Genomic DNA, 168,340 nt, shown 5'->3' on the forward strand with positions numbered 1-168,340 from the left:
CTCACCCGCCTCACCGGCCACGGCGACCCCGCCGAACTGGCCGCCGTGCAGAACGAGCTGTGGGTCCTCCAGCAGTACGACCAGACCCTGCGCGAACACGGCGCCGCGGCCCTCTAGAGCCGGCGCCGCATCACCACCGGGTCACGGACCGGACGCAAAAAGTCACCGCACGCCCCTCGTGGCGGCGATGTGTCGTACCCCACACTGGGTGCGGTGCCTGAGTCCCCGGAGCGCGGCCGGCCCGTTGCGACGGGTTCCCGATCCCCGCTGTTCCGTTCAACGCGTACGGGGCGGACCGCGGCGAGTGAGCCGGCTCCGCGCCCGAAGTACCGCTGCCGGCCCCCGTCGGCCGCGTCCATCCTGGAGGTCGCCCCCGTGCAGACCCGGACCCTCACCCAGACCGACACCGGTACCGACGGCGCGGAGCCGGACGCGGAGCGCGGCGTGCTCGTCGCGACGCCCCCGCGGCACCGCGCCGGGCACCACCCCGACAACCGGGCGGACGAGCCGGCCGGGACCGAGCCCTTCGAGGCCGCCGGCCACCCCGAAGACCCCGTCGACCCCGCCGAGCCCGCCGAGCCCGCCGACGTGAGCGAGCCCGCCGACGCCCCGGAGCCCGCCGAAACCGTCGACGCCCACGAGCCTGCCGACGCCCCGGAGCCCGCCGAGCCGCCGCCGCCCACCCGCACGGAGAGCGGCGGGCCCTCCTCCGACCTGTTCCGCCAGTACCTGCGGGAGATCGGCCGCATCCCGCTGCTCACCGCCGCCGAGGAGGTCGACCTCGCCCGGCGCGTCGAGGCGGGGCTGTTCGCCGAGGAGAAGCTGCGGCTCGCCGCCGACCTGGACAGCAGGCTCGCGCTGGACCTCGACCGGCTCGTCGTCCTCGGCCGGCTGGCCAAGCGCCGCCTGATCGAGGCGAACCTGCGGCTCGTGGTGTCGGTCGCGAAGCGGTACGTGGGGCGCGGGCTGACCATGCTCGACCTGGTCCAGGAGGGGAACCTGGGGCTGATCCGGGCCGTCGAGAAGTTCGACTACGCCCGCGGCTACAAGTTCTCCACGTACGCCACCTGGTGGATCCGCCAGGCCATGTCCCGCGCCCTCGCCGACCAGGCGCGCACCATCCGCGTCCCCGTCCACGTCGTGGAGCTGATCAACCGGGTCGTCCGCGTCCAGCGCCGCATGCTCCAGGAACGCGGCTACGAGCCGACCCCGCAGGAGGTCGCCGCGCACCTCGACCTCGCCCCCGAGCGGGTCGGCGAGGTGCTGCGCCTCGCCCAGGAGCCGGTCTCGCTGCACGCCCCGGTCGGCGAGGAGGACGAGGTCGCCCTCGGTGACCTGATCGAGGACGGCGACGCGGCCAGCCCCGTCGAGTCGGCCGCGTTCCTGCTGCTGCGCCAGCACCTGGACGCCGTCCTGTCCACCCTCGGCGAACGCGAGCGCAAGGTCGTCCAGCTCCGCTACGGCCTCGTGGACGGCCGCCCCCGCACGCTGGAGGAGATAGGCCGCATCTTCGGCGTCACCCGGGAGCGGATCCGCCAGATCGAGTCCAAGACCCTCAACAAGCTCCGCGACCACGCCTACGCGGACCAGCTGCGCGGCTACCTGGACTGACCCGCCCCCCTCGGGACCGCGAAGGCGCGGTCAGTCGACCTCGGCGACCGCCTGCGCGAACTGGGCCGCGTACAGGCGCGCGTACCCGCCCCCGGCCGCCAGCAGCCCGCTGTGCGTGCCCTGCTCGACGATGGACCCGTTCTCCATCACCAGGATCACGTCGGCGTCCCGGATCGTCGACAGCCGGTGCGCGATGACGAAGGACGTCCGCCCGTGCGCCAGCTTGGCCATCGCCTTCTGGATCAGCACCTCGGTGCGGGTGTCCACGGACGACGTGGCCTCGTCGAGGACCAGGATGACCGGGTCGGACAGGAACGCCCGCGCGATCGTGATGAGCTGCTTCTCGCCCGCGCTCACCCCCGTGCCCTCGTCGTCGAGCACCGTGTCGTAGCCGTCGGGCAGCGTGCGGACGAACCGGTCGGCGTGCGCGGCCCGCGCCGCCTCCTCGATCTCCCCACGGGTCACCTCCCGGGACGCCCCGTAGGCGATGTTCTCCGCGATGGTGCCGCCGAACAGCCAGGTGTCCTGGAGCACCATGCCGATGCCGGCCCGCAGCTCGTCCCGGGACATCGCCGCGATGTCCACGCCGTCGAGGGTGATCCGCCCGCCGGAGACCTCGTAGAACCGCATCAGCAGGTTGACCAGCGTCGTCTTGCCGGCCCCGGTCGGGCCCACGATCGCGACCGTGTGACCGGGCTCCACCTTCAGCGACAGGTCCTCGATCAGCGGTCTGCCGGGGTCGTACCGGAACGACACGTGCTCCAGCTCCACCCGCCCCCGCGACTCCTCGGGCCGGGCCCCCGGGACCGGGTCCGCCGACTGCTCCTCGGCGTCCAGCAGCTCGAAGACCCGCTCCGCCGACGCCACGCCCGACTGCACCAGGTTCGCCATCGACGCGACCTGCGTCAGCGGCATCGAGAACTGCCGGGAGTACTGGATGAAGGCCTGCACGTCACCGATGGACAGCGCGCCCGAGGCGACCCGCAGCCCGCCGACGACGGCGACGAGCACGTAGTTCAGGTTGGACACGAACATCATCAGCGGCTGCATGATCCCGCTGTTGAACTGCGCCTTGAACCCGGCCTCGTAGAGCGCCTCGTTCTGCTCGGCGAACTGCTTCGCCGACTCCTCCTGGCGCCCGAAGACCTTCACCAGCGCGTGCCCGGTGTACATCTCCTCGATGTGCGCGTTCAGCTTCCCCGTGGAACGCCACTGCCGCACGAACTGCGGCTGCGACCGCTTGCCGACCCGCGTGGCCACCACGTACGACAGCGGCACGGTCACCAGCGCGACCAGCGCGAGGATCCAGGAGACGTAGAACATCATCGCCAGCACGCCGATGATGGTCAGCAGGGAGTTGATGAGCTGCCCCATCGACTGCTGGAGCGTCTGCCCGATGTTGTCGATGTCGTTCGTGGCCCGCGAGAGCACCTCGCCGCGCTGCCGCTGGTCGAAGTACGACAGCGGCAGCCGCGACAGCTTCGTCTGCACGTCCTCCCGCATCCGGAACATCGTCCGGTTGACCGCCCGGTTCACCAGCCGCGTGGCCACCGCCATCAGCAGCCCGGCCACGCCGAACACCGCCAGCGCCAGCAGCAGCACCTCGCCGACGGCACCGAAGTCGATGCCCTGCCCCGGCGTGAAGTCCGTGCTGCGGAGCATGTCGGCGACCTTGCCGTCACCGCGTTCCCGCATCGACTCCAGGACCTGTTCCTTCGTGGCCCCGGACGGCATGTCCCGCCCGACGATCCCCGCGAAGACCAGGTCGGTGGCCTCGCCGAGGATCTTCGGGCCGACCACGTTGAGGCCGACGCTGACGATCAGGCACGCCAGCAGGGCCCAGAGGGTCACCCGCTCCGGCCGGAACCGGGCGACGAGCCGCTTGCCCGACCCCGTGAAGTCCATCGAACGCTGGTCGGGGCCGCCTCCGGCCATCATGCGACCCGCAGGCCCGGCCATCAGGCAGCCTCCGCTTCCGTGAGCTGGGAGAGCACGATCTCCCGGTAGGTGTCGTTGTCCGCCATCAGCTCGTGGTGCCGGCCCTCGCCGACCACCCGCCCCTCGTCCAGCACGATGATCCGGTCCGCGTCCCGGATGGTCGCCACCCGCTGGGCCACGATCACCACGGTCGCCTCGGCCGTCTCCCGGCCCAGCTCGGCGCGGAGCGCCGCGTCGGTCGCGTAGTCGAGGGCGGAGAAGGAGTCGTCGAACAGGTAGATCTCCGGGCGCTGCACCAGGGTGCGGGCGATGGCGAGCCGCTGGCGCTGACCGCCCGACACGTTCGTGCCGCCCTGCGCGATCGGCGCGTCCAGCCCGCCCTCCAGCCCTTCCACGAACCCCTTGGCCTGCGCCACCTCCAGCGCGCGCCACAGCTCCTCGTCCGTGGCGTCCGGATGGCCGTAGCGCAGATTGGTCGCGACCGTGCCCGCGAACAGGTACGGCTTCTGCGGCACCAGCCCCACGATCCGCGCCAGCACCTTCGGGTCGACGGTCCGCACGTCCACCCCGTCGACCAGCACCTCGCCCTCGGTCGCGTCGAACAGCCGGGGGACCAGCCCCAGCAGCGTGGACTTGCCGCTGCCGGTCGAGCCGATGACGGCGGTCGTCTCGCCCGGCCGGGCCACCAGCCCGATGTCCCTGAGCACCGGTTCCTCGGCGCCGGGGTAGCGGAAACCGGCGCCCCGGATCTCCAGGTGCCCGTGCCGGCGCAGCTCGGTGACCGGCGCCACCGGCGGCACCACACTGCTCTCGGTGTCCAGGACCTCCTGGATGCGCTCGGCGCACACCTCCGCGCGCGGCACCATCATGAACATGAAGGTGGCCATCATCACGGACATGACGATCTGCATGAGATAGGCCAGGAACGCGGTCAGGTCGCCGATCTGCATCTCACCGCCGTCGATCCGGTGCGCCCCGAACCACACCACCGCGATCGACGACAGGTTCACCACCGTCATGACCACCGGGAACATCAGCGCCAGCAGGTTGCCGGTGCCCAGCGCGACCTCCGTGAGATCGGTGTTGGCCTTCCGGAAGCGCTGCTGCTCGTAGGCGTCCCGCACGAACGCGCGGATGACGCGGTTGCCGGTGATCTGCTCGCGCAGCACGCGGTTGACCGTGTCCAGGCGCTCCTGCATGGCCCGGAACAGCGGGCGCAGCCGCCGCACGATCAGCGTCACGCAGACGCCCAGCACCGGCACCACCGCGATCAGCACCCCGGACAGCGGCACGTCCAGACCGAGCGCCATCACCACGCCGCCGACGGCCATGATGGGCGCCGACACCATCAGCGTGAACGTCATCAGGGCCAGCATCTGGACCTGCTGCACGTCGTTCGTGGTCCGCGTGATCAGCGACGGCGCGCCGAAGTGGCCGACCTCGCGGGCCGAGAAGGACTGCACCCGGTCGAAGACGGCCGCGCGCAGGTCACGGCCGAGCGCCGAGGCGGTGCGGGCCCCGTAGTACACGGCGCCGATGTTGGCCACGACCTGCACGAGCGAGATGCCGATCATCAGGGCGCCGTAACCCAGGATGTAGCCGGTGTCGCCCTCGACGACACCGTTGTCGATGATGTCCGCGTTCAGCGTCGGCAGGTAGAGGCTGGCGCAGGTCTGCACCAACTGCAGCGCCACCAGCAGGGCGATGGGTTTCTTGTAGGGCCTGAGACAGGTCCGCAGGAGTCGTATGAGCACGCTGGGTCTCTCGGGTCGGCGACGGGGGCTGATGGTTGCCCCTGGCCCCTATCGTCGGACACTCCACCCGCGTTACCTCAACCGATTAACCCGACAGCGCGGCACTTCCGGCCGTACGGGCGGTCCTTCCGCCGCCACGGGCGGCACGCGACCCGCGCCCGGGCACACGCGTCCCGCGCCCGGGCGCACCCGACCGCTCAGACGCGCATCGCCCCCGGGTGCGTCTGCTCCCGCACCGACACGAACTGCTGCCGCACCGCCTGTCCCACCGCCAGTTCCTCACCGGGCTCCAGCACCTGCGCCACCGCGCCCTGCCAGGCGGGCGGGGTGCGCGGGTCCAGCGTGCCCTGCGACACGCCCAGCGCCCAGGCCGCCTGCCGGGCCGCGCCGATCGCCGCGTAGTCCGCCGGCTGCGGTACGACCACCTGGGTCCCGAACAGCGCGGGCGCCGCCGCCTGCACGGCCGGCAGCTCGGCCGCCGCGCCCAGCAGGAAGACCCGCCGCACGTCCACGCCCCGCGCGCGCAGCACGTCCAGCGCGTCGGCGAGACCGCACAGCATCCCCTCGAACGCGGCCCGCGCCAGGTGCTCCGGCCGCATCGACTCGCGCCGCAGACCGGCCAGCGTGCCGGCGGTGTGCGGCAGGTTCGGCGTGCGCTCGCCCTCCAGGTAGGGCAGCAGCACCAGCCCGTGCGCGCCGGGCGTCGACTTCATCGCCAGCTCGGACAGGCTCTCCAGGTCCGCCGCGCCGAGCAGTTCGGCGGTGCCGCGCAGGGTCCGTACGGCGTTCAGGGTGGTCACGACGGGCAGGTGCATGCCGGTCGCGTCGGCCAGGGCGGTGATCATCCCGGACTGGTCGACGAGCGGCTCGGTGTGCACGGCCATGACGGACCCGGACGCGCCCAGCGACACCACCGCGTCGCCCAGCCCGATCCCGAGCCCGAAGGCGGCGGCCTGGGTCTCGCCGGTCCCGGCGGAAATCAGCAGCCCCTCCGGCGTCGTACCGGCCGCGTCGGCCGGGCCGATCACCTCCGGCAGCATCGCCTGGTGCCCGAGGGCCAGCTCGACCAGATCGGACCGGTACGCGCCACTCGCCGCCGACCAGTAGCCGGTCCCGGAGGCCCCGCCCCGGTCGGTGGTCCTGCGCACCGGCCGCCCGAGCAGCTGCCACACCAGCCAGTCGTGGGCCTGCATCAGCACGGCGGTCCGCGCGGCGGCCTCCGGCTCGGTCCGCGCCAGCCAGCGCAGCTTGGTCACCGGCTGCGCGGCCTGCGGCACCGCGCCCACCGCCTGCGCCCACGCCTCGCGCCCGCCGAGCGCGTCGATCAGGTCGGCCGCCGCCACCTGGGAGCGCTTGTCGCCGCCCACCATCGCCGGGCGCACGGTGTTGCCCTGCGAGTCCAGCGGCACCACCGCGTTCGCCTGCGCGGACACGCCGATGGCCTGCACGCCCTCCAGCAGGCCGCCGCCGGCGGCCTCACCGAGGGACAGCAGCCAGGCCTGCGGGTCGACGTCCGCGGGCCGGCCCCCGCCCTCGGGGCTCTCCACCGGATGCGGCGCGTAGCCCTGCCGCAGTACGGCACCGGTGTCCGAATCGCAGACGACGATACGAGTGAAATCGGGCGCACTGTCCAACCCGGCGACTATCCCCATGCCGGAAATTCTGCCGCACCGCGAGAGCGGCCCGTACCCGGTGGGGGCACGGGCCACGGCGGACGCGGTCGTCTCAGGTGTTGCTGGTGCCCCAGTCGTCCGCGCCGCTGCCGTTGCGCTCGCGCAGGGAGCGGACCCGCTGGGCCACCGAGTCGGGCATCCGGTCCCCGACCTTGTCGCTCACCACGTGGTACGCCTTGTCGGCGAAGTGCCTGCCCTGCTGGGCCGCGGACTCGGCGGTGTTGCGCACGGCCGGGTTCTGCGCGACCTGACGGGCGGACTTCCGCAACTGCTCGTAGCGCTCCCGTCCGGCCTTCGTGCCCAGCACGTAACCCACCGCGAGTCCGACGACGAACGTGAGCCGGTAACGCATGGCGGCCACCCTTCTCTTGCCCTAGCTCTCCGGTGCCGGGGAGTACCGATTGGCGGAGCACCCCCCTGCTTGCGCTAATGTATGTGTCGCAGCGAACGCGCGCCCCCTGGCGAATACCCAGGCAGACGCGTTCGATGCGATACGAGACCTTCCTCGGTAGCTCAATTGGCAGAGCAGCCGGCTGTTAACCGGCAGGTTACTGGTTCGAGTCCAGTCCGGGGAGCTCGGTCCTCCGTAGCTCAATTGGCAGAGCAGCCGGCTGTTAACCGGCAGGTTACTGGTTCGAGTCCAGTCGGGGGAGCGTGGTGAACGAGGACCCTTCGGGGTCCTTTTTCATGTCCGGGAACCGCGCGGCACGCCGCGGAGTCCTCAAGGTCATGAAGGCGTCGCGGCAGCCGACCACCCGAGGCAGGAGATCGTATGAGCGGCTATGCTGCGGCAGACGGCGCGCACACGTGTACGCGACACGCCGCTATGGGGCGGTAGCTCAGCCGGTTAGAGCAGCGGACTCATAATCCGTCGGCCGTGGGTTCGAGTCCCACCCGCCCCACTCCGCGCCACCCCTGCAGAAACCTTCTGGCCGGTGGCGCCGCCGGTTCACCGGCCTTTCGTCCGCTCCCCGACGTCCTCGGTGACGTCGTCGCGCTCGCCCTCCGCCTGGGAGGGAGTGGTGTGCGGCACGTCCGGGGTGTCCGGTTCGTCGTCGCGTTCGCCCTCGGCCTGGGACGGGGTCGGCTCGCTCATCGTGGTACCTCCTCCTGCCGTGCGGGTCGCCGGCCGAGTACCCCGTCCGCGAGGGCGCCACCACGCGTGCGCCGGTTTCAGCGTCCGAGGCGGGCCAGCGCCGTCCGCAGGGCCGAGCGCACCTCGGCCGGCGGGGGAGGGCCGTCGCTCCCGGCGCTCGCGGTGACCGCCGCGGCCACCGCGCGCAGCTTCGTGTTGGACCGTTGGGAGGCCTCCCGCAGGATGTGCCACGCCTCCTCCGACGTGCACCCGTGCAGCGCCATGAGCACGCCGGTCGCCTGGTCGATGACCGGGCGGGAGACGAGGGCGTGACGGAGCTGCTCCACCTCCTCCTGGAGGACGTGCAGCCGCTCCGAGGGCGCGGGGGAGGGCGCGTCGGGCGGCTCCGCGTCCGGCCGGTGGGCCGTCGCGCGCAGCGGGTCGGTGGTGTCGAGGCCGGCCAGCACCAGGACCCGCAGCGGCTGGCCGTGCCAGTTCGTCGCCGTCACCGGCACCGCCTGCCGGTGGCTGTAGCCGCCCAGCAGGTCCAGGAACCGCAGCCCGGTCGTGTCCATGAAGACCACGCCGCCCATGTCCAGGTCCACCCGGTCGACGTCCTCCGGCAGGGCGGCCAGCGCCTCGGCCAGGATGTCCGCGCAGCCGTGGACGAGTTCTCCCCGGGGAGCGAGCAGCGCCCGGCCCGCCTCCACGCGGGCCTCGACGACGAGAGTGGCCGGGTCACCCGCCGGGCGTGGTGGTGCCGCTGGGGTCATGTCACCGCCTTGTCCGTCCATGTCGGTCCCTGACAGACGTTCGCAACGTCGCACAGCCCCCGTCGGCCGTCGGACGTGCCGGGGTACCGGGTCCCGGACCGCGGCCGTCCGGCGGCGCTGTCGGTGCGCCTGCCCGCCGGACGGCGTACTACACCCGGGGCAGCCCGGCGCGGTCACCCGCCGATCCCGTGCCCTGCTCCCCGCGGCGCGGGCTCACAGCGGCGACCGCCACGTGACCGTCGTCCCCCGGCCGCCGCCCGCCCCGCCCTCCTCCGCGTCGCCCTCGTCGCCGTCGTCACGGACCGTCAGCCGAACCTCCGCCCGGCCGTCGGGGGCCGTGGCGCTCGCGTCGACGGTGACCTCGGCCCGGGACACGCCCGGACGGCCGGCCGCTTCGGTCAGGGCGTGGCGCAGCGCGGTGAGCAGGCGGTCCGCGACGTCGTCCGGTACGCGGGCGTCGACGGCGCCCGTGAAGTGCGCCGACGGCGGGAAGCCGAGCAGGGCGGCGGCGGACGCGGTCTCCCGCAGCACCCGGCCGCGCAGGCCGGCCGGCGGGTCGGCGGGAGGCTGCTGCAACGCGAAGATCGTCGTACGGACCTCCTGGACCGTGGACCGCAGCTCGTCCACCGCCCGGCCGAGGATGTCCCGGACGTCCTGGGCGCCGGGCCTGCGCCGCGTGGACTCCAGCATCATGCCGGTGGCGAACAGCCGCTGCACCACCAGGTCGTGCAGGTCCCGGGCGATGCGGTCCCGGTCCTCGTAGACCGCGAGGCGCTCCCGGCCGCGCCGGGCGTCGGCGAGGACGAGGGCGAGCGCGGCCTGCGAGGCGAACTGGGTCGCGAGCAGCCGCTCGACGGCCGTGTACGGGCTCGCGCCCCGGCGGCGGGGCAGGGCGAGGGTGCCGATCAGCCGGCCGCTCGCCTGAAGGGGCAGCATCATGCTCGGCCCGAACCGGTGCCGCACGTGCGTCGTCATGCGCGGATCGGTCGCCGAGTCGGCCACGAACACCGGTTGGCCGCCCAGCAACTGCTCCAGGACGGGGCTGCCCGGCGCGATGGTCGCGCCGAGGATGCCGTCCGGGTCCTCGGGCGTCGAGGCGGTCACGATCGCCATGCCGCCCTCGGCGGTCGGCTGGAGGATGACGCCCGCACTGGCGCCGGCCAGCATCCTGGCCCGTTCGGCGACCGTCGTCAGCGCGTCGTCGGCGCCCTCCTCGGTGAGCAGCGCGGTGGTGACGGCCGCCGCGCCCTCGATCCAGCGCTCGCGCTGCCGGGCCGTCTCGTGCAGCAGGGCGTTGCCGATCGCGATGCCGGCCTGCGTGGCCAGGACCCGCAGCACCTGCTCGTCCTCGGCCGTGAACGGGCCGCCGTCGGGCCGCCCGGTCAGCCGCAGCTCGCCGAACTCCTCGTCGCGCACGTGGACCGGCACCCGCAGCAGGGGCGCCGGCTCCGGTACGCCGTCCCGGCCGGCGGCGCGGGAGCCGAGGGCGGGGTCGGCGGTGACCAGGGACGCGGAGGCCGCGCCGGTCAGTTCGGCGGCGCCGTCCACGACGTGCCGCAGGATGCCCCGCAGGTCGAGTTCGGTGCCGATCGCCACGACCGCGTCGAGGAGGCGGGGCAGTCGGGGCGCGGGGCGGGCGCTCATGCCGTCCGGCTTCCTGGCTCTCGTCGGTTCCCTCTGCGTACCCGTTCCCGGCGGCGGGTCAGTCGGACGAGGCCGGGTTCAGCACCAGCGGCTCGATGCGGCCCTCCAGCATGGTGCCGAGGCCCTGGACCGCGCACACGTCCGGCCGCTCCGCGATGGCCACCGGCATGCCCGTGGCCTGACGCAGCATCTGGTCGAAGCCGGGCAGCAGCGCGCTCCCGCCGACCATCATGATGCCGCGGTCGGCGAGGTCCGCGACCAGGTCGGGCGGGCAGTCCCGGAGCACCTTGCCGATGCCGTCGAGCACGGCCGTCAGCGGCGTCTGGATGGCGTTGCGCACGGTGGCGGTGTCGACCCGCACACTGCGCGCCAGTCCCGTCGCCACGTCCCGCCCGTGGATCTCGGTGGACGCCGGTCCCTGCGGGGTCAGCCCGTTGCCGGACAGGGCGAGTTGCAGCGGACGCACGGACTGGCTGGGCAGCACCAGCTCGTGCTGGTGGCGCAGGAGCTGCACGATCGCGTGGTCCACGGCCTCGCCGCCGACCGGGATGCGCTCGGCGGTCACGATCGAGCCGAGCGAGAGCACCGCGACCTGCGTGGCGTGCGCCCCGCACACCATGATCATCGTCGCCTCGGGCTGCTCCACCGGCAGCCCGCAGCCGACCGCCGCCGCGATCAGCGTGTCCACCAGCTCCACGCGGCGCGCGCCGAGTCCGACCAGCGTCTCGATCGCCGCCCGCTGGGACAGCGGATCCGCGTCGTGCGGGGTGCACACGGCGGCCCGCAGCCGGGGCTTGCGGCGCAGGTTCCGGCGGATCCGGTCGCCGAGCAGGTGCCGCAGCATGCGCTGGGCCATCTCGATGTCGACGACCGTGCCGCCGGACACGGGCCGCACGACGCGGATGTAGGCAGGGGTGCGGCCCGTCATCTTCTCCGCGAACTCGCCGACCGCGATGAGGGCACCGGTGCGGGTGTTGACCGCGGCGGCGGACGGCTGGTCGACGACGAGCCCGGCACCCTTGACGTACACGCGGGTCCGCGACGCGCCCAGGTCGACGGCGAAGTGACAGCGGCGCAGCTGCTCCAGACTGGCGGTACTGGCGGTCATGGCAGATCCTCCCGAGAGCGCGGACCGTGCGGGTCGGCGGGTGGCCGGCCTCCTAGGCATCGTGCGCGGCCCGGGAGCCGGGCGCGCCCTGGAGGGGGCCGGGCGGGGGGCCGCCGAACGGGGGGTGACGAGGGGTCAGCGGTTCTCGGCGGCGGAGATCAACAGGCGCAGGCCCGAGACGAGGGGGACGTCGGCCGACGCGCGCAGGCGCCTTCGGGCCTCCTCGTCCCGCGCGTATCCGATGAACGGGAGGCCGAGGGCGCGCGCGGCCCCCAGCTCGGCGAGCGTGGAACCGATCAACACGCATCCGGCGGCCGGGAAGCCCAGGGCGTCGAGAACCGGGTGGAGCGCGCGCGGGTCGGGCAGCAGCCGGGTGAGATCGGTGTGCCGGCCGTGCAGACCGCCCCGCAGACAGTCCGTCAGGCGACGCCGCCCGAGGTGGCCGGCCACCGGGGCGGGCGCCCGATCGGTCACCACGGCCACCGGTGCCTGCCGCGCGTGCAGCGTGCGGACCAGCTGCTCGGCGAGCCGGCTGGGCTGGGCGGTCAGCGCGGCCCGCTCGTCGTGACCGTCGACCAGGCGGCGGAGGTCGTCCGCGAGCGGATGCCGGGCGAAGGCCCGGAGGAGGTCGAGCGTGCCGGGGCGCCCTTCCAGCGCCGTCACGGGGCCGTCCTCGGCAAGCAGTGGCTGTCCCGTCAGCGCGTCCCGCGGGTCCCGTCGTTCCGCGATCAGCCGGGCCGCGTCCAGCAGCGCCGCCCGTTCGCCGCCCGGCCGGTAGAGCCTGGCCAGCACGCCGTCGAAGCCCAGGATCACGCCGCGCGCGTTGGTGACGAGGTCGGCGGGCGAGTCGGTGGCGTGGGGGAGCGGGCTGAGGATGCCGCGGTGTGAGGCGGGGCGGATCCAGCGGATCCGGTAGCCGGGCACCTTCGGCGGGCTCGACAGCCAGGGCCGGTTTCCGGCGAGGTCGGTCCGCAGCGTGGCTCCCAGGTGTTCGAGCAGGTTCGTGTCGCGGCTTTCGACGGCCTTGACGGGGTCGTCCACGCGCCACGCCAGCTCGAGGCCGGGAATCTCGGACGGGAGACGGTGCTCGCTCAGGTCCACCTCGAAGTAGTGCGTGGTGAGGCCGCGCAGTCGCCGTTCCCGGTCAGGTGTCGCCGGCAGGAGAGAGCCGTCGGCGAGTCGCACGACGACGGCCTGGGTCGCGTCCTGCGGGAGGGGGAGCCGTGCCCCGGACGGCAGGGGGAAGGGCCCCCGTACCGCGCCGGTCTCCGTAGCGGCCTCCGGGGCGGCACCGGGGTGGGCGGGACGGGCGGGACCGCTCCGGGCTGGTCCCACCAGGTGGAACCAGCCCGTACGGTCGTCCAGCGGCCGGAACACGCCCGGAGGGAAGCCGGGGCCGTCCTGGCTCTCCGCGTCCACCTCGTCGAAGTAGAAGGAGTCCGACACGGCGATGACCGCCTGTGCGCCGGAGGCGTCCAGGGCCGCGCCGACCGACTCCGCGTCGGCGCGCGAGGACTGCTCCTCGGTGCCGTCCGGGCGGAGCTCCACCTGCCAGAACTCCGCCCGCAGGCGCGGGCCGCCCACGCGCGCCAGCCGTTCGGGCAGACCGTCCACCGTCGCCCGCAGCAGGCGGGCGGCCTCCACACGCGGGGCCAGCAGTACGAGGAGGCCCTCCCCTTCGTCCAGGATGTCGTACGCGTCACCGGTGAGGCCGCTGTCCGCCAGCAGGTCCGTCACCAGGCCGTGCAGGGCCGCATGGGCCGCGTGGGACGCACCGCCCCGGGGGCCGTCGGCGAACGCGAAGGCGGCGCAGTCGCGGAGGTCGGTGTCGAAGGCGTCGCCGTCCTCCGCCGCGATCTCCGACGCTTCCGCCTCCGCGGCCGCCGCGATCTCCGCCAGGGTCTCCGCCCGCTCCAGGGCCTGGGCCTCCGCGGAGTCGAGGTCCGGGCCGTCGTCCGGGCCGCCTCCCCACGCGGCGCTCCCGACCGGTGTGCCGGGCCGGTACCCCTCCTCGTCGTGCACCTCCGGCTCCCCCAGCAGGGGCGTCCACAGGTCGTCCTCCGTGGGGAAGGGGCCCTCCGGCAGCTCGTCCGGGGCGGACACGAGGCCGTCCCGGACGTCCGGACGCTCCGCTCCCGCGTACCCCTCCCAGGGGGCCTCCTCCGCGGGTCCGGCGTGCTCCTCGCGCAGTTCCCGGCCCAGTGCCGCCAGCGCCGGGCTCCGGCCGCCCGACAGCTCGTACTCCTCGTAGACCTCCAGCGCCTCCTCGCCCCGGCCCTGGCGGCGCAGCGCGATCATGTACAGGCGGCGGAAGTCCTCCCGGTGCGGGTGGGCGCGCAGCAGGCCGGCCAGGTCGGTGGCGGCCCGGTCGTGGTCGCCGAGGGCCAGGTCGAGTTCGGCGCGCTTGGTGTGCAGGGCGAGGCGCAGCCGGAGCAGGCGGGTGCGGGCGGTGCGGGCGGCGGGGCCGGGCACGTCCGCCAGGGGCTCGGGGCCGCGCCACAGGGCCAGCGCCTCGGTGACCAGGACGCGGGCCTCGGTGAGCGCGCCCTCCAGCCGGGCCGCGTCGGCCCGGCGCACCAGCTCGTCGCAGTGCACCACGTCCACGTGGTCGGCGCTGGTGTGCAGGGCGTAGCCGTGGGCGGAGGTCGCCAGGACGCCCGGGCCCAGGGCGGCCGTGAGCCGCCGGGCGGTCCCGGCCACGTCGGTCCGCGGGTCGCGCGGCTCGTCACCCGGGTCCCACAGCCCCCACCGCAGCTCCTCGTGGGTCACCGTGCGGCCGTGTTTGAGCAGCAGCATGGCGAGCAGCGCGCGGGCCTTCGGGGTCAGTTCGGGGGTGCCGTCCGGGAGGTGGACCCGCAGCGGGCCGAGGGCGTGGTAGCGGCGTCGCGTGTAGGCCTCGCCCGCCCGCACCGGCAGCTGCGGGTCCGCGAGCAGCCGCAGCCCCTGTGCCTGCGCCGCCGGCGAGGCGGACAGCAACTGGTCGAAGGCGTGCGCGTAGTGGATGCGCAGGGCGTCGGGCAGCCGGTCCAGGCGGTGGGAGTCGATCGGGACGGCCGGCTGCGAGGCCGACGACGTCAGCCGCAGCAGGACCTCGCACAGGGCGCGCAGGTCCGCGGACCGGCCGGGCGGGCCCGAGGCGCGCCCCGGTTCGAAGAGGCTCAGCCGGGCCGTGCCGTCCGGCAGGAGGACCACCCGGGAGGTCTCCGGAGCGCCGTGCGTGACGCCCGCCTCGTGCAGGGCGGTGAGCGCTCGCGCCAGCTGCGCGCCCACCGACACCGTCAGCGGTGTGGGCAGCAGCCCTCCGCCCGAGCGGGCGAGGGCGTTGAGCGCGATGCCGTCGAGGTGCTCCATGACGACGTAGGGGACGTCGTCCTCGATGCCGCCGTCGAGGACGGGCACCACGTTCGGGTGGGTGATCTCCGTGAGCCGGCGCGCGTCCCGCAGGAACGCCTCGCGTGACGCGGGCCCGGTGCACGCCTCGTGCAGCCGCACCGCCACGGTCCGGTTCGCCCGGGTGTCCTCGGCCAGCCACATCCTCCCGGCCGGCGCGAGCCGCCGCACCGGCCGGTAGCGCGCCGCCAACGCGGGCGGGAAGGGCGCCGGGGCCGCGGGCCGCTGCCGTGCCGCCAGCTGCCGGGCGCTCTCCTGACTGATCGTCGCGAACGCCTCGTTCCCGCCGGCCCGTTCGGTGCCGTGCCGGGAGGGGATCAGCGCGCGGAACTCGCCGGGCGACCGGCCGGCCCGCTCGTCGATCAGGCCGCCGGTCCGCAGCAGCAGTTCGTGGGTGCGATTGCGGGCGGTACGCGGCAGACCGCGGAGCAGGAGCTCGCGCACCCCGGGACGGAACGCGTAGGAGCCGGGCGGCCCGGGGACGGTGGTGAGCAGACCGCTGAGGATGACCTCGGCCAGGTGCCGGGGGTGCGGGTGCGGCTCGACCGCGGCCTGCACCAGCCGCATCACCGGCAGGTCGGGGCGCGCGAGTGCGAGGTGCCCGGCCAGCCGGAAGGCCTGGGGGGACGCGGTGGAGCGGAAGCGCAGGACCAGTTCGCCGGCGGACAGCCGGGTGAGGTCGGCGCGGTCGTCGGCGTCGGCCGGGAGCGGGTGGTCCAGCACGGCCGCCGAGCCCGGGTACCCGGTGCCTCCCGGGCTCGCCACCAACGAGGCCCAGTTCGCCAGCCACTCGGGCCCCGGTTCGAGCACGGGGACGTGCGTCGCCCCCTCGCGCGTCCGGGACGCGGTGGAGTCGTACGGCGTGAAGGAGAGGGAGGCGCTGGGCGCCGCCCGGTGCGGGGCGGACAGCAGGCCGGGGACGGGGGGCAGCGCGGTGTCCCGCCACAACTGCTCGGGCAGGGGCTGGAGGACGGCGAGGGGCGTCCGGTGCGCCCAGCGGCGCAGCGTGCCGAACCACCGGGTGCCGGCCGGGCCCTCGCGCCACTGCGGGCCCATGCAGTCGCTGATCAGCAGGGTGACGGTGCGCCCGTCGGCGGGGGCGTGGGCCCCGTCGCCGCGGACCGTGCCGTCGGGGTCCGCGCGGTGCAGGGCGACCGTGCGGAAGACCCCCGACTGGGCGAGGACGGCGTGCAGTTCGCGTACCAGGGGCTGCCAGACGGGCATGGTGGGGCCCGCGTCGTGCACCAGGTTCAGCCGCAGCCAGCGCTCCCGCACCGGGCGCAGCACCGGCAGCCACCACTCGGGGCCGGCGCCGAGGCGGGCGATGCGGTCGGCGGTCGCGGCCTCGTCCACCTCCCGGCCGACCGGCGCGTCGGTGCGGCGCTTCAGCGGGCGCAGGGAGCGCTGGAGCGCCAGGGGGTGGCGCAGCATCGGCGGGGCGGGCGCGAGCAGGGCGCTGTGCGGTTTTGCGGCCGCGGTCCCGGGGGCGGGGGCCGGGGACGGCAGACGCAGGGGGGTCCGCGGGGCCTCGGGTGCGGAAGGCGGTACGGCCGGCCGGCGATCGTCCTGGTCCGGCCCGTCCCGCCGCGGCTCCCGCCGGTCCCGCTCCGGCGTCACCGCGGGGGCGGGCTCCGCCGGTTCGGCGGGGTCCGGGGGCCCGCCCTCGGCCGGCCGTCCCGGAGGTCCCTGCGCCGGAGGTTCCATCTGCTCCGCCAGCCACAGGACCTCGGCCAGCTCCAGCGGGGTCGGGCGCACGTCCGGGGACGCCCGGCCCAGGAGGTCGGCCAGGCGGGGGAGCGGGTCCGGCGAGCCGGGGCGGTCAGAAGGCATCGGGCTGCGGGGACCGGCCCAGGTACGGCATCAGCCGCTCCGCCAGCTCGTCGAGGGAGTCGGTGCCAAGTCCGGAGGAACGGGCCAGGTAGATGGCGTTGAGGAGCTGGTCGGTGGCCAGGTCGCCGCTGCCCACCCGGGACAGGAACCGGTCGATGAGCTGCCGCGCGTACCCGTCGGGCTCGCCCAGGTGGGCGCGGACGATCTCGGCGAGGTGCTCGTCGTCCGGCTGCCGCAGACGCAGGGTGACGCAGCGGCGCAGGAAGGCGGGCGGGAACTCGCGCTCGCCGTTGCTGGTGAGGACGACGAAGGGGAAGGCCCGGCAGCGGACCCGGCCCCGTTCGACCGGCACCCGCCGGTCGGTGCCGTCGACCAGCACCTCGGCCCGCCCCTCGGGGATGTCCCGGGAGGCCCGCACGAGTTCGGGAATCTCGTACTGGCCCTCCTCCAGGACGTGCAGCAGGTCGTTGGGCAGGTCGAGGTCGCTCTTGTCGATCTCGTCGACGAGCAGGGCGCGGGGGTGGCGGTAGGGGAGGAGGGCGGTGCCGAGCGGGCCGAGGCGCAGGTGGTTCTCGATGCCCGTCCCGGCCGCGCGGCCGTCGGGGTGCTCCGCGGCCTGGCGGGCCGCGTACAGGCGGGAGAGCGGATCGTAGGTGTAGAGGCCGTCGTGGAGCGTGCTGCGGCTGGTGATGTTCCACCTCAGGACCGGGCCGAGACGCAGTTCGCGGGCGACCGCGTAGGCGAGGGACGACTTCCCGGTGCCGGGCGGGCCGGTGACCAGCAGCGGGCGGCGCAGGTACAGGGCCGCGTTGACCATCTGCACCGTGTCCTCGGTGGCCTGGTAGGTCGCGGCCCGGTGGGCCCGGTCGGGCGAGGCGGCCGGGTCGTCGCCGTCCTCGACCGGCGGATCGAGTACGGGACGGCCGTCGAAGGCCCGCCAGGGCGGGGGCGGGGGCAGCTTCGCGATGCCGTCGTGGGGGGCCGGCGCGCCGGTGTAGACGGGCCACAGGGGCATGGGTTCTCTCTCCGGGGCGGTTCGGTGCGGGTGGTGCGGTGGCTTCCTCGCGCGGCGTCCGTTCAGCCGACGGGTGAGTGCAGCAGGGCGGGGGTTTCGGCGAAGCAGCGGGGGTCGTCCCACAGCAGCTGGACGTCCCGCGCCCAGTGCCCGTCCGGGTCGTCGGACGCGTCGGCCGCCAGGCGCAGCTCCATGACCAGGCGGGGGAGTTCGGACGGTGGCACCCCGGCCACGGACACGGCCAGTTCGTCCAGGAACGCCGAGCCGGGACACGGGCCGTCGTGCCCGTCGCCGGGGCACCCGGTGCGCGGCCACAGCAGCACCGGGACGGGGACGGTGAGGCCGACCTCGAAGTGCTCCCGCGCCGTGTCGGGCGGGGCCGCGAAACCGGCCAGCTCCGCGTCGTCCCGCAGCCGCACCCGCAGGCCGGCCGGGCGCTCCCGGGTGCCGCAGTCCACGCGGTGCAGCGTGCCGCCCGTGCTGACCTGGAGCTTGCGCCACTTCTTGCGCAACTGGTGGCGGAGCCGCCCGCTGCGGTGGCGGTGGCGGTCGGTGACCACGAGCGGGTGGGCGCAGCCGAGCGGGGTGGAGTCGTCCTCACCGCACTCCCAGCGTGCCACCGGCTTGTTCAGCCACTCGCGCGGCAGCACGAAGGTGAGCAGTTCCTCGGCGCCGGGATCGAGCTGGGTGAACGCCTCGTCGATCTGTTCCTGCACGAAGGACCGCACCGCGCTCTGGGCCAGCCGGCGCGAGCCCACCGGGCGGCGCTGCCCGTCCCGGTAGGCGGACACCTCGACGGTGACCTGGTCGGTTCCGGCGCCGCTGCGGTCGATCTCCACGACGATGGGCGACCACGTCGCGGGGCGGGCCGGCGGGGCGTCCAGCCGCTCGGCCAGCCGGTCCGCGAACCGGGCCACGGCGTCCGTCTGGGAGACCTCCCACTGCACGAAGGCGGCGGCTTCCCGCAGGGAGGCGAAGCCGCCCTCCGGGGGCGGCGGGGCGAACGCGTCCACGGCGGAGACGTACAGCCGGTCCGGGTCGATGGTCAGGCCGGCGGCCTCGGCACGGCGCACCAGCGCGTACAGCCGTCTGCGGGCGTCCGCCCGGTGACCGGGTGTGGGCACCAGTTCCCCCAGCTCGGGCCAGTAGCGCGCCATGACCTCGAGGGGCAGCATCCGCCCGGCCCGAACGTCCCGGGCGCCCGCGACCGCCGAGACCATGCCGACGACCGTGCCGTCGGACAGCGCCACGGCCGCCCCGCTGAACCCGGCCGCCAGCGGCTGCCCGTGCCCGGTGAGGGCCTCCAGCTGGACCCACTCGTCCGAGATGAGCGGACCGGGCACGGCGCGGTAGAGGGCGAGCATCCCCTCGTCGTATCCCTTGGGGAAGCCGTAGGCGATCAACTCGGGTGCGGGCGCGGACCGCTCGGCGCCGGGCGGGGCGAAGACGGCCGGGGCGAGCGACACCTCACGCTCCAGTTCCAGTACGGCCAGGTCGCCCGGATCGGTGGCGCCGCCCCGCCAGCCGCCGTGCACCAGGACCGTGGCGGACAGCCCGCCCAGCTCCCGGCCGCCGGGGAAGGTCACGGTGACCGGCGCGTCCTCGCTCCACCTCACGACATGGGCGCAGGTGAGCACCCGGCGGGCGGAGACGAGGAAACCGGCGCCCACCTCCTTGCCGCACTCGACCCGGGCGTGCCACGCGGCGCTCCTCATGACCGGCCGGCGGCTTCCGGGGTCCCGGGGCGGGCCGGGGCCGGGTCCGGGGACCAGGTCAGTCTGACGACCAGGTGCCCCTCCGCCGCGCCCTTCGCGATGACCGCGCCGGTCTCCGCGCTCAGCTTGACGCCGAACTCCAGCTCCACCGCGTCGGGTCGCAGCGTGCCGTCGCGGAAGACCCGCAGCGCGGACGCGGCCGCCGCCCGCACGCCCTCCAGGGAGTCCTCGAAGGTGCGGGCCGCCCGGGCCGGTCCGTCGCCGCGCGAGACGAGCCGCGCGCCGTCCGCGTCCTCGACTGACTCGACGACCACCCGCGCGCCGTCCTCGGTCCTGAACTCGACCAGCCCGTCCATGCGCCGTTCGCTCCCCGTGTGCCGTACGTACCTGTGCGGAACCTCATTGTGACGGACGGTACTTGGGTGTGTCGCCGGTTCCGGTGCCCCTCGCGCGGGCCGCTGGCGGAAACCCGCCAGGGCGCCAATCCGCCACCCTCGGTCAACTCCCCTGTCGCACAAGGCCCCTGAGACTGCTCACAGCACTCGTCGCAGCACTCTACGACGATACGAAGAGAGGCGTGGATGAGCAGAGGACCAGTCAGACGCGGGGCGACCCTCCTGTCGGCGGGGCTCGTGATCGCCCTGCTGCCGGCCGGTACGCCGGCGGCGCGGGAGGAGCCGGCGGGCGCGGCGCGCACCCCGGCGGCGGCCACCGGTGCCGCCGCCGCGCGCACCGTCACCCTCGTCACCGGCGACCGGGTGACCGTCACCGGCCTCGGCGGCGGCCGGAAGACCGTCACGGTGGAGCGTCCGCAGGGCGCCACCGGTGCCGTGCACACCCGCAGCGCGAACGGCCGGACCACCGTCGTACCGGACGAGGCGCTGCCGTATCTGCGTGACGGCAGCCTCGACGCGCGGCTCTTCGACGTCGGTGAGCTGATCGAGCAGGGGCTCGCCGACTCCGAGAGCGGTGAACTGCCGCTGATCGTGACCTATGAGGAGGGCGCGCGGGTCGCCACCCCGCGAGGGGCCGAGCGGACGCGGGCGCTGCCCAGCGTGCGCGGGGCCGCCGTCGAGGCCGACAAGGGGCGCGGTTTCTGGCGTGAATTCACCCGTCGCGGCGCCGGCATCGACGGCGTGTGGCTGGACGGGCGGGTCACCGCCGCGATGGCCGAGTCCAACGCGCAGATCGGCACCCCCGAGGCGTGGCGGGCCGGCCTGACCGGCAAGGGCGTCACCGTGGCCGTGCTGGACAGCGGTGTGGACGCCGGCCACCCCGACCTCGCGGGACGGGTCGCCGAGAGCCGCAGCTTCATCGCCGGCGAGGAGGTCGCCGACCGCAACGGCCACGGCACGCACGTCGCCTCCACCGTGGGCGGCAGCGGCGCGGCCTCCGGCGGCAAGGAGAAGGGCGTCGCGCCCGGTGCGACCCTCGCGGTCGGCAAGGTCCTCTCCGACGAGGGCTCGGGCAGCGAGTCCGAGATCATCGCCGGCATGGAGTGGGCCGCCCGGGACGTGCAGGCGGACATCGTCTCCATGAGCCTCGGTTCGACGGAGGCCAGTGACGGCACCGACCCCATGGCCCGGGCCGTGGACACGCTGTCCCGTGAGACCGGCGCCCTGTTCGTCGTCGCGGCCGGGAACACCGGCAGCCCGTCCTCCATAGGCTCGCCCGGCGCCGCCGACTCCGCCCTGACCGTGGGCGCCGTCGACTCCGCGGACCAGGCGGCCTGGTTCACCAGCGCCGGCCCCCGGTACGGGGACAACGCCCTCAAGCCCGACCTGTCCGCCCCGGGCGTCGGCATCCTCGCCGCCCGCTCCCGGCTCACCGAGGGCAGCGGCGACTACACCGCCATGGACGGTACGTCGATGGCGACGCCGCACATCGCCGGCGTGGCCGCCCTGCTCGCCGAGCGGCACCCCGACTGGACCGGCGCGCGGCTCAAGGACGCGCTGATGTCCACCTCGCGGCAACTGGACGCCTCCGCCTACCAACTGGGCGCCGGCCGGGTCAGCGTGCCGGACGCGATCGGCGCCGGCGTCACCGCCACGGGCAGCGCCGACCTCGGCTTCCTCGCCTGGCCGTACGAGGCGAACGAGCCGGTCACCCGCACCGTCACCTACGCCAACTCATCCGACACGGCGGTCGAGTTGAAGCTGGCCGTGCAGGGCGCCCCCGACGGCGTCGCCACCCTCGCCGACACCGCCCTCACCGTCCCGGCCCACGGCACCGCCTCCACCACCGTCACCGGTGACGGCGCCAAGGCCCCGGTCGGCACGACGAGCGGCCGGATCGTGGCGTCCGGCGCGGACGGCACCCCCCTCGCGCACACCGCGTTCGGAATGGTCAAGGAGGAGGAGCGGTACACGCTCACCGTCCACGTCAAGGACCGGGCGGGCGCCGCCACCCCGGCCGACCTCGTCGTCCAGCGCCTCGCCGAGGGCGTCGACCCCGTCCCCGCCCACGTCGGGGCCTCGGGCACCCTGGAGCTGCGGCTCGCGCCGGGGACGTACAGCCTGACGTCCTTCCTCGACGTGCGCGGCAGCCACGGCGCCGACTCGCTCGGGCTCGGCTTCCTCGCCGCCCCCGAGGTCGTCGTCGACCGGGACCGGGAGATCACCCTCGACGGCCGCGCACTGCGCGAGGTGAGCGCCGACGTCGGCAGGCGCACCGAGACGCGGCAGCTCGTCATGGAGTACGACCGCAGCGCCAACGGCTCCGACCTGTTCGGCGCCGTCCAGGTCCCCCTCGCGTACGACAGCGTCTTCGCCGCGCCCACCGGCCGGAAGGTCACCGAGGGCGACTTTGAGTACCGGACGGTGTGGCGGCTCGGGAAGCCGGTGCTGGAGGTGAAGGGGATCGGTGAGGCCGTCGTCCAGCCGGGCGGCACACTGACCGAGGGCCGCAGCCGGCTGCCGCTGGTGGACGTCGGGGACGGACCCTTCCCGGCGGGCGTGCGGGGCAAGGCGGTCCTCGCCCGGCTCACCGGGGACACGGAACCGGCCGCGCTCGCCCGGGCCGCCCAGGACGCGGGCGTGAAGGCGCTGTTCGTCACCGACGACGCGCCCGGGCGGCTGACCGCCTGGTGGGGCACGGACGACAACGCCGACCGGCCGCTGCAGATCGCCACGGTGAGCGCCGCCGACGCCGAGCGGCTGCGGGAGGCGGGGCGCGTCGACATGACCGGGACGCGCGACACGCCCTACACGTACGACCTCTCGCAGGGGCACCGGGGCGCCGTGCCCGACCGGGACCTCACCTTCGAGCCCGGCCGCCGCGACCTCGCCGAGCTGCGCACCCGGTACCACGCGGCCGACCCGGTGCCCGGCGGCGAGTTCCGGTACTCGATCACCGACGCCTTCCCGATCGGCCTCGGCTTCAAGGAGCGGATCGACTTCCCGGCCGAGCGCACCGAGTACGTTTCGACCGGACCCGGCCAGCTGTGGCACGAGTCCGTGACGACCGCCGACGGCGCGCTGGAGCAGCGGTCCGGGACGGTCCGCTACGAGGGCGGCGCGCGCTCGGAGCTGAACTGGTTCAAGCCGGTGTGGCACCCCTACCTCGGCACCGGTCTGGGCTGGGGGCAGCAGCGGGCGGGCGGCCGGATGCAGTTCAACGCCCCCGGCTGGGGTGACTCCGGCCCGGACCACACCGGCTTCGGCGACGTGTGGAGCGAGGGCAGCGGGATGACGCAGACCACGTCCGTGTACCTGGACGGGGAACTGGTCGACCAGGGGCCGGGTTCGGCCGCCTACGTGTGGGACGCGCCGGCCGACGAGCACACCTACCGGCTCGTCACCGACACCGCGCTCGACGCCGGCCGCTGGTCCCCGGCGACGAAGGGCCGCGCCGAGTGGACGTTCCGCTCGGCCGCCACCCCGGAGGACCGCTGGACGTACCTCCCGCTCATCAACCTCTCCTTCGACGTCGGCACCGACCTGGCGGGCGAGGTGCGCGGCGGGAAGAAGCTGCGCGTCGGGCTCGGCGCCCGGTACGTGGCGGGTGCCCCGGACACCGGGACGATCGGCGGCGGCACGCTGGAGGTGTCGTACGACGACGGGAGGACCTGGCAGCGGGTGGCGCTGCGCGGCGGGGGCGAGGAGGCGTCCTGGCACGGGACGCTGAGCGTGCCCCGCGACGCCGGGCACGTCTCGCTGCGGGCCTCGGCGCGCGACGACCGGGGCGGCTCGGTCACCCAGGAGATCGTGCGTGCCGTGACCGTGCGCTGACACGCGGGCGGCGCCGCCTCCCTGGGACGGGGAGGCGGCGCCGCCGGTCGTCTCGGACCGTCAGACCAGCCAGCCGACGAAGTGGACGAGGCCGGCGAGGATGTCGGTGAGAAGGTTCATGATCGTGCAGCTCCTTGCGATGTGCTGGGTGGGACCTACTGCTTGGGACATGTGCGTCGACTACGGTCTGCAGCCCGTCGCTCGCACAACGTAAGTATCTGTGGTCTCTGCAGTCACATACGCTCTTCTGAGCGACGATCACCTGTTCCAGGGAACAACTGATCGCCTGTTCGGATCACCCCCAGCTCCGCCAAGTCCTGTGGCCTGAGCCGCAGTTGGTCCGCCGTCGCCTCCACCTCCTCGGGCGGCCGCTTCAGGATCGCCGCCGCCGACTCCGGCGCGATGACCGAGAAGTAGCTGTCCGGCGTGGCCCAGGTGCGGCCGGGCGCGGCCAGCGCCAGCGCCCCGCCCGAACCGCCCTCGCCGATCACCAGCGTGGTCACGGGCGTACGCGCCGACGCCACCGCCTCGAACAGCCCGGCGATCGCCGCGCCCGCTCCCTGCCGTTCCGCCTCCGCGTCGCCCGCCGCGCCCGGCGTGTCCACCAGGGTCAGCACCGGGACGCCGAGCCGGTCCGCGAGCCGGACCAGCCGGGTGGCGGTGCGGAACCCGGCGGGCCTGGTCGCCGTCCCCGTCTGCGCCGCGTAGGCGACCGTCCGCCCCGCGTGCTCGCCGAAGCCGCACAGCATGCCGTCCGGGTCGGTGCCTCCCGAGCGGTCGCCGGACAGGGCCACACGGTGGGTGAAGTAGGCGTCCAGGTACGCCCGGGCGCGCGGGCGCCGCGGGGAGCGGGCCCGCCGGACCGCGTCCCAGCCGTCGGCCGGCAGGTCCCGCGCGCCCAGCGGCTCGGGCACGGGTGCCGGTTCGCCCGACGGGGCCGTCAGCAGCCGCAGCCACCGGCCCAGCGTCGCCCGCAGCTCCCCGGCCGGCACGACGGCGTCCGCGCTGCCCGCCGCCACCTGCGCCTCGGCCGTGTACGCCGCCGGGTCGGCGTCCGGCGGCCGGACCCGGGACCCGGCGAAGCCGACCTGGGCGCCGGGCAGCGCGAGGACCACGTCGGCGCCCGCGCCCAGGGTGGCCCAGCCGCCGCCGGTCGCCGGGTCCCGCAGGACGGCGATCTGCGCCAGCCCCGCCTCGCGGGTGAGCGCGGACTGCCGGGCCACCCGCTGGAGCTGGGTCAGCGCGAGCATCCCCTCCTGCATCCGGCTGCCGCCGGTGGCGACCAACGGCACGACCGGCAGCCGGTGTTCGCGCGCGTGGGCGTACGCCGCCACCAGCCGGTCGCCCGCCGCGCGGCCGAGCGAGCCGCCGAGGAAGCCGAACTCGAAGGCGAGCAGCACCGCCCGGACGCCGTCCACGTGCCCGGTCCCGCAGACCACGGACTCGCTCTCACCGGTGCGTTCGGCGGCGCGGGCGCGGGCGGCGTCGTAGCCCTGCCAGCCGAGCGGCCCGTCGGGCGGCGACGACCCCTCGGGGTGCGGGAGTTCGGTGAAGTCGTCGGTGAGCAGGGCGAGGAACCCGCGCGCGGACAGCCGTTCACCCATCGGTCAGCGCCCGCTTCATGATCTTCCCCATGTCGTTGCGGGGGAGCGCGTCGAGGTGCCTGAGGACCCGGGGCCGCTTGTGCGGGGCGAGCCGGCCCGCGACATGGTCGGCCAGCACGTCGAGGGCGGGCGGCGAGGCGGGGTCGGCCGGCACGATCCACGCCACGATCCGCTCGCCGAGATCCGGGTCGGGCTCCCCGGTGACGGCGGCCTCGCGCACCCCGGGGTGTTCGAGGAGCGCGTTCTCGATCTCGCCGGCACCGATCTTGTAACCGCCGCTCTTGATCAGGTCGGTGGCCTTGCGGCCGACGATGCGGACGTACCCGTCGGGGTCGCGCACCGCCATGTCGCCGGTGCGGAAGAAGCCGTCCTCGGTGAAGGCGGCGGCGGTGGCGTCCGGGCGGTTCAGGTACTCGGTGAACAGGTTCGGGCCGCGCACCTGGATCTCGCCGACGCTCTCCCCGTCCAGCGCCGCGATCGGTGTGCCGTCCTCCTCCACCAGCCGCAGCTCCACGCCCGGCAGCGGCACGCCCACCGTCCCGGCGCGCGGCTCGCCGTCCGCCCGCACGCTGGTGTTCATCAGCGTCTCGGTCATGCCGTACCGCTCGATCACCCGGCGCCCGGTCGCGGCGGCGATCCGCTCGTGGTCGTGCACGGGCAGCGCGGCCGACCCCGACACCAGCAGCCGGGCCCCGGCGAGCGCCTTCACCAGCTCCGGGTCGTCCGGCAGGGCCTCCGCGATCCGGTGGTACATCGTCGGCACCCCGAACAGCATGGTCGCGCCGTCGTTCAGCTCCCGCGCCGCGCCCTCGGCGGAGAACCTGCCCAGGTGCCGCACCGATCCGCCGCGCCGCAGCGGGCCGAGGACGCCGAGCACCAGGCCGTGCACGTGGAACAGCGGCAGCCCGTGCACCAGCACGTCGTCGCCGGTCCACCGCCAGGCGTCGGCGAGCGCGTCCAGGGTCGTCGCCAGTGCGCGCCGGGGGAGGACGGCGCCCTTGGGCGGGCCGGTGGTGCCGGAGGTGTAGACGACGAGGGCGGCGTCCTCGTCACCGGCGTGGTCCTCGGGGACGGGACCGGCGGCGCGCACGTCGACGTCGATCCGCTCCAGCGCGTCCAGCGCGGGCGGGAGTCCGGCGCCCGGGGGTGCCAGGACGAGCGACGGCTCGCTGTCGGACAGGATGTGCGCGAGTTCCCTGTCGCCGGACTTGGGGTTGAGCGGCACGGCGGGAACGCCGGCCAGCAGGGCCGCGACCACGGCGACGGCCGTCTCCATCGCCGGTGCCGCCCAGACGGCGACCCGTCCGGCGCCCCGGATCCGTCCGGCCGTGGCACCCGCCGCGGCGGCCAGTTCGGCGTACGTCAGTGAGCGCTCGCCGAACCGCAGGGCGGGCCGGCCGGACGGGGCGCCGGTGAGGGCGGGGAAGAGAGGTGACACGCGTCGTACTCCTTGGCTGATACGAGTTGAGGCGGGCTGGTGCGAACTGATCCTGGCTGGTGCGGGGCGGTCGCGGCCGCCGCTCACGTCCACCGGACGTCTCACGTGGTCCTACCCGAGACCCGGCACGACCAGCACCAGCCAGGCCAGCGCCGGCACCACCGCCACCACGATCCCCCCGTAGACCATCAGCTGCCGGAAGAACCGCTCGCGGTCCACCTCCGGCGCCGCGGCCAGGACCAGCGCGCCGTTGGTCGAGAACGGGCTGACGTCCACGACCGTCGCCGACACCGCGAGCGCCGCCACCATGCCGACCGCGCCGATCTCGCCCTGGGCGAGGAACGGCACCGCCAGCGGGATCAGCGCGCCCATGATCCCGACGGAGGAGGCGAAGGCCGACACGAGGGCGCCGATGTAGCAGAGCAGTACGGCGGCCAGCAGCGGGACGCCGATGCCGCCGACGCCCTCACCGGCCCACGTGATGGTGCCCATCTCCTCCAGGACGCCGACGTACGTGAGGACACCGCAGATCAGCAGGACCGTGGACCAGGCGATCTCGCCGACCGCGCGGCGGCTGTCGTCCGGCCAGACGGTGCTCAGCACGACGGCGAGCGAGACGGCGGTCAGTCCCGCGTCCAGGTCGAAGCCGAGGACGGCCACGACGAGGGCGACCAGGGCGGTGAGGGTGGCGACGCGGGCGGGGGTGAGGCGCGGGCCGGCGTCGGCGGCCTGGTCGGGGCGGACGGCGACCGCGGCGGGGGCGGTGCCGGCGGACCCGGCCCCGGACCCGACCCCGGACCCGGCCCCGGGGTCGTCGTCGGTGGCCGTGCCGGCACCGGTGGGCTCCGGCCCCTCGCGCACGGTGCCGTCGTCCTCCGGTGCCACCGACCCCCGCGCCCACAGCTTCCGCCCGCCGAACAGCGCGAACAGCACGCCCGCGATGAGGAGGTTGGCGATCAGCGAGGCGAGGAAGAGGGTGACCTCGCTGCCCGGCAGCCCCTCGCGCTCGACGATGCCGTTCACGATCGAGCCGTAGATGCTGATCGGGGAGAAGCCGCCGGCCTGCGCGCCGTGCACCACCATCGTGCCCATGAGCAGCGGGCTGATCGCGTACCGGGTGGCGAAGCTCAGCGCGATCGGCGCGACGATCGCGACGGCGGCCGGGCTGACCGCGCCGATCGCCGTGAGCGCGCCGGTCAGCGCGAACATCACCCACGGGATCAGCGCCACCCGCCCCCGCACCAGCCGGACCGACGCGTGCACCAGCCAGTCGGTGGTGCCGTTGGCCCGGGCGATGGCGAACAGGTAGGTGACGCCGACGAGGACGACGAACAGGTCGCCGGGGAAGCCGGCGAAGATGCCGTCCGCGTCGAGGTCCGCGACGAGCGTGCCCACCCCGAAGGCGGCGGCGAAGGCGAGCGCGCCCATGTTGACGGAACGGGTGGTGGCGATGACGAACACCACGACGAGGACGAGGATCGAGACGAGTTCGGGGGACATGCGGGGGCTCCCGACGGGCTGGCCTGAGTGGACGAGTGGCTGAGCCACTTGGACGGTGGGGTTGGTCGGTCAGCGTGGGCCCGCCCCGGTCCGGCGTCAAGGGGTCGCGCAGGAATTGGCTGAGCCACTCGGCCACTGGCTGCCCGGTGTTACGCTCCCGGCGAGAGGGGGACTCCGTGACCGACGCCCTGCGCCCCATGACCAAGCGGCGCCTGTACGAACAGGTGCTGGAGCGGCTGCGCCAGTACGTCACCGACGGCGGCCTGCGGGCCGGCGACCGGCTGCCGCCCGAACGCGACCTCGCCCAGCGCCTCGGCGTCAGCCGCGCCTCGGTGAAGCAGGCGATCGTCGTCCTGGAGGTCCAGGGCCTGGTGGAGGCACGGCACGGCGGCGGGACGTACCTGGTCCGCGACAGCCTCGACGTCGAGCCCGTGGAGGACATGGTCGAGCGCCGGCGACGGCTCCCGGACGTCCTGGAGGCCCGCGAGGCGCTGGAGACCAAGCTCGCCGAACTCGCCGCCGAGCGCCGCACGGAGGACGACCTGACCGCGATGCGGTCCGCGCTGGACGTGATGGCCGAGGAGATCGAGGGCGGCGGCCACGGCGTCGAGGGCGACCGGCTGTTCCACGCGGCGGTGACGGCGGCGGCGCACAGCAGCCTGCTCGCCGAGTTCATGCGCTCCATCGCCCACCAGATCGCCGAGAGCCGCACCGAGTCCCTGCGCCAGCCGGGCCGCCCCGGCCGCTCCCTGGCCCAGCACCGGGACATCCTCGACGCCGTCGCCGCCCGGCAGCCCCGGCAGGCCGCCACCGCGATGCGCCGCCACGTCCGCACGGTCGCCAAGGTCCGGCTGCTGGACTGGGATCCGGAGGGGGAGCGGTGACCGGGCCCCGCATAGCCCTCGTCACCTGCCGACCCGGGCCGCGGGTCAGCGTCGACCGCGACCTGCCGGTGCTGGTGGCGGCGCTGGAGGCGGCCGGCGCGGAGGCGTCCGCCGAGGTGTGGGACGACGACGGCGTCGACTGGGCCTCCTTCGACCTCGCCGTGATCCGTTCCACCTGGGACTACAGCTGGCGGGCGGACGCGTTCACGGCGTGGGCCGAGGAGTGCGGCAAGCTCACGCGGCTCGCCAACCCGGCCCCCGTCGTGCGGTGGAACACCGACAAGCGCTACCTCGGCGACCTCGTGGCGGCCGGGGTGCCCACCGTCCCCACCCGCTACACGGCCCCCGGCGAGCCGGTCGGCCTCCCCGACGACCACGAGTACGTCGTCAAGCCCGCCTCCGGCGCCGGCGCCCGCTTCGCCGCCCGCTACACGCCCGACGAGCACGCCACCGCCGTACGGCAGGTGGAGCGGATGCACGCCGAGGGCTTCACGGCGATGGTCCAGCCGTACGTGCGCGGCATCGACACCGCCGGCGAGCGGGCGCTGCAGTTCGTCGGCGGGCGCCCGCTGCACGCGAGCCGCAAGGGCGCTGTCCTGACGCCCGGGACGCCGTACGACGCGCGCAAGGTCGCGCATCCGGGGCTGGAGCCCTGGACCCCGACCGCGGCCGAACTCGCCGTCGCCGAGAGCGCCCTGGCCGCCGTGCCGGACGGCCCGGAACTGCTGTACGCCCGCGTCGACCTGGTGGCCGGGGAGGGCGGGGAGCCGCTGGTGATGGAGCTGGAACTGGTCGAGCCGAACCTGTTCCTGTGGCTGCACGAGCGGTCGGTGCCGCGGGTGGTGGAGGCGGTGCTCGACGCGGCGGGTCGGTAGGGCCGGCGGGTCATTGGGGCCGTCGGTTCAGCGGGCGTCGACCGCCGTGCGCTGGAGCAGGCCCCACGTGAACTCCGCGACCACCTCGTGCCGTTCGCCCCGCGCGTCGGGCGCGGTGAAGGCCAGCCCCCAGCGGGTGGGGGCCGAGCCCTGGAGCGGGCGGGCGGGAGCGAAGGCGCGGGCCGCCTCGTCGACCGTGCAGGACCAGGGCGTCAGGTCCTCCAGCGTGCGCAGCCGTGGCCCCTCGGCGCCGGGGGCACGGACCAGCCACTCGTTCCAGACCACGCCCTTGTCGGCGACGAGCACCTCGAAGCGCAGGTCCGGCCAGAGGGGCAGCCGCCACTGCCGGGCCTCGCACTCCAGGTCGCCGACCCTGCGGGGCGCCGCCGACTCGGGCTCGCCCAGGACCGAGCGGTACCGGGAGGCCGCCGAGCGGGAGCGCGGGGAGCGGAGCATCGCCTGCCAGCGCCTGTTGGCCTCGCGCATGTCCGTGAGGGAGGCGCCCAGTTCCCTGCGGGCGTCCTCCACCGGGCCGGGGTTGTGGTCGGCCATGCGGCGCAGCAGCACCAGCTGGAAGTCGCGCGGGGTGAAGGGGGCGGCGGGCCGCTGTCCGGTGGGCATGGGGACCATCGTGGCCCATGGTGAGGGCGAGCATCGCGGGGGCGCTCGCCCATTGCCCCGGCAAACGCGATGTGAGTAGCCTGTGTTCGCTATTCCGACCGCTTGTTGAAATCTCGAACACAGACAGGGAGGGGGCCGGACATGGGGCGTCTCGTACCAGCCGTGACCCGGGCTCTCGACATACTGGAGCTCTTCCTGGACGGGGACGGCACGCTCTCCGCCCCCGACATCGTGCGCCGGCTCCAGTTGCCGCGCACCACCGTGCACGAGCTGGTCACCACGCTCGCCGCCCGCAAGTACATCGTCCCCGTGACCGGGCAGCCCGGACGGTACCGGCTCGGCGTGCGCCCGTACCAGCTCGGTGCCCGCTACGCCGAGCACCTCGACCTCGCCGCCGAGGGCCAGCAGGTCGCCCGGACCGTCGCCGAGACCTGCGACGAGACGGTGCACGTGGCGATCCTGGAGGACACCGACGTCATCTACATCGCCAAGGTCGACTCCACGCACGCCGTGCGCATGGTGTCGGCGGCCGGCCGCAAACTGCCCGCCCACTGCACGTCCGTCGGCAAGATGCTGCTGGCCTCCCTCCCGGAGCCGGAGCTGGCCGCCCGCTTCCCGGACGGCACCGCGCTGGCCGCGATGACCCCGAACAGCATCACCGACCCGGCCGCCCTGCGCGAGACCCTCGCCGGAATCCGGGAGCGCGGCGTCGCCGTGGAGAACCGCGAGTCCAACCCGGACGTCTCCTGCGTGGCCGCCCCGGTCCGCGACCGCACCGGCCGGGTCGTGGCCGCGCTGTCCATCTCCGTGCCCATGATCCGCTGGAGCGAGGAGCGCCTCGCCGAACTGGAGCAGCTCGCCGTCAAGGGCGCCGCCGACCTCTCCGAGCGCCTCGGCCACCGGAGCGCGGCATGACGGCCACCGGTACGGCGTACGAGGTGGCCGTCCGGGCCGAAGCGGCCCTCGGCGAGGGCCCCACCTGGGACCCGGCGACGGGCCGCCTGCTGTGGATCGACGTCCTGAACTCCCGCGTCCACACCTACGACCCGGCGACCGGCCGGCGCACGGTCCGCCGCACCGAGCAGCACGTGGGCGCCGTGAAGCCCCGCGCGGGCGGCGGCCTCGTCCTCAACCTGCGGGACGGGATCGGCCTGCTCGACCCCGACGACACCTTCCGCTGGCTGCACCGGGAGCCCGTCCCCGGCCGCCGCGCCAACGACGCCGCCGTCGCCCCCGACGGCGCGCTGTGGGCCGGCACCATGCGCTACGACGAGGCGCCCGGCGGCGGCACGCTGTCCCGGGTCGCCGGGGACGGCACGGTGACCCCGGTGCTGGACGACGTGACGGTGAGCAACGGCACCGGCTGGAGTCCCGACGGCCGGCTGATGTACTACGTCGACACACCGACCCGCCGCATCGACGTCTTCGACGTCGCGCCCGGTGACGGCCGCGTCTCGGGCCGCCGGGCCCTGGCCACGGTCGAGGAGGGCGCCGGTTTCCCGGACGGCCTGTGCGTGGACGCCGAGGGCTGCGTGTGGGTCGCCCTGTGGGACGGCGGCGCGGTCCGTCGCTACACCCCGTCCGGGAACCTGGACCGGGTGATCCCCCTGCCGGTCCCGCGCGTCACCGCCTGCACGTTCGGCGGGCCGGGCCTGAGGGACCTGTACGTCACCACGGCCCGGGTGGGCCTGCCGGCCCCGCACCCGCTGGCGGGCTCGGTCCTGGTCCTCCCGGACGCGGGCCGGGGGGTGCCCCAGCCGGCGTTCGCGGGCTGACCACCCAGGACGCCCCGGCTCCCCTCCGGCTCACGCCCCCCTCCGGCTCATGCCCCCGTGCGGTCGAGCCCGCGCAGTACCTTCCGCTCGCCCTCGGTCAGCGGGGCGTCGGCCGGCGGGGGGAGCGGGGGGCCGGTGAGGGCGGCCAGGAGCGCGTCGGGGCGGAACATGCGGGTCGCGGGAGTACGCATGCTGGTGACGTCCCAGAGTGCCGAGGCCGCCGCGTAGGACCCCGTGGCCGCCCTCGTCATGCGCCGCGTGTACGCCGTGGCGACGCGGTCGGCGACGCCCGGCCGCCCGCCGCGCACTCCCGGGTACAGGACGTCCTGGCCGACGGCCATGGACCACGCCGCGTCCACCGAGCGCGCCGCGCCCCGCACCACCCGCCGGGCGAGGCCGGGCGCGGCGGGGTCCTGGGCCCGCTCCAGCTCCCGGCGGAGCACCCGCGCGCCGAACGCCGCCACCGACATGCCCTGCCCGTACGCCGGGTTGAACGTGGCCAGCGCGTCCCCGAGGACCACGAGGCCCTCCGGCCAGCGCGGAGCCTTCTCCAGGTACCGCCGCACGTTGCTGGTGGACCGGCTCACGTGCACGTCGGTGAGCGGCTCCGCGCCGGAGATCAGCCGCCCCACGATCGGGTCCGGCAGGCCGAGCGCGTACCGCAGGAAGCCGTCCGGGTCGGCCGGCGGCTCACCGCCGCGCGAGCCGCCGCAGCTCACCAGCCAGCGGCCCCCCTCGACCGGCATGACCATCGCGCTCCGGCCCGGCCGGGACACGTAGGGGTTGGCCTGCACGACCGTCAGCGGAAAGCGCTCCGCGCCTTCCGGCACCCGGTAGAAGCGGGAGGCGTTGACGAGGCCCGAGTCCACGGTCCGCTCCCGGACGCCGGACAGCCCGAGCCCGTCCAGCCAGGAGACGATCCGCGTCCCGCGTCCGCTCGCGTCGACGACCAGGTCGGCGTCCAGGTCCGTGTCCCCGCCGGGCTCCGTGATCCGCACCCCCCGCACCCGGCCCGCGGACCCGGTCAGCCCGACCGCCGTCGCCCTGCGCACCTCGACCGGGCAGTGCGCCACGACCGCGTCCCGGACCGTCCAGTCCAGCAGCGCCCGGGTGCAGGTGACCATGACGGGGCCCTCCCGCCGCCAGCGCCGCAGCCAGCCCTCGGGCGTGCGGGCCAGCATGCCCGAGCTGAGGGACATCTCGTGGGCCCCGGCGTCGAGCAGCCGCGCCCGCAGGCTCCCGCCCGGCACCAGCTCCTCCATGACGTCCAGCCCGCCGGCCATGAGCAGATGCGCGTGCCGTCCCTGCGGCAGCCCACGGCGGTGCTCCGGCCCCCCGGGCAGCTCGTCCCGGTCCAGCACGATCACCTCGTCCACCCCCGCGGCGGACAGGACGGCCGCGGACAGTGTCCCGGCCAGGCCGGCACCGACGACGACAGCTCTACGCGACATGGGGCTCCTCGGGATCGGCCAGGGTCTCGGTCAGGGAACGCGGCGCCGCGCTGTCGGACGCGGCGGTGCGGGGGGCCGGGCGCTGAAGCGCCTGCGCCAGTTCCACCAGCCCGCTCGGGCCCAGTACCTCGGTGGCGTGCAGCCGGTACGTACCGGTGGCTCCGGGCGGTTCCTCGCGGGCGGCGGCCCGGCGCGCGGCGTCGGCGAGCATGGCCGCCTCCGCCGCCAGCCGGGCCTCGTGGGGGGAGCGGCCCGCGTGCAGCGCGCGGTCCCGCACCCGCTCACGGACCCGGTGGTCGAAGTACGGTGCCAGCGTGAGCAGGGCGTCGTGGATGGACACCTCGCGCCACTGGAGCCGGGCCTGCGGGAGCTGCCACCAGCCGGTCGGGGGAGCGGGTGCGGTGGACACCGGCTCCACCAGCGACCACAGCGGCTCCAGCCGCCGGTAGTCGCCCAGCCCCCGCCAGTGGGCGAGCACGGGCGGCAGCAGCCGCGGCAGCGCGAACCCGGCCGAACACAGCAGCGCGGCCAGCGAGGCCATCGGCGGGGCGACGGTGGTGGAGAGGAAGTCGAGGTCGTGGCCCGTCCAACGGGCCCCGATCGCCGCGTACTTGGTCAGCTGGAAACCCACCACGTCCAGCAGCGCCCCCAGCAGGATCAGCCGCAGCCCGGTCCGCAGCAGGCCGCCCACCTCGCGGCCCCACTTGACGCAGACCGCGCACATCACCAGCATCGCCGCGGTGTGCCCGAGCAGGTAGAGCAGGATCATCTCCCGCATGAACGGGGTGCCGGCGTAGTACGTGTCGAGGTCGGTCAGCCGCTCCGTGTCCGCGTCGGCGAGCGCGAACAGCACCACGATGGCGACCACCAGCAGCCCGTAGGCGGCCATGGCGCGCAGCACCAGGCGCCGCACCCGCGCGCGGGAGCCGCCCCGCCAGTTGATCAGCAGCACGAGCACGGCGCAGCTGTACGCGGAGAGCATCCCGTAGGTCAGCGGGGCCCCGAAGTTGGGGACGCCGGTGAGGTCGTTGACGGTGGCGAGGGTGGCCGGGGCGGCGCAGACGAAGACCAGGGCGCCCAGGACGATCGCCGCGCAGGTGGACACGGTCAGCGGGTTGCGCAGGGCCGTGCGCGGGCGGCGGAACAGCAGGACGGAGGTCATCCCGAACACGAGGGCCGCGAGGTACACGACGAGGCTCATACCGGCCGGCTCCCCTCGCCGGCGGTCCGCCTCACGCGGCGCCCGCCGGGGTCCGGCCGCTCGGTACGGCATGGGCGGCCGGCACCGGCGCGGGGCCGGCCAGTACGTCGGCGATCCGGCCGAGGGCGGCCGGGCCCGGTACCCGGTCGAGGCGCGGCCCGGTGCCGGTGCCGGGCTGCAGGGGCCCGCGCGGGTCCGCCTCGTGCCGGGCCGCGGCGGTGATCACCGCGGCCCAGGCGGCGGCCTCGGCCCGCTCCGGATCGCCCGTCGCCGTCAGCACGCCGGTGCGGGTGCGGTCGTACAGGTCCCGGTCGAAGTAGGCGTCCAGGTGGCCCAGCGCGTTGTGGATGCTCGTCTGGCGCCACACCAGGCGGGTCGTGGGCGAGGCGAACCGGGGCCGGGGCAGCCGCTGCCGCCGGCGGGTGAGCAGGTCGTCCAGGGCCCGTTCCAGGGGCGCGAGCCGCGTGTACGTCCGCCGCGCCCGCCGCCACTCGGCGGCCCGGGGCACCACGAGCGGGACCAGCACCCCGACGACCGTGAGCAGGGCACCGAGCCCGGCGGCGGCCGGGGCGACGGCGGTGCCGAGCGCCGACCAGTCGCGTCCGGACCAGTGGCCGCCCACCGCGACGAGCTTGGCGACGCTGTACCCGGCGCCGCACAGCGCCCCGGTGCCGAGCAGGGTCAGGCCCACCCGCAGCCCGCCCCGCACCCGGCCCGCCCAGCGCAGCGACGACACCGCGGTGACGGTCACCGCGGTGAGGTGCGCGACCAGGTACAGCACGATCATCTGGGCGAGGAACGGGGTCGCCGCGTAGTACGTGTCCAGGTCGGTACGACGTTCCACGGGCGCGTCACCGAGGACGAAGAGCACCGCGACGCCCAGGACGACACCGGCGTAGGCGGTCATCCAGCGGCGTGCCGTGCGCCGCACCCGGGGGCCGCCGCGCCAGTGCACGACGAGCACCTGGGAGGCGGCGCAGTACCCGGTGATCGCCGCGTAGGTGAGCGGGGCCGCGAGGTTGGGGACGCCGCTGAGCCGGTTGACGGCGCCGACCGTCGGCGGGGCGCCGAGCAGGAAGCAGAGGCCGGCCAGCCCCAGTACCGCGCACAGGGACCGCAGATACGGGTCGTGCCGGTGGCGCAGCAGGTCGGGGGCCTTCGCGAGCAGGCCGAGCCACAGCACCGCGCAGCTGACGTAGTTGATCAGGCCGTTCATCTCGTGGTCCCGCGGTAGTTGAGCGCGGCGCCGATGCGGCCGGCGAGGTCCTGGGGGTCGTCGGGGTCGCCGCCCTCCGCGGCGAACACCGAGTCGGTGGACGCCTCCAGCCAGGTGCGCAGCCGGCGGCCCATCAGCATGCCGAAGCGGTCCGCCTCCTGCTCCTCGGCCAGGGAGAAGTCGGTGCGCGCGGCGACCGGCCGCCCGCCGGCCGGGTCGGCGTCCGCCTGCCGGCGGCTCATGTGCCAGACCTCGTGGCAGAGGATCACGATCTGGTGCCACACGGCGGCGCGCTCGTCCACGACCACGTCGTCGTGGTGTTCGCGCTCCAGCCACAGTCCGCTCGCGGTGTGCGGCGGGAAGGCGGCCCGGTGGACGAGCACCTCGCGTCCCCGCCAGGCGCTGACGGAGGCGACGAGCGCCTCGAACAGCACCTCGGGCTCCGCCGGGACCGGCACTCGGATGGGGTCGATGAGGGCGTCAGCGAGACGACGCATCTCCTTCCTGGTACGCACCGCTGTCTCCCTGTTCCCCTGGGCGTCGCTCGGTCACCAGTGCAGCATGCCAAGACCGGGGCCGTCCGGGCCAGTTCATGTGCCGGGCCGGCCGTCCGCGAAAAGTCCCCGCCCCGAGTTCTTGTCCGAACCATTGACGCGCACGCGCGGCCCACCTACGGTCCCGTTCGAAGTTACGAGCGAGAGTCGAAATCTCGAACACATTCTGAGCAATTCTGAGCACAGATGGGGCAGGGCATGGGACGACCTGGCCTGAATCGCAGGCAACTGCTCGCCGCGACGGGCGGACTGACGGTCGCCGGGAGCTTCGGCTTCGCGGCGCTCGGGACCGGAGCCGACGCGCTCGCCTCCGGTTCGGACACCCGCGTGAGCTACTGGAACCTCTTCAGCGGCGGCGACGGATACAACATGATCGCGATGCTGGACGCCTTCCGGAAGGAGCATCCCGGCATCGACGTGAAGGACTCCACCCTCCAGTGGGGCAGCCCCTTCTACACCAAGCTCGCCATGGCGGCCGCCGGCAACCGGGCGCCCGACCTCGGCGTCATGCACCTGGGCCGGGTCACCGGCTTCTCGCCCGGCCGCCTCCTGGACCCCTGGGACACCGGCCTGCTCGCCGAGTACGGCGTGAAGGAGGCGGACTTCAACCCCGAGCTGTGGAAGCGCGCCGTCGTCGACGGCAAGCTGTACGCCCTGCCGCTCGACATCCACGTCCAGCTCTGCTTCTACCGCAAGGACGTGCTGAAGAAGGCGGGCCTGCTCGGCGCCGACGGCCGGATGGTCCCGGTCACCTCCCCCGACGAGTGGTTCGACGTGCTCAAGGAGGCCCGCAAGGCCACGAAGAAGGGCCTGCAGACCATCGGCTTCTGGCACAACGACCAGAACTTCCAGTGGTGGTTCTTCGTCGCCTTCTACACCCAGCTCGGCGGCACCTGGTTCGACGCCGGGAACACCGAGGTCACCTTCGACACCGACAAGGCCGCCCAGGTCCTGGAGTTCCTGCGCCGGCACATCACCGACGGCTACGCCGACCCCGGCTTCGGCGGCGGCGCGGGCGCCGAGCAGTTCGTCAACGGCTCCCCCTTCGCCTGGGAGGGCAACTGGTCGGTGCCGGTCTTCTCCGGCGCGAAGCTCGACTACGGCGCGGCCCCGCTGCCGCCCGTCTTCGGCCGGCAGGCCACCCACGCCGAGTCGCACGCCTTCGTCCTGCCGCACCAGGCGGGCCGCGGCGGCGCCGCCGACGAGGCCGCGCACCGGCTGGCCGCCTACGTCGTCAGGCACGCCCGGCAGTGGGCGGCCGGCGGACACATCCCCGCCTACACGCCGACCCTGTCCACGGCCGCGTACAAGGCGCTGAAGCCGCAGAGCGAGTACGCCGGGGCGATGGACCACCAGGCCACCGAGCCCAAGGTGTGGTTCGCCGGCTCCACCGGCATCCTCGCCCAGCGCGTCGGCCCGACCGTCGTCGCCTCGACGACGGGCTCGGCGAAGCCGGAGGCCGCCGCCCGCCGCATGAAGGGCGCGCTCACCGACCTGCTCGGCACGAAGAACCCCATGGACGGCATGACCGCCGCGCAGGGAGGTGCGGCCGCGTGACGACGACCAGCGCCGAGACGATCGTCCGCCCCGCCCGCGCGAGGACCGCCGCGGCCGGCGCCACCGTCCGCCGCAGGCAGGGCTTCCAGCACGGCGGCTGGTTCGTCGCCCCCTTCCTCGCCCTGTTCGCGCTCTTCGTGATCTGGCCCCTGCTGCGCGGCCTCTACCTCTCCTTCACCGACGCCAACATCTCCGGCGACAGCGCGAGCTTCGTCGGCCTGGACAACTACCGCGAGGCCCTCCAGGACCCCGTGATGTGGGACGCGCTCGGCCACAGCGCGTACTTCACGCTGCTCGTGGTGCCCTGCATCACGGTCCTCGCCCTCCTCCTCGCGCTGCTCGCCCACCACATCGAGCGCGGCAAGTGGCTGTGGCGGCTCTGCTTCTTCCTGCCGTTCCTGCTGCCGTCCACCGTCGCCGCCAACCTGTGGCAGTGGCTTTTCAACCCCGGCACCGGCATGGTCAACCACGTCTTCGGCCTCGAAACCCCGTGGCTGACCGACAAGTCGTACGCCCTGCTCGCGGTCGTCATCACCACCCTGTGGTGGACGGTCGGCTTCAGCTTCCTGCTCTACCTCGCCGCCCTCCAGGGCATCCCCGCCCACCTGTACGAGGCCGCCAAGCTGGACGGCGCGAACGCCTGGCACCGCATGCTCCACATCACGCTGCCGATGCTGCGCAACATCACCGGCCTCGTCGTCGCCCTGCAGATCCTCGCCTCGCTCCAGGTCTTCGACCAGGCCGTGGTGATGCAGGACTTCACGCCGGGCCCCGAGGAATCCACCCGCACCTTCGTGCAGTACACCCTCGAACAGGGCTTCACCAGCTACCGCGTGGGCTACGCCTCCGCGATCTCCATCATCTTCTTCGTGCTCATCGCGGCCGTCGCCCTCGCCCGGATGTGGCTGCTGCGCAACCGTGAGGAGGGCGGCCGATGACCACCGCCGCAGCGCCGACGCCCACCCGGACCCGCCGGGCCTGGTCACCCGGTCAGATCGTGCTCACCCTCCTGGGCACGGCCGTCTCCGCGGTCTTCCTCGCCCCGCTCGCCTGGGCCCTGTTCACCTCGCTCAAGTCGGAGACCGAGGCCGTCGAGGTGCCGACGCACTGGCTGCCCGAGGACTGGACGGGCCAGGCGTGGACGGCCCTGTTCGAGACCGGCAACATCACCAACTGGTTCGTCAACTCCCTGGTCGTCTCGGTGTGCGTGACGACGGTCGTGCTGGTGGTGAGCGCCCTGGCCGGCTACGGCTTCGCCCGCACCGAGTTCCGGGGCAAGTCCGTCCTGATGGGCGTGGTGATGGCCGGCCTGATGATCTCCCCGGCCGTGCTGGGCGTCCCCCTGTTCACGACCGTCCAGCAGATGGGGATGGTCGACACGTACTGGGGCATGATCCTGCCGCAGTGCGCGCCCGCCGCGATGGTCTACATCCTCTACAAGTTCTTCCAGGGCGTCCCGCGCGAACTGGAGGAGGCCGCCTTCATCGACGGCGCCGGCCGCTGGCGCGTCTTCTTCACGATCATCGTGCCGCTCTCCCGCCCCTCGCTCGCGGCCGTCGGCATCTTCACCTTCATCAGCTCGTGGAACAACTTCCTGTGGCCCTACATGGTCACCAACAACCCCGACCTGATGACCATGCCGAACGGCATCGCGACCGTCATGAACTCCTACGGCATCCAGTGGGCCCAGCTCATGGCCGGCGGCCTCATGGCGGGCCTGCCGCTGATCGTCGTCTTCGTCTTCTTCCAGCGCCAGATCGTGGCGGGCGTGGCGCACACGGGCCTCGCCGGCCAGTGAACCCGCGGACACCGTACGACCCCCCTCGAAAGGAAAAGATGCGCACCGCCCGCTTCACCCTCGACCCCGCCTTCACCGTCGGCGACGTCAACCCCCGGCTGTTCGGCTCCTTCGTGGAGCACCTCGGCCGCTGCGTGTACACCGGCATCTTCGAACCCGGCCACCCCAGCGCCGACGCCGACGGCATACGGACCGACGTGCTGGACCTGGTCCGCGAACTCGGCGTGACCGCCGTCCGCTACCCCGGCGGCAACTTCGTCTCCGGCTACAAGTGGGAGGACTCGGTCGGTCCGGTGGAGGACCGCCCGCGCCGCCTCGACCTCGCCTGGCGCTCCACGGAGACCAACCGCTTCGGCCTGTCCGAGTACATCGCCTTCCTCAAGAAGGTCGGCCCCCAGGCCGAGCCCATGATGGCGGTCAACCTCGGCACCCGGGGCGTGGCCGAGGCCCTGGAACTCCAGGAGTACGCCAACCACCCCTCCGGCACCGCCCTGTCCGACCTGCGCGCCGAGCACGGCGACAAGGACCCCTTCGGCATCCGCCTGTGGTGCCTGGGCAACGAGATGGACGGCCCCTGGCAGACCGGCCACAAGACCGCCGAGGAGTACGGCCGCCTCGCCGCCGAGACCGCCCGCGCCATGCGCCAGATCGACCCGGACCTGGAACTCGTCGCCTGCGGCTCCTCCGGCCAGTCGATGGAGACCTTCGCCGAGTGGGAGGCGACGGTCCTCCAGGAGACGTACGACCTGGTCGACCACATCTCCCTGCACGCCTACTACGAACCGCACGACGGTGACGTCGACTCCTTCCTCGCCTCCGCCGTGGACATGGAGTCGTTCATCGAGAACGTCGTCGCCACCTGCGACCACATCGGCGCCCGCCTGAAATCCGAGAAGAGGATCAACCTCTCCTTCGACGAGTGGAACGTCTGGTACATGGCTAAGACCCAGGCCGAGGTCAGCGCCCTGGACTGGCCCGAGGCGCCCCGCCTGCTGGAGGACAACTACAGCGTCATGGACGCGGTCGTCTTCGGCTCGCTCCTGATCGCCCTGCTCCGCCACGCCGACCGCGTCACCGTGGCCTGCCTCGCCCAGCTCGTCAACGTCATCGCCCCGATCATGACCGAGCCCGGCGGCCCCGCCTGGCGCCAGACGACCTTCTTCCCCTTCGCCCAGGCGTCCAGGTACGGGCGCGGCGAGGTCCTCGACGTCCGGGTGGACTCCCCGACGTACGAGACGAAGAAGTACGGCGAGACCGACCTGCTGCACGCCACCGCCGTGCGCGCCGAGGACGGCTCGGTCACCGTCTTCGCCGTCAACCGCTCCCGCACCGAGCCCCTGCCGCTCGACGTCGCCCTCAGCGGCCTGGAACTGACCGAGGTCGTCGAGCACAGCGCCCTCGCGGACGCCGACCCGGACGCCCGCAACACGCTCGCCGAGCCCGAGCGGGTCCTCCCGCATCAGGTCGAGGGCACGACGCTGCGGGACGGCGGACTGAGCGCCGTACTGGAGCCGCTGTCCTGGAACGTGATCCGGCTGCGCTGACCCCCGGCCGGCTCAGCGGCGGCGCGGGCCGGGAGAGGCGACCGGTGCCACCGGCACCCCTCCGGCCGCGCTGCCCAGCAGCTCCAGCCGTACCGTCCCCGGTGCCGGGGGCGTCCCGGGGCCGGACAGGACCGCGAGGGCCAGGGTGTTGGCGGCGGCGCGGGTGCGCAGGATGCCGCCCGGCAGGACGAAGGTGCTCGGCCCGCCGGTGCGGCCGGCCACGTGCTCGCCCATGTTCCAGCCGTTGAGGAAGACCTGGACGCGGTGGTCGTCGCCCGGGGCGTCGTCCAGCACCAGCCCGACCGAGGCGTCGACGTCCGGCGGCACGTCCAGCCGGAAGGTGGTCCGGTACCAGGTGACGCCCTGGCGCCCGGCCTCGGGGGAGGCCGTGTCCTTCGGGGGGAGGGACACGGCCTCCCAGCGGCCGTCGTCGTACCCGGGCAGGTGCCAGCCCCACCGCTCCCCGTACAGCCCGCCGTGGTTGAGCGGCCCGCGCACCGGGTCGGGGGCCGCCGCGCCCTGGATCCGCCAGCGCACCTCGGGCGCGGCGGCGCCCTCGAAGGCGGCCGACGTCAGCCCGCGGGCCGCCCGGTACCCGTCCTGGCCGTGCTGCGTGCGCCGGACCAGGACGGACAGGACGGCCGCGGCACCCCGGTCGGGCCGCGCGCGCCGCGCCCCGCGCAGATCCTCCGGCAGCCGAAGGCGGGCCGTGTCGGTCCACGTGCCCGTGCCGTCGTCCTCGCCGCCCATGTGGTGCGTGCCCAGCGGCTCTCCGTCCAGCCAGGCCATCAGCATCCCCCGCGCGCCCGTGGCACAGCCGAGGGACACCGACTCCAGGCCCGCGGCGCCGGTGAGCCGGCCCCGGTACCAGACGTCGCCGTAGTGGAAGCCGTAGTCGTCGGCGAAGAGCACGGGCTGCCCGTCGGGCACGGGTGTCGTGCCGCGCGGGGTCCGCCGGTCGGCGACCGTCCACCCCGAGTCGTCGTAGTCGGGCGCGGACTCCGGGTTCTCCGCGCGCCGCCGCCAGCCGTCGAGCGCGGGCAGCACCAGCTCGGGCACGCCGGGCAGCCGCCAGGTGGCCAGCAGGCTGTGGGCGCGGCTGACCGACGTGCTCACCGCGTCGCCGTTCCAGGTCACGTCGGTGATGCCGCGCGGCGCCCAGACCTCCAGCTCGCATTCCTCGACGGTGTCACCGGTCAGCCGGATCGTGGCGCCGTCCAGGGCGACGTCGCGCAGCAGGGCCGGGCCGTGCACGAGGACCCGGCCCGAGGGGGTCTCGTACGGCCACAGCCGCAGCGAGGCGGCGTCGTCGGCGAAGAGCAGCAGGGTGGTGCGGTCGGACTCGCCGCTGCGGATCCGGACCCGGGTCAGCCGGTTCTCCGCGAGCGGCACGGTGACGTGCAGCTTCCCGTGGTCGTACGCCCAGGCCGCCTCCTCGTCCAGCCGGGTCGGCCACGGCTCGTGCGGGCAGTCCAGCACCAGGTGCGCCTGCTCCCCGGCCCGGCCCACGAAGGCGGCGATGTCCAGCCGTCCGGCGCTCATGGTCAGCATCGGCTGCACGGTGGCGTACGCCAGCTTCCGGCCCGAGCCCACGTGCAGCCCGGTCGCGTACAGCCGGGCGTCCCGGGCGGGGACGGTGACCTCGACGTCGGTGCCGCCCATCGGCAGCGTCGAGGTGACGTCGGCGGCGGAGTCGTTGCGCACGACGTACGCGTGGGTGCCGGTGTCCGGGTTGACCAGGTGCCGTACCCGCAGGCGGGCGTCGGCGGCCCTGACCCCGGGGGCCTCGTCGAGCCGGGTGAAGTCGGGGACGTGGCGCAGCAGGTGCCCGAGCTGGTGGAGCGGGGCGAGCCGGGGCGTGGGCCGGCGGGCCTCGTCGATCGGTGCGGTGGGGTCGTACGCGGGCGTCGGCGCCGAGGGGGCGGACAGCCAGCCCCAGGAGGTGCCGCCGAACGCGGTGCCGGTGTCGTGCGGCGTGACCCCGTCCGCGAGCCGGGCGAGGCGGACCCGCCGCACCTCGGCGGCGTCCCGGGGCCGCTCCCGGCCGTCCCGGGCGGCGGGGCGGCCGGCGGGCAGGAGGGGGACGTCGATGCCGTCGGCGCGGAGCCGGTCGCGCAGGTGGGCGTGGACCGGGGCGTCGGCGCGGTAGAGCAGGACGGTGCCGGTGCCCCGGGTGAACAGGTGCCGGGCGGCCACGGCGTTCACGCGCCGCAGCCACTCGTCGGCGTGGCGGCGGTAGGCGGGATCGCCGCTCCCGGCACCGGCCCCGGTGGCCGTCAGCCAGCCGGGCAGGCCGCCGGCGTCCACGTCCGCGCCGATGACCGGCCCGGGGTCCAGGACGACGTACATCCGCGTCTCGGCGGCCGTGCGCAGGAAGAGGTCCAGGTCGCGGACGCCGGTGAAGTCGTACCGGCCGGGGACGGGGGAGTGCTGGTTCCAGGCGAGGCGGACGCCGACCGCGTTGTAGCCGTACGCCCGCATCTTCTGGAGCACGTCCCGCCACAGGGAGGGGCTCGGCAGCCGGAAGGGGTGCAGCTCGCCCGACCACAGCGCCAGGCGTCTGCCGTCGACCAGCAGGGAGTACCGGTCCAGGGCGACGTGGTGGCGTTCCCCGTCGGCGCCGGGCGGGCCGGGCGGCGGTCCGGTGGGCACGGGGCCGCGGGCGCCCGAGCCGGGCAGCGCCTGGCTGCTGACGCTGCCGCCGAGCGCGAGACCGAGGACGGTGGTGCCCGCCAGGGCGCTGAACGCTCGTCTGCTGAGCCTGCTGAGCTCCAAGGGAGCCTCTCCTGTTGCCGTACTTCGGGTGCCGCGTCGTCTCCGGTGCCGCGCCGGGGCCGACGCCGTGTCGCCGGGCCATTCTCCACAACCGGAGCGGTGATGCGGTAAATGGCCGAAGTGCGACCTGGTGCGCGTCCGGTCGCCGTGCATACGATGCGACCGCGTATGTCCTGAACATGACATGCATGTCGCGCGTTCGCCCGATCCACCGCCTTGCTCGCCCCCGCTCCCGCCCCCGCCCCGGCTCAGCGGGCCCCGGCGCCCCGCGGGGGACCGGTCACGAGCCGCTCGGCCGGCACCGCAGGGGCTTGTCGAGTTCGGCGCAGGGGCGGTGGCCCTGGGAGCGGATGACGTCCTTGCCGACCTCGTCGGCGAGGTAGCGCAGGAAGCCCGCGGCGATCGAGTCCGCCGGGGGTTCGCCGTAGGTGTAGGCGATCTCCGTCTGCCAGTAGGGGTAGGCGCCCTCGTCGGCGCCCTCCAGCGTCGCCGGGTAGCCGTCGATGCGAACGGTCCGGACGTCGTCGCGGGCGGTGGCGGCGCCGACCTCGCTGTGGCCGAGGGCGCCGGGGACCGAGGCCACGGTGTCGAGCAGGCCGGGGGTGTCGCCGACCTCGCAGCGGCCCGGCCTCCTGGCGTCCAGGCTCGTGCAGTCGTTGGCCGTGGTTGCGAGCAGCGGCTTGCCGTTCAGGACCTGCTCCTGGAGCGTGGTGCGGGTGCCGGAGCCCGGATTGCGGCTGACGAGCTGGATGGGCAGGTCGTTGCCCCTGACCTCGCTCCAGTTGGTGATCTCTCCGGCGTAGATCCGCCTGACCTGCTCCAGCGACAGGTCCCGGACCCCGGCGTCCTTGTCGACCACCAGGGTGAACAGGGACAGGGCGACCGGTCTGGGCAGCAGTTGCGGGCGGCCGTCGGACTTGGGGCCGTCGCTGAACGCGAGCCGGTCGCCCAGGCCCTGCCCGTCCTTCGGCGCGGCCTCGGCGCCCGCCGAGGCGAGGGCGTCCAGGCCCGGGACGCTCCCCTTGAAGGAGGTGTCGGTGAGCGGGATGCGGGCGCCGGTGCAGGTCTTCACGTACTGCCGGGCGGCACGCTCCAGCACCGGCCGGAACGCGGTGGAACCGGACAGGTGCAGCGTCCCCTCGGCGCAGTCCAGCGGCGCGGCCCGGGCGTCGTCGTCCCGGGCGAAGGTGGACACGGACTGGGCCGTGCTCACCAGTACCAGCAGGGCGAGCAGCCAGCGGACCGGACGGGAGGCGAAGGGGTAGTACTCGGTCTTCTTGACGGTCCCGCCGCGCACCCCTCCGACGACGCCCGCGGCGATCTCCGGCTCGGGCAGGTCGTCGTCCCCGGGGGTGCCGGGGAGCCGGTCCAGGACCGCCAGCACCTTGTAGTGCGCACGGCGGTTGAGCTTCACCTTGGGCAGCGTGATGACACCGTCGTCCGCCCCGAGGCCCGGCGTGCCCGCCCGGAAGAAGTCGCGCAGCGCGGGGTGGCTGCACTCCGTCACGACCATGCCGACCACGCGGCGGCCCGGGAACGCCGCGCGTACGCCCACCGGGTCGTCCACGGGGGCGACGTAGTCCTCCTCGACGATCGGGCTCCAGCCGATGTTCTCGATGCGCAGCAGGACGACCGACGGGTCCCTCAGGTTGACGCCGTCCCATTGCATGCGCCGCAGCGCCCCGGCCACCGGTCCGGTGGAGGTGCGTGAGTCCCGGACGCTGGTGTCCATCTGGACGCGGTAGCCGAGCCGCTTGCGGCCCGCCAGGAAGAACTCCCACAGGGCGGCGATTACGGGCACGGCGAGGCCGAGTACGGCGATCACCGACTCCCACGAGACACCGTTCATGACCCGACTCCGACTCCCGCGACAGGACGCACATGGATGGGGAGGCCATGTTGTCGGGGCCGGAGTGCCCCTCGGAACACCAGTGCTGACCAGGCGTCAGGAATTCACCGATGTGTCATCTGGGGCCCGGGGTGTTTTCCGGACGTTGGTTGCCGTTGCCGCGCGGACCATTGACGCGCAAGGGGTTCGATTCTACGTTCCCGTCCGAAAAGGCGATCGCTGTTCGAGATACGGAACAAGGAACAGGGAGCGATCGACCGACCCCACGGAATCAGGAGCGCCCCCATGAGTCGCAGAGCCGCACTCCTCGCTCTCCCCGCCGCCGCCCTGCTCGCCCTCGTCCCCACCACGGCGTCGGCCTACCCGGGCCCGGGCCGGGTCACCGGCTCCGTCGTCACGCACGACCCGACGATGATCCGCACCGCGTCCGGGCAGTACCAGCTCTACGCCACCGGCGGCGGCGTCAGCAGCAAGACCTCCGCCGACCGCACCGCCTTCGCCGCCGGCGCGGACGCCTTCGGGTCCCGGCCCGCCTGGTGGTCGCGCTACTCCTCCGTCCCGGAGGCGTGGGCGCCCGACATCTCCTACCACGGCGGCAAGTACCTGATGTACTACTCCGTCTCGTCGTTCGGCTCCAACACGTCCGCCATCGGGCTCGCCGGGTCCACCACCGGGCAGCCCGGCAGCTGGAGCGACTACGGCATCGTCCACGCGTCGAACGCGTCCAGCGACCACAACGCCATCGACCCGAACCTCTTCGTCGACGACGACGGCAAGTGGTGGCTGTCCTTCGGCAGTTGGTGGACCGGCATCAAGATGATCCGGCTCGACCCGTCCACCGGGAAGCAGCACGCCTCCGACACCGCCCGCCGCTCCCTCGCCTCCCGGCCGACCGGCACCAAGGCCGTCGAGGCCCCGTACATCGTCAAGCGGAACGGGTACTACTACCTCTTCGCCTCCTACGACACCTGCTGCGCGGGCACCAGCTCCACGTACAAGGTCAAGGTGGGCCGGGCGACGAGCGTCACCGGGCCCTACCGGGACCGCGACGGCGTCTCGATGATGAACAACGGCGGGACGCCCGTCCTGGAGTCGCACGGCAGCGTCATCGGCCCCGGCGGCCAGTCGATCATGAAGGACGTCGACGGCGACCTGATCGTCTACCACTACTACGACGGCAACGACAACGGGACGTCCAAGCTCGGCATCAACCTCCTGAACTGGAGCAGCGGCTGGCCCGTCGCCTACTGAGCGGGCCTGCCGCCCCGGGCTCATCCGGTACGGGGCATGCCCGCCGGGTCCGGCCAGTCCCGCGGTCCCGGCCAGCCCGTCGCCGGGACCGACTCCAGCCCGTTGGTGCCCCTGACCTGGGCGGCCGTCAGGCCACCGCGGGCGGGCACGCCGGGCGGGGTGGGACCGCCGGGCGCCGGGTACGCCGGGTACGCCGGGTACGCCGGGTACGCGGCCACGGCGGCGGCAGGGGCCACCGGAGCCGGGGCCATGGGAGCCGGAGCAGCCGGGGCGGGTGTGGGTGCGGGTGCGGGCTGCGGGTAGGGCGCCGGCATCGGGCCGAGGGCGGCTGCCGCCGCCGGGGCGACGGGCACCGCGGCGGGGAGCGGCATGCCGGTGCCGACGGCCGCGGCGGCGGCCGGAGCGGCGGCCGGAACGGCTGCGGGACCTGGAGGGCCGGCGGCGGCCCGGTCGGCGAGCGCGCCGAGGCCCGCGCCGTTGGTCCGGCTCATCAGGCGGTCCACCGCCGCCGTGCCCGAGCTGTAGCCGGTCCCCGAAGCGGGCCCGGGCACGGCGGCTCCCCTCCCGGCCCCGTAGAGCACCTGTTCCAGGCCGGACACCAGGCGACGCACGTCGGCCTGGGGGCGCACCACGAGACGCAGGAAGCGGCTGGACGAACCGATCTTGTTGCCGCACTCACGGACCAGGACCCGGTGCTCGGTGAGCATGCGGTCCCGCACGACGGTGCCCTCGGCGCCCACGGGGAGACGTACGAAGAGGAAGTTGCCCTGCGAGGGGTAGACGGTCAGGCCGGGCAGCGCGGCCAGCCGGCCGGACATCTCCAGGCGGTCGCGGCGGACCTGGTGCAGGCTCCGCGCGTACTCGGGTCCGTGGTCGCGCAGCATGAACACCACGTGCTCCGCGAAGGAGTTGAGGTTCCACTTGGGCAGCATGGCCCGCACCCGGCCCGCGAGCGCCGGATTGGCGACCAGGTAGCCGAAGCGGACGCCGTGCAGGCCGAAGTTCTTGCCGAGGCTGCGCAGGACGACGACGTTGGGCCGCAGCATCGCCTCCTGGACCACGCTGGGCTCCGCCTCGGCGTCGGCGAACTCCAGGAAGGACTCGTCGACGACGACCAGGTCCCGGTCGGCCATCGCGTCCATGAACCGCACCAGCGCCTGCTTGTGCAGGTAGCCGCCGTCGGGGTTGTTGGGGTTGCAGACCACCACCGCCCGCGTCCCCCGGGCCCGGACGAACTCCGCGTACCGCGCGAGGTCGAGGGCGAACCCGCCCGCCTCCTGGAGCGGGAACATGTCGACCCGCTTGCCGGTCTCCATCGGCTGGTCGGTCCAGCGGCCGAAGGTGGGCACGGGGACGGCGAGGGACTCGCGGACCAGCAGGTGGTCGAGCCAGGTGATCAGCTCCGTGGAGCCGTTGCCCATCGCCACGCACTGCGGGGGGAGCTGGAGCAGGCCGCACAGCTCGGCGGTGATGGTGTCGGCGCCGCTCGGGTAGTACGTGATGATGTCGCGCAGCCGCCCGGCCATCTCGTCGAACATCGCCGGGGTGGGGAAATACGGGTTGCAGGGGATGCAGAAGTCCACCGGGCCGGCGCCCGCGCCGCCGCCGCTCTCCCGCGTCAGCGCCGCCATCGACGGGCTGTGCGCCGCGGTGCCGCGGAACAGCGAGGTGACGTTGCCGGACAAGGGGACCTCCGTATGTAAGAGCGGCCCGCGCGGGCCGTCCTTACATACGGAGGCGGATGTGACGCCGTTCAACGCGTGTGAAGAAAGTGTGCCCACGGCATGCCGTCAGGCGGCTCTCCCGCGTCGTCGGACGGCTCTCACGCGTCGAACGAGTGCACCGTCGTCGTCCGGTACGTCTGCCCCGGCCGCAGCACGGTCGACGGGAACGACGGCTGGTTCGGCGAGTCCGGGAAGTGCTGCGTCTCCAGGCACAGGGCGTCGCCCTGGCGGTAGAGGGAGCCGCCGGTGCCGGTCAGGGTGCCGTCGAGGAAGTTGCCCGAGTAGAACTGCAGGCCGGGCTGGTCGGTGGCGATGCGCAGGGTGCGGCCCGATGCGCGGTCGCGCAGGGTGGCGATGTGCTCGGGGCGGTCGGTGACGCCCTTGTCGAGCACCCAGTTGTGGTCGAAGCCCTTGGCGGTGACCAGCTGCGGGTGGGCGTCGCGGAGGTCCCGGCCGATCGGCTTGGCCCGCCGGAAGTCGAAGGGCGTGCCGGACACCTTCGCCAGCTCGCCCGTCGGGATCAGGCCCGCGTCGGTCGGGGTGTACCGGGAGGCGGCGATCGACAGCTCGTGGTCCTCGATGGTGCCGCTGCCCTCGCCGGCCAGGTTCCAGTAGACGTGGCTGGTGAGGTTGACGACGGTGGCCTTGTCGGTGGTCGCCTCGTAGTCGATCCGCCAGTCGCCGCCCCGGGTGAGGGTGTACGTCACCTTCGCCCTGAGGGTGCCCGGGTACCCCATCTCGCCGTCGACGCTGGTGTAGTGCAGGACCAGGCCGACGTCCGAGCCCGTGGCGAACGGCTCGACGTCCCACACCCGCTTGTCGAAGCCCTGGGCGCCGCCGTGCAGGCTCTGCTCGCCGTCGTTGACGGAGAGCTGGTACGCCGTGCCGTCCAGGGTGAAGCGGCCCCGGCCGATGCGGTTGCCGTAGCGGCCGATCAGGGCGCCGAAGTAGGGGCTGGACGCCACGTAGTCGTCGAGGTCGTCGAAGCCCAGGGAGACGTTCTCGTAGCGGCCCCGGTGGTCGGGTATCTCCAGGGACTGCACCACTCCGCCGTACGACAGCACCTTCATCCGCGTGCCGCCGTTCTCCAGCGACCAGCGGTACACCTTCGTGCCGTCGGCGAGCTTGCCGAAGAGTTCCTTCACCGGCTTCCTGCCTCCCGTGGCGTGTGCCGTGCCGCCGAGCGCGGAGGCGGTGACCCCCGCCGCCGCGGCGCCCGCGATGACCGTACGTCTGCTCAGCTCCATGTGCGGCTCCTCTACTTCCGTGAAAAGAAGCGGGCCCCGCCTGTCGGTCAGGCGGGGCCCGGAGTGACCTACGAACCGACCCTGCGCTTGTTCCACACGTCGAACCCGACCGCCGCCAGCAGCACCGCGCCCTTGATGACCTGCTGCCAGTCGGTGCCGATGCCGACGAGGTTCATGCCGTTGTTCAGCACGCCCAGGACCAGACCGCCGATGATCGCGCCGAGGACCGTGCCGACGCCGCCGCTCATCGACGCGCCGCCGATGAACGAGGCGGCGATGGCCTCCAGCTCGAAGTTGAGGCCCGCCTTGGGCGAGGCCGCGTTGAAGCGGGCGGCGAAGACCAGACCCGCCAGGGCCGCGAGCATGCCCATGTTCAGGAAGACCAGGAAGGTGACCTTCTTGTCCTTCACGCCCGACAGCTTGGCCGCGGGCAGGTTGCCGCCGATGGCGTAGATGTGGCGGCCGATGATCGCGTTGCGCATCAGGTAGCCGAACCCGACGACCAGCACGCCGAGGATGAGCAGCACGATCGGGGCGCCCTTGTAGCTGGCGAGCAGCAGCGTGACGACGAGGACGGCGGAGACCAGGGCGACCAGCTTGAGCGCGAACAGCTTGGCCGGCAGCACCTCGAGCGCGAACTCCTGCTGCCGCTTGCGGTCGCGGACCTCCTGGTAGACCACGAACGCGATCAGCGCGAAGCCCAGCAGCAGGGTGAGGTTGTGGTAGTTGGTGTTCGGGCCGACCTCGGGCAGGAAGCCGTTGGCTATCTTCTGCAGGTCCTTCGGGAACGGGCCGAGGGTCTGGCCCTCCAGGAAGATCTCGGTGAGACCGCGGAAGAGCAGCATCCCCGCGAGGGTCACGATGAACGACGGTATGCCGAGATAGGCGATGAAGAACCCCTGCACCGCGCCCGCGACCGCGCCGATGGCCAGGCAGAGCACCACCGCCAGCGGCCACGCCATGTCCTGCTCGACCATCAGCACGGCGGCCATCGCCCCGATGAACGCCGTCAGCGAGCCGACCGACAGGTCGATGTGGCCCGCGATGATCACCAGCATCATGCCGATCGCGAGGATCAGGATGTAGCTGTTCTGGAGGACCAGGTTGGAGACGTTGCGCGGCAGCAGCAGGTCGCCTTCGGACCACACGGCGAACAGCGCCACGATCAGGCCGAGCGCGATCAGCATGCCGTACTGCCGCATGTTGCGGCGCATGCCGTCCAGCATCAGCCGCAGCAGGCCGTCGCCGCCGGCCGACCCGCCCTTCCCGGCCGGCGCGGGGGCCGGCGACTTGGCGGTCACATCCGTGCTCATCGGGTTACCTCTTTGTCCTTCGTCATCTGACGCATCAGCGCTTCCTGCGAGGCCTCGGCCCGTGAGAACTCACCCGTGAGCCGTCCGGCGGCCATCGTGTAGATGCGGTCGCACATGCCGAGCAGCTCCGGCAGTTCGGAGGAGATGAAGACGACCGCCTTGCCCTGGGCGGCCAGCTGGTCGATGACCGTGTAGATCTCGTACTTGGCGCCCACGTCGATGCCGCGCGTGGGCTCGTCCAGGATCAGCACCTCGGGACCCGCGAAGATCCACTTGCTGAGGACGACCTTCTGCTGGTTGCCGCCCGACAGCTTGCCGACCGGCTCGAAGACGGTCGGCGCCTTGATGTTCATCGACTTGCGGTAGCCCTCGGCGACCTGCCGCTCCCCGTGCTCGTCGACCACGCCCCGCTTGGCCACCTTGCCCAGCGCGGTCAGCGAGATGTTGCGGTTGATGGTGTCGATGAGGTTGAGGCCGTAGTGCTTGCGGTCCTCGGTGACGTACGCGATGCCGTGCTTCACCGCCTCCGGGACGGTCTTCGTACGGATCTCGGTGCCGTCCCTGAGGACCGTGCCGCCCGCGTACCGGCCGTACGTGCGGCCGAAGACGCTCATCGCCAGCTCGGTGCGGCCGGCGCCCATGAGGCCCGCGATGCCGACGATCTCGCCGCGCCGCACCTCGACGGAGACGTCGTCGACGACCTTGCGCTGCTGGTCGATGGGGTGGTGCACGGTCCAGTTGCGGATCTCCAGGGCCGGCGAGGCCCCCTTCTCCGGCTGGTGCGGGGTGCGGTCGGGGAAGCGGTTCTCCAGGTCGCGGCCGACCATCCCGGAGATGATGCGGTCCTCGGTCGTCTCCGCCGCCTTGACGTCGAGCGTCTCGATGGACTGCCCGTCGCGGATGATCGTGACCGAGTCGGCGACCCGGCGGATCTCGTTCAGCTTGTGCGAGATGATGATCGAGGTCATGCCCTGTTCCTTCAGCGAGAGGATCAGGTCGAGGAGTTTGCCGCTGTCCTCGTCGTTGAGCGCCGCCGTCGGCTCGTCGAGGATGAGCAGCTTCACCTTCTTGGACAGCGCCTTGGCGATCTCCACCAGCTGCTGCTTGCCCACCCCGATGTCGGCGACCCGGGTCTCCGGGTGCTCGTCGAGGCCGACCCGGCGCAGCAGTTCGGTGGCGTGCCGGAGGGTGTCGTTCCAGTTGATCAGTCCGCGCTTGGCGTGCTCGTTGCCGAGGAAGATGTTCTCCGCGATGGACAGATACGGCACCAGCGCCAGCTCCTGGTGGATGATCACGATGCCGCGCTGCTCGCTCGCCCGGATGTCCTTGAACCGGCAGGTCTCGCCCTCGAAGAGGATGTCCCCCTCGTAACTGCCGTGCGGGTGGACGCCGGAGAGGACCTTCATCAGGGTCGACTTGCCGGCGCCGTTCTCCCCGCAGATGGCGTGGACCTCGCCCTGGCGGACGGTCAGTGTGACGTCCGACAGCGCTTTGACACCGGGAAAGGTCTTGACGATCGAGCGCATTTCCAGGACGGGTCCCGCCATGGTCGTGCCTTCCAATCCTTGGTCTCGCCCGGTTACTTGAGGTCGTCCGCGGTGTAGTAGCCGCCCTCGACGAGGACCTTCTCGTAGTTGGCCTTGTCGACGCTGACCGGCTGGAGCAGGTAGGCGGGGACGACCTTGGCACCGTTGTCGTAGGACTTGGTGTCGTTGGTCTCGGGCTTCTTGTCGTTCAGGACGGCGTCGACCATGTTCGAGGCGACCTTGGCGAGCTGGCGCAGGTCCTTGTAGACGGTCTGCGTCTGCTCGCCCGCGATGATCGACTTCACCGAGGCGACCTCGGCGTCCTGGCCCGTGACGACCGGCATGGGCTTGGCCTTGGAGCCGTAGCCGTCCGACTTCAGGGCGGACAGGATGCCGATGGAGATGCCGTCGTACGGCGAGAGCACCGCGTCGATCCGGGCGCTGCGGTAGCTGGAGGTGAGCAGGTCGTCCATGCGCTTCTGCGCGGTGCCGCCGTCCCAGCGCAGGGTGGTGACCTGGTTGAGGGCGGTCTGCTTGGACCGGACAACCAGGTCGCCCTTGTCCATGTAGGGCTTGAGGACGTTCATCGCGCCCTGGAAGAAGTACTTGGTGTTGTTGTCGTCGTTGGAGCCGGCGAACAGCTCGACGTTGAAGGGGCCCTTCTTGCCGTCCTTCAGGCCGAGCTTGTCGACGATGTAACCGCCCTGCAGCTCGCCGACCTTCTCGTTGTCGAACGAGGCGTAGTAGTCGACGTTCTCGGTGCCGAGGATCAGCCGGTCGTAGGAGATGACCGGGATCTCGGCGTCCTTGGCCTGCTGGAGCACGTTGCCCAGCGACTTGTTGTCGATCGCGGCCACGATCAGGGCGTCCACGCCCTGCGTGATCATGTTCTCGATCTGGGAGACCTGCTGGTCGGGGTCGTCCTCGCCGTAGACCAGCTGGGTCTTGTAGCCCTTGGCCTTCAGTTCCTTCTCGACGTTGGCGCCGTCGGCGATCCAGCGCTCGGAGGACTTGGTCGGCATCGCGATGCCGATCGTGCCGCCCTGGGAACCTCCCTTGTCCTCCTCGCTGCCGCCCTCGCTGTTCTGGCCGCAGGCGGTCAGCGTGAGGGCGAGGGAGGCGGCGGAGGCCATTGCGGCGAGTGCGGCTCTGCGGTTGCGCATGGTCATCATCCTTGATGTGGGTGCAGGGCTCGGTCTGGTGGTGCCAGGACGCGAAGGAAGCTGAGGGTGGGGCGACCGAGAGGCAGGTGTGTGGGATTGTGCGCGGTCGTGTCTTCTTTTGTGAAGGGAGTTTCCGGAACGTTATGACGAGATCTCGAACCGGTTGAGCGCTCCCGGGGCCCGGGTGCCGAGCGGCGCCATGTCCCCGTCCGCCCCGTGCCGCGCGAGCAGGTCCAGGGCGAGCCGGCCGCGCCGCACCCGCTCCTTCGCGGTGGCCAGTGTCAGTTCCCGCAGATGGTGGCCGTACGGGTAGAGGCCGGGCGCCTTGGAGAGGCCGAACTTCAGGTACAGCGGGGCGCCGCGCCGGATCAGCTCGGCGACCTCGTACATCCGCACGTAGCCGCCGAGGTCGTCGGGAGCCTCGATGTACATGTCCATGGGCGCGGCCGAAACCCGCCGTATCTCGGTCAGGTGATCCAGCGTCAGGTCGCTGGGCACGTTGACGGAGTCGGCGCCAAGACGCTCGTACACCGCGTACGAGGCCGGGTTGACCGGCCCGACGAGCGCCGACAGCTTGAGGGTGGTGTCCGCCGGGACGATCCCGGCCGCCCGCGCCCGGTGCAGCGTCCACAGCACGCCCTCGTCGGCGACGAGCAGGCACTTGACGCCCAGCTCGGTGGCGCGTACGGCGTCCTCGACGCACCCGGCGACCGCGTCGTGGCCGCGCGCCCTCAGGCCCGCGCCGCCCGAGTCGGTGCGGGTGGAGCCGCCGATGTCCCAGGTGCCGCGCGGGCCGGTGAACAGGCACAGCTCGATGTCGCGTTCGGCGGTGGCCTCGACCATCTCGGTGATCTCGGCGTCGGTCAGCATCCACACGCCGCTGCCCTGGCTGATCCGGTGGATCGGCACGTCCAGCCGCGAGGACTCCTTCAGGACCACCCCCAGGGCCTCCGGACCCTCGCAGGAGGGGATCTCGGTGCGCCAGCGGCCGCCGCCGGGGAAGGAGTGCGGGGAGGAGTCGGCGGGGTCGGGGGCGGGCGCGGCCAGGCCGAGGGCGGTGAGCGCCTGCTCACCGGGCCTGCGTGCGGCGGCCTTGGCGGAAGCGTCGGTCACAAGCTGTCCTTAGTGTTCGATATGTCGGACGAAGTTCGCGGCTTGAGGCGGGAGGAGCCCGCGCCGGTGGGTGTACGCCGGTACGGAGGCCGTCAGGTCGCCCCCGTACCGGCGTACGGCTCAGGGGCGGGCGCCGGGGAGCAGCAGTACCTTGCCGACCTTCGGGTCACCGGACCCCACCAGCTCGATGGCCTCGGAGAAGGCGTCGAGCGGCAGTTCGTGCGTCACCAGCGGCCGGGGGTCGAGCAGCCCGGCCGCGAAGACCCGCACGGTGTGCGCCCAGGCGTCCGGCGGCGCCCCGAAGACGGTGTGCACCTCCAACTGCCGTACCACCAGGTCCGTCGGGTCCAGCCCGTCGGCGCCCGGCGCCGGGATGCCGGTCAGCACCAGGCGCCCGCCCCGGCGCAGCAGCGCGGCGGCCGTGCGGGCGGCGTCGGCTGACCCGGCGGTCTCGATGACCACGTCGAAGTCGTCCGGCAAGGGCTGGTCCTTGGTCCGGAAGCCGGTCGCGCCGTACTGCCGCGCCAGCGCCTCCCGGTCGCCGCGCGTGCCGACGACCAGCAGCTCGCCGGGGGAGGCGGCCCGCAGGAACTGCACGGCGAACATGCCGAGCGTCCCCGTGCCGACCACGGCGACCCGTTCGCCGGGGCGGGCGTTCGCCTTGAGCGCGGCGGCGGCGATGCAGGCGGCGGGCTCCAGCAGCGCGGCGGCGGTGAGGTCGGCGTCGTCGGGCAGCGCGTGCAGCAGGCGGGCGGGCAGGGTCAGCGTGGGCGCCATGGCCCCCGGCCGGGTGAAGCCCGTCTCCTCGTAGCCGGCCGTGCACAGCGTCGTCTCGCCCGCGTGGCAGCGGTCGCACACCTGGCAGTTGCGGAACCCCTCACCGACCACCTTGCGCCCGGTCAGGGACGCCGGCACCCCGGCGCCGACCCGCTCCACGGTCCCCGACCACTCGTGCCCGGGGACCAGCGGGTAACGCACGTACCCCTCGGGCCGGTTGCCCTGGTAGACCTCGCGGTCGCTGCCGCAGATACCGGCCGCGTGCACCCGCACCAGCGCCTCGCCGGGGCCGGGTTCGCGCGGCTCGTGCGGCACGATCCGGTGCTCGCCCGGCGCCTCGACGACGACCGCGCCGCTCATCCCTCGGTCCCCTTGGGCTTGCGCTGCTCCCAGCCCTCGGCCCACAGGTCGAAGCGCGCCTGCTGCTGCGGGAACTCGGCCGCCGCGTCGGTGTCCAGCTCGACGCCGAGACCGGGCGCGTCGGACAGGTGGAAGCACCCGTCCTCCGGGTCCACCTGCGGGGCGCCCTTGACCACCTTCTTGATCTCCGCGTCCGCGAAGTCGTTGAAGTGCTCCAGGATCTTGAAGTTGGGGGAGGTGAAGCCGACCTGGAGGGAGGCGGCGGTCAGCACGGAACCGCCCACGTTGTGCGGCGCGACGAGCGTGTAGTGCGTCTCGGCGGTGGCGGCGAGCTTCCGGGTCTCCCAGATGCCGCCGATGTGGCCGACGTCCGGCTGGATGATGTCCACGCTCTGGTCCTCGAACAGCTCGCGGAACTCGATCCGGTCGTGGATGCGCTCACCGGTGGCGAGGGGCATGTCGACCTTCTCGGCGACCTTCCGCAGCGCCTTGAGGTTCTCCGGCGGCACCGGCTCCTCCAGCCAGGCCGGCTTGAACGGCGCGAGTTCGCGCGCGAGCCGCACGGCGGTGGCGGGGGAGAACCGGCCGTGCATCTCCAGCATCAGCTCGGCCTCGGGTCCGATGGCGTCCCGCACGGCCTCGATCAGCGAGACGGCGTACAGGGTCTGCTCGTGGTCGAGTTCGAAGTGCCCGGTGCCGAACGGGTCGATCTTCAGCGCCCGGTAGCCGCGCTCCATGACGCCCTGCGCGGCCTTGTGGTACGCCTCCGGGGTCCGTTCGGTCGTGTACCACCCGTTGGCGTACGCCTTCACCTTGTCGGTGACCTTGCCGCCCAGCAGCTGCCAGACCGGGACGCCGAGGGTCTTGCCCTTGATGTCCCAGCACGCCATCTCGACGACGGCGATACCGGACATCACGATCTCGCCGGCGCGGCCGTAGTCGCCGTACTTCATGCGGCGGACCAGGTCCTCGACAGCGAACGGATCGGAACCGAGAATGTGGTTGGCCTCGGCCTCCTTGAGATAGCCGAGGAGAGCGTCGGTGTGCCCCAGCATCCGGGTCTCGCCGACTCCGGTGATGCCCTCGTCGGTGTGCACCTGGACGTACGTCAGGTTGCGCCACGGCGTCCCGACCACGTGTGTGCTGATTCCGGTGATGCGCACGGCGGTTGCCCTTCGCTATGTTCGATATTTCGTCACTCGTTCGAAATGCTGGCGTGACAGTAAGGAGGGGGCGGTCGGAGTGTCAATGGGTCGGGCCCATAACGGTTTCGGCAGTTTCGAAAGGGGAGGCGGAGCGGATCCGGCCGCTTTCCCACACAACCTTCACAGCCACGTCTAGGAACGCGCCCGTCGCGGAACTTAACCTTCCCGCGTCATGGACTACTGCGACCCGTGCCGACGGCACCTCAACGGCGCCCTCGCCTGCCCGGGGTGCGGCACACCGGCCGAACAACTCCGCGCGTCCGGCGCGTACTCGGCGGAGAACGAGACGCCCCCGCCGCGATCCCCCGACGAGACGGCCCCACCGGACGGCCCCGGGGGCGACGCCTCGCACGGCCCCGCCCCCCGGGACGACGCCTCCGGCGGCGGCCGGGCCGGCCGCCGCGACCGCAAGGCCGCCGCGCACCGCAGGCGCCGCCGCCGGACCCTGCTCGTCACCGCGGGCTTCGTCCTGGCGGCCGGCGGACTGAGCCTCGCGGAACTCGGCATGGACGCCCCCGGCTCCTCGGCGGCACCGGCGGCCGCCGGAGGCGAGACGACGGACGGCGAGGCGACGCGCGAGGCGGGGCAGGCCCCGGCGGCAGCGGCCGGCGCGGCCCCGGACGGGACGACGCCCTCGCACTCACCGTCCCCGGACGCCTCTTCCTCGGCGTCGCCGTCGCCGTCGGCGTCGCGGTCCCCGCGGGCCGAGGACTCGAAGACGGCGGAACAGGTGGAGGCCGCCTCCTCGGCGCCGCCGGCGTCGGCCCCGGAGACGGCCCCCGGGACGGCCCCGGAAGAGAACCGGCCGTCCACGCCCACCGCCGCGCCACCCCCGCCCACGACCACCGCCCCGACGGCAACACCGGACCCGTCCCCGACGGAGACCTGCGACCGCTTCCTGTGGTGGTGCACGTAGGGGGTGTCGTTCGGACATCGCCCGGGGGCACGGCGCTCATGGAGCGGCGTCGGATCAAGGGCGGTGCACCCGCGCTGCTGGCGGAACTGGGGCACCCCGCGCGCCGCAGCGTGGACCGGGTCTCCGCGCGCATTCCGACCCAGGAGCAGTACCAGGCCCTCCACCTCACCAGCAGCACGCCGGTCCTGCGCACCCTCCGGGTGGTCCACGGGGACGGCGGCGGGCCGGTCGAGGTGACGGTCATGGTGAAGGCCGGGCACCTCCACGAGGTGCGGTACGAGTTCGAAGCGGGATGAGGGTCAGCTCTCCGCCGCATCCTCCCCGAGCATCCTCCGCAGCGCGTCCCGCAGCGCCACCCGTTCCCCCTCCGACAGCCCCGCCAGTGGCTCCCGGGCGAAGCGGAGCGACTCTCGCAGTCCCCGCGCCACCCGCCGGCCCTCCTCCGTCGCCGCCGCCACCTTCACCCGCCGGTCGCCGGGATCTGGACGCCGCTCGACCAGGCCCCGCGCCTCCAGCCGGTCGACGATCCCGGTGACGTTCGACGGCTCGCACTTCAGCTTCTGCGCCAGCTTCCGCATCGGCAGCGGCTCCAGCGACAGCAGGCTCAGCAGCTTGGCCTGCGCCCCGGTCAGGGCGCGTTCCGCCGCCGCCTCCTCGTAGTCGGCGTGGAAGCGGGCCACGACCTCGCCGATCAGCTCGACGACTTCCAGGGTGAGCGCGTCGGGTCGGCGGGTCGTGTCGCGTGGTGTGGCCATGGAATCCAGGGTACCCATTTGTTTGACAAGCTGAAATGTTCAGTCGCATGGTTGTTTCAGAGGCTGAAGCATTTCGGCGTTCCCAGGAAAGGTGCCCCCCATGACCGACTCTCCCGCCCTGCCCGACGTCAACCGCGAATGGCACCTGGACAGCCGCCCGGTCGGCTGGCCCAAGCCCGAGGACTTCTCGCTCGTCGAGGCGGCGCTCCCCACCCCCGGTGAGGACCAGGTGCTCGTACGCAACCTGTACGTCTCCGTCGACCCCTACATGCGCGGCCGCATGAGCGCCGCCAAGTCCTACGTCGCCCCCTACGAGCTGGGCAAGCCCATGCAGGGCGGCGCGGTCGGCGAGGTCGTCGCCTCGAACGCCGAGGGCATTGCCGTGGGCGACCACGTCCTGCACTTCTTCGGCTGGCGCGAGTACGCGGCCGTGGACGCGAAGAACGCCGTCAAGGTGGACCCGGACGCCGCGCCGCTGTCGACGTACCTGGGCGTGCTCGGCATGACCGGGCTCACCGCCTACGCGGGTCTGCTGCGCACCGCCGCCTTCAAGGAGGGCGACTCCGTCTTCGTCTCGGGCGCCGCGGGTGCCGTCGGCAGCCAGGTCGGCCAGATCGCGAAGCTCAAGGGCGCCTCCCGGGTCATCGGCTCGGCCGGCTCGGACGAGAAGGTCAAGCTCCTCGTCGACGAGTACGGCTTCGACGCCGCCTTCAACTACAAGGACGGCCCGGTGAGCGAGCAGCTGCGCGCCGCCGCCCCCGACGGCGTCGACGTCTACTTCGACAACGTCGGCGGCGACCACCTGGAGGCCGCCATCGGCTCCCTCAACCGGGACGGCCGCATCGCCGTCTGCGGCGCGATCTCCGTCTACAACAACACCGAGCCCGCCCCCGGCCCGAAGAACCTCTCCCGCCTGATCCAGACCCGCGGCCGCATCGAGGGGTTCCTGGTCGGCGACCACTACGACCTCCAGCCGCAGTTCGTCCAGGAGGTCGGCCCCTGGGTCGCCTCGGGTGCGCTGAAGTACCGCGAGACGGTCGTCGAGGGCATCGAGAACAACCTGGAGGCCTTCCTCGGCGTCCTGCGCGGCGACAACACCGGCAAGATGATCGTCAAGCTCTGACCCCCGGCACCGGGAGACCTTCACTCGGTTTCCGGCATGCGGTAGCGTCTTTCCGAAATCCGTCGTGGTCGTGGGCGCGAGTCACGGCGGACCGAGGAGGAAGACAACCGCATGCCCATTCAGCAGTCCGAGGTCCTCTACACCGCCGTCGCCACCGCCGAGAACGGCCGTGACGGCCGGGTCGCCACCGACGACGGCAAGCTCGACGTGGTCGTGAACCCGCCCAAGGAGATGGGCGGCAGCGGCGCCGGCACCAACCCGGAGCAGCTGTTCGCCGCCGGGTACAGCGCCTGCTTCCAGGGCGCGCTCGGCGTCGTGGCCCGCCAGGAGGGCGCCGACATCACCGGTTCGACCGTCACCGCCAAGGTCGGGATCGGCAAGAACGACGACGGGTTCGGCATCATCGTCGAGATCTCCGCCGAGATCCCGGCGGTGGACGCCGCCACCGCGCGGTCGCTGGTGGAGAAGGCCCACCAGGTCTGCCCGTACTCGAAGGCGACCCGCGGCAACATCACCGTGACGCTCGCCTGACCGGCGCGCGGGGTCCGCGCGGGGCGGTGCTCCGGGGCGGCGTCCACACCGTGGGCGCCGCCCCGCGCACCGCCTGCGCCGACCGGTAGAGTGCCGCCCATGCGCGATCTTGGGGCGGGATTCGGTCATCTTCTGAGGGGCCAGCGCTGGGTGGCCCGGCACGGCAGGAGCTACGGCTTCGGGCTGCTCCCGGGCCTGATCACGCTGGTGCTGTACGCGGTCGCGCTGGTGTCCCTGGCCCTGTGGGGCACGGACTTCGTCGCCTGGGCGACCCCGTTCGCCGACGACTGGTCGAGCCCCTGGTCCGGACTGTTCCGCGGCTTCCTCACCGCCGCCCTGTTCGCCCTCTCCCTGCTCCTGGCCGTCCTGACCTTCACCGCGGTGACGCTGCTGATCGGACAGCCCTTCTACGAGAGCCTCTCCGAGCGGGTGGACCGCGACGTCTCCCCGGACGGCACCGCCCCCGAGTCGAACCTGCCGCTGCTGCGCGAGCTGTGGATCTCCGGCCGCGACAGCCTCCGGATGCTCCTGCGCGCCGCCGTGTGGGGTGTGCTGCTCTTCGCCCTCGGCTTCATCCCGGTCGTCGGCCAGACGGTGGTCCCGGTGGTCGGCTTCCTCGTCACCGGCTTCTTCCTGACCGAGGAGCTGACCTCGGTCGCCCTCCAGCGCCGCGGGGTGGAGGTGCGCGACCGCCTCGCCCTGCTGCGCTCCCGCAAGAGGCTGGTCTGGGGCTTCGGCACCCCGCTCGCCGTGTCCTTCCTGGTGCCGTTCGTCGCCGTGTTCCTGATGCCGGGCGCGGTCGCCGGCGCCACGCTCCTCGCCCGCGAGCTGCTGGGCGAGGAGACCCGCGACGGCGACGACGACCGCCCGGACGGCGGCCGCTTCGACGGCGGCCCCGGCGACCCGGCCGTCAGCCCCGGTCCGGCCCCGGGGCCCGGTCCGGCTTCGGCGCACTGACCGCCACGGCCACGATCGCCCGCACCTGCGCCACGATCTCCAGCCGCTCGCGCACGAACGCCGGATCGGTGACCGCCCCGGTCGCGGGATCGGTGTTCCCGGGCCCGAACCGCAGTACCGGCGTGTGGACGTGCCCGCCGGGCAGCCCGGAGCGGAGCCCGAGCCGGTCCCGCAGCAGGGTCGCCCGGTAGGCGATCTCGTTGGAGAGGTAGTCCCCGCCGCCGCCCGCGCGGGCCGTGGAGCCCGGCGTGGGCCCCTGGGGACGGACGACGGGCTCGGTGCCGCCGGCCGGGATCTCGGTCACGCCGGTGTTGTCGTACACGGGGAACGGTCCGGTGTCCGCGGCCGTGATCGCCGCGTACGGCAGGGTGGTCGTCGTCCACTGCGGCTGCGAGGCGGGGTCCGCGACGGGCACCGTCTCCGTGCGGGACACGTTCTCGTTGTCGGGGAAGCCGCCCCGCCAGGCCCCGTTGGTCCGCTCCACGTCGAACCGCCCGACCCGGCCCTGGCTCACGGTGGTGAACAGGTCCACCCTCGGCAGGTACGGCCGCAGGGCCCGTTCCACCTCCCCGGCGGCGAAGTCCCGCCACCGCACCGGGAACACGGCCGTCTCCACCCGCGCGGGCCCGTCCGGCGTGTCGATCACCGCGCCGTCCAGGGCGAGGGCCGCGGCGCCGGACGGGTTGGAGATCCGGATGTCGCGGTCCAGGGTGAAGGGGTCGAAGCCGGTGAGCAGGACCCGCTTGAGGCCCTCGCCGAGCTCGCCGCGGGGGATCCGGAGGTCGTCCTGCCCGCGCGAGGTCCGCTCCAGCTCCGTCAGCAGCGCGGACCGCTGCCGCTCGGGCAGCGCGAACTCCGGGGCGTAGGCGCGCAGTTCCCGCGTCATCGCGAGCCGCGCCCAGTACAGCGGCCGGTCGTCGTCCCGGCTGAGGTCCCCGGCCGCGGGCCCGTGCCCCCGTACCCGGTCGACGGCCCGCCGCCACAGCGCCGAGCCCTCCCGGGCGACGACCCGGCGGGCCTCGCGGTAGGAGTCCGCGCGAGCGAGGCCGCGGGCGAACGCCGGTGCGATGCCGGCGAATCCGGAGCGCCGCAGGATCTCCCGGGGCACCTCACCGTCGAGCCGCCGCTCCTCGACGGTCGGGGCGGGAGGGGGAGCGGGGGCGGCCGCGGGCGCGGTGGCCGGGGGTGCCGCGGTGGCTGTCACCGGGACCACCAGCCCCGCCGCCAGGGCCAGTCCGAGTACGCCGGTCCGAACACATGGGTGTCTCAAGGGGGTTCAGGTCCTTCCGTCGCCGTGGGGTTCGCTGCCGGACGGCGGAAGTATCGCGTGACGGAAGGGGTGTGCGCTACGGCGTACCCGCGGAGCCGGGCTCGCCGAGCACCGTGAGGAAGTCCCGGAAGGCGCCCGCCATGTCCACGGACCCGGGGTCCAGCAGCCACTGATACTGGAGGCCGTCGAGGACCGCCACGACCAGCGGCGCCGCCCGCTCGGGGGTGAGCCCGCCGGGCAGCCGGTCGCCGTACTCGGCGCGCAGCAGCTCCGCCATGGAGGCGCGGACCCGGCCGTAGCGCTCGGTGAAGTACGCGCGCGCCGGATGCCCCTCGGTGACGCTCTCGCCGAGCAGCGCGGAGAAGGTCTGGATGACGCCCGGACGCATCGCGTTGTACTCGACCAGCGAGGCCAGCAGGTCCAGCCGCAACTGCCGGGCGGGCAGCGCGTCCCAGTGGTCGCGCTCCTCCAGCACCGCCACGAGCAGCGCCTCCTTCGTCGGGAAGTGGTGCAGCAGCCCCTGCTGGGTGAGCCCCACCCGCTCCGCGACGGCGGCCAGGCTCGCCCCCCGGTAACCGCGCTCGGCGATCACGTCCAGCGCGGCCCGCACGATCTCCGCACGCCGCTCCCGGCTCCTGGCCGCCCTGGTCGTCATGGCGCCACGGTACGACATGCGAGCACACCATATATAACGACAAGATAACGAAACCTACCACTCACCAGGGATCGGGGCAGGATGGAGACGTCCCACGGTTCTCGACGAGGAGGTTCCGCGATGGCGGACTCACAGGCACAGGAAACGGTTCGGCCACCGGCGGACGCCCAGGCGGCCCGTGAGGCGGCCGTCGAGGCGGCCCTCGCCGCGCTCGACCTGGACGCGAAGGCCCGGCTGCTGTCCGGGCAGGACATGTGGACCCTGCCCGCCCTGCCCGAGATCGGCCTGCGGTCCCTGGTGATGTCCGACGGCCCGATCGGCGTGCGCGGCGTCCGCTGGACCGCCGACGACCCGTCCGTCGCCCTGCCCTCGCCGACCGCGCTCGCCGCCACCTGGGACCCCGGGCTCGCGCACCGGGCGGGCGTGCTGCTCGCCCAGGAGGCCCGCCGCAAGGGCGTCCACGTGCTGCTCGCCCCCACGGTCAACCTGCACCGCTCCCCGCTGGGCGGCCGGCACTTCGAGTGCTACAGCGAGGACCCGTACCTGACCGGACGGATCGGCACCGGCTACGTCGCCGGCGTCCAGTCCGGCGGCGTCGGCACCACCGTGAAGCACTTCGTCGCCAACGACGCCGAGACCGACCGCTTCACCGTGAACAACCTGGTCTCCGAACGCGCCCTGCGCGAGCTGTACCTGGCGCCCTTCGAGGCGATCGTGGAGAACGCCCACCCGTGGGGCATCATGACCGCCTACAACGCGGTCAACGGCCCGACGATGACCGAGCACCACCACCTGGTCAACGAAGTTCTGCGCGGTGAGTGGGGCTTCGACGGCTTCAACGTCTCCGACTGGATGGCCGCCCGCTCCACCACCGGCGCCCTCAGGGGCGGCCTCGACGTGGCGATGCCCGGCCCGCACACCGTGTACGGCGAGGCCCTCGCGCGGGCCGTGCGGGACGGCGAGGCCGAGGAGGCCGAGGTCGACGCGGCCGTACGCAACGTGCTGCGGCTCGCCGCCCGCGTCGGCGCCCTCGACGGCGCCGAACCGGCCGTCACCGACCTGCCCGGCACCGTCGACGGCCCCGCCCTGGCCCGGGAGATCGCCCGCCGCTCCTTCGTCCTCGTCCGCAACGAGCCCGCCGGCGACGGGAACCGCGCGCTGCCGCTGCGACCCGGCACCGTCGCGCTGATCGGCGCCGCCGCCCGCGACGCCCGCGTCCTCGGCGGCGGCTCCGCCACCGTCTTCCCCGCGCACGTCGTCTCCCCGCTCGACGGCCTGACCGCCGCCCTCCCCGAGGGCAGCCTCACCTACGCCGTCGGCGCCGACCCCAACACCGAACTCGCCGTCGCCGACCGCGGCTTCACCCTGCGCGCCGTCTGCCGCGACGCCGACGGGGAGGTCGTCGGCACCGGGTCGGCCCCCAGCGGCCAGCTCCAGTGGATGGGCTCCGACCTCCCCGAGGGCGTCACCCACGACCGGCTGCACACCGTCGAGCTGACCGGCACCTTCACCCCGCGCGAGAGCGGCCCGCACACCTTCGGCGTCAAGGGCGTGGGCGCCTTCACGCTCACCGTCGACGGCACGACGTACTACGACGACGTGCAGCGCCCCGCCAAGGAGGACCCCTTCCTGTCCTTCTTCGGCGCCCCCGAACCCCGCGCCGAGGTGGAACTCACCGCCGGCCAGACGGTCGACGTCTCCCTGACCCACGTCGTCGAGCTGCCCGAGGGCGCGGGCATGAAGGTCATCACCTTCGCCCTCGCCCACGCCGAGCCGCGGCGCGACCCGGACGAGCTGATCGCCGAGGCGGCCCGGGCCGCACGGGAGGCGGACACCGCCGTGGTCGTCGTCGCCACCACCGACCGGGTCGAGTCCGAGGGCTTCGACCGCACCGGCCTCGGCCTCCCCGGCCGCCAGGACGACCTGGTCCGCGCGGTCGCCGCCGCCAACCCGAACACCGTGGTCGTCGTCAACGCCGGCTCCCCGGTGGAACTGCCCTGGCGCGAGGACGTCGCCGCCGTACTGCTGAGCTGGTTCCCCGGCCAGGAGGGCGGCGCCGCCCTCGCCGACGTCCTCACCGGCGACCACGAGCCCGGCGGCCGGCTGCCCACCACCTGGGGCGCCCTGGCCGACGCCCCCGTCACCCGGGTCACCCCGGCCGACGGGCGACTCGCCTACGACGAGGACCTGTTCATCGGCTACCGCGCCTGGGACAGGGCGGGCCGCGCCCCCGCCTATCCCTTCGGCCACGGACTCGGCTACACCGACTGGACCTACGAGGCGGTCGACGTGGAGGGCACCACCGCCAAGGTCCGCCTGCGCAACACCGGCGACCGCCCCGGCCGCGAGGTCGTCCAGTTCTACCTGGCCGCCACCGAGCGCGACGCCACCCGGCCCGTCCGCCGGCTGGCCGCCTTCGCCGCCGCCGAGGCCGCGCCCGGCGAGCAGACCGAGGTCACGGTGGAGCTGCCGCGCCGCGCCTTCGAGGTCTGGGACGAGTCGACCGGCTCGTGGGCGTTTGTGAAGGGTTCGTACGAACTCCAGATCGGACGCTCGATCGCGGACCGCCGGATCACCACGACGGTTAACGTCTGACCCGGGACGCCTTCGCCGGCGTCCCCCGCGAACAGCCCCGGCCCGGGACCTGACATCCGGGCCGGGGCTCAGTACCGCCGCACCGCGCGGCCACCGCGCCGCCTCCGCGCCGCCCCCGTGGGGTCACCGCACCGAGAAGCCGTACACCGTCTCCGAGCGGAACACCTCGCCCGGCCGCAGCACCGTGCTCGGGAACTCGGGCCGGTTCGGGGAGTCCGGGAAGTGCTGCGTCTCCAGCGCGACGCCGTCCCCGGGTGCGAAGGGCTCGCCCAGGTGGTCGGCGGTGTACAGCTGGAGGCCCGGCTCGGTCGTCGCCACCGTCAGCACCCGCCCCGACGCCGGGTCGTACAGCTCGGCGACCTCCTCGGCGGTGTCCGTGACGCCCTTGTCGAGCACGAAGTTGTGGTCGTAGCCCGAGCCCACCTTGCGCGCCCGGCGGAAGTCGAAGCGGGTGTCCGCCACGTCCTCCAGGACGCCCGTCGGGATCAGCCCGGCGCCGACCGGCGTGATCCGGGACGCGGCGATCCGCAGCTCGTGCCCGCCCGCGTGCCCGGAAGCGGTCCCGCCCAGGTTGAAGTAGCTGTGGTTCGTCGGGTTCAGCACGGTCGGCGCGTCCGTGACCGCCTCGTACGCGATCCGCAGCGCGCCCGACCCGTCCAGCGTGTACGTCGCCGAGATCTCCACCCGGCCCGGGAAACCCATCTCGCCGTGCGGACTGACCCGGCTCAGCCGGACCCCGTGCGCACCGTCCCCGACGGGCGCCACGTCCCACACGTGCTTGTCGAAGCCGCGCTCCCCGCCGTGCAGGGAGTTCGGCCCCTCGTTGCGCGACGTGGCGTACGTCCGCCCGTCCAGCGGGAAGCGGCCGCCCGCGATCCGGTTGGCGTACCGCCCGACGAGCGCGCCGAGATAGGGCTCCGGGTGCCGCACGTAGCCGTCCAGGTCCGCGAACCCCAGCACCACGTCGGCGGTGTTCCCGTCCCGGTCCGGGACCTCGGCCGACTGCACGATCCCGCCGTACGACAGGACCCGGACCCGTGTGCCGGCCCGCTCCAGGGTCCAGCGGTGGACGGGAGTGCCGTCGGAAAGTGTGCCGAAGAGTTCGTTCATGTGCGGAACTCTAGGACACGCCGCCCAGGTCAGAAGGGGTCAGGGCCGCTCAGCGGTCACCGCGCGGTAGGCGATCTCCGCCAGCCGGGCCTGCCCGTTCACACTCGGGTGGAACCAGTCCCAGCGGCTCAACTGGCCGGTGCCGAACCGGAAGGCGTGCACCGCGCCGTCGTCGGTGCGGCACCGCTCGTCCTTGGCGCAGACCTCCCGCAGGACCGCGTTGTAGTCCGCCACCCGGTCCCGCACGGTGTTGCGGCGCGACGTGGCCGCCGGAGCCAGGTCGTCCGCGTCGCCCAGCATCGTCGGACACAGACCCAGCTTCCACACCTGCTTGCCCAGCGGGTTGGTGCGCCCCTCGGACCACAGCCGCTTCAGGTCCGGGATGCTCGCCACGTACACCTGGGCCTTGGGCAGCTTCCGGCGCAGGGTGCTCAGGGCCTCCTGGAACTGGGCGCGGAAGTCGGCCACCGGCGTCATCGCCGAGGTCGTCGTCCGGCAGGCGTCGTTGGCCCCGACCATCACCGCGACCAGCTCGGGCCGGTGCGCCGCCGCCCGGGTCATCTGCCCGGTGAGGTCGGCCATCCGGGCGCCGGTGACCGCGTGGTTCCAGCTCCGCTCGGCCGCCTCCGACTTCCCCAGCAGCCGTACGGCGAGACTGTCGACCTCGGCCCTGCTGCCGGTCGCCCACGACACCTCGGGGCAGTCCGACAGGACCGCACAGGCGTCGAAGCCCCGCGTGATGGAGTCACCGACGGCGGCGACGGACGCCGGGCTGGTGTCCCACACCGGGGCGGGCCGCGGCCGCTTCGACGCGTCGGAGGAGGGGCCGTCCGAGTCGCCGCCCACGGCGTCGCAGCCGGTCACGGCCAGGGCGGCGGCGGCCACAACGGCGAGTGCGGCGCGCGAACGGCGGCGGACACGCCGTGCCCCCGCCATCGTGCCCTGTCCCATACCGGCCCCACCCCTCGCCTCGTGCCTCCAGTGTGCTCAACCCATGAGACCGCGCGGGGGTTCCCGAAGGCGGCGATGCGACGGCTCACACCCGCACAGGCGTCCTGCCGGGTGAATGGCGGAAGTTTGTCGCCGCCGGGACCGACGGTACGTCACACTCCGCGTCCCGTCGCACGGTAGCCTCGCCCTCAACGTGGCCTTCCCCGGCCGCGGCCGTTCCACCCGTTCCGAGAAGTCCCGCTCAGCCCGGAGGTTCCGGTGACGACACGTGGAGTCCTGTACGTGCACTCCGCGCCGCGCGCGCTGTGCCCGCACGTCGAGTGGGCCGTCGCCGGGGTGCTCGGCACCCGCGTCAGCCTGGACTGGATCCGGCAGCCCGCCGCGCCCGGCACCTGGCGCTCGGAGTTCTCCTGGCAGGGCCAGGCCGGCACCGCCTCCAAGCTCGCCTCCGCGCTGCGCGGCTGGCGGCTGCTGCGCTTCGAGGTCACCGCGGAGCCGTCCGCCCACGCCGAGGGCGAGCGCTACAGCTGCACCCCCGACCTCGGCATCTTCCACGCCGTCACCGGCATCCACGGCGACATCCTCGTCCCCGAGGACCGGCTGCGCGCCGCCCTGGTCCGCTCCCAGCGCGGCGAGACCGACCTGGAGAAGGACCTCGCCAAGCTCCTCGGCAAGCCCTGGGACGACGAACTCGAACCGTTCCGCCACGCGGGCGAGGGCGCCCCGGTGCGCTGGCTGCACCAGGTGGTCTGATCAGGCGGTCTGATCAGGTGGTCTGAGCGCCGTCGTTCCCGCTCGTGCGCGCCGTACGTACGTGAAGGGCCCCCACCGGCCGGTGGGGGCCCTTCACGTACGTACGGACGCGGCTCAGACCGTGCGGAAGGCCAGCACCACGTTGTGGCCGCCGAAGCCGAACGAGTCGTTCAGCGCGGCGATCCGGCCCTCGACGGGCAGCTTGCGGGCCTCCCCGCGGACGATGTCCGCGTTGGCCTCGGCCTCCGGGTCGATGTTCTCGACGTTGATGGTCGGCGGCGCCACCCGGTGGTACAGGGCGAGCACGGTCGCGACCGACTCCACGCCGCCCGCGCCACCGAGGAGGTGACCGGTCATCGACTTGGTGCCGGAGACCGCCATGTGGTCGACGTCGTCGCCGAGGACCTTGCGCAGCGCCTTCAGCTCGGCGATGTCACCGGCCGGCGTCGAGGTGGCGTGCGCGTTGACGTGCACGATCTCGGCGGGGTCCAGGTCGGTGCGGTCCAGCAGGTTCTGCAGGGCGTGCGAGATGCCGCGGCCCTCCGGCTCCGGCTGCACGATGTCGTGGCTGTCGGCGGAGACGCCCTGACCGACCGCCTCCGCGTAGACCCGGGCACCGCGCGCGGCGGCGTGCTCGGCGGACTCCAGGACCAGGACACCGGCGCCCTCACCGAGGACGAAGCCGTCCCGGCCCGTGTCCCAGGGACGCGAGGCGCCCTGCGGGTCGTCGTTGTTCTTGGACATCGCCATCATGTTGCCGAACGCGGCGATGGGCAGCGGGTGGATCGCCGCCTCCGTGCCACCCGCGACGACGACGTCGGCGCGGCCGGAGCGGATCATCTCGATGGCGTAGCCGATGGCCTCGGCGCCCGACGCGCAGGCGGAGACCGGCGTGTGCACGCCCGCACGGGCGCCCACGGCCAGCCCCACGTTGGCGGAGGGGCCGTTCGGCATCAGCATGGGGACGGTGTGCGGGGAGACGCGGCGGACGCCCTTCTCCTTGAGCACGTCGTACTGGTCGAGCAGGGTCGTCACGCCGCCGATGCCGGAGGCGATGACCGCGCCGAGCCGGTCGGGGTCGACGCCCTCGCCGGACTCCCCGGGCTCACCGGCCTTGCCGGTGAAACCGGCGTCCTTCCATGCCTCCTGGGCCGCGATCAGCGCGAACTGCGCCGAGCGGTCCAGTCGGCGGGCCTGCGGCCGCGGGATGACCTCGGAGGGGTCCACGGCGACCGGCGCGGCGATACGGACCGCCTGGTCGGCGGCCCACTCCTGCTCCAGGGGCTTGACGCCGGACTTGCCGGCGACCAGACCCTCCCAGGTCGAGGCTGCGTCGCCACCCAGCGGTGTGGTTGCGCCGATACCGGTGACGACCACGGTGCGATTGGTCGAGCTCACGGGAATTCTTTCTCCAACGGGATACGGGATTCGTACGGCGCCACCGCCGGGTGGCGGGGCAGTCAGCCCAGGGGCGGTGATCGGGTGATCAGCCCTGGTGCTTGAGGATGTACTCGGTCGCGTCGCCGACCGTCTTGAGGTTCTTGACGTCCTCGTCCGGGATCTTCACGTCGAAACGCTCTTCGGCGGCGACGACGACCTCGACCATGGACAGCGAGTCGACGTCCAGGTCGTCGGTGAAGGACTTGTCCAGCTGGACGTCCTCAACCGGGATGCCGGCGATCTCGTTCACGATCTCGGCGAGACCGGCGACGATCTCTTCCTGAGTGGCGGCCATGATGGCGCTCCTTCGTTGTTTTCCAGAGGGTGTGGCGGCCCGCCGCGTCAGCGGCAGGTGGTGCTGGTCCCCGTCCCGGACCGCATGATCCGGCACGGAGTGCCTAGGGGAGGGTAACGACCGTCGCGGCGTAGACGAGACCCGCCCCGAAGCCGATGACGAGCGCGGTGTCGCCGCTCTTCGCGTCGCCGGTCGCCAGGAGCCGCTCCATCGCGAGCGGGATCGAGGCGGCCGAGGTGTTGCCGGTGGTGCGGATGTCACGGGCGACCGTGACGTGCTCCGGCAGCTTGAGCGTCTTCACCATCGAGTCGATGATCCGCACGTTGGCCTGGTGCGGGATGAAGACGTCCAGGTCGTCCGGGCTGATCCCGGCCGCGTCCAGCGCCTGCTGGGCGACCTTCGCCATCTCGAACACGGCCCAGCGGAACACCGCCTGGCCCTCCTGCGTGATCGCAGGAAACTTGACGTTGCCCTCGGCGTCGAGGGGCAGTTCGGAGACGTCGCCGATCCGGTACCGGTCCCACGGCACCGTCTGCTTGATCGTCTCGGACTTGTCGCCCTCCGAGCCCCAGACGGTCGGGCCGATCGCCGGCTCCTGGGAGGGGCCGACCACGACCGCGCCGGCGCCGTCGCCGAACAGGAAGGCCGTGGCCCGGTCCTCCAGGTCGGTCAGGTCGGAGAGCCGCTCCACGCCGATGACCAGGACGTACTCCGCCGAACCTTCGACGATCATGCCCTTGGCGAGGGTCAGGCCGTAGCCGAAGCCCGCGCAGCCCGCCGAGATGTCGAAGGCCGCGGCCTTGTCCGTGCCGAGCCGGTCGGCGATCTCGGTGGCGATGGCCGGGGTCTGGCTGAAGTGCGACACGGTCGAGACGACCACGGCGCCGATCCGCGAGGCGTCGATCCCGGCGTCCGCGAGCGCCTTGCCGGACGCCTCGACGGACATCGCGGCGACGGTCTCCTCGGGCGACGCCCAGTGCCGCGTCTCGATGCCGGAGCGGGAGCGGATCCACTCGTCGGACGAGTCGATCTTCTCGAGGATCACCTCGTTCGGCACGACCCGGGTCGGACGGTAGCCGCCGACCCCGAGGATGCGCGCGTACGGGGCGCCCTTGCTGGGCTTGATCTTCGACATGCTCTCGGGCTCCTTGTCAGGCCTGCTGGGCGTGCTCGGCGACGAGCTCGCGGGCCGCGTCGAGGTCGGCGGGTGTCTTCAGGGCCAGCGTCCGCACCCCGGGGAGCGCGCGCTTGGCCAGCCCGGTCAGCGTGCCGCCCGGGCACACCTCGATCAGCGCGGTGACACCCAGTTCCTTGAACGTCTCCATGCACCGGTCCCAGCGGACCGGGTTGGCGACCTGGCCGACCAGCCGCTCGAGCACCTCGGTGCCGGAGGCGACGGCCGCCCCGTCCTTGTTGGAGACGTACGTCACCTTCGGGTCGGCCGGCGTCAGCGCCTTCGCGGCCTCGGCGAGCGTGTCCACGGCGGGCGCCATGTGGTGCGTGTGGAACGCGCCGGCCACCTTCAGCGGGACGACCTTGCGCACACCCTCGGGCTTGTCCTCGTTCAGCGCGGCCAGCTGCTCCAGGGTGCCGGCCGCCACGATCTGACCGGCGCCGTTCACGTTCGCCGGGGTCAGGCCGAGCTTCTCCAGGTGCGCCACGCTCACCTCGGGGTCGCCGCCGAGCAGCGCCGACATGCCGGACCCGGTGACCGCGGCGGCCTCGGCCATGGCCAGGCCCCGACGGCGTACGAGGGTCAGCGCGGCGGTGTCGTCGAGGACGCCCGCGAAGGTGGCGGCGGTGATCTCGCCGACGCTGTGTCCGGCGACCGCGCCCGGCGCGATCTCGGACATGTCACCGAGTGCCGCGGCCGAGAGGATCCCGGCCGCGACCAGCAGCGGCTGGGCCACGGCCGTGTCACGGATCTCGTCCGCGTCGGCCTTGGTGCCGTAGTGGGCGAGATCGAGTCCGATGGCGTCCGACCACGCGGCGACGCGGTCGGCGGCGCCGGGCAGGGCGAGCCAGTCAGTCAGGAAGCCGGGGGTCTGGGCACCCTGGCCGGGAGCGACGAGTACGAGCACTCTCACACTCTCTCTTGAGGACGGGCACGGCCGCCCGTGAGGACAGGGACGAAGAACACGAGGGGGTTTTGTGGACCCTCGACAAAAGCCTAGAGTTGCGGATCTCCATCGGCGAGACGCCCCAGGATGAGCGCGATCCGCAGTGTGAACGCAGACCGTACATCAGAGGGTGACCATCCGGTGACGTCAGTCACACGTCGGAGCCGGTAGCGCACGGTGTTCGGGTGAACGAAGAGCATCCGGGCGGCGCCCTCGAGACTGCTCGCCTGTTCGAGATAGACGCTGAGCGTCTCCAGCAGCGCGGCCCCGGCCTCCTCCAGTGGTCTGTAGATCTCCTCCACCAACTGCTCGCGGGCCGAGGGATCGGAGGCGATCGCGCGCTCCGGCAGCAGATCGTCCGCCAGCACCGGGCGCGGGGCGTCCTGCCAGGCGGTGCAGGACTTGAGGCCGGCGGCGGCGGCCTGCGCGGACCGGGTCGCGGCCAGCAGGTCGGGCACCACCGGCCCGGCCACGACCGGCCCCTGCGCGAAGGGCCCGATCAGTGACTTGGCGACGGCCAGCGGATTGTCGCTGCCGCCCGCGATCACCACCAGCCGGTCCCCGAGCACCCCGGTCAGCACCTGGAGCTTGGCGTGCCGGGCCGCGCGCCGGATGGCCTCCACGGTCAGCTCGGAGTCCCCGTCGGGCGCGGTGCCCAGCACCACGCACACGTGCTCCGGCGAGTTCCAGCCGAGCGCGGCGGCCCGCGAGAGGGCGCCCTCGTCGGCCTCCCCGCTGAGCACGGCGTTCACGACCAGCGACTCCAGGCGCGCGTCCCAGGCACCGCGTGCCTCGGCGGCCTGCGCGTACACCTGGGCGGTCGCGAAGGCGATCTCGCGGGCGTACACGAGCAGCGCCTCACGCAGCACCGACTCGTCGCCGGGGGCGGCGACCTCGTCGATCGCGGACTCCATCACCTCGATGGTCGTCCGCACCATCTCCACGGTCTGCCGCAGGGTGATCGCCCGGGTCAGCTCGCGCGGGGCGGTGCCGAAGACGTCGGTGGAGATGGCCTGCGGGGCGTCCGGGCGCCGGAACCACTCGGTGAAGGCGGCGATGCCCGCCTGGGCCACCAGCCCGATCCAGGAGCGGTTCTCCGGTGGCATGGCCCGGTACCACGGCAGGGTCTCGTCCATGCGCGCGATGGCCTGCGCGGCGAGCGACCCGGAGGACTGCTCCAACCGCTTCAGGGTCGCGGTGTGCGGGTGGACGGCGTGCGCCGCGGGCTCGGGCTTGCTGGTTTCGGGTTCGGGCACGGGGACAAGACTGCCTTATCGGGACGGGCACCCGTGTGGCCGGGGCGGTGCTTGACCGGCGGGCCGCCGCCCCGTGTCCCCCGCGGCCCGCGCGGCGGGTCTACGGTGGGCGGCGTGATGGACGTACGGCGCGCCGGCGCGCGCTACCCCGGAGGCGACCCGGCGGCCGGCATCGAGTCGCGGCACGCTTTCTCCTTCGGCCCCCACTACGACCCCGGCAATCTCCGCTTCGGCGCCCTGATCGCCTGCAACGAGGAGCGCCTCGCCCCCGGCGCCGGCTTCGACGAGCATCCGCACAGCCACACCGAGATCGTCACGTGGGTGGTGGAGGGCGAGCTGACCCACCGCGACACCGCGGGCCACGAGACGGTCGTGCGGGCCGGGGACGTCCAGCGCCTCAGCTCGGCGGCCGGCGTCCGCCACGTCGAGCGCAACGACGGCCCGGTCCCCCTGACCTTCGTCCAGATGTGGCTGGCCCCCCTCACCCCCGGCGGCGACCCCGCCTACGAGATCGTCCGCGGCATCGCCGACTCCACCCCGTACGCCGTCCCCGAGGCCGCCGCGATGCTCCACGTCCGCCGCCTGACGGCGGGGGAGCGGACGGCGGTGCCGGACGGGGCGTGGGTGTACGTCCACGTGGTGCGGGGCGAAGTGACGCTGGACGGCGAGGAGCTGGACGCGGGCGACGCGGCCCGGATCACGGACGCCGAGGGCATGGACGCGGTGGCGGTGACGCCGGCCGAGGTGCTGGTCTGGGAGATGGCGCCGCGCCCCTAGGGGCCGGTCAGGACCGTCCCCGGACCTCCGCCAGCACCGCGTCCGTGAAGGCCGGCCATGCCTCCGTGGCCCACGGGCCGAAGACGCGGTCGGCGAGGGCCACGCAGGCGAGCTGTGCGTCCGGGTCGATCCACAGGAACGTGCCCGACTGGCCGAAGTGGCCGAAGGTGCGGGGCGAGGAAGAGGTGCCCGTCCAGTGCGGGGACTTGCCGTCGCGGATCTCGAAGCCGAGGCCCCAGTCGTTGGGGTTCTGGTGGCCGTAGCCCGGCAGCACGCCCTTGGTGCCCCGGTACTGGACCGTCATCGCCTCGGCGACCGTGCGCGGGTCCAGCAGGCGCGGCGCCTGCACCTCGGCGGCGAACCGCAGCAGGTCCTCGACCGTGGAGACGCCGTCCTTCGCCGGGGAGCCGTCCAGCGTCGTGGCCGTCATGCCCAGCGGCTCCAGCACCGCCTGCCGCGCGTACTCGGCGAACGGGATGTCGGCCGCCTTCGCGATGTGGTCGCCGAGCTGCTCGAAACCGGCGTTGGAGTACAGCCGGCGCTCCCCGGGCGGGGCGGTCACCCGGTGTTCGTCGAAGGCCAGGCCCGAGGTGTGGGCGAGCAGGTGACGGACCGTCGAACCGGGCGGCCCGGCCGGCTCGTCCAGCTCGATGGCGCCCTCCTCGTACGCGACGAGCGCCGCGTACGCCGCGAGCGGCTTGGTGACCGAGGCGAGGGGGAAGCGGTGCGTGAGCGGGCCGTGGGTCCCCAGCACCGTGCCGTCGGCGCGTACGACGCCCGCCGCGGCGGTGGGGACCGGCCAGTTCTCGATCGACGCGAGGCTCTTCAAGGACATGCCACCGAGCCTAAGCGGCTCAGAGGTACAGCCTCATCGAGGGGGTCGTGTCCCGCGTGAAGCCCATCGAGGCGTACAGCGGCTCGGCGTCGGGGGACGCGGTGAGCATGACGTGGCTCGCGCCCCGCTCGCGGAACCACACCAGCAGTTCGTCCATGCACGCCCGCGCGTAGCCCCGGCGCCGCGCGTCCGGGTCGGTGGCGACGCTGAAGACGTAACCGATCAGCCCGTCCGGCGGTTTGCCCGGCCCGCCGATCCGGTACTCCAGGGTCCCCACCACCAGCGCCGCCAGCGCCCCGGGCCGGTCGGGGTGGTCGACGACGAACGCCGCGAACTCCCCGTCCGGGTCGGCCAGTCGCGTCCGCAGGGCGGGCAGGGCGGCGGCCTGCCACGCGGTGGGGGATGCGGGACGCACCGAATCGATCATCACCTGGCGCAGGCGGAGCACTTCCTCCGCGTCCTCGGCCACGGCACGGCGTACGAGACTCATGCGTGCACGCTAGTCACCGGGTCCGTCGGCTGTCCCGCCCCTTTCCCACCCTCCGTGCTTGCCTGGAGTGCACTCCAAGGTCATAGCGTGGAGCGCATGACGGTGATGCAGACCACGGCCGGGACGCTCGGGCCGAACGCCACCAGAACGGACATCTGCTCCGCCCCGCCCCGGCGCCACCCGCGCCCGGACGGGCAGGACCGCTACACCATCAGCGAGGTCGTCGCCTTCACCGGCCTGACGGCCCACACGCTGCGCTGGTACGAGCGGATCGGTCTGATGTCCCACATCGACCGCTCCCACACCGGCCAGCGCCGCTACAGCAACCGCGACCTGGACTGGCTCGACTTCGTCGGCAAGCTGCGCCTGACCGGCATGCCGGTGGCCGACATGGTCCGGTACGCGGAGCTGGTGCGCGAGGGCGAGAGCACCTACCTCGACCGGCGGGAACTACTGGAGTCCACGCGCCGCGACGTGCTGGCGCGGATCGCCGAACTCCAGGACACCCTCGCCGTACTCGACCGCAAGATCAGCTTCTACGGGGACGCCGGACGCACCCGTGAGACGGAGGGCACCCGATGACCGACGACAGGATCCCGACGGCGCGGCTCGGCGACGGCGGCCCCGAGGTGGGCGTCCAGGGCCTGGGCTGCATGGGCATGAGCTTCGCCTACGGCCCCGTGGACGCCGAGGCGTCGCGGGCCACCCTGGAGCGGGCCCTGGAACTCGGCGTCACGCTCTACGACACGGCGGACGCCTACGGGGCGGGGGAGAACGAGCGGTTCCTGTCGCCGTTCTTCAAGGCCCACCGCGACGAGGTCGTCATCGCGACCAAGTTCGCCCTGTCGATCCCGCCGGACGACCCGACGAAGCGGATCATCCGCAACGACCCGCCGTACGTCCGCCAGGCCGTCGAGGCGAGCCTGCGCCGCCTGGACGTCGACGTCATCGACCTCTACTACCTGCACCGACGCGACGTGAACGTGCCGATCGAGGAGACCGTCGCCGTCATGGCCGACCTGGTGCGCGAGGGCAAGGTCAAGCACCTCGGCCTGAGCGAGGTGACGGGCGGCGAGCTGCGGGCCGCGCACGCGGTGCACCCCATCGCCGCCGTGCAGTCGGAGTGGTCGCTGTTCAGCCGGGACATCGAGGCGGGCGTGGTGCCGGCGGCCCGCGAACTCGGCGTCGCCCTCGTCCCGTACTCGCCGCTCGGCCGGGGCTTCCTCACCGGTGCCTTCGCCGACGCCGACCGGGATCTCACCGCCGACGACTTCCGCCGTCAGCAGCCCCGCTTCACCGGCGACAACGCGGCGGCCAACGCGGCCCTCCTCGACCCGGTCCGCGCGGTCGCCGACGCCCACGGCGCCACCCTCGGCCAGATCGCCCTGGCCTGGGCCCAGCAGCGGGCACGGGTGCACGGCCTGCCGGTGATCCCCATCCCCGGCACCCGCAAGCCGGCGCGGGTGGAGGAGAACACGGCGGCGACGCGGATCGTCCTCACCGACGAGGAGCTGTCCCTGCTGGAGCCGATCGCGGGCAAGGTCGCGGGGGACCGGTACGCGGACATGACCTTCACGTCCGCCGGACGGGAGTAGCGGAGCGCCCCGAAGAGGCGGAGCCGGACCCGCGGACGCTACAGCTCCGCCAGCAGCTCCGCCTTCTTCGAGGAGAACTCCTCGTCCGTCACCAGCCCCTGCTGGTGCAGCTCCCCCAGGTGCCGGATCCGCTCGGCGATGTCCGCCGGATCGCGCCGGGGCGCCGGCACCGGAACCGGCACCGGGGCGCCCGCGCCCCGCTCCCGCACCGCCGCCAGGACCGCCGCGGCGAACGGCAGTGACTCGTGCACGGGCCCGTACCCGAGCCCGAACACCACCGAGGCGGGGTCCTGGTCGGCCTGCGGGGCGAGTGCCGTGCCGTCCCGGGGCAGCAGCCGCAGGTACCCCTCGAACATCTCGGGGGACCGCCACTCCACTCCGCCCAGGCCGGCGACCGGGAAGTTCTGGTCGCCGGCCTTCCACTTCGCCGACGACGCGCCCGTCCAGAACCACCGGAACGCCACCGACGTCCCGTCGAAGGACGCCTTCCCGTCGTACGCCTTGAAGTGCAGCGGCGCCTCGGGCGCCGCCACCAGGTACCGCTCGGTCCTGCCGGACTCGCTCAGCAGCCCGCGCAGCTCGTCGGCGTAGTACTCCGCGAGCGTCTCCCGCTCGGCGGGCAGCACCAGCCGGTACGGGTCGCACCCTTCCCTCAGCTGCCCGGCGGCCGCCTCCATCAGCGGATCGGCGCCCGGGCGCGGCTCGGCGCGCAGCACGACGGTGCCCCGTCTGCCGGGCGTGAGCGTCACCCCGGCGATCGCCTCCAGGGGCACACGGCGTTCCCCCAGGGCCTGGAACAGCTTGGGTGTTCGAATCCCCCGTTCGTAGCGGATGAGCACGGAGTCGGACTCGAACTCCCAGGCGGCATGAAATCCGGCCAGTACGTCACCCATGCGGCTCATCGTATGCGGCACGAGCCCTTCCGTCCCCTCCCCGCGCAAACCGGAGTATCTGCGCCTCTACGCGCGTCAGGCGGCCGCCGCTCCGGACAAACCCACCCGGCATGTGTCGTTCCCTCCGGCGCAGGCCACCGTGCGGTATGCGCCAACGCCGATCTCGGCGAAGTTCCGCAGGCTCTCCGTGCCCGGCACGAAGTAGCCGCCGTGTCCCTGGGCGCCCCGCGCCGACAGCACCCGCGCGCCGAACGCGGCGGACACCGGGTCGGCGCCGTGCCCGAGGCCGCCGACCTCCAGGTAGGGCACGTCCTGGATCCAGTCGTCGGCGTCCCGCATCGCCCACACCCGGGCGGAGGTGCCCAGGTGGCCGGCCTTCTCGACGCGCATGCCGGGGCTGCCGGCCACCGCGATGTCGGTCACCCGGCCGGGCAGCGTCCCGGCGGCGACGCCGCACACCACCGAGCCGTAGCTGTGGCAGAACAGCGAGACGGGGGAGCGGCCGGGCAGCGCCCGCAGCAGCGCGTTCAGCCGGGCGGCCCCGTGCTCGGCGCGGACCGCGGTGGCCGCCTCCATGCCGAGGCCGCTGGGGGAGACGTAGTCGGCCCAGGCGATCACGGCCGTAGAGGTGCCCGGGCTCGCCCCGCGCTCCGCCCGGTACAGCGACTGGGCCATGCCGGCCGGCGCGGTGTACTTGCGGTGGCTGCGCTGGAAGGTGAGCAGCTCGGTGTCCACACCGGGCACCACGACGGACACGCGCTCGGCGCGGGTCAGGTCGCCGAACACCTCGGCGATCTTGCCGGAGCCCGCCGGGTCGAAGGCGAGGATGCGGCGGTCCGGGTCCAGCAGCGAGTCGTAGCGGTGCGCGCGCCGGCCCGCCTCGCGCTGCCCGGAGCTGGACAGGCGGGTGTCGTGCATGCGCAGGCGCTCCGCCGCGCGGGCCTTGTGCAGCGCCGTGCGGTTGGCGAGGTAGCGCAGTTCGACGGGGGCGCCGTTCATGTTGCCGACGGCCAGGGGGTAGCGGCGGGCCAGGCTCGTGCGCTGCCAGTCGGAGAGCGAGGCGAAGAAGCGGGCCAGCCGGGAGGGGGCCGCCTGCGCGTCGGGCAGCCGGCGTCCGTCGATCCGGCCGTGCTCCCAGGCCGTGACCGACGCTTCGAGGGCCGTGGGTCCCCGCTGGTTGCGCAGGGCGGTCCAGCCGGTGGTCGCCAGCATCACGAACACCACGGCCAGGGCGAGCAGGGCGCGCCAGACGTTCAGCTGCGGGGAGGTGTCGAAGGAAGTCACTGGGAGGACACACTAGGAGAACGGGACGGTCTCGCGTGAATCCAGTGACACGGATCACGTTTCGCTTCCGCGTCAGGGGGTTGGGCCCGGCCCGGGCGCGGTCGGGGGCCCGGCGGGCCGCCAGTTTCCGGCCAGCGCGGGTTCCACCTGGTCGAGGTAGACGGCCGTCAGGTCGCGCAGCGCGGGGAGACCGGCGTCGTCCCGTGCCGACCAGATCCGCTCGGTCACCCGCATCACCGCCCCGAAGACGGCCACGACCACGCGGGGCCGCGGATCCGTGTCCACGTCGAGCCCTTCGCGGTCGGCTACGACGCGCGCGACCTCCTCCTCCAGCTCGGTCGCCCGCCGCAGGTGCGCGGCGAGCAGCGCCGGCGTCGACTCGATCACCCGGTAGAAGCGCATGTGCAGGTCGAGCGGGACCAGCCGCTCGACGGTCTCGCCGATCGTGCCCCAGCTCTCCCCGAGGGCCTGGCGCAGCGCGTCCAGCGGCGCCTCACCGGGCGGACGGCGGCGCACGGCGTCGACGAAGTGCGCCTCGGCGAGGCGCGACACGAAGAAGGCCGCCTCCTCCTTGCTGGCGAAGTAGCGGAAGAAGGTGCGCTGCGAGACGTCGGCCGTCGCGGCGATGTCGTCGACGGTCGTCTCCTCGTAGCCCCGCTCCGTGAACAGCTCCAGGGCGGACCGCAGCAGGGTGTCCCGGGTGCGCTGCTTCTTGCGTTCGCGCAGGCCCGGAGAGGAAGCCGTGTCCGCCATCTTCAAAAGGTCGCTCCTCGGGTCGGCTCCGGCGGGTTGCCGCGCTGGTGTTTCCGCAGTTCAGGCTAGCGGCGGATGACGTGTCAGTTACCGACCGGTGAAATGGTTTGTCAACTGTCAGTGGCTGTCACTAGCCTCGAACGTATGACTAGTCAGACCACCATCGACAAGGCGGGACCGGGGGACGGACCCTCCACACCGTCGGGCCCGGCACCGGCCTCGGGGCTGCGCGGCCACCCGTGGGTCACCCTCGTCACCGTCGCGGTCGGCGTCATGATGGTGGCCCTCGACGGCACCATCGTGGCGATCGCCAACCCGGCCATCGGCAAGGACCTGGGCGCCAGCTGGTCCGAGCTGCAGTGGATCACCAACGCCTACTTCCTCGCCCTCGCGGTCTCCCTGATCACCGCGGGCAAGCTCGGTGACCGCTTCGGCCACCGGCAGACCTTCCTCATCGGCGTGGCCGGCTTCGCGCTCGCCTCGGGTGCCATCGGACTCTCGGACAGCATCGCCGCGGTCATCGTCTTCCGCGTCTTCCAGGGGCTGTTCGGCGCCCTGCTGATGCCGGCCGCGCTCGGCCTGCTGCGGGCCACCTTCCCGGCCGAGAAGCTCAACATGGCCATCGGCATCTGGGGCATGGTCATCGGCGCCTCCACCGCGGGCGGCCCCATCCTGGGCGGCGTGCTGGTCGAGCACGTCAACTGGCAGTCGGTGTTCTTCATCAACGTGCCGGTCGGCATCCTCGCCGTGGTGCTCGGCGTGCTGATCCTGCTGGACCACCGCGCCGAGAACGCCCCGCGCTCGTTCGACATCGTCGGCATCGTCCTGCTGTCGGCCTCGATGTTCTGCCTCGTGTGGGCGCTCATCAAGGCGCCGGAGTGGGGCTGGGGCGACGGCAAGACCTGGCTGTTCATCGCCGTGTCGGTGGCGGGCTTCGCCGCGTTCGCCTTCTGGGAGACCCGGGTGAGGGAGCCGCTGATCCCGCTGGCGATGTTCCGGTCGGTGCCGCTGTCGGCGGGTGTCGTCCTGATGGTCCTGATGGCCATCGCCTTCATGGGCGGCCTGTTCTTCGTGACCTTCTACCTCCAGAACGTCCATGGCATGAGCCCGGTCGACGCCGGCCTGCACCTGCTGCCGCTGACCGCCATGATGATCGTCGCCTCGCCGCTCGCAGGCGCGATGATCACCAAGGTCGGCCCGCGCGTCCCGCTCGCGGGCGGCATGGCGTGCACCGCGGTCGCCATGTACGGCATGTCCACGCTGGAGACGGACACCGGCAGCGTCGCCATGTCCGTCTGGTTCGCGCTGCTCGGCCTCGGCCTGGCGCCGGTGATGGTGGGCGCGACCGAGGTCATCGTGGGCAACGCGCCGATGGAGCTGTCGGGTGTCGCCGGCGGTCTCCAGCAGGCGGCGATGCAGATCGGCGGCAGCCTCGGTACGGCGGTGCTGGGCGCCGTGATGGCCTCCAAGGTCGACAGCGACCTCGCGGGCAACTGGACGGACGCCGGTCTGCCCCCGCTCACCCCCGCCCAGGAGGAGCTGACCGCCCAGGCCGTGCAGCAGGGCCTCGCGCCGGTGCCCGAGGGGACGCCGGAACAGCTCGCGACGAAGATCACCGACGTCGCGCACGACACCTTCATCTCCGGGATGAGCACGGCGTCGCTGGTCGCCGCCGGTGTCGCGGTGGTGGCCGTGCTGGTCGCGTTCCTCGCCAAGCGCGGGGAGAACGCGGAGGCCGGCGCGGGCGTCGGACACATCTGACCCGGCGGCGGGCCGGCCGGCCCGTCCTCCGCCTCCGTCGGCCCTGTTCGCCCATCCGGGTGACAGGGCCGACGAACCCTCCCGTCCGAGGGAGCTCGCAGGTCACAGTGGGTCACGTCCTGCGCAGGGCACGGAGGACGCGAGGCTGCGGCGCGCTGCCGGAGGGGGGCAGCGCGCGGGCAGCATGGGCGCGGCAGGCATGAGACGCCGTGCGGGGGTACCCGAACTCCACAAGGAGATCCGGGAGTTGATGATGGCGAGCTTCGGACAGGGATCGCGCAGGCACCCCCGCTCACGTGGCCGGACGTGGTCACGGACCGGGCCGGACCGCGCGACGCTCGGCATCGTCGGACTCGTCTGCGCGATCGCGGGTTTCTTCACGCTGGGGATCGTGCTCGGCCCCGCCGCGGTCGTCTGCGGATGGCTCGCCATGGGCCGCGGCCGGTCGGGCCCTCACCCGGTACCGGCAGTGGTCGCCCTCGTCCTGGGTGCCATCGACACGCTCCTCGCGGTCGTCCGGCTCGCCGGGGCGGGCGCGGGCCACGGCTTGCTCTGAACCGACGCCGCCCGCCCCGCCCGGGGGCGAACGCCCGACGCGCCGGAACCTACTCGGCGCCGGTCTTCGTCGCGGGTGCGGGTGCGGGTGCGGGGCCCGGGACCTGAGCCTGAGCCAGGGCCCGGCCCTGATCCGGTACCGGGGTCTCCTTCAGCTCCGCGACCTGCCGGCGCAGCGCCCGTACCTCCTCCGTCAGCAGCCGGATCGCCTCGGTCTGCCGCCGTTCCGCCACGTCGTCCTTCTCGAACCGCGCGATGAACCACGCCGCGATGTTCGCCGTCACCACACCCAGCAGCGCGATGCCGGAGAGCATCAGCCCCACGGCCAGCACCCGCCCCCACCCGGTGGTCGGCGAGTGGTCCCCGTACCCCACGGTCGTCATCGTCGTGAACGACCACCACAGCGCGTCACCCAGCGTCCGGATGTTCCCGTCCGGCGCGTCCCGTTCCACGGAGAGCACGGCCAGCGAGCCGAACATCAGCAGCCCCACCACCGCCCCGACGACATAGGTGGTCAGCCGGATCTGCGAGGCCATCCGCGCCCGCCGGCCCACCAGCATCAGCGTCGAGACCAGCCGCAGCAGCCGCAGCGGCTGGAGCAGCGGCAGCGCCACCGCGCACAGGTCCAGCCAGTGCGTGCGCAGGAACCGCTTGCGGTCGCCGGTGAGCCACAGGCGCACCAGGTAGTCCACCGCGAACGCCCCCCAGACGACCCACTCGGCCACCGCGCACGCCCGGGTCAGGGACCGGCTCGCGGAGCTGTTCACGATCGGCACCGCGTACGCGACGGCGAACACCACGGCCAGCGCCAGTAGTGGCCGCTGGGAGCGCCGCTCCCACCGTGCCTGTGCCGTCTCTTCCCCGATGCCCGCGTCCATGCCCCGCATCGTAGAGAACCCGGCGCGCGCGAAGGGGCGGCGGAGCCCGAGAGCCCGCCGCCCCTTCCCGTGCGAGGTCCGCCCTCCGCGCGCTACGCGTCACCGCCCGCGACGCCCGGATCGGCCGCCGTCACGTCCAGGAGGCGGTACCGGTCGATCGCCTGCTTCAGCACCGACCGGTCGACCTTCCCCTCCCGCGCCAGCTCGCTCAGCACCGCCACCACGATCGACTCCGCGTCGATGTGGAAGAACCGCCGGGCCGCGCCGCGCGTGTCCGCGAAGCCCCAGCCGTCCGCGCCCAGCGACTGGTACGTCCCCGGCACCCAGCGCGCGATCTGGTCCGGCACCGACCGCATCCAGTCCGACACGGCCACGAACGGCCCCTGCGCGCCCGCCAGCTTCCGCGTCACGTACGGCACCCGCTGCTCCTCCTCGGGGTGCAGCAGGTTGTGCTCCTCGCACGCCACGGCCTCGCGCCGCAGCTCGTTCCAGGAGGTCGCCGACCAGACGTCGGCGCGCACGTTCCACTCCTCGGCGAGGATCCGCTGCGCCTCCACCGCCCACGGCACCGCCACCCCGGACGCCATGATCTGCGCCGGGAGGGAGCCGGAGGTCCCCTCGCTGAAGCGGTAGACGCCCTTGAGGATGCCCTCGACGTCCACGTTCTCGGGCTCGGCCGGGTGCTGGATCGGCTCGTTGTAGACGGTGAGGTAGTAGAAGACGTCCTCGCCGTGCGGGTGTCGCTCGTCCCCGCCGTACATCCGCCGGAGCCCGTCCTCGACGATGTGCGCGATCTCGAAGCCGAACGCCGGGTCGTACGCCACGCACGCCGGGTTGGTCGAGGCCAGCAGCTGCGAGTGGCCGTCCGCGTGCTGGAGGCCCTCACCCGTCAGCGTCGTACGTCCCGCGGTCGCGCCCAGGACGAAGCCGCGCGCCAGCTGGTCGCCCATCTGCCAGAACTGGTCGCCGGTGCGCTGGAAACCGAACATCGAGTAGAAGACGTAGACCGGGATCAGCGGCTCGCCGTGCGTGGCGTACGCCGAACCGGCCGCGATCAGCGAGGCCGTGCAGCCGGCCTCCGAGATGCCGTCGTGCAGCATCTGCCCGGTCGGCGCCTCCTTGTAGGCGAGCAGCAGGTCCCGGTCCACCGACTCGTACTGCTGCCCGAGCGGGTTGTAGATCTTCGCGCTCGGGAAGAACGAGTCCATGCCGAACGTCCGGTACTCGTCCGGCGCGATCAGCACGAACCGCTTACCCAGCTCCTTGTCCCGCATGAGGTCCTTGAGCAGCCGTACGAAGGCCATCGTCGTCGCGATGGACTGCTGACCGGACCCCTTCTTCACGGTCGCGTACGTCTTGCCGTCGGGCATCGGCAGCGGTTTCGACCGTACGACCCGGGTCGGCACGTACCCGCCGAGCCCCAGCCGGCGGTCGTGCATGTACTGGATCTCCTCCGTGTCCCGGCCGGGGTGGTAGTACGGCGGCGGGCCGGACTCCAGCTCCTTGTCGGAGATCGGCAGGTGCAGCCGGTCGCGGAAGCGCTTGAGGTCGTCGACCGTCAGCTTCTTCATCTGGTGCGTGGCGTTGCGGCCCTCGAAGTTCGGCCCCAGCGTCCAGCCCTTGATCGTCTTGGCGAGGATGACGGTGGGCTGGCCCTTGTGCTCCAGGGCCGCCTTGTACGCCGCGTAGATCTTCCGGTGGTCGTGACCGCCGCGCCCCAGGTGCAGGATCTGGTCGTCGGTCATGTTCTCGACCATCGCGCGCAGCCGGTGGTCGTCGCCGAAGAAGTGGTCGCGGATGTAGGCGCCGGACTCGGTGGCGTACGTCTGGAACTGGCCGTCCGGCGTGGTGTTCATCCGGTTGACCAGCACGCCGTCCCGGTCCTGGGCGAGCAGCGGGTCCCAGGTGCGGTCCCACACCAGCTTGATCACGTTCCAGCCGGCGCCGCGGAAGACCGACTCCAGCTCCTGGATGATCTTGCCGTTGCCCCGCACCGGGCCGTCCAGGCGCTGCAGGTTGCAGTTGACCACGAAGGTCAGGTTGTCCAGGCCCTCACGGGCGGCGATGGAGAGCTGGCCCAGCGACTCCGGCTCGTCCATCTCACCGTCGCCGAGGTAGGCCCACACGTGCGACCGCGACGTGTCCGCGATCCCGCGCGCGTGCATGTAGCGGTTCATCCGCGCCTGGTAGATGGCGCCGATCGGGCCGAGGCCCATCGAGACCGTGGGGAACTCCCAGAAGTCCGGCATCGACCGCGGGTGCGGGTACGACGACAGCATCTTCGGCGCCTTCGACTTCTCCTGCCGGAAGCCGTCCAGGTGCTCCTCGCCGAGCCGGTCCAGCAGGTAGGCGCGGGCGTAGATGCCCGGCGAGGCGTGGCCCTGGAAGAAGACCTGGTCGCCGCCGTCGCCCTCGTCCTTGCCCCGGAAGAAGTGGTTGAAGCCCACGTCGTACAGGGACGCCGAGGAGGCGAAGGTCGCGATGTGGCCGCCGACGCCGATACCGGGCCGCTGCGCGCGCGAGACCATCACCGCCGCGTTCCAGCGGGTGGCGTTGAGGATCTTGCGCTCGATCTCCTCGTTGCCGGGGAAGAACGGCTCGCTCTTGGTCGGGATGGTGTTGACGTAGTCCGTGCTGCGCATCTCGGGCACGGCCACGCGCTTCTCGCGGGCCCGCTCGATCAGCCGCAGCATCAGGTAGCGGGCCCGCTCCCGGCCGCGCTCGTCGACGGCGGCGTCGAGGGAGTCGAGCCACTCCTGCGTCTCCTCGGGGTCGAAGTCGGGGACCTGACTCGGGAGGCCGCCAATGATGATCGGGCTGCGATCGCTGCGATCGGATGCGGAAGCCACGCTGTTCCTTCGCTGTCAGAGGGCCACTTTGCCGGGTGTCTGCGCCGATTCCCCGCCGATTCCCCATCGTGTACCTCGCGGGGGCAAACGTCATCTGTACCGTGGGGTAACCGATTCCCCCATGGGAGCCGGTGGCACGTTCATTCGAGTCTCGTACCCACACGTGGTTCCCAAATACGCAAACGGGGCAGATAGGTGTGGTGTACGTCACCTTCGGTCGGGACGGCATGGCTGGAGTTGCGGCGACACGGCCGGGATCGTCACCGTTTCGGCGGTCCCAGTCGCCGGGTACTTGCGCGATCCGTCCCGCCCGTGTGGACTACGGCCAATGCTTCGCGCACGCGCGTGGCTGAGATATTCCCCAAGACATGATCAGGAGGCAACCCGTGAGCGCGACCGCGGACCACGCGGAGGAGCGGACGAACCCTGCCGCCAGGCTGGGTTTCCAGCCCGGGCAGGTGGTCCAGGAGATCGGCTACGACGACGACGTCGACCAGGAGCTCCGCGAGGCCATTGAGGGCGCCGTCGAGGGCGAACTGGTGGACGAGGACTACGAGGACGTGGCCGACGCCGTCGTGCTGTGGTTCCGTGACGACGACGGCGACCTGACGGATGCGCTGGTGGATGCCACCACGTACATCGAGGAGGGCGGGTCCATCCTGCTCCTCACGCCGAAGACCGGCCGTTCGGGATACGTCGAGGCCAGCGACATTTCGGAGGCCGCGACGACCGCCGGACTGACGGCGTCCAAGAGCGTCAGCGTCGGAAAGGACTGGAGCGGCAGCCGGCTGGCGACGCCGAAGGCCGCCAAGTCCAAGCGGTAGCCGAGCGGGCTCCGCAGCAGCCGGAGCCCGGACGGGCCGACCGCCGTCGGCCCGTCCGCGGTTCCGCGACGTCCCGTACGTAGGGTGGTCCCAGCGAACCACCCCCTGAAGGGACGGACAGGACATGGCGATCCAGGTCGGCGACAAGGCCCCCGACTTCGAACTGAAGGACAACCACGGCGCGACCGTCCGGCTGTCCGACTTCCGCGGCCGCGAGAACGTGGTGCTGCTCTTCTACCCCTTCGCCTTCACCGGTGTGTGCACCGGCGAGCTGTGCGAGGTGCGCGACAACCTGCCGCAGTTCTCCGACCGCGACACCCAGGTGCTCGCCGTCTCCAACGACTCCATCCACACCCTGCGCGTCTTCGCCGAGCAGGAGGGCCTGGAGTACCCCCTCCTCTCCGACTTCTGGCCGCACGGCAACGTCTCGCGCGCCTACGGCGTCTTCGACGAGGACAAGGGCTGCGCCGTCCGCGGCACCTTCATCATCGACCAGGAGGGCGTGGTCCGCTGGACCGTCGTCAACGGCCTGCCGGACGCCCGCGACCTGACCGAGTACGTGAAGGCGCTCGACACCCTGTGACCGGCAGCCTGTGACCGACGCGGTGTGATCGACACCGAGTGATTTGTCGGTCCCAGGGCCTGCGGGGGGCGGGAACCCGTCACTAGGATCGGATCGTTGATCCGATATCCACGCACTACGGGGCTCCCCGCCCCTGGACACCAATGGAGGACTCGTGGGAGTCAGCCTCAGCAAGGGCGGCAACGTATCGCTGACCAAGGAGGCCCCCGGCCTGACCGCGGTCATCGTCGGTCTGGGGTGGGACATCCGCACCACGACCGGCACCGACTTCGACCTCGACGCCAGCGCGCTGCTGCTGAACAGCGGCGGCAAGGTCGCCAGTGACGCGCACTTCATCTTCTTCAACAACCTGAAGAGCCCGGACGGATCGGTCGAGCACACCGGCGACAACCTCACCGGTGAGGGCGAGGGCGACGACGAGCAGATCAAGATCGACCTCGCCAACGTCCCCGCCGACGTCGAGAAGATCACCTTCCCGGTCTCGATCTACGACGCCGAGAACCGCCAGCAGTCCTTCGGCCAGGTGCGCAACGCGTTCATCCGCGTCGTCAACCAGGCCGGCGGCGCCGAGATCGCCCGCTACGACCTCAGCGAGGACGCCTCCACGGAGACCGCCATGGTCTTCGGCGAGCTGTACCGGCACGGCGCGGAGTGGAAGTTCCGCGCCATCGGCCAGGGGTACGCCTCGGGCCTGCGCGGCATCGCGCAGGACTTCGGCGTCAACGTCTGAGCGACCTGAACGGTCGGGGCGACAGCCTCGAGAAGTCCGGCGCCGCACGGTTTACGTGCGGCGCCGGACGCGCAGGAAACCCAGGAACCACCACCCGGGGAGGGACATCACGATGGGCGTCACGCTTGCCAAGGGAGGCAACGTCTCCCTGTCCAAGGCCGCACCGAACCTCACGCAGGTCCTGGTCGGTCTCGGCTGGGACGCGCGCTCCACCACCGGAGCACCCTTCGACCTCGACGCCAGTGCCCTGGTGTGCGGCGGCGGCCGGGTGCTCGGCGACGAGTGGTTCGTCTTCTACAACCAGCTCAAGAGTCCGGACGGGTCGGTCGAGCACACAGGTGACAACCTCACCGGTGAGGGCGACGGCGACGACGAGTCGGTGCTGGTCGACCTCTCCGCGGTGCCCGACCGGTGTGACAAGATCGTCTTCCCGGTCTCGATCCACATGGCCGACGAGCGCGGCCAGACCTTCGGGCAGGTCAGCAACGCCTTCATCCGGGTCGTCAACCAGGCCGACGGCCAGGAACTCGCCCGCTACGACCTCAGCGAGGACGCCTCCACGGAGACTGCGATGATCTTCGGTGAGCTGTACCGCTACCAGGGCGAATGGAAGTTCCGGGCGGTCGGGCAGGGGTACGCGTCGGGGCTGCGCGGCATCGCCCTAGACTTCGGAGTCAACGTTTCGTAAAGCCGCGTACGGCGCGGGGGAGCCCCGTACAAACACGATTGGGTAGCCAGTGGTTCTGAAAACCTTCGGGTGGTCGTTCGCGGTCACCGCGCTCGGCCTGGTGGCCGCGGTCTTCTACGGGGGGTGGGCCGCCTTCGGTGTCGTGGCGATCCTGTCCGTCCTGGAGATCTCGCTGTCCTTCGACAACGCGGTGGTCAACGCCGGGATCCTGAAGAAGATGAATGCCTTCTGGCAGAAGATCTTCCTCACCATCGGCATCCTGATCGCCGTCTTCGGCATGCGCCTGGTCTTCCCGGTCGTCATCGTCGCCGTCAGCGCCTCGCTCGGCCCGATCGAGGCCGTCGACCTCGCCCTCACCGACAAGGACCGCTACCAGGAGCTGGTGACCGACGCCCACCCGTCGATCGCCGCCTTCGGTGGCATGTTCCTCCTGATGATCTTCCTCGACTTCATCTTCGAGGACCGGGAGATCAAGTGGCTCGCTCCGCTGGAGCGGGTGCTGGCCAAGCTCGGCAAGGTCGACATGCTGTCGGTCTGCATCGCCCTGATCGTGCTGCTGGTCTCCTCGATCACCTTCGGCGCCCACGCCCACCAGCACGGCGGCACCCACGCCGACAAGGCGGAGACGGTCCTGCTCTCCGGTATCGCCGGTCTGATCACCTACCTGGTCGTCGGCGGTCTCTCCGGCTTCTTCGAGAACAAGCTCGAGGAAGAGGAGGAGCGGGAGCACGAGGCCGAGGAGCAGGCCGAGCGGGCCGGCAAGCCCAAGTCGGCGGTCAAGCTGGCCGGCAAGGCCGCGTTCTTCATGTTCCTCTACCTGGAGGTCCTGGACGCGTCGTTCTCCTTCGACGGCGTCATCGGCGCCTTCGCCATCACCAACGACATCGTCCTGATGGCCCTCGGCCTCGGCATCGGCGCCATGTACGTCCGTTCGCTCACGGTCTACCTGGTCCGCGAGGGCACCCTCGACGACTACGTCTACCTGGAGCACGGCGCCCACTACGCCATCGGCGCCCTCGCCGCCGTCCTCCTGGTGACCATCCAGTACGAGATCAACGAGTTCATCACCGGCATGATCGGCGTCGTCCTCATCGGCGCGTCCTTCTGGTCCTCCGTGCGCCGCAACAAGCGGCTCGCGGCGGCCGGGGAAGGCGGCGGCAAGGAGAAGGCGGAGGTCTCCTCCGGGGTGTGAAACGCTTCTGTTCCCGGGCCGGGTTCGACCCCGGTGCGCCTGTTCCGCTGGTGTGAACACGGCCCGGGCGAGGAACGCTCTGTGCGGGGCGGCCGACGAGGACGACTCCTCGGGGCCGCCCCGTTCGGCGGTCCGCGGTCGATGGTGACGGCCGGTGGTGACGGCCGGTGGACGAGTGGACGTGGGGGCGGGAATGGGCTTTTTCGACGGTCTGTGGCGCAGTCGTGAATCCGAGTTCGACTCGGGCAGCGCGGCGACCAATTCCATCCAGCTGACCAAGCGGCACAGCCAGGTCTCCCTGACCAAGCAGGGCGCGGCGACCGGCAACCTGCGCGTCAACCTCTCCTGGCGGATGCGGACCTCGGACATCATGGGCATGCAGCGCGAGAGCCTGCTCAGACACCCCTTCAAGGCGCTCAAGCCCCCCGAGGTGGTCGGCCACAGCCAGAGCATGGTCAACGTCGACCTCGACCTCGGCTGCCTCTACGAACTCCAGGACGGCACCCGCGGCGTCGTCCAGCCCCTCGGGGGCTTCCTGGGCGACGTCAACGCGCCGCCGTACGTCAAGCTCAGCGGTGACGACCGGTTCGGTTCGGCCTCCGGCGAGACGATCTACATCAACCTCGACCACAAGGACGCCATCAAGCGCCTCCTGCTCTTCGCCTACATCTACGACCAGACCCCGGCCTTCGACCGGACCCACGCCATCGTCACGCTCTACCCGAGCAACGGGCCGCGCATCGAGATAGGCCTCGACGAGCGTCATCCGCAGGCCCGCTCCTGTGCCGTGGTGATGCTCGAGAACGTCAAGGGCGAGATCTTCGTCCGCCGCGAGGTGAAGTTCGTGTACGGCTTCCAGGGCGAGCTGGACCGGCTGTACGGGTGGGGGCTGCAGTGGGGGCGCGGGCACAAGAGCAAGGCGGAGCGCTGAGGCCCCGCCGTGCCGTCGCGGTGGTGCCTACCGGCCGACGAACTGCGGTCCCATCGGCGGCATCCGGAAGTCCGGGTCGGGCGCGCCGGTGACCGGCGGCGGGTAGCCGTAGCCGGACTGCGCGCCGCTCACGCCGGCGGCCGCGGGCGCCTGCGGATAGCCGTACCCGGGCGGCCGCCCGGCCGGCTGCGGATAGCCGTACGAGGGCTGCGCGGCGGGTGGCTGCTGCGGATAGCCGTACGAGGGCTGGGCCGGCACTGCCGTGGGCTGCTCCGGCGGCAGCGGCCGGGAGACCTCCGGCAGGGGCTGGACGGTCGTCGGCTCGTCCGGGCCGGCCGCCGGCGGGGCGGGCGTGGACGGGACGGGCGTGACCGATGCGTCCGGGCGGGGGGCCGGCACCCGGTCGTCCGCGCCCTCGGACTCGTCCACGGAGATGCCGAAGTCGGTCGCCAGGCCCTTGAGCCCGTTCGAGTAGCCCTCGCCCAGCGCCCGGAACTTCCAGCCCTCCCCGCGCCGGTACAGCTCGCCGCAGATCAGCGCCGTCTCCTGGCCCGTCTCCGGCTTGACGTCGAAGGAAGCAAGCGGTTCCGCGTCGGGGGCCGCGGCGTCGTGCAGCAGGATGCGCAGCGACCGGACCCGGTCGAACGGGACGCCGTCCGCCGAGGCGATCAGCAGGATGCGGCCCACCGATGCCTCGACCCCGGACAGGTCTGTCTGGATCGTGTCGGTCAGCGCCTCGGCGACCCGCTTCTTGCCGAGCCGCCAGACCTGGCCCGACGGATGCCGCGGCTGGTTGTAGAAGACGAAGTCCTCGTCGGAACGCACGCGGTCGTCGGGCCCCAGCAGCAGTGCGGAGGCGTCGACGTCCGGGACCCCCTGCCCGGGTGTCCAGCGCAGCACGGCGCGTACCGTGGTGGCTCGCAGCGGGACGTTCGACCCCTTCAGCATCGCGTGCGTCATGCCGTCATCCTGCCCTCTCGGTCCTGGTCACGACAACGCGGGGGGCGGGGTCCCCGGGTCGGATTCCCTCACCTCGGGTCGCCGCCGCCGACACGGCCGGGTTACCTGGAATTCATGCCCGGTGGGAACCTCCGACATGAATGCGTACGTACTATTACCGGCCACCTCGGACAGTTCGCAGGTCGCCCAGACACCACGGGGGAGTTTTGATGCGTCATTTCGGACAGATTGCCCCTGACGTGCGGAAGCGTCTTTTCCACCAGGAGCCGTGCACGTTCACGGCGGACTCCTCGGCGCGGCTGCTGTCCGCCGCCCTGGGCGCCACCCTCTACAGCCCGGCCACCCGGCCCAGGCTCGACGAGGACATCCTCAAGCAGGGCGCCCGGGGCGTGGTCTCCATGGTGCTGTGCCTGGAGGACTCGATCGACGACGCCGACGTACCGCTCGGCGAGGAGAACCTCGTCCGCCGGCTCACGGACCTGGAGAAACGTTCCGACGTGGACGTTCCCCTGCTGTTCGTCCGCGTCCGCACCCCCGGCCAGATACCCGACCTGGTGCGCCGTCTCGGCCCCGCCGTGCGGCTGCTGTCCGGATTCGTGCTGCCCAAGTTCACCGAGACGCGCGGCGTGCCCTTCCTGGAGGCGCTCGCCGCCGCCGAGGCCGCGAGCGGCCGCAGACTCTTCGCCATGCCCGTCCTGGAGTCGCCCGACCTGCTCTACCGGGAGTCCCGCGTGCAGACGCTGGAGGGCATCTTCCGCGCCGTCGACAAGTACCGCGACCGCGTGCTCGCGCTGCGGCTCGGCGTGACCGACTTCTGCTCCTCCTACGGGCTGCGCAGGGGCCCCGACATGACGGCGTACGACGTCCAGATCGTCGCGTCCGTCATCGCCGACGTGGTGAACATGCTCGCCCGCGCCGACGGCACCGGATTCACGGTGACCGGGCCGGTGTGGGAGTACTTCCGCGTCCAGGAGAGGATGTTCAAACCGCAACTGCGGCAGAGCCCCTTCCTGGAGGTGCAGGCCGTGGAGCTGCGCCAGAAGCTGATCGAGCACTCGATGGACGGCCTGCTGCGGGAGATCTCCCTGGACCGGGCCAACGGCCTGCTGGGCAAGACCTGCATCCACCCGTCCCACGTCCTCCCCGTGCACGCGCTGTCCGTGGTCAGTCACGAGGAGTTCAGCGACGCCCAGGACATCCTGCGGCCGGAACGCGGCGGCGGGGGTGTACTGCGGTCCGCCTATACGAACAAGATGAACGAGGTGAAACCCCACCGCGCCTGGGCCGAGCGCACCCTGCTGCGCGCGGAGGTCTTCGGGGTGGCGAACGAGGACATCGGCTTCGTGGAACTGCTCGCGGCCGGCCTGTCCGACTGAACGCCCTGTCCGACTGAACGCCCTGTCCGGCCGGACGCCGTGTCCGGCCCGACGCCCTGTCCGACGGAACGCAAGGAACCAATGACCGACGCAAGGCCCCACGAAGCGGTGGACCACGGGAGGCACGAGTACATGACCGAGAGGGCGCGCGCCGACGGGAGCGCCGGAGTCTGGTCCGGCAGCTGGGTCGCCGAGCGGCTCGGCGTCGAACTGGCGGGCGACGACAGCCTGCCCGGCCTGCTGGGACTCGCCCTGCGCCGCAACCCCAAGCGGGCGCACCTGCTGGTCTCCAACGTGCTCGGCAAGCACGTCCCCCAGTCGCCCGCCGTCGTGTACGGCCACGGTGTGGCCCTCGGCCGCCGCGTCCGCGACCTGCTGGGGGCTCAGGACGCCGAGCGCGCGGTCGTCCTCGGCTACGCGGAGACCGCCACCGGCCTTGGCCACTCGGTCGCCGACGGCCTGGGCCCCGCCCCGTACCTGCACTCCACCCGCCGCCCGGTCACCGGCGTCGCCCGGGCGGGCGGCTTCGAGGAGTCCCACTCCCACGCGACCTCCCACCTGCTGCTGCCCGAGGACCCGGCGCTGCTGGCCGGCGACGGGCCGCTGGTCCTCGTCGACGACGAGTTCTCCACGGGCAACACGGTCCTCAACACGATCCGGGCCCTGCACGAGCGCTACCCCCGCACGCGGTACGTGGTGGTGGCCCTCGTCGACATGCGCTCGCCCGCCGACGCGGGCCGGCTGGAGGACTTCGCCCGGGAGATCGGCGCCCGCGTCGACCTGGTGACGGCCGCCTCGGGCACGGTCCGGCTGCCGGACGGCGTCCTGGAGAAGGGGCAGGAACTGGTCGCCCGCCACGAGACGCCCGCCGCCGAGCCCGACCGGGCCCGCCCGGCCACCTCCGCCGGCTCCGTCGCGCGCGTGGACCTGCGCTGGCCCGTGGGCGTGCCGGACGGCGGACGGCACGGGTTCACGGCCGCCCAGCGGGAGCGCCTGGAGGCCGCGCTGCCCGGCATGGCCCGGCGCGTCGCCGACGCGCTGCCCGCCGGCGCCCGCCGCGTCCTCGTCCTCGGCTTCGAGGAGCTGATGTACGCCCCGCTGCGCCTGGCCCACGCCCTGGAGACGACCACCGGCGCCGACGTGCGCTACTCCACGACCACCCGCTCTCCCGTCCTCGCGGTCGACGACCCCGGCTACGCGATACGCACCCGCCTGGTCTTCCCGGCGCACGACGACCCGGCCGACGGCCCCGGCGAGCGCTACGCCTACAACGTCGCGGGCGCCGGCTTCGACGCCGTCGTCGCCGTCGTCGACTCGGCCGCCGACACTCCCGCGCTGCACGCGCCCGGCGGACTGCTGGCCCGGCTCGCCGCCCACGTCCCGCACGTCCTGCTCGCGGTCGTCCCGTCGTACGTCCCGGGGGACCCCCGGGCCACGCGGGGACCGTACGCCCCGCAAGCCCCGCATGCCCCGTACGCCTCCGAAAGGCCCTCCATGCTGCCCGACCCCCTGCGCGGCCCCGACTTCTCCTCGTACGCGCCCGACGAGGTCGGCTGGCTGCTCCAGGACCTGTCGGACGTGACGCTGGAGGCGCCGACCGAGGAGCGCGAGGAGGCCATCCAGAGCGGCGGCGCCCACTACGCGGAGTCGCTGCCCGTGGAGTACCAGCCCAGCGAGCAGTACCAGGAGCTGTTCCACGCGGCGCTGGAGACCTCCGCGGCCCGGCTCGCCCGCGCCGTCGGCGCCGTCACGGAGATCGTGCTCACGGAGCGCTCACCCCGCCCCGTGCTGGTGTCCCTCGCCCGCGCGGGCACCCCCGTCGGCATCCTGATGCGCCGCTGGGCGCGGTTCCGTCACGGCCTCGACCTGCCCCACTACGCCGTGTCGATCGTCCGGGGCCGCGGCATCGACGCCAACGCGCTGCGCTGGCTCGCCGAGCACCACGACCCCGCCGACGTCGTCTTCGTCGACGGCTGGACCGGCAAGGGCGCCATCACCCGCGAACTCGCCGCCGCCCTCGCCGACTTCGAGGCCACCGACGGCGTCACCGGCTTCGACCCGGAGATCGCCGTGCTGGCCGACCCCGGCTCCTGCGTCCGCACCTACGGCACCCGCGACGACTTCCTCATCCCCTCCGCCTGCCTCAACTCCACCGTCTCCGGCCTGATCTCCCGCACCGTGCTCCGCGCCGACCTGGTCGGCCCGCACGACTTCCACGGCGCGAAGTTCTACCGCGAACTCGCCGGCGCCGACCTGTCGCTCGCCTTCCTCGACGCCGTCTCGGCGCGCTTTCCGGAGGTCGCTGAGGCGGCCGACGCCCACGCCAAGGACCTCCTGGCCGCCGACCGCGCCCCCACCTGGGAGGGCTGGGCCGCCGTCGAGCGCATCAGCGAGGAGTACGGCATCCACGACGTGAACCTCGTCAAGCCCGGCGTCGGCGAGACCACCCGCGTGATGCTGCGCCGCGTCCCGTGGAAGGTGCTGGCCCGGGCCGGCGCCGGCGCCGACCTGGACCACGTGCGCCTGCTGGCCGAGCAGCGGGGCGTACCCGTGGAGGAGGTCGACGGCCTGCCCTACACCTGCGTCGGGCTCATCCACCCCCAGTACACGCGGGGCGCGACCGGCGCCGACGGCAGGGCGGTGGCGCTCTGATGCCGGTACTCGTCGCGAGCGACCTCGACCGCACGCTCATCTACTCCGCCGCCGCGCTCGGCCTGACCATGCCCGACCTCCGGGCACCCCGGCTGCTGTGCGTGGAGGTCTACGAGAGCAAGCCCCTGTCCTACATGACCGAGACGGCGGCCCGGCTGCTGACCGACCTCGGTGACGCGGCGGTCTTCGTGCCGACCACGACCCGGACCCGCAAGCAGTACCAGCGCATCAACCTCCCCGGCCCGCCCGCGAAGTACGCGATCTGCGCCAACGGCGGGCATCTGCTGGTGGACGGCGTCTCGGACCCCGGCTGGCACGCCCGGGTGACCGCGCGGCTGGCCGACGAGTGCGCCTCGCTGGCCGAGGTCCGCGAGCACCTGATGAACACCTCCGACCCCGTGTGGGTGCGCAAGCACCGGGTCGCCGAGGACCTCTTCGCCTACCTCGTCGTCGAGCGCGCGCTGCTGCCCGAGGAATGGGTGAAGGAACTCGCCGTGTGGGCCGAGAACCGGGGCTGGACCGTGTCCCTCCAGGGCCGCAAGATCTACGCCGTGCCCAAGCCGCTCACCAAGAGCGCGGCCGTACGGGAGGTCGCCCGCCGCACCGGCGCCGAACTCATCCTCGCCGCCGGCGACTCCCTCCTCGACGCCGACCTGCTGCTCGCCGCCGACCGGGGATGGCGCCCCGGCCACGGCGAGCTGGCCGACTCCGACTGGACGGCTCCGGCGATCAGCGCCTTGCCCGAGCGCGGCGTGCTGGCCGGGGAGCGGATCCTGAGGGAGTTCCTGAACGCGTCGGCCCCGGCTCGCTGACCTCGCCGTCAGGGCCCTGGGAGCCGCTCCCGGGGTCCTGACGGCCGTCGTCGTCACCGGCCGACGGCCGCCCGGCGCCCTGGCCGCGCCCCCGGCCGCCCCGCCTGCGGTTCCCGCCGCCCGGCCGCAGCAGCCGCATGACGATGAACACCAGCAGCGCCAGGGCGGCGATCGCGAGGATCACCTTCGAGTACGTGGAGGCGATGCCCGACACCGTGGACCAGTTGTCCCCGAGGGCGTAGCCCGCGAGGACGAACACGGTGTTCCAGATGGCGCTGCCGAGCGTGGTCAGGGCGAGGAAGACGGGCAGCGGCATCCGCTCGACGCCCGCCGGCACGGAGATCAGGCTGCGGAAGATCGGGATCATGCGGCCGAAGAACACCGCCTTCGTCCCGTGCTTCAGGAACCAGGCCTCCGTCTTCTCGATGTCGGACACCTTCACCAGCGGCAGCTTGCCGGCGATCGCCACCGTGCGGTCCCGGCCGAGCAGGGCGCCGACCCCGTACAGGGCGAGCGCGCCGATCACCGAACCGGCCGTCGTCCACAGCAGGACGGCGATCAGGTTCATCCGGCCGGAACTCGCCGCGAACCCGGCGAGCGGCAGGATGACCTCGCTCGGCAGGGGCGGGAAGAGGTTCTCCAGCGCGATGGCGAGGCCCGCGCCGGGCGCGCCGAGCGAGTCCATGAGGTCGTTGATCCACTGCGGTGCCGCACCGCTGTCCGCGGCCGCCTGCGCTGCGATGGCTGTCATGACGACCACGCTAGGGAACCGTGGCTGAAGGGAGCCTGAGGAAACCCGTGGCGCGACCGCCGGCCGCGACCGGCCCCGGGCGCGGAACCCCGGAAAGCGTACGGCTGGCTCCTGCTGGACGGCATACACGACCCCGGTTCGTTGTCCTCGGTGGCTCCCGCTTCGGGTACGTCGGGTTCCCTCACCGCGCGGACACTATGCGGGGTCAGCCGCAGCAGCCTCCGCCGCAGCAGCCGCCCCCGCCACCCGGCGACGGCGCCGGGGCGGCCGGGGACGCGGAGGCGGAGCCGCCGACCGCGACCGTGGACAGCAGCTTCACCGTGTCGTCGTGGCCCGCCGGGCAGGCGGCGGGAGCGGAGGACTCGGCCATGGGACGGCTCAGTTCGAAGGTGTCGCCGCAGGTCCGGCAGCGGTACTCGTAGCGAGGCATGGGCACAGGTTAACCGGACCGGCCGACAGCCGTACGGCGCTGTGCGGTACTCGTCGCACGGTCCTCGCCGCGCGGTCCTCACCGTGCTCAGTGCCCGGCGCCGCGCTCCTCGCGGATCCGGCCGACGACGCCGGCCACCGTCTGCCGGACCGCTTCCGTCTCGGTCAGGAAGTGCCAGTAGTCGGGGTGCCGGCCCTCCAGCGTGGTGATCGCCCGCTCCAGCCGGGCCACGGCGTCGTCCAGCGGACGCGCGTGCGCGGGGTCGGGGGTGTTGCGGCCCGCCATGGCCAGGCGCTGGGCGTCACGGATGGCGAAGCGGGTGCGCTCGATCTCCTGCTCGGGGTCCTTCTGCACGGCGTTCAGCTGCCGCAGCCGGTCGCCCGCGGCCGAGACGGCCTCGTCGGTCGCGTTCAGCAGCGCCCGTACCGTCGACAGCAGGGCGGTGGCGTCCGGCCAGCGCTGGGCGTCGCGGGCGGCCCGGGCCTCGGCCAGCTTCCCCTCGGCCTGCCGGACGGACTCGGCGGCCTGGTCCGGGACGTGCTGGAGGTCCTGCCAGCAGGCGGCGGTGAACCTGCGCCGCAGCTCGCTCAGCACCGGCTCGACCTGCGCGGTGCGGGTGGTCAGGGCCTGGGCGCGGGTGCGCAGGGAGACCAGCCGCCGGTCGATCTCGGCGGCGCGCTCGGGCAGCCGCTCGGCCTCGGCGCGGACGGCACCGGCCTCCCTGGTGACCCGCTCGGCCCGCTCCAGGGTCTGGGGCACGCCGTGCTGCCCGGCGCCCTGGTTCAGCCGGGTCAGTTCCGGGCCGAGGGCGGCGAGCCGGGCCGCGAGGTCGTCCGCGACCAGGCCGGACTCCCGGGCGGCGTCCAGGGCGTTGGAGGCGGCGAGCAGGGTCTGCCGGGCGCGTTCCACGGCGGGGGCCAGCCGGGCCAGCTGGGTCTCGGCCTTGCCGAGCAGGGGGCCGAGCCCTTCGGCGAACCGGTCCAGCTCCTGCTTGACCCGGCCCAGCTCGGTCTTGGCGGCGGTCAGTTCGGTACGGGCGCGGGCGGCGGCCGACGCCTCCAGGTCGTCCCGGTCCAGGTCGTGGGCGTCGACGGCGTCGATGTACTGGTGGCTCACCTCGTCGATGCGCCGGCCCAGCGCCTCGAAGTCGGTCACCGCGCGCCGCGCGGCGGGGGAGGCGTCGACGGCCGCGATCGTCTCTATCGAGATCCGCAGGTCCCGCTGCGCGGTGTCCAGCTCGTAGAAGGCGGCCGCCGCGTCGTCCTTCGCGGCCTGCGCCTCGGCCCGCTGGCTCTCGGCCCGCCCGCCGAACCAGCGCCGGGTGCCGCCCTGGGCGAACGCGGCGGGCAGCGCGAGCACCGCGAGGAGCGGCAGGCCCACGAGGGTGAGCACGTCACGCACGGCGCCGGGCGTACGGCGTGTGCGGGCGCGCGCACGGCGTGGGTGGTCAGGCGTACGGCGTGGCCGGCCGGGTGTACGGCGTGGGTGGGAGTGGTGCGGCAGGCGCGGCGCGCGCGGCACCATCGGCGAGTCCGGCTGCGATGGTGTCGCCGTCACATCCCTCTCCCGTGTCGTCCGTCCTGCCCGGGTTCATTCTCCCACCCGTTAGGGACGAACACACGGGCCGGTCAGTTCGCGGTTCGGACCGTGACTTTCCCGTCCTGGGTCCGGGCGTTCACCACGTGGGCGCTGGTGTCGTCGTGCGGCACGGACACGTCGACCGATCCGTCGTCGCTGTCGGCGGACACCTTGTACGTGGCCCGGGGCAGGGAGACGGTCACGGAACCGTCGTCGCTGCGGGTCTCCACCCGGTCGGGGACGACCCCGAGTCCGAGCCGGACCGAGCCGTCCTTGGTGGACGCGTTCACCCGGCGGGAGGAGACGTCCGCGCGCAGGGACCCGTCGTCGCTGTGCAGTTCCAGCGGCCCGGTGGAGTCGCTGACGCGCACGGACCCGTCCGCCGTACGCACCTCCAGCGCGTCCCTGAAGCCCCGCGCCCGCACGCTGCCGTCGTCGGTCTCCGCCTTGACGGCGATGCCCCGCGGCACCTCGACGCGGTGCCTGGCCGCGCAGTCGGCGACCACACCGGAGCAGTGCATCCGCAGCACCAGCCGGTCGCCGTCCATCGTCCAGGTCACCTCGGGGTCCGAGCCGACGGCGACCGACCCGGAGAACCACCGGGTGACCTCGATCTTCCCGGACGCGTGGTCGTCGGAGGCGACGATCTCCAGGGCGGAGTCGTCCGAGTCGACGGTGAGCGTGCTGCCCTTCAGGGCGAAGGACCGGTGCTCGGGATCGTTGTCGTCGTCGGCCGAGGCGCACGCGCCCAGTCCCGTGACGAGGAGGGCGACGGCGCCGGCGACGGCGAACGCGCGAGCGGGAACGGTACGGGCGGCCATGACGATCTCCCCCTGGGACGGACGACGCGGTGCCGCGGCGGAGGCCCTCGCGGTGTGCGGGGCCCTTCTCGTCGAGGCTCTTCGACCGTACGGAGCGCGGCCCCGCGCGGGGATCCGGGCCGCTCCCGGATCCGGGGTGGGGTTAACCCCCGTACGGCGGACCGGGGTCCCGTTTTGCCGGGCGGCGCTCCGGGCCATGTAGGCTGTCCACTCGTCCCGGGTGCGTAGCTCAGGGGTAGAGCGCCTGCCTTACAAGCAGGATGTCGGCGGTTCGAAACCGTCCGCGCCCACCAGGACCCGGCGCCGGTGTCGCCGGTGCGAGAGGCCCCCGGAATCCTTCCGGGGGCCTCTCGCGTGCGCTCGCCCGGGGCCTTCCTAGGATGAGGTCCGTGACAGATCCCGAGCAGCACGTCCGGCGGCCGCCCGTGCGGTGGTGCCGGGCCGTGTGTCTGCTCGGGCTGCTGGCCGGGCTGCTCGGCATGCACGGGCTGGCACCCGGCGGGGGCCTCGGGGAGCACCGCTCCGGGCACCACTCCGGGCACCACTCCGCCGGGCACCCGGACCCGGGGGCCGCGCGGTCTCCCTCCTCGCCCTCCTCGCCCTCCGTGCTCTCCGTGCCCTCTGTGCCGGTGACGGCCGGGGCGGCGCACGCCGGGTGCGGGCAGGGCGACGGTTCCTGCGGTGGCGGGCACCTCCGGCACGCCGACGCGATGTGCGCGTCCGGCGCGGTGAGCGACGGGCCGGTGCTGCCCGCGCCCGTACCCGACCCGGTGCCCACCGCCGCGTGCGACGCGGTCGTACGCGCGTACGCGGCCGACGCGTCGGGCGGCGGGCGGGCGCCGCCCTCCCTCGCCGAACTCCAGCTCCTGCGGATATAGACGCCGCCTCCCGCACCGCGCCGCCCGGGCGCGACGCGGTGCACCGGCATGTCGATCACCCCTCTCACAGCAGGAGTTCACGCATGAGCAGCATCCGTACCCTGACGCGCCGTACCGTCCTGGTGGCGGTGTCGGCCGGCGCCGCACTCGTTCTCGCCGCCTGCGGCGGTGACGGCGACGGCGGCAGCGGTCACGAGGGCCCGCACGGCTCGGCGTCCGCGAGCGCGGAAGCGGGCCGGGAGCCGGGCCGGGAGGCCGACCCGGAGTCGGACCCGGGGGCGCACAACGCGCAGGACGTCGCCTTCGCGCAGGGCATGATCCCGCACCACCGGCAGGCGCTGGAGATGGCGCGGCTGGCCGAGGGCCGGTCCGCGTCGGCCGGGGTCGAGGACCTCGCCGCGCGCATCGAGAAGGCGCAGGAGCCGGAGATCACCACCATGACGGGCTGGCTGAAGACCTGGGGCGAGGAGGTGCCCGAGTCGATGCCCGGCACGCATCACTCGGCGCATTCCGGCATGCCCGGGATGATGGACGGCCAGGACATGGCGAAGCTGGAGCGGGCCTCCGGCGAGGCGTTCGACACGATGTTCCTGACCATGATGGTCGAGCATCACGAGGGCGCCGTCGAGATGGCCGAGGCCGAGAAGGCGAAGGGCCGGTACGCACCCGCCAAGGCCCTGGCCGACGCCGTCGTCACCGCGCAGAACGCCGAGATCACCGAGATGAAGGAGCTCCTCGGCGAGGACTGACCCACCCGGCGGGTCCCCGCCCGGGCGACGCCCCTCAGGCGTCCTCGGGCGGGGCCTGCGGGGCCGGGGGCTCGTGGGCGTGTTTCAGGGCGGAGCGGGCGGTGACCTGGTCGGGGCCGGTGATCTCCGTCCAGTAGCGATGCGTGCTGACGAACACGGCCAGCTCGCGCTCGCGCTGCCGGAGCTTCTCCACCTCGGCCTGTTCGTCCGCCGACCAGCCGGGGGAGGCCGGGCGCTCGACCTTGCGCCAGCCGTGGTCGTCACTGAAGCCGTCGAGCGGCTCGACCGACCAGGGAAGCCTCTTCAGCAGGGCCGACAGCTCGGCCCGGACCTGGTGCAGTTCCTCCTGACCGGCGAGGAGATCACTGGGGAAATCGTAGGTCGTAGCCACATCACAATGATACGCCTGTTCGATTTCGAGGCGCGCGTTCCCTTGCGTGGTTCACGCGGAAGGGTGAGGCGTGCGGCGGGGGCCGACTGTCAGACCCCTGCCCTACCGTGAAGGACATGGACGGCGTGGACGGACGGGGCGGTCGAAGCGGCGGGCGGGTGCGCCTGGTCCCCTGGGCGGACGGGGACCTGTGGCTGCTGCGCGAGACCAACAGCCCGGAGATGACCGCCCACCTGGGCGGCCCCGAGACCGAGGAGCAGCTCGCGGCCCGGCACCGGAGGTACGGGGGATTGGCGCCGGGCCGGATGTACCGGGTGGTGCTGGCGGAGGGTGGCGAGACCGTCGGCTCGATCGGGTACTGGCAGCGGGGTTGGCGGGGCGCGGAGGTCTGGGAGACCGGGTGGGCGGTGCTGCCGCGGTTCCAGGGGCGGGGGCTGGCGTCGGACGCCGCCCGTGCCGTGGTCCGGGAGGCCCGGGCGGCCGGCACCCACCGGTATCTGCACGCGTTCCCGAGCGTCGGCCACGCCGCGTCCAACGCGGTCTGCCGCAGGGCCGGGTTCGTCCTGCTCGGGCAGGCCGACTTCGAGTATCCGAAGGGCCACTGGATCCGGTCGAACGACTGGCGGGTGGACCTGGAGAGAGGAGACTGACGTCATGTGCCGCAGCATCAAGACGCTCCGTCCGCCCGTGCTGGCCGAGGAGGCCACGGAGGACGAGATCAGAGCCGCCGCCCTCCAGTACGTGCGCAAGGTCTCCGGGTTCCGCGCGCCGGCCGCGCACAACCGGGAGGTCTTCGACCGCGCCGTGGACGCCGTCACCGAGGCGACGGCCACGCTCCTGGCCGACCTGGAGGTACGGGGAGGCGCCGGAGCGCGGCGGGCGTCGTGACACCGGGAGCGTCGTGACACCGGCGGGGTGAGACCCGGTCCGGGGTGCGCCCCCGGCCCTCGTACGCCCCTCGCACGCCACCGCCCGGTCCCGCGCCCGCCACCGGTTCATGGGACGCCTGTCGACGGGCTCGCGGGCTACGAGGCTTCCGTCGGCCGGGGGCGGCGGCGCATCAGGTACGCCGCCAGTGCGCCCGCGCCGAACAGGGCCACCAGCGACACCGCCGCCCCCAGCCACGTCGCGCCCAGCCACTGGCCGCCGAAGTAGCCGAGGGCCACGCTGTACGCGGCCCAGGCCAGGCCGGCGATGACCGACCAGGGGAGGAACTCGCGGACCCGGCGGTGGGCGGCCCCGGCGACGAGGGAGACGACCGAGCGCCCGGCCGGGGCGAACCGGGCCAGCACGACGAGGGCGCCACCCCCACGGGCGAGGGCGCCGCCGAGACGTTCCTGCGCGCTGGTCAGGCGACGGGAACGGGCGATCGCGCGGTCCAGACGCGGTCCGCCGCGCCAGGCCAGGCGGTAGACCGCCAGGTCGCCGAGGACCGAGGCGGTCGCGGCGCACAGCGTCAGGACCAGGAGGTCGGGTACGTCCTGCGGAACGTGGCCGGCGGCCGCGGCCCCCGACCCCGCTGCCGCCGCCGTGGCCGCCGTGATCACCAGGACCCCGCTCGGCAGCACCGGGAGAAAGATGTCGAGGAGCACCGAGACGGCCACCAGCACATAGATCCATGGGCTGTTGACCAGCGAACCGATACTCCCGAGACCGTCGACCACCACAACTCCCCGTTACTCCCCCGTGGGCCGGGCCTTGCCGCGAGACGCGGGGACGGCAGGAGCGGCCGATGACAGCCATACAGCGTACGCCGAGGGTGTGACAGAGGATTCACAGGGGGCTCGTGTGTTCGGCACGAGGCGTTCACCGGGGCGGCACCCGGCTGCGAGCGGCGCCCCTCCTGTGCGAAGGGGCGCCGCTCGCGGGCGGATCAGGCAGCGACCGGCGTCTGCCGCTCCGCGGCGGTCTTCTCCTGCTCGGCCGCGCGCCGGGCGAACAGCCGGTCCAGGCCGAAGGCGCCGGAGCCGGTGAAGGCGAGCAGCAGGAAGGCCCAGCAGAACATCGCGGAGGCCTCGCCGCCGTTCTCCATCGGCCACAGCGCGCTCGGCTGGTGCACCTTGAAGTACGCGTAGGCCATGGAGCCCGAGGCGACGAGCGCGGCGGCGCGGGTGCCGAGGCCCAGCATCACGAGACCGCCGCCGACCAGCTGGATCACGGCCGCGTACCAGCCGGGCCAGGTGCCCGTCTCGACCGTGCCGCCGCCGCCCGACGCGCCGCCGAGGACGCCGAAGAGGGAGGCGGCGCCGTGGCAGGCGAAAAGCAGGCCGACGACCATGCGGAACAGGCCGAGGGCGTAGGGCTGGGCGCTGTTGAGGCGTCCGGACATGTGGGGGGTGCTCCTTCGGTCGGGCCGGCCCGACGGGGCCGGTGGGGGACGGAACCGAGTGGGCTGCCCACGTTAGGTGACCCTAACGAGTACTTGCAAGTTCAACATTTGGCCATGACGTGGCGTGCGGTCACGCTTCTCGCGCGGTGGCCGTCGCAGGTGGGAGCGCTCCCACGGTTGCGGCGGAGCCTGTCGGCGTGACCGGATCCATACCCGCCGCCCCCCTGCACCGGCTTCCTTGCGTCGGCTTCCTGCGTCGGCTTCCTGTGCCGGCTCCCTGTGCCGGCTCCCTACGTCAGCTCCCTGTCGGCGACCACCGCCAGGACGGGCGTCCCGCCCTTCTGTGCCCGTGCCTGCTCCAGGCGCAGCCGGGCCGACCGGCCCCGCAGCGTCAGTGTCATGAGCTGGTTGCCGAACCACGGCCCCCCGGTCTTGCGCCACCCGACCGCCGCCGGCGCGCACCGTCCGTGCCGGGCGATACGCCGCCCGAGAGCCCGCGCCACGGCGCTCCAGCCGAAGCGGAAGCCGAGGCGGATGGAGAGCGGCACGGAGTTGTGGACGGGCGAGCAGGTCAGCTGCGCCACCCGGGCGTCGGGCGTGCGCCCCGCCGGCCAGGAGGGCTCGGCCACGTAGGCGTGGTGGACGTCGCCCGACAGCACGCTCACCGTCGCCGGCGCGCCCGGTCCCGTACCGGCCTCGGCGATCAGGTCCGCGAGCGCGTCGAAGGAGGAGGGGAAGGCCGACCAGTGCTCCAGGTCGGCCCCGCGCCTGATCTTCTCCCCGCGCCGCGCCCACCGCGCGCCCCGTTCACCGGCGCACATGGCGGCGTTCCACGCCTCCACGTCGTGCACCAGATGGGGCAGCAGCCAGGGCAGGGAGGTGCCGATCAGCAGGTGGTCGTAGGGGCCCTCCCGCCCGCCGTCGTCCCGCCCGTCCATGACCTGCTCGCGCAGCCAGGCGGCCTCGTCCGGGTCGAGCATCGCGCGGCTGTCCTCCCTCAGGACGCGGGCGGCGCGGGAGTCCACCATCACCAGCCGTACGCGGCCGAAGTCGCGGCGGTAGCTCCAGCGGACCGAGGCGGGGTCGGCGTCGGCCCGGGCGGCGAAGGTGCGGAGCACGTCGGTGCCGTCGGGGGCCTCGCGGACGGCGGCGTAGAGGGGGTCGGCGGCCAGCTCGTCCGGGGAGAGGTTGCCCAGCTGCTGGTACACCCAGTAGGACATCAGCCCGCTCAGCAGCCGCTCGCGCCACCAGTCGGTGGCCCGCATGTCGGCGAGCCAGGCGGCGGAGGTGTTCCAGTCGTCGATGACGTCGTGGTCGTCGAAGATCATGCAACTGGGCACCGTGGACAGCAGCCAGCGCACCTCCGGGTCGAGCCAGGACTCGTAGTAGAGGCGGGTGTACTCCTCGTAGTCCGCGACCTGCTCGCCCGGCGGTTCGTCCAGGTCGCGGCGGTCGGCGATCCAGCGGCGCGTGGCGTCGGAGACCTCGTCGGCGTACACCTGGTCGCCGAGCAGGAGCAGGACGTCGGGCCGCGCGCCCCGGGGGGCGGCCGCGATGCGCGCGGAGAGGGTGTCCAGGGCGTCCGGGCCCACCGGGTCGTGCCCGCCGGCCGGCGGGGCGGCCCAGCGGCAGGAGCCGAAGGCGACGTGCAGTTCCTCGCCGGGCGGGGACGTGGCGATCACCGAGGGCGGGAAGGGCGAGTCGGGCGGCGGCCACGCGCGCGTGCCGTCGAGGAACACCTCGTACTCCGTCGCCGTGCCGGGTGTCAGGCCGCTCACCGGGACGAGGGCGTAGTGGTGCCCCGCGATCTGGAAGGTGCGCGTCGTGCCCTCGGCGCCGTCGGCGCAGCGCACCTCGGCGGTGCAGGGGCGGCTCGTCTCGACCCAGACGGTCGCGCACGAGCCGTCGGTGTATCTCAGCAGTGGTCCCAGGCGCAGTCCGGCCACGGTGATCCTCTCCTCCGTCGCCCCGTACGGTACGGAACGACGGAGGCCGGCGGGGAGGTTCCGCGCCGAACGTGTGACGGAGGATGCGTCAGCAGTTCGCGAGGTGACTCTGGAGCGCGGACTTCTCGGCGGAGTCGACCGAGAGGCCGTAGTAGTACTTCACCTGGACCCAGGCGCGGACGTACGTGCAGCGGTAGGCGGTGCGCGAGGGCATCCAGGTGGCCGGGTCCTGGTCGCCCTTGGACTGGTTGACGTTGTCGGTGACCGCGAGGAGCTGGGGGCGGGTCAGGTCGTTGGCGAAGGACTGGCGCCGGGAGGTCGTCCAGGAGCCGGCGCCGGAGTCCCAGGCCTCGGCGAGCGGGACGAGGTGGTCGATGTCCACGTCGGCGGCGGCGGACCAGGTGGCGCCGTCGTAGGGGGAGTACCAGCTTCCGCTGGTGGCGGCGCAGGCGGAGTCGGTGACGACGCCGGAACCGTCGCGCTTGAGGACGGTCTCGCGGGTGTTGCAGGCGCCGGACTGCGTGATCCAGTGCGGGAAGAGGTCCCGGTTGTAGCCGGTGCGGTTCTCGGTGGCCACGGTGAGGGAGGCGAGGTAGGAGCGGGCGGTGGCGCCGCTGACCGGGGTGGGGAGGGCGGCGGAGGCGGCCGGGCCGTTGAGCAGCCCGGCCGAGGCTATGAGCCCGGTGAACGCCGCGAGGAAACCGAGCCGTCGACGCGCGTAGAACTTCGGCATGCGAACTCCCTTGGGTGGTGGGGGTGTTGGGGCGCGGGCAGGGGAATGCTCGCGACGCCGCATGGCGTACAGGTGTGCGGTCGGTAAGAAGTTAGTGACGTGTGCATGGCACGTCTATAAGCGCGACGGGAATTTCGCCCTCCGGGGCGTCCGGACCTTCGGCCCTTCGTGCCGCCCGGGGGCTCGCGTACTATGGACGGCGCAGAAGGGGAGTAGCTCTTCGCCGGACCGTCGACACACTGCTCAGCTCGTCTGAGCCGGCGCCCGGAGGCAGGTCCCGTACGCGGGGCCGGCCAGCGAGACCTTCGGCAAGCAGTGCACGCCCGTGCCGTACGGCGGGGGCGACCGTGTGCTGCCGTGCCGAGGTGTCCGCAGCGCAGGACCAGCACTCTCGGCGGGGCGGCCCCGACCGATAGAGGAACCCTTGATCAGCCTGACCGTGACGGCCGTCGTCTTCGGCGTCGTCTTCCTCGCCGAACTGCCGGACAAGACCGCGCTCGCCGGCCTCGTCCTCGGCACCCGCTACCGGGCCTCGTACGTCTTCGCCGGCGTGGCCGCCGCCTTCCTGCTGCACGTCGTGCTCGCGGTCGCGGCGGGCAGTGTGCTGACGCTGCTGCCCCAGCAGATCGTGCACGCGATCACCGGCGTGCTGTTCCTGGGCGGCGCCGCCGTGCTGCTCATGAAGAAGGACGACGGGGACGAGGAGATCCGCAAGCCGCAGGACCAGTCCTTCTGGAAGGTCTCCGGGGCGGGCTTCATGCTCATCCTGGTCGCCGAGTTCGGTGACCTCACGCAGATCATGACGGCGAACCTCGCCGCCCGCTACGACGACCCGCTCTCCGTCGGCCTCGGCGCGGTGCTCGCGCTGTGGGCGGTGGCCGGGCTCGGCATCGTCGGCGGCAAGGCCCTGATGAAGCGGGTGCCGCTGGCGCTGATCACGAAGGTCGCGGCGCTGCTCATGCTGGGCCTCGGGGTCTGGAGTCTGTGGGAGGCGGTCGCCGGCTGAGCGGCGGCCGCGTGCGTGTGTGCGGGCGGGGCGCGGGCCGACGGGGTGGCGGGGGCGCGGGCCGCCGGGGGGGGGGGGGAGTGCGAACTGAACGGTGCGTGAACGTTCCGGCGGGGTGGTGGCGCGAAGCCCCCTCTTTTTTGTACCGTGGATGAACAAAGTGGTCCCCGCTCGTTCTCCCTGACCGGCGGGCGGGGCCACCTTGTTTCCTCCCCGCGCCTTGGAGTCTGCCGATGACGGCCACCACCACCGTTCTCACCGCCCGTGCCCTGCTGCTCGACATGGACGGCACCCTCGTCAACTCGGACGCCGCCGTCGAGCGCGTCTGGCGGCGCTGGGCCGACCGGCACGGTCTGGACGGGGACGAGGTCATGAAGGTCGTCCACGGACGACAGGGCTACGCCTCGATGGCGCTGCTGCTGCCGGACCGCCCCATGGAGCAGAACCACGCGGACAACGCGCGCATGCTCGCCGAGGAGACCGCCGACACCGAGGGCGTCGTCGCGATCCCCGGGGCGCCGGAGTTCCTCGCCTCGCTGCGCGGGCTGCCGCACGCGCTGGTGACCTCGGCCGACGTGCCGCTGTCCACCGCGCGGATGGCCGCCGCCGGGCTCGCGCAGCCCGACGTCCGGGTCACCGCCGAGTCGGTCGGCGCCAGCAAGCCCGACCCCGAGGGCTTCCTCAAGGGGGCCGCCGAACTGGGTGCCGCCCCCGCCGACTGCATCGCCTTCGAGGACTCCGGCGCGGGCATCGCGGCCGCCAAGGCCGCCGGGATGCGGGTCGTGGGCGTCGGCCCGCGCGCCGGGTTCCACGGGCCGGACGTGGTCGTGGAGGACCTGACCCGCGTACGGGTGGAGTCCGGCGCCGACGGGACGCTGCGGCTGCACATCGGCTGACGACGCGGCGCTGCGCGGCGCGGCCGCCAGGTGCCGCCGGTGGGCGGGTACGCGGTAGGCCGCCGGCGCGCGGGAGAACGCCCGCCTACGGCTGCCGGGTCTCCGCCTCCAGCATGCGCCGGGTGTCCGGGCCGTAGACGCCGAGGTCGTCCGTGCGGATGCCCCGGGCCCACTGGTAGGTGCGGACCGAGTCCTCGACCTGGTGGTTGTAGTTGCCGTTGATGTCGCCGGTGTAGAGGTACAGCTGGGCTAGGCGCTGCTGCAGCTCGGCGACGTCGGGGCCCCGGTCGCCGCGGTGCAGTGCCGGACCGCCGCCGAGGTCGTCGTCGCGGCCGTCGTCCTCGGACTCCTGCCCGGGGTCGCCGGACGGGGTCGCCGTCGCGGTCCTCGTCGGTTCGGCCGACGGGGACGGCGTGGGCGAGGCGCTCGACGCCGACGGGGACGGCGAGGGCGACGGGCTCGCACTCGCGGACGCGGTGGCGGACGGGGACGCGGACGCGGAGGTCTCGGGGGCGGAGGGCGTGCTCGGCTTCGGGGTCGCGGAGGGCTCGCTGACCGACGGTTCCGGCACGCCGGCCCGGACCTCCTGCGGCAGGGCTCCGTCCCGCGAGGGCGTCTCGTAGGAGAACAGCCCGCTCGCGTATCCGGCCGCGCACACCACGGCCACGACCGCCGCCGCGGCACTGAGCAGCACGCCCCGGCGCCGCCCGCGCGGCGGGCGCCCTCCAGTGCCGCCCGCGCCGGATCCGACGGGCCCCTCCGGCGCGTCGGGCGCGGTGGCCGAGGTCTCGAACAGGCGCAGGTCGTGCGCCCTCGGCGCGGCGGCCGAGGGTGCCAGCGGCGTGGGCAGCGTGGACGTAGCCTCCGGCGTCGCCGCGGGGAGCGGCTCGGTCGGTGGTCCGGCGGGCGGCTCGGTGCCGACGGCGCGCAGCGTCATGGTGGCGTCGGGGTCGGACGGGGCGGCCGAAGCGGACCCGTGCGCGGCCGGCGCGGACCCGTGCGCGGCCGGCGCGGAGGCGGGCGCGGTGGAGGCCGGATCCGCGCCCGCTGGTGGGCCGGCCGAGGGCGCCGGGCTCGCGCCGGGCGGTGCGGGCTCGCCGACGCGGTCCAGTTCGACGTACGGCCGGATGCGCAGCGGGTCGAAGTCCTCCGCCGCTGCCGCCTGGGCCGTGCGGGCGTCGCGCAGGGCGTCGGACGCCCGTGAGCCGCAGGCGCAGGAGGGCGTGTTGTCCGCCTCCCTGGGCGTGCCGCACTCCGGGCACGCGTGCCCCCGGGGCCCGTGCTGCGACGGCCGCCCCTGCGACCGCTCCCGCGACGGATCGTTCCGCTGTTCCACGTGTTCGTCCCTCCCCTCGCGACTCCCCTCGCGAACTCCAGAGATTATGCAGATCTTCTCCACAGTTCCGCGCGCACGCCCCCGGAATACGGGCTTCCCGGAGGGCTGAAGCGGGCATAACGGGCCACACCGACCAGGACTCCCGTCCGGCGTCAGGCGGCCGCCAGGTCCTTCGCGAACCAGTGCTCCGCGTACGGGCCCGCGTTGTACGCCTCCGTCTCCCGGTAGCCGAGCCGCGCGTACAGGGCGCGGGCCTCGACCAGGTCGCCCCGCGTGTCCAGGACCATCCGCGAGGCGCCGAGGGCCCGGGCGGCGTCCTCGGCGGCCCGCACGAGCAGCGCGGCGCCGCCCCGGCCGCGCATCCCCTCGACCAGGAAGACCCGGGTCAGCTCGGCGGTCGTGCCGTCCAGCAGCCGTACGCCGCAGGTGCCGGCCGGCGCGCCGGCGTACCGCGCGACCAGCAGCCGCCCCCGGGGCGGCGCGAGGCCGGCGCCGGATTCGGCGGCGATCTCCCGCTCCAGCTCGGCGGGGTCGGTGCGCCGCCCCTCGCGCAGCAGGTACCAGCGGTCGCTGACCTCCGTGTAGTAGGCACGCCACAGGGCGGCGGCGACGGGGGAGTCGTACGGTTCCGGGGCGACGGTCCAGGTCATGACCGGCATTGTCGGGACGGGCGGGCCCGGGGCGCGAGCGTATTTTCCCACCGGTGCGCCGTCGGCGCTCGCCGAGCACCGTTTGAGGGCGCTTTCCGGGGCAACCCGAGGGGCGAACCGGCCCATTCGGAGAGCAGGCGGGGCCGACGAAACCGGAAGGCACTCATGTCCACAGGCGTGATCATCGCTTTGATCGTGATCGTGGCGGTCGTGCTCGTCGTCGCGGCCGTACTGGCTCTGCGCGCACGGGGCCCCCGGCACGGCGGAAGCCTGAAGCGGCGCTTCGGGCCCGAGTACGACCGGGCCGTGGCCCGGCACGACGGCGACACCAAGGCGGCCGAGCGCGAACTCGCCGAGCGCGTGGAACGGCACGGGGCGCTGCGCGAGCGGCCGTTGGAGCCCGCCGAGCGCGAGCGGTACGAGGCGCGCTGGACGGCGGTCCAGGAACGCTTCGTCGACTCCCCGCGCGAGGCGGTCGGCGAGGCGGACCGGCTGATCGCCGAGCTGGCCGGCGTCCGGGGCTTCCCGGACGGCGGGCAGTACGAGGAGCAGCTCGCGGCGCTGTCCGTGCACCACGCCCACCACATCGACGGCTACCGGCGCGTGCACCGCGTGACGCACGCCCGCGCGGACGGCGCGCAGGACGCCGGCGCGGGTACGGAGGAGATGCGCGAGTCCCTGGTCGCCGCCCGCGCGCTGTTCGAGGACCTGGTGGGCCCGTCCCGCCACGAGAGCGGCCGGCAGCGTGTCGGGGCGGACGGCGAGGGCCGCGCCCCGGCCCGTGCGCCCCACTCCTGGTCGTTCGGCAAGCACCGGCCGAAGGAGAGCTGAGACAGATGTCCGACGTGACCCGCAAGCCCGGCGGCGTCCCCGCCGAGCCCGACAGGCAGACACCCGACGCCCGCGGCGGCACCACCCCGGATCCCCTCCGCGGCGGCACCACCCCGGACCCCGTCCGCGGCAGGACCGCCCCGGATCCCGTTCGCGGCGGCACCGCTTCGGACCCCGACCGGACGGACGACGCGTACCCGGTGCCCGGCGCCCGCGCCGACCACGCCGCCGGTACCCGTGCCGACGTCACCCCCGGCCTGCGGACCGATGGTCCGGGCACTCCGGGCGGAACGACCGCGGACACGGGCGGGGCCGGGAGCGCCACCACCGAGGGCGTCCACGACGAGGCGCTCCTCGCGCACGAGGAGTGCGACCGGCTCGGGCAGCGGCTGCACCACGCGGTGGCCGGCTTCGTCGACGCGCCGCGCGCCTCCGTGGAGGAGGCCGACCGCGTCCTGGAGGAGCTGACCGCCCGCTTCACGGACGCCGTGGCACAGCGCCGCCGCACCCTGCGCACGTCGTGGCGGGACACCGACGCCGACGACCGCGCCACGAGCACCGACACCGAACAACTCCGCCTGGCCCTGCGGGACTACCGCGAGCTGGCGGACCGCCTCATGCGTGTCTGACACGCGGGCGTCAGCGTTCCGCCCGGCCCTCCCGCCACCGCCGTACGACCTCTTCGACGTCGTAGGGCTTCAGACCCAGCGGGGGGCCGGGCGGAGGCTTGAACATGACGTCGCGGATCTTGACGTTGATCTCCTCGACGATGCGGCGCACCACCCGCTCCGACGGGGCCTTCGCCGCCGCCTCGAGGGCGTCCTCCGCCTCCTTGCGCAGGGCCAGCGTCGGCGGCAGCATGGAGAAGCCCTCGCGGGCCATCTTCCGTCTGACCCACCACAGTTCGTCGTAGGCGCCGTCCACCTCGGGCGGCAGGGGCTTTCCCGCGCCGGGCAGTTCGTCGAACTCGCCGCGCGCCTGCGCGTCACGTACCTGCTTGTCGACCCAGCTCTCGAAGGGCACGCCGGGTGGCTTCCGCTCGGTCATGCCCCCATTGTGCCGGACACCGCGCCACCGGCCGATCTATCATGCGGCGGCGGTACGTCACCCAGGACGTCTCTGAAGGAGCGCGCGTGCTCGAACTCACCATGGCCGCCGTCACCGCCGCGGACGCGGGTGCCACGGCCGGCATGCAGATGGCCGACGCGCCCAGCGAGCCGGGGGCGGTGCTGCGGGTGGGCCGGGACAAGTCCGTGTGCCGGCTCTCGACGCCGGACGACTGGCTGTTCGTCTCCCGGGTCCACCTGGAGTTCCGCTGCGGCCCCGACGGCACCTGGGGGCTGACCTGGCTGCGGGGCTCGCAGCCGGACCCCTCCTCCGAGGTCCGGGTCACCGTCGCCGGGTACGCGCGGTCGCTGGCGTACGGCGGCACCCTGCCGCTGCCCAGGGGCGGCAGCGGCGAGATCGTGGTCCAGGACCGCACGGGGCCGCGCAGCGTCAACGTCGGCTTCTACCACGAGGTCTGAGACCGCCGTCCGAGCCCCTGGCGCTCATGCCGGCGCTCACGCCAGGACGCGGGCGAGGGCGAAGCCGTCGTAGCCCTTGCTGCCGACCGTCTGGAGCGCCGTGCCGCTCAGCCGCGGATGGCTGCCGATCAGCTCGATCGCGGCGCGGGCCCCGCGTACGTCGTCGGCGGTGTCCTCGGCGTCGGCGACGCGTCCGCCGCGCACCACGTTGTCGACGACGATCAGGCTGCCGGTGCTGGTGAGCTTGAGGGCCCACTCCAGGTAGCGGACGTTGTTGCCCTTGTCGGCGTCGATGAAGACCAGGTCGAAGGGGGCCGGGTTCTCGTCGGCGAGCTTCGGCAGCGACTCCAGGGCCGGGCCCACGCGGACGTCGACCAGGGCGTCGAGGCCGGCGCGGGCGATGTTGCGGGTGGCGACCTCGGCGTGCCGGGCGCTGTACTCCAGCGTGACCAGGCGGCCGTCGGAGGGCAGGGCGCGGGCCAGCCAGATGGTGCTGTAGCCGCCGAGCGTGCCGATCTCCAGGATGGTGCGGGCGCCCTGGATCCGGGCGAGGAGGTGGAGGAGTTTGCCCTGGTTGGCGGTGACGCTCACCCGCGGCAGCCCGGCGGCCTCGCTGTCCCTCAGGGCGGCCTCCAGGGGGCCGTCGCCGGGGGCCAGGTGAGCGGTGAAGTAGGCGTCGACGTCGTCCCAGAGCTGCGACTCGCTCATGACCGGGGCCTCCCGTGTGCGTCGTTAGCTTTTCTAAGTAGGTGCGCTAACGAAGATAGCCCGGGTGTGCGGGCGCGCGGGCGTGTTCCGGCGGGCGTGTCCGGCGGCCGGAACCGGCGGCGCCCGTCCGCCGGCGTCGCGTGATCAGTCGACGGTCCGGCGGAAGAGCTGCCGGGAACCGCCCTCCGGGCCGGGGGCGACGGTCTCGGCGGGGGTGAAGCCGAGGCGCTCGTAGAAGACCCGTGCGCCGCTCAGGAGCGCGCCGGGGTGGTCGGCGCCGAAGGTGACCACCTCGATGGTGCCCGGCCCCCGGACCCACCTGCGCGTCGCCTCCGCCATCAGCGCGCGCCCGGTGCCCTTCCCCCGTGCCCGCTCGGACACGACGAGCCAGTGCACGTGGTGGACCGGCGGCCGCGCTCCGAACAGGAGCCCGCCGAGGAGGTCCGGCCCCGAGTCGTCGGCGACGAGTGCCGCGGAGCGGCGGACGTGCTCGCGCACGGCGTCGTGGAAACCGGCTTCCCCGACCATCGGGCCGAACCAGTGCTCGACCTGGGCGGCGAGGGCGAGGAAACCGGGGAAGTCCCGTTCCTCGGCGAGTCTGATCGTCATCCGGGCAGTCTGGCAGGGACGGGCCCGGCCGTGCGTGCCCGGGGAGGAACGGGCCGGTCAGCGGCCGTCGGACGCCGGGGCCGAGCCCGGCAGCGGGCGTCCCGCCGACTCCGACATGAACCACACCGCCACGCCGCCGACGACGGCCGCCGCCATCATGTAGTACGCGGGCATCATCATGTCGCCCGTCGCCCCGATCAGCGCCGTCACCACCAGCGGCGTCGTCCCGCCGAACAGGGACACCGAGACGTTGAAGCCGATGGACAGGGAGCCGTAGCGCACCCGGGTGGGGAAGAGCGCGGGCAGCGCGGACGGCATGGACGCCGTGAAGCAGACCAGCAGCAGGCCCAGCGCGGCCATGCCCAGCCCCACCGCGAGCAGGCTGCCCTCGCGGATCAGCAGCAGCGCCGGGACGGACAGGAGCAGGAAGCCCGCGCACCCGGCCGCGATCACCGGCCGCCGCCCCACCCGGTCGGTCAGCGCGCCGGCGAACGGCTGGACGACCATCATCAGCGCCATCACGCCCAGCACGACCAGCAGCCCGTGCGTCTCGTCGTACTTCAGCTCGCTCGTGAGGTAGCTGGGCATGTACGACAGCAGCATGTAGTCGGTGACGTTGAAGACCAGGACCAGGCCCACGCAGAGCAGCAGCGCCCGCCACTGCCCGGTGATCATGTCCCGCAGCGGCACCTTCGGCCGCTCCGCCTCCGCCTTCTCGACCTCCGCCGCGAACGCCGGCGTCTCCTCCAGCCGCATCCGCAGGTACAGGCCGATGATGCCCATCGGCCCCGCGATCAGGAACGGGACGCGCCAGCCCCAGGACGTCAGGTCGCCGTCGGACAGCAGTGCCGTCATCAGCGTCACCAGGCCCGCGCCGGCGATGTACCCGGCGAGCGTGCCGAACTCCAGCCAGCTGCCGAGGAACCCGCGCCGCTTGTCCGGCGCGTACTCGGCGATGAAGGTGGACGCGCCCGCGTACTCGCCGCCGGTCGAGAAGCCCTGCACCAGCCGCGCGACCAGCAGCAGCACCGGCGCCCACACGCCGATCGACGCGTACGACGGGATCAGGCCGATGGCGAACGTGCCCGCCGCCATCATGATCATCGTCAGGGCGAGGACCTTCTGCCGTCCGACGCGGTCGCCGAGCGGGCCGAAGACCATGCCGCCGAGCGGCCGGACCAGGAACGCCGCCGCGAACGCGCCGAACGTGGACAGGAGCTGGGCGGTCGGGTTGCCCGACGGGAAGAAGACCTTGCCGAGCGTCACGGCGATGTAGCTGTAGACGCCGAAGTCGAACCACTCCATCGCGTTGCCCAGCGCCGCCGCCTTGACGGCCCGCCTGACGAGCGCGGGGTCGGTCACGGTGGGGGAGGGCTCGGACCCGGACCCGGACCCGGACCCGGCCCCGGGCGGCGGGGAGGAGTGCGGGTTCGTGCGGGACGGGTGCGCGGCGACAGGGGCAGCCGACAAGACTTCGCTCGCCTACTTTCGACGGGGACGGGGACACCACGACCCGCACGGCGGCGCTGTCGCCGGGCCGGAAAACGCCCGCGGCACTCGGCCACGGGCAGAAAGCGACCATAGGCGCTGATGCGCCGCTTACGCCCGGTATGCTTTTCGTTGCACTGTGCACCGAAAGGGCGTGCACGCAGGGACGTCAGCGCGCCGCGGGACGTTCCCCGCGCCCCTGACCTGTGATCCTTATCGCTCCTCCGGGAGGCGTCGCGACACCCGCCGGACTATCGTCGTCCGAACAAACGGCCGGAAGGCCGGGAGAAAGACGGGGCGAAATGCGGGCGGCTGTCAGGTTGAGCGGGGGTTGCCTGCGTCTCCCCCCGGGGGTGGTGCGAGCCTCATAGGGTTCGCAGGGACAGCTCTCCGCGTACACGGACGCGGACGAACGGGGCGGGAGGCCGACGAGGCGTGGCGAATGCGGAGCACAGTGGGCGACCGGCGGAGGCTTTCGGACCACCGGCCGTCGACGCGACCAGAGCAAGGCTGCGCGCCGCGCGCTTCGGACTGTGGCTGATCGCCGCGATCCTCGCCGTACGACAGATGGCGACGGTCCTCAGCACCCCGAGCGGGGAGCGGCTGACCGACCTGGAGACCTGGGTCGGGGAGCACGGGGTCCTGCACGTGGAGGGGTCCCTGTACGACTCCACGCGGTTCACCGGCACGCCGTTCGTCGGCCTCGTCCTCAAACCGTTCACCCGCGCCGCCGAACAGGCCCTCGGCTGGGGCTGGACCTTCGGCTCGCTGCTGCTCGTCGTGGCCCTGGGCCTGGTCGCCGCCCGCGCGCTGCCGCAGCCGGTGGGGCGCCGCACCGCGCTGCTGGCCGCGCCGGTCGCGGTCAGCCTGCTCATGCTGTCGCTGCCGGTGCGCAACGCCCTGTGGCTCGGCCAGACCAGCGTCATCCCGGTCCTCCTCGTCTTCCTGGGCTGCTTCGCCGTACGCGGGACCAACGGCGACCGCGTCGGCGGTGCGCTCATCGGTGTCGCCGCCGCGTTCCAGCCGACCGTCCTCCTCTTCGTCCCGCTTCTGTGGTTCACCGACCGCAGACGGGCCGCCGTGTCCACGGGCGTCACCTTCCTCGCCTGCACCGCCGTCGCCTGGGCGGCGATGGCGCAGGACTCCTACACCTACTGGGTCCACCACATGGCCGGCGTGGGCCTGGGCGGCGAGGCCGACGACCTCGCCAACCAGTCGCTGCACGGCGCCCTGCTGCGCCTCGGCCTCAACGGCCCGCTGGAGATCGCCCTCTTCCTCCTGCTCGGCGCGGCCGTCGCCGTCCTCGCCCTGCGCCGCGCCGTGCGCTACGCCCGCGACGGGCAGTTGCTGCTCGCCGTCGCCATCACCGGCTGCGCGGCCGTCGTGGTGTCGCCGGCCACCTGGCAGCACCAGCTGCTGTGGGTGCTGCCCGCGCTCGTCGGCCGGGTCGGCAAGAAGGCGTCCGACCGGTACGTGTGGCCGGTCGCCGTCGTCCTGGTGATGACGCTGCCCGCGAAGATGATGCTGCCGAACATGGCGGCCCTGTACCCGCTGCGGGACAACGTCGTGCTGCTCGCGGCGCTGGCCGCCGCCGTCGCCGTGCCGTTCCTGTCCCGCACGTCGCCGTACTTCGACTCACCGGTCCCGACGAGCTACGCGCCGCCGGTCCCGACCCGCTTCAAGCACGTCCCCCTGCTGCCGTTCCTGCGCCGCGTCCTGACCCGCCCCAACCTCCTCCTCGAACTGCTCCTCATCCGCGTCACCTACGCCGCCTACTCCCAGGTCCGCCTCGCGGCGACCGGCGGCAGCAACTCGGCGGGGCGGGCGCGGGCCGAGGAGCACGGCCGGCAGATCCTCGACATCGAGCGCTTCCTGCACCTCGACATCGAGCACGGGATCAACCACGCCGTGGTCAAGATCGGCTGGCTGCGGGACTTCTTCGACTTCTACTACACGTCGTTCCACTTCGTCGTCCCGCTGGCCGTCCTCGGCGTCCTGTACTGGCGCCGCCCGGTCGACTACCGCTGGGCCCGCGCCTCCCTCGGCTTCACGACGCTGCTGGCGCTGGTCGGCTTCTGGCTGTACCCGCTGGCGCCCCCGCGCCTGATGCCGGGCCTCGGGATCATCGACACGGTGCACGGCGTGCAGGACTTCACGCAGCCGGACTACGGCACGCTGACGCACCTCACCAACCAGTACGCGGCGATGCCGTCGCTGCACTTCGGCTGGTCGCTGTGGTGCGGTGTGGCGATCGCGATCATCGCCCCGAAGGCGTGGATGAAGGCCCTCGGCCTCCTCCACCCGCTCTTCACCGTCGCGGCGATCGTGGCGACCGGCAACCACTGGATCCTTGACGCGGTGGGCGGCGCGGCGGTGGTCGCGGCCGGATTCGGCCTGGCGTACCTCTTCCAGGGCCCGAGGGCCCGGACCACGACGGCGGCGGCTACGGCGGCGGTGCCCACGACGGCTGTGCCCAGCAAGGCGGCGGCCGCGTCGTCCGGGACCGCCGCCCCCGTCCCGGCCCCGGGCACGTCCGACGAAGGGCTCAGCAGCGATCCCCCGGCCCCGGCGAAGGACCGTACCGGGAGCTGAGCCGGTACTCGCCCGGCGCCTGGACGGTCAGGCGGGTGAACTCGCCGTCCCGGGCGAGACACCCGCCGTCGGACCGCAGCCACGGCGACCAGGCGACCCGCACCGTCACCGCGCCGGGCCGCTCTACGCGCAGGACGAGGTCGGTAGGGGTGGTCGTCACGACGGCGCCGGGCGCGGAGACCAGCGGCACGGCGTCCCGCACCCGGTAGATCCGCCAGTGCTCGTCCTGCCAGACGGGTTCCAGCCAGGCGGGCCGCAGGCTGTCGTCCCGCACGAGCCGCGCCTCCTGCTCGGCGAAGCCGTCCGGTTTGCCCAGCGGCAGGACGACGAGGCCGACCGCCCACCGGTCCAGCCACGCCCGGTAGGTGGCCGCCGAGAAGCTGCCGTCGTAGAAGAGGCGGGCGCGTTCCATGTCGAGCTGCCGGTTCCAGCCGCGGGCCATGTTGACGTGCGGGGCCAGCCCGGACGCCTCGCGGTGGTTGCGGGCGGGCACCACCTCGACGCGGGTGCGGTCGGCGCCGAGCCCGTCGAGCGCCCGCACGACCCCGTCGGTCTCGGTGGCCCAGGCGGGCACCACCGTGTACTCCTTCACGTCGTCGACGGTCTTCTTGACCGTCCAGCCGACGGAGAAGACCAGGGCGACGACCAGCAGCGTGCGCGCCGGCCGCCGCAGCGGGGGCGCGGTGAGCAGGGCCGCGAGCAGCACGGGCGGCGCGAAGTACTCCGCGAACCGCTCGACGTTCGTGCCGATGGGCGAGGGTATGAGGTACGCCAGCACCGTCCCCGCCGCGTACACGGCCCCGCTCCACCGGGCGACCCGCCAGTCGCGGGGGGTCAGCGCGGTGACGGCGAGGCCCAGCACGACCGGCGGCCATATCCGGCCCGCCGGCATCAGCTGCTCGCCGTGGAAGGGGAACAGCACCGTGGTCAGCCCGACGACGGCGGCCGGCGGTACGAGCAGCACCAGGGCACGCCCCCGCTCCCGCACGAGCAGGTACCCGGCCCCCACGACGGCCAGGAACAGCCCGGCCACCGGCGAGGCCATCGTCGCCAGGGCCGCGTACCCGGCGGCGAGGACGAGCCGCCGCTCCCGGACCAGGTGCACGCACGCGGCCAGCCCGAAGGCCAGGCCGAGCGCGAAGGTCGTACGCCCCGAGACGACGTTGCACCACAGGGCGAACGAGGCGAGCGACGCGACCCACAGCGGCCCCCGCACGCCGGTCCGTACGACGAGCACGGCCGCCAGCCAGGACGCGGCCAGCCCGGACAGCGCGGTGACCGTGCGCACGCCGAGCGCGGCCATCAGGTACGGCGAGATGACGCTGTAGTTGGCGGTGTGCACCCCGCCGTACCAGAACAGCCCGTACGGCGAACCGCCGTGCCGGGAGACGAAGTCGGTCCACGCCTCCTGAGCGGCGAGGTCACCCCCGCCGGTGGCGAGAAACGCCCACCACACCGCGTACAGCGGGAGGGTGGGCAGGGTGGCCAGCAGCGGCACGCGGTGCCGGTGCGCGAAGGCGCGCAGGGCACCGCGCGGCGGTCTGTCCGTACGCCCTTCGGGGCGGGCGACGGTGAGTTCGGCAGGGACCACGGTCGGGGAATCCGTTCGGTTTCATCGGTGCACGGCGGGGGGCACGTGCGGAGACGAGAAATCGAACAGATTAGTTGATCGGTCCCGGTCAGATCACTCCGGGGTGGAGGTCCAGCCGACGAAGGCGGTGAAGGCGGCGGGCGTCAGGGTGAGGACGGGTCCCGCCGGGGTCTTGGAGTCGCGGATGGCGACGGTGGCGTGGGGGAGCAACTCGGCGACCTCGACGCACTGGCCGCCTTGGTCGCCGCTGTAGCTGGACTTACGCCACTGGATCCCCGTCGAAGTCGCGTTGCTCTCCATAGCGTTCCTCCATCAAGCGCCGGATCAGCTCCGCCGATTCCCGGAGGGAGAGTGCGGATGCTTGGAGATGATCGTATCGGAGTGAGCAGTCCTTGACGGTGTCCGGATTGGCGGTCGGATGTCCGCTGCCGTACCCCTCGGTGTAGATGATGGGCGGGTCCCCTGCGAAGCGGTAGACGTCGAACGAGCCTTGCAGTCCCGCGTGTGCCCCCGCCTCGAAGGGGAGGATCTGAACGTTGATCCGTGGGTTGGTCTCGAAGGTCAACAGGTGGGCCAGTTGCTCCCGCATGATCTCCTGGTCGCCCATCTTCTGGCACAGCGCGCTCTCGCTGAGCACGGCCCAGAAGACCGGTGGTTCCTCCTTCTCGAAGATCTTCTGGCGCGCGACTCGGACCGACGTGCGGTCGTCGAGGTTGTTCTGGTCCAGGGCCCCGAGGACGGCACGTGCGTACGCGGTGGTCTGCAGGAGTCCGTGGATCATGTGCGTGTCGAACGAGTAGATCTCGGTCGCCCGCACCTCCAACTCGGCCACCTGTTGGAACCAGGCGGGGACCTGACTGCGCATCACCAGGTCGACCAGCCGCGACAGCAACCCGCCCGTCCCCAGCGCCGCGTCCACCCGTTCGCTGAACTCCGGTGTCGGCAGCTTGCGGGCGGTTTCGATCTGGCCGACCAGGGAGCCGGTGTAGTTGACGATGTCGCCGAGCTGCCGTTGGGTGAGGCCGGCCGCCTCGCGGTGGCGGCGGAGTTCGAAGCCGTAGTAGTCGAGCGGTGAGGCGCCCGGGTCGAGGGCGTTGACGTGGGTCATGTGGAGAAGTCCCCTCGCGCGCAACTCGGTCCACTCCGGGACCGGTTGTATCCGTCCGGTAGCCCACGGTAGTCGTCCGACGTCAGGCTCGTGCCGTGAACGAATACTTTCCCTCGGTCCTCGTGGGCCACCGTCCGGACCAGTACCGGATGTGCTTCACCGCCGGCGCCCACTCGGCCCGGCACGTGCGGCGGATCATCCGCTCCTACCTGCGCGAGTGGGACCTCGGCGAGCTGGCCGACGCCGTGGAACTGGCCGCGACCGAGCTGCTCGCCAACGTCGTACGCCACGTCCCGGACCGCCGCTGCACGCTGGTGCTGCTGCGGCAGGCGGGCGGCGGCGGTGTCCGGGTGGAGGTGGCGGACGGCAGTCCGCGCCTCCCGGTCCTGGCCGGGGAGGTGCGGGACGACGCCGAAGGCGGGCGCGGGCTGGTGCTGCTGGACGCCGTGGTGGACAAGTGGGGGGTGGGACCCGGCCCGGGGGACGGCAAGACGGTGTGGTTCGAGTGCTCGCCTCAGGTCAGGGACGACTGCGACGGGACGACGACGCCGTAGAGGTCGGCGACGGTGGCGAGGGCGCTGTGGTGCACCTGGCGGGCGTCCACTTCGAGGCCGGTGACCGGCAGGGCGCGGGTGGCGCAGGCGTCGGCGACGACCGTGGGGCGGTTGCCGCGCAGGAAGGCGCCCTGCGCGGTGAAGGTCACGCACATGTGCGTCATGAACCCGATGACGACGAGGTCGTTGTTGCCCGCCGCGTCCACGTGGTCGCCGAGGTCCGTGCCGACGAAGGAGTCGGGCGCCTGCTTGACGACGACGGGCTCGCCGTCGGCCGGCGCGACGCTCCGGTGGATCTGCCCGATCTCGGCGCGGATGTCGTACGGGGTGCCCGGGCCGCCGTCGTGCATGACGTGGATGACCTTCGCGCCCTCCTCGCGGGCCCGGGCCAGCAGGCGGGCGGCGGCGTCGAGCGCGTCCTGCCAGCCGTCGAGTTCCATCACGCCGGTCGTGTACGTGTTCTGGTAGTCGACGAGGACGAGGGTGGAGTCGGCGAGCTTGGCGGGGGTGTCGTCGAGTCCGTTGAGGTGGCGGAGCGTGGTCCTGGGCATGGGGAACCCCTCGGTGGTCGGGATGGGTGAGCGGACGGTGATCCGCGCCTACGACGCTACGGTCGGCCCGGCCATGTCGGCAATGTCGTCTAACCTGCAGATACCGACATGACCGCCGAGAGTGCCGAAGGGTCGAGGGACTCGTGAACTCCGTGGAACGACTGATCGTCGTCGTGCTCTTCGAGGGCGTTGACCTGCTCGACGTCACCGGGCCGCCGGAGGTGTTCGCCCTCGCCCGGCGCGAGGCGGAGGAGGCGACGGGTTACGACGTCGTCCTCGCCGCCGAGACGAGGGACCCGGTCACCACCGGCGCCGGGGTGCGCGTCCTGCCCGACGCGACCTTCGAGGAACTGGCCGCGCGGGGCATCGACACCCTGATCGTGCCCGGCGCGGTGGAGGTCGACGAGCGGGGCCGGGTCCACGCGCTCACCGACCCCGCAGTGGTGCGGCGGGTCGGGGAACTCGCCGCCCGGACCCGGCGGGTCACGTCGGTCTGCGTCGGGGCGCACGTGCTGGCCGCCGCCGGGCTCCTCGACGGCAGGCGCGCCACCACCCACTGGTCGACCGCACGGCAGCTCGCCGAGGAGCATCCGGCGGTCGAGGTCGACGCCGACCCGATCTTCATCCGCGAGGGCGACGTGTGGACGGGCGCGGGCATCAGCTCGTGCCTCGACCTGTCCCTCGCCCTCGTCGCCGACGACCTGGGGGAGGCGGTGGCGCTGCGCGTCGCCCGGCAGCTCGTGATGTACCTGAAGCGGCCGAGCGGGCAGAGCCAGTTCAGCGTTCCGCTGGAGCAGGTGGCGTCGACCCGGCGCGTGGAGGACCTGCGGCACCACATCATGCGGCACATCGCCGAACCGCTGACCGTCGCGGACCTCGCCGCGCACCTCCACGTCAGCGACCGGCAGCTCACCCGGATCTTCAAGACCGAGCTGGGCACGACCCCGCACGCGTACGTGGAGTCGGCCCGCGTCGAGGTGGCGCGCCACCGGCTCGAGTCCACCGACGTCACACTGGAGCGCGTCGCCTCAGAATGCGGCTTCGGCACCGTCGACACGCTGGTCCGGGCGTTCCGCCGCCGCCTCGACACGACCCCGACGGAGTACCGGCGCCGTTTCCGCACCGGCGCCGGCCTCCACGGCGACCCGCCTCCGCCCCACCGGCTCAGCCCGAAAGCGTGAACACTTCACCGCCCCCTGTCCTCGAAGCGCTCATCTGCGCACCCCGAGGACACATGCCCCGCGTGTGTTCACGTTGCGGAGAAGGACACACGTCCCCCGCGAGCCGACGGACGACGCCGCGTGAAGGCGGCGGTCCCGGGTCAGTACCAGCCGTTGGCCTGCCAGAAGCTCCAGGCGTCGCAGGCGCTGCCGTAGCGGTCCTTCATGTAGTCCAGGCCCCACTCGATCTGGGTGGCCGCGTTGGTCTTCCAGTCGGAGCCGGCCGAGGCCATCTTCGAGCCCGGCAGGGCCTGGACCAGGCCGTAAGCGCCGCTGGAGGAGTTGGTGGCGCTGACGTTCCAGTCGCTCTCGTGGTCGACGATCTTGGCGAAGCACTGGTACTCGGCCGCGTCACCGATCATCTTCTTCGCGGTCGCCTGGGCCGAAGAGGCGGGCGTCGCGGCCTGGGCGGGCGCGGCGGCGATCAGGGAACCGCAGGTGGCCACGGCCAGCGCGGCACCGGCGAGGGCCTTCTTCGGGGTGGCGGCACTGCGGAGGAGGGAGACGGCGGTCAACGGAGGGCCTTTCTTCGGGGACAGGGGCGTCGGCGCGCGCCCGGCCGCGTGGTGCGCGGCCCCGGCGTGCGTCGGCGCCGCGCCCCGTGAGGGCGTCGGCGCCTGGCGACTCGTCCCAGAGAAACAGCCGGGAACCCCGTCCGCAATCACCCCTTTTGCTAGTGGTGGTCGTATGTGGGGTTGGTGGGGCTGGTGTGACGGGGGCCGCAAAGACCAGGTCAGAGCGGTGCGCGGGGCGTGTCCGGACCGGCGTGCGGTCTACGGCCCGGCTTCGTAGGTGAGGCCGGTCACGTGGGGCGGCTCACCTCGTCGCCCGTCTCGAACGTGACCGGCGCCTCGAAGGCCGCCCGGCGCGTGGCCCGGCGCAGCGCCTTGAGGACCGGGGCGCCGAGAGTGAGGGTCAGCACGACGGTCATCACGGCGCGGCCCGCGTCCCAGCCGAGGGAGGTGGCCAGGCAGTAGGCGACGAAGCGGGCCAGGTTGGCGGCGACACCGGCGTCCCGATCGAGGCCGATCGTCGAGCCCTCCGGGTCCAGGAAGGGCCAGCCCTGCATATTCATGATCGTGCCGTAGGCGAAGGCGGCCACGAAGCCGTACGCGGCCAGCATGAGCAGTTCCCCCCGGCCGCGCAGGCGGTCGGGGAAGGGCAGCAGGCCCGCCCCCATCGTGAACCAGCCCATCGACAGCATCTGGAACGGCATCCACGGACCCACCCCGCCGGTGAGCAGCGCGGACGCGAACATGGTCACCGAGCCGAGGACGAAGCCGAAACCGGGGCCGAGGACCCGGCCGCTGAGCACCATCAGGAAGAACATCGGCTCCAGGCCGGCCGTCCCCGCGCCGATGGGCCGCAGCGCCGCGCCCGCCGCCGCCAGGACGCCGAGCATCGCCACCGCCTTGGGCCCGAGACCGGACTCGGAGATGGTCGCCGCGACCACGGCCACCAGCAGCACCAGGACGCCCGCGAACAGCCACGGCGCGTCCTGCGCGTGCCCGTTCAGCGAGGCGTCCGGCGGGGCGAGGAAGGGCCAGCCGAAGCCCGCCACGCCCACCGCGCTGACCAGCACCAGGGCGGCTGTCGAGCGGGGCCCGAGACGGACCGCGCGGGCCTGGCGCTGGGGGGTGCCGGGGCTGGTACGGGGGCTCGCGCCGGACTTCGCGCCGGACTTCGCGCCGGTCATGACAGCGCCTCCCGAACCTGTGCGACCGTCAGCCACATGCCGGGGGCCAGCACCTTGGCGACCTGCGGTGCGAAGGACGGCGAGGCGACGACGACGTCCGCCGCCGGGCCGTCGGCGATCACCTCGCCCTCGGCGAGCAGCACGACCCGGTGGGCCAGCTCGGCGGCCAGTTCCACGTCGTGCGTGGCCAGCACGATCGCGTGGCCCTCGGCGGCCAGCCCGCGCAGGACGCCGGTCAGCCGGGCCTTCGCCGCGTAGTCCAGGCCGCGCGTCGGCTCGTCCAGGAGGAGGAGCGGCGGGCGGGCGGTCAGCACGACGGACAGGGCGAGGGTGAGGCGCTGGCCCTCGGAGAGGTCCCGGGGGTGGGCGTCGTCCGCGACGCCGGGCAGCAGCTCCGTCAGCAGGGCACGGCAGGTGCCGGGGGCCGCCTCCGCGTCATGGTCGGCGGCCCGGCACTCGGCGGCGACGGTGTCGGCGTACAGCAGGTCGCGGGGTTCCTGCGGGACCAGGCCGACACGGCGCACCAGGTCACGGGGGGACGTGCGGTGCGGCACGGCGTCGCCGGCCCGGACCGAACCGGCGGACGGTTCGACGAGGCCGACCAGCGCGGAGAGCAGCGTGGACTTCCCGGCGCCGTTGCGGCCCATCAGGGCGATGGTCTCGCCGGGTGAGACGGTGAGGTCGACGCCCCGCAGGGCCCGCACGCGGTCGCGGCGCACGGCGAGGGAGCGGACCTCGGCGGCGTACGGGGTGGGGGCGGAGCCCGTCGGCGCGGGGGACTTCCCGCGCCGCCACCGGCGGGCGGTGGCGGGCCTGAGGGCGGGAGGGGCGGGGAGCGTGGCGGGCGGCGGGGTGTGGTCCGGGACCGGCCGGTCGGCCAGCCGGTCCCGGAGACCGGCGGCGCGGCGCCGGGCGTCCCGGACGGTCAGCGGCAGCGGGGACCAGCCCGCCAGTCTGCCCAGGCCCACCACCGGCGGGTACACCGGGGAGACGGCCATCACGTCCGCCGGGGCGCCGAGGACGGGCGCCTCGCCCGGGGCGGGGAGCAGGACGACCTGGTCGGCGTACTGGACGACCCGTTCCAGGCGGTGCTCGGCCAGCAGAACCGTCGTACCGAGGTCGTGGACCAGGCGCTGGAGGACGGCCAGCACCTCTTCCGCCGCCGCCGGGTCCAGGGCGGAGGTCGGCTCGTCCAGGACCAGCACCTGGGGGTGCGGAGTGAGGACCGAGCCGATCGCCACCCGCTGCCGCTGGCCGCCGGAGAGCGTGGCGATGGGGCGGGCCCGCAGGCCGGACAGGCCCAGCAGGTCGAGGGTCTCCTCCACGCGGCGGCGCATCACGTCCGGGGCGAGGCCGAGGGACTCCATGCCGTAGGCGAGTTCGTCCTCGACGGTGTCCGTCACGAAGTGGGCCAGCGGGTCCTGGCCCACCGTGCCCACCACGTCGGCGAGTTCGCGCGGCTTGTGGGTGCGGGTGTCGCGGCCGGCCACGGTGACCCGGCCGCTCAGCGTGCCGCCGGTGAAGTGCGGCACGAGGCCGCTCACGGCACCGAGCACGGTGGACTTGCCGACCCCGGACGGGCCCGCGAGCAGCACGAGTTCGCCCTCGGGGACCTCGAAGTCGATGCCCCGGACGGTGGGTTCGGCCGCTCCGTCGTACGTCACGGAGACATCCTCGAAGCGGATCACGACGGCTCCTTGCCGGGTGCGGGGTGGGGGGCGGGGGCGACGAACGCCGGGAGCAGGCCGAGGAGTACGGCCGCCGCCGGCCACAGCGGGAGCGTGGGGGCGACCAGCGGGACCACGCCCGGGTGCAGGGCCGCCGGGTCGCGGGCGGCGGCGAGGAACATCACCGCCGCGACCACCGCGCCGGAGGCGCTGACCAGCCAGGTGCGGGCGTCCCAGCGGTCCGGGCGGTAACGGGTGCGGACGGTCCGGCGACCGCCGAGCCACAGTCCCGCCAGCGCGGCGGCGAGGCCGGCCAGCAGGACGGGGATGCCGTAGGAGCCGCCGGCGGCGGTCAGCAGGCCGTACGTTCCTGCGCAGACGCCGAGCAGGCCGCCCAGGGTGAGGGCGGCGGTGGTGCGGCGTACGCGGGCGGGGACCTGGGCGGTACGGCCGTAGCCGCGGGCGTCCATCGCGGCGGCGAGGGAGACGGAGCGCTCCAGGGCGCCCTCCAGCACCGGGAGCCCGACCTGGAGCAGGCCCCGTACGCCCTTGTCGGGGCGGCCCCGCAGGCGGCGGGCGGCCCGCAGGCGCTGGACGTCGGCGATCAGGTTCGGGGCGAAGGTGAGGGCGACGACGACGGCCACGCCCATCTCGTACAGGGCGCCGGGGAGGGACTTGAGGAGGCGGGAGGGGTTGGCGAGGGCGTTCGCGGCGCCGACGCAGACGAGGAGGGCGGCGAGCTTCATCGCGTCGTACAGGGCGAAGGCGAGGCCCTCGGCGGTGACCCGGCCGCCGAGGCGGATGCCCTGCGCCCAGTCGGGGAGCGGGACTTCGGGGAGGGTGACGAGGGTGTGGGTGCCGGGGATGGGGGAGCCGAGGAGCGTGGTGAAGAGGAGGCGGATGAGGAGGACGGCGAGGGCGAGCTTGACGAAGGCGCCGTAGGAGCGGGACCAGGGGGCGTCGGGGCGGCGGGTGATGACGACGTAGGCGGAGACGGCTATGAGGAGGGTGAGGAGGAGAGGGTTGGTGGTGCGGGTCGCGGCGGTACCGAGGGCCAGCGCCCAGAGCCACCAGGCACCGGGGTGCAGGGACTCGGGTCGGTGGCGGGGGGTGGGGGCGCTGGCCCGCGCCGGCGGGGCGCCGCCTGCGCCCACCCTCCCCCACTCTCGGCTTCGCTCGAGCGGGGGGACCCCCATCGCCCCAGCGGCACGACTGCCCGCAGGATGGGGGATCGCCGGGTCAGTCGGTCGCATTCCTGCGCCGCCTTGCCTGCCAGGCTGTCGCGGCGGCCAGGGCTGCCACGAGGGCGATGCCCGCGTAGAGGCCGACCGAGGGGCCGTCGTCGTCCTGCGTGTCCTTCGGGGCCGGGGCTGCCGTTCCCGTCGGCTGTTGCTGCTGCGGCTCCTGCCCGGAGACCTGCTCCCCGCAGCCCGCGCTCGGGTAGCCCGCGATGCCGCAGAGCATGGCGCTGGTGTTGTAGCGCAGCGGCTCCGCCACGGCGGCCAGGGCGTCGGCCGTCGTGGCGTCGGGGGAGACCCGGGCGCACGCCGTGCGCGGGGCCGGCGGGGTCTCGCCGGACGGGGCGTCGGACGCCGTACCGAAGTCGAGGACGAGGGCGACGCGCTTCTTGCCGTCCTCGGCCGGCGTCTTCGCGCAGATCGTCGCGAAGTCCGCCGTGCCGCGCGGCTTGGCCGCGTCGCCCGAGTTCTCGCTGACCGAGAAGCGGAAGCCCTGGACGTCCCCGTCGGACGGGCGGACGAGGGACGGGCCCTGGGTGGCGTAGGTCCAGCTCTCGCCGTCGCGCTCCCAGTAGGACCAGTAGCGGTAACCGGCGGCCTGCGCCTGGCCCGCGCTCCCGATCAGCAGGAACGCGGCCAGGAAGAGGAGGACGACGCGGCGGGTCACGGCTGCCGCTTCTTGTTGCGGCCGCTCAGCAGGAAGCCGACGCCGATGCCGAAGACCAGGCAGACGCCGACGAACCACCAGACACCGAAGCCGGAGTCGTCCTTGTCGTCCTTCTCCTTGGCGTCGTCGGCGTCGCTCGCGGCCGCGCTGTCCGTCACCTTGCCGCCCTGCGGGCTCGGCCCGGTCGCGTTCAGGGCCGCCACCAGGTCCGTGCCACCGAAGTCACGCGGGTCGGCGCCCGTGGCGTGGGCGGCGAGGATCAGCTGGGCGTAGGCGGCGGGGCCGCTCTCCCCGGCCCACTTCGCGGCGTTCTTCTCCAGCCAGGCCAGCGGCCCGGCCGCCTTGTCCGCGCCGCCCTGCGCGGCGAGGGCGACGACCGCGTCGGCGGTGTTGCCGTAGTCGGGCTGGTCGGCGGAGCCGCCGAGGGCCGACTTGAGGTGGCCGTCCTCGGCGAGGGCGTCGGCGAGGTGGGCGGCGCCGTTCGCGGCGGCCTGCTCGCGGGTCGGCTTGCCGGCGTCCGTGCAGGTGGCCGCGCCGGACTTCGCGCCGGCCTCGGTGACCAGGCCCTTGCCGAGCGCGCCGAGGACGCCGGCGGCCGTCGCGTCCGCGTTGGCGAGCAGCTTGCCGTCCTTGTCGGGCTGGAAGGCGAAGGCACCGGCGCCCTTGTCCTTCGCGCAGGGCAGGGCGAACGTCAGCAGGGCGTCGTACGGGTCCTTGCCGTCCTTCGCGACCTGCTCGGGCTTGCTTCCCGTGGCGGTCAGGGCGCCGATGACGACGGCCGTGGAGTTGGCGTCGCTGGGGCCGCCGGGGGTGTAACCCCAGCCGCCGTCCTTGTTCTGGACGGACTTCAGCCAGGTGAGGGCGGACTCGACGACGTCACCGCGCCCGCCGAGCGCCCACAGCGCCTGGACGGCGGCGGCCGTGCTGTTGGTGTCGACCATGGTCTTGGCGTCGCACGGCTTGGCGGTGTCGGCGCGGAACGGGGCGAAGGCGCCGTTGGCGCACTGCTGGCCGGTGAGCCAGTCCACGGCCTTCGGCGACGGGGTCACGCCCGCGGTGTCCTGCGCGAGCAGGGCGAGGGACTGGCGCCAGACACCGTCGTACTGGGGGTCGGCGGTCCCGTACAGCCCGGAGGACCCGGGGGACTTGGCCGCGGGCGCGGACGGGGAGGACGACGGATCGGCGGCGGCCGCGGGCGCGGCGGCGGCGCCGATCACGGCTATAGCGGCCAGGGCCGCGGCGCTGCTGCGACGGCGGACGTTCATGAGCGGCGGGTGCCTTTCCCTGCGCGGAGTCGGGCAGCACGGGCACCCCCGGGCGGCTCGGCCCCGTATGCCTCGACGGTGCCCGTGCGCCGGCGGGTGCCGGGCACGTGAGCCGGTCACGTCCGCGCGGGGCAGTCCGGCTCACCGGCCGCGCGGCCACAAGGGCTTCGGCGGGCGGTTCACGGTTGCGGGTCAGCGCCGGAATTGCACCGGCTTCCCCCCGTACGGGTGTGATGACGACGCCGCCACTTTACCCGCAGGCAACCGGGCCGCTCCGGGGCGCCCGCCCGCTCACCCGCGCTCCGTCAGGTCGATCAGCCGGCACGCCGTCTCGATGTCCGCCCTCACCTGGTCGAGCGACGCGCGGCCGGAGAGCCAGGCGATCAGGGTCGAGTGCCAGGTGTGCTCGACGACGCGGACCGCGGAGAGCTGCGCGCCGGTGGGGTCCTCCAGGCCGCCCATCGCGTCCAGGACGATCGCGGTGGTCTGCCGGGAGACCTGGTCGACCTCCGGGGAGACACCGCGGTCGGCGAAGGTCAGGGCGCGCACCATCGCCTCGGCCAGCAGGGGTTCGCGCTGGAGGGCGGCGAACGCCCGCATCAGGGTCTCGGCCACCCTCTCCGCCGCCGTCTCGCCGGCCGGCGGGCTCTCGCGCAGGGTGTCGTGCAACCGCTCCAGCTGGTCCCGCATGGTCGCGACCAGCAGATGCACCTTCGACGGGAAGTAGCGGTACAGCGTGCCCAGGGCGACTTGGGAGGACTCCGCGACCTCGCGCATCTGCACCGCCTCGAAGCCGCCCCGGCAGGCGAGCCGGGCGGTCGCGCGCAGGATGCGGCGGCGGCGCGCCCGCTGCCGCTCGGTCAGGGGCGGGGCGGCGGGACGGCGGTCGTCCACCTCGGTCACCTTCTCCCCGTCGCCGTGGCGTGAATCACCTGATCCACTCGTCACAGCACTCCTACCTGCCGGTAGATTCGGAGCCTCCGAACGATCAAGTCTGAAACTTGTTCTAGATTAACGTCCCGGCGTACTGTCGCGGGACAGTGCAGTGAGAAGGGGGCCCGGAGTGACCGCTGAGGCCAGTCGGACGGGTCCCCGTCCCGAGCCCGCCGCCGACGGCATGCGACCGCTGCGCATCGCACTCCTCACCTACAAGGGGAACCCGTTCTGCGGCGGCCAGGGCGTCTACGTCCGCCACCTCTCGCGCGAACTGGCCCGCCTCGGCCACCGGGTCGAGGTCATCGGCTCCCAGCCCTACCCCGTGCTCGACGAGGGCCTCGCGGACCGGCTGTCCCTCACCGAGCTGCCCAGCCTCGACCTCTACCGCCAGCCCGACCCCTTCCGCACCCCGAAGCGCGGCGAGTACCGCGACTGGGTCGACGCGCTGGAGGTCGGCACGATGTGGACCGGCGGCTTCCCCGAACCGCTGACGTTCTCGCTGCGCGCCCGCCGCCATCTGCGCGCCCGCCGCGGCGACTTCGACGTCGTCCACGACAACCAGACGCTGGGGTACGGGCTGCTGGGCGACGTCGGCGCCCCGCTCGTCACCACCATCCACCACCCCATCACCGTCGACCGGCAGTTGGAGCTCGACGCCGCCGACGGCTGGAAGCGCCGGTACTCCGTGCGCCGCTGGTACGCGTTCACCCGCATGCAGAAGCGCGTCGCGCGCCGCCTGCCCTCCGTGCTCACCGTCTCCGGCACCTCCCGCCAGGAGATCGTCGACCACCTCGGCGTCCGGGACGACCGCATCCACGTCGTCCACATCGGCGCCGACACCGACCTGTTCTCGCCCGACCCGTCGGTGCCCGTCGTGCCGGGCCGGATCGTGACGACGTCCAGCGCGGACGTGCCGCTCAAGGGCCTGGTCTTCCTGGTCGAGGCGCTCGCGAAGGTGCGCACCGAGCAGCCCGACGCCCACCTCGTCGTCGTCGGCAAGCGGCCCGCCGAGGGCCCCGTCGCCCAGGCGGTCGAGCGGTACGGCCTCGAAGGCGCCGTCGAGTTCGTCAAGGGCATCTCGGATGCCGAACTGGTCGACCTCGTCCGATCGGCCGAGGTCGCGTGCGTGCCGTCGCTGTACGAGGGGTTCTCGCTGCCGGCCGCCGAGGCCATGGCGACGGGCACGGCGCTGCTGGCCACGACCGGCGGGGCGGTCCCGGAGGTCGCCGGACGCGACGGGGAGACCTGCCTCGCGGTGCCGCCCGGCGACGCGGGCGCGCTGGCCGCCGGACTGAAGCGGCTGCTCGGCGACCGCGAACTGCGGGCGCGGCTCGGCGCGGCCGGACGCGAGCGCGTGCTGCGGCACTTCACCTGGGCCCGCGCCGCCGAGGGCACGGCCGCCCGCTACCGCGAGGCCATCGGCGCTGCCTCCCCGAGCGCCCCGGGCACCCCGAGTGCCCCGGTCACCCCGAAGGCCGTGCCCGCCACCCCGGCCCCCGCGACCCCGACCACCAGTGACACCGGCGTCTACCCCGAAAGCAGGGCCACGTGCTGACCGTCGACTTCTCCCGGTTCCCGCTCGCCCCCGGCGACCGCGTCCTGGACCTCGGCTGCGGCGCCGGCCGGCACGCGTTCGAGTGCTACCGGCGCGGCGCCCAGGTCGTCGCGCTGGACCAGAACGCGGAGGAGATCCGCGAGGTCGCCAAGTGGTTCGCCGCGATGAAGGAGGCCGGCGAGGCCCCCGCCGGCGCCACCGCCACCGCGATGGAGGGCGACGCGCTCGCCCTGCCCTTCCCGGACGAGTCCTTCGACGTCGTCATCATCTCCGAGGTGATGGAGCACATCCACGACGACAAGGGCGTCCTCGCCGAGATGGTCCGCGTGCTGCGGCCCGGCGGGCGCATCGCCATCACCGTGCCCCGGTACGGCCCCGAGAAGGTCTGCTGGACCCTGTCCGACGCCTACCACGAGGTCGAGGGCGGCCACATCCGCATCTACAAGGCCGACCAGCTCCTCGCCCGCATCCGCGAGGCCGGCCTCAAGCCCTACGGCACCCACCACGCGCACGCGCTGCACTCGCCGTACTGGTGGCTGAAGTGCGCGTTCGGCGTCGACAACGACAAGGCGCTGCCGGTGCGGGCGTACCACAAGCTGCTGGTCTGGGACATCATGAAGAAGCCGCTGGCCACGCGCGTCGCCGAGCAGGCGCTGAACCCGCTGATCGGCAAGAGCTTCGTCGCCTACGCGACCAAGCCGCACCTGCCGCCGGTGGACGCCGCGTGACATCGCCCCGCAGTCCCCGCACTCCCCGCACCGAACACCTGGTCCTGCCCGGCGTCCTCACCGACGCCGAGGCCGCCGCCACCGTCCGCGGCATCCTCGCCGTACAGCGGGAGGACGGCGCGATCCCGTGGTTCCGCGGCCACCACCTCGACCCGTGGGACCACACCGAGGCCGCGATGGCCCTGGACGCGGCCGGCGAGCACGAGGCCGCCGAGCGGGCCTACGTGTGGCTGGCCCGCCACCAGAACCCGGACGGCTCCTGGTACGCCGCCTACGCCGACGGCGACTTCGCCGACGTCACCGACCGCGGCCGGGAGACCAACTTCGTCGCCTACGTCGCCGTCGGCGTCTGGCACCACTACCTCGCCACCGGCGACGACACGTTCCTGGACCGGATGTGGCCCGTCGTCCACGCGGCGGTCGAGTTCGTGCTGCGGCTCCAGCAGCCCGGCGGTCAGATCGGCTGGCGGCGCGACGACGACGGCACGGACACCGCGGACGCGCTGCTCACCGGCAGCTCCTCCGTCCACCACGCGCTGCGCTGCGCGCTGGCCATCGCCGAGCAGCGCGAAGAGCCGCAGCCCGACTGGGAGTTGGCGGCGGGCGCGCTCAGGCACGCCATCCGCCGCCACCCGGAACGGTTCCTGGACAAGGGCCGCTACTCGATGGACTGGTACTACCCGGTGCTGGGCGGCGCCCTGACCGGCACGGAGGCCAAAAGCCGCATCGCGGAGAGCTGGGACCGCTTCGTCGTCCCGGACCTCGGCGTGCGCTGCGTCGTCCCCAACCCGTGGGTGACCGGCGGCGAGTCGGCCGAACTCGCGCTCGCCCTGTGGGCGGTCGGCGAGTCCGACCGCGCCCTGGAGATCCTCCAGTCCATCCAGCATCTGCGCGACCCGGACAGCGGCCTGTACTGGACGGGCTACGTCTTCGACGACGACGCCATATGGCCCCGCGAACTCACCACCTGGACGGCCGGCTCCCTGCTCCTCGCCGTCGCCGCGCTCGGCGGCCACGAGGCGACCTGCCAGGTGTTCTCCGGCGACCGGCTGCCCAGGGGCCTGGACCCCGACTGCTGCGTCTGAGCGCCCGGGGGGCTGGGAGCGGGGGTCAGCGGCGGCCGAGGCGGTTGGCGACGGCGTGGCCGACGAAGAGGTAGACGACGGCTGCCAGGCCGTAGCCGGCCACCACGCGCGCCCACGCCTCGTCGAAGGTGAACAGGTCACGTGACCAGCCGGCGAGCACGTTGGCCACTTCATGGACGAACTGCACCAGGTCGTTGGCCCGGTTGGCGTCCAACAGGTACATGAGGATCCACAGTCCGAGGATGACGGCCATGATGTCCGCGATCACCGCGATGGCCGTCCCCGCACTGGATCCGCTGCGACTTCTAGGGGACATGCCTTCCGTCTGGCCCCGGATGTGTGTTTGAAACCTGCGGCCCGTCCTGCGCACGGCGACGGCCCCTCGCCCGGAAGTACCGGTGGGCGAGGGGCCGTTGACGTCGTACGGGGCGGGCGCGGTCAGCCGCGCTGGATGCCCGAGGTGTCCTGGAGGACGCCGCGGCGGCCGTCCTGCGTCTGGGCCACCAGATTGGCGCCGCGCTGCTCGACGGCGAGGTACCAGGTGCCCGGCGCCAGTTCGGCGATCGGCGTGGGCGAGCCGTCCTCCGCGAACAGCGGACGCGGCACCGGCACGGCGAACCAGAACGGCGAGAAGTCCCCGGCCGGCTGCGCCTGCGCCTGCTGCGGCTGCGGGGCCTGCGGCTGGGGCTGGCCCGGCTGCGGCTGACCGCCGCCGAAGGACTGCCCCGGGTGCCCCGGCTGACCGGGCTGGCCGGGCTGTCCCGGCTGACCGCCGTACGGCTGCTGCTGCGCGCCCGGGTAGCCGTAACCACCCTGGGGCTGGCCGCCGTAGGGCTGCGGCGCGGCCGGACGGGAGGCCGGGATCAGGGAGCCCTTGAGGGCCGGGACCAGCGGGGTGGCGATGGCCGCGGCGGCCATGAGCACGGTGGCGACGAGGGCCAGGATCAGGCCCGTGCCGGCCCCGATGTTGTCCACGCCCCCGTCGTTGTCGAAGGCTCCGGCCGGGTCGAAGATGTTGCCCAGCGCGCACCAGGCCGCGAAGACCGTGAACGCCACGCCGAACTGGCCGAGGTCGAGGCCGGCCACCTTCCTGGGCTGAGGCAGAGCGCGCGCCACGACGATGAGCGCGGCACCGATGACGCCCGCCAGGACGACACCGAGCACGACCGACCCACTGCCCCACAGGCTGGGGATTTCGGCGCTGTCCGGAGCACCTTCGATCGAGTAGATGTCGAGGAACGACGCGATGAACAGCAACACCGCTGCTCCGATCACCACGCCGTCGCCTCGAGTGAGGGAGCGGATATTCACTTCAGGTCCTTCGTAGGTCGTCTCGTCGTCGGTAGAGGCGTCGCTGTCACGATGTCGCCGAAAGGTTCCGGTGTGAAGCGCGGGGGTGGCCCCTCATCGTACGGATGACACTATCGTCCGCACGTCGGGGCTGTCCGCAGGGTTCAGCGCGCTGATCGTCACCCGCGCAGGAAACTCACGATTCCCTCAGACATCCCTTGCGCCGCTTTCTGCCGCCAGGCACCGCTGGTCAGCAGCGCCGCGTCCTTGCTATCGCGCATGTTGCCGCACTCGATGAACACCTTGGGAACCGTTGACAGATTGAGACCGCCCAGGTCCGTGCGCGTGACGAGACCGGTGCCGCCGCCCACGTAGTTGGAGGGCGCGCTGCCCGTGACGCGGACGAAGTTGCCCGCGATACGCCGGCCCAGCTCGGCGGAGGGGCCGACGATGGCGCGGGTGTCGGCCTCGCCGTCGTGCACCGGCCCCGGCAGGATCACGTGGAAGCCCCGGTTGCCGGTGCCGGACCCGTCGGCGTGGATCGAGATCGCGGCATCCGCCTTCGCCTCGTTGCCGATGCGGGCCCGCTCGTCCACGCAGGGGCCGTAGGGACGGTCGTCGTCCTGCGTCAGTTCCACCGTGGCGCCCTGCGCTTCCAGGAGGGAGCGCAGCCGGTGGGCCACGTCCAGGGTGAACGTCGCCTCGGGCCAGCCGGAGTTGGTGGCCGTGCCCGTCGTGTCGCACTCCTTCCAGTGCGTGCCGACGTCCACCTTGCGGTTGATCTCGGAGGTGTGCCGAGAGTTGCCCGGGTTGTGCCCGGGGTCGATGACGACGACCTTGCCCTTCAGGGGGCCGTTCGCAGCGGCGGGCGCGGACTTCGACGCGGAGGGCGACGGCTTCGCCGAGGTGGGCGAAGGAGAGGCGCCCGTGGGCGGCTTGGCGTCGGCGGTCGGGGAGGCGGGACCGTCCGAGGGCGGCGCCGAGGACGTCCGCGCGCCGTCCGCGCGGTCCGTACCGCCCCCGTCGTCCGGGCCGCCGACCGCCGCGTAGACGCCCCACCCGAGCAGCGCCCCGGGCACGAGCGCGGCGATCGCCACGGTCAGCGGACGGCGCAGCGGGGAACGCCGGGGCTGGGGAGGATCGAAGTCCGGGCCTGTGTACGACACGCGGCGACTCTAGTCCGCGCCCTCAGATCCCCGCGCCCGTTCGCCGCAGGACGCGCAGCGAGTCGGTCACCGAGACCTCCGTGAACGCGCCGGACGCGAGGGCCCTGAGGTGGACGCGGTACGGGGCCTGGCCGGTGAACTCGTCGGCCGGGTCCGGGAAGACGTCGTGGATGGCCAGCAGGCCGCCCTCGGCCACGTGCGGGGCCCAGCCCTCGTAGTCGGCGTTCGCGTGCTCGTCGGTGTGGCCGCCGTCGACGAAGACCAGGCCGAGAGGGGAGTTCCAGACCGCCGCCACCTGGGGCGAGCGGCCGACCAGGGCGACCACGTGCTCCTCCAGTCCGGCCCGGTGCAGGGTGCGGCGGAAGGTGGGAAGGGTGTCCATCACGCCGAGTTCGGGATCCACCGTCTCCGGATCGTGGTACTCCCAGCCCGGCTGCTGCTCCTCGCTGCCCCGGTGGTGGTCGACGGTGAGCGCGGTGACCCCGGCCCGGCGGGCGGCGTCGGCGAGCAGGACGGTGGAGCGTCCGCAGTACGTGCCGACCTCCAGCAGCGGCAGCCCGAGCCCGCCGGCCTCCACGGCCGCCGCGTACAGGGCGAGGCCCTCGTGCGCGGGCATGAACCCCTTCGCGGCCTCGAAGGCGGCCAGGGTGGCGGGGGTGGGTGCCGCGGGCATGAGCGTCCCTCTCGGTGGTGCGGGCGTACGGCGCCTTATGCTGCCGCACCCCCGGCCGCGGCATGCGACAGGGGGTGCGGGAACGGGCGGGCCGGGGTCAGGCGGTGACCGTCTCGCCCGGCAGGGACAGGTCCAGGTCGACCGGCCGGTCGCCGGTGTGGGTGGCCGCGTGGGCGAGCGGACCGTGGCCCGTGGCGCGGGCGGCCAGGACGTACGGGCCCTGGCCGGGGACGGCGAGGGCGTACCCGCCGTCCCCGGCGGAGAGGGTCGCGCCGGCCTGGCGTCCGTGCCGGTCGATCAGCGTGACCTTGGCGCGGGCGACGGGGACGCCGTCGGCGGTCAGCACCCGGCCGCGGAAGCCGGACAGCTCCGCGTCGGACGGGAACCCGCCGGCCAGCGCCTGCTCGGCGCGGGCCAGGTTCGCGTCCTCCTCGCTGCTCGCGCGCAGCCGCGTGGTCGTCTCCGGGCGGCGGCGGGGGAGGAAGAAGGCCAGCGCCAGGCCGACGGCGACCGCGCCGGTCGCGATCAGGAACGAGACGCGGAAGCCCTCCATGGTGGGGACGGCCACCCCGCCCACGTCGTCGGCCGTGTTGGCGAGCACCATGCCGATGACGGCGCTGGACACCGACGTGCCGATGGACCGCATGAGCGTGTTGAGGCCGTTGGCCGCGCCCGTCTCCGAGGCCGGCACCGCGCCGATGATCAGCGCGGGCAGCGAGGAGTAGGCCAGGCCGATACCGGCGCCGAGCAGGACCGAGGTGACGACGGTCTGCCAGGCGGCGCTCATCAGTCCGAGGCCGCCGCCGTAGCCGAGCGCGATGACCAGCAGGCCGATGATCAGGGTGGTGCGGGGGCCGTAGCGGGCCGACAGGCGGGCGTACACCGGCGCCGTGAACATCATCGTCAGGCCCAGCGGGGCCACGCACAGGCCCGCGACGACCATCGACCGGCCGAGGCCGTAACCGGTCTCCGAGGGGAGTTGAAGGAGCTGCGGCAGGACCAGGGAGACGACGTAGAAGGCGACGCCGACCATGATCGAGGCGAGGTTGGTGAGCAGGACCTCGCGGCGGACCGTGGTGCGCAGGTCGACCAGCGGGGCCGCGACGCGCAGCTCCATCAGGCCCCACAGGAGCAGCACCACGACGGCGGCGGCGAACAGGCCGAGCGTGGTGGGCGACGACCAGCCCCAGTCGCTGCCCTTCGTGATCGGCAGGAGGAAGAGGACCAGGCCGGCGGTCAGGCCGAGCGCGCCCGGCAGGTCGAAGGAGCCCTTGGCGCGCAGCGGGGACTCCGGTACGGCCAGGAGGGTGAGGGCGATGGCCAGGACGCCGAGGCCGGCGGCGCCGTAGAACAGGGCGTGCCAGTCGGTGTGCTGGGCGACCAGGGCCGCGGCGGGCAGCGCCAGGCCGCCGCCGACGCCGATGGAGGAACTCATCAGCGCCATCGCCGAGCCGAGCCGCTCGCGGGGCAGCATGTCGCGCATCAGGCCGATGCCGAGGGGTATCGCGCCCATCGCGAAGCCCTGGAGGGTGCGGCCGACGATCATCGGGAGCAGGGCGTCGGTGAACGCGCTGACCAGCGCGCCCACCACCATCACCGACAGGCTGGCGATCAGCATGCGGCGCTTGCCGAACAGGTCGCCGAGCCGGCCCATGATCGGCGTGGCCACCGCTCCGGAGAGGAGCGTGGAGGTGAGGACCCAGGTGGCGTTGCTGGGCGAGGTGTCCAGGAGTCGGGGCAGGTCCTTGATGACCGGGACGAGCAGGGTCTGCATCACCGCGACGACGATGCCGGCGAAGGCGAGTACCGGGACGGTGGCCCCGCTCGCCTTCCGGACGGGTTCGTCGGTCGTCGTGTGGGACATGGGGTGAGGCCTCCAGGCCGGGTCGGTCGGCGAGATGCGGTGCGTGGTCGTGACTGTGTGCAGGGTGAACCTCGTGCGCCGGGGCAACTATTCCGTTGCTTCGAGTCCCTAAGTAATTCTTGACCTTCTCTTGGGCCGGGCGTCGGAGGGTGCCGGGCTCCGGGGTTCCGGGGCTCCGGGGCTCCGGACGGTGTCGGGGTCGGGGTCGCGTCTACGTCCCGGGACCTAGGGCGCCCGGGGACCAAATACCGATGCAAGGGGTGCGCCCGGGTTGAGACCATGACACCCATGCTCGAAGCCACCGGTACCTCCGCCACCCGGACCGCCCCGCGCCGTACGCCACCCACCTGGCTGGTGGTGGCGCTGGCCTGCGCCGGCCAGTTCCTGGTCGTGCTCGACGTGTCCGTCGTCAACGTCGCCCTGCCGTCGATGCGGGCCGACCTCCACCTGAGCGCCCAAGGACTCCAGTGGGTGGTCAACGCCTACGCCATCGCCTTCGCCGGCTTCATGCTGCTCGGCGGACGGGCCGGCGACCTGTACGGGCGCAAGCGGATGTTCCTGATCGGGCTCGGGCTGTTCACGCTGGCCTCGCTGGGCGGCGGGTTCGCCCAGGAGGGCTGGCAGCTGCTGCTCGCGCGGGCGGTGCAGGGACTGGGCGCCGCGGTGCTGGCGCCGTCGACGCTGACGATCCTCACCTCGGCGGTGCCCGAGGGCGCGGCGCGGGCCCGGGCGATAGCGACCTGGACCGCCGTCGGCGCGGGCGGCGGCGCGGCGGGCGGACTGGTGGGCGGCATCCTGGTCGACGGGCTGTCGTGGCGCTGGGTCCTGCTGATCAACGTGCCGGTGGGAGCGGTCGTGCTGGCCGGCGCGGTGCTGTGGCTGACCGAGAGCCGGGCCGGTGAGCGCCGGCGCCTCGACCTGCCCGGCGCGCTGCTGGTCACCGCCGGTCTGGCCACGCTGGCCTACGGCATCTCACAGACCGAGTCCGAGGGCTGGGCGGCGACGGCGACGCTGGTGCCGCTGCTGGCCGGGGTCGCGCTGCTCGCGCTGTTCCTGCTCGTCGAGGCGCGGACGGCGGCGCCGCTGATGCCGCTGGGGCTGCTGCGGCTGCGGTCGGTGGCGTCGGCGAACGTGGCGATGCTGGTGTCCGGCTCGTCGATGTTCGCGATGTGGTTCTTCATGACGCTGTACGCGCAGAACGTGCTGGGCTACTCCCCCCTGGAGGCCGGTCTCGCGCTCGTGCCCAGCTCCCTGGCGGTGGTCCTCGGGTCGAAGGCGGCGCCGCGGCTGATGCGGGTGGTCGGGGCGCGGAACGTCGCCGTGCTGGGCACGCTGGTGGCGGCGGTCGGTTTCGGCTGGCAGTCGACGATGACCGCCGACGGGGGTTACGTGACCGCGATCATGATCCCCGGGGTGCTGATGATGGTGGGCGCGGGGCTGGCGGCGACTCCGCTGGCGTCGCTCGCCATCTCGGGGGCGGCGGCGGGGGACGCGGGACTGGTCTCCGGGCTGATCAACACCTCCCGGACGATGGGGGGTTCGCTGGGACTCGCCGTGATGTCGACGATCGCGGCGGCCCGGGCGGGAGGGGAGCATGCGGGGCCCCGGGAACTGACGGACGGGTACGCGCTGGTGTTCCGCACGGGGGCGGTGGTGCTGGTCGGCGGGGCGTTGCTGATGCGGGCGTGGCTGCCGGCCGGGAAGCGGGGCGAGTAGCGGGTCCGGGGCCTCAGCCCCTCAGTCCCTCAGTCCCTCACACCCATCCTTGGCGGCGGGCTTCGCGCAGGGCCTCCGTGCGGTTGCGGGTGGCGGTCTTGCCGATGGCGGCGGAGAGGTAGTTGCGGACCGTGGACTCGGACAGGTGCAGGGACCCGGCGATGTCGGCGACGGTCGCGCCGTCCGCGGACGCCCTGAGCACGTCGCACTCGCGGGGGGTGAGCGGGTTGGGGCCGGCGCTGAGCGCGGCGGCGGCGAGCGCGGGGTCGACGACCGTCTCGCCGGCCAGCACCCGGCGGACCGCGCCGGCCAGCTCCTCCACGGGGCCGTCCTTCACGAGGAAGCCGGCGGCGCCGGCCTCCAGGGCCCGCCGCAGGTAGCCGGGGCGGCCGAACGTGGTCAGGATCAGCACCCGGCACCCGGGCGCCCGCTCCCGCAGCTCGGCGGCGGCGTCCAGGCCGCTTCTGCCCGGCAGTTCGATGTCGAGGAGGGCCACGTCGGGGCGATGCGCCAGTACGGCGCCGACGATCTCGTCGCCGGCCGGTACCTGGGCGACGACCTCGATGTCCTCCTCCATCCCGAGCAGCAGCGAGAGCGCGCCGCGCATCATGCCCTGGTCCTCGGCCAGCAGGACGCGGATGGGGCGGGGGTGTGTGTCGGTCACGGGGTCAGGGTAGGGGGGCGGGGTGCCTGCGGCGGCCTGTGCGGGTTCGGTGGGGGTGCGGGTAGCGCGTTCGGTTGTGTGGGGGTCGGGGCCGGGCCGGGGGGTGTCCGTCCTCGGAACGGCGCGGAATCGGTCGGCCACAGAAGTGGGTGGCGTTGACGCGCCAACCGCTGCGGGCGGACACCCCCCAGCCCGTCCCCTTCCCGCCGTACGCGGCTTTCCGTCCGGTCCCGCTTCCGCTGTACGCGGCTGACGGTTCGTTCGTTGTACGTCCCGTTTCTTCATCCCCGTACCGGCAGTTCCGCCGTCACCGAGAAGCCGCCCTCCGTCCGCGCCTTCGCCGTCAGCGTGCCCCCGGCCGCCGTGAGGCGTTCCGTCAGGCCGGTCAGGCCGGTGCCGGGGCCCGAGGTCGCGCCGCCGGTGCCCGGCCCGTCGTCCGTGACCGTCAGCCGGACCCGCTCCGCGCTGCCCGACACCGCGATCTCGCACCGGCTCGCACCGCTGTGCCGCATGACGTTGGTGACGGCCTCCCGCACCACCCAGCCGAGCAGTGCCTCGGTCCGCGGCGGCAGTGGTGGGCCCCGGTGGTGGACCACCGGCGCGATGTCCGCGGCGGTCAGCACCGAGCGGGCCCGGTCCAGTTCGGTGCCGAGGCTGCCCTCGCGGTAGCCGGTGACGGCCTCGCGGACCTCGGTCAGCGCCTGCCGGCCGACCGCCTCGATGTCGGTGATCTGGGTCAGGGCCGCGCCCAGGTCCCGGGGCGCCAGCCGGCGGGCGGCCTCCGACTTGACCACGATCACCGAGAGGGTGTGGCCGAGGAGGTCGTGCAGGTCGCGGGAGAAGCGGAGGCGTTCCTCCGCGACCGCGCGGGTGGCGAGTTCCTCGCGGGCGGCGCGCAGTTGCCGTACGGCGTCGGACAGGCCGAGGATCGCGGCCGTCACCATCGTCGACAGGAAGGTGCCGTAGGCGATGTTCAGGCCGGTCCAGCCGTCCTTGGCGCCGGCCACCCCGCCCGCCAGCGCCGCCAGCGTCCAGCCCCACCGGGCGAGCCACCGGCCGCGCAGCGCGGCGCCCGCGGCGAGGCCGAGGAGGGGGAAGAAGAGCAACCAGGTGCCGCCGTAGGCCAGCGAAAGGCCGCACGTCAGCAGGGTCATGGCGGCCAGGGCCAGGCGGGTCGGCGCCGCTTCGCGCCGCTTCCTGTCGAAGGAACGGAACGACACGTAGATGTAGAGGGAGTTGAAGAGGAGCAGGCCCAGGCCGCCGATCCAGGGGTTGGAGGTCCGGCCCTGGAAGATGTTGGCGAGGCTGCCCAGGCCCATCAGGAGCCAGGGCAGGAGCGCGAAGCCGGTGGGCGGGGGGCCGATGTGTTCCGCCGGTGGGCCGGCAGAGGGGTCGGACGTCCGCGCCAGCTGCCAGGCGTCCAGTCGGCACGAGAGGCCGCGCAGCCGCCCCGTGGCCCGGCTCGTGCCCGTCGGCTTCCTGTCCGGCACGTCCCACGTCCGTTCGTCCACCGGCTCCGGGAGCCGGGCGGCCACCTCGTCCGTACGAGAATCGCACCCGCGGGCGGCGCGTGTCCCGGGGTGGTCCGGCGTGTACGTCCCTCCGGGGGGCGAGGGCGGAGCGGTGGGCGCGGGGCAGGGTGTGGGTTCCATGCGGACGACGCTACGGAGCCGTCGGCGGCCCGCGGCAGATCCGGTTGTCCGAAGTCCGGGAGTACGAATGTCACGGTCACCGGTGTCCCGTAGGGTCCTGGCAGTCCGTGACGGGAGTGAGGAGGGCCATGCCCATCGACGCAGCGGTGGCGCTCGCCGCCCCGGCCCGGGTCCGCGAGATCGCCTGGGACGACAGGGACGTGCGGCTCTACCACCTCGGCATCGGCGCCGGCCGCCCCGCCACCGACCCCCGCGAGCTGCGCTACACCCTGGAGTCGCGGCTGCACGTCCTGCCCAGCTTCGCGACGGTCGCGGGCGGCGGCCCCCCGGGTGTCATCGGCGGGCTGTCCACGCCCGGCGTCGACGTGGACCTGGCCCTCGTGCTGCACGGCGGGCAGCGGCTGCGCCTGTACCGGCCCGTCCCGGCGCGGGGGCGGGCGAGCGCTTCCTCGCGCGTCGTCGCCGTGCACGACAAGGGCACGGCCGCCGTCCTGGTCCTGCGCACCGACGTCACCGGCGCGGACGGGCCGCTGTGGACCGAGGAGGCCGAGATCTTCGTGCGGGGCGCGGGCGGCTGGGGCGGTGAGCGGGGACCGTCCGGGCGCCCCGCGCCACCGCCCGCCCGGGCACCCGACCGCACGGTCGAACGGCCCCTGCGCGAGGACCAGGCCCTGCTCTACCGGCTCTCCGGCGACCCGAACCCGCTGCACGCCGACCCGGAGTTCGCCGCGCGCGCCGGCTTCGAGCGACCCGTCCTGCACGGCCTGTGCGGCTACGGCTGCGTCCTCAAGGCGGTCGTCGACACGCTGCTGGACGGTGACGTGACGCGGGTGCGCGAGTACCGCGCGCGGTTCACCGGCGTCGTGTACCCGGGGGAGACGCTGCGGGTGCGGATGTGGCACTTCCCGGCGCCGGGCGGCGGCGGCACGGTGCGGGCGGCCGTGAGCGTGGTCGAGCGGGACGACGTCCTCGTACTCGCCGACACGTACGTCCGGTACGGGGTCGGGGCCGGTGCGCGATCCGGTGCGTTGGGTGCGGGGGACGACGACGGTCCGTGGGACGACGACGGCCCCGTTCGCCGGATGTGACGAACGGGGCCGTGGCCGTGTGTGGTGCGTGGCCGTCAGGCGGCCGTCCCGGACTCTTCGGCCGGTTTGCGGTGGCGGCCCCGCGGAGCCGCCGTGCCGTCCTGGCGGGACACCGGTCCCCGGTGCCTGCCGTGGCCCGTCACGGTCTCGGAAACGTCGGCGCCGTCGGCCTGCGTGGGCTGGGTCGTGCTGGCGTCGTTCATCAGAAGGAATTCACCCCGTCGACATGATCTTTCCTGCAGCCGGGCGAGTGTAACCGGCACCCCTCGGCCCGGATCCAGGCGACCACGCCAACCGGCACTACTTCGTTACAAGCCGTGCCAGAGGGGCCTGTTGGAGGGGTACGGGGCGGGGCGGAGCGGGTGCCGGGGCGGGTGCCGGGGCGTCCGGATCGTCCGACCGGTCCGGGGGCGTGTCCGTGGTCGTGTCCTGCTCCTGTTCCGTCTTCCCGGCCCGCGTCTCGTCCGGTCCTGGCGCGGGCAGCCGTGCCACACCGCACGGGGTCTGCGGCGTGGCGCACGGCAGACGCAGCTCCCCGTCCGCGGTCCACAGGCCGGCGCCGGTCAGCCACCCCTCGGGCGCCGGAAGGTGCCGCACCCGGCGCTCGGCGGGCCGCCACACCCCGACCCAGCTGCCGAACCCGCCGTCCACCCGCAGCGCCACCGCGCAGCGCTCCGGCGTCAGCGCCTGCCCCGGCTGGATCGCGAACGGCGTCACCACGCACTGCGGCAGCCGCAGGCACTCGGGGAAGCGCACCGGCAGGGTGCTGCCCAGCACGCCCCAGCCGAGCCTGGCCCGGCCCGGCGAGGGCGCGTCCGAGCGGATCAGCACCAGGCCGCTGTCCGGGTCGGCCAGCAGTATCCGGTCGTCGCTGTCCGCGGCGATCTGGAGCAGCGGCGACACCTCGCCGCCCCGCTCCAGGTCCACCACGACCGCCTTGGTGCGCCCCCCGGTCTCCCGGTCCACGGCCAGCATCCGGGCCGCGCGGTCCAGCCAGACGCCGCCCGAACAGCGGCCGGGAATCTCGGCGACCTGGGCGACGGTGCCGCCCGCCACCCGCCACAGCGCCGTCGAGCGCGGGCCGACGGCGAGGGCGTACGCCCGCTCGCCGCCCGGGGCCGGCGGCAGCAGCCGCACCGCGGTGGTGTCCGCCGGACACGCGACCGCGCCGAGCGGCTGCTCGCCGGTTCCGGGACCGGTCGGGTACAGCAGGGAGAAGAGGTGCCGCCCGGCCGCGACGCGGTGGACCAGGACCCGTCCGTCGCCCATCGGCTGCACCTCGGTACCGGGCTCCTCCGGCTGGTTGCCGGGCAGCGGCACCGCGTACGGCTCCGGGCCGTCCAGCGTCCAGCGCTCCGGGTACCAGGAGTCCCCGCTCAGGGTCAGGCGCGCGGCGTAGGCGCCCTCCGCGGTGATGCTGCAGCCCGCCCGCGGTGGGCCGTCGTTCCCGGCGTCCGCCGAAGGCTCGATAGCACAGGCTGTCATCGTTCGGTCACCTCCGGCGACGAAGGTAGTTTTCGTACGCACGGGCGGGGGACCGGCCGCCGTCCCTCTCACACGTACGTGTGTCACAGGAACGATTCGCCTGAGGGAAGGACGAGGTGTGTGCTGGGCCGGACCGGGCGTTCGCCGGGAGGCCGCCGAGGGTACGACGGCGCAGTACAGCCAGGTAGCCTTGCACCCGTGCCCCGTCTGTCAGAAGTCATCGCCGCGCTGGAGAACCTGTGGCCCGCCGAGCGGGCCGAGTCCTGGGACGCGGTCGGCACCGTCGTGGGCGACCCCGACCGGCAGGTCTCCCGGGTGCTGTTCGCCGTCGATCCCGTCCAGGAGATCGTCGACGAGGCGGTGGACCTGGGCGCCGACCTGCTCGTCACCCACCATCCGCTGTATCTGCGCGGGACGACGACCGTGGCGGCCTCCACCTTCAAGGGCCGCGTGGTGCACACCCTCATCAAGAACGACGTCGCGCTGCACGTCGCCCACACCAACGCCGACACCGCCGACCCGGGCGTCTCCGACGCGCTGGCCGGCGCCCTCGACCTGCGCGTCGTACGGCCCCTGGTGCCGGACCCGGCCGACCCCGCCGGTCGCCGGGGCCTGGGCAGGGTGTGCGAGCTGGAACACCCGCTGACCGTCCGCGAACTGGCCGCCCGCGCCGCCGAGCGCCTGCCCGCCACCGCGCAGGGCATCCGCGTCGCCGGCGACCCGGAGGCCCTGGTCCGCACGGTCGCCGTCAGCGGCGGCTCCGGCGACAGCCTCTTCGACCACGTGCGCGCGGCCGGCGTCGACGCCTTCCTCACCGCGGACCTGCGCCACCACCCGGTGTCGGAGGCCCGCGCCCACAGTCCCCTCGCGCTGCTCGACGCGGCGCACTGGGCCACCGAATGGCCCTGGTGCGAGCTGGCCGCAGCCCAGCTCGACGAGATCTCCGACCGCGAGCGCTGGGACCTCAGAGTCCACGTCTCGAAGACGGTCACCGACCCCTGGACCGCCCACGCGGCGTCCGCCCCGACCTCCAACGCACTGGGAGCCCCCAACTGAAAGCCGCGCCCGCCGACCAGATCCGACTCCTGGACGTCCAGGGCCTCGACGTCCGGCTCCAGCAGCTCGCGCACAAGCGCCGGTCGCTGCCCGAGCACGCCGAGATCGAATCGCTGACCAAGGACCTCACGCAGCTGCGCGACCTGCTCGTGGCCGCGCAGACCGAGGAGAGCGACTGCGCCCGCGAGCAGACCAAGGCCGAGCAGGACGTGGACCAGGTGCGCCAGCGCGCCGCCCGCGACCAGCAGCGCCTGGACTCCGGCGCCGTCACCTCCCCGAAGGACCTGGAGAACCTCCAGCGGGAGATCACCTCCCTCGCCAAGCGGCAGGGCGACCTCGAGGACGTCGTCCTGGAGGTGATGGAGCGCCGCGAGTCCGCGCAGGAGCGGGTCGCTGAACTGACCGAGCGGGTCGGCTCCGTGCAGGGCAGGATCGACGACGCCGCCGCGCGCCGGGACGCCGCCGTCGAGGAGCTGGACGGCGAGGCGGCCTCGGTGACCAAGGAGCGCGAGGTCATCGCCGCCTCGGTCCCCGAGGACCTGCTGAAGCTCTACGACAAGCTGCGCGACCAGCAGGGCGGCGTCGGCGCGGCCAAGCTGTACCAGCGAAGCTGCCAGGGGTGCCGCCAGGAGCTGGCGATCACCGAGCTGAGCGAGATCCGCTCGGCGGCGCCCGACACGGTCGTACGCTGCGAGAACTGCCGCCGCATCCTGGTGCGCACGGCGGACTCCGGCCTGTAGGGGCGGGTCCGGTGCGGGAGTTCGTGGTCGAGGCCGACGGCGGGTCGCGGGGCAACCCGGGGCCCGCGGGCTACGGGGCGGTGGTGCTGGACGCGGCGACGGGGCAGACCCTCGCCGAGGCCGCCGAGTACCTCGGGGTCGTCACGAACAACGTGGCCGAGTACCGGGGCCTGCTGGCCGGGCTGCGCGCCGCCGAGCGACTGGACCCGGACGCCACCGTCCACGTCCGCATGGACTCCAAGCTCGTCGTCGAGCAGATGTCGGGCCGCTGGAAGATCAAGCACCCCGACATGAAGCCGCTGGCGGCCGAGGCGGCGCGCGTCTTCCCGCCGGGCCGGGTGACGTACGAGTGGATCCCCCGCGCGAGCAACAAGCACGCCGACCGGCTGGCCAACGAGGCGATGGACGCGGGCGCCCGCGGGGAGCGGTGGTCGCCGTCCACGTCGACGGCGGAGCTGGACGCGGGGGGCACGGCATCGCGGGGCACGGATTCGCGGGCGGCGGCCGCCTCCTCGCCGGCGGCGGCCGCTTCTTCAGCGGCGGGCCCGGCCTCTTCACCGGCGGCCCCGGTCTCGGTGTCCGGGCTGGCCGGGGGAGCCGACGCCGCCGCCGACGTCCGGGCCGCGACGACCGTCGCCTCGCCCGGCTGGGGGCCGCCCGACATGGGCGCCCCCGCCACCTTCGTCCTGCTCCGGCACGGGGAGACGCCCCTGACGCCGCAGAAGCGGTTCTCGGGTAGCGGCGGCAGCGACCCGTCCCTGTCGGACGCCGGCCGGGAGCAGGCCGAGAGGGTCGCCGCGAGCCTCGCCCGGCGCGGGACGGTCCAGGCCGTCGTGGCGTCCCCGCTGGCCCGCACCCGCGAGACCGCCGGCATCGTCGCCGCCCGCCTCGGTCTGGAGGTGACGGTCGAGGAAGGGCTGCGGGAGACCGACTTCGGCGCCTGGGAAGGGCTCACCTTCGGCGAGGTGCGCGCACGCCACCCGGACGACCTGAACGCCTGGCTGTCCTCCCCGGACGCGGAACCCACCGGCGGCGGCGAGAGCTTCGCGGCGACCGGTGCCCGCGTCGCCGCCACCCGCGACAAGCTGGTCGCCGCGTACGCGGGCCGCACGGTCCTGCTGGTCTCCCACGTGACGCCGATCAAGACCTTCGTACGGCTCGCCCTGGGCGCCCCGCCCGAGTCGCTGTTCCGGATGGAGCTGTCGCCGGCGTCGCTGTCGGCGGTGGCGTACTACGCGGACGGCGGCGCGAGCGTCCGGCTGTTCAACGACACGTCCCACCTGCGCTGAGCCCGGCCGCCTCGCGGGCCAGCGCCTCGACGCGCCCCCAGTCGCGGCCCGCGATCGCGTCCTTGGGCAGCATCCAACTGCCCCCCACGCAGTCGACGTTGGGCAGGGCGAGGTAGTCCGGCGCCGAGGCCGGCGTGATGCCGCCCGTCGGGCAGAAGCGGGCCTGCGGCAGCGGGGCGGACAGCGCCCTGAGGTAGGCGGTGCCGCCCGCGGCCTCGGCCGGGAAGAACTTCATCTCCCGCACCCCGCGCTCCAGCAGCGCCACCACCTCCGAGGTGGTCGACACCCCCGGCAGGAACGGCACCCCGGACCCCCGCATCGCCTCCAGCAGCCGGTCCGTCCACCCCGGGCTGACCAGGAACCGCGCCCCGGCCGCCACCACCTCGCCGACCTGCTCCGGCGTGATGACGGTGCCCGCGCCGACCACGGCCCCCGGCACCTCACCGGCGATCGCGCGGATCGCGTCGAGGGCGACCGGCGTCCGCAGCGTCACCTCGATCGCGGGCAGCCCGCCGGCCACGAGCGCCCGGGCGAGCGGCACGGCGTCCGCGAGGTCGTCGACGACCACCACGGGGACGACGGGGGCGAGGTCCAGCACGGAAGCGGCGGGGGAGGAGGGCAGCGGTGAGCTCATGCCCTCATCGTGCCGCCGGAGAGCATCCTGCGCAACGAGCGTTGCGATACGTGCAACGGATGGGGTGATCGGTCCGGCGCATGACCGTGGAGATCAGTGAACGTCCGTCACCAGCACGTCCAGCGACCACGGCCTCCCCGCCTTCGCGGGCGCCTGCGCCTCGACCTCGTACCCGAGGTCCCGCAGCGCCTCCACCAGCCCGGCGGGCCCCTCGGGCGCGCTCCCGGACGCCAGCAGACTCCGGACGATCCGCCCCTTGGTCGCCTTGTTGAAGTGGCTGACCACCTTGCGGGTCGGCGCGTGCAGCACCCGCACGGTCGCCGTCCGCCCGGCCACCTCGCCCTTCGGCCTCCACGCCGCCGCGTACGCCGACGAGCGCAGGTCCAGCACCAGGCCGTCCCCGGCCGCCTCGGGCAGCACCTCGGCCATCGGCGCCCGCCAGTACGCGCCCAGCGCCCCGAGCCCGGGGAGCCGCACGCCCATCGAGCAACGGTAGGAGGGGATCCGGTCGGTCACCCGCACCGCGCCCCACAGCCCCGAGAACACCAGCAGCCACCGGGCGGCCCGCCTCCGGGCGGCCGGGTCCAGCGACGCCAGGTCCAGCGCGTCGTACAGGACGCCGGTGTAGATCTCCCCGGCCGGACGCGCCCCCGCCGTCCGCAGCTCGGTGTTCTTGGCGACCTCGCCGCGCAGCCCCTCGCTCAGCCCGAGCACCTCGCGTGCCTTCTCCTCGTCACCGGCGCACAGCTCGACCAGCTCGCCCAGCACGGCCTCCCGGGCGGGGGCCAGCCCCGGCAGGGACAGCGACTCCGGCTTCAGCGGGGCGCCCCGGCCGGACGCGGCCTTCCCCTCGGACGGCGGCAGCAGGACAAGCACACGTACTCCTTCGATCGAGCTCTCGGCCCCTGGTCAGGGTACGGCGTACCCCTCCCGGGCCCGGTCGACGGCCCGTACGAGGGCACCGGGGTCGTCGGCGTGACAGCGCACGACGCGGACCTCGCGCCGCCGCCCGAGGAAGGTGACGTGGGTGACGGGCTCGGCGAGGCCGATGGTGACCGAGGTCTGGGAGCCGACGGCGAGATCGAGTTCCCCCTGAGCCCGCTCGTGCGTCGTCCGCAGTTCCCGGCGCACCGAGGCGATCCGCTTCAGCGGTATCCGCACGTCCACGTGGACGGCCCGGCGGATCCGCAGCGTCCCGCCGCCCGCGTCCAGGACGTGCGGCCGGACCACGGACGCGGCGTGCAGCCCCACGACGACGAGGACGGTGTACACGTCCAGGACCAGGACCACGTGGTGCGCCGTGGGCCAGTCCCGCAGCAGCACGGACATCATCACGGACTCGATCACGCACACGAACCCGAGGCCGAACATCATCGCGCCCTGCCCCCGCGCGTACCCGAACGCCGCCGCGCCGCCCTGGATCCCGTGGGTGCGCCGCGCCGCCCACAACCACAGGCTCGCCAGCAGCCGCAGCTCGTGCCGGATCACGAGGTACGGGACCGTGACGAACGACGGGGCCCTGAGGAAGGCCCGGCGCCTCGCCGACGGGCCCTTCATGACCGCCGCTCCCGCGCGACGATTCCCATCGCCTGCCGGACCGCCTCCGCCTGCCCCGGCGCGAAGTCGGCGTACAGGGCGCGCAGGAAGCTGTCACCGGAGTCGAGGACGGCGTCGCCCTCGGGCAGCAGCTCCGCGGGCAGGCACGCGGCGAGCATGGCGGCGGCCTCGGCGACGCGCGGGTCGTCGGCGCCGGCGCCCGCCAGCTCGTCGAGCAGCGCGTAGGCGCGATGGGCGCGTGCCACCGCCTCCGGGGAGCCCAGGGCACCCCGCAGCGTGGCCAGCAGCCCTTCCCGGTCCTCCGGCGCCATCGTGCTCTCCAGCAGCGCCAGCATCTCGCGGTCCCGTACGGCCATGGGGGAGCCGGAGACGTCCCCCATCCCCGCGAACAGCGCCGCCAGCTCCGGCGAGACCGGCCCCTCGGGCGGCAGCCCGCCCTCCGCCTCCAGCAGGGCCCGCAGCCGCGCCCGGCGCTCCCGGATCGCCGCCTCCTGCCGCGCCAGATCCGCGTCCAGCTCCTGGAGCACCTCGGCAAGATCCTTCCCGGCCTCGTCCGCGAGCACGTCCCGCACCTCCGCCAGCCCGAGCCCCAGCTCCGTCAGCCGCCGGATCCGGGCCAGCACGACGACGTGCCGCAGCGTGTACGTCCGATAGCCGTTGACCAGCCGCTCCGGCTCCGGCAGCAGGCCCTGATGGTGGTAGTGCCGCACGGTCCGCGTGGTGACGCCGACGGCGTCGGCGAGTTCTCCGATCCGCATGGGGCCAGTACAAACGTTGACGTTGCGACAGGGTCAAGCGGGACGAGGGGCCGGCTTCCGGACAGCGCCGCCGGTCCTGTGCCACGATCGAGGGAACGGTTTCCGGTCTCACGAACAGGTGATCAGGCGATGCCCCAGTCTGGCGAGCGACCGAAGGAGGGGCGTGACATGACTGCCATGGCACACGAACCGATCACGCGGGACCTCTTGCTGGAGTGGTTTCTCGACCTGGACACCCCGGAAGGGTTCCGGGCGGAGCTGATCGAAGGGGAGATCGTCGTGACACCGCCGCCGGACGGGGACCACGAGGACTACATCGGGCTGATCGTGAGCCAGGTGCACCGGCGATCCGTCACCGACATGCAGTTCTCGGGCAACAAAGGCCTCAAGCTGAAGAACGCCGAGGGCCTCTTGGCGGACCATGTGATCCCTGACGGCACCTTCGCGCCCAGGAAGTCCAGGCTCTATCGCGGAGCCGAACCCTGGATGCCCTGCGACGGTGTGACGCTGGTGCTGGAGGTGACCTCCACCAAGCCCAAGGCCGACCGCGAGACCAAACGCCATGCGTACGCGCGCGGCGGCATTCCGTTCTACCTGCTCGTCGACCGTCAGGAGTCGTCGATCACGTTGTTCAGCGACCCGGGCCGCGACGACTACCGACAGCACTGCACCGTCGCCTTCGGAAAGCCACTGACTCTGCCCGCCCCCTTCTCCTTCGACCTGGACACGAGCGACTTCCTCTGATCCCGTGGGGGCAGGGGGGTGGGACGCGGTGGACGCACACGGTGAGCAGGCACGCTGGACCAGGGCCCGGCTGGGGACCGGTGGGCCGACCCTCGACCTGCTCACCGCCCGGTTCGACCGGCACGTCTACGCCCCGCACGCCCACGACGAGTTCACCGTCGGGGTCACCGTCGGCGGCCTGGAGGTCATCGCCTACCGGGGCGGGCACATCCACTCGGGACCGGGCTCCATCGTCGTCCTCGAACCCGGCGAGGTGCACACCGGCGGCCCGGCGGCCCCCGAGGGCTACTCGTACCGGGCCCTGTACGCGGCCCCGGACCTCCTCGCCGACGGCACCCGCGCCCCCGCCGCCCTCCCGCACTTCCGCGAACCCGTCCTCCACGACCCGGAACTCGCCGCCGCCCTGCGCGCCGCGCACACGGACCTGGCCCGCTGCCCCGACCCCCTGGAGGCCGAGTCCCGCCTCCCCTGGCTGCTCACGGCGCTGGCCCGCCGCCACTCCACGGCCCGCGCGGCCGACGACACCGTCCCCGGCGCCGACCGCGTCGCCCGTGTCGTACGCGACCGCCTCGCCGGCGAACTCCTCGCCCCGCCGTCCCTGGCCGACCTCGCCACCGACCTCGGCCTGTCCCGCTACCAGCTCCTGCGCGCCTTCCGTACGGCGACGGGGATACCGCCGTACGCCTGGCTCGCCCAGCACCGGGTGGCCAGGGCGCGCGGGCTGCTGGACACGGGCCTGCGCCCCGCCGAGGTGGCGGCGCTGGTGGGCTTCGCCGACCAGGCCCACCTGACCCGCTGGTTCCGCCGGGTCCTCGGGGTGACCCCGGCGGCGTACCGCAACAGCGTTCAAGACCACGCCCGCTGACCCGGCGCAGACTCGCCGCATGACTGCACGCGGCTGGTTCCTGTTCTCCCTGATGGGAGTGGTCTGGGGCGTCCCCTACCTGATGATCAAGGTGGCGGTGGACGAGGTGTCCCCGTCGGGGGTGGTGTTCGCCCGCTGCGCCCTCGGCGCGCTGCTCCTGCTCCCCTTCGCCCTGCGCAAGGGAGACCTCGTCGGCACCGTACGGAGCCACTGGAAACCCATGCTGGCCTTCGCCGTGATCGAGATCATCGGACCCTGGTGGACCCTGACGGACGCCGAGCGGCACCTGTCCAGTTCCACCGCGGGGCTGCTGATCGCGGGCGTACCGATCGTCGCCGTCCTCCTGGCCCGCTTCTTCGGCGCCGAGGAACGGGTCGGCGCCCGCCGTCTCACCGGACTCGGCCTCGGCCTCGGGGGCGTCGCCGTGCTCACCGTGCCGCACCTCACCGGCGGTGACGCCCGTTCGCTGGCCGAGGTGCTGGTGACGGTCGTCGGTTACGCCACCGCCCCCCTGATAGCCGCCCGCCACCTCAAGGACGTCCCCACCCTTCAGCTCATCACCCCCTGCCTCACCCTGGCCGCCGTCGTCTACGCTCCCGCCGCCTTCCTGACCCGGCCCACCGCCCTGCCCTCGGGCGAGGCCCTGGCAGCCCTGGCCGGCCTCGGTCTCGTCTGCACCGCGATCGCCTTCGTGGCCTTCCTGGAGCTGATCAAGGAGGTCGGCCCGACCCGGGCCGGCGTCATCACCTATGTCAACCCGGCGGTCGCCGTCGCCGCGGGCGCTCTCCTCCTGGACGAGGACCTGACCCTCGGCATCGGCGTCGCCTTCACCCTGATCCTGGCCGGCTCGGTCCTCGCGACGGCCGCCGCCGGTCCGAGGCGGGAGGTCCGCCGGGTACGATGGTCGACACGGCAGACGAGCCGGGCGGGCGGCCGCGTGGAGTCCCTCACGGGACTTCCCGAGGAACGTCCGGGCTCCACAGGGCAGGGTGATGGCTAACGGCCACCCGGGGTGACCCGCGGGACAGTGCCACAGAAAGCAGACCGCCCGGGACCTCGGTCCCGGGTAAGGGTGAAACGGTGGTGTAAGAGACCACCAGTGCCCAGGGCGACCTGGGCAGCTAGGTAAACCCCACCCGGAGCAAGGTCAAGAGGAGCGCCGTAAGAAGCGCTCTGCGCGGACGTTCGAGGGCTGCCCGCCCGAGTCCGCGGGTAGACCGCTGGAGGCCGGTGGCAACGCCGGTCGTAGATGGATGGCCGTCGCCGGAAGGCCCGCGAGGACCTTCCGGAACAGAACCCGGCGTACAGCCCGACTCGTCTGCCGCCACCCTCCCCGTACGTCCGCCGGGTCAGGCGAACGCCGGCATCACCCGCTCCGCGATCAGCCGCAGCTGGGTGTCCACGTCCGCCGCCTCCGGCAGGTCGCGGCCCGTGAAGGTCTTCACCAGGGTGCGGTCGGTGAGCGCGCAGATCATGTGGTTCACGCCGCTGGGAGCGATGTCCCGGCGGATCTTGTCCAGGCACTCCTCGGGCGTGCCCGCGACCGAGAGGCGGTCGGCGACGTCCGGGGTGGTGAGTTCGATGCCGCGGGCCAGGTCGCCGGCGCCGATCGCGTCGATGACCGGCTTCAGTTCCGCCGGGTCCACACCGTTGCGCAGGAGCTGTTCCCCGGGCATCGACGAGGCGTAGATGCCGACCATGCTGCGTGCCGCCTCCTTGGCCGCCGCCGAGTCGGGGCCGGTCGCGAAGACCACCCAGGCCCCGATGTCCAGGGACCGCCAGTCCTTGCCGGCCCGCTCGGCGCCCGCCCGGATGTGCCGCACGGCGTAGTCGTACGCCTCGCGGGTGTAGCTGAGGGCGTGGTGGCAGCCGTCCGACAACTCGCCCGCCGCCTCGAAGGACTTCGGCCCGCGCATCGCCCCGAGCTTCAGCGGCAGCCGGTCCTGCACGGGGCGGGCGAACGTGAACAGTCCGTCGTAGGAGAAGAACTCGCCCTCGTGCGTGATGGCGCCCTCGTCCAGGAACGTGCGCATCACGTGCAGGGCTTCCTTGACGCGGGAGAGGGGCCTGGTGCGGGCCCAGTCGATGCGGTACTGGGCGAGCAGGCCGAAGTTGCCGCTGGACAGGACGCCTTCGGCGCGGCCGCCGGAGAGTTCGTCGAGGGTGGCGAGGGCCTGGGCGATCAGGGTCGGCTCGCGCAGGGTCACCGGGGACACGCTCGGGCCGAGGCGGATGCGGGTGGTGCGGCCGGCCGCCGCGGCGAAGAGGAGCCACAGGTCCTTGTGCCAGGTCTCGTCGGCGGCGTAGCAGGCGTGGAAGCCGAGTTCGTCCGCGAGCCGGATGGACTCCAGGGACTCGGCCAGGGGGTAGTCGGGGAGCATGGCGTAGCTGAACCTCACGGGCGCCACCTTCCGGTGCGGGAACGGCGTGCGGCTTCGTCGTGCTGTCGTGCTGTGCCTCCCCGAGGATGTGAGGCCGCGTTCGCCGCTGTCCAGAGGGCCGCGCTTCGAAAGTTTCGGCCTCAGGCTTCGCTATTTCTGATCATTGTGGGGGAGTGGCTTTTGGTGCTCGGGGCGGGTGGGACTGCTAGTGGGAGTGAGCTGTGGTTTTGTTTCCTGGAGGGGTCCGTGAGGGATGGCGAAGGTTTCGAAACATCTACCGAAACTGTTGACGCTTGACGCGTGCAGGCCAACACTGGCGCCGTTGTCCGATCCCCGCAGGAATCCGCAAGGAGAGGAAGCACCCCCCATGAACCTGCTCGTACAACCCGGGCGCCGCAGAAGCCCCTCTGTCACCCTGCTCGTCCGCGCCGCGTGGGCCTTCGCGCTGGCCGCCCTCGCCGCGATGATGCTCCCCGGCACCGCTCAGGCCGGCACGGTCGTCACGACCAACCAGGAGGGCACCAACAACGGCTACTACTACTCGTTCTGGACCGACAGCCAGGGCACCGTCTCCATGGACATGGGGGCGGGGGGCCAGTACAGCACCTCCTGGCGGAACACCGGCAACTTCGTCGCGGGCAAGGGCTGGAGCAACGGCGGACGCCGGACCGTGCAGTACTCGGGCACCTTCAACCCGTCCGGCAACGCGTACCTGACCCTCTACGGGTGGACGTCGAACCCGCTCGTCGAGTACTACATCGTCGACAACTGGGGCACCTACCGGCCCACGGGCGAGTTCAAGGGCACCGTGACCACCGACGGCGGCACCTACGACATCTACAAGACGACCCGCTACAACGCGCCGTCCGTCGAAGGCACCAGGACCTTCGACCAGTACTGGAGCGTGCGGCAGGCCAAGCGGACCGGTGGCACCATCACCACCGGCAACCACTTCGACGCCTGGTCGCGGGCCGGGATGCCGCTGGGCAACTTCAGCTACTACATGATCATGGCGACCGAGGGTTACCAGAGCAGCGGCAGCTCCAACATCACCGTCGGCGGCACGGGCTCCGGCGGCGGCGGCGGGGGCGGCGGCGGTGGCTGCACCGCGACCGTGTCGGCCGGGCAGAAGTGGGACGACCGGTACAACCTCAACGTCTCGGTCAGTGGGGCCAGCGACTGGACGGTGACGATGAACGTGCCGTCCCCGGCGAAGGTGCTGTCCACCTGGAACGTCAGCGCCGGTTACCCCAACGCGCAGACGCTGACCGCCAAGTCCAACGGCAGCGGCGACAACTGGGGCGCCACCATCCAGGCCAACGGCAACTGGACCTGGCCGTCGGTCTCGTGCAGCGCGGGCTGACCGGCCGTGAGCAGACGTGAGGAGAGGAGAGAGGTGACGGGTATGCGCACCGGAAACCGGCCGCTGTCACGCTCCCTGGTCACCGCGGTCTCCGTCGCCGCGCTCGCCGCCGCCGGTACCGTCGCCGCCGACGCCGCACCCGAGCGGGCCGCCGCCTGCACCGGCTACGTCGGGCTCACCTTCGACGACGGGCCCTCCGGCAGCACCCCGGCCCTGCTCGACGCCCTCAAGCGGAACGGGCTGCGGGCCACCATGTTCAACCAGGGCCAGTACGCCGCCCAGAACCCCTCGCTGGTCCGGGCCCAGGTCGACGCCGGCATGTGGGTCGGCAACCACAGCTACACCCACCCCCACATGACCCAGCTCAGCCAGGCGCAGATGGAGTCCGAGATCTCCCGGACCCAGCAGGCCGTCGCCGGCGCGGGCGGCGGCACGCCGAAGCTGTTCCGTCCGCCGTACGGGGAGACCAACGCCACGCTGCGGGCGATCGAGGCCAAGTACGGGCTGACCGAGGTGATCTGGGACGTCGACACGCAGGACTGGAACAACGCGAGTGCCGACGCGATCGTCCAGGCCGTCTCCCGGCTGGGCGACGGCCAGGTCGTCCTCATGCACGACTGGCCCGCCAACACGCTCGCGGCGATCCCGCGCATCGCGCAGACCCTGGCGGCCAAGGGCCTGTGCTCCGGGATGATCTCGCCGCTGACCGGACGTGCCGTCGCCCCCGACGGAGGCGGCAACGGCGGCGGTGGTGGTGGCGGTGGCGGTTCGTGTACGGCGACGCTGTCCGCCGGGCAGCGGTGGGGGGACCGGTACAACCTCAATGTCTCGGTCAGTGGGGCCGACGACTGGACGGTGACGATGAACGTGCCGTCCCCGGCGAAGGTGCTGTCCACCTGGAACGTCAGCGCCGGTTACCCCAACGCGCAGACGCTGACCGCCAAGTCCAACGGCAGCGGCGACAACTGGGGCGCCACCATCCAGGCCAACGGCAACTGGACCTGGCCGACCGTGTCCTGCGCCGCGGGCTGACCGGCACCGTCCCGCGAGCCGGTCCCCCGGAGACCTCCCGGGGGACCGGCTCCGTCAGGTCCCCGGCGTCGGGGACCGCTCCGCCACCCGCGCCAGGTGCCGGGCGAAGACCTCTCGCGCCTGGGGCGTGAGCGTGCGCAGGGCCACCATCGCCGTGATCACGACGTCGCACAGCTCCGCCTCCACGTCGTCCCAGGTGTGGGTGACCCCCTTGCGTGGATTCTGGCCGGTCGCGCCGATCACCGCCTCGGCGACCTCTCCGACCTCCTCCGACAGCTTCAGCATGCGCAGCAGCAGGCCCTCCCGGCCGCCGACGGGCTGGTCCGCCTCCAGCCACTTCCACAGGCCGTCGATGGTGTTCCAGGGATCGTCGGCCCGCGCGCCGCCCGCGATGTCGCTCATGCGGAGCAGCGTGCCCCGTTCCCGCGGGCGTCAGTCGAACAGTGCCTCCTGGCGCCCCTCGGCGGCCCTGCGCAGCCGCCGGTTCCGGGCCCCCACGACCAGCGCCGTGGCCGCGGCCGTCGCCGCGAACGCCGCCGGGACCATCCAGTTCCGGTTGACCGCGTGGCCCAGCGCGTGGTCCACGGAGAGGCGGCCCGGGCCGGTGACCGCGAGGCCGGCGGCCGTCAGGCCGAGGGAAGCCGCGTACTCGTAGCCGCCGGACTGGGCGAAGAAGCCGTTCGGGGCGTGCACCGCGGCGGCGCCCGCCATCGCGCCGGCCGCCGCCGCGCCCGCGGCCGGGGTGGCCAGGCCCAGTGCCAGCAGCACCCCGCCGCCGGCTTCGGCGAGGCCCGCGGCGGTGGCGCTGGCCCGGCCCGGCGCGTAGCCCATGGCCTCCATCGCCTGGCCGGTGCCCTGGATTCCTCCGCCGCCGAACCAGCCGAGCAGCTTCTGCGCGCCGTGCGCGGCCAGGACGCCGCCGGTTCCCAGCCGGAGCAGCAGCAGGCCGAGATCACGTCGGTCACAACAGTTCACGTCGACTCCCTCGCGGATGGCGGCGGCTCTCACCCCCACCGTCGCCCGTCCGCACTGCCGGGGCCCGCCGCGGGCGCCGTTCGGGTGGCGGGGGGCCGGGGGCGGTGTGACGCTGACCGGCATGACCATTCAGACCACGCGACTCAGCGACCCGGCCGTCCGCGCCTTCGTCGCCGCAGTCAACGCCCACGACCGCGAGGCCTTCCTCGCGACGCTCGCGCCGGACGCCACCATGGCCGACGACGGGGACGACCGGGACCTCGGCCAGTGGATCGACCAGGAGATCTTCACCTCCAACGGCCACCTGGAGGTCGACAACGAGTCGAACGGCGGCCGCGCCCTCATCGCCCGCTACCGCAACGACACCTGGGGCGAGATGCGTACGCGGTGGAGTTTCACCGTGGACGAGAACGGCCGGATCGCGCGGTTCGAGACCGGACAGGCGTAAGGCGCGGCGGCCGTTGCGCCGCACCGGCGTGTCTCCCGCGGTCCCGCGCGGGATCCACCCCCGGCCGGTGCGGTGGAACGGCCGCCGCCTCCCCCCTCGGGATGGCTCGCGGAGCCGCACGGAAGGCGTGGCCGCCAAGTGTGAAGCTCCGGTGAAGGAGAGTTGAGCATAAGTCCGCGACCGGCCGCAATGGCGCGGACTTGGGTATTCCGATTGTGTGGATCGAGGAGGGCGGAGCGGGGGCGCGGGCCGCGCCCCCTCCTCAGCCGCGCCCCACGTACGGCATCGCCGTCGCCATGACCGTCGCGAACTGCACGTTCGCCTCCAACGGCAGCTCCGCCATGTGCCGCACCGTGCGCGCCACGTCGGCGACGTCCATCACGGGCTCGGGTGCCGTCTCCCCGTTGGCCTGGAGCGCGCCGGTCTGCATGCCGGCCGTCATGTCGGTCGCCGCGTTGCCGATGTCGATCTGGCCGACCGCGATGCCGTAGGGCCTGCCGTCCAGCGACAGTGACTTGGTCAGGCCCGTCAGGGCGTGCTTGGTCGCGGTGTACGCGACCGAGTGGGGGCGCGGGGTGTGCGCCGAGATCGAGCCGTTGTTGATGATCCGGCCGCCCCGCGGGTCCTGCTCCTTCATCTGCCGGTACGCCGCCTGCGCGCACAGGAACGCCCCGTTGAGGTTGGTGTCCACCACGTGCCGCCAGGCCTCGTAGGGCAGTTCCTCGACCGGCACGCCGCCCGGGCCGAACGTCCCGGCGTTGTTGAAGAGCAGGTCCAGCCGTCCGAAGCGGTCCCGTACGGCGTCGAACAGGGCGTCGACGTCCGCGGGTCGTGAGACGTCGGCGCGGACGGTGAGCACCTCCGCGCCGCCCGCCGGGGCCTGGGCGGCCGTCTCCTCCAGCGTCTCCACGCGCCGGCCGGCCAGGGCCACGGACCAGCCGGCCGCCAGCAGTTCGAGGGCGACCGCCCGGCCGATGCCCGACCCGGCGCCCGTGACGACGGCGACCTTCTGTGTGCCGACGTGTTCCACGTCGGCGGTTCTCACGGTGTTCATGACTCGGCAGCGTACGCGTGGCCGATCATGCGGAACTCATCCTTCCGACATGGGCTCGCCATGTTCGCGCCAAGCCAGGGTCGTCCCCGGCCATTCGAATGCCCCCTGCAACCACTGCAAGGGGAGGAACGGATGACACCCGCGAACCACCAGGACCAGTACCGGCCCTCGCACGCGCCCGAACTCCGCGCCGCCGCCCGCCACCTGGGCCGCCGCCGCTTCCTGACCGTCACCGGCGCCGCCGCCGCGCTCGCCTTCTCCGTCAACCTGCCGGCCGCCGGCACCGCGAGCGCCGCCGAACTCGACGCGGCACAGCTCACCGACGACCCCTTCACGCTCGGCGTCGCCTCCGGCGACCCGCAGCCCGGCTCCGTGCTGCTGTGGACGCGCCTGGCCCCCGCCCCGTACCAGGCCGACAGCGGGCTGCCCGCCCAACGCGTCGAGGTGAGCTGGGAACTGGCCCTCGACGAACGGTTCCGCCGCGTCGTCAGACGGGGCAAGGCCACCGCCCACCCCGAGTTCCACCACACCGTGCACGTCGAGGTCGACCACCTCGCGCCCGGCCACGTCTACCACTACCGCTTCCGCGCCGGCCGCTTCGTCAGCCCGGCCGGCCGCACCCGCACCGCGCCGGCCCAGCACAGCCGGGTCTCCGACCTCACCTTCGGCCTGGTCTCCTGCCAGAAGTACGACGAGGGCCACTACACCGCGTACAAGCACCTCGCCCAGGAGGACGTCGACGTCGTCTTCCACCTCGGCGACTACCTCTACGAGTACGCCGTCAACGCCGTCGGCGGCTCCCGGGCCTACCCCGCGGGCACCCTCCCGCCGATCTTCAACCGCGAGACGGTGACGCTGGAGGACTACCGCCTGCGGTACGCCCTCTACAAGTCCGACCCCGACCTGCGGGCCGCGCACGCCGCGCACCCCTTCGTCGTCACCTGGGACGACCACGAGACCGAGAACAACTACGCCGACGAGACGCCCGAGAACAGCGTCCCGCCGGAGGAGTTCCTCATCCGCCGCGCCGCCGCATACCGGGCGTACTGGGAGAACATGCCACTGCGCCGGCCCCAGCTCCCCGACGGGCCGGACCTGAAGCTGTACCGCCGCCTGCACTGGGGCCGGCTCGCCCAGTTCGACGTGCTCGACACCCGCCAGTACCGCTCCAACCAGGCCTACGGCGACGGCTGGCAGTTCCCCGGGCCCGAGTCCGAGGACCCGAGCCGCACGCTGACCGGCGACGCCCAGGAGCGCTGGCTGATCAACGGCTGGCACCGGTCGAACGCCCTGTGGAACGTGCTGCCCCAGCAGGTCACCTTCTCCCAGCGGTACAACATGACCACCACCCCGTCCAAGGTCTCCATGGACTCCTGGGACGGCTACCCGGCCTCCCGCGAGCGGGTGCTGGCCGGCGCGCAGGCCGCCGGTGTCGAGAACCTCATGGTCCTCACCGGCGACGTGCACGTCTCCTACGGCTTCGACATCAAGCGGGACTTCTCCGACCCCGGCTCCCGGACCGTCGGCACGGAGATTGTCACCACCTCTGTCACCAGCGGCCGGGACGGCTCGGAGAAGCCGTCCAACTGGGACACCCTCATGACCGCCAACCCGCACCTGAAGTTCTTCAACGGCCGGCGCGGCTACACCACCGTGACGCTGGGGCGGCAGGTGGCGCGCGCCGACTTCAAGACGGTGTCCCACGTGACCACCGAGGGCGCGCCCCTCACCACCGCCGGGTCCTTCGTGACCGAGGTGGGCGACCAGGGGCTCAAGCCGGCGTGACGACCGGCTCGTCCGCCTCTCCCAGGCGCTCGCCGGCCTCTCCCGGGCGCTCGCCCGTCTCGCCCGGGTAGCGGACGCCGACGCGGTCCCGGATCGCGTCGAGCGTCCGCATCACGGCGAGCGTGCCGTCCAGCGGCACCAGCGGGGACTCGGTCTCCCCGGCACGCACCGCGCGCATCACCTCGCGGGCCTCGTGCCTGAGACTGGCCCGCGGCCCGTCGGCCGGGTCCGCCCGGAACTCCTGCGGCTCCTTGCCGTCCCGGTGCAGCACGAAGTGGTCCGGGAAGAAGAAGCCGTACGGGACGTCGATGCGGCCCGTGGAGCCGGTCACCGACGCGGAGTTGGGCGTGCCGCCGACGATCGAGCAGTGCACGGAGGCGAGGGCGCCGCCGCCGTAGGAGAGCAGCGCGCCCGTCTGGAGGTCGACGCCCTCGTCCGACAGCACCGCCAGCGCCGTGACGTCCTCGGGCTCGCCGAGCAGGAGCTGCGCGAACGACACCGGGTACACGCCGAGGTCCAGCAGCGCGCCGCCGCCCTGCGCGGGGTCCCGCAGCCGGTGCGCGGGCGGGAAGGGCCCCGCCAGCCCGAAGTCCGCGTGGACGCTGCGGACCTCACCGATCGCGCCGTCGTCGACCAGCGCCTTCAGCCGCCGTACCAGTGGATTGCAGTACATCCACATCGCTTCCATCAGGAAAGCGCCGTTCCCGCGGGCGAGCGCGACCAGTTCCTCCGCCTCGCGCGCGTTCAGCGTGAACGGCTTCTCGCACAGCACGTTGCGCCCCGCTTCGAGGCAGAGGCCGGCGGCGGCCCGGTGCGAGGAGTGCGGGGTGGCGACGTACACCACGTCGACGTCCTCGTCCCGCGCCAGCGCCTCCCAGCCGCCGTACGCCCGCGCTATCCCGAACCGCTCCGCGAACGCCTTCGCCGACGCCTCGGTCCGCGAGGCCACCGCCACGACCTCCGCGTCCGGCAGATCGACCAGATCCGCCGTGAACCTCGCCGACATGCCGCCGGTCGCCAGAATCCCCCAGCGCACCTTCTGTCCGGTCACCGCTGACACCCTGCCCCACCCTCGTCCAGGTTGTTCGAGTCTGTTCGTTCAAGTCCGTACGAGCTGAGAGCATAGGTGCCGGATCTGTCGAAGAGGGAGGGGCACATGCCCGAGCGCGGGCCGTCCATACCGCACACGTCACCGCACACGCCGCCGGACACCACACCGAAGAACCCGAAGCCCGCACAGCCGGCCGGACCCGCAACGGGGCCGGCCGTCGGCGCGCTGCGGGGCGCCCGGCGCACCGGCTGGCTCGTCACCCTGGTCCTCGGCGGCCTGACCGCCACGCCGCCCCTGGCGATGGACATGTACCTCCCCGCGCTGCCGGAGGTCACCCGGTCCCTGGGCGCGCCCGCCGCCACCGTGCAGCTCACGCTCACCGCCTGCCTGGCCGGCATGGCCCTCGGCCAGCTCGTCGTCGGGCCGATGAGCGACAAGTGGGGGCGCCGCCGCCCGCTGCTGACCGGCCTCGCCGTCTACGTCGTGGCCACCGCGCTGTGCGCGCTCGCGCCCACCGTCGAGACGCTGGTCGCCTTCCGGCTGGCGCAGGGACTCGCCGGGGCCGCCGCGATCGTCATCGCGCGTGCCGTCGTACGCGACCTGTACGACGGTGTGGCCATGGCCCGCTTCTTCTCCACCCTCATGCTGATCTCCGGGGTCGCCCCGGTGGTCGCGCCGCTGATCGGCGGGCAGATCCTGCGGGTGACGGACTGGCGGGGCGTGTTCGTCGTCCTCACGGTGGTGGGGGTGGTGCTGGGCGGTGTCGTGTGGGCCCGGCTGCCCGAGACGCTGCCGGAGGGGGAGCGGCACGCCGGGGGTGTCGGCGACACGCTGCGCGCGATGCGCGGGCTGCTCGCCGACCGCGCCTTCACCGGGTACATGCTCGCGGGCGGGTTCGCCTTCGCCTCGCTGTTCGCCTACATCTCCGCGTCGCCGTTCGTCATCCAGGAGATCTACGGCGCCTCCCCGCAGACCTTCAGCCTGCTGTTCGGCCTCAACTCGATCGGCCTGGTCGTCGTCGGGCAGGTCAACGGCAAGATCCTGGTGGGGCGGGTGCGGCTGGACCGGGTGCTGGCGCTCGGGCTGCTGATCGTCATCGCCGCCGCGACCGCGTTGCTGCTGATGTCCCTCGGCGTGTTCGGCGAGGTCGGGCTGGTGCCGGTGGCCGCCGCGCTGTTCGTGCTGATGTCCGCGATGGGCCTCGCCCTGCCCAACACCCAGGCGCTGGCGCTGATGCGGGTCGAGAAGTCGGCCGGGTCCGCCTCGGCGCTGCTCGGTACGTCCTCCTTCCTCATCGGCGCCGTCGCCTCCCCGCTGGTCGGGATCGCGGGGGAGGACACCGCCCTGCCGATGGCCGTGGTGCAGCTCGTCGCGGGGGTGGTGGCGCTCGCCGTCTTCGCCTCGATGTGCCGCCGCCGTCCCGTGGAGGGGGAGGAGAGCTGAGCACTCCGAGACTGCGCAGCGACAGCCCGGAGCGGGCCGGGCTCGACCCCGAGCAGCTCCGCCGGGTCGTCGAGGACGTGCACGGCCTCACCGCCGGGGAGCGTCCCTGGGCGGCGGGTGCCGTCGTGGCCGTCGGGCGCGGGCCCGTGCTGGCCGTCGAGGAGGCGGCGGGGTGGGCGGTGCGGTACGCCTCCTACGACGCGCGCGCCGACGCGGGCGTGGAACTGCCCGCCGGGTCGCGGGTGCCGATGAGCGTCGGGACGCCCTTCGACCTGGCGTCCCTGACGAAGGTGTTCACGGCGGTCGCCGCCGTGCAGCAGATCGAACGGGGGACGCTCGGCATCGACGCGGAGGTGGGCGCGTACCTGCCGGACTTCCGGGCTGCCGCCGCGCACCGCGTCACCGTGCGGCAGCTGCTCACGCACACGTCGGGGCTGCGGCCGGAGCTGCCGCTGTACGACTGCGCCGACGACGAGGAGCGGCTGCGGAGGCTGCGGGTGGAGCCGCCGGTGGGGGTGCCGGGGACGTACTGCTACTCGGACCTGAACATGCTGCTTCTCCAGCAGGTGCTGGAGCGCATCACCGGGCGCACGCTCGACGTCCTCGTCCACGACGGGATCACCCGGCCGCTGGGCATGACGGCGACGCACTTCGGGCCGTGCCCGGGGGCGGCGGCGACGGAGGACCAGCGGCGGCCGTGGGCGAAGGCGGACCGGGGGATGCTGCGGGGGGTCGTCCACGACGAGAACGCGTGGGCGCTGGGCGGGGTGGCCGGGCACGCGGGGCTGTTCTCGACGGGGCGGGACCTGGCGGTCTTCTGCCGCGCGCTGCTGGCGGGGGGCTCGTACGGGCCTGCCCGCATCCTCGGGCCCGACTTCGTGGAACTGCTGCTGACCGAGCCGGGGCTCGGCTTCGCGCTCGACCAGCCGTGGTTCATGGGGGAGCTGGCGGGGCGGGGGGCGGCGGGGCACACCGGGTTCACCGGCACGATGCTGGTCCTCGACCGGGCGACGGACACCTTCGCGGTGCTCCTCGCCAACACGGTCCACCCGCGCCGCCGGGCCGCGGACAACGGGCCGCGGGCGGCGCTGGGGACGCGGGTGGCGCGGGCTGTGCGGTCGATCTGAGCGGGTGGGGTGCCTGCGGCGGCCTGTGCGGGGTGGGTGGGGGTGCGCGTAGCGCGGTGCGTGGTCGGGTGGGGCGGGGCCGGGCCGGGGGGGGGGCCGACAAGGGAAGG

General features: G+C 73.4%; 151 protein-coding genes, 4 tRNA genes, 1 other RNA gene, 3 pseudogenes and 1 riboswitch (1 of these 160 cut by a window edge). Of the genes and pseudogenes, 67 read left to right on the plus strand and 92 right to left on the minus strand.

The genetic code is table 11. The features are described 5' to 3' along the window. Both dnaG and ACFIF2_RS06400 read left to right on the plus strand, forming a co-directional pair. On the plus strand, window positions 1–117 hold the end of the coding sequence (dnaG, locus tag ACFIF2_RS06395) for a DNA primase (RefSeq protein ID WP_395571513.1). 1,812 nt of this gene lie to the left of the window's left edge; only the last 117 of its 1,929 coding nucleotides appear in the window; its start codon lies beyond the left edge, outside the window; its stop codon occupies window positions 115–117. 127 nt (window positions 118–244) lie between these two features. Beyond that, a pseudogene (locus ACFIF2_RS06400) lies at window positions 245–1,611 on the plus strand (RNA polymerase sigma factor). A gap of 30 nt (window positions 1,612–1,641) precedes the next feature. Here ACFIF2_RS06400 and ACFIF2_RS06405 read toward each other — a convergent pair. The 4 genes from ACFIF2_RS06405 to ACFIF2_RS06420 form a co-directional block, all read right to left on the minus strand. Beyond that, window positions 1,642–3,570: an ABC transporter ATP-binding protein gene (locus tag ACFIF2_RS06405; protein WP_395571514.1), complete on the minus strand. Its 1,929-nt coding sequence runs from the start codon at window positions 3,568–3,570 to the stop codon at window positions 1,642–1,644. Further along, on the minus strand, window positions 3,570–5,303 hold the full coding sequence (locus ACFIF2_RS06410) for an ABC transporter ATP-binding protein (RefSeq protein WP_395571515.1): 1,734 nt from the start codon (window positions 5,301–5,303) through the stop codon (window positions 3,570–3,572). The genes ACFIF2_RS06405 and ACFIF2_RS06410 overlap by 1 nt, the downstream gene beginning before the upstream one ends. A 197-nt stretch (window positions 5,304–5,500) precedes the next feature. Then, window positions 5,501–6,955 carry an FGGY-family carbohydrate kinase gene (locus tag ACFIF2_RS06415; RefSeq protein ID WP_395571516.1) on the minus strand — a complete coding sequence of 485 codons (1,455 nt, stop codon included), beginning with the start codon at window positions 6,953–6,955 and terminating at the stop codon, window positions 5,501–5,503. A gap of 73 nt (window positions 6,956–7,028) precedes the next feature. Beyond that, window positions 7,029–7,328 (minus strand): YtxH domain-containing protein, encoded by a 300-nt coding sequence (locus ACFIF2_RS06420; protein ID WP_395571517.1) that lies wholly within the window; start codon window positions 7,326–7,328, stop codon window positions 7,029–7,031. A 150-nt stretch (window positions 7,329–7,478) separates the two neighbouring features. On the opposite strand from ACFIF2_RS06420, the gene ACFIF2_RS06425 reads away from it, so the two are divergent. The 3 genes from ACFIF2_RS06425 (at window position 7,479) to ACFIF2_RS06435 (ending at window position 7,878) form a co-directional block, all read left to right on the plus strand. Continuing rightward, window positions 7,479–7,551: transfer RNA gene (locus ACFIF2_RS06425), tRNA-Asn, on the plus strand. A gap of 5 nt (window positions 7,552–7,556) precedes the next feature. Then, a tRNA-Asn gene (locus ACFIF2_RS06430) sits at window positions 7,557–7,629 on the plus strand. A gap of 175 nt (window positions 7,630–7,804) precedes the next feature. Continuing rightward, window positions 7,805–7,878: transfer RNA gene (locus tag ACFIF2_RS06435), tRNA-Ile, on the plus strand. Window positions 7,879–7,925: 47 nt separating this feature from the next. Here the strand turns inward: ACFIF2_RS06435 and ACFIF2_RS06440 are convergent. From ACFIF2_RS06440 to ACFIF2_RS06475, 8 genes are all read right to left on the minus strand, one after another. After that, window positions 7,926–8,072 carry a hypothetical protein gene (locus tag ACFIF2_RS06440; RefSeq protein ID WP_395571518.1) on the minus strand — a complete coding sequence of 49 codons (147 nt, stop codon included), beginning with the start codon at window positions 8,070–8,072 and terminating at the stop codon, window positions 7,926–7,928. A gap of 77 nt (window positions 8,073–8,149) precedes the next feature. Then, window positions 8,150–8,824, minus strand: a complete 675-nt coding sequence (locus ACFIF2_RS06445) for an ANTAR domain-containing protein (RefSeq protein ID WP_395571519.1) — start codon at window positions 8,822–8,824, stop codon at window positions 8,150–8,152. 213 nt (window positions 8,825–9,037) lie between these two features. Then, window positions 9,038–10,468: a GAF domain-containing sensor histidine kinase gene (locus tag ACFIF2_RS06450; protein ID WP_395571520.1), complete on the minus strand. Its 1,431-nt coding sequence runs from the start codon at window positions 10,466–10,468 to the stop codon at window positions 9,038–9,040. A gap of 58 nt (window positions 10,469–10,526) precedes the next feature. Next, window positions 10,527–11,576 carry a rod shape-determining protein gene (locus ACFIF2_RS06455; RefSeq protein WP_395571521.1) on the minus strand — a complete coding sequence of 350 codons (1,050 nt, stop codon included), beginning with the start codon at window positions 11,574–11,576 and terminating at the stop codon, window positions 10,527–10,529. A gap of 135 nt (window positions 11,577–11,711) precedes the next feature. Beyond that, window positions 11,712–16,796, minus strand: coding sequence for an SAV_2336 N-terminal domain-related protein (locus ACFIF2_RS06460; protein ID WP_395571522.1), 5,085 nt, complete (start codon window positions 16,794–16,796; stop codon window positions 11,712–11,714). Beyond that, window positions 16,786–17,811, minus strand: coding sequence for an AAA family ATPase (locus ACFIF2_RS06465; RefSeq protein WP_395571523.1), 1,026 nt, complete (start codon window positions 17,809–17,811; stop codon window positions 16,786–16,788). Before ACFIF2_RS06465 ends, ACFIF2_RS06460 begins: the two co-directional genes overlap by 11 nt. A gap of 62 nt (window positions 17,812–17,873) precedes the next feature. Next, window positions 17,874–19,526 carry a trypsin-like peptidase domain-containing protein gene (locus ACFIF2_RS06470; RefSeq protein WP_395571524.1) on the minus strand — a complete coding sequence of 551 codons (1,653 nt, stop codon included), beginning with the start codon at window positions 19,524–19,526 and terminating at the stop codon, window positions 17,874–17,876. After that, window positions 19,523–19,882, minus strand: a complete 360-nt coding sequence (locus ACFIF2_RS06475) for a CU044_2847 family protein (RefSeq protein ID WP_395571525.1) — start codon at window positions 19,880–19,882, stop codon at window positions 19,523–19,525. The genes ACFIF2_RS06470 and ACFIF2_RS06475 overlap by 4 nt, the downstream gene beginning before the upstream one ends. A 225-nt stretch (window positions 19,883–20,107) precedes the next feature. Between ACFIF2_RS06475 and ACFIF2_RS06480 the strand changes: the two genes are divergently transcribed. Beyond that, on the plus strand, window positions 20,108–23,755 hold the full coding sequence (locus ACFIF2_RS06480; protein ID WP_395571526.1) for a S8 family serine peptidase: 3,648 nt from the start codon (window positions 20,108–20,110) through the stop codon (window positions 23,753–23,755). A gap of 233 nt (window positions 23,756–23,988) precedes the next feature. On the opposite strand, the gene ACFIF2_RS06485 is transcribed toward ACFIF2_RS06480, so the two are convergent. The 3 genes from ACFIF2_RS06485 to ACFIF2_RS06495 form a co-directional block, all read right to left on the minus strand. Next, window positions 23,989–25,359: a carboxyl transferase domain-containing protein gene (locus ACFIF2_RS06485; RefSeq protein ID WP_395571527.1), complete on the minus strand. Its 1,371-nt coding sequence runs from the start codon at window positions 25,357–25,359 to the stop codon at window positions 23,989–23,991. After that, window positions 25,352–26,797, minus strand: coding sequence for an acyl-CoA synthetase (locus tag ACFIF2_RS06490; RefSeq protein ID WP_395571528.1), 1,446 nt, complete (start codon window positions 26,795–26,797; stop codon window positions 25,352–25,354). Before ACFIF2_RS06490 ends, ACFIF2_RS06485 begins: the two co-directional genes overlap by 8 nt. Before the next feature lie 111 nt (window positions 26,798–26,908). Next, window positions 26,909–28,297, minus strand: coding sequence for an SLC13 family permease (locus ACFIF2_RS06495; protein WP_395571529.1), 1,389 nt, complete (start codon window positions 28,295–28,297; stop codon window positions 26,909–26,911). Between the two features lie 176 nt (window positions 28,298–28,473). On the opposite strand from ACFIF2_RS06495, the gene ACFIF2_RS06500 reads away from it, so the two are divergent. Further along, window positions 28,474–29,181 (plus strand): FadR/GntR family transcriptional regulator, encoded by a 708-nt coding sequence (locus ACFIF2_RS06500; RefSeq protein ID WP_395571530.1) that lies wholly within the window; start codon window positions 28,474–28,476, stop codon window positions 29,179–29,181. Beyond that, window positions 29,178–30,056, plus strand: coding sequence for a RimK family alpha-L-glutamate ligase (locus ACFIF2_RS06505; protein WP_395571531.1), 879 nt, complete (start codon window positions 29,178–29,180; stop codon window positions 30,054–30,056). The genes ACFIF2_RS06500 and ACFIF2_RS06505 overlap by 4 nt, the downstream gene beginning before the upstream one ends. Window positions 30,057–30,083: 27 nt before the next feature. On the opposite strand, the gene ACFIF2_RS06510 is transcribed toward ACFIF2_RS06505, so the two are convergent. Then, on the minus strand, window positions 30,084–30,677 hold the full coding sequence (locus ACFIF2_RS06510) for a hypothetical protein (protein ID WP_395571532.1): 594 nt from the start codon (window positions 30,675–30,677) through the stop codon (window positions 30,084–30,086). A 141-nt stretch (window positions 30,678–30,818) separates the two neighbouring features. Between ACFIF2_RS06510 and ACFIF2_RS06515 the strand changes: the two genes are divergently transcribed. Then, complete coding sequence (locus tag ACFIF2_RS06515) at window positions 30,819–31,592, plus strand: IclR family transcriptional regulator (RefSeq protein ID WP_395571533.1); 774 nt, start codon at window positions 30,819–30,821, stop codon at window positions 31,590–31,592. Then, window positions 31,589–32,452 carry an SMP-30/gluconolactonase/LRE family protein gene (locus ACFIF2_RS06520; RefSeq protein WP_395571534.1) on the plus strand — a complete coding sequence of 288 codons (864 nt, stop codon included), beginning with the start codon at window positions 31,589–31,591 and terminating at the stop codon, window positions 32,450–32,452. Before ACFIF2_RS06515 ends, ACFIF2_RS06520 begins: the two co-directional genes overlap by 4 nt. A gap of 47 nt (window positions 32,453–32,499) precedes the next feature. On the opposite strand, the gene ACFIF2_RS06525 is transcribed toward ACFIF2_RS06520, so the two are convergent. Genes ACFIF2_RS06525 through ACFIF2_RS06540 form a run of 4 tightly spaced genes read right to left on the minus strand, consistent with a single transcriptional unit; the run spans window position 32,500 to window position 36,835 of the window. Next, window positions 32,500–33,903 (minus strand): FAD-dependent oxidoreductase, encoded by a 1,404-nt coding sequence (locus ACFIF2_RS06525; protein ID WP_395571535.1) that lies wholly within the window; start codon window positions 33,901–33,903, stop codon window positions 32,500–32,502. Next, window positions 33,893–35,104, minus strand: coding sequence for an MAB_1171c family putative transporter (locus ACFIF2_RS06530; protein WP_395571536.1), 1,212 nt, complete (start codon window positions 35,102–35,104; stop codon window positions 33,893–33,895). The genes ACFIF2_RS06525 and ACFIF2_RS06530 overlap by 11 nt, the downstream gene beginning before the upstream one ends. A 31-nt stretch (window positions 35,105–35,135) precedes the next feature. Further along, window positions 35,136–36,320 (minus strand): MAB_1171c family putative transporter, encoded by a 1,185-nt coding sequence (locus ACFIF2_RS06535; protein WP_395571537.1) that lies wholly within the window; start codon window positions 36,318–36,320, stop codon window positions 35,136–35,138. Further along, a complete protein-coding gene (locus ACFIF2_RS06540; protein WP_395571538.1) occupies window positions 36,317–36,835 on the minus strand; it encodes a toxin in 519 nt (172 codons plus the stop codon). Before ACFIF2_RS06540 ends, ACFIF2_RS06535 begins: the two co-directional genes overlap by 4 nt. A gap of 237 nt (window positions 36,836–37,072) precedes the next feature. Between ACFIF2_RS06540 and ACFIF2_RS06545 the strand changes: the two genes are divergently transcribed. Genes ACFIF2_RS06545 through ACFIF2_RS06560 form a run of 4 tightly spaced genes read left to right on the plus strand, consistent with a single transcriptional unit; the run spans window position 37,073 to window position 41,773 of the window. Further along, window positions 37,073–38,431 carry an extracellular solute-binding protein gene (locus ACFIF2_RS06545; protein ID WP_395571539.1) on the plus strand — a complete coding sequence of 453 codons (1,359 nt, stop codon included), beginning with the start codon at window positions 37,073–37,075 and terminating at the stop codon, window positions 38,429–38,431. Beyond that, on the plus strand, window positions 38,428–39,369 hold the full coding sequence (locus ACFIF2_RS06550; protein ID WP_395571540.1) for a carbohydrate ABC transporter permease: 942 nt from the start codon (window positions 38,428–38,430) through the stop codon (window positions 39,367–39,369). The genes ACFIF2_RS06545 and ACFIF2_RS06550 overlap by 4 nt, the downstream gene beginning before the upstream one ends. Continuing rightward, complete coding sequence (locus tag ACFIF2_RS06555; protein ID WP_395571541.1) at window positions 39,366–40,229, plus strand: carbohydrate ABC transporter permease; 864 nt, start codon at window positions 39,366–39,368, stop codon at window positions 40,227–40,229. Before ACFIF2_RS06550 ends, ACFIF2_RS06555 begins: the two co-directional genes overlap by 4 nt. Before the next feature lie 38 nt (window positions 40,230–40,267). Next, window positions 40,268–41,773: an alpha-N-arabinofuranosidase gene (locus ACFIF2_RS06560; RefSeq protein ID WP_395571542.1), complete on the plus strand. Its 1,506-nt coding sequence runs from the start codon at window positions 40,268–40,270 to the stop codon at window positions 41,771–41,773. Window positions 41,774–41,785: 12 nt separating this feature from the next. Here ACFIF2_RS06560 and ACFIF2_RS06565 read toward each other — a convergent pair whose 3' ends face one another. Both ACFIF2_RS06565 and ACFIF2_RS06570 read right to left on the minus strand, forming a co-directional pair. Then, window positions 41,786–44,548 (minus strand): beta-galactosidase, encoded by a 2,763-nt coding sequence (locus tag ACFIF2_RS06565; protein ID WP_395571543.1) that lies wholly within the window; start codon window positions 44,546–44,548, stop codon window positions 41,786–41,788. A gap of 280 nt (window positions 44,549–44,828) precedes the next feature. Further along, window positions 44,829–46,397, minus strand: a complete 1,569-nt coding sequence (locus tag ACFIF2_RS06570; protein WP_395571544.1) for a PstS family phosphate ABC transporter substrate-binding protein — start codon at window positions 46,395–46,397, stop codon at window positions 44,829–44,831. 285 nt (window positions 46,398–46,682) lie between these two features. Between ACFIF2_RS06570 and ACFIF2_RS06575 the strand changes: the two genes are divergently transcribed. Continuing rightward, window positions 46,683–47,648 carry an arabinan endo-1,5-alpha-L-arabinosidase gene (locus ACFIF2_RS06575; protein ID WP_395571545.1) on the plus strand — a complete coding sequence of 322 codons (966 nt, stop codon included), beginning with the start codon at window positions 46,683–46,685 and terminating at the stop codon, window positions 47,646–47,648. A gap of 20 nt (window positions 47,649–47,668) precedes the next feature. Here the strand turns inward: ACFIF2_RS06575 and ACFIF2_RS06580 are convergent, their stop codons facing one another. The 8 genes from ACFIF2_RS06580 to ACFIF2_RS06615 all read right to left on the minus strand — a co-directional run bounded on the left by ACFIF2_RS06580 (window position 47,669) and on the right by ACFIF2_RS06615 (window position 58,034). After that, complete coding sequence (locus ACFIF2_RS06580; RefSeq protein ID WP_395571546.1) at window positions 47,669–49,333, minus strand: pyridoxal phosphate-dependent aminotransferase; 1,665 nt, start codon at window positions 49,331–49,333, stop codon at window positions 47,669–47,671. A gap of 137 nt (window positions 49,334–49,470) precedes the next feature. Then, window positions 49,471–50,619, minus strand: coding sequence for an aldose epimerase family protein (locus ACFIF2_RS06585; RefSeq protein WP_395571547.1), 1,149 nt, complete (start codon window positions 50,617–50,619; stop codon window positions 49,471–49,473). Between the two features lie 68 nt (window positions 50,620–50,687). Then, window positions 50,688–51,932 carry a multiple monosaccharide ABC transporter permease gene (mmsB, locus tag ACFIF2_RS06590; RefSeq protein ID WP_395571548.1) on the minus strand — a complete coding sequence of 415 codons (1,245 nt, stop codon included), beginning with the start codon at window positions 51,930–51,932 and terminating at the stop codon, window positions 50,688–50,690. Continuing rightward, window positions 51,929–53,479: a multiple monosaccharide ABC transporter ATP-binding protein gene (mmsA, locus tag ACFIF2_RS06595; protein ID WP_395571549.1), complete on the minus strand. Its 1,551-nt coding sequence runs from the start codon at window positions 53,477–53,479 to the stop codon at window positions 51,929–51,931. The genes mmsB and mmsA overlap by 4 nt, the downstream gene beginning before the upstream one ends. Window positions 53,480–53,511: 32 nt before the next feature. Beyond that, window positions 53,512–54,621, minus strand: coding sequence for a multiple monosaccharide ABC transporter substrate-binding protein (gene chvE, locus ACFIF2_RS06600; protein WP_395571550.1), 1,110 nt, complete (start codon window positions 54,619–54,621; stop codon window positions 53,512–53,514). Window positions 54,622–54,762: 141 nt separating this feature from the next. Further along, window positions 54,763–55,734: a hypothetical protein gene (locus ACFIF2_RS06605; protein ID WP_395571551.1), complete on the minus strand. Its 972-nt coding sequence runs from the start codon at window positions 55,732–55,734 to the stop codon at window positions 54,763–54,765. Window positions 55,735–55,854: 120 nt separating this feature from the next. After that, entirely contained in the window at window positions 55,855–56,871 is a 1,017-nt protein-coding gene (locus ACFIF2_RS06610; RefSeq protein WP_395571552.1) for a zinc-binding dehydrogenase, read from the minus strand. Next, entirely contained in the window at window positions 56,868–58,034 is a 1,167-nt protein-coding gene (locus ACFIF2_RS06615; RefSeq protein ID WP_395571553.1) for a mandelate racemase/muconate lactonizing enzyme family protein, read from the minus strand. The genes ACFIF2_RS06610 and ACFIF2_RS06615 overlap by 4 nt, the downstream gene beginning before the upstream one ends. Before the next feature lie 214 nt (window positions 58,035–58,248). Between ACFIF2_RS06615 and ACFIF2_RS06620 the strand changes: the two genes are divergently transcribed. Beyond that, complete coding sequence (locus ACFIF2_RS06620) at window positions 58,249–58,992, plus strand: hypothetical protein (protein WP_395571554.1); 744 nt, start codon at window positions 58,249–58,251, stop codon at window positions 58,990–58,992. Between the two features lie 26 nt (window positions 58,993–59,018). Beyond that, window positions 59,019–59,288, plus strand: a pseudogene (locus ACFIF2_RS06625) (UTRA domain-containing protein); the annotation flags it as partial. Window positions 59,289–59,291: 3 nt separating this feature from the next. Here ACFIF2_RS06625 and ACFIF2_RS06630 read toward each other — a convergent pair. Then, window positions 59,292–59,747: a MarR family winged helix-turn-helix transcriptional regulator gene (locus ACFIF2_RS06630; protein WP_395571555.1), complete on the minus strand. Its 456-nt coding sequence runs from the start codon at window positions 59,745–59,747 to the stop codon at window positions 59,292–59,294. 100 nt (window positions 59,748–59,847) lie between these two features. On the opposite strand from ACFIF2_RS06630, the gene ACFIF2_RS06635 reads away from it, so the two are divergent. The 3 genes from ACFIF2_RS06635 to ACFIF2_RS06645 all read left to right on the plus strand — a co-directional run bounded on the left by ACFIF2_RS06635 (window position 59,848) and on the right by ACFIF2_RS06645 (window position 62,358). Further along, on the plus strand, window positions 59,848–60,870 hold the full coding sequence (locus tag ACFIF2_RS06635) for an NADP-dependent oxidoreductase (protein WP_395571556.1): 1,023 nt from the start codon (window positions 59,848–59,850) through the stop codon (window positions 60,868–60,870). A gap of 111 nt (window positions 60,871–60,981) precedes the next feature. Then, complete coding sequence (locus ACFIF2_RS06640; RefSeq protein WP_395571557.1) at window positions 60,982–61,401, plus strand: organic hydroperoxide resistance protein; 420 nt, start codon at window positions 60,982–60,984, stop codon at window positions 61,399–61,401. Window positions 61,402–61,500: 99 nt separating this feature from the next. Further along, entirely contained in the window at window positions 61,501–62,358 is an 858-nt protein-coding gene (locus ACFIF2_RS06645; protein ID WP_395571558.1) for an EI24 domain-containing protein, read from the plus strand. Here ACFIF2_RS06645 and ACFIF2_RS06650 read toward each other — a convergent pair. Further along, window positions 62,312–63,628 (minus strand): pyroglutamyl peptidase, encoded by a 1,317-nt coding sequence (locus tag ACFIF2_RS06650; protein ID WP_395571559.1) that lies wholly within the window; start codon window positions 63,626–63,628, stop codon window positions 62,312–62,314. The two genes, ACFIF2_RS06645 and ACFIF2_RS06650, sit on opposite strands and share 47 nt — an antisense overlap. A gap of 76 nt (window positions 63,629–63,704) precedes the next feature. Next, window positions 63,705–64,301, minus strand: coding sequence for a TetR/AcrR family transcriptional regulator (locus tag ACFIF2_RS06655; RefSeq protein ID WP_395571560.1), 597 nt, complete (start codon window positions 64,299–64,301; stop codon window positions 63,705–63,707). 102 nt (window positions 64,302–64,403) lie between these two features. Between ACFIF2_RS06655 and ACFIF2_RS06660 the strand changes: the two genes are divergently transcribed. Next, the gene (locus tag ACFIF2_RS06660) at window positions 64,404–66,878 is read left to right on the plus strand and encodes a glycoside hydrolase family 3 protein (RefSeq protein ID WP_395571561.1); all 2,475 of its coding nucleotides are present in this window, start codon (window positions 64,404–64,406) and stop codon (window positions 66,876–66,878) included. Window positions 66,879–67,001: 123 nt separating this feature from the next. On the opposite strand, the gene ACFIF2_RS06665 is transcribed toward ACFIF2_RS06660, so the two are convergent. Together ACFIF2_RS06665 and ACFIF2_RS06670 are read right to left on the minus strand one after the other, a co-directional pair. Further along, window positions 67,002–67,988, minus strand: a complete 987-nt coding sequence (locus ACFIF2_RS06665) for an aldose epimerase family protein (protein WP_395571562.1) — start codon at window positions 67,986–67,988, stop codon at window positions 67,002–67,004. A gap of 39 nt (window positions 67,989–68,027) precedes the next feature. Next, window positions 68,028–68,939, minus strand: a complete 912-nt coding sequence (locus tag ACFIF2_RS06670; protein ID WP_395571563.1) for an SGNH/GDSL hydrolase family protein — start codon at window positions 68,937–68,939, stop codon at window positions 68,028–68,030. 258 nt (window positions 68,940–69,197) lie between these two features. On the opposite strand from ACFIF2_RS06670, the gene ACFIF2_RS06675 reads away from it, so the two are divergent. Further along, window positions 69,198–69,692, plus strand: coding sequence for a DUF3145 domain-containing protein (locus ACFIF2_RS06675; protein WP_395571564.1), 495 nt, complete (start codon window positions 69,198–69,200; stop codon window positions 69,690–69,692). A 114-nt stretch (window positions 69,693–69,806) separates the two neighbouring features. Here ACFIF2_RS06675 and fabF read toward each other — a convergent pair whose 3' ends face one another. From fabF to fasR, 5 genes are all read right to left on the minus strand, one after another. Then, complete coding sequence (fabF, locus tag ACFIF2_RS06680; RefSeq protein WP_395571565.1) at window positions 69,807–71,090, minus strand: beta-ketoacyl-ACP synthase II; 1,284 nt, start codon at window positions 71,088–71,090, stop codon at window positions 69,807–69,809. A gap of 88 nt (window positions 71,091–71,178) precedes the next feature. Next, window positions 71,179–71,427 (minus strand): acyl carrier protein, encoded by a 249-nt coding sequence (locus ACFIF2_RS06685; protein WP_073951948.1) that lies wholly within the window; start codon window positions 71,425–71,427, stop codon window positions 71,179–71,181. Between the two features lie 103 nt (window positions 71,428–71,530). Then, window positions 71,531–72,562, minus strand: coding sequence for a ketoacyl-ACP synthase III (locus ACFIF2_RS06690; protein ID WP_395571566.1), 1,032 nt, complete (start codon window positions 72,560–72,562; stop codon window positions 71,531–71,533). 16 nt (window positions 72,563–72,578) lie between these two features. Then, on the minus strand, window positions 72,579–73,508 hold the full coding sequence (locus ACFIF2_RS06695; RefSeq protein ID WP_395571567.1) for an ACP S-malonyltransferase: 930 nt from the start codon (window positions 73,506–73,508) through the stop codon (window positions 72,579–72,581). Between the two features lie 89 nt (window positions 73,509–73,597). After that, window positions 73,598–74,803 (minus strand): fatty acid biosynthesis transcriptional regulator FasR, encoded by a 1,206-nt coding sequence (gene fasR, locus ACFIF2_RS06700; protein ID WP_395571568.1) that lies wholly within the window; start codon window positions 74,801–74,803, stop codon window positions 73,598–73,600. 117 nt (window positions 74,804–74,920) lie between these two features. On the opposite strand from fasR, the gene ACFIF2_RS06705 reads away from it, so the two are divergent. Next, window positions 74,921–75,580 carry a pirin family protein gene (locus ACFIF2_RS06705; protein ID WP_395571664.1) on the plus strand — a complete coding sequence of 220 codons (660 nt, stop codon included), beginning with the start codon at window positions 74,921–74,923 and terminating at the stop codon, window positions 75,578–75,580. Between the two features lie 7 nt (window positions 75,581–75,587). On the opposite strand, the gene ACFIF2_RS06710 is transcribed toward ACFIF2_RS06705, so the two are convergent. Together ACFIF2_RS06710 and ACFIF2_RS06715 are read right to left on the minus strand one after the other, a co-directional pair. Next, a complete protein-coding gene (locus ACFIF2_RS06710) occupies window positions 75,588–76,415 on the minus strand; it encodes a serine hydrolase domain-containing protein (protein WP_395571569.1) in 828 nt (275 codons plus the stop codon). Window positions 76,416–76,434: 19 nt separating this feature from the next. Further along, complete coding sequence (locus ACFIF2_RS06715; protein WP_395571570.1) at window positions 76,435–76,905, minus strand: GNAT family N-acetyltransferase; 471 nt, start codon at window positions 76,903–76,905, stop codon at window positions 76,435–76,437. A 96-nt stretch (window positions 76,906–77,001) separates the two neighbouring features. On the opposite strand from ACFIF2_RS06715, the gene ACFIF2_RS06720 reads away from it, so the two are divergent. Further along, window positions 77,002–77,487: a MerR family transcriptional regulator gene (locus tag ACFIF2_RS06720; RefSeq protein WP_395571571.1), complete on the plus strand. Its 486-nt coding sequence runs from the start codon at window positions 77,002–77,004 to the stop codon at window positions 77,485–77,487. Next, complete coding sequence (locus ACFIF2_RS06725; protein ID WP_395571572.1) at window positions 77,484–78,500, plus strand: aldo/keto reductase; 1,017 nt, start codon at window positions 77,484–77,486, stop codon at window positions 78,498–78,500. Before ACFIF2_RS06720 ends, ACFIF2_RS06725 begins: the two co-directional genes overlap by 4 nt. A 38-nt stretch (window positions 78,501–78,538) precedes the next feature. Here ACFIF2_RS06725 and ACFIF2_RS06730 read toward each other — a convergent pair whose 3' ends face one another. The 3 genes from ACFIF2_RS06730 to ACFIF2_RS06740 form a co-directional block, all read right to left on the minus strand. Further along, window positions 78,539–79,393 (minus strand): DUF4429 domain-containing protein, encoded by an 855-nt coding sequence (locus tag ACFIF2_RS06730; RefSeq protein ID WP_395571573.1) that lies wholly within the window; start codon window positions 79,391–79,393, stop codon window positions 78,539–78,541. Between the two features lie 75 nt (window positions 79,394–79,468). Next, window positions 79,469–80,677 (minus strand): alpha/beta hydrolase, encoded by a 1,209-nt coding sequence (locus tag ACFIF2_RS06735; protein WP_395571574.1) that lies wholly within the window; start codon window positions 80,675–80,677, stop codon window positions 79,469–79,471. A gap of 72 nt (window positions 80,678–80,749) precedes the next feature. Continuing rightward, window positions 80,750–81,430 carry a TetR family transcriptional regulator gene (locus ACFIF2_RS06740; RefSeq protein ID WP_395571575.1) on the minus strand — a complete coding sequence of 227 codons (681 nt, stop codon included), beginning with the start codon at window positions 81,428–81,430 and terminating at the stop codon, window positions 80,750–80,752. 144 nt (window positions 81,431–81,574) lie between these two features. Between ACFIF2_RS06740 and ACFIF2_RS06745 the strand changes: the two genes are divergently transcribed. Continuing rightward, the gene (locus ACFIF2_RS06745) at window positions 81,575–83,191 is read left to right on the plus strand and encodes an MFS transporter (protein ID WP_395571576.1); all 1,617 of its coding nucleotides are present in this window, start codon (window positions 81,575–81,577) and stop codon (window positions 83,189–83,191) included. A 250-nt stretch (window positions 83,192–83,441) separates the two neighbouring features. Continuing rightward, window positions 83,442–83,747 carry a small hydrophobic protein gene (locus tag ACFIF2_RS06750; protein ID WP_395571665.1) on the plus strand — a complete coding sequence of 102 codons (306 nt, stop codon included), beginning with the start codon at window positions 83,442–83,444 and terminating at the stop codon, window positions 83,745–83,747. Between the two features lie 49 nt (window positions 83,748–83,796). On the opposite strand, the gene ACFIF2_RS06755 is transcribed toward ACFIF2_RS06750, so the two are convergent. After that, window positions 83,797–84,624 (minus strand): potassium channel family protein, encoded by an 828-nt coding sequence (locus ACFIF2_RS06755; RefSeq protein ID WP_395571577.1) that lies wholly within the window; start codon window positions 84,622–84,624, stop codon window positions 83,797–83,799. Window positions 84,625–84,716: 92 nt separating this feature from the next. Continuing rightward, on the minus strand, window positions 84,717–87,473 hold the full coding sequence (gene aceE, locus ACFIF2_RS06760) for a pyruvate dehydrogenase (acetyl-transferring), homodimeric type (protein ID WP_395571578.1): 2,757 nt from the start codon (window positions 87,471–87,473) through the stop codon (window positions 84,717–84,719). A 386-nt stretch (window positions 87,474–87,859) separates the two neighbouring features. On the opposite strand from aceE, the gene ACFIF2_RS06765 reads away from it, so the two are divergent. The 6 genes from ACFIF2_RS06765 to ACFIF2_RS06790 all read left to right on the plus strand — a co-directional run bounded on the left by ACFIF2_RS06765 (window position 87,860) and on the right by ACFIF2_RS06790 (window position 92,421). Beyond that, complete coding sequence (locus ACFIF2_RS06765) at window positions 87,860–88,297, plus strand: DUF3052 domain-containing protein (RefSeq protein WP_053130143.1); 438 nt, start codon at window positions 87,860–87,862, stop codon at window positions 88,295–88,297. 124 nt (window positions 88,298–88,421) lie between these two features. Next, entirely contained in the window at window positions 88,422–88,880 is a 459-nt protein-coding gene (locus ACFIF2_RS06770) for a peroxiredoxin (RefSeq protein WP_395571579.1), read from the plus strand. Between the two features lie 154 nt (window positions 88,881–89,034). After that, window positions 89,035–89,610, plus strand: a complete 576-nt coding sequence (locus ACFIF2_RS06775; RefSeq protein ID WP_395571580.1) for a calcium homeostasis/redox stress adaptation protein — start codon at window positions 89,035–89,037, stop codon at window positions 89,608–89,610. 112 nt (window positions 89,611–89,722) lie between these two features. Then, the gene (locus tag ACFIF2_RS06780; RefSeq protein ID WP_395571581.1) at window positions 89,723–90,298 is read left to right on the plus strand and encodes a TerD family protein; all 576 of its coding nucleotides are present in this window, start codon (window positions 89,723–89,725) and stop codon (window positions 90,296–90,298) included. Between the two features lie 49 nt (window positions 90,299–90,347). After that, window positions 90,348–91,490 (plus strand): DUF475 domain-containing protein, encoded by a 1,143-nt coding sequence (locus ACFIF2_RS06785; RefSeq protein WP_395571582.1) that lies wholly within the window; start codon window positions 90,348–90,350, stop codon window positions 91,488–91,490. Window positions 91,491–91,683: 193 nt separating this feature from the next. After that, the gene (locus ACFIF2_RS06790) at window positions 91,684–92,421 is read left to right on the plus strand and encodes a Tellurium resistance (protein ID WP_395571583.1); all 738 of its coding nucleotides are present in this window, start codon (window positions 91,684–91,686) and stop codon (window positions 92,419–92,421) included. A gap of 27 nt (window positions 92,422–92,448) precedes the next feature. On the opposite strand, the gene ACFIF2_RS06795 is transcribed toward ACFIF2_RS06790, so the two are convergent. After that, window positions 92,449–93,381 carry a TerD family protein gene (locus tag ACFIF2_RS06795; RefSeq protein WP_395571584.1) on the minus strand — a complete coding sequence of 311 codons (933 nt, stop codon included), beginning with the start codon at window positions 93,379–93,381 and terminating at the stop codon, window positions 92,449–92,451. 209 nt (window positions 93,382–93,590) lie between these two features. Between ACFIF2_RS06795 and ACFIF2_RS06800 the strand changes: the two genes are divergently transcribed. The 3 genes from ACFIF2_RS06800 (at window position 93,591) to ACFIF2_RS06810 (ending at window position 98,221) form a co-directional block, all read left to right on the plus strand. Further along, a complete protein-coding gene (locus tag ACFIF2_RS06800) occupies window positions 93,591–94,757 on the plus strand; it encodes an HpcH/HpaI aldolase/citrate lyase family protein (RefSeq protein WP_395571585.1) in 1,167 nt (388 codons plus the stop codon). A gap of 132 nt (window positions 94,758–94,889) precedes the next feature. Beyond that, window positions 94,890–97,409, plus strand: coding sequence for a phosphoribosyltransferase (locus tag ACFIF2_RS06805; RefSeq protein ID WP_395571586.1), 2,520 nt, complete (start codon window positions 94,890–94,892; stop codon window positions 97,407–97,409). After that, on the plus strand, window positions 97,409–98,221 hold the full coding sequence (locus tag ACFIF2_RS06810) for an HAD family hydrolase (RefSeq protein ID WP_395571587.1): 813 nt from the start codon (window positions 97,409–97,411) through the stop codon (window positions 98,219–98,221). Before ACFIF2_RS06805 ends, ACFIF2_RS06810 begins: the two co-directional genes overlap by 1 nt. On the opposite strand, the gene ACFIF2_RS06815 is transcribed toward ACFIF2_RS06810, so the two are convergent. The 4 genes from ACFIF2_RS06815 to ACFIF2_RS06830 form a co-directional block, all read right to left on the minus strand. Continuing rightward, window positions 98,139–98,972, minus strand: coding sequence for a DedA family protein (locus ACFIF2_RS06815; protein ID WP_395571588.1), 834 nt, complete (start codon window positions 98,970–98,972; stop codon window positions 98,139–98,141). The two genes, ACFIF2_RS06810 and ACFIF2_RS06815, sit on opposite strands and share 83 nt — an antisense overlap. A 205-nt stretch (window positions 98,973–99,177) precedes the next feature. Beyond that, window positions 99,178–99,402, minus strand: a complete 225-nt coding sequence (locus tag ACFIF2_RS06820) for a zinc ribbon domain-containing protein (protein WP_395571589.1) — start codon at window positions 99,400–99,402, stop codon at window positions 99,178–99,180. An 87-nt stretch (window positions 99,403–99,489) separates the two neighbouring features. Continuing rightward, complete coding sequence (locus tag ACFIF2_RS06825) at window positions 99,490–100,959, minus strand: hypothetical protein (RefSeq protein WP_395571590.1); 1,470 nt, start codon at window positions 100,957–100,959, stop codon at window positions 99,490–99,492. A gap of 71 nt (window positions 100,960–101,030) precedes the next feature. After that, complete coding sequence (locus ACFIF2_RS06830; protein ID WP_395571591.1) at window positions 101,031–101,801, minus strand: DUF4097 family beta strand repeat-containing protein; 771 nt, start codon at window positions 101,799–101,801, stop codon at window positions 101,031–101,033. A 218-nt stretch (window positions 101,802–102,019) separates the two neighbouring features. Between ACFIF2_RS06830 and ACFIF2_RS06835 the strand changes: the two genes are divergently transcribed. The 3 genes from ACFIF2_RS06835 to ACFIF2_RS06845 all read left to right on the plus strand — a co-directional run bounded on the left by ACFIF2_RS06835 (window position 102,020) and on the right by ACFIF2_RS06845 (window position 103,428). Continuing rightward, window positions 102,020–102,094: transfer RNA gene (locus tag ACFIF2_RS06835), tRNA-Val, on the plus strand. A 96-nt stretch (window positions 102,095–102,190) separates the two neighbouring features. Then, a complete protein-coding gene (locus tag ACFIF2_RS06840; RefSeq protein WP_395571592.1) occupies window positions 102,191–102,679 on the plus strand; it encodes a DUF6153 family protein in 489 nt (162 codons plus the stop codon). Between the two features lie 83 nt (window positions 102,680–102,762). After that, window positions 102,763–103,428, plus strand: a complete 666-nt coding sequence (locus ACFIF2_RS06845) for a DUF305 domain-containing protein (protein ID WP_395571593.1) — start codon at window positions 102,763–102,765, stop codon at window positions 103,426–103,428. A gap of 34 nt (window positions 103,429–103,462) precedes the next feature. Here ACFIF2_RS06845 and ACFIF2_RS06850 read toward each other — a convergent pair whose 3' ends face one another. Further along, window positions 103,463–103,819 (minus strand): hypothetical protein, encoded by a 357-nt coding sequence (locus tag ACFIF2_RS06850; RefSeq protein WP_395571594.1) that lies wholly within the window; start codon window positions 103,817–103,819, stop codon window positions 103,463–103,465. 116 nt (window positions 103,820–103,935) lie between these two features. Between ACFIF2_RS06850 and ACFIF2_RS06855 the strand changes: the two genes are divergently transcribed. Together ACFIF2_RS06855 and ACFIF2_RS06860 are read left to right on the plus strand one after the other, a co-directional pair. Further along, complete coding sequence (locus ACFIF2_RS06855; protein ID WP_395571595.1) at window positions 103,936–104,469, plus strand: GNAT family N-acetyltransferase; 534 nt, start codon at window positions 103,936–103,938, stop codon at window positions 104,467–104,469. Between the two features lie 4 nt (window positions 104,470–104,473). Continuing rightward, entirely contained in the window at window positions 104,474–104,707 is a 234-nt protein-coding gene (locus ACFIF2_RS06860; protein ID WP_395571596.1) for a DUF2277 domain-containing protein, read from the plus strand. A gap of 137 nt (window positions 104,708–104,844) precedes the next feature. Here ACFIF2_RS06860 and ACFIF2_RS06865 read toward each other — a convergent pair whose 3' ends face one another. The 4 genes from ACFIF2_RS06865 to ACFIF2_RS06880 all read right to left on the minus strand — a co-directional run bounded on the left by ACFIF2_RS06865 (window position 104,845) and on the right by ACFIF2_RS06880 (window position 108,827). Then, window positions 104,845–105,483 carry a DedA family protein gene (locus ACFIF2_RS06865; protein WP_395571597.1) on the minus strand — a complete coding sequence of 213 codons (639 nt, stop codon included), beginning with the start codon at window positions 105,481–105,483 and terminating at the stop codon, window positions 104,845–104,847. Window positions 105,484–105,692: 209 nt separating this feature from the next. Then, window positions 105,693–106,148 carry a DoxX family protein gene (locus ACFIF2_RS06870; RefSeq protein WP_395571598.1) on the minus strand — a complete coding sequence of 152 codons (456 nt, stop codon included), beginning with the start codon at window positions 106,146–106,148 and terminating at the stop codon, window positions 105,693–105,695. Between the two features lie 290 nt (window positions 106,149–106,438). Further along, complete coding sequence (locus tag ACFIF2_RS06875) at window positions 106,439–108,094, minus strand: alkaline phosphatase D family protein (RefSeq protein WP_395571599.1); 1,656 nt, start codon at window positions 108,092–108,094, stop codon at window positions 106,439–106,441. 88 nt (window positions 108,095–108,182) lie between these two features. Further along, window positions 108,183–108,827 carry an HNH endonuclease family protein gene (locus tag ACFIF2_RS06880; protein WP_395571600.1) on the minus strand — a complete coding sequence of 215 codons (645 nt, stop codon included), beginning with the start codon at window positions 108,825–108,827 and terminating at the stop codon, window positions 108,183–108,185. 424 nt (window positions 108,828–109,251) lie between these two features. Here ACFIF2_RS06880 and ACFIF2_RS06885 point away from each other — a divergent pair, with 424 nt between their 5' ends. Together ACFIF2_RS06885 and ACFIF2_RS06890 are read left to right on the plus strand one after the other, a co-directional pair. Beyond that, entirely contained in the window at window positions 109,252–109,833 is a 582-nt protein-coding gene (locus tag ACFIF2_RS06885) for a TMEM165/GDT1 family protein (RefSeq protein ID WP_395571601.1), read from the plus strand. A gap of 233 nt (window positions 109,834–110,066) precedes the next feature. Further along, a complete protein-coding gene (locus ACFIF2_RS06890) occupies window positions 110,067–110,729 on the plus strand; it encodes an HAD-IA family hydrolase (protein WP_395571602.1) in 663 nt (220 codons plus the stop codon). An 85-nt stretch (window positions 110,730–110,814) separates the two neighbouring features. Here ACFIF2_RS06890 and ACFIF2_RS06895 read toward each other — a convergent pair whose 3' ends face one another. Beyond that, complete coding sequence (locus ACFIF2_RS06895) at window positions 110,815–112,065, minus strand: peptidoglycan-binding protein (protein ID WP_395571603.1); 1,251 nt, start codon at window positions 112,063–112,065, stop codon at window positions 110,815–110,817. Between the two features lie 152 nt (window positions 112,066–112,217). Next, window positions 112,218–112,715, minus strand: coding sequence for a GNAT family N-acetyltransferase (locus tag ACFIF2_RS06900; protein WP_395571604.1), 498 nt, complete (start codon window positions 112,713–112,715; stop codon window positions 112,218–112,220). 165 nt (window positions 112,716–112,880) lie between these two features. Between ACFIF2_RS06900 and ACFIF2_RS06905 the strand changes: the two genes are divergently transcribed. Both ACFIF2_RS06905 and ACFIF2_RS06910 read left to right on the plus strand, forming a co-directional pair. Then, window positions 112,881–113,546: a hypothetical protein gene (locus ACFIF2_RS06905; protein WP_395571605.1), complete on the plus strand. Its 666-nt coding sequence runs from the start codon at window positions 112,881–112,883 to the stop codon at window positions 113,544–113,546. A gap of 5 nt (window positions 113,547–113,551) precedes the next feature. Beyond that, complete coding sequence (locus ACFIF2_RS06910; protein ID WP_395571606.1) at window positions 113,552–114,175, plus strand: hypothetical protein; 624 nt, start codon at window positions 113,552–113,554, stop codon at window positions 114,173–114,175. 10 nt (window positions 114,176–114,185) lie between these two features. Here the strand turns inward: ACFIF2_RS06910 and ACFIF2_RS06915 are convergent, their stop codons facing one another. Next, window positions 114,186–114,593: a DUF1992 domain-containing protein gene (locus tag ACFIF2_RS06915; protein WP_395571607.1), complete on the minus strand. Its 408-nt coding sequence runs from the start codon at window positions 114,591–114,593 to the stop codon at window positions 114,186–114,188. Between the two features lie 86 nt (window positions 114,594–114,679). On the opposite strand from ACFIF2_RS06915, the gene ACFIF2_RS06920 reads away from it, so the two are divergent. Further along, a complete protein-coding gene (locus ACFIF2_RS06920; protein ID WP_395571608.1) occupies window positions 114,680–115,072 on the plus strand; it encodes a hypothetical protein in 393 nt (130 codons plus the stop codon). A gap of 36 nt (window positions 115,073–115,108) precedes the next feature. On the opposite strand, the gene ACFIF2_RS06925 is transcribed toward ACFIF2_RS06920, so the two are convergent. The 3 genes from ACFIF2_RS06925 to proP all read right to left on the minus strand — a co-directional run bounded on the left by ACFIF2_RS06925 (window position 115,109) and on the right by proP (window position 117,859). Beyond that, window positions 115,109–115,780 carry an O-methyltransferase gene (locus ACFIF2_RS06925; protein WP_395571609.1) on the minus strand — a complete coding sequence of 224 codons (672 nt, stop codon included), beginning with the start codon at window positions 115,778–115,780 and terminating at the stop codon, window positions 115,109–115,111. Between the two features lie 144 nt (window positions 115,781–115,924). Further along, a complete protein-coding gene (locus ACFIF2_RS06930; RefSeq protein ID WP_395571610.1) occupies window positions 115,925–116,389 on the minus strand; it encodes a GNAT family N-acetyltransferase in 465 nt (154 codons plus the stop codon). Window positions 116,390–116,446: 57 nt separating this feature from the next. After that, complete coding sequence (gene proP / locus ACFIF2_RS06935) at window positions 116,447–117,859, minus strand: glycine betaine/L-proline transporter ProP (protein ID WP_395571611.1); 1,413 nt, start codon at window positions 117,857–117,859, stop codon at window positions 116,447–116,449. Between the two features lie 453 nt (window positions 117,860–118,312). Between proP and ACFIF2_RS06940 the strand changes: the two genes are divergently transcribed. Further along, window positions 118,313–120,469 carry a bifunctional glycosyltransferase 87/phosphatase PAP2 family protein gene (locus tag ACFIF2_RS06940; RefSeq protein ID WP_395571612.1) on the plus strand — a complete coding sequence of 719 codons (2,157 nt, stop codon included), beginning with the start codon at window positions 118,313–118,315 and terminating at the stop codon, window positions 120,467–120,469. Here the strand turns inward: ACFIF2_RS06940 and ACFIF2_RS06945 are convergent. From ACFIF2_RS06945 to ACFIF2_RS06955, 3 genes are all read right to left on the minus strand, one after another. Next, on the minus strand, window positions 120,423–122,060 hold the full coding sequence (locus ACFIF2_RS06945) for a hypothetical protein (RefSeq protein WP_395571613.1): 1,638 nt from the start codon (window positions 122,058–122,060) through the stop codon (window positions 120,423–120,425). The two genes, ACFIF2_RS06940 and ACFIF2_RS06945, sit on opposite strands and share 47 nt — an antisense overlap. A 93-nt stretch (window positions 122,061–122,153) precedes the next feature. Then, window positions 122,154–122,360 (minus strand): DUF397 domain-containing protein, encoded by a 207-nt coding sequence (locus tag ACFIF2_RS06950; protein ID WP_395571614.1) that lies wholly within the window; start codon window positions 122,358–122,360, stop codon window positions 122,154–122,156. Next, window positions 122,320–123,168 (minus strand): helix-turn-helix domain-containing protein, encoded by an 849-nt coding sequence (locus ACFIF2_RS06955; RefSeq protein WP_395571615.1) that lies wholly within the window; start codon window positions 123,166–123,168, stop codon window positions 122,320–122,322. The genes ACFIF2_RS06950 and ACFIF2_RS06955 overlap by 41 nt, the downstream gene beginning before the upstream one ends. Before the next feature lie 95 nt (window positions 123,169–123,263). Between ACFIF2_RS06955 and ACFIF2_RS06960 the strand changes: the two genes are divergently transcribed. Beyond that, window positions 123,264–123,722 carry an ATP-binding protein gene (locus ACFIF2_RS06960; RefSeq protein ID WP_395571616.1) on the plus strand — a complete coding sequence of 153 codons (459 nt, stop codon included), beginning with the start codon at window positions 123,264–123,266 and terminating at the stop codon, window positions 123,720–123,722. Here the strand turns inward: ACFIF2_RS06960 and ACFIF2_RS06965 are convergent. After that, window positions 123,683–124,273: a cysteine hydrolase family protein gene (locus ACFIF2_RS06965; RefSeq protein ID WP_395571617.1), complete on the minus strand. Its 591-nt coding sequence runs from the start codon at window positions 124,271–124,273 to the stop codon at window positions 123,683–123,685. The genes ACFIF2_RS06960 and ACFIF2_RS06965 overlap by 40 nt on opposite strands. A gap of 143 nt (window positions 124,274–124,416) precedes the next feature. Here ACFIF2_RS06965 and ACFIF2_RS06970 point away from each other — a divergent pair, with 143 nt between their 5' ends. Continuing rightward, window positions 124,417–125,454 (plus strand): GlxA family transcriptional regulator, encoded by a 1,038-nt coding sequence (locus ACFIF2_RS06970; protein ID WP_395571618.1) that lies wholly within the window; start codon window positions 124,417–124,419, stop codon window positions 125,452–125,454. Between the two features lie 140 nt (window positions 125,455–125,594). Here the strand turns inward: ACFIF2_RS06970 and ACFIF2_RS06975 are convergent, their stop codons facing one another. The 7 genes from ACFIF2_RS06975 to ACFIF2_RS07005 all read right to left on the minus strand — a co-directional run bounded on the left by ACFIF2_RS06975 (window position 125,595) and on the right by ACFIF2_RS07005 (window position 132,929). Continuing rightward, window positions 125,595–126,008, minus strand: coding sequence for a transglycosylase SLT domain-containing protein (locus tag ACFIF2_RS06975; protein ID WP_395571619.1), 414 nt, complete (start codon window positions 126,006–126,008; stop codon window positions 125,595–125,597). A 287-nt stretch (window positions 126,009–126,295) separates the two neighbouring features. After that, the gene (locus tag ACFIF2_RS06980) at window positions 126,296–127,189 is read right to left on the minus strand and encodes an ECF transporter S component (protein WP_395571620.1); all 894 of its coding nucleotides are present in this window, start codon (window positions 127,187–127,189) and stop codon (window positions 126,296–126,298) included. After that, a complete protein-coding gene (locus tag ACFIF2_RS06985) occupies window positions 127,186–128,877 on the minus strand; it encodes an ABC transporter ATP-binding protein (protein WP_395571621.1) in 1,692 nt (563 codons plus the stop codon). Before ACFIF2_RS06985 ends, ACFIF2_RS06980 begins: the two co-directional genes overlap by 4 nt. After that, a complete protein-coding gene (locus ACFIF2_RS06990; RefSeq protein WP_395571622.1) occupies window positions 128,874–130,010 on the minus strand; it encodes an energy-coupling factor transporter transmembrane component T in 1,137 nt (378 codons plus the stop codon). Before ACFIF2_RS06990 ends, ACFIF2_RS06985 begins: the two co-directional genes overlap by 4 nt. An 85-nt stretch (window positions 130,011–130,095) precedes the next feature. Next, window positions 130,096–130,761, minus strand: coding sequence for an SCO2322 family protein (locus ACFIF2_RS06995; protein WP_395571623.1), 666 nt, complete (start codon window positions 130,759–130,761; stop codon window positions 130,096–130,098). Further along, window positions 130,758–132,026 carry a prenyltransferase/squalene oxidase repeat-containing protein gene (locus ACFIF2_RS07000; RefSeq protein WP_395571624.1) on the minus strand — a complete coding sequence of 423 codons (1,269 nt, stop codon included), beginning with the start codon at window positions 132,024–132,026 and terminating at the stop codon, window positions 130,758–130,760. The genes ACFIF2_RS06995 and ACFIF2_RS07000 overlap by 4 nt, the downstream gene beginning before the upstream one ends. A gap of 129 nt (window positions 132,027–132,155) precedes the next feature. Next, window positions 132,156–132,246: riboswitch (cobalamin riboswitch) on the minus strand. A gap of 71 nt (window positions 132,247–132,317) precedes the next feature. Next, window positions 132,318–132,929 carry a TetR family transcriptional regulator gene (locus tag ACFIF2_RS07005; protein ID WP_395571625.1) on the minus strand — a complete coding sequence of 204 codons (612 nt, stop codon included), beginning with the start codon at window positions 132,927–132,929 and terminating at the stop codon, window positions 132,318–132,320. Window positions 132,930–133,089: 160 nt separating this feature from the next. Here ACFIF2_RS07005 and ACFIF2_RS07010 point away from each other — a divergent pair, with 160 nt between their 5' ends. The 3 genes from ACFIF2_RS07010 to ACFIF2_RS07020 are packed head-to-tail and all read left to right on the plus strand — an operon-like array spanning window position 133,090 to window position 136,330. Then, window positions 133,090–134,517, plus strand: coding sequence for a glycosyltransferase family 4 protein (locus tag ACFIF2_RS07010; protein WP_395571626.1), 1,428 nt, complete (start codon window positions 133,090–133,092; stop codon window positions 134,515–134,517). After that, window positions 134,511–135,245, plus strand: a complete 735-nt coding sequence (locus tag ACFIF2_RS07015) for a class I SAM-dependent methyltransferase (protein ID WP_217252414.1) — start codon at window positions 134,511–134,513, stop codon at window positions 135,243–135,245. The genes ACFIF2_RS07010 and ACFIF2_RS07015 overlap by 7 nt, the downstream gene beginning before the upstream one ends. After that, entirely contained in the window at window positions 135,242–136,330 is a 1,089-nt protein-coding gene (locus ACFIF2_RS07020; protein ID WP_395571627.1) for a prenyltransferase, read from the plus strand. Before ACFIF2_RS07015 ends, ACFIF2_RS07020 begins: the two co-directional genes overlap by 4 nt. 25 nt (window positions 136,331–136,355) lie before the next feature. On the opposite strand, the gene ACFIF2_RS07025 is transcribed toward ACFIF2_RS07020, so the two are convergent. The 5 genes from ACFIF2_RS07025 to ACFIF2_RS07045 form a co-directional block, all read right to left on the minus strand. After that, window positions 136,356–136,646, minus strand: a complete 291-nt coding sequence (locus ACFIF2_RS07025) for a hypothetical protein (RefSeq protein ID WP_310873627.1) — start codon at window positions 136,644–136,646, stop codon at window positions 136,356–136,358. A gap of 122 nt (window positions 136,647–136,768) precedes the next feature. Then, a complete protein-coding gene (locus ACFIF2_RS07030) occupies window positions 136,769–137,641 on the minus strand; it encodes a hypothetical protein (protein ID WP_395571628.1) in 873 nt (290 codons plus the stop codon). Window positions 137,642–137,799: 158 nt separating this feature from the next. Further along, on the minus strand, window positions 137,800–138,786 hold the full coding sequence (locus tag ACFIF2_RS07035) for an N-acetylmuramoyl-L-alanine amidase (RefSeq protein ID WP_395571629.1): 987 nt from the start codon (window positions 138,784–138,786) through the stop codon (window positions 137,800–137,802). Window positions 138,787–138,808: 22 nt separating this feature from the next. Then, window positions 138,809–139,459 carry a class I SAM-dependent methyltransferase gene (locus ACFIF2_RS07040; RefSeq protein ID WP_395571630.1) on the minus strand — a complete coding sequence of 217 codons (651 nt, stop codon included), beginning with the start codon at window positions 139,457–139,459 and terminating at the stop codon, window positions 138,809–138,811. A gap of 97 nt (window positions 139,460–139,556) precedes the next feature. Next, the gene (locus ACFIF2_RS07045; RefSeq protein ID WP_395571631.1) at window positions 139,557–141,323 is read right to left on the minus strand and encodes an MFS transporter; all 1,767 of its coding nucleotides are present in this window, start codon (window positions 141,321–141,323) and stop codon (window positions 139,557–139,559) included. A 288-nt stretch (window positions 141,324–141,611) separates the two neighbouring features. On the opposite strand from ACFIF2_RS07045, the gene ACFIF2_RS07050 reads away from it, so the two are divergent. Then, window positions 141,612–143,039, plus strand: coding sequence for an MFS transporter (locus ACFIF2_RS07050; RefSeq protein ID WP_395571632.1), 1,428 nt, complete (start codon window positions 141,612–141,614; stop codon window positions 143,037–143,039). Between the two features lie 37 nt (window positions 143,040–143,076). Here ACFIF2_RS07050 and ACFIF2_RS07055 read toward each other — a convergent pair whose 3' ends face one another. Together ACFIF2_RS07055 and ACFIF2_RS07060 are read right to left on the minus strand one after the other, a co-directional pair. Beyond that, window positions 143,077–143,703 (minus strand): response regulator, encoded by a 627-nt coding sequence (locus ACFIF2_RS07055; protein ID WP_395571633.1) that lies wholly within the window; start codon window positions 143,701–143,703, stop codon window positions 143,077–143,079. A gap of 281 nt (window positions 143,704–143,984) precedes the next feature. Continuing rightward, the gene (locus tag ACFIF2_RS07060; RefSeq protein ID WP_395571634.1) at window positions 143,985–145,355 is read right to left on the minus strand and encodes a sensor histidine kinase; all 1,371 of its coding nucleotides are present in this window, start codon (window positions 145,353–145,355) and stop codon (window positions 143,985–143,987) included. 128 nt (window positions 145,356–145,483) lie between these two features. Between ACFIF2_RS07060 and ACFIF2_RS07065 the strand changes: the two genes are divergently transcribed. Continuing rightward, window positions 145,484–146,443 (plus strand): MaoC/PaaZ C-terminal domain-containing protein, encoded by a 960-nt coding sequence (locus ACFIF2_RS07065; RefSeq protein ID WP_395571635.1) that lies wholly within the window; start codon window positions 145,484–145,486, stop codon window positions 146,441–146,443. Between the two features lie 35 nt (window positions 146,444–146,478). On the opposite strand, the gene ACFIF2_RS07070 is transcribed toward ACFIF2_RS07065, so the two are convergent. Then, the gene (locus ACFIF2_RS07070) at window positions 146,479–146,646 is read right to left on the minus strand and encodes a hypothetical protein (RefSeq protein WP_395571636.1); all 168 of its coding nucleotides are present in this window, start codon (window positions 146,644–146,646) and stop codon (window positions 146,479–146,481) included. A gap of 97 nt (window positions 146,647–146,743) precedes the next feature. Beyond that, window positions 146,744–147,928, minus strand: coding sequence for a hypothetical protein (locus tag ACFIF2_RS07075; RefSeq protein ID WP_395571637.1), 1,185 nt, complete (start codon window positions 147,926–147,928; stop codon window positions 146,744–146,746). A gap of 198 nt (window positions 147,929–148,126) precedes the next feature. On the opposite strand from ACFIF2_RS07075, the gene ACFIF2_RS07080 reads away from it, so the two are divergent. Genes ACFIF2_RS07080 through ACFIF2_RS07090 form a run of 3 tightly spaced genes read left to right on the plus strand, consistent with a single transcriptional unit; the run spans window position 148,127 to window position 151,013 of the window. Then, on the plus strand, window positions 148,127–148,984 hold the full coding sequence (locus ACFIF2_RS07080; protein WP_395571638.1) for a Nif3-like dinuclear metal center hexameric protein: 858 nt from the start codon (window positions 148,127–148,129) through the stop codon (window positions 148,982–148,984). Further along, window positions 148,981–149,724 carry a zinc ribbon domain-containing protein gene (locus ACFIF2_RS07085; RefSeq protein WP_395571666.1) on the plus strand — a complete coding sequence of 248 codons (744 nt, stop codon included), beginning with the start codon at window positions 148,981–148,983 and terminating at the stop codon, window positions 149,722–149,724. Before ACFIF2_RS07080 ends, ACFIF2_RS07085 begins: the two co-directional genes overlap by 4 nt. 11 nt (window positions 149,725–149,735) lie before the next feature. Further along, window positions 149,736–151,013, plus strand: coding sequence for a bifunctional RNase H/acid phosphatase (locus ACFIF2_RS07090; protein WP_395571639.1), 1,278 nt, complete (start codon window positions 149,736–149,738; stop codon window positions 151,011–151,013). Here ACFIF2_RS07090 and eda read toward each other — a convergent pair. The 4 genes from eda to ACFIF2_RS07110 form a co-directional block, all read right to left on the minus strand. Beyond that, entirely contained in the window at window positions 150,988–151,647 is a 660-nt protein-coding gene (eda, locus tag ACFIF2_RS07095; protein ID WP_395571640.1) for a bifunctional 4-hydroxy-2-oxoglutarate aldolase/2-dehydro-3-deoxy-phosphogluconate aldolase, read from the minus strand. The genes ACFIF2_RS07090 and eda overlap by 26 nt on opposite strands. Before the next feature lie 93 nt (window positions 151,648–151,740). Continuing rightward, window positions 151,741–152,523: a peroxide stress protein YaaA gene (gene yaaA, locus ACFIF2_RS07100; RefSeq protein ID WP_395571641.1), complete on the minus strand. Its 783-nt coding sequence runs from the start codon at window positions 152,521–152,523 to the stop codon at window positions 151,741–151,743. Between the two features lie 33 nt (window positions 152,524–152,556). After that, window positions 152,557–153,204 (minus strand): hypothetical protein, encoded by a 648-nt coding sequence (locus ACFIF2_RS07105; RefSeq protein ID WP_395571642.1) that lies wholly within the window; start codon window positions 153,202–153,204, stop codon window positions 152,557–152,559. Further along, a complete protein-coding gene (locus ACFIF2_RS07110; RefSeq protein WP_395571643.1) occupies window positions 153,201–153,962 on the minus strand; it encodes a MerR family transcriptional regulator in 762 nt (253 codons plus the stop codon). Before ACFIF2_RS07110 ends, ACFIF2_RS07105 begins: the two co-directional genes overlap by 4 nt. A gap of 177 nt (window positions 153,963–154,139) precedes the next feature. Here ACFIF2_RS07110 and ACFIF2_RS07115 point away from each other — a divergent pair, with 177 nt between their 5' ends. From ACFIF2_RS07115 to rnpB, 4 genes and pseudogenes are all read left to right on the plus strand, one after another. Beyond that, on the plus strand, window positions 154,140–154,706 hold the full coding sequence (locus tag ACFIF2_RS07115) for a Uma2 family endonuclease (RefSeq protein WP_395571667.1): 567 nt from the start codon (window positions 154,140–154,142) through the stop codon (window positions 154,704–154,706). 28 nt (window positions 154,707–154,734) lie between these two features. Continuing rightward, window positions 154,735–155,571: an AraC family transcriptional regulator gene (locus ACFIF2_RS07120; RefSeq protein WP_395571644.1), complete on the plus strand. Its 837-nt coding sequence runs from the start codon at window positions 154,735–154,737 to the stop codon at window positions 155,569–155,571. A 19-nt stretch (window positions 155,572–155,590) separates the two neighbouring features. Continuing rightward, window positions 155,591–156,418 (plus strand): annotated as a pseudogene (locus ACFIF2_RS07125) (DMT family transporter); the annotation flags it as partial. A 70-nt stretch (window positions 156,419–156,488) separates the two neighbouring features. After that, window positions 156,489–156,892, plus strand: an RNA gene (rnpB, locus tag ACFIF2_RS07130) — RNase P RNA component class A. Between the two features lie 28 nt (window positions 156,893–156,920). On the opposite strand, the gene ACFIF2_RS07135 is transcribed toward rnpB, so the two are convergent. After that, window positions 156,921–157,970, minus strand: coding sequence for an LLM class flavin-dependent oxidoreductase (locus ACFIF2_RS07135; RefSeq protein WP_395571645.1), 1,050 nt, complete (start codon window positions 157,968–157,970; stop codon window positions 156,921–156,923). A 349-nt stretch (window positions 157,971–158,319) separates the two neighbouring features. Between ACFIF2_RS07135 and ACFIF2_RS07140 the strand changes: the two genes are divergently transcribed. Beyond that, window positions 158,320–159,315 (plus strand): glycoside hydrolase family 11 protein, encoded by a 996-nt coding sequence (locus ACFIF2_RS07140; protein WP_395571646.1) that lies wholly within the window; start codon window positions 158,320–158,322, stop codon window positions 159,313–159,315. Window positions 159,316–159,357: 42 nt separating this feature from the next. Next, on the plus strand, window positions 159,358–160,347 hold the full coding sequence (locus ACFIF2_RS07145) for a polysaccharide deacetylase family protein (protein ID WP_395571647.1): 990 nt from the start codon (window positions 159,358–159,360) through the stop codon (window positions 160,345–160,347). Between the two features lie 54 nt (window positions 160,348–160,401). Here the strand turns inward: ACFIF2_RS07145 and ACFIF2_RS07150 are convergent, their stop codons facing one another. Further along, entirely contained in the window at window positions 160,402–160,749 is a 348-nt protein-coding gene (locus tag ACFIF2_RS07150; protein WP_395571648.1) for a MazG-like family protein, read from the minus strand. A 30-nt stretch (window positions 160,750–160,779) separates the two neighbouring features. Then, entirely contained in the window at window positions 160,780–161,322 is a 543-nt protein-coding gene (locus ACFIF2_RS07155) for a DoxX family protein (protein WP_395571649.1), read from the minus strand. A gap of 121 nt (window positions 161,323–161,443) precedes the next feature. Here ACFIF2_RS07155 and ACFIF2_RS07160 point away from each other — a divergent pair, with 121 nt between their 5' ends. Next, on the plus strand, window positions 161,444–161,770 hold the full coding sequence (locus tag ACFIF2_RS07160; protein WP_395571650.1) for a nuclear transport factor 2 family protein: 327 nt from the start codon (window positions 161,444–161,446) through the stop codon (window positions 161,768–161,770). Window positions 161,771–162,032: 262 nt separating this feature from the next. Here ACFIF2_RS07160 and ACFIF2_RS07165 read toward each other — a convergent pair whose 3' ends face one another. Then, window positions 162,033–162,824, minus strand: coding sequence for an SDR family oxidoreductase (locus tag ACFIF2_RS07165; RefSeq protein ID WP_395571651.1), 792 nt, complete (start codon window positions 162,822–162,824; stop codon window positions 162,033–162,035). A gap of 132 nt (window positions 162,825–162,956) precedes the next feature. On the opposite strand from ACFIF2_RS07165, the gene ACFIF2_RS07170 reads away from it, so the two are divergent. After that, window positions 162,957–164,609, plus strand: a complete 1,653-nt coding sequence (locus ACFIF2_RS07170) for an alkaline phosphatase D family protein (RefSeq protein ID WP_395571652.1) — start codon at window positions 162,957–162,959, stop codon at window positions 164,607–164,609. Here the strand turns inward: ACFIF2_RS07170 and ACFIF2_RS07175 are convergent. Continuing rightward, window positions 164,596–165,660: a Gfo/Idh/MocA family protein gene (locus ACFIF2_RS07175; RefSeq protein ID WP_395571653.1), complete on the minus strand. Its 1,065-nt coding sequence runs from the start codon at window positions 165,658–165,660 to the stop codon at window positions 164,596–164,598. The genes ACFIF2_RS07170 and ACFIF2_RS07175 overlap by 14 nt on opposite strands. Before the next feature lie 105 nt (window positions 165,661–165,765). On the opposite strand from ACFIF2_RS07175, the gene ACFIF2_RS07180 reads away from it, so the two are divergent. After that, entirely contained in the window at window positions 165,766–167,103 is a 1,338-nt protein-coding gene (locus ACFIF2_RS07180; protein ID WP_395571654.1) for a multidrug effflux MFS transporter, read from the plus strand. After that, window positions 167,067–168,230: a serine hydrolase domain-containing protein gene (locus ACFIF2_RS07185; RefSeq protein ID WP_395571655.1), complete on the plus strand. Its 1,164-nt coding sequence runs from the start codon at window positions 167,067–167,069 to the stop codon at window positions 168,228–168,230. The genes ACFIF2_RS07180 and ACFIF2_RS07185 overlap by 37 nt, the downstream gene beginning before the upstream one ends. Window positions 168,231–168,340 lie beyond the last annotated feature (110 nt).

The organism is Streptomyces sp. BK79, assembly GCF_044142145.1.
Lineage (GTDB): Bacteria > Actinomycetota > Actinomycetes > Streptomycetales > Streptomycetaceae > Streptomyces.

Bases quoted from the DNA above. Each gene is read 5' to 3' on its own strand.
- ACFIF2_RS07070 (WP_395571636.1), bottom strand. From the start codon at position 146,646: ATGAACGACGCCAGCACGACCCAGCCCACGCAGGCCGACGGCGCCGAC.
- ACFIF2_RS06900 (WP_395571604.1), bottom strand. From the start codon at position 112,715: ATGACCTGGACCGTCGCCCCGGAACCGTACGACTCCCCCGTCGCCGCC.
- ACFIF2_RS06630 (WP_395571555.1), bottom strand. From the start codon at position 59,747: ATGGCCACACCACGCGACACGACCCGCCGACCCGACGCGCTCACCCTG.
- ACFIF2_RS06715 (WP_395571570.1), bottom strand. From the start codon at position 76,905: ATGAGTCTCGTACGCCGTGCCGTGGCCGAGGACGCGGAGGAAGTGCTC.
- ACFIF2_RS06930 (WP_395571610.1), bottom strand. From the start codon at position 116,389: ATGACGATCAGACTCGCCGAGGAACGGGACTTCCCCGGTTTCCTCGCC.
- ACFIF2_RS06915 (WP_395571607.1), bottom strand. From the start codon at position 114,593: ATGACCGAGCGGAAGCCACCCGGCGTGCCCTTCGAGAGCTGGGTCGAC.
- ACFIF2_RS06905 (WP_395571605.1), top strand. From the start codon at position 112,881: ATGTCCACAGGCGTGATCATCGCTTTGATCGTGATCGTGGCGGTCGTG.
- ACFIF2_RS06610 (WP_395571552.1), bottom strand. From the start codon at position 56,871: ATGAGCGGCGCGGTCGTCGTCGAGGCGCCGGGCGAGCACCGGATCGTG.
- ACFIF2_RS06740 (WP_395571575.1), bottom strand. From the start codon at position 81,430: ATGGCGGACACGGCTTCCTCTCCGGGCCTGCGCGAACGCAAGAAGCAG.
- ACFIF2_RS06750 (WP_395571665.1), top strand. From the start codon at position 83,442: ATGATGGCGAGCTTCGGACAGGGATCGCGCAGGCACCCCCGCTCACGT.
- ACFIF2_RS06795 (WP_395571584.1), bottom strand. From the start codon at position 93,381: ATGACGCACGCGATGCTGAAGGGGTCGAACGTCCCGCTGCGAGCCACC.
- ACFIF2_RS07170 (WP_395571652.1), top strand. From the start codon at position 162,957: ATGACACCCGCGAACCACCAGGACCAGTACCGGCCCTCGCACGCGCCC.
- ACFIF2_RS06405 (WP_395571514.1), bottom strand. From the start codon at position 3,570: ATGGCCGGGCCTGCGGGTCGCATGATGGCCGGAGGCGGCCCCGACCAG.
- ACFIF2_RS06805 (WP_395571586.1), top strand. From the start codon at position 94,890: ATGACCGAGAGGGCGCGCGCCGACGGGAGCGCCGGAGTCTGGTCCGGC.
- ACFIF2_RS06640 (WP_395571557.1), top strand. From the start codon at position 60,982: ATGCCCATTCAGCAGTCCGAGGTCCTCTACACCGCCGTCGCCACCGCC.
- ACFIF2_RS06460 (WP_395571522.1), bottom strand. From the start codon at position 16,796: ATGCCTTCTGACCGCCCCGGCTCGCCGGACCCGCTCCCCCGCCTGGCC.
- ACFIF2_RS06495 (WP_395571529.1), bottom strand. From the start codon at position 28,297: ATGTCCCCCGAACTCGTCTCGATCCTCGTCCTCGTCGTGGTGTTCGTC.
- ACFIF2_RS06450 (WP_395571520.1), bottom strand. From the start codon at position 10,468: ATGAGCGCCCGCCCCGCGCCCCGACTGCCCCGCCTCCTCGACGCGGTC.
- mmsA (WP_395571549.1), bottom strand. From the start codon at position 53,479: ATGGCGGGACCCGTCCTGGAAATGCGCTCGATCGTCAAGACCTTTCCC.
- chvE (WP_395571550.1), bottom strand. From the start codon at position 54,621: ATGCGCAACCGCAGAGCCGCACTCGCCGCAATGGCCTCCGCCGCCTCC.
- ACFIF2_RS06570 (WP_395571544.1), bottom strand. From the start codon at position 46,397: ATGAACGGTGTCTCGTGGGAGTCGGTGATCGCCGTACTCGGCCTCGCC.
- ACFIF2_RS06950 (WP_395571614.1), bottom strand. From the start codon at position 122,360: ATGGAGAGCAACGCGACTTCGACGGGGATCCAGTGGCGTAAGTCCAGC.
- ACFIF2_RS06965 (WP_395571617.1), bottom strand. From the start codon at position 124,273: ATGCCCAGGACCACGCTCCGCCACCTCAACGGACTCGACGACACCCCC.
- ACFIF2_RS07145 (WP_395571647.1), top strand. From the start codon at position 159,358: ATGCGCACCGGAAACCGGCCGCTGTCACGCTCCCTGGTCACCGCGGTC.
- ACFIF2_RS06730 (WP_395571573.1), bottom strand. From the start codon at position 79,393: ATGGGTGACGTACTGGCCGGATTTCATGCCGCCTGGGAGTTCGAGTCC.
- ACFIF2_RS06585 (WP_395571547.1), bottom strand. From the start codon at position 50,619: ATGGAGCTGAGCAGACGTACGGTCATCGCGGGCGCCGCGGCGGCGGGG.
- ACFIF2_RS06910 (WP_395571606.1), top strand. From the start codon at position 113,552: ATGTCCGACGTGACCCGCAAGCCCGGCGGCGTCCCCGCCGAGCCCGAC.
- ACFIF2_RS06855 (WP_395571595.1), top strand. From the start codon at position 103,936: ATGGACGGCGTGGACGGACGGGGCGGTCGAAGCGGCGGGCGGGTGCGC.
- ACFIF2_RS06800 (WP_395571585.1), top strand. From the start codon at position 93,591: ATGCGTCATTTCGGACAGATTGCCCCTGACGTGCGGAAGCGTCTTTTC.
- ACFIF2_RS07165 (WP_395571651.1), bottom strand. From the start codon at position 162,824: ATGAACACCGTGAGAACCGCCGACGTGGAACACGTCGGCACACAGAAG.
- ACFIF2_RS06545 (WP_395571539.1), top strand. From the start codon at position 37,073: ATGGGACGACCTGGCCTGAATCGCAGGCAACTGCTCGCCGCGACGGGC.
- ACFIF2_RS06690 (WP_395571566.1), bottom strand. From the start codon at position 72,562: ATGTCGAAGATCAAGCCCAGCAAGGGCGCCCCGTACGCGCGCATCCTC.
- ACFIF2_RS06445 (WP_395571519.1), bottom strand. From the start codon at position 8,824: ATGACCCCAGCGGCACCACCACGCCCGGCGGGTGACCCGGCCACTCTC.
- ACFIF2_RS07150 (WP_395571648.1), bottom strand. From the start codon at position 160,749: ATGAGCGACATCGCGGGCGGCGCGCGGGCCGACGATCCCTGGAACACC.
- ACFIF2_RS06415 (WP_395571516.1), bottom strand. From the start codon at position 6,955: ATGGGGATAGTCGCCGGGTTGGACAGTGCGCCCGATTTCACTCGTATC.
- ACFIF2_RS07040 (WP_395571630.1), bottom strand. From the start codon at position 139,459: ATGCCCGCGGCACCCACCCCCGCCACCCTGGCCGCCTTCGAGGCCGCG.
- ACFIF2_RS07025 (WP_310873627.1), bottom strand. From the start codon at position 136,646: ATGTCCCCTAGAAGTCGCAGCGGATCCAGTGCGGGGACGGCCATCGCG.
- ACFIF2_RS07060 (WP_395571634.1), bottom strand. From the start codon at position 145,355: ATGGAACCCACACCCTGCCCCGCGCCCACCGCTCCGCCCTCGCCCCCC.
- ACFIF2_RS06510 (WP_395571532.1), bottom strand. From the start codon at position 30,677: ATGCCCACCGGACAGCGGCCCGCCGCCCCCTTCACCCCGCGCGACTTC.
- ACFIF2_RS06620 (WP_395571554.1), top strand. From the start codon at position 58,249: ATGGACTACTGCGACCCGTGCCGACGGCACCTCAACGGCGCCCTCGCC.
- ACFIF2_RS06440 (WP_395571518.1), bottom strand. From the start codon at position 8,072: ATGAGCGAGCCGACCCCGTCCCAGGCCGAGGGCGAACGCGACGACGAA.
- ACFIF2_RS06485 (WP_395571527.1), bottom strand. From the start codon at position 25,359: ATGGGTGAACGGCTGTCCGCGCGCGGGTTCCTCGCCCTGCTCACCGAC.
- ACFIF2_RS07115 (WP_395571667.1), top strand. From the start codon at position 154,140: ATGGCACACGAACCGATCACGCGGGACCTCTTGCTGGAGTGGTTTCTC.
- ACFIF2_RS06530 (WP_395571536.1), bottom strand. From the start codon at position 35,104: ATGAGCCTCGTCGTGTACCTCGCGGCCCTCGTGTTCGGGATGACCTCC.
- ACFIF2_RS06665 (WP_395571562.1), bottom strand. From the start codon at position 67,988: ATGAACGAACTCTTCGGCACACTTTCCGACGGCACTCCCGTCCACCGC.
- ACFIF2_RS06725 (WP_395571572.1), top strand. From the start codon at position 77,484: ATGACCGACGACAGGATCCCGACGGCGCGGCTCGGCGACGGCGGCCCC.
- ACFIF2_RS06555 (WP_395571541.1), top strand. From the start codon at position 39,366: ATGACCACCGCCGCAGCGCCGACGCCCACCCGGACCCGCCGGGCCTGG.
- ACFIF2_RS06420 (WP_395571517.1), bottom strand. From the start codon at position 7,328: ATGCGTTACCGGCTCACGTTCGTCGTCGGACTCGCGGTGGGTTACGTG.
- ACFIF2_RS06980 (WP_395571620.1), bottom strand. From the start codon at position 127,189: ATGACCGGCGCGAAGTCCGGCGCGAAGTCCGGCGCGAGCCCCCGTACC.
- ACFIF2_RS07045 (WP_395571631.1), bottom strand. From the start codon at position 141,323: ATGTCCCACACGACGACCGACGAACCCGTCCGGAAGGCGAGCGGGGCC.
- ACFIF2_RS06755 (WP_395571577.1), bottom strand. From the start codon at position 84,624: ATGGACGCGGGCATCGGGGAAGAGACGGCACAGGCACGGTGGGAGCGG.
- ACFIF2_RS06925 (WP_395571609.1), bottom strand. From the start codon at position 115,780: ATGAGCGAGTCGCAGCTCTGGGACGACGTCGACGCCTACTTCACCGCT.
- ACFIF2_RS06790 (WP_395571583.1), top strand. From the start codon at position 91,684: ATGGGCTTTTTCGACGGTCTGTGGCGCAGTCGTGAATCCGAGTTCGAC.
- ACFIF2_RS06515 (WP_395571533.1), top strand. From the start codon at position 30,819: ATGGGGCGTCTCGTACCAGCCGTGACCCGGGCTCTCGACATACTGGAG.
- ACFIF2_RS06480 (WP_395571526.1), top strand. From the start codon at position 20,108: ATGAGCAGAGGACCAGTCAGACGCGGGGCGACCCTCCTGTCGGCGGGG.
- ACFIF2_RS06560 (WP_395571542.1), top strand. From the start codon at position 40,268: ATGCGCACCGCCCGCTTCACCCTCGACCCCGCCTTCACCGTCGGCGAC.
- ACFIF2_RS07000 (WP_395571624.1), bottom strand. From the start codon at position 132,026: ATGAACGTCCGCCGTCGCAGCAGCGCCGCGGCCCTGGCCGCTATAGCC.
- ACFIF2_RS06880 (WP_395571600.1), bottom strand. From the start codon at position 108,827: ATGCCGAAGTTCTACGCGCGTCGACGGCTCGGTTTCCTCGCGGCGTTC.
- ACFIF2_RS07160 (WP_395571650.1), top strand. From the start codon at position 161,444: ATGACCATTCAGACCACGCGACTCAGCGACCCGGCCGTCCGCGCCTTC.
- ACFIF2_RS06820 (WP_395571589.1), bottom strand. From the start codon at position 99,402: ATGCCTCGCTACGAGTACCGCTGCCGGACCTGCGGCGACACCTTCGAA.
- ACFIF2_RS06525 (WP_395571535.1), bottom strand. From the start codon at position 33,903: ATGTCGCGTAGAGCTGTCGTCGTCGGTGCCGGCCTGGCCGGGACACTG.
- ACFIF2_RS07140 (WP_395571646.1), top strand. From the start codon at position 158,320: ATGAACCTGCTCGTACAACCCGGGCGCCGCAGAAGCCCCTCTGTCACC.
- ACFIF2_RS06955 (WP_395571615.1), bottom strand. From the start codon at position 123,168: ATGACCCACGTCAACGCCCTCGACCCGGGCGCCTCACCGCTCGACTAC.
- ACFIF2_RS06475 (WP_395571525.1), bottom strand. From the start codon at position 19,882: ATGGACGGGCTGGTCGAGTTCAGGACCGAGGACGGCGCGCGGGTGGTC.
- ACFIF2_RS06870 (WP_395571598.1), bottom strand. From the start codon at position 106,148: ATGTCCGGACGCCTCAACAGCGCCCAGCCCTACGCCCTCGGCCTGTTC.
- ACFIF2_RS06815 (WP_395571588.1), bottom strand. From the start codon at position 98,972: ATGACAGCCATCGCAGCGCAGGCGGCCGCGGACAGCGGTGCGGCACCG.
- ACFIF2_RS06710 (WP_395571569.1), bottom strand. From the start codon at position 76,415: ATGTCCTTGAAGAGCCTCGCGTCGATCGAGAACTGGCCGGTCCCCACC.
- ACFIF2_RS06685 (WP_073951948.1), bottom strand. From the start codon at position 71,427: ATGGCCGCCACTCAGGAAGAGATCGTCGCCGGTCTCGCCGAGATCGTG.
- ACFIF2_RS06770 (WP_395571579.1), top strand. From the start codon at position 88,422: ATGGCGATCCAGGTCGGCGACAAGGCCCCCGACTTCGAACTGAAGGAC.
- ACFIF2_RS06455 (WP_395571521.1), bottom strand. From the start codon at position 11,576: ATGACCGCCAGTACCGCCAGTCTGGAGCAGCTGCGCCGCTGTCACTTC.
- ACFIF2_RS06575 (WP_395571545.1), top strand. From the start codon at position 46,683: ATGAGTCGCAGAGCCGCACTCCTCGCTCTCCCCGCCGCCGCCCTGCTC.
- ACFIF2_RS06860 (WP_395571596.1), top strand. From the start codon at position 104,474: ATGTGCCGCAGCATCAAGACGCTCCGTCCGCCCGTGCTGGCCGAGGAG.
- ACFIF2_RS07065 (WP_395571635.1), top strand. From the start codon at position 145,484: ATGCCCATCGACGCAGCGGTGGCGCTCGCCGCCCCGGCCCGGGTCCGC.
- ACFIF2_RS06780 (WP_395571581.1), top strand. From the start codon at position 89,723: ATGGGCGTCACGCTTGCCAAGGGAGGCAACGTCTCCCTGTCCAAGGCC.
- ACFIF2_RS06645 (WP_395571558.1), top strand. From the start codon at position 61,501: ATGCGCGATCTTGGGGCGGGATTCGGTCATCTTCTGAGGGGCCAGCGC.
- ACFIF2_RS06635 (WP_395571556.1), top strand. From the start codon at position 59,848: ATGACCGACTCTCCCGCCCTGCCCGACGTCAACCGCGAATGGCACCTG.
- ACFIF2_RS06465 (WP_395571523.1), bottom strand. From the start codon at position 17,811: ATGCCCCTGTGGCCCGTCTACACCGGCGCGCCGGCCCCCCACGACGGC.
- ACFIF2_RS06830 (WP_395571591.1), bottom strand. From the start codon at position 101,801: ATGGCCGCCCGTACCGTTCCCGCTCGCGCGTTCGCCGTCGCCGGCGCC.
- ACFIF2_RS07105 (WP_395571642.1), bottom strand. From the start codon at position 153,204: ATGAAGGGCCCGTCGGCGAGGCGCCGGGCCTTCCTCAGGGCCCCGTCG.
- ACFIF2_RS07180 (WP_395571654.1), top strand. From the start codon at position 165,766: ATGCCCGAGCGCGGGCCGTCCATACCGCACACGTCACCGCACACGCCG.
- ACFIF2_RS06470 (WP_395571524.1), bottom strand. From the start codon at position 19,526: ATGAGGAGCGCCGCGTGGCACGCCCGGGTCGAGTGCGGCAAGGAGGTG.
- ACFIF2_RS07110 (WP_395571643.1), bottom strand. From the start codon at position 153,962: ATGCGGATCGGAGAACTCGCCGACGCCGTCGGCGTCACCACGCGGACC.
- eda (WP_395571640.1), bottom strand. From the start codon at position 151,647: ATGAGCTCACCGCTGCCCTCCTCCCCCGCCGCTTCCGTGCTGGACCTC.
- ACFIF2_RS07050 (WP_395571632.1), top strand. From the start codon at position 141,612: ATGCTCGAAGCCACCGGTACCTCCGCCACCCGGACCGCCCCGCGCCGT.
- ACFIF2_RS06660 (WP_395571561.1), top strand. From the start codon at position 64,404: ATGGCGGACTCACAGGCACAGGAAACGGTTCGGCCACCGGCGGACGCC.
- ACFIF2_RS06670 (WP_395571563.1), bottom strand. From the start codon at position 68,939: ATGGGACAGGGCACGATGGCGGGGGCACGGCGTGTCCGCCGCCGTTCG.
- ACFIF2_RS07075 (WP_395571637.1), bottom strand. From the start codon at position 147,928: ATGACAGCCTGTGCTATCGAGCCTTCGGCGGACGCCGGGAACGACGGC.
- ACFIF2_RS06535 (WP_395571537.1), bottom strand. From the start codon at position 36,320: ATGAACGGCCTGATCAACTACGTCAGCTGCGCGGTGCTGTGGCTCGGC.
- ACFIF2_RS06655 (WP_395571560.1), bottom strand. From the start codon at position 64,301: ATGTCGTACCGTGGCGCCATGACGACCAGGGCGGCCAGGAGCCGGGAG.
- ACFIF2_RS06845 (WP_395571593.1), top strand. From the start codon at position 102,763: ATGAGCAGCATCCGTACCCTGACGCGCCGTACCGTCCTGGTGGCGGTG.
- mmsB (WP_395571548.1), bottom strand. From the start codon at position 51,932: ATGAGCACGGATGTGACCGCCAAGTCGCCGGCCCCCGCGCCGGCCGGG.
- ACFIF2_RS06745 (WP_395571576.1), top strand. From the start codon at position 81,575: ATGACTAGTCAGACCACCATCGACAAGGCGGGACCGGGGGACGGACCC.
- ACFIF2_RS06890 (WP_395571602.1), top strand. From the start codon at position 110,067: ATGACGGCCACCACCACCGTTCTCACCGCCCGTGCCCTGCTGCTCGAC.
- ACFIF2_RS06520 (WP_395571534.1), top strand. From the start codon at position 31,589: ATGACGGCCACCGGTACGGCGTACGAGGTGGCCGTCCGGGCCGAAGCG.
- ACFIF2_RS06720 (WP_395571571.1), top strand. From the start codon at position 77,002: ATGACGGTGATGCAGACCACGGCCGGGACGCTCGGGCCGAACGCCACC.
- ACFIF2_RS06810 (WP_395571587.1), top strand. From the start codon at position 97,409: ATGCCGGTACTCGTCGCGAGCGACCTCGACCGCACGCTCATCTACTCC.
- ACFIF2_RS06705 (WP_395571664.1), top strand. From the start codon at position 74,921: ATGGACGTACGGCGCGCCGGCGCGCGCTACCCCGGAGGCGACCCGGCG.